Below are 161,507 nucleotides of genomic sequence, written 5' to 3'. Positions count from 1 at the left end.
AGTCTAACCGCAAGGAGGACGCTTACCACGGTGTGGCCGATGACTGGGGTGAAGTCGTAACAAGGTAGCCGTATCGGAAGGTGCGGCTGGATCACCTCCTTTAGAGACAAGGCAACGATTTGCCTGTCCAGGCGTCCTCACAAGTAACCTGCACGATTGGTAATCAAGAGCAAGACTGGGTCTGTAGCTCAGGTGGTTAGAGCGCACCCCTGATAAGGGTGAGGCCGGTGGTTCGAGTCCTCCCAGACCCACCACCTGCGAGTCCCTTCGCAGAAGTACGCACGCATGTGTGGGCTTTGAAAAACGGGGCCTTAGCTCAGCTGGGAGAGCACCTGCTTTGCAAGCAGGGGGTCGTCGGTTCGATCCCGACAGGCTCCACCATCTTGATTCTTGATGACACCGATCGCTGCGCACACATCAGATTTGAACGTTGCCGGGCATTGTGGCCTGACGACAGATCTTTGAAAAATAGGGAAGTAGCGAGCGTTTGAGACAAAGACTCATACGTGTCGTGAGGCTAAGGCGGGGACTTCGAGTCCCTAAGAAATTGAGTCGTTATAGTTCGTGCCGATGATTTGTACCCATCGGTAGAAGTATGACTCCGAGGCGACTTGGGGTTATATGGTCAAGCGAATAAGCGCACACGGTGGATGCCTTGGCGGTCAGAGGCGATGAAGGACGTGGTAGCCTGCGAAAAGTGTCGGGGAGCTGGCAACAAGCTTTGATCCGGCAATGTCCGAATGGGGAAACCCACTGCTTCGGCAGTATCCTGCAGTGAATACATAGCTGCTGGAGGCGAACGCGGTGAACTGAAATATCTAAGTAACCGTAGGAAAAGAAATCAACCGAGATTCCCTGAGTAGTGACGAGCGAACGGGGAACAGCCCAAAAGTCGATATGGTTCTAGCAAAACGGTCCTGGAAAGACCGGCCATAGAAGGTGATAGCCCTGTATGCGAAAGGGCCATTTCGATGAAATTGAGTAGGGCGGGGCACGAGAAACCCTGTCTGAACATGGGGGACCATCCTCCAAGGCTAAATACTCCTGACCGACCGATAGTGAACCAGTACCGTGAGGGAAAGGCGAAAAGAACCCCGGAGAGGGGAGTGAAATAGACCCTGAAACCGTGTGCGTACAAGCAGTCGGAGCCCGTAAGGGTGACGGCGTACCTTTTGTATAATGGGTCAGCGACTTATTGTTCGTGGCAAGCTTAACCGTATAGGGGAGGCGAAGGGAAACCGAGTCTGATAAGGGCGCATAGTCGCGGGTAATAGACCCGAAACCGGGTGATCTAGTCATGCCCAGGGTGAAGGTTGAGTAACATCAACTGGAGGCCCGAACCCACTCCCGTTGCAAAGGTAGGGGATGAGGTGTGATTAGGAGTGAAAAGCTAATCGAACCCGGAGATAGCTGGTTCTCCTCGAAAGCTATTTAGGTAGCGCCTCATGTGAATCTTCCTGGGGGTAGAGCACTGTTATGGCTAGGGGGTCATTGCGACTTACCAAACCATTGCAAACTCCGAATACCAGGACAGACTGCATGGGAGACACACGGCGGGTGCTAACGTCCGTCGTGAAAAGGGAAACAACCCAGACCCACAGCTAAGGTCCCAAATTATCACTAAGTGGGAAACGATGTGGAAAGGCACAGACAGCCAGGAGGTTGGCTTAGAAGCAGCCACCCTTTAAAGAAAGCGTAATAGCTCACTGGTCGAGTCGGTCTGCGCGGAAGATTTAACGGGGCTAAGTGATAAACCGAAGCTTGGGGTGCACAACTTGTTGTGCGCGGTAGAGGAGCGTTCCGTAAGCCGTCGAAGGCGGATTGAGAAGTCCGTTGGAGGTATCGGAAGTGCGAATGCTGACATGAGTAACGATAATGAGGGTGAAAAGCCCTCACGCCGAAAGCCCAAGGTTTCCTTGCGCAACGTTAATCGACGCAGGGTGAGTCGGCCCCTAAGGCGAGGCAGAAATGCGTAGTCGATGGGAAGCTGGTTAATATTCCAGCACCTCGCATAAGTGCGATGGGGGACGGAGAAGGTTAGGTCTACCAGGCGTTGGTTGTCCTGGAGAAAGGCGGTAGGAGTGGGTCTTAGGCAAATCCGGGACCCTTTAACTCCGAGCACCGAGACGAGCTCATTAGAGCGAAGTGACTGATACCACGCTTCCAGGAAAAGCCCCTAAGCTTCAGCTTATGCAGACCGTACCGTAAACCGACACAGGTGGGTAGGAAGAGAATTCTCAGGCGCTTGAGAGAACTCGGGTGAAGGAACTAGGCAACATAGCACCGTAACTTCGGGAGAAGGTGCGCCCTTGATCGTGGCTCGTGCGAGCTATAGCGATCGAGGGCCGCAGTGACCAGGCCGCTGCGACTGTTTATCAAAAACACAGGACTCTGCAAACACGAAAGTGGACGTATAGGGTCTGACGCCTGCCCGGTGCCGGAAGGTTAATTGATGGGGTCAGCCGCAAGGCGAAGCTCTTGATCGAAGCCCCGGTAAACGGCGGCCGTAACTATAACGGTCCTAAGGTAGCGAAATTCCTTGTCGGGTAAGTTCCGACCTGCACGAATGGCGTAACGATGGCGGCGCTGTCTCCACCCGAGACTCAGTGAAATTGAAATCGCTGTGAAGATGCAGCGTTCCCGTGGCAAGACGGAAAGACCCCGTGAACCTTTACTATAGCTTTACACTGAACGTTGAGTTCGTCTGTGTAGGATAGGTGGGAGGCTATGAAACTGTGGCGCTAGCTGCAGCGGAGCCAACCTTGAAATACCACCCTGTCGTGCTTGACGTTCTAACCTAGGTCCGTTATCCGGATCGGGGACCGTGTATGGTGGGTAGTTTGACTGGGGCGGTCTCCTCCCAAAGAGTAACGGAGGAGCTCGAAGGTACGCTCAGCGCGGTCGGACATCGCGCACTGTGTGCAAAGGCATAAGCGTGCTTGACTGCAAGATCGACGGATCAAGCAGGTACGAAAGTAGGACTTAGTGATCCGGTGGTTCTGTATGGAAGGGCCATCGCTCAACGGATAAAAGGTACTCCGGGGATAACAGGCTGATACCGCCCAAGAGTTCATATCGACGGCGGTGTTTGGCACCTCGATGTCGGCTCATCACATCCTGGGGCTGTAGTCGGTCCCAAGGGTATGGCTGTTCGCCATTTAAAGTGGTACGCGAGCTGGGTTCAGAACGTCGTGAGACAGTTCGGTCCCTATCTGCCATGGGCGTTGGAGATTTGAGAGGGGCTGCTCCTAGTACGAGAGGACCGGAGTGGACGAACCTCTGGTGTTCCGGTTGTCACGCCAGTGGCACTGCCGGGTAGCTATGTTCGGAAGCGATAACCGCTGAAAGCATCTAAGCGGGAAGCGCGCCTCAAGATGAGATCTCCCGGGAGCTTGACTCCCCTGAAGGAACCATCAAGACCAGGTGGTTGATAGGCTGGGTGTGTAAGTACAGCAATGTATTGAGCTAACCAGTACTAATGATCCGTGTGGCTTGACCATATAACCTCAAGTTGCTTCGCAATCCGAAGCATCCTTGGCCCTACGACACGTACAGTCGTCCCAATGTTCGCTACTTCCCAACCTCTGAGAGCGTGAGCGCCGGTATGGCGAGTCCCTCGCATAAAGCCCGCACTTCCATGTGCGGACTGTCCAAAAATGCGAAGACTCCCCACATCCTGGCGACCCTCCACCCTCTCCCTGGTGACAATAGCTGTATGGAACCACCCGATCCCATTCCGAACTCGGAAGTGAAACGTACATGCGCCGATGGTAGTGTGCATCTAGCATGCGAGAGTAGGTCATCGCCAGGGTCTTTACCCTAAACCCCCGCCGGATTCCGGCGGGGGTTTTTCTTTGCGCGGCTTCGTTGTTTGCCGCGGGCAACGGCCTGACTTACTTCGGACAGGCAGCAGCCCGCCGCCCGGTAGCCGCTCTTCCCTCGGCAAGGCATCCTGCCTTGACTCGGGCGCGCGCCCGCTCCGCTTCGCGGATCGGTCCGGCCCGGCGAAGCACGCCGGGCGTTCACCCGCTCGCGCGGCATGCCGCGCAAGCTAAGCGGGCTCACCCATGGCGCGCTTGACGCAGCCACCGGCCGCCAGGCCGCGGCTGTGGAGGTTGGGCGTGTGACTTCGGCGAAGAAGCGTGACCCGTCCATCAAAGTTGAATCGAAAACCGGGGCCAGAGTGCAATTTCGAGCCGAAATTGCACTCTGGCCCCGGTTTTGCGGAGCGATTCACTAAGCGGAATGGGCGGGCGATTGAGTCAGAGCAACCTGCGTGCTTTGGTGTCGGATCAGCGGCGCAGGCGCCGCAGTTGTGCCAGATCCTCGGCGATCGCGTCCAGGCAGTTCGCCTCCATGCTGCGATAGAGCGCGAGGACTTCGTCTCCCAACGGCGTCAACGCCGCCCCGCCGCCGCCCTTGCCCCCAGTCAGCGTCGCCGCCACTGGCGCACCGAAGTAGAGGTTCATCTCTTCGACCAGCTGCCAAGCGCGCCGATAGCTCATCGCCATGCGGCGACCGGCCGCCGAGATTGAGCCCGTCTCGCGAATGCCCGCCAACAGATCCGCCTTGCCCGGCCCGAGCATGACGCTGTCGAGGCGGATCCGCAGCTGGAAATCGGAAGACGTGCGCATGGGCCCAGCTTAGTGGACGCTGTCATGCCCGAGAAGCGATGCAGCCGGCACGCCTGTTGTCGTCACTGCCTGCCGACACCTCGATTGCGAGCGTGTCGCCATGGCCGTCAAGCCGACAACGCCCGCCAGCTCCACGTGGATGGCCAAGCCCGTCGATGCGATTCCGAACGGCGCGCTGTCCCGGCTTCGCGCCGAGGCGGCACAGTGCCGCGCCTGCCCGCTGTGGCGGCCAGCCACCCAGACCGTGTTCGGACGCGGGCCGGCGTCTGCTCGGCTGGTGCTGGTCGGCGAGCAACCCGGTGACCGCGAGGATCTCGCCGGGCAGCCCTTCGTCGGTCCCGCGGGGCAACTGCTGCGCGAGACCCTGGCGCAGGTCGGCATCGATACTGCGTCGGTCTACCTCACCAACGCAGTCAAGCATTTCAAGTTCGTACCGCGCGGCAAGCGTCGGCTGCACCAGCGCGCCAATGCGAGCGAGCAGGCCGCGTGCCGGCCCTGGCTTGCAGGCGAACTGGAGCGCATCGCGCCCGCGGTGGTGGTCGCGCTGGGGGCAATGGCCGCGCAGACCTTGTTCGGCAATGCCTTCCGGGTCTCGACCCAGCGCGGCGCCTGGCAGACGCTGCCCAACGGCCGGCGCGCGCTCGCGACCTGGCATCCGTCCGCGCTGCTGCGCATGCGTGCGCCCGACCGGGCGCAGGCCGAACATCAATTCGCGCAGGACCTGGCCCGTGTCGCCGACCATCTGATGCGTTGACGCGAGATTGCGTGCCGTGCGGCGCCTGCGTCGGTTCGCCTCAGGCAGTGTGCGCCTGGCCTCGTGTATCGTCAGGGTCTCGTCCAGCGGGAGGCCAGACGCGCGCCGATGAGCATCTATGCACTGGAATCGGTGTTCCGACCGGCGTCGGTCGCCGTCGTCGGCGCCAGCCCGCGGCCGCGTTCGCTCGGGCGGCTGGTGCTGCAACAGTTGCGCGACGGCGGGTTCACCGGCCCCATCGGGCTGGTCAATCCGCGTCATGCGCAGATCGATGGCGTGGATGCGGTGACGACGCTCGAGGCGCTGCCGTTCGCGCCTGAATTGGTGATCATCGCCGCGCCGCCGGCCGACGTTGCCGACGTGGCCCGCGCCGCCGCCGACCGGGGCGCCAAGGCCGCGATCGTGCTCACGCGCGACATGGGCAGCGGGCCGGGCTCGCATAACGCAGCGCTGGCCGAGATCGCGCGCAGCCGCGGTCTGCGCATCGTCGGGCCGAACTGCCTGGGCGTCATCGCGCCGCATGCGCGGTTGTTCGCCAGCTTCGCCGCGCACGCGCCGGCACCGGGCGAACTGGCGCTGATCTCGCAGTCGGGCGCCGTGGCCGCCGGCATGATCGAGTGGGGCCGCTCGCGCGGAATCGGATTCTCGGCCGTGGCCTCGCTCGGCGACGGCTTGGATGTCGACTTTGCCGACCTGCTCGACTACTTCGCCACCGACCGCCGCACCCGCGCGATCCTGCTCTACGTCGAGCGCGTACGTGACGCCCGCAAGTTCCTCTCGGCCGCGCGTGCCGCCGCACGCGCAAAGCCCGTGGTGGTGGTCAAGCCTGGCCGGCATGCGCGCAGCGCCGAGCCGCCGCAGACGCACACTGCCGCGCTGGCCAGCCCGGATGCGGTCTACGACGCGGCGTTCCGGCGCGCCGGCTTGCTTCGCGTGCATGCGCTCGACGAACTGTTCGCGGCCGCGGCGACGCTGTCGCGGTTGCGGATGCCGCCCGGCAATCGCTTGGCGGTGATGACCAACGGGATCGGCGTGGGCATGCTCGCACTCGACCGCCTGGTCGACCTGGGCGGCGAGCGCGCTGCACTGTCGGACACCACGCTCGAGACGCTCGATGCCGCGTTGCCGCGCGGCTGGTCGCGCCGCAACGCGGTCGACATGCTCGGCGACGCCGACGGCCCGCGCTACGCCACGACTCTGGCCGCGCTGCTGCAGGACCAGGACAACGACGCGATCCTGGTCATGAACGTGCCGACCGTGCTGTCTTCGCCGCCCGAGGTCGCGCGCGCCGTCGTCGAGACGCTGCGCGCGCATCCGCGTGAGGCCGCGCGTAAGCCGGTGTTCGGCGTGCTGGTGGGCGAGCATCCCGAGGCGCGGCGGATTCTGGCCGACGCCGGCGTGCATGCCTTCACCAGCGAGGCTGGCGCCGTGCGCGGCTTCATGTATCTGGTGCGACACCAGCAGGCGCAGCGCGCGTTGATGGAAACGCCGCCGAGCCTGCCTGACGACTTCAACGTCGATGTCGCCGGCGCACGCGCGGTTGTCGAGGCGGCGCTCGCCGACGGCCAGCGCTGGCTCGACCCGCCAGCGATCGCCCGGTTGTTTGCCGCCTACGACATCCCGATCGCCGAGGCGATCCCGGTGCCCGATGCCGACGCGGCGGCCGGGGCGGCGGCGGCCCTGCTCGAGCGTGGCGGCGCGGTGGCGGTGAAGATCTGGTCGCGCGACATCCCGCACAAGTCCGACATCGACGGCGTGCGGCTGAACCTGGCGAGCGTGGACGCGGTGCGCGAGGCCGCGGACGAGCTGCTGCGCTGCGCCCGGGCCGCGCGCCCGCAGGCGCGGATCGACGGCGTCACCGTGCACCCGATGGTCGTGCGGCCCAAGGCGCGCGAACTGATTGCCGGCATCGCCGACGACCCGACCTTCGGCCCGGTGGTGGTCTTCGGCCGCGGCGGCACCGCGGTCGAGATCATCGACGACAAGGCCCTGGCGTTGCCGCCGCTGGATTTGCGCCTGGCGCACGAGTTGATCGGACGCACGCGCGTGGCGCGCATCCTCAAGGCCTACCGCGATGTGCCGGCGGCCGACGAACGGGCGGTGGCGCTGCTGCTGGTGAAACTGGCGCAGATGGCCGCCGACATTCCCGAGATCCAAGAGGTCGACGTCAATCCGCTGCTCGCCGATCGCGATGGCGTGATTGCGGTCGATGCGCGGGTCGCAGTGGGTCCGGTGCAGCGGCTGCATCCCGGCCGAGGACACCCGCGTTTTGCGGTGTTCCCGTATCCGAAGGAGTGGGAGCGCACGATCGCGCTTGGCAATGGCAGCGATGTGTTCGTGCGCCCGGTGCGCCCGGAGGATGAGGCGATGTTCCTGCGCTTCTTCGAACGGGTCAGCACCGACGACCTGCGGCTGCGCTTCTTCAGCGCGGTGCGTCACTTCAGCCACGAATTCATCGCCCGGCTCACCCAGCTCGACTATGCGCGCTCGATCGCGCTGGCGGCGATCGACCCGGCCAGCGGCGAGATGCTCGGCGCGGTGCGCCTGCTGGCCGACGCCAACTACGACACCGGTGAGTACGGGATCATGGTGCGCTCCGATCTCAAGGGCGCGGGCCTGGGCTGGCGGCTGATGCGGATCATGATCGAGTACGCCCGCTGGCAGGGGCTGCGGATGGTCGAGGGGCAGGTGCTGCGGGAGAACACCACGATGCTGGCGATGTGCCGCCAACTGGGGTTCTCGATCACCGCAGACCCCGACGATGCGACCGTGGCGATCGTGCGCCTGCCGATCGTGGCCGAGCCGCCGCCGGCGATCTGAACGCCGGCCGTCGGCCTCGCGCCGGCGCCCGCCGCGCCGGCGATAATGGCGCGTGCGCAAGATCCTCCACATCGACATGGATGCGTTCTACGCGTCGGTGGAGCAGCGCGACGATCCGTCGCTGCGCGGGCGGCCGGTCGTCGTGGCCTGGCGCGGGGCTCGCTCGGTGGTCTGCGCGGCCTCCTACGAGGCCCGACCCTACGGCGTGCGCTCGGCGATGCCGGCGGTGACCGCCGAGCGGCTATGCCCGGATGCGGTGTTCGTGCCGCCGGATTTCCCGCGCTACAAGGCCGTCTCGCGGCAGGTCCGCGAGATCTTCCTGCAGCACACCGACCTGGTGCAGCCGCTGTCGCTCGACGAAGCCTATCTCGACGTGACCGCCCCCAAGATTGCCTCACCCAGCGCGACCGCGACCGCGCAGGCGATCCGTGCACAGATCCGTGAGGCGACCCAGCTGACGGCGTCGGCGGGCGTGGCGCCCAACAAGTTCCTGGCCAAGATCGCCTCGGACTGGCGCAAGCCTGACGGCCTGTTCGTGGTCAAGCCGGGCCAGGTCGAGGCGTTCCTGACGCCGCTGAAGGTCGGCCTGATCCCGGGCGTGGGCAAGGTCATGGAGAAGAAACTCGCCGAGCTCGGCGTGACCACGGTCGGCGAACTACGTGGGCTGTCGCTCGACGCGCTCGAGCGACGTTTCGGCAGCTTCGGCGCGCGGCTCTACCAACGCGCGCGCGGCATCGATGAGCGTCCGGTCGAGCCGGACCAGCCGGTGCAGTCGATCTCCTCGGAGGACACGTTCGAGACCGACCTGCCGCTCGAAGCGCTGGCGCCGATGATCGAACATCTGGCGGAGAAGACCTGGGCGGCCACGCGCAAGACCGCACGCGTGGGCCGGACCGTCGTGCTCAAGCTCAAGACTGCGCAGTTCCGCATCCTCACGCGCAGCTTCACGCCCGATGCGCCCCCGGCTTCCCAGGCCGAGCTCACGCGGATCGCGTTGGCATTGCGCGAACGCGTGGATCTGCCGGCCTCGACCCGCTACCGGCTCGTCGGTGTCGGCCTGGGCGGCTTTCGCGAGCCCGAAGACCTGCCGCAGCAGGCTGGCCTGTTCGGCGAGGCCGAGCTTTAGCCGGCGTCGCTCTAGCCTGCGTCAGGCCGGCTGCCAGTCGAAGCTCAGCGTCTCGTCGCGTGCAAAGCGCTGCAGGTGGTTCTCGATGACCTGCTGATAGCGCGTGATCGCGTCGGCATCGGGCTGGGTGAGCACGATCCGCAGCGCATCGCCCTCGACGACGAAGTCCGCGCCCGCGGCGTCGCCGGCGAACGGGATGAAGGCGTGCGCGTCGTGGTCGCGGCGGATCTCGAACTTGTGCCGCCAGTGGTTGCACAGCGTGCGCAGCAGGCGCGGGGCATCGTTGGACCGGGAGGTGGCGGTTGTGGTGATCGGCATTGCAGGACTCCAGAGCGGGCGGCATCGCCGCGGAGCGAGCATAGGCGCGCGCCGTACGCCTTGCACATGGAATCGGGCGAACGCAGCGTTGCAGGCGGCAAGCCGCGACGCGATGGCCCACACTAGGCAGCTTCCCCGCACGACGAGACGAGGCACAGGCGTGAACGATGCATCCACGACGGCGACCGGCTTTCCCTGGCCGGTGGCGCTGTTCGATCTCGACGGCACCCTGGTCGACAGTGCATCGGACATCGCCGCATCGGTGAATCGCTTGTTGGCCGAGCTCGGCCATGCCCAGGTCGACGAGGCCACCGTACGCAGCTGGATCGGCGATGGCGCGCGCCAGCTCATCACCGCGGCGTTGCGGCACGCCGGCGACGGACGCGATGTCGAGACGGTGATGCCGCGCTTCATGCAGCATTATCGCGACTGCCTGTTGCTCGATCCGCAGATCTATCCCGAGGTGCCCGAGACCCTGCAGGCGCTGCGCGCGGCCGGCGTGCGGATGGCGGTGTGTACCAACAAGCCGGCGCCGTTCGTCGGCCCACTGCTCGAGGCGCTGGATCTGGCGCAGTACTTCGACGCGGTGCTCGGCGCCGGCGAGTTGCCCGAGCGCAAGCCGCATCCGTTGCCGCTGCTGCATCTGGCCGCGCATTTCGGCGTCGACATCGGGCAGTGCCTGATGGTCGGCGACTCGTCAGCCGATGCCGGTGCGGCGATCGCCGCGGGGGCGCCGCTGGTGCTGGTGACCTACGGCTACCGGCGTGACTTCGACCTGCATGGCTGCGGCGCGCGCGCCGTCATCGACCGGTTCGGCCAGTTGCTGGCGCTCTGAGCAGACGCGCTTCAATGGACGCGCGCTGTCGGCGTCGCTGGCGCTAATGCGCCTGCAGCCAGGCCTCGGTCTGGGCCGGAGTGTGCAGCCGCACGACTGTCAGCTGCGGATAGGCCGCCTCGATGCTGGGCATGCGTTCGGCCCATTTGTGCAGGGTCACGGCCTGCCAGCGCAGGATGTTGACGTTGGGATCGCACGACAGCAGCCGCCACAGTGGGCGCTCGACGTTGCCGTTCCACAGCCGCGTGCGCATCACGCTGCGCACCAGAGTGCGGCGCAGCAGCCGGCGACGCACCAGTGCTGCCGGGTAATCGAGCCACAGCAGCAACTGCGCACGCGGTCCCAGGATGCGGTCGGTGCCCTGGCTGACGTACTGGAACTCGGTGACCCAGCGCGGCTCGGCGGCGAAGGCGCGGACATCGTCGAGAAACGTCGGCCGCGGCGTCCAGTCGGGGCCGTGATACAGGGCGTCGATCTCGATGTGGCGCAGACCCCAGCGTGTGGCCAGACGTCGGGCCAGCGTGGTCTTGCCGCTGCCGGTGACACCGGCGACGAGCACGCGCTGGGGAACGAACGGCAGCGGAGCGTGGGGGTCATGCATCCGGGGATGCTATCGCGGCCGGCGTGGGGGACGCGCCGACGCGTTGCGCCTGGCATGACGGTCACGCGGTCGCTGATGGCCGCGCCCTGTCCGCGAGCGCCGCGAACCATGCCGCATACGGCGAATTGCCGACCAGGTGCCGGTTGTAGTCGGGAGCGCCATCGGTCCACCACACCGGGCCGCGTTCGCCCAGGCCGCGTTTGGCGGCATCCACCTGTCGGCGTGCGCGGGCGAGCGCCTTCGCATCGTTGGCCGCAAGCGCCGCCTTGACCGCGCGGCGCGCATCCATCAGCGTCGATACCAGCTGCTGGCGCGCGGGCTCGTCCAGGTGCGGATTGGTGCTGCGCCACAAGCGCCCGCGCACCACCAGATAACGGCCGTCGGGGGTCTTCAGCGGCGGCGCTGTGCGGGTCATGCGGTCTGCGGCCGGCAGATCATCGCGGTGTTCGGCTATGGCTGTCGCGCAACGCACACGATCGCATGACGTCTGTTTCACGCAATGCCAAGCCCAGGTTGGCGAGCATCCAGGGTCCCGGCTGCGTGCAGGCGCGGTCGCCCAACAGGAGGTCCCGATGTCCACACCCCCTTTCGCCCGGTCGCGCGTGCGTACCGCGGCCCAGGCCACCGTCCTGGGTCTGATGTCCGGCATGCTGCTCGCGGCCTGTGCGCCCGCTGATGATGCGCCAACGGCCGCCCAGCCCGAAGCGCCCACGCCGGCACCGGCGCAGGCGCCTGCCACCGACGCGGCCGCGCCCAGTGCAGCGGGCGGCACCGAGGGCGGCGACGGTTCGCAGATCGAGCTCGGCACCTTGAGCGAACGCGACATCGCCGATGCGGCGTTGGCCGGCGAACTTGCATGCAGCTTCGCGCAAGACGGCCAGGCGCCGTTGTTGTTCGCAAAGGGCGTGGTCGGCGCCGCCGAGCCTGCGCAGGGCGTCGTCAAGGTGAGCGGTGTCGTCGAGCCGGTGCGCGCACCCGGTGGCTTCGACGGCATGACGAAGAACCCCACATTCACCGGACGCGGCACGACGATCCATATCGTCGAGACCGGCACGGCGTCCAACGGCGGCGAGTCGCCCCCGCGCCCGGCGACGTTGACCTACCAGCGCGGCGATGGCGCGAGCCGCAGCCTCGAGGGTATGTGGCAATGCGGGCCATGAGCGGCGACGCGGCCTGATCCAGTATCCGGTCATTCCATTCAAGCTACTGCGCAGCATCTGCGCGACCGCACTGGTGGCGGGACCCTCCCGCCACCAGTGCGCGATCACGGTGCGACGTGGCCTTCGATCGAATCGTCGAGCGTCTTGCCGATCGCGGCGCCGAGCGCCATCTTCGTCGCCGCGACGAAGTCGCCGTGCTTGTTGTCCCAGTAATAGCCCGCCTGCGGCTGCACCCGGATCACGGTGATCCTGGGGTCGTCCTTGCCCTCGGTGAACCAGGTTTTCATGATCGGGCTCCACAAGGCCTCGATCCGGTCGCGATCCCGGCTCACCGTGGCATGGCCATCGAGTACCAGAAAGCCGGAATGCTTGGATGCCTGCAGATACAGCCGCACGTTCGGGTCGGCCTGGATCTCGGCGTTCTTGTGGCTGTCGGCAGCGCTGAGGAACCACAGCACGCCATCGTCGTCGGCCTGTTCGATCGACATCGGACGGGTGCCGCCGGTGTCGCTGTTCGACAGCGGCGTGGTGCAGAAGAAGCAGGCGCCGGCATCCTTGGACATGTCGCGGATGCGGGCGGTCGCCGCCGTGGCCGCCAGATCCTGGCGGTTGTCCTCGGGCTGGTTGCGGTTGATCGAATCCATGGGGCGTCTCCATCGGTTGGGGCACGCCGAGGCGCGAAGGGGGTGCGCGTCGGTCGATGCGACAGCGTGGAAGTGCGCCGGTGATCCGGGTGTGACTCCGGCGACCCCATCGCCTCCACGCCGGGCCCGGCGATGGGCGGCTTGCGTCCTGGCGCCCGGCCTGCGACCGTGCCCCGGATGACGAGATCGCACGCCCTGTCGCCCATCGGCCGCGTCTTTGCGGTGGTGGCCTTGATCGAAGCGTTCACCTGGGCCGGCCTGCTGATTGGCATGGCCCTCAAGTACGGCACCGGCACCACGACCCTGGGGGTATGGTGGTTCGGGCGCCTGCACGGCGCGGCGTTCCTCGCCTATCTTGCCGTCGCACTCGTCGCGGCGCTGCGCCTGCGCTGGCCCTGGTGGGCCTGGCTGCTCGCGATCCTGGCTGCAGTGCCGCCGCTGGCGACCCTACCGCTGGAGCGCTGGTACCGGCGCCGGGGCCTGCTCGCCGCGCCCCCTGCGCGAGCATAGCCCCGAAAAGGTGTCGCAATCAGCGCTCGCGTCCCAACTGCCGGGCCATCTCCCGCGTCAGCCGGCGCCGCGCCATGTAGCCCTGCAACTGGCGGGCCTTGATCGTGGTGGGGCGCAGCTGGGTGCTGCCGTCGGGTCCGGTCTCGACCCGATAGCGCCGCGACGCCCCGCACAGTTCGGCGTGGCTGGCGGTGATCGTGACCACGGTGATCTCCAGGCACTGCAACGGCATGTCGGCGCGGATATGCGGGTTCGCCGCGCAGGCGCGCTCGATCATTGTGCGGAACCGACCGATGTCCTTTTCTTCGCCGCTGCCCAGCGGGCCGACATTGGTCGCGCTGCGTGCGTCCTCGGCCTCGATCACGCTCGGATCCTGCCAGCGCTCGGTGCGCTCGGGGATGACCGCACGCACGCGGTGGCCGTCCGGGCCGGTGAGCTCGAGCATGATGTCGAGCAGATAGACCGGCTCCAGGCCCAGATTGGTCACGAAACAATGCGCGTGCATGCCGCGACCGGCGCCCGAGGTGATCAGGATCGACGGGCGGTGCTGCCGCCGGTAGCTCGACAGGAACACATTGAGATAGACGATCCAGATCAGCGCGGTCAGCCCGCTCATGCCCGCGGCGATCAGCGGCGCGTAGTCGAGCAGCGTTTGCAGCACGGCGAGCTCCTTGGGGCCATGGCGACAGGGAGGGACCGGCGACTGTGACCGCGCCGGCGTCGGCCCGGTGCCAAGGCCGCGCCCCGCACCGTGTCGTTCCTGCACGGCAAGCCGACGACCCGCGGTGTGGCGCGGGCGGTACACTCCCGATCCCCTGAACGCGAGGAGCGCGTCATGCATCGATTCCGTCTGTCCGCCGTCTGTTTCCTGGTGCTCGCCACGCTGGCGCTGGCGGCGTGTTCGTCCGCCAAGCCCGAAGCGACGGTCCAGGCGTTCTATGAGGCGGCAGCCAAGGGCGATGTCGAGAAGGCCACCGCGCAGGTGTCGTTCGCCGACGTGCCCGCCAACGGCATGGTGCAGGCCAAGGGCAAGGTGCAGATGATCGTCGGCGAGATGCAGTCGCGGATCGATGCCAACGACGGCCTCGACAAGGTCGAGGTGATCGAGTCGAGCATCGACGACGAGGGCGACACGGCGCGCGTGCAGGTCCGGGTGGTCTTCGACAATGGCAAGGACCTGACCGAGACGCACCACATGGTCCGCGACGACGGCAAGTGGAAGATCCGTCTGCGCTGAGGACGAGACGATGCGGCGCTGGTGGTGCGCGCTGCTGGCGTTGTGCGCGGCCAGCGTCTGTCTGGCCGGCAGTCCGACGCTGCCGGACGAGGCGCAGGCTGGCGATCTGATATTCCGGCGCGGGACCGAATCGGTCAGCGCGATGGTGCTGGCGATCGACGGCGGGCCATTCAGCCACGTCGGCATGCTGGTCGGGCATCCCGGCGCTTGGCAGGTCGTGCATGCGACGCCCTCCGAAGTGCCTGGGCGCGCCGACGGCGTGGTTGTCGATGCCCTGAGTTTCTTCCTCGATCCGGTGCGCAGCCGTGGCTATGCGGTCTATCGCGTCGATGCGCCCGAGGCCCTGCACGCCGCCGCGGTCGGCGAAGCGCTGCGCAAGCGCGGTACCCCATTCCGGATGGCCGATCCGGCCGGCACGTACTGCACCCGGCTGGTCTGGGACGCGTGGCGGCGTGCCGGCGTTGATCTGGACGTGCGCTTCACCCGCCTCGCCTTGCCGCTGATGCAGGGCGACTATCTGCTGCCGACCCCGCTCAGCCGGTCGCCCCGGTTGCGGCGTCTGGCGTTGCCGCAGGATGCCGAGGGCTGAACGCGGCCCCATCGCGGGCTGTGACCGGCGGCTCATTCGCCGGCCTCGCAGGCCACTAGGCTGGCGCCGGGGGATCCTTCCGACGGACTGGAGACAAGCACGATGAGCAGACGTGGACGCGTGATCGCGGCGATGGTGTCGCTGGTGCTGGGGATCGTGGTGGTGGGCAGCGCCGCCGCGCGCTGGCCGATCCTCGGCGTGGAGTGGGCGGAATGGACGCGTTACGACGCGGCCGGCAACGCGATCGGCGGTGGCCGGATCGAATGCGACGGCTCGGTCCAGACCTGGGGCGATGCCGGCGGGGCGCATGGCTTCACGCTCTATCCCTGCCCCTGAGGGCTGCGGCGGGCGGACCCGGTCCGCCCGCCGTCATTCGCGCGCCGTGCCGTCGCGGTGACGGCGAGGCAAGCGCAATGCTCTAGTAGACCTGCCGCGCGTCCGGCGGGGGCGGGTTCCACTGATACAACCAAGTCTCGCTCAGCGCAGCGCCGGTGCTTGGATCGCGCAGGAACAGGCGCAGGTCCAACTGTTCGGTGCCCGGCCCCGGCGGGACGATGTCGAACATCACCCGATAGCCTTCGACCGCGTGCAGCGGACGGGCCGAGACCGTTTCCAACTGGCCGGCGGTGGTCTGCAGCACCGGCTCGACCGTGGCATTGCGCCCGGCCAGCGCCGCGAGCGCGCCGCCGGCGAAGTCGACCGCGAAGCGCTGCGACCAGGCCTTGCGCGCGAAGCCGATGCGGCCGCCCAGACCTGTGCGCGTGGCGATGCAGGTCGCCAACGGCGGACGCGCGGGCATCGCCTCGCCCCAGAACAGCCGGTAGCCGAACAGCAGCTCGCGACCGGGCTCGATCGGCTGGGCCGGATGCCAGAACGCGACGACGTTGTCGAAGGTCTCATCGACGGTCGGGATCTCGACCAACTGCACCTCGCCGCGCCCCCAGCCGTCGCGCGGTTCCACCCACAGCGAGGGCCGACGCTCGTAGAAGACGCCGTCGTCCTGGTAGTGGTCGAAGTTGCGATCGCGCTGCAGCAGGCCAAAGCCACGCGGGTTGTCGTCGGCGAAGGCGTTGAACCGCAGCGCGCGCGGATTGCCCAGCGGACGCCACAGCCACTCGCCGCTGCCGGTGTGCAGAGCGAGGCCGTCACTGTCGTGGATCTCCGGGCGCCAGTCCCAGGCCATGCGGCGGTCGTTCTCGCCGGTCTGGTACATGCTGGTTGCCGGCGCGATGCCCAGGCGCTCGATCGTGGTGCGCGGGTACAGTGCGCAGTCGACCTCCATCACCAGCGGCTCGCCCGGGGTGATTGCGAACCGGTAGGCGCCGGCGACCGAAGGCGAATCGAGCAGGGCGTAGACGACCACGGTGTCGCTGTCGGGCGCCGGGCGCTCGAGCCAGAAGTCGGTGAAGTCGGGAAACTCTTCCGGCCGCGGCAGGCCCGTATCCACGGCCAGGCCACGCGCCGACAGGCCGTACTGACCGCTCGCGCCGACCGCGCGGAAGTAGCTTGCGCCCAGGAACGCGGCGAAGTCGCGCTTGGGATCGCTGCGCCGATTGAGCCGGAAGCCGGCGAAGCCCAGATCGGTCGGCAACGTGGCGCCATCCAAGCCCGAAGCGCCGTAGTCGAACATCGCCGGGTCGTAGGCGATCTCGCGCGCCTGGCCGTCGGTCAGCGCGTGCATGCGGACCGGCCGCTTGAAGAACAGGCCCAGGTGGAAGAACTGGGCCAAGTAGCGGGTGTCGTCCTCGTGCCACAGCGCATGGTCCTGGCGGAACTGCAGTGCCTGGTAGGCGTCCCAGTCGAGCGCGGCGACCGCCTGGGGCAGTGCGGCCGGCCGCGCGGTGTAGGCCTGGCCGGCCAACGCGCGGGCGCGTCCCTTGAGCGCGGCGAAGTCGAACGGGGCCGGTGCGCCCATGCGCAGGGCGGCCAAAACCGAGGTCGGCAGAGCGGCCGCGCACAGGGCCGCCAGGCCGCCGTGCAGGAACGAGCGTCGTTGCATGCGGGCGAGGTCCGGGGGTGGAGCGCGCATCCTATCCAACCCACGGCAACGTGCCGTTAGCGTGCCGCGGGCCTGCACGGCCACTGCACATCCACGCCCCTAGGCTGGCGCACCGTCGAAACGAGTTTCCCCGCATGCACGTCCGCGCAGGCTGCGAACTCGCGATCGAGACCGATGTCGCCGCCCCCGTCATCGCGATGCTGCGGCCCAGAACCGGCCGCGCGCGTTGGCACGTCAACGACCGCGCGGGCTTCGATCCGGCCTTGGGCTTCGACGAGTATCTCGACGGCTTCGGCAATCGCTGCCAGCGCTTCACACTGCCGCCCGGCCTGACCCGTATCCGCTTGCAGACGCGCGCCGCCGCCGCGCCCGACCCCGATGCGATGCCCGTGGCGCCTGCGGTCGCGCCCGCCGACCTGCCGGCCTCGACACTGCAGTTCCTGCTGCCCAGCCGCTACTGTCCGTCCGATCGCGCGGCCATGTACGCGCGCGCGCTGGAGATCGTCGGCGACGCCGCCCCGGGCCATGCCCAGGTCGAGGCGATCCGGCGCTGGATCCACACGCATCTGGCCTATCGCTATGGCGTCAGCGACGCCAGCACCGATGCCCAGGACACGCTGGCGCAAGGCGCCGGTGTCTGTCGCGACTTCGCGCATGTCGGCATGACGCTGTGCCGCGCGCTCGACATTCCGGCGCGGATGGTCGTGGGCTGGCTGCACGACCTCAAGCCGATGGACATGCACGCCTGGTTCGAGGCCTACGTGGGCGACGCCTGGCATACCTTCGATGCCACCCAGGCGGCACCGCGCGGCGGCCGGGTGGTGATCGCGCACGGACGCGACGCCGCCGACGTCGCCTTTCTCACCAGCTACCGGCCGCTGCGCACGGTGTCGATCCAGGTCTGGACCGAACTCGACGCAGTGGCCTGAGCCCACTGGAACCCCGTCCATGCAGTTGTTCAAGTGCGACCGTTGCGAGCAGGTGCTGTACTTCGAGAACACCGAGTGCCTGCGCTGCGGCGCGCGGCTGGGGTTCGTACCCGAGCAGGTGACGCTGGGCGCGCTGATCCCCGACGGCGCGGCCTGGCGGCTGCAGGCCGCGCCGTCGGGACCGCGCTACCGATTCTGCGCCAACGCCTCGCATTCGGCCTGCAACTGGCTGCTGCCTGCCGACGATGCCGAAAACTACTGCCGTGCCTGTCGCCACAATCGCACCATCCCGGACCTGTCCGATGACGACCGGCTGCAGGCTTGGCGGCGGATCGAGGTCGCCAAGCGCCGGCTGTTCTACAGCCTGCTGCGCTTGCGCCTGCCCACGCCGACCGTCGGCAGCGGCGATCCCGAGCCGCTGTCGTTCGATTTCCTCGCCGACCCGCCGGACGGGCCGCGGGTGATGACCGGGCACGACAACGGCCACATCACCATCGCGCTGTCGGAGGCCGACGACGCCCGCCGGGAGGCGGCGCGGGTGTCGATGGGCGAGCTCTATCGCACCTTGCTGGGACATTTCCGCCACGAGATCGGCCACTACTACTGGGACAGACTGGTGCGCGACGCCGGGCAGGCCGAGCTCACCCGCTGCCGCGCGCTGTTCGGCGACGATCGACAGGATTACGGCCAGGCGCTGCAGCGCTACTACGCAAACGGTGCACCCGCGAACTGGCAGGACAGCCATGTCAGCTGCTACGCGACGATGCACCCCTGGGAGGACTGGGCCGAGACCTGGGCGCACTACCTGCACATCGTCGACACGCTGGAGATGGCCGCCGCGTTCGGCATCCGCATCGCGCCCGACATTGCCGAGAGTGCGACGATGGAGACCGAGATCACCTTCGACCCGCATTACGTGGCCGACCTGCAGCGGCTGATCGACGCTTGGTTGCCGCTGACCTATGCAGTCAACAGTCTCAATCGCGCCATGGGCCAGCCCGACCTGTACCCGTTCGCGATCGCGCCGCCGGTGCTGGAGAAGATGGCCTACATCCACGGCCTGATCCGGCGCGCGGGCGGGCGCGCCGGCGTCGCTCAGCCGTAGTAGGCCAGGAACATGTCGACCGCCGATTCGGCCACGCGCGTGCGTTGCGCCGCCGACAGCGGCGGCTGGCCCATCGACAACTGCGGCCACAGCGCGAAGCTCTTGACCAGGCCCTGCAGCTGCATCGACGCGAATGCCGGGTCGTCCGTCCGCAGCCGGCCGTCGGCGGCCGCGGCCCGGATCCAGACCGACACCCCTTCCTCGCGATCGCCCAGGCGGGAGAGCAGGTCGCGCGCCAGCGCAGGCGAGTGGATGCCCGCGGCGATGGCCACGCGCGCGAGGTCCACGAACTCCGGGTCGTGGAGCAGCCGCAGCTTCTGGCGCACCAGCTCGAGCAGTTGGGGGCGCAGCGGGCGATCGGCGCGGTAGGCGAGGTCCGGCCCGCAGACGCCGCGCTCGAGCATCGACTCGAGAATGCGCAGGAACAGCGCGTCCTTGCCGGGAAAATGGTTGTAGACGGTGCGTTTGGAGACGCCGGCGCGACTGGCGATGCGGTCCATGCTGGTCGCCTCGTAGCCGGCGGCGCGGAACTCGGCCACCGCCGCCTCCAGGATCGCCGCGTGCTTGCGATCGGTGAGCCGGGCGAGGGGCGGGTCGCGGTCCATCACGCAATTCTACACCGAAGGGTTTACATTCAGTCTGCGATAACTACACTGCACCGTGTAGTTCCTGTGGAATCCTGCAATGCCCGCCGCCCCGACGTCTTTGCCTGCACGACCCGCGCGTCGTCGACGGCGCACCGCTGTCATCGTCCTCTCCGTCCTTGGAGCCTGCATCGTGAGCGCCTGCCTGCTGTCGTACTTCCGGACCACGCGTCCCATCGCCGACTACGCGACATCGCCGCAGGCCGAGGCCGGCCGCTTCCGCAATCCGGTGCCGCGACCGCCGATAGGGGCGGCCAAGACCGTTCGGTTGATGTGGGAGATGCTGTTCGAGAAGCCGGCCACCACCGTGCCGGCCCATGCGCCTGCGGTCTCGTCGCTGACTCCGGCCGACCTCGAGGCCGCGCCCGACCGCAGCGCCTGGCGGCTGGGCCACTCGACCGTGCTGCTCAAACTCCGCGGCGGCTTCTGGCTGACCGACCCGGTGTTCTCCGAGCGTGCCTCGCCGGTGCAATGGATGGGGCCCAAACGCTTCCACGCCCCACCGATCGCGCTCGAAGCGCTACCGCCGCTGCGCGGCGTGCTGCTGTCGCACGATCACTACGACCATCTCGACCGCGACACCGTGCGCGCATTGGCCGACCGTGCGGCGGTGTTCCTGACGCCCCTGGGCGTGGGCGACCGTTTGATCGCCTGGGGCGTGCCGGCAGCCAAGGTGCAGCAGTTCGACTGGTGGCAGGGCACCACGATCGGCGATCTGCGCTTCACCGCCACGCCGGCCCAGCACTTCTCCGGTCGCGGGCCGTTCGACAGCGACCGCACGTTGTGGGCCTCATGGGTGATCGAGGACCGCGCGGCCGACGGCGACCCCGGCCTGCGGCTGTTCTTCAGCGGCGACACCGGCTACTTCGACGGATTCGCGCAGATCGGCCAGCGTTTCGGACCGTTCGACGTGGCGATGGTCGAAACCGGCGCCTACGACCGGCGCTGGGCCTTCGTGCACATGCAGCCCGAGCAGACGGTGCAGGCGCATCTCGACCTGGGCGCGCGCGTGCTGCTGCCGGTGCACAACGGCACCTTCGACCTGGCAATGCACGACTGGGACGAGCCGTTCGAGCGTGTGGTGGCGATCGCCGCCGAGCGCGGGGTCACGCTGGCGACGCCGCGCATGGGCGAGCGCGTGGACCTGAGCGCGCCGCAGGCCACGACCGCCTGGTGGCGCGATTAGCGACGCTTCGCTGTGTCCTGCAGGCGCCGCAGGCACGCGGTACAGCGGCCACTTAGCGTCGCGTCGCGAGCACGCCGTCGAGCGCGGGGGCCGCGCGAAAGCCTGCCGCTTCGAGCCGGCGCGTGACCTCGCGCGGCACATCGCGTCCGCTGGTGAGGCGATTCGGGCTGCCGGTGTAATGAAACAGCCGGCCACCACGGCGCAGCACGCGGGCCAGCTGATCGTAGAACGTCCGCGCGTACAGCTCGCCGGCGATCCCGAAGCGAGGTGGGTCGTGCAGGATGGCATCCACCGACGCATCGGCAAGGTCGGCGATGGCCGTCACGACATCGGCATGGACCAGCGACAGGCGCCCCTGCCATGGCGCGGCATCGGGATCGGGCGACCACGGATTGCAGGTGCGCAGCCATAGCACGTCGGCGTTCTTCTCGAACGAATGCACATGCGCCGCGCCCGCCTCCAGGCAGCACGCGGCGAAATAGCCCAGGCCACCGCAGGTGTCGAGCACGCGCCCTCCTTGCGGGGCGGCCAGGGCGACCTTGCGGCGGGCATCGTCCAGCGGCGATGTCTGCGCGGTGGGCAGCATCTTGATGCCGTCGATCTCGAACGTCGGTGGCCCCCACGGCGTGGGCACGAGCTTGATCAAGGCACGGCCATAGCGCGAGATCGCGACCCAGGCATCGCCGTCGTAGCGGTACACGGTGCGCTCGCGCAGCGGTCCGGGCCAAGGGTAGTCCGCGCCCTGCCACGTCCAGTGCGCAGCGTGCAGCGTCGCGGTGCCGGTGCTGCGGTCCAGATCCAGCGAACCGGTCCACGTTGCCATGCCGGCCTCGCGCGCCGCAGTGAGCGCATTGGCGGTGTCGCGAGTCAACAGGGGGCCTACGAGGTGAGCCACGAGAAGCATCGAAAGAACGGGCAGGCATCGTAGCCGACACCACGCACGGATGGGGTTCACCGCAGCTTGCAATCGGTGTGCATTCGTGCCCGCGCTCGCAGGTTCCTCATTCGCGTAAACCCGACTTGAATGCGAACTGCGCAATTGCGTCGAATCGGCGTGAACGTTTGCACGCGCTTCAGGCAAACAAGTCTCTACTGCGCCCCGCGGGGCCACCCCCAACCCCGTATGTCCACGGATGCGCGCGCTGCGTGTCCAAGAAAAAAAGGAAACGCCCCCGATGAAAACTGTCCTGATCTCCGCCGCAATCGCTGCCGCCCTGTGTGCCCCGTCCGCATTCGCCCAGAGCATGGGGGGCGACACCTATCGCCCCGACCTGCAGGTCGGCCAGGGCAACGCCTTTATCGCCGGTAACGTCGGTCGTACGGACGGTGGCACGGCCGGTCGTTTCGGTACCGGCGATTTCAACGTGTTCGAGAGCCGCGACGGCCGCAAGACCGGTTACGGCCTGGTCGGTGGCTATCGCTGGAAGCTGGCGCAGAACTTCGGCCTGGGCGTGGAAGGCGGCTATACCGACCTGGGCAACCTGGTGGTCAAGAACGCGTTCCGCGACGACAGCGTCAACCAGCGCGAAGACACCAATGCGCTGCGCGGCTGGATCGCCGGTGGTAACGCGCGTCTGAACATCACCCCGGAGTGGTATGTGGGTGCGCGTGGCGGCTTCTTCCGCGCCTCGGACAACAACTCGCGCTACTACAACGACGTCGGTCAGGATCTGGGTCTGGAAAGCGGCGGCCGCGATGGTCGCAACAGCTGGTATGCCGGTGTCGGCACGGGCTGGAACGCCACCGAGAACTTCAGCGTCGGTCTGCACTACGACTACTTCCGCGCCAAGTCCGGCGACTTGCGCGATCCGGTCACCGGTGTGAAGTTCGAAGGTCCCAAGCGCTCGACCGCGCTGCTGGGTTTGACGGCCGAATACGCGTTCTAGGGTCGGATAGCGGACCGGGCGTTGCCCGGTCCGCATCAATGGGTATGACACATGGGCGCCCTTGGGCGCCCATGTGCGTTGCGGCGCTTGCGTGCGTCGTGCGCGCGACTCAGCGCGCCAGGTGCAGCGAAGATGCGGTAAGCGTGGTCGGCGATGTCGACAGCGCGGGGTCGAGCCGGTCAGCAAGTCCATCCTGATAGCTGCCGTCGGCGTTGCGGATCCGCAGACGCGCGTTCGGGCCGATGAGATCGCGCAACGTCGAGCCTTCGGTGGCGCTCTGGCGGCTGAGGAACGAGGCCACCAGGCGCCCCGAGCCATCCTGCCGCAGCACCCACAGGCGCAGGCTCATGTCGTACTCCAGAGTGAAACTGTTGTTCATCGATTGCGTCCTCGAACAGGCGTCCGTGCGCGCGAGCGCAGGGAGGTAGGGGGATGCAGGCGATTGTGCGAATGCACACATCGGCGATGCGTGAACCATGCAGCGACGCGTCTGCAAGGCCTGCAGCCTGGTGTCGCAGACCGCACGTGCAGACGTCAGGCTGTTCTGCGGCGTGACGCGCGTTCAGCGCGTCGACGTGCGACCACGGCGATGGTGGTCGGCGATCAAGCCGGCGAGTGCGTCGTCGTCGGCATAGAAGTACGCCACCGGCAGGTCGAGCACCTCGGCCATGCGGCGAAAGGTCTGCAGATCGGGTTGGTGCACGCCGGTCTCGTAGCGGTTGACCCGGGTGCTGGCGACGAAATCGTCGAGCCCGGCCTCGATCCCCAGCGTGCGCTGCGAGAGGCCCACCGCGGTGCGCGCCTCGCGCAACCGACGGCTGAAGACAGGCAGGGGTTCCTTGGCAGCCACGCTTGTAGTGCATCCCGGACTTCGGCGTCGGGAAGCTTCCGAAACGTCGCTTGACTCCGATACTACGTTAAACGTAGTTTGGGCGTGACTGCTCGCATGTCGCTGCGCCCACGCGCGGCATGCGGGCACGGCGCGCCGCTTGCCGGCGGCGATCTCAAGGAGAGCGACCATGGACGAAGCCCGCCATCCCGCGCGTCGCGGAACGCGCCTCGACGACATCGCGCGCTGCGCATCCACCCAGGGGCCGTTGCGACAGCTTCTCGATCTCGTCGCAGGCACGCCCGACGCGGTCCTTGCCGACGCCCGCGTGGCCACGCTCGATGCAGGCCGCATGCAGACGCTGGGCCAACTCGCCTTGCGCGAGGCGGAGATCTGCGTGGCGCAGTCGCGCGCGCTGCTGCATCTGCTCGAACTGGCGATGGCGCGGACTGCGCCCGCACCGCGTCAGATCGCGGAGGTCACGCAACACGCGGCGCGGCTGATCACCGATGCCGAGATCTGGCGCGAACTTGCGGGCAATGCTGCCTTCTACAACGAGCATCCGCAGATCGCGCGCCGGCTGGCGAGCGACCTCGCCGAAACGCAGGGCATTCCGGTCGGGGCCTGATCGCAGCCGCCGGTGCGGCCATGCGTCACAGCGTGCGGACGGTCTCGCCGCTGGCGCTCGACAGTGCCTCGCTGGCACGGTCGCGCTCGGCGGCATCGAATGCGTGGACCACGACCGCCGCACGGCCTTCGGCCAATGCCTCGCGCACCTTGAACAGGTAGGGATCATGGTCGGGGCGCAAGGTCACCAGGCCACCGACCATCAACCCGAACACGCCGCCGTAGCCGATGATCAGGCCGCCGGCGAACCATGGCGAATTGATCACCGCCGGCACACTGGCCGCATACAGCACGCCGAACAGGACTGCGCCGATCGCCAGGCCCGCCAGGCCCAGCTTGTAGTGCGCGATGATCAAGGTGCGCAGAATGCCGCGGTTCTCGGGCTCGAGCTTGCGGCCTGGCTGGCGGTCGTGGCGGGTGACCACCTTGACCTGTGAGGCCTTGAAACCGCGTTCGGCCTGCAGTTGCTGGGCGACGCGCCGGGCGGTGTGCTCGCTGTCGAAGATTGCGGCGACCTTGCTGTCGGATACCTCGCCGGTCACCGGAGACATCGTGCTCATGGGACGGACTCCGAGAGGGAAGACATCCGCAGGCTAGGAGCGCGCCGATCAAAGCGCCGTGACTTGCATGCAGGGCGATGACGCGATCTGCACGCCCGCACGTGATGTGCAATTGGCGCCGCGGCTTCACGTCCGCGTCGGGTGCGCCTGCGCAGCATGGCGTCCTCTTCCTCGATGTCGAGTCTCGCCATGACCAGTGCGCCGTCTTCATCCCGTGTACGTCTCCATGTCGAGGACTCGGGCGGTCACGGTCGCCCGGTCGTGCTGATCCATGGCTGGCCGTTGTCGGCCGCCTCGTGGCAGGCGCAGGTCGGTCCGCTGCAGGCGGCGGGCTATCGCGTGATCGCCTACGACCGTCGCGGCTTTGGGCGCTCCGACAAACCGGACGACGGCTACACCTACGACACCCTCGCCGACGATCTGGCCGGCGTGCTCGAGGATCTGGATCTGCGCGAGGTCACGCTCGTCGGCTTCTCGATGGGCGGCGGCGAAGTGGCCCGCTACCTCGCCCGCCATGGCGAGGCGCGCATCCACAGTGCCGTGTTCGCGGCCGCGGTGCCGCCGTATCTGCTCAAGACCGAGGACAACCCCGAGGGCCCGCTGCCCCAGGAGCAGGCCGACGATATGCGGGCCGGTCTGGAACGCGATCGCGACGCGTTCTTCGACGAGTTCACAACCCAGTTCTTCAGTGTCGACGGCACGCTCAAGGTCGATGAGGCGCAGCGCCAGGAAGCGATCGCGCTGGCGCGTCAATCCGACCAGACCGCAGCGCTGGGATGCATGGAGGCGTTTGCGACGACCGATTTCCGCAGCGACCTGAAGGCGATCACCGTGCCGGTGCTCGTGTTGCACGGCGATGGCGATGCGACCGTGCCGTTCGAAGGCTCCGGCCAGCGGACCCACGCGGCGATCCCGGGCAGTGCGCTGGTCGTGGTGCCCGACGCGCCGCACGGTCTCAACGTCAGTCACGCCGACGCCTTCAACCGCGCGCTGCTGGATTTCCTCGCGCGCTGACAGTGTCCACGCGACGCGAGCCTCGTTTCGATCGCCAGGAGCCCTGATGTCCATCCCCCGTCCAGCGGTGTTCCAACGCTACGAACCAGCGCTCGCGCAGCCCGGGCCCGACGAAGCGGCGCTGGCCGCCGAACTCGACGAGGTCTTGCTGTCGATCTCGCGCAAGACCTGGGAAGACGAAGGCCAGGGCCTGCGCGCGGTGCATGCCAAGAGCCACGGCCTGCTGTCTGCCGTCGTCGAGGTGCCGGCGGGGTTGTCGCCCGAACTGGCACAGGGCCTGTTCGCGCGCCCGGGCCGCCACCCTGCCGTGATGCGGCTGTCGACCACGCCCGGCGACCTGCTCGCCGACCGCGTCTCCACGCCACGCGGCATCGCGCTTCGGATCTGCGACGTGCCCGGCACCCGTATCGACGGCAGCGATGGCCCGGGCGCGCAGGACTTCATCCTGGTCAACGGCCCGCAGTTCAACGCCCCCAATGGACGCGCCTTCCTGCGCAGTCTCAAGCTGCTGGCCAAGACCACCGACCGCATGGACCGCACCAAGAAGCTGATCTCGGCGATCCTGCGCGGCACCGAGCGCGGCCTGGAGGCGATGGGTGGAGAGAGCGCCACGCTCAAGGCGATGGGCGGCGAGCCACCGCATCACATCCTCGGCGAGACGTTCTTCACTCAACTGCCGCAGCGCCACGGCGATCACATCGCCAAGCTGCAGTTGGTGCCGGTGTCGACCTCGCTGCGCGCACTCACCGATACCCGTCTCGACCTGTCGGACGACGACGCCCTGCGCGAAGCCGTGGTTGCGTTCTTCGCCGCGCAGGGCGGCGAATGGGAACTGCGTGCGCAGCTGTGTACCTCGCTCAAGGAGATGCCGGTCGACGATGCCACTGCGCGCTGGGACGAGGCGCGCAGCCCGTTCCGCACCGTGGCCCGCGTCATCGCACCGCCGCAGCCGGCCTGGACGCCCGAGCGCAGCGCGGCCATCGACACCGGGGTGGGCTTCAGTCCGTGGCACGGGCTGGAAGCCCATCGCCCGCTGGGCGAGTTGATGCGCCTGCGGCGCTCGGCTTACGCCGCCTCGCAGGCTTTCCGCGCTCGCAAGAACGGCATCGCCCTGCATCCCGGTTGCCCGTTCGTGGCGGCACGCGCGGCTGACCGCTGACGCAAAGCGTCAATCGGTCTGGGCGGGGATGCGTTCGAGTTCCGGATACAGCGCCAGCAGTGCGAGCGTGACGCCGTTCGACCAGCCAAAGCCGTCCTGCAGCGGGTACTCGCCGCCGCCCCCGCCCTGCAGCGCGCCGTCGGCGTCGTACTTTTCCACCAGTTTGCGCTCGCGGTCGAACACCGTTTGCACATTGCCGATGAAGCCGCGCGCGATGTCGTGTGCGAGCGCGTGCTCGCCATACCGGCGCAAGCCGTCGACCGCGATCCATTGCAGCGGTGCCCAGACATTGGGCGCATCCCATTGCTGGCCGGTGTCGATCGCCGTGGTGACCAGGCCGCCCGGGCGCAGCAATTGCCGACGCACCGCGTCGGCGGTCCGGCGTGCGCGCTCGGGCGAGGCGATGCCGGCATGCAGCGGAAACAGCGCCGCCGCGGTCAGTTGCGCACGCGGCTGCTTCGCGCGCAGATCGTAGTCGGTGTAGTAGCCGTCGGCATGCCACAGATGCATTGCGATCGCCTCGGCGCGCGCGTCGGCCATGCTTGTAAAGCGCTGCGCACAGTCCACATCCCGCGCTCGTTCGCAAGCCCTGGCGATCGTCGATTCCAGGTGATGCAGCAGACTGTTGAGGTCCACCGGCACGATCGTCGTGGTGCGGATCGTGTCCAGCCGCATCGGATCATCGAGCCAGCGGCTGGAATAGTCCCAGCCGCTCTCGGCGCCGGCGCGCAGGTCGCGCCAGACCTCGGCGGCCGGTCGTGACGTGGCCGCGGCCGCGGTTTGGCGGTCCTGCTCGAACGATTCGGGCCGCGGCACCTCGCGGTCGTCCCAGTAACGATTGAGCAGGCGCCCATCGGCCAGGCGCACGACACGCCGCGCTGTCTCGCCAGGCGCGAGCCGCTCGGCGCCGTCCATCCAGTACGCATGCTCGCGGCGCAGTTGCGGCAGGTAGCGCACCGCCAACGCAGGATCGTCGCGTGCCTCGAGCGCGACCATGTGCGAGAAGAACGGCGGCTGCGAACGACTGAGGTAATAGCTGCGGTTGCCATTGGGCACATGGCCCCAGTCGTCGATCAACTGGGCGAAGTTGTCGAGCATGGCCCGCGACGCCGTGCTCTGGCCGCTCTCGACCAGACCACGCATCGTGAAGTACGAGTCCCAATAGTAGATCTCGCGGAAGCGCCCGCCTGGCACCACATAGGCATGCGGCAGCGGCAGCAGACTGCCGTGTGGCACAGGCGCGGGGCGCGGCCGGGTGAGCAGCGGCCACAGCGCATCGATATGCGCGCGCAGCGTCGGCTGCCAGTCGACCGGCGTGCCGGGCGGCGGTGCGGGCAGCACGAAGTGGGTGTCCACGAACGTGCGCAGGTCGAAGCCCGGGCGGGCGCGGGCGGCGATGAGGGCCGCCTCGATCTGCGCCGGGTCGCGCCGCGGCACCGCGTCGGCGAAGGTCTTCTGGTCCTCGAACAGCCAGGCGGCCTGCACCGCGGCGAAGGTCTTCGGCCAGCCGACATCCGGCGTGACCGGTGCGGGATGGGCGCCCGGGGACTGCGCAGGCTCCGCAGCCGTCATGGGGCCGATGGACGTGCAGGCGGCCAGCAATGCGGACAGCAGACAGGCGGCGGTGCGAGTTGCAAGAGGAACGCGCGACATGGCGGTCTTCCGCGACAGGGACTGCGGGCAGTGTCGCATCGCCATCGCGCTCAAGTCTTCTCGCCGACCCAGACCTGCATGTCCACGGTCCGCAGCCAGCCGTAGTTGGTCAGGAAGGCGACATCTGCCGCGTCGCGGCCATACGCGACGACGATGCGGCCGCCACGCGGCGCGTCCTGGGTGGCGTCGAAGGTGTACCAGCGTCCATCCAGGTAAGCCTCGAACCAGGCATGCAGATCCATCGGTTCGAGCCCGTGCAGATAGCCCACGACCATGCGTGCCGGAATCCGCAGGCTGCGGCAGAGCATGATCCCGACATGGGCGAAGTCGCGGCACACCCCCGCGCCTTGTGCCATCGTGTCGAGCGCATCGGTGCAGGCATCGCTGACGCCGTAGCGATAGGCGATGTGGCGGCGGATCCACGCCACGATCGCGCCGACATGCCCGGTGCCAGGCGATGCGGCATCGACAATGGCCTGGGCCTGCTCGAACGCGCGATCGGAGGGGCAGTAGCGGCTGGGCAGCAGGTACTGCAGGGTCGCATCGGCCAGCAGCGAGGCCGGCGTGGGCAGCGCCCAGGGCGCGACGACAAGCGTGCGCTCGGTCTCGACTTCGAGCTCGGTCCGCAGGCGCATCCGCCCCTTGGGCACGATCAGCCGCTGGCACAGATTGCCGAACGGATCGACGTGCTCGGTCGGGCGGACATCCGGCTCGAAGGTGTAGCTTTCGCTGACCAGCCACTGCGCATCGCCGCTGCGCGGACGCAGCATCGCGACCACTGCGCAGTCGTCTTCGGCCTCGACCACGATCTCGCAACCGGCCAGCAGGCGCATGCGCGGTATCCCGTCTTCAAAGCGTCACGCTAGCCCGGTAGGCGTGCAGTGCGCGTGGCGGCGTCCCGATCATGCCAGCGCCGCCACGCAAAAGCCTCAGCGCGCCTTGTGCCAGCCTTTGAGGTAATGCACGTGCTCCACGCCGGTGAACCTCGCCAGTCGCGCCAGTTCCGCGTCGAGCTTGTCGAGGCGACCGGCCGAGGCCCGCACGCCGGGCTCGAGCCACAGCCGACGCACGTCCAGCGTGCCGCCCTTGCGTTCGGCCTTCATATCGATCCGGCCGATCAGGCGGTCGCCCTCCAGGAGCGGGAAGACGTAGTAGCCGTACTGCCGCTTGGGCTCGGGCACGAAGACCTCGATGCGGTAGTGGAACCCGAACAGCCGTTCGGTGCGCTTGCGGTCGCGCAGCAGCGGATCGAACGGGCTCAATACCCGGACGCGGGCGGGCGGCTCGGGCACATCCTGCAACTCGGCGGCGAAGTCGGCGAAGGCATAGGACGGCCGCGCGCGTTCGCCATCGATGGACACGAGCGAGACCTCGCACAGTGCGTCGCGATGACGCGCGACCCAGTCCCTGGCCTCCTGCGGCGACACCAGGTCGAAGAACGCGGAGATCTCGCCGGGCGTCGCGAAGCCCAATCGCTTCAACGCCTCCCGACACGCCCAGTCGACGAACTGGTCAGGGCCGACCTCGCGTTCGTGGAACTCGGCGGGAATCACCCGCTCGGTCAGGTCGTAGATCTTCTGGAAGTTCACACGGCCGGCGATCGCGAGCTTGCCGGTATGCCAGAGATACTCGAGCGCGGTCTTGGACTGGTGCCAGTTCCACCAACCGCCGGACGCATGCCCGGCCTCTTTCAAGTCCCGCGCCAGCACTGGGCCATGGGCCTCGATGTGCGCCAGCGTGTCTTCGAATGCCGCGTCAAAGCCGTCCCCATGCCACTTGCGCCAGCGCTCGCGGAGGATCGGCGCGCGGCGGCGGAAACGATGCTTCCAGTACGGATAGAACGCGGTCGGCAGGATCGAGGCGTCATGCGTCCAGTGCTCGAACAGCGCCCGGTCCTGCTCCAGCAGCGTGGTCAGATGGTCGCGCCGGTAGGTCTGGTTGCGCGAGAACAGAATCTGGTGGTGAGCGCGCTCCACCGTGCCGATGCTGTCCACCTGCACGAAGCCCAGATCGGTGATGAGCTGCAGCAGCCCCGCCTTGGACAGCGCCCGCCCCGGCGGCGCGGCCAGCCCTTGGCGCGCGAGAAAGAGCCGTCTTGCGACGGCGTTCGGGACCTGGATCGTCATGGCTGTAAATGGCGCTACGCCACGCCGAGTTGGTTGCGTCGCCTTGTGCGGGGATGGAGATGTCGACCTGTTTGCCCGGATTCTGGGCCTGTCGGCGGCCTGGCGCTATGGCGGCATAGTCCTGGTCAGAGTCCCGGGAGCGCCCAGTGATTGCGGTACTGCGCCCTGCTGCCCTCATTTCTGTCATAAATGATAGGATTGATCAATTTCCTATAATTTATGACAGATATGCGCCGGAGCACGACCGACTACGCCACGCTTGCGGCCCAGAAGACTGCCAAGCATCTGGGACAGATGGTCAAGAGCGCCCGTCTGGCACGCGGATGGACCCAGGAAAGTCTGGCCGAACGCGCCAGAGTGAGCCCTGCCACCATGAACCGGCTCGAGCAGGGTGGCGTCAACATCGCCCTGGGCACGTGGCTTTCCGCCTTTGAACGTCTGGGGCTGCTGTCGAAGCTCGACCAACTGCGGGACCCCGTGTCCGAGGCCATCCTGGAGAGCACAAAGACCAAGCGGCCGATCCGTAGCAAGCCTTCTGACCTGGATTTCTGAGCCGAGGTCGACCATGCCCTATGTGTTTGCCTACCTCCCCGGTGAGGTGACTGCGGTGCCGGCCGGCCTGCTCGATCTGACCGAGCTGGGGCCGGAGCTGCAAGCGTCTCAGTTCCAGTACGGCACACGCTACGTGGCCCGTCGTAAGCCGAATGCGATGGCTGTGGATCCGGTCTCGTTACCGCTGGAGCGCGCCGGCGAGCGCATGCTGCCTGTGAATGGCTTGGCAATGTTCGGAGCATTGCGCGATGCCACTCCCGACGATTGGGGACGGCGCGTGATTGAGAACCGTCTGGAAGCCCCCGCCAACAGCCTGCCCGAGTCGGTCTACATGCTGGAGGCCGGCAGCAACCGGGTGGGTGCGTTGGATGTACGCGTAGCAGTAGACAGCCCGCCACATCACTCGCGCCTGCCATCAACCATCGACCTGCAGTATCTGGTCGAGGCATCGCACCGGGTTGAGGAAGGTCTGCCGGTACCGGCTCACCTTGCGAACTATTTTGCCGGTGCGCCGTCGCTGGGTGGCGCACGTCCCAAGGCCACTGTGCTCCATCAAGGCATCGAGTGGATCGCCAAGTTCCCGTCCATTCGGGACCGCTTCAACGTGCCCAGCGTCGAGCGCGCCACGCTGGAGCTGGCACGCCGGGCGGGACTGTCTGTGCCCAAGACCGAACTGCAGACTCTGGCCGATGGCCGGCAGGTGATGCTGATCGAGCGCTTCGACCGCATCCCGGTTGCTGATGGAATGAGCCGCAAACATACGGTCAGTGCGCTCACGATGCTGGGTCTGACGGAACAGGACTCCCCGGATGCCAGCTACGCCCAGATCGTCAGGGTGATCGAGCAATGGGGGGCCGAGGGCCAAGTGACCGCCCAGCGCGAAGAGCTGTTCTCGCGGATGGTCTTCAATATTCTGGTCACCAACGATGATGACCACCTGCGAAACCACGCATTTGTGCATGACGACGGGGCGTGGAATTTGAGCCCCCTGTACGACGTGGTGCCCAAACCGCAGGTGGGAACGGCGCGTACCTTGCACCTTGGGGTGGGCCCGAACGGCCGAAAGGCGACCCTGGACAATGCAATTGCCGGCTATGGGGACTTCGGGCTGACCCGGGTACGGGCAGCCCAGTTGATCGACACCGTGGTGGGGATCGTGAGGACGTGGCGAACCGTGTTCGAGGCGTTCGAAGTGTCCGCCAAGGACTGCGACGACGTGGCGACCGCATTCCGCCGTGCAAGTGACATCGGAATGGCCGAGGTGTCGAAATATCTCTAAGTGTGTGCAAGTGGGAGGCAGCGCTGCCCAGCATCAACCGCCGAGCCGTCGGCAATGAATCGTCGATCCTGAGAATCCCGGCAGGTCAAGGGCATGAGCAGTCAGAGCCAGCGGATCAAGCAGCGTTTCTGCCGGCGATCCCGCTTGGGGCGCCGCGTGATACCGATGTTCGGCATGCGAACGCTGCACCGCGCCATCCCGCGGATAGCGGGACGGCGCGGCGGACGCATCACAGCCGGAAGCGGATGCCGAGCATGTAGCTGCGTTCGGGCGAGGCGCGGTCGCGCAGGAATTCGGGACTGCCGAAGTAGTTCTGGGTTTTGCTGCCCAGCAGGTTGGTCGCCTCCAGGAACACCGTGACGTTCTCGTCCATCGCATAGTTGAGCGCGAGATCCAGCCATTCTTCCGGGCCGTGGAAGACCTCGTTGGGCTGATCGCCCGAGGCGCTGAAGCTCGCCGCGTAATCGTCGCGCCAGTTGTAGGCCAGCCGCGCGGAGAACGCGTCGTACTCGTACATCAGCACTGCATTCCAGGCCCGCTTGGACACGTTCGCCAGCGGCTGCATCACGCCGTCGGGCGACTCGGCCTCCGCATCGATCCACGTCGCGTTCAACTGTGTGCCCAGGCCGGACCAGGCGCCGGGCAGGAAGTCGTAGAACTGCGTGTAGCCGATCTCCACGCCGCGCAGCGTGCCGCTGCCGGTATTGCGCGGGCGGGTGATCTGGTAGGTCGTGCCGTCGATCGTCTCGTCCTCGGCGTAGATCTGCACATAACCGTCGACATCGCGGTGGAACGCAGCCAACGACAGCAGCGCGTTGTCTTGGAAATACCACTCCAAAGAGGCGTCGAGGTTCTTCGATTCCACCGGCGCCAAGTCCGGGTTGCCGCCGCTGCCGCGCGCAGGCAGCGTGTCGGTGGACTCGAACAGCGCCAACTGCGGGTTGAGGTCGGCGAAGTGGGGCAGGGTGATCGACTGACTGTGCGACAGACGCAGCATCAGATCCTCGCGCAGCGACAGGTTCGCGCTGAAGCTCGGCAGCCATTCGTTGCGTGCGCGTGTGGTCTGTACCGGTGTCTCGACGCCGTCGACCAACGAGGTGCCGTTGAGCTGGCTCTCCAGCCGCACATGGCGCACGCCGATCCTGCCGTCGACCGGGATTGCGCCGATCGCGAACCCGTAGTTGGCCTGCAGGTAGGCGGCGTGGTTGTCCTCGCGGTTGTCGAACTGCACCGCCGGGTTCGCAGGCGGCCGGTCGGGGCCGTGGCCCATGGCTTGGCGGATCAGTGCGGTGTGGCCAAGCAGGAAGTCGCGGTTGGCACCCAGCCAGCGATCGACGCCGACATCGCGGTCGCCGTCGAGGATGTTGCCGGGCGTGACTTGCGCGAGACCGGGGATGTCGGACATCCGGATCGGCGCGCCAATGAGGTTGTCGCGCGCGCCCGGATCGCCGCCGATGTTGGAGGCGTTGCGCCGTGCCAGGCGTACGCCCGCGTCGAGCGAACTGACGATGCCACCGTCGAAGGCGAAGTTGGCATCGGCGCGCCACGCCCACTCGTCGCCCTCCTGCCGGCTCCAGCTGTCGTAGTACTGGCTCAGCCGCCAGGCGTCGGGATCGGTGACGTCGTAGGCGGTCCCGTCGGCGTGCGTGGCCGAGGTGAACGGCACGCCGCGACTGCTGTCGATGGTCAGCCGCGGCACGGTGGTCATGATGTCGAGCACCATCGAGCGGTTGTCCGATTCGCTGTAGGTGTAGGCCAGCTCGCTCGACAACTTCAGCCGCTCGCCCTTCCAGCTACCGCCGATCGCCGCTTGCCAGGTATCGGAACTGTTCTGGTGCGCCTGCGTGCTCGACAGCACGTCGCTATCGCGCAGTTCCACGCGCTGCAGGATGTCGTTGCCGGGCTGGGTGGCCAGCGAGTCGGTGTTCTCCGGCGTCAGCGACCCGGGGAACGGCATCCAGTAGTTGACCCGCGGCGTGTTGCGATAGCCGACGTAGAAACCGTCGGCCCAGAGCTCGGTGTTGTCATTGGGCGCCCACTGGAACGCCACGTTCGCGGCCTTGCGCCGACGGAAGCCCTGCGCCTGCAGGTTGCCGGCGTTGAACGGCACCAGCAACTGCCGCGACGGATCCCGCGGGTCGTCGACGCGGTCGTAGGTGCCGTGGAAGGTGTTGGACTCCAGATACGGCGTCTCCTGGTACGACACCGCACCGAGCACGCCCACGCGGCCGGCCCCGGTCTCCCACTGGCGGCTGCCGGTCAGGCTGCCGTTGGTCGCGGTCTCGCGCGCTTGGTCGGCATACAGCGTGGAGACGCTGCCGGCGAGTGTGCTGTCCTCGTCGAGGTCGAACGGGCGGCGCAGCCGGATGTCGACCGCGCCGGCGATGCCCCCTTCGATCTGCTCGGCACCGCTGGTCTTGTAGACATCGACCTGTTGCAACTGGTCGGCCGGAATGTCGGCCAGCGCAACGCCGCGCCCGGTGGTGGTGAAGATGTTGCGGCCATTGAGCGTGGTGACCACATTCGGCAGCCCGCGCACCAGCACCGTGCCCACCTCCGCGCCGCCGCGCTGGACCTGCACGCCGGTGATGCGCTGCATCGCCGCCGCGACACTGTTGTCAGGCAGCTTGCCGATGTCTTCGGCGACGATCGAATCGGTGATCTGCGCCGCACCGCGCTTGGCGTCGAGTGCGCCGGCGACACTGGCGCGCACGCCGCGCACCTGGACCGCGTCGAGGTTCTCCACCTCGTCGGTCGGCGGCTTGGCATCGGGCGCTGCGGTCTGGGCGAAGACAGGCGTGGCAAGGATGGCGGTGGCCAGAGTGGCCAGGGCCAGGCGGCGGGGGTGGGAATGGACGGCAAACGTCATCGTGCTGCGGAGCCCTCTGTGATCGTGGATCGTCGAGGTGCGCATGTCCGCCTGACCGCAGGCGCAATGCCGCGCCGCCGGACAGTGCCGGCAGCCACGCCACCTCGCCCTTCGCGTCCCCATCACATCCGGGAACGGGCGCGGATTAGACCAATGCAAATCTTAGGATCGTGTCGAGAAGTCGTAAGCGCGATGTCGCGATTCGGCCTGCAATCCCTGCAAGCCCATGCGCCCAGATGCCGTTGCAATCACCGGCGCGCCACGTGCACGCGCCTAGCGTGGCGCCTTCCCCCGACATGGAGACCAGACGATGAACCAGCCCGCACAGCAGCAGTCCGTGCCCGGCGTCGAGCGCAAACTCGATCCGCCTGCAGACCACGGCGAGAACAGCTATCGCGGCAGTGGGCGGCTGCAGGACAAGATCGCGATCATCACCGGCGGCGACAGCGGCATCGGCCGTGCGGTCGCGCTGGCCTACGCACGCGAAGGGGCGGACGTGCTGGTGAGCTACCTGAGCGAAGACGAAGATGCACAGGAGACTCAGCGCCTGGTCGAAGCCGCAGGCCGCCGCTGCGAACTGGTCCCCGGCGACATCGCCGATCCCGCACATTGCCGCGCGATCGTACGCAAAGCAGTCGAGGCCTTCGGCCGCATCGACGTACTGGTCAACAATGCCGCCTATCAGATGACCTACGAATCGCTCGACGAGATCCCCGACGACAAGTGGGACTACACCTTCCAGGTCAACGTCAGCGCGATGTTCCACCTGTGCAAGGCCGCAGTGCCGCACATGAAGCCCGGCGCGTCGATCATCAACACCAGCTCGATCAACTCCGACAAGCCCAACCCGACGTTGCTGCCGTATGCGACGACCAAGGGTGCGATCGCCAACTTCACCGCCGGCCTGGCGCAACTGCTCGCCGACAAGGGCATCCGCGTCAACTCCGTCGCACCCGGCCCGATCTGGACGCCGCTGATCCCATCGACACTGCCGCCCGATGCCGTGGCCGAGTTCGGCAGCCAGGCCCCGCTCAAGCGACCCGGGCAACCAGCCGAGTGCGCCCCGATCTACGTGCTGCTGGCGTCCGACGAAGCCAGCTACATGACCGGCGGGCGCTATGCAGTGACCGGCGGCATGCCGATTCTGTAACGAGGCTGTGTTTCTTCACCTCCGCGTGGCGGCGACAGGCGCATATCCCCACGCAGCCTGCAATCGTGCAGGCGCGAGGAGGTTGTCGTGGACAAGAACCGCAGCGAAGGCATGAAGAACCAAGTCAAGGGCACCGCGAAGGAAGTGGCCGGCAAGGTCACCGGCAACACCGCCAAGGAAATGGCGGGCAAGGCGCAGAAGACCGCAGGCAAGGTACAGAGCGCCGTCGGCAAGGCCAACGACAACGCCCGCAAGGGCCGCTGACCCGTCTCCCTCCCCCGCATCGCGGGGAGGTGGCCCGTCTGCACCACGCGCGCAGGCGCACCACTCAGCTCCCTCCCCCGCAACGCGGGGAGGGCCGGGGTGGGGGCGCTCGCGCATAATCGGGCTGTCCTGCGATCGATTTCCTGGAGTCCACATGCGCATCCATCCTCTCGCCCTGACGCTGTTGCTGCTGCCCGTCGCCGCCTGCACTGGCGCCGCGACACCCGCAGCGGCCGACACCGCCGCCGCGCCGGCTGTGGAGGCAGGCGCGACGCCGGTCGCGCAGGCCGCCGACACCCAGGTCCTGCCGCGCATGCGCGTGCACAAGACCGCGACCTGCGGCTGCTGCGGCAAGTGGGTCGAGCACATGCAGCGCGATGGCTTCGTGGTCGAGACCATCGATGTCGAGGACCTCGCCGCGGTCAAGACGCGCCTGGGCGTGCCCGACGCGATGGCGTCCTGCCACACTGCCGAGATCGACGGCTACTTCGTCGAAGGCCACGTGCCTGCGGCCGACGTCCGCCGCCTGTTGGCCGAGCGCCCCGACGCGCGTGGGATCGCGGCGCCGGGCATGCCGATGGGCTCGCCCGGCATGGAGATGCCCGATGGCCGCAGCCAGGCCTACACCGTCGAATTGGTCGCCAACGACGGCACCCATCGCCCGTTTGCCGAGCACCCGGCCCGCTAGGCCCCGTCGGCACGAAGCCGCATGGACCTGAATCGCCGGCCGGGCAGGCACCCCATTCACGCGACCGCGCCGCATAATCATTGGCCGCGCGCGGCCTGCGCGCAGCCTGTTTTCGTTGCCCGGAGTCCTGCATGCGCGTTCGTTCCCTGACGCTGGCCCTGTCGTTGCTGCTGTCGCCCGCGGCGTTCGCGCAGGAGACCGCGCCGTCCCCCGCAGATGCGGCCCCGGCCCAGGACACGCCCGCCGAGCAGCCCGCGCCACAGGACGAGGCCCAGGACGCGACGCCGGCCTCGGACGACGACGCCCCTGACGACGCCCAGGCGGCCCGCGAGGTCGCCGCCAGCGACGACCCGGACGCGATCGAACACGCCTCCAACCGCGTGCCGCTCGAAGAAATCCGCCGCTACGTCGGCGTCTTCAACGCCGTGCGCCAGGCCTATGTCGAACCGGTCGAGGACCGCAAGCTGATGGCATCGGCCATCCGCGGCCTGCTGCTCGACCTCGACCCGCACAGCGTCTACATGGAAAAGGACGCGGCGGAAGCCTTCGACGAAGGCACGACGGGCGCCTACGAAGGCATCGGCGTGGAAGTGATGTACCTGCCCGACGGCAGCATGCGCGTGATCGCCCCGATCGACGGCACGCCGGCCGAGAAGGCCGGCATCCGCGCCGGCGACGTCATCGTCAGCGTCGATGGCCGGGCGCTCACGCCGGCCGACAACGAGGGGCATGGTCCGCTGCGCGGCGCATCGGGCACCGCTGTGGTGCTCGGCGTGCTGCGCGATGGGGAGCGCACGCCGCTGGAGATCCGCGTCCAACGCGAGACCATTCGCGTGGTCAGTGTCCGCGGCCGGATGCTCGAGCCGGGCTATGGCTACGTGCGCGTGAGCCAGTTCCAGGTCGATACGGCAGCCGCCTTCAGCCGCACTGTCGGCGAACTCGCCAGCCAGAGCGGCGGTCGCCTGCGCGGCCTGGTCATCGACCTGCGCAGCAACCCGGGCGGCCTGCTGACCTCGGCGGTGCAAATTGCCGACGACCTGCTCGAAAGCGGCGACATCGTCAGCACCCGCGGCCGCATCCCGATCAGCGACGCACAGTTCAGCGCCACCCCCGGCGACATCCTCAACGGCGCCCCGGTCGTCGTGCTCGTCGACGTCGGCTCGGCCAGCGCCTCGGAAGTGCTGGCCGGCGCGCTGCGCGACAACGGCCGCGCGCGTGTCGTCGGCAGCCGCACCTTCGGCAAGGGTTCCGTGCAGACCGTGCTGCCGCTCGACAACGGCGACTCGGTCAAGCTCACCACCGCGCGCTATTTCACCCCCAGCGGCCGCTCGATCCAGGCCCGCGGCATTGACCCGGATGTCGTGCTGCGCCCCGAGAACGCCGGCACCGACGCCGACGCCCCACGCGCCGCCAGCGCCTACACCGAGGCCGCGCTGCCTGGCCACCTGCGCGGCGACGAAGAGGACGGCAGCACCGGTGGCGAAGCCCTGCCGGGCGACGCACCGATTGCCGCCGCCCTGGCCGAACTCAAGAAGCCCTGGACCCCGACGCTCCCGCCGCGCGAGGCCCCGGCGGCAACGCCGGCGGCCAAATGACGCCGTCGATTGTCATAGACCGCAACGCGCGCGACGAGAACCGAAGGTCGCATTAGCGGCGGCTGCGCGCGAGGCGTTTCGCGCGCTGCCTCGAGCCGGTGACGAAGGGGCTACGCCAAGCCGCCCGATTGTTATTGCCCAAGTGCATACCGGTGACAGGGGGCGCCGCTCGTCTGCCCGCCCCCTCAGCGGCGGCACAGCGAACGCGCATCGACCCCGTACCGCAGCGACCCGTCCTTGTACTGCTCGGTGATCGCAGGAAGCGCCCAGCGGCTGCCCACGCGGACCGACGACCCGTAGCAGCGCTTGCCGGCATAGACAAGACGGTGGACACGGCCGGTATCGAGGTTGCGCAGGTCCACGTACAAACGCGATTCGAAGTTCGACGACAGCACCTCGAACATCTGCGGGGTGCGGGTGCTCGACACCGGCTTGGGCTGAAGCTCGTGCACGAGCAGGACGAACCCGAAGGCCGCCATGAACCCCAGCAGCAGCTTGTGCTTCAAGTCCATCGTCGATTCCCCGAAGGCGCCCCCGTGCGCGTGTCTACTCTACGCGCCCCATCTGCTTCGTGAGCACGTCGGGTGGTGAGACGTGCCCGGCATGACGGCGCTTGGCAGGGGCGCGGCGAATCCAGACAGCGCCGACGGTGCGCGTGTCGTCAGCCACGGTAGGTCTGGCGCAGCAGCAGGATGGGGCGCAGGATCCAACGGCCGGTAGCCGCCGGCATTCCGGAAATCACCAACATGGCGAAGAACGAGAAGACCAGCCCCAAGGCTGCGACTGCCGCCTCCAAGACGCTGAAGAACAAAAGCAGCAGCAAGGACGCGAAGACAGCGGCTGGCTCCGCGCTATCGCAGGCGCCGGATAAGAAGGGAAACAAGAAGTAATCTGCGCGGCGGGGCCCATGTCCCGCCGTTCTGCCAGCGCGCGCCAGCGCGGCGGCGTCGTGGGCCCGGCTCCTCCGCGCATCGACGCTGGAATCCGTCGGTCCGAAGATGGCGCGCCTGGAGGGATTCGAACCCCCGACCAATGGCTTCGGAAGCCACTACTCTATCCGGCTGAGCTACAGGCGCGTTGTTCGGCCAACCACCTCGAAGCGGAGGAGGGCGGCCGGGGATTGTAGCCCAAACAGGCCGGTTGCAACGTATTTCGTGCGTACATGATGGCTGCGCTGCTGCATTTTGGCGATGCAGTCGGCCAGGTTAGCGCCAAGCTTCGCGGCAGCTTGCTCACCTGGCTTGACTGATCTAACGATGTCGATCGCCAGCGTAGCGATTCGCTGAGTGTCGACATCCATACAGTCATCATCGTAGCCAGCTTTGGCCGGGCAGATGCCGGTGAACAGCCTGTCATAGCCAGACCCATGTTTACCAATGTTCATTTCGTCGCCCGTCCGTCGAGCGGGGCAGCCCGGTGGCTGCGCAAACATGAGTTGCAGCGAGCAACTTCCGATCGAAGCTATAATGACGCGCCCTGTTGGATGCTTTCCATGTGCGGAATCGTCGGTGCGATCGCGGATCGCGATGTGGTCCCGGTCCTGGTCGAAGGCCTCAAGCGGCTCGAGTACCGCGGCTACGATTCGGCCGGCATCGCCGTGCTCGACGGCGACAGGGTGCGGCGCGTGCGCCGGACCGGCCGCGTCGCCGAGATGGCCGCCGCCGCGCAGGTCGAGGGGCTGCACGCGTCCTTAGGGATCGGCCACACGCGCTGGGCGACCCACGGCGGCGTGACCGAGCACAACGCGCATCCGCACATCAGCCACGACACGCTGGCGCTGGTGCACAACGGCATCATCGAGAACCACGAGACGCAGCGCGAGCGCCTGACCGCACTGGGCTACGTCTTCGAATCGCAGACCGACACCGAGGTCATCGCCCACCTGATCCACCATCACCAGACCCAGGGGCTGGATCTGCTGGCCGCGCTGCAGGCCACGGTCAATGAGCTCGATGGCGCCTACGCGCTGGCGGTGATCGACCGGTGCGACCCCGGTCGCCTGGTCGCGGCGCGGATGGGCTGCCCGTTGCTGGTCGGTCTGGGCGAGGGCGAACAGTTCGTCGCCTCCGATGTCTCGGCGATCCTCCAGGCCACCCGCCGGGTGATCTTCCTCGAGGAAGGCGACACCGCCGAGCTCACTCGCAACGCGGTGCGGATCTTCGACGGCACCGGGGCCGAGGTGACGCGCCCCGAACACCTGTCCGACGTCTCGCTGGCGTCGCTGGAGCTCGGGCCGTACCGGCACTTCATGCAGAAGGAGATCCACGAACAGCCGCGCGCGCTGGGCGACACGCTCGAGGCGATCATCGATGCAGCCGCCTTCGCGCCGGCGCTGTTCGGCGATGCCGACGGCCAGGTGCTGGGCGAGATCGAGGGCGTGCAGATCCTCGCCTGCGGCACCAGCTTCTATGCCGGCTCGGTCGCACGCTACTGGATCGAGTCGATCGCCGGGCTGCCGTGCTCGGTCGAGATCGCCAGCGAGTATCGCTATCGCGAGGCGGTGGCCAACCCCAAGCACCTGATCGTGACCATCTCCCAGTCGGGCGAAACGCTCGACACGATGGAGGCGCTCAAGTACGCCAAGTCGCTCGGCCACCGGCACACGCTGTCGATCTGCAACGTGCCCGAGAGTGCGATCCCGCGCGCCAGCAGCCTGGTGTTCTATACCCGCGCCGGCGCCGAGATCGGTGTCGCCTCGACCAAGGCGTTCACGACCCAGCTCGTCGGCCTGTTCGCGCTGGCCGCCACGCTCGGGAAATTGAACGGCCGCGTCGATGCCGCGCAGGAGGCCGACTACGTCGAGGCCCTGCGCCATCTGCCGGGCAGCGTGCAGCACGCGCTCAACCTCGAGCCGCAGATCGCCTCGTGGGCCGAGCGCTTTGCACCCAAGCAGCATGCGCTGTTCCTGGGCCGCGGCGTGCATTACCCGATCGCACTCGAAGGCGCGCTCAAGCTCAAGGAGATCTCCTACATCCACGCCGAGGCCTATCCGGCGGGCGAGCTCAAGCACGGCCCGCTGGCGTTGGTCGATGCCGACATGCCGGTCGTTGTGATCGCGCCCAAGGACGGCTTGCTGGAGAAGGTCAAGTCCAACATGCAAGAGGTGCGCGCGCGCGGTGGCGAGCTGTTCGTCTTCACCGATGCCGACAGCAACTTCGGCCCGTCCGAGGGCGTGCACGTGATCCGCACCCCGCGCCATGTCGGCGTGCTGAGCCCGATCGTGCACACGATCCCGGTGCAGCTGCTGGCCTACCACACCGCACTGGCGCGCGGCACCGACGTCGACAAGCCGCGCAATCTCGCCAAGTCGGTCACCGTCGAGTAAGCAAGACGGTCCGGAGAAGTTCCCGCCATGCCGCAAGATCCGGCATGGCGGGACGTTCGGCGTTTGGATGAAAGACGGACGGCAATGGAAAGCCGTCCTGTCGAAGCTCGATCGGGGCTCACGCGAGCCGGGGGCCGAACCAGCGGAAGAACCGAATCGCGCGCTCGCGCTTTGTGGTGATCGCGTACCACACAAAGCACATTACGAAGAAGGCGATCAGCAACAGCGGCTCGGGCACATCCGCGCGCATCGCCAGGCTGGCCAGGAAGCCGCAGATCAGGCTGAATGCGCCGAGCGCGACGACCACACGCAGGTGCCCGTAATGGGCGTCGCGCATCAGGTGATGGATGTGATTGCGGTCGGCATAGAAGGGCGAGCGCTTGTTGCGGATTCGGCGCAGCATGACCACGAGCGTGTCCATGACCGGGATCGGCACGAACCACAGGGCGAGCACCGGGCTCACCGGGTGGCCGGGATTCTGGGTCAACCGGAACGAGAACCAGGCGACCACCAGGCCGAGGAACGCACTGCCGGCATTACCCATGAACAGCACCGCGCGTTGACGCCACGGCAGCCGCAGGTTGAAGGCCAAGAACGCTGCGACGGCACCCATCAGGATCATCAATCGGTCGGCGATGATGTGATTGCCGGCATAGAGCGCAGCGGCGGCAAGCATCAGCAGTGCACACCACACGACGGTGCCCGCCAGACCGTCGACGCCGTCGACCATGTTGATGGCGTTGATGAGGCCGACGGTTGCGAAGATCGTGAACGGCACCGACAGCCAGCCCAGTGCCACCGACTCCAACCCGAGTACGGGGCCAAGCTGCTCGACGCGCACGTCGCCACCGTAGATCATCACCAGAGCGGCGACGATCTGCGCCATGACGCGCCAAGTCCAGCGCAGGTCATAGAGATCGTCCAGCAACCCGACGAACAGGATGATCGCGGCCGCGCCGAGGAAGCCCAGGAACCCGTCGCCTACCTCGGGAGAGAACACGAGGGCAGCCAACACGACGCCCAGCCCCATGGCAATGCCGCCGGTTACCGGCGTCGGGGACGCATGGTCCTTTCGGCCCTTGGGATGGTCGAGGAGATTGAGGCGCGTCGCCACCGGCTGCAGAAGCCACTGGGCAAACCAAGTGACACCGAGCGCCGCAAGAGCAGCATCCCAGGCCAGGTCGCCGATAACGTCAATGAACCACATCGGCGCGCGGCCTTACTGAATGCAGGCCAACATTATAGGCCTTACGCCAAATTCTCACCAATCTTCATCAACTCTCTGACGCCATCGGTCAACTGCCGTTTTGTTTGGGCGTTAGTGGACGAAAAACGTCACTTTTCGGGCGCCTCGAGGGCCTTCGGCCCTCGGACGAGCGCACAGAGCCATCCGCCCGCCCGGCCGAGTTGCAGTCCGAGTGCGCCACCAAGCAAGTTGAGCACAACATCGCGGATCTCCGGCGAGCGGCCGGGCGCGAGTTCCTGGGCCAGCTCGGCAGCCGTCGCAAGCACTGCAATGACGGCACAGGCGCGCCAGCCACGCAGGTCGGCGCGACAGATCCAAAGGAGTGCGCCAAGTAGGACGAAGATCGCGAAATGGGCCCAGTCCGAGAGGCTCCACGGTGTGAGACGCGCCCAGCGGTTCCATTGCGCGACATTGTGGGCACCGAAGATCGCCACTAGGCGTGGGCCGGGCAAGAACAGCAGGCCCGAGGCCAGCATCGCACCCGCCAAGGTCGCCAGCCTGGGCACGAGACGCGTCCGCCAGGCCAGCGTCAGGCAGACGCCGCAGATCAACGCAAGCAGCAATGCGCGGGACAGGTCCATGCGGGGGCCGAATCAGAGCCGCTGCACGTAGACGACCGAGTACTCGCCGTCGTGGACCTCGATCTCCGCGACGGGCTCCGCCCCCATGCGTCTGTAGAAACGGTGGGCGGGGGCCAGCGACGTGCCCGCCACGATCCGGAACGCCGTGACGCCCCGTGCGCGGAACTCGCGCTCCAAGGCCCGATACAGGGACTCCGCGATCGAGCGACCGCGCCATTCCGGAGCGACCGCGAGACTCAGCAACTCGGCTGTCGGCAATTCGAGATCGGGTTGGGCGGCCGCGCCCCGGGTATAACGCAGGATCTCGAGAATCCGGCGCAGTTTGGACGGTTGCAGCATCGCCGGGGCCAGATTCAGACCCAGGCGCAATGGGCTGCGCAGCATCCGCTTGTACACCGGCCCCATGCTCGCGCCGCCAGTGACGAACCCGACAACCGCATCGCCTTCCCGATGGACCAACAGCAAGGTGCTGTCGGACTCGTCGAGCGCGCGGTACATAAGGGTGAGGAATCCCACACCGAGCGTCGCCAGGAAGCTCCGGTCCAGGCAGCGAACATGCAGTTCGGCTACCTGCCTGTACATGGCGTTGCGCGACGACATCAGCGCGAGGCGGCCGGTGCGGCCTCGGCGGCGCGGGTCAATGCCTCGGGCGCGGGCGGCAGGTCGGGGAATACCCGCCAGACGGCGCGCGAGTCAGGCACCAGGATCACCCACGCGGTGAGCACGATGCACCAAAGATAAGTCCCGACGCTCTGGTGGGCGACATACCACTCTTCCAGTGCGCCCTTGTAGGGCATGATCACGTCGTCGTAGAAGCGCTCCGGCTCGGCGCTGGCATGCATCAGTTCCTCCTCGTCACGGAAGACGATGGATCCGATACCAGACAATCCCGGCCTGACCTTGATGATCTCCGCCTGCGAGCGTGCAGGGAAGGCATCGAAGCAGCGGCGCGTCTGCGGCCGCGGCCCCACGATGCTCATGTCGCCACGAAAGATGTTCAACAACTGCGGCAACTCGTTGATCTTGGTCTTGCGCAGCACGCGACCCAGCGGAAGGACGCGCGGATCGTGCTTGACGGTCACCGTACCGGTGCCGAGATTCGGACTGTCCTTGAGCATCGTGGCGAACTTGAACAGCCCGAACGTCGCGCCGTGGCGCCCGATCCGCTGCTGGACGTAGAACACCTCGCCTTCGCCAGTCAGGCGCAACGCGATCGCAATCGGCACTAGAAGCGGCGAAAGCACCACGAGCGCGAGCCCGGACAGCAGGATATCGAGAAGTCGTTGCATGATCACATCCTGCCGTCGAGGTACTTTCCGGTTTCCTTGTGGGCGAACTCGGGAATCATGTGGTTGAACAGGTCGACGATCTCGGGCTTGTCCCACGTGGGCTGTCGCCGGATGCGGTCGAGCGTGTCGAGGAAGTGCGTCAGCCTGGCCTCATCGAACACCGGCTCGTTCCGGATCACGCCGATGTTCTCGAAGCGGTCCATATCCAGCGTCTCTGTGCCCATATAGAACTCCTCGAAGTCTTTCTCTCCCGTCGTGTCGCTGGCGAAGAAATACACCGGCCAACGCTTGCTGGCGATCAGCTCGGCCGCGCGGTCCCGAGCCTCGTCTTCGCTGCTGCACGCGTAGGGCTCGAACCCGAGCGACTGCAGGTAGCGGACGGCAATGTCGGAAAAACGCGTCAGATCCAGCTGCTCGCTGAGCTTGGGGAAGAAGATATCGCGATTGTCACCGAGCAGGCATGAACTCAGGCACAGCTCGCCCGACTCCTGGGGCGTGACGAAGTAACGCCGCACGTCGTTGGGCGCAGAGATCGGCTGGCGCTTGGCGAAGCGCTGATTGAAGCCATGAAGCAGCGACCCATCGGAAAACGCGACATTCGCGAACCGGGCCGTCGAGATGGGCAGCTCCAGGCTGGCGCGCATCAGGAACATCTCCATGATCCGCTTGCTCGCGCCCATCATGTTGACGGGGTTGGCCGCCTTGTCGGTGGAGACGCAGAAGTACTTGCGGGCACCGCCCGCGCGCGCCTGCGCGATCGTATCGATAGTGTTGAGGACGTTCACCTCGATCAATCGCATCAGCGTGAACGGGTCCTTCTCGCTGCGCACATGCTTTAGCGCCGACAGATTGAGCACGTAGTCGTAGCCATTGCCGGCGTTCATCAGCGCCGCGTACTCGCGGCTGCCGCAGTCCAGTGCGAACGTGCGGAAATCGCCATCGATGTAGCCAAGCGTGCTGCGGACATCGCGCACAAGCTCGACCATGTTGTTTTCGCTGATATCCACCACGTGCAACACACGGGGGCCACGCTTGAAGATCTCGCGCGTCACAGCCTGGCCGATGGAGCCCGCGCCGCCGATGACGAGAAATCGGCTGGCGGCCACGATCTCGCGCAGTTCGGCATCATGGCGTTGGATATCGGCATCGAAGAGCGGCCGATCGCGGCCGATGAGGTTCAGTACGTCCATGGGGGAAGTGCTCTGCTGGTGTTGCTGGAAAGGAATGCGTCAGCGCGGGCGCAGGGCGCCGTCGGGAACGCTGGAGGGCAGGTTGACGACGCGTGCTTCCAGCCAATGGGAGTTCTCGAGTCCATCGTGCTGGCATCCGCTGAACATCGCCAAGCGCGACATCAACCGCCAGATCGGCCGAGTCATCACGCCTTGCGCATTGGTGTACTCAAGAAAAGCATCGCGCTCGGCCTCGGACGTCAACACGATCGCATTGAGCCACCAGTTGCTGGTGCAATCTGCAAGCGGCTGGACGAAGCGAATGCCCGTACCGGCGAAGAACTCGGCATAGCGCGCAGCCACGTCTGCTTTGACCGCCAGCATCTCCCCGAGCCGCTCCATTTGCGCGCAGCCCAGTGCGGCATTCAGATTGGGAAGCCGGTAGTTGTAGCCAATCTCGTCGTGCACAAACTCGTAAGGGTGGGGCACCTTGGCGGTGGTAGTAAGGTGCTTGGCCCGCTTTGCCAGTGCCTCATCGTCGGTGACGATCATGCCGCCGCCGCCGGTGGTGATGACCTTGTTGCCGTTGAAGCTCAAGGTCGCGAACCGCCCGAACGTGCCCGTATGCTGTCCGTCGATGTAGCTGCCCAGCGACTCGGCCGCATCTTCGACCACGGCGATGCCGTAGGCGTCGCAGATTTCGACGATCTCGCGGATGCGCAACGGCTGACCGAAGGTGTGCATCGGCACACAGGCCGCGATGCGTCGCCCCGTTGCCCGATTCCAGGCCCGGCCATCGCGCACCTCCGCGTTGGCTTCCAGCCACCGGCGCAGCGCGGTAGGGCTGAGGCCCATGGTGTCGAGATCGACGTCGACAAACACCGGGTGCGCGCCGGCATAGCTGAGTGCGTTGCACGTCGCGATGAAGGTGAGTGCCTGCGTGATCACCTCGTCGTCCCGGCCCACGCCCGAGAGCTGCAACGCCACGTGCAGCGCGGCTGTCCCGTTGACGGTCGCAATGGCGTACTTAGAACCGGTGAAGGCGGCAATACGCTCTTCGAACTCGGTCACCTTGGCGCCGACCGACGACACGAAGTTCGAGTCGATGCAGTCGACCAGGTACTGGCGCTCGTTGCCTTCGAAGGCGGGGCGGTGGAGGGGGATGAAGTCGGGGCCGTAGATATCCCGAATCAACGATATCGCGGAGGGAAAGAACGAGGGGTCGCTCACGTCGGGTTGCCTTTCTGAAAGGTGGGATGCAGACATCAGGGCACGGCTCCGCTGAGTGCCTGCTCGAGTTGCCGGGCGAGCAGATCTCGAGAGAACCGCGTCTCCGCGAGCACGCCCGCAGCGGCGCCAGCACGCGCGAGCCAGTCAGGGTCGCCGAGCGCTTCTACCAGTACGAGTGCGGCGCGCTCGGGGGCAGTCGGTGGCAAGGACAGGCCCACGCCTTCCTGCTCAATGAGGTCAGCCTGCCAGCCGAGGTAATTGATGGCGATCGGCTTGCGAGCAGCCAATGCGTCGAAGAACTTGTTGGCTGAGTTTGCCCGCAACGAAGGGAAGTCGATAGCCAGCGAGCAAATGACGTCCGCAGCCGCAAACGCATGCGGCACCTCGTCCTTGGCCACCGGTGGATACAGAAAAAAGTTCACGCCCAGGACGCCACGCTCTTGGGCGTAGGCCTGTACGGACGCTTGCTGCTTTCCATCGCCGACGACCACGAATGCGATGCCCGGATCCAAGGCAAGCGAATGAGCCGCGACATCAACGAGATACTCGACTCCGTTGACGAAGCCGATGGTGCCGGGATACAGAACGAGCCGCCGGCCCAGGAGTTCTGGCTTGTCTGCTAGGAATCGCGCCGAATCTGTGTGCTCTGGACCGAACAGCTCGATATCCGAACTGTTCGGGATGACCGTGACTCGATCTGCGGAGTAGCCGGTCTTGACGACGCCATCCTTCATGTCACTCGACAGTGCCACGACATGGCGTGACCGCCGATAGGCAAACCGCTCCAGCCAACGAGCCGCCGCGATCGCTACGGGATTACGTAGCGCACCCAGTTCCACGGGAATGTCAGGCCACAGATCTCTGACTTCGAACACCATCGGTGCGCGCTGTCGCATGCTTGCGTACGCGCCAGGAAGCGCGATTGTGAGAGGTGTACTCGTCGCCAGTACGACGTCGGCCGGAAGGGAGGCCGCACGCGTGGCTGCATGGTAGGCAAAACGGAAGAAGGCGCGGATCCGCGCCCCGGTCCCCATGTGGTTCGAGTAAGGCACAGGTAGCCAATGTACGTCGATTCCATTTTCGTTGCTGACACGCCATGCCTGCGAGGCGCCGCCGCTCGTATCGGAGGTAACGACCGTGACCTGATGTCCCCATGCAACCAGACGGCGCGCCATCTCGAACGAGCGCGTGCCGCCGCTCATAGAAGGCGTCTTGAAGTATTGATGGAGATAGGTGATTCGCATTGGTCGAAGTCCGGGAGTTCTCAGATCGATCGGCAGGGGGGGCGCCAACTCGTACATCTATTGACTGGTCTGAAGGCCGCCTAACAGAGCCCTAGTGGTCATCGTGCGCCGATGCCGCGACCAGCGAGGGTAGGAACATCATGCGGGCGGTCCGCTCGCGTGTGGTTCGTGGCACGCCTCTCATGTTCGACAAGGCGGGGTAGTGGGTCTCGATAAAGCTTGCCTTGGGGCCCTTCTGCGCCAATGCGGCTTCGTACAAGGTCGCGCCGAGCGTCTGATAGAGGGGGTAGTAGCGCGCCCAGACGATGTAGCCGCCCGTGGGGAAGGCGAAGGTGAGGCCGTATGGGGGATAGCCTTCGGCGCAGCGCTGTCCGTCGTTGTAGGCAACGCGATACCAACCGTTAGCGCCACTGAGCCAGTTAGTGAACAGCGGCTGCGATGCATCGCCATTCCAAGTGCGCGCGAGAAGTTGGCCAGCAAAGCGCCTGGCCAAGTCTGGTTGCGGAAGGGCTCCCTCATCCAGTCCGTACACCGTCCTCATCGCCTCCCGATTGCGGTCCAGAGACTCGATTACATGCACCAGTCGTCTCGCATGACTGAGATCCCATCCCAGACCCTCGACAGGATCGATATTCTCGGGCCGTACGTTGAGGCGAGGCTCGAGAATGTGGCCATTCTTCTGGCAAGTGGCAGGCGGCGCGGCACCCGCGTAGCCTGCGTATCGGTTGTCCCGATAGAAGCGCCAGTAGCCGTGGTCGATATCGGCAGTCGCCACTTTCGTACCATCGGGCAGCGTGGCTTCGGCACGCAGAATTCTCGAATTGAAAAAGGCGAGTAGCTCTTCCAGTCGCGCCTTCGCGCCGAGATACTCGCCATGACGGACGCGTGCCTGCTGCAGCAGCGCTGGACGGTTGGCCAGGGCGCTTGCTAGATCTGCGTGGATGCCGATCTGCCAGAGATCGATGTCCGTAAAGAACCAGCGCGTACCCTTGTCGCGCAAGGCGGCTGCCTCGATAGTTCTGGCCTCTCGCCAACGCTCGCGTTCCTGCTCGGTCGCCCAGCGATCCAGCGTGTAGAGGCCAACTTCGGCGGTATCAGCGATGAAGGCGTCGGCGTCGGCATTTGTTGACGGCGACATCGGTGCAAGCGTCGCCGCTAGATGGGCGAACAGGCCCAGTCCCTGAGCGCTTGCCAGCTTGCTCTCCACGTCCTGACCTTTGCTGACGGCCCTGCATCGTCCGCCGCTTCGGCATAGCCACGCCTTGCTCCCCGAGGCGGCCGGCAGGCCACGAGGTTCAGAAGGCGGCGGGGTGGAATCGTGAACCGGCGTGACGGTGTCCAGTGCAAGGTAGACGCGTCCCCAATCCTCCGCGAATGCGATGAGCCGATCTCTTCGTTTACAGCGAGCCGCCATTGAAAGCAGATTGTGGAACGTGATTTCTAGATCGTAGAGCGCGAAGCTGTCCTTCTGCTCAAGCAGACGCTTTTCGACCAGCCCTTCTCGCGCGTAGCGGCGCCCCCAATCATCCCAGTCGCGCCAAGCGTCTGACTCGACTGGCCCGTCGCAGGCATACATGTCATGACCGGTGTCCGCTACGGCGGAACCGGAGGCAAGAAGCACGATAACCAGCAGGCAGATTCTGAGCATGCGCGACGTTCCTGCACTCAGGCCAGGCTCTGGTAGAGCGCGATGAGCTTGCGTTCCTCAGCGGGCCAGTTGAACTGTGTCGCCACAGCCTGGCGTCCATTTTCCCCCATAAGACGCGCCTGCTCGGGATTCTCCACGATCCAATCGATCGCGGCCGCAATGGCCTTGGGGTCCAGCGGATCGACACAGAGCCCACTCTGTGTGTCCTCAAGAATCCCGCGCCAGAGCGCGAAGTCCGAGGCAATAACCGGCAGACCTGCATTCATATACTCGAACATCTTGACCGGAAGCGATTCAAGGTAGGCCGTGGTCGGGTGCAAAGTCACCAGACCTGCCATCGAACGACGCATGGTGTGATTCACGCTCTGTCTGTCGAGCCATCCCAACTCTTCGACTTTGGCCCACCCGTCGAGCAGACGGATTTCGGACGCGAGCGCCTGTTCGTTGAACTTGCCTCCAAGCAGCAGCCGAACACGGCTCTTACTGAATGAAAGTGCCTGCACCACCTCAGCGAGGCCGCGCGTTCTCGTAATCGCGCCGACGTAGCACACCACAGGCTCGCGCTCGACGCTGGGCGCGTCCGCTGTGGTCGACTCGGTAAGCAATGGATAGTTGTTGATGTCCACCGTGCGAGGGTTGATCTTGAGAAACTTGTCACGAATGTACGGTGTCGCGGCAACAACAGCGTCCAGCCTGCGGCACACCCAGGTCTCGTAGGCTGACGCAAGACGTGAGATTACCTTACGGGCGATTGGATGCAGGTAGTGCTTGCTGAGAATCTGCTGCGGGACATCCTCGTGTGAGTCGAAGATGACCTTGGCGCCGGCTCGCTTGAGCTGCCGCGCAATCGTCAGAAGCTCGGGGTCGTGCAGGTGATAGACATCTGCGCGCAAAGCGAGCGCCGCATCTCGCATGCGTCGAGTCGCAGCGGAGATTCTGTCGAACCTGCCGCGCGCTTTGGCGACGCTCATGATCTCCACGCCGTCCTTTCGCTCGTCGGCCAGGCCGTCGGCCACGAGGAGGAAGGTCGTGTGACCTGCTGCGGCCAACGACATGCATTCCTTATAGAAAATTCGGGTGTCGTAACGCGGGTGGGCGGTTGTGAGGTGTGCGACTTTCATTTCTGATCGCTCCTCATCGGGAAATTTCTTGGATTGCGCGCCGCAGCGTAAATTCCCCATCCTATGCCGTATCCAACATAAAAAATAGGTTTGGAGAAGACGGAGAAGACAAACAGAATTATAGAGAATGCGAGGAGTAGAACATAGGTTTCGTTTCTGCTCTTTCTTGAGAAAACGACACGGGTCGAGTGTGCGAGCGGCTTGAGTATCATGTAAGAGAACATTACAAAGCCGAGTACACCATAATTAACCCAGGCGGATAGAGCATTATGGGCGTACGAGCCGATGCCCCCCGACCTTGCGTGCGATCCAAAATCTCCAAGGATGGGAGATGAGGCAATTGTGACGAGAGCGTCCTTGGTCAGATTTGCTCGCGCTTGAAATGAAGTGTCAGTGCTGATATCAACAAGCCTGGTGACGCGAGAGCTAATATTTGATGAAAATGCAAGGTCTGCAAGAAGGGTTACGCTGGCAATAATCAAGGGTGCGAGAACCAGGCTGAATTTTATGGTTCCGGCGCGAAGGTAGATTATCAGTATCCCGGCGAGAGCAAATGCCACGAACTCGGAGCGAGCGCCAAGCATGAAAGTTAAAATTAAGCTCAGGCAGTATGTCCAAGGCAACCATCTAACGCTGAGCGATGCCATCAGGATGATGGAGGTCACCAGCGCAGAGCGGGCAAACCCTTGATAGGTGGCAACTTGCTCCGCGTCACCGGAGGTGTAAGCCTGCCGGGCGTAGAAGAAACCACCCTGTTGGTTGAGCGCCGCAATCGCAAGCATCCCGAAAAATGAAATTATCAGGAAGGCGGTAAAATTTCTGCCTCCGAAGTCGATTTGTCTGAAAATTAAATAATTTGCAGTCAAAAAAAGAGGTACGGAGATGGATTGCAAAAATACTCCGTCGACTGACTGGTGCTGATGCCCTATTTGCCGGCTAACTACGGACAGACATATTAGAAAAAGAACGAAAATGATGATGAATGCATCCTGCTTCAGGAGCGCTTCCTTTCCCGAGACCTGCTCGTATGCCAACAAGCCCAGCATGGCAGTGGTGAGGGCCAATGCGACGGGGCCGTAGAAGCCCCCGAGAAGTGGAGGCATTCCGAGAAGCGCGACCCCAGAGTGATAGAAGTAAAAGCCCGGATAAAGAAGCAATATTCCGAGTTTCGCCAGGGTGCGCGAGCTTGCGAATTCTGATAATTTCACTGAATTACTTTCTTACCGTTATGCGTAGCGATGGTTGATCGGCCGAGATCAGCCTCTCTGGGAGCCGCGCCCAAAGCCCAATCACAGTGGGCTGGCGAGCATGCGCTGTGCGAAATGTATAAGGATAAGCGCTACAAACGCTGATAGTGCTGCGGTGAACGTAAGTGGGGCGGAAAATCTAGGAATCGACGACAGCAGCGTCCTTAGATCCGAATTCAGCAATCGTGTGACTGTTAAAAAGTACGCGAAATAGAAAATGAAGCCTGAAATCGCATAAGTCTCCACTGCCAGGTGAGGCGCAATTGCGACTGACGCCGCCACCATTCCGGCGCGAAGTGCCAGCCCCCCCAGCTGCAATAGCAGGGCAATTCGTTGTTGGCTGCGTATGTGCAGCACCATCGACACCGGCGAGGTGATGAATTGCATGAAGAACCACGGCGCCATCCAGGTGACGAGATGGCCGGACCGCGCCCAATCCTGTCCGAACAGCAAGGGGAACGCCGTTGGGGCGAGGATCGCCACCGCAAGCATCGGGCCGGCGCCGATCGCAATCAGGTTGCCTATCGTCTTTGCTGCAAATGCCGCCAAATCGCCGCTGCGGTTTTTCTCGGCTGCATGGGACAGAAACACTTGGCCGACGGCCTGCCCGATCAGGGCAGCCGGGATAGCGAGCACTTGCATTGCGAGCAACAGATAGCCGGCATCGTGTCCTGGGCTACTCGCCGCAATGATTAGAACTGGCACCTGGATGCTTGCGGTGTTGGCGAACGCCTCGAGCATCGAGTACTTCGGGAACCTCTTGTACTCGCCCAGGACGCGAACCATGTCGCGGCGATTGACCGCCCTCAGGGCAGTGCGATCCGAGATCAGAAGCCGACGCCCCAACCCCACGACGCCGGCACCGCTCTTGATGAACTGTCCCAGGAGCAGGCCAAGTGGCGAGATGTTGAGTGCACCCAGCCCAAGTTGGGTGATCGTGCCGCCGACTGCTTGGCTCATCCGCGTGCGCGCCACTGCGGAGAAGTTCTTTCGCCTGGACGTCCAGTACTGCAGTGCCATGTACGAACCAGCGATCCAGACGCCAAGGGGCAGCAGCCACAGATGACGTGCCAACTGCGGCGCGTCGAGGAGCAGCGAGATCGGCTGCCCCCAAAAGGCGACGACCACGCCCAGCAGGGCGCCAAAAGCGGCCGAACTGCAAAGGGCGATGGCCAAGAGATTGGCTGCGTCGCTGTCTGCCTCGGGCAGCGGGATCGCGATCTCGAGGCGAAGAGATGCGATGACGGTCAGGATGCCGAGGAGCGCGGTATAGACTGCCAGTACAGAGAAATCTTCGGGCGTGTAGAGGCGGGTAAGGACGGGAAGTGCGAGAACGCTCAATGCCTGCGCAAACGCAGTGCCGCCCACGAGCACGCCGATCGAGCGGCCAACCCCGCCGACCTTGATCTGCCTCAATCGCCGTTTGATAACGTCCAGCACGCCAAATCGTCTGCTCTTAGGGGTTGCCAACGAGTGGGGCGACCACTTGTTGCTGCGAAGCGCCATCCAGATAGGGGTGCATGGGCAGGCTGAGCACTTCCTCTGCCGCCAGGTCGCCATGGGGAAGCTTGGCCGCTGTGTTCTCTACGGCCGGCTGTTTGTTCAGCGGCATCGGATAGTGGATGGCGGTGGGCACACCGGCTTCGTGCAGCCTAGTCTGCACAGCGGCACGATCGTGCACGCGGACGGTGTACTGCGCCCAGGCACTGGTGTTGTACGACTCCACGTGGGGAATCCGAACGCGACTGTCGGCGAGCAGCTGACCATAACGCTGGGCCACCTGCTGCCGTGCTGCCATTTCGTCGTCAAGCACCTCCAGCTTCGCCAGCAAAATAGCGGCCTGGAGTGTGTCGAGCCGGCTGTTGACGCCAACGCGAACATGGTAATAGCGACGCGTCTGGCCATGGCGAGCGACCTGGCGCATGACCGTCGCCAGCGTCTCGTCGCTGGTGAAGATCGCGCCGCCGTCGCCGTAACAACCCAGCGGTTTGCTGGGAAAGAAGCTGGTCGTGGCGATCGTCGTCAGATTGCAGCTCTTTCGGCCCTTGTACGTGGCGCCGAAGCTCTGCGCAGCATCCTCGATGACGGGTACGCGGTGTCTGTCGGCGATCGCATTGATGGCATCGTAGTCCGCGCACTGGCCATACAACGAGACCGGAATGATGGCTTTCGTTTTCGGACCGATCGCGGCCTCAAGCGATGCCGGGTCGAGATTGCAGGTCAAAGGATTGATATCGACGTAGACGGGGCGCGCCCCGAGGACTGCGGCCGCCTCCGCTGTGGCGATGTATGTGAAGCCAGGCGTGATGACTTCGTCGCCAGGCCCGACGCCTAGCGCCATCAATGCGATCTGAAGCGCGTCAGTGCCGTTTGCGACGCTGATGCAGTACTTGGCGCCCGTGTATGCAGCAAGGCGTTCCTCGAGCTCGGCCACTTCGGGGCCCAGGATGTACTTGCCGTGGGAAAGGACGCGCGCGATGCCGGTGTCGATCCGGTCCTTGAGGCGCGCCTGCTGCGTCTGAAGATCGATGAATTCCATTGTCATGCGTCCTGGCGGGTCAGCTGGCGGCCGTGCAGCTGGTAACGCGCGCCGGTGTGCGAACAGGTCGCTTCGCCGTCACCCTCTACCGGCAGCTCGAGCTGTTCGCCGAACTCGCTCATCCAGCCGATCTGGCGGGCGGGCACGCCCACCATGAGCGCGTAGTCGGGGACGTCCTTGTTGACCACCGCGCCGGCGCCGACGAAGGCGAACGCACCAATGGTGACGCCGCAGACGATCGTGCAGTTGGCGCCGAGCGTCGCTCCGGTTCGCACAAGCGTGTCGCGGTACTGGTCCTTGCGCTCGATCAGTGATCGCGGGTTGTAGACGTTGGTGAACACCATGCTCGGGCCGCAGAACACGCCGTCCTCAAGGGTGACGTTGTCGTAGACCGACACGTTGTTCTGGATCTTGCAACGGTCGCCGATTACGACGCGATTGCCGACAAACACGTTCTGGCCGAGTGACACGCCTTTGCCGATGCGGGCCCCCGCGCACACGTGCGCGAAGTGCCAGACGCGCGAGCCCTCGCCGATCTGCGCGCCGTCATCGACGATCGCGCTGGGGTGCTGCTGAAACGTCATGCGCGCGCCCTCTGGATGAACGGATGTGCATCGTCGGCGCCGGGCGCGACGACGGCGTCGCGGATCTGTGCGACCGTCGTGATCGCCGTCCGGTTTTCCTCGAGGCCGAAGCCGCGACCTGCGAGGATCTCCTCGTAGCTACGGATGTGCAGGTCGGTGAAGCCCCGGAGAACTCGATCTCATCGCCGTCGACGGTGATGGAGCGATAGGTGCGCTGGCCAGCATCGCGCTGGGCCTGCGGCACGTCCTCGACATCCACCGACAGGAACCAGCGGACGCGGGCATGCGCGTACTCGAGGTAGCCGGCAGCGCGGGTGTCCTCGGACAGGTGCACGACGTTCTGCTGCAGGTCGCCGAAGATGTAGTGCAGCATGTCGAAGAAGTGCACGCCGATGTTGGTGGCGATGCCGCCCGACTTTTTCAGGTCACCCTTCCAGCTCTGCAGATACCAGTGGCCGCGCGAGGTGATGTAAGTCAAATCGACTTCGTGCTTAGTGTCGCGCTGCTCGCTGCGGACGCGCTCGCGCAGCGCAACGATCGCCGGATGCACGCGCAACTGCAGGATCGTATTGACCTTGTGGCCGGTGTCGCGCTCGATGTCCAGCAGGCCATCGATGTTCCAGGGATTGAGGACCAGCGGCTTCTCGCAGATCGCGTCGGCACCCGAGCGCAGCGCGAAGCGCATGTGCGAATCGTGTAGATAGTTGGGCGAGCAGATCGAAACGTAGTCCACGGCTTTGCCGTCGTTGGCGCGGCGGCGCTTGTCGATGTGGCGATCGAAACGCTCGAACTCGGTGAAGAAGTCGGCTTCCGGGAAGTGACTGTCGATGATGCCGACCGAGTCGTTCGGGTCGTAGGCGGCAACCAGTACGTTGCCGGTGGCCTTGATGGCCTGCATGTGGCGCGGTGCGATGTAGCCCGCAGCGCCAATCAGTGCGAACTTCTTCATGAGAGTGTCCTGAAAGTACGTGTTGCGTGTGCCGCCGATACAGGCTTAGTTAGAGCCGTCCGTCCACGCGATCGGCTGGCAAGATGCCCTTGATGTCGTAGATCACGGTGCGATCGGTCGCCCACTGGCGGACATCGGCATTGCCCGGCTTGAATTCGTCGTGTGCGACCGCGAGCACGATGGCGTCGTAATGGCCCTGCTGGGGGGGCTCGGCCAGCAGCTCCACGCCGTACTCCGCCTGCGCCTCGTCGCGGGACGCCCAGGGGTCGTGGATGTCGACCTGTGCGCCGAAGTCGCTCAGTTCGCTGACCAGGTCCACCACGCGCGTGTTGCGCAGGTCCGGGCAGTTCTCCTTGAAGGTGAAGCCCAGTACCAGCACGCGGCTGCCCTGGATGGCGTGTCCCTTGCGGATCATCAGCTTCACGACTTCAGCGGCGACATGCTGGCCCATCGCATCGTTGATGCGACGGCATGCGAGCAGAATGTCGGGGTGGTAGCCGACCGACTGCGCCTTCTGGATGAGATAGTAGGGGTCGACGCCGATGCAGTGCCCGCCGACGAGGCCGGGTTTGAACGGCAGGAAGTTCCACTTCGTCGATGCGGCGGTGAGTACGTCGCTGGTGTCGATGCCCAGGCGGTGGAAGATCAGCGCGAATTCGTTGATCAGTGCGATGTTGGCGTCGCGCTGGGTGTTCTCGATGACCTTCGCGGCCTCGGCGACCTTCAGGGTCGGCGCCTTGTGTGTGCCGGCAGTGATGATGCTGCGATACAGGCCATCGACGAATTCGGCGGTTTCGGGTGTGGAGCCCGAGGTGATCTTGGGAATCGTGGTCAGGCGCCGTTCCTTGTCGCCCGGGTTGATGCGTTCGGGACTGTAACCGACCGTGAAGTCCTGATTGAAAACCAAACCCGACGCGCGCTCGAGCTCGGGAACGCAGATCTCTTCGGTTGCGCCCGGAAACACTGTGGACTCGTAGATCACCGTATCGCCGTGTTTGAGCACGGTGCCGATTGCCTGGCTAGCCTTGATCAGCGGCGTGAGGTCCGGGTGCTTGTGCTCGTTGATCGGTGTGGGCACGGTGACGATGTAGACATTGGCATCTGCGATACCCGCCGTCTCGGTGGTGTAGCGCAGCCGGTTGGCGGATCGCAGTTCTTCGGCGTCGACCTCGAGCGTGTGGTCGCTCCCGCCGCGGAGCTCTTCGACGCGGCGGACGTTGATATCGAAGCCGATGGTGTCGTACCGCTTGCCGAACTCCACGGCCAGCGGCAGCCCGACGTAGCCCAGGCCGATGACGGCGATGGTGGCGGTACCCGGTGAAGACATCAGAACATTCCTCGTGACAGTAGGCGTCGGCGGCCACGAACGCGATCATTTCGCCGACTGAATAGCGAATTATGCGCCCTCCGGGCCGCATCGTGAGAAAAAGTGAGACCTGAATGTGTCGCGCAGGGGCAGGAACTGCCCCATGCGGTTACTCAGCCTTGCAACCTGAACCGCCAAGTCAGCGGTCGATCCAGTCCAGGTTGTCGAACAATGCGTCGGCGTCGCGTTCGCTGGTCAGGTTGTACAGGTTGTAGCGCCGGCCCAGTCGCGCGCCGCCATCGCGGGTCAGCGGCTGCCAGAGGATCTCGGCGCGCGCTCGCGTGGGTCTGGGTAGCAAGAAATCCATCGGCAGGGAGAAGTAGATGCCCTTGTCGAAGTCGCCTTCCCCGAAGTCACGTGACGAGACGTTGGTCTTGGTGGCATAGGCGCCCATGGTCACGCCGTTGTCGAAACGTCGGGCGACATTGACCGTACCGCCGATGTCGCCAGCCAGATAGCGGCCAGCGCTGACGTTGACCTGCACCCGCTGCTGGCGCCCGAAGGTGTAGTAGCCGGTGACATGGCCGGTGGTGACCTCGTAATCGCGGAACCCCGCGTGCTGGTCGAAGTCGCGCTGGCGGACCTGGTTCAGGTCCATGCCCAGCGCCCAGCGCTCGCCGAATGGGCGATAGAGCACCTCGCCCCCGGCGCCGCCGTACATGTATTCCAGGTAGCCCGCGTAGGCCATGCCATACCAGTCACGGCCCAACTGGTGCGCCGTGGTCAACTGCAGGTTGGGCACCGTGACCTTGGAGGTCGTCAGGAACTGGCGCTGCCACGTGCGCACGCGCGGCAGGCGGCTGGGCGCGTCGTAGCGGAACTTGTCGAAGTTGTTGGCGATATCCACACTGACAGCGCCGGTGAGCCAGGTGCTGCGGTTGAACCAATAGCTGGCGCCGAAGTCGGCGGTGAGCTGGTAGAGGATGAAGCCGTCCGGGCCGCCGAGCACTTGCTTGTAGCCGGGGCCAACACTGCCGCGCAGCCGGTCGAACGGCGCACGATAAAGCTCGTCGCGGCGCTGCTGCGCTGGGGGCGAAAGTTCGACCTTGCGCGCCATTGCTGCAAGGTCGATCCGGCGGTCGACGTAGTGGGCGAATGCATCGCGTTCGACGCTGATCTCCGCGATCGGCATGCCTACGCGCTCATGCGCGAACGTGAACCAGCCGATGTCGTCGTCCGCCGCATTGTCCAGCACCCGCGTGCCGCGGCCGACGCCCTGGGCAGGGTAGAAGTAGCGGGTCTGGCTGCCGTGGACGATGAGTTCGCCATCGCGCCTGGTGATTCTCGATACGGCGATGCCTGCGTCTCGCTGCAGATCGGCCGAGACCGCGGCCCAGTCCGTGTCGGGCCGATACGCCGGTGCGTCCGTGGCAGCACTGTCCTCTCCGGTGCCATGCCGGCGCAAGGCCGGTGCGGGCGTATCGAGGATCGGCGCATTGCTGCGTGCGGTCTTGAGATTGCCGACAAAAGCCAGGCTGAACACCGGCGTGTCGCCGCGTTCCAGTCCGGCGGTCAGCTCCAGGTTCGGCGTGGGTCGATAGACCAGCCCGACATTGATCGGCGAGCGCTGGTCCAGCCGCGTGCCCCGGGGCTCGGTCTTGTAGTCGTTGCCGTCCAGCTCCACCTTCACCAGCAACTGCTCGAGCGGCGTCTGCCAGGTGATGCCGCCGAACACCCCGATGGGTCCGCGGAACATCGCGTTGGTATTGAGCTGGGTTGGGCCGCGGCCGCCGGGGCGCGTCTCGAAGCCGGAGTCGATCAACCGCAAGGGGTTGGCGATATCGCCCCGGTTGCCAAGGTAGCCCGTCGCCAGGCCGAGACTGGCGTCGATGGTGCCGAAGCGCTTGTTGGCGACCAGGTACTCACCCGAGAACAGGCCGGTACCGCCGATGTCGCGCATGCCGAGCGCGATTTCGGGCAGCCAGCGGCTCTCCTGCCAGAGCCGCAGCTTCACGTCGATCGACTTGTCCTTCAGGCTTTGGTCGCCGCTCAGGCTTGGTGGGCCGTAGCGCTGGTTGCGCAGGCCGACGTAGCGGAATGTGCCCTCGAGCCACGGGAAGGGCTGCAGCGACAGGTTGTGCCGCGCATAGGGCGAGGTGTAGCTGGTAGACAGGCTGACTTGCCCCTCTGGCTCCATGCGCGCGGTCGGTGTCTGCAGCAGGCCGGCGCCGCCCCAATCGCTCTGGGTGACCAGGTCGTGCGCCGTTTCCTGCGCGTGCAGGCTGCCGGCGATCGCCAGGGCCAGCAGGCCCAGCGGGAACTGGGGGAAGGCGGTACGTCGGATCATCGGGCGGTGTCCTGCACCCGAGGCGAACCGGGCAGTGCGATCGGCTGGGTCGCCAGGAACTGGGCGAACTCGCGGTTGAAATCGGGATCGATGCGCCGCAGGGCGCGCTCGGGCAGCGGGACATACAGCACCGCGCCAGGCGCGAGTGCCTGTGCGGGGCTGCGATTCCAGGCCGCGATCCCGATCTGGGCGACATGACCGTCGGGCTGGATGACGTACAGCAGGTCGGCGTCCGCGCCTTGGGGCGGGCACTGACGCAGGTAGTCGGCGGCCTCGCGGAGCGCCACATGCGGCAGGCGGCATGGCGCTTCGACGGCGCCGACGACGGAGATCGTATCGGGGCGCAGCGGATAGACGAGGCGATCACCGTCACGGACCGGCAGATTGGCCTCCGCGGCGGCCTCGAGCCTGCGCCCGTCGAGTTGCGTCGTCGGAATGCGTCCGGTGACGGGCATTGTGGTCAGCCAAGCCTCCAGGCGTGCCGCCGTCTCGGCCACTGCGGGCGGTGTGTTCTCGGCGGTCCGGAGGGCCTGCAGGCTATGCTCGAGCCCCGCGCGAAGACGCGTCTGGGGCGCGATCGCCTGGCGTCGAAGCAGGGCGGCGCCGGTCGTGTAGGCCTCGCTCGTCGGCATGGCTGCGAGGATGGGATCGGATAGTCGGGCATCGCCTGACAGCGCGTAGGTCGCAGGGCGACGAACCGCACCTTCGACGCTGACATGGACCTGTGCCGGAGACTGGGCAGCAGCGCTGGCGGCGGCGAGCAGCAGCGCGCAGCCGAGGAATCGGGACATCATCGTGCGCTTCCGTGGCGATACGGCTTGAGCTGGACGAGATCGAGGCTTCTGCCCGGTGCCAGAAGTTGCCGGCTCTTGAGAATGAATCCGGTATCAGGCTCGGCCCAGTAGCTGTTGGTCGCATCGATGCCGGGTCCGCGCAGCCGTTCGTCGAACCGGACCAGGGTGCGGGGACGGCCCAGGATCTCCACCTGCTCGGTGCCGATGCGTTGCAGTTCGCCCTCGACCCGCACGCCGTAACGGTGGCCAGGCATCCAGTCGTAGCGACGTAGCGTGCGGGATGTCCCCTGCAGTAGGTGCAAACGCGTGAAAGGACTGTCGCCTTCGAGGTGGATGTCGATCGCGTCCTCCGGCAGGCCTGCGGTACCGACCAGCAGGCCGTCACGCAGGAAGACGATCCTGCGGTCGGGGCTGTACCAGGAGGTCAGGCCGGCATCGTCGTTGCCCAGCACCATCAGCGCTTGGAAGCCGTCGCCTTCCACCAGCACCTGGGCATAGGGATTGGCGGCCACGCGCTCGGGCGTGACCTCGATCGAGGGGCGGAAGACCGCGAGGCGGACCGCATCCACGCCACTGCGGGTCATGCCGTTGCAGCCGGTCAACATGACCAGAAGCGCGCCGAGGGCAATCGGCGTCGCCCGCCCATGCCGTCGGCGTTCGGTGCGGAGCTCCGTCATTGCGCGGACGTCACTCGAGATCGCTACTGGTGCGGGCGGCGTTGCTGATGATGCCGGAGAACGGCAGGAGCTGCCCCACGAAGCGATTCCAGCGAGTGATGCCGGCGGCACCGACAAACACCACGTCTCCAGGCTGCAGCTGGAACTGGCTGGCCACGGCGAATGCGGCCGGCGACTTCGCCTCGAGCTGGTAGACCACCGACGGTGGTGTGTCGGCCTCGAGACCACGCGCGCCGCGGATCACATAGACCGCATTGCCATTGGACGTGGTCTGCATGAGGCCGCGTGCACGGCCCAGCGCCTGGCTCAGGCTGATGGTGCCGGTGCGGAAGTTCTGAGCGCCCGGCTGCATGACTTCGCCAACGACGAAGACTTCCTTGTCGTCGAGGAACGGAATGTAGAGGTGATCCTCGGGCTTGAGGTAGATCGCCTCGCCCGACTGGCGATCCAGGTCGATGGTGTAGCTGATGCCGTCGCGGGTCAGGCGCACGCCGGAAAGATCGGCGACCGTCGGGTTGATACCGGCCTGGCTGATCGCATCGTTGAGCGTCATGGGCGCCATGGTCAGCGGGACGGCCGTGGAATTGGCGGTTGCACCGGTGACCCAGGCGCGCTGACTGCCGTAGCTCAGCACCGAGACGTCGACCTGCGGCGATTCGATATAGCGCGCCAGCTTGCCGGCGATATCGGCGCGCAACTCACCCGGCGTACGGCCGGCAGCCTGGATCTTGCCGATGTAGGGATAGAACAGCGTGCCGTCGGTCTGCACATGGCGGCCAGCGGCATTGAGCTGCTGTTGCGCGCCAGCGGGCACGGTCAGTTCGGGGTGGTCCCAGACGGTAATGTAGAGCACGTCACCAACGCCGATGGCGTAGGCCGGCGGCCGGTACTCGGTCAGCGCCGTCGGCAGCATGCCGCCAGGTTGCTGGGTCGCGCGCTCCATCGCAATCAGCTTCGGTGTGATCGGGATCAGGTCGAGCTGATCATTGCCGACGGTGCGAAATCCCGCGTCATTGGCCGTGCCGCTGCGCATGTGCTGGCCGGGGCTCCAGATGCAGCCAGCCATCGATGTCGCGGCGACGGCGACGAGAAGAGGACGAAGCAAAGGACGCATGAACACGGGATCTCCTGGCTTGGGTCGGCGTCACCGCCTGTTGCCCATAAAAAAAACCCCGCCGGCCTGGACCGGCGGGGTGACTGGTGTCCCGCGGGCTGGAGCCCGGCGAGCGGTCAGTTCGTGCCGGTGCCGGTCGTGCCGGTGCCGCCAGTGCCGGTCCCCGTGCCCGGGCCGGTGCCCGTGCCGCCGCCGCCGTCACCGACGTTGCCTTCGCTGTCACCGTTGTTGTCCATCACCACCGCGGCCAGTGCGACCACGCCGGCCACGATGCCGACCGTTGCGCCCGTGGTCAGGCCCGTACCGACCGCACCACCGGTGCCGCCGGGGACGCCGCTCTCGACGGGCGAATTAGAAGTGTTGTCGCTTGTGCCCTGCGCCTGCGGTGCGGCGAAAGCGATGCCGGACAGGCCTGCCAAGGCGATGGTGCCGATCAGGCGGAGGGTCGTGTTCATGGGGGAGCTCCAAGCATGTTGAAGGACGGTATGCGTCCAGGCTGTTGCGAGGCTATAGGTCGTGAACCGTTCATGTCAAGGCGAATCCCAGCCAGTGGACGGCTTCGTGAGGCCCTTTCCACAAGGCTGAATGCGTTATCACGGCTCACGAAGAGTGAGCTTGCTAGACTACGCGCTTGTGTCCGCCCCCGGCGGCGTCCGGGAGTGGAGTACGTCCAGGTGTTTCGGAAGGTCCTGTTCGTGTGCATCGGCAACATCTGCCGTAGCCCAACCGCGGAGATCGTGTTGCGATCGGTGCTCGGGACCTCCGGTGTCGCCGTCTCGTCGGCCGGGCTCCAGGCGCTGGTCGACCGTCCGATCGACCCGACGGCGGGTCTACTGTTACAGGAGCGGGGCCTCAATACCGACCAGCATCGTGCGCGCCAGCTGACCCCGTCGCTGCTGGCCGATGCCGATCTGGTGCTGGTGATGGAGCGTGCGCATCAGGCGCGGATCGCCCGTGAGGTACCGCAGGCCAGCGGCAAGGTGATGCTGCTGGGCAAGTGGATCGGCGAACGTGAGATTCCTGACCCCTATCGACAACAGCGTCCGGCGTTCGAGCATGTGCTGGGCCTGGTCGACGAGTCTGTCGCGGCCTGGCAGCGCTATCTCCGCTAGCTCCATCGGCCCTCAGGGCCGTCATCCACATTCCCCGCGCATCGCGCCCAATCTACTGAAGACCAGAGCCACTGCATGAGCAAGGAAACAGGAGTGTCCGCCAAGGACGACGACGAGATCGACCTGCGCGAGATCGTTGGTGCACTGATCGATCGCAAGTGGTGGATCATCGGCATTACTGCGGCGTTCTTCGTGGTCAGCGTGGCCTACGCGCTGTTGGCAACGCCGATCTACCAAGCGCGCGCGATGGTGCAGGTGGAATCGAAGGCGCCCAGCATTCCTGGCCTGCCGGATCTGTCGTCGCTGGGTGGTGGCGTCACGTCGGCGGCAGCGACGACAGAAGTCGCGCTGATCACCTCGCGCACGGTCATCGGCGACGCAGTCGACAGCACGCATGCCGATGTGGTCATCGAGCCGGCGCGCTTCCCGTTGATCGGCGGTTTCCTCGCGCGCCGTTTTTCGCCCGAGACGCCTGATGCGGTGGCCTCGCCGTGGTTCGGGCTGTCGCGTTATGGCTGGGGCGGCGAGCACGTCGAGATCGTCGGCATGACGGTGCCGTCGATGTGGGAGAACCAGCCGCTGACGCTGCGCGTGGGCGACGACGCCTCGCGTTTTAGCCTGTTCGGGCCGGATGACCAGTTGTTGCTCGAAGGCACGGTCGGCACCGATGCCGAAGGCAGCGGCGTCAGGCTGCAGGTGGCAGTACTGCGCGCTAATCCAGGCACGCGGTTCGAGGTCACTAAACTGCGCCGCCTCGATGTCGTGTCGGGCTACCAACAGGACGTCAAAGCCTCCGAGCAAGGGCGTGAGTCCGGCATCTTGCAGCTGTCGTTCGAGCATCCCGATGCGCAGTTCGCCGAGACCTTCCTGCAGGCGGTCGCGTCGGCCTACGTGCGCCAGAACGTCGAGCGCAACTCGGCTGAAGCCGGTGCGCAGCTGGAGTTCGTGCGCGAACAGTTGCCGACCGTGCGTCTCCAGGTGGAGGCAGCGCAAAAGGCGATGAACGAGTACCAGACCCGCGCGAACTCGGTCGACATCACGATGCAGACCCAAGGGTTGCTGCAGCAGGAAGTGGCGGTCGAGACGAGCATCCAGCAACTGCGCCTGCAACAGGCTGAGATGGATCGCAGCTTCACGCGCGAGCACCCGGCCTACCGCGCGCTGCTCAAGCAGATCGGCGAGTTGGAAGCACGCAAGGCCGGCTTCCAGAAGCAGGTCGGCGAGTTGCCCGACACCCAGCAGGAACTGCTGACGCTGACCCGCGACCTGCAGGTCAGCAACGAGCTCTACACCGGCCTGCTGAACCAGGCGCAGCAGCTCGATGTCGCGCGTGCCGGCACCGTGGGCAATGTGCGGATCGTGGATCCCGCGGTTGTCGACACGCAGCGGCCGGTGAAGCCGCGCAAGCCGTTGATCGTGCTGATCGGCACGTTGCTGGGCGGTTTCCTCGCCGTGGGCCTGGTGTTCCTGCAGCGTGCGTTGCACGCCGGCATCGAGGATCCCGCGCAGATCGAGGAACTCGGGCTGCCGGTCTACGCCTCCATCCCGCTCAGCGAGTCGCGCGATCTGCTGATCATGGATCGGCTGCGCAACCGCAAGGGGCGCGTGCGCCGGGACCCGGGGTTCGACAAGCGCCAGCACCTGCTCGCGGTCAACGCGCCCGCGGACCTGGCGATCGAAGCGATCCGCAGCCTGCGCACCAGCCTGCATTTCGCGATGCTCGAGGCCAAGAACAACATCCTGGCGATCTCGGGTCCGCGCCCGGCAGTGGGCAAGACCTTCGTCTCGGCGAACCTGGCTGCGGTGATCGCCCAGGCCGGTCAGCGCGTGCTGGTGATCGACGCGGACATGCGCAAGGGCACCCTGCACAAGGTGCTGGGCGTCACGCAAACCGGCGGTCTGTCCGATGTCCTCGGCGGCAAGCTCGAGGCGGCCGATGCGATCCGCGCGGCGGATGGCGTGGAGAACATGCACTACATGGTGCGCGGCGATATTCCGCCGAACCCGTCGGAACTGCTGATGCATCCGCGCTTTGGCCAGTTGCTGGAAGCGTTGTCGACGCAGTACGACCTGGTCATCGTCGATACCCCGCCGATCCTGGCCGTCACCGACGCCGCGCTGATCGCCCGCCATGCCGGCTCGAGCCTGCTGGTGACGCGCTTCGGCGTGAACCAGCCCAAGGAGATCCTGCTGACCAAGAAGCGCTTCGAGCAGAACGGCGTGCAGGTCAAGGGCGTGATCTTCAACGCAGTCGAGAAGCGCGCCACGGGCTACTACAGCTACGGCTACTACGAGTACAAGGCTGACAAGGCCTGATTGCAGGGCGCACCGCTGCTTTTGCCCCTTCCCCCGCGGGCGGGGCATTGCGCCCTTCACGGGTGGAAGGCTGGGATGGGGGAAAAATGCGCCAGGCCTATGCCCCCACCCGATGCCTACAGCATCGACCTCCCCCGCAGGCGGGGGAGGTGACTTATGCGCTGCCCCGCTTCTGCTCCTTCCCCGCACCGCGGGGCATTGCGCCCTTCACGGACTGCCGTTTTCTGCTCCTTCCCCGCGTGCGGGGAAGGCTGGGATGGGGGCAAAATGCGCCAGGCCCATGCCCCACCCGATGCCTGCGGTATCGACCTCCCCCGCAAGCGGAGGAGGTGACGTGTGCGCTGCGCCGCTTTGCTCCTTCCCCGTATCGCGGGGTATTGCGCCCTTCACGGGTGGAAGGTTGGGATGGGGGCGTACGGTGTCAGCAGCGCGACACACGCCGAAACACCTGGCCCCGCTGTGTCCCCGCCGCTAATCTGTCGTCCGTCATGCCTGCATCGCTTTCCACCTCTCCGAGCACGCCTGCCTGGCGCCAGCGTCTGGCGCTGTACTGGAAACTGGTCCGCGGCGATCGTCCGATCGGGTGGTTGCTCTTGCTGTGGCCGACCTGGTGGGCGCTGTGGATTGCCGCCGAGGGGGTGCCGCCGCTCTGGACGCTTGTTTTCTTCAGCGCCGGGGTCTGGCTGACGCGCTCGGCCGGCTGCGTGATCAACGACTATGCCGACCGCTGGCTCGACCCTCACGTCGAGCGCACCAAGGATCGTCCGCTGGCGAGCGGCGCTGTGCGAGGGCGCGAGGCGCTGTGGCTGTTTGCGGGGCTGATGCTGGTCGCGTTCGCGCTGGTGCTGACGATGAACCGGCTGACGGTGCTGATGAGCATCGTTGGTGTCGTGCTCGCCGCCAGCTACCCCTATCTCAAGCGCTACACGCACTTGCCGCAGGTGTATCTGGGCCTGTCGTTCGGCTGGGCGATTCCGATGGCCTTCGCAGCCGTGCAGGGCACAGTGCCGGTGGTGGGCTGGGTGCTGTTCGTCGCCAATATCTTCTGGGCGACCGCGTACGACACCTGGTACGCGATGGTCGATCGCGACGACGATATCCGTGCGGGCGCGCGTTCGACCGCGATCCTGTTCGGGCGCTTCGATCTGCTGGCGCAGGCCTTGCTCTACACGGCGACGTTCGCCGCACTCGCAATCGCCGGTCACCTGGCAGGGCTTGGCCCGAACTATTGGCTGGCGCTGGTCGTCGCGGTGGCGTTGGTGCTGTGGGAGTTCTCGATCGCACGCAGTCGCGAGCGTGCCCCGTGCTTCCGCGCATTCCTGCACAACCACTGGGTCGGCATGACGGTCTTCATCGGCATCGCCGCGCACTACGCACTGCCGCCGCTGACCCGGTTGGCGGGCTGAGGATCGGCACGGCAAGGACGGGACGTCGATGGCGTGCTGCGCCTCGGCGCGGGCCCCCACCCGGCGCGTGCACGCGCCGACCTCCCCCGCAAGCGGGGGAGGTGACGTGCGCGGTGCTGCCTCTGCTCCTTCCGCATCGCGGGGGAGGCGACCGTGGCCGCCGCAACGATCAGCACGCACCGCTCGTCTCCCTCCCCCGCATCGCGGGGGAGGGCTGGGTGGGGGCGCTGTTCGCGACAGCGCATTGCCCCCACCCGATGCCTGCGGCATCGACCTCCCCGCAAGCGGGGGAGGTGACGTGCGCGCGGTGCTGCTTTTGCTCCTTCCGCCGCGGGGGAGGCGGCCGTGGCTGCCGCAACGATCAGCACGCACCGCTCGTCTCCCTCCCCCGCATCGCGGGGAAGGGCTGGGGTGGGGGCGCTGTTCGCGAAAGCCGCCCGGCCCGAGGCCTGCCGGCGTCGCCCCACGGGCGGTGAAGGTGCCCGCATCGCCGGCACCTGACGCGATCACCTTGTCCGTTCCAGTGAGGCGCCCCGCGCGTTGCGCGAGTCGCCCGGCAAGACGCGGTATGCGCTGACCCGCGGGTGTGGGAACTCCCGATCCTCAGCCGTTGCGGTCGCCCGCAAGCTCGATACTCCTGCAGTCGTGGGAGTGCATCGATGCGCCACGGTGCGAAACGGGACTTGGCACGTCGACTTCGGCAGGCCATGACCGATGCCGAGCGCGCGCTGTGGCGGCATCTGCGCATGCGTCAAGTCGCCGGCGCACGCTTTCGCCGACAGCATCCGATCGGCCCGTACGTGGTGGACTTCGTCTGTCTGGACCCTCGCGTGGTGATCGAGGTCGACGGTGGGCAGCATGCCGAATCGAGGTCCGACGCAGCACGTGATGCATTCCTGCGCACGCACGGGTACCGCGTGCTGCGGTTCTGGAACCACGAGGTGCTTGGAAATCCTGAAGGTGTGTGGCTTCGGATCTGGCGGGCGCTGCGTGAGGAAGGAGGCGGGCAGGCCAATGGCGTCGGTGACGGCGGGGAGCAGGTGTAGCGGGTTCCAGAACGGATGCGTCGGTGTGAGCGGATGCCCCCACCCCGGCCCTCCCCCGCAGGCGGGGGAGGGGGGCGTTCCCGTGATGTGGGGAGGAGTCGTTAGGAATCACTCATCGCGCAGTCGAGGCGAGTGTGGAGCACCTTCCCCGCTGGCGAGGAAAACGGGCACTGCGCGCGCATGCGTCGGAAGACTGCTCATGGCGCCGATGCCGGTAGGGGGCGCGTGGAATGCATCAGAACGACAGTGAGTCGGCACGTAGGGCTGCCCCCACCCCAGCCCTCCACCCGTGAAGGGCGCAATGCCCCGCAGGCAGGGAGGGGGCGAAGCTCCGCGCAGGGGGCGGGCGATCAGCGAGTACCTTCCGGCGAGAGAGGGGGTGGCAGCGCACGTGAAGCACCTCCCCGCCCGCGGGGGAGGTCGGCGCGTGTGCGCGCCGGGTGGGGGCAGGCTTCAGGCCGCGCGGACGTCGCGCAGTTCCCAGGCGCTGCCGGCCAGCAGGCGCAGGCGGTGCTTGAGGACGGTGCTCGAGATTGAGGTGTCGACGGTCAGGTCGATGTCCAGGTCGCGCTGTTCGCCGACCACGCGCGCGTTGGCGTCGGTGATGCCCAGCGACGGGTCGACCTCGTCGGGGTCGGGCTGGTCGGCGCGCCAGCGGGCGAAGAGCGTGTCGCCGCGCAGGGCGTCCTGGAGCTCGGCGGCGATGCCTTCGGGGCCTTGCGACTGCAGGGCGTAGGCGCCCGAGGCGCGGGCCTTGCCGGCGTCGGGGATACGGATCAGATAGCGTGTGCTCATGCGGCGTCTGCGTTGCGAAAGGCTGCAGCCTAGCAACGGGGGGCGTTAGGGAATCGTCATGCGCGGGGGAAGGCGCCCCATAAGGCGCAGGCGACGGCCACCGGCGGCGGGGGCCGAGCGACGCGCGCCAGACGCTCCGCCGGCACGTCACGCATCCCGAAGTCGGCGCGACCTTGCGCAGCGCAGCCGCGGTCGACTTACGAGAGCCGGCCTTCGGCGCGGGCGCGGCGGGCGGTCATCGCGCTGCGCTGGGCGGCGAGGAAGGCGCGCATCGACGCCGGCTTGACCGGCTTGGTGAGTACCCGGTAGCCGCGGATGCGGGCAGTTTGCTTGAGCGCATCGCTGCCGTCGGCGGTCAGCAGGGCGCCGGGCGTCTCGGGTGCCATGCCGCGCAGTGCGTCGAGGGTATCGAGGCCGTCGAGCCGGTCGTGCAGGTGGAAGTCGACGAGCAGCACGTCGGGCTCCTCGTCCATCGCCGCGATCGCCTCGTCGATGGTCTTGGCGCACAACGGCACCGCATCCCAGCGCCGCAGCAGGGCGCGCATGCCAGCGAGGATGTCGTCGTCGTTGTCCACGCACAGCACGCGCAGACCGCGCAGCGATTCGTCGCGCAGTGGCGTGGGTGGCGGCGCTGCGACAATCGCCGCCGATGCGCTGCGCGGCACGGTGATCGAGAACATGCTGCCGCGGCCGACCATCGCGCGCGCATCCAGCGTGTGACCCAGCAGCCGCGAGATGCGCTGGCAGATCGACAAACCCAGGCCGAGCCCGCGGCCGTCCCAGTCGAAGCTGTGCTCGTAGCGGTGGAACTCGTCGTAGATCTGGCTCATGTGGTGCTCGGGAATGCCCGGCCCCGTGTCCCAGACCTGCAGCGCGACCTCGTCGCCGCGCCGCCGCGCCGCCAGCACGATGCGGCCGCTGCGTGTGTAGCGCAGCGCATTGGCCAGGAAGTTCTGCAGCACCCGGCGCAGCAGGCGGCGGTCGCTGCGCACCGGCGTGGGCGGGGCGTGCAGACGGATGTCCAGGCCGCGCGCCTTGGCCATCGGTGCGTACTGGCCGGCGAGTTGGCGCAGCAGTTCGGCGACGTCGAAGTCGACGATCTCCGGCTTGAGCGCGCCGGCGTCGAGCCGGGAGACATCGAGCAGGCCGTCGAGCAGTTCCTCGGCCGCGCGCAGCGAGGTGTCGATGCGCTCGGCCAGGTGGCGCTGCTCGCCGGGGTCGGGCGTCTCGCGCAGCGCGGAGGTGAACAGCCGTGCGGCATTGAGCGGTTGCAGCACGTCATGGCTGACTGCGGTCAGGAAGCGAGAGCGCGATTCCTGCGCAGCCTCGGCCTCGCGAGTGCGCTCGGCCACGCGCTGTTCCAGCGTCTCGTTGATCTCAAGCAGTTCGCGTTCGGCGCGCTTGTAGTCGGTGACGTCGCTGTAGCTGGTCGCATAGCCGCCGCCGGGCAGTGGCTGGCCACGCAATTCGATGACCTGGCCGTTGCCGAGGACGCGCTCGGAGACGTGCGGCGAGCCGGCGCGCATGTAGGCGATGCGCTTGTCGACCTCGGTCTGGATGTCGATCGCGTCGCGCGGACCCAGTTCGCCGCGTTCGGCGTTGTAGCGGATCAGGTCGGCGACCGGGCGGCCGACGTAGAGCATGTTGTCGGGATAGCCGAACAGGCGCTGGTAGCTGCGGTTCCACGCCACCAGGCGCATGGTGCGGTCGACCACGCTCACGCCGTGGTCGATGTTCTCCAGCGTCGAGGACAGCACCTCCCGGTTGAAGCGCAGTTCCTGGCCGGCCTCGTCGAGCATCGCGACGACCTCGTCGACTTCCATGCCCGAACCCTTGAGCGCGCTGGTCATCAGCAGGCGCGCCGACGAAGCGCCGACCGCAGCGGCCAGCTGGCGCTCGGTGAACTGCAGCCAGGTCCGGTCCGCCGAGGCGTTGAGCACCAATGGCCGCGCCTGCGTCTGCGCGTACTCGTCGAAGGCGCGCCGCGCGGTGCGGTCGCCGACGATGCGCCCGATCAGCGTCAGCAGGTCGCCGACGCTGATGTTGCCGCTCCAGTCCTCCGAGGCGAGTGCGCGCCGCTCGGCGTACGGGTCGAGGAAGGGGGCGGCGCGCAGGCGCTCGTCGAGCGAAGGCCGCCAGCGTGCCGACACCAGCAGCAGTGCGCCGACATTGCCCAGCAGCGACCAGAACGTGCCGTGGGTCAGTGGGTCCCAGCCGGCGAGCCCGAACAGCGCGCGCGGCTGCAGCCAGGCGATGCCGAACGGGCCGGCGTCGAGCCATTGCGGCTGGATCCAGCCCGACTCGGTCAGCGCCGGCAGCATCAGCGTGTAACTCCAGATCGCGAAGCCCAGCAGCAGCCCGGCCTCGACGCCGCGGCGGCTGGCACCGCGCCAGTACAGTCCCCCGATCAGCGCCGGCGCGAACTGCGCGACCGCCGCGAACGACATCAGCCCGTAGGCGGCCAGCGTAGTGTCCGAGCCACTGACCCGGTAGTAGCCGTAGGCCAGCGCGGCGAGCGCGACGATCGCCACCCGGCGGATCCACAGCACGGTCGAGCCGACATTGCCGCCGTGGCGTTCGGCGTAGCCGCGGCGCAGCAGCAGCGGCATCACCAAGTCGTTGCTGAGCATCGTCGCCAGCGCGACCGAGGAGACGATCACCATCCCGGTCGCCGCCGAGAACCCGCCGATGTAGGCGAACAGCGCGATCACGTCGGCGTTCTCGGCCATCGGCAGCGCCAGCACGAAGCTGTCGGGCGCGACCGGGCCGTCGCGGCCGAACAGCGCGACGCCGGCGCTGGCGATCGGCAGCACCATCAGGCAGACGATCATCAGGTAGCCGCCGAACAGCCAGCGCGCGCGGCGGATGTCGCGCACGTCGCCGCATTCGACCACCGCCACATGGAACTGGCGCGGCAGGCAGATCAGCGCCGCGAACGCGAGCAGGCTCTGGGCCACGAAGCCGCTGGGTGGCGCATTGTCGATCAGCGCACGCGTGGCCTCGACCATGTGCAGGTCGCGTGCGCCCAGCCACAGCGTCGCGAACAGACCGACTGCGACCAGCGCGAGCAGCTTGATCAGCGATTCGAGTGCAACGGCCAGCATCAGACCCGGGCGGTGCTCGGTCGCATCGACCTTGCGGGTACCGAACAGGATCGCGAACAGTGCCATCAGCACCGCGACGTAGAACGCCGGGTCGCCGAACGGTGTGACGGCTTCGTCGGGGCCGCCGAGCACGCCCAGGCTGATCGCCACCGCCTTGTATTGCAGCGCCAAGTACGGCACCGCGGCCACCAGGGCAATGCCCGCGACCATTGCCGCCAGCCGCTGCGAGCGGCCGTAGCGCGAGGCGATGAAGTCGGCGATCGAGACGGTGTTCTGCGACTGCGCGATCAGCGCCAGGCGCTCGAGGATGCGCCAGCCGAACAGCAGCACGAGCAGCGGGCCGAGATAGATCGGCAGGTAGCCGATGCCCTGGCGCGCGGCGGTGCCGACCGCGCCGTAGAAGGTCCACGACGAGCAGTACACCGCCAGCGCCAGGCTGTAGACCAAGGGGCGCAGCCAGGGCCGCTGCGGATACAGCGGCCGCCGGTCGCCATACCACGCCACCGCGAACAGCAGCGCGGCGTAGCCCAGCGACACCAGCAGCAGGATCCAGCCCGGCAGCATGCGACATCCTTCGACGCGATCGCGGGAGTGTAGCCTCCCGGCCCGCCGCGGCGGGCGTGGCTCAGACCTGCGCGGCCATCGCGCGGTCCTTGCCGGCGCGCTTGGCGCTGTACATCGCCAGATCGGCGCGCTTGAGCAGCGACTCCAGCGTTTCGCCCGGGCGGCGCAGGGCGACGCCGGCGCTGAAGGTGATCACGATGCGGGTCTCGTCGTGGACGACCGGCCGGTGCGCGAGCACGGTACGCAGGCGCGCGAGTGCGGCGAGGGCGTGGGCGAGTGTCGTGGCCGGCATCAGGATCACGAACTCTTCGCCGCCGAAGCGGCCGAGCACGTCGCTGTCGCGCAGGGTGAGGCGGGCGACATCGACGAAGTGGCGCAGCGCGGCGTCGCCACCGAGATGCCCGTGGGTGGCGTTGAGGCGTCGGAAGTCGTCCAGGTCCACCAGCGCCATGCACAGCGGCCGGTCTTCGCGTGCGCGCAGCGCCTCGCGCTCGAACGCCTCATCGAAGCCGCGCCGGTTCAGGCAGGAGGTGAGCTCGTCCTCGCGCGCCAGGCCGGCGGCGTCGCGCAGCTTCTGCTCCAACTGGTGGATGCGTCTTTCACTTTGCTCGACCTCCCGCCGCGCGGCGATCAGGTCGTCGCGTGCGCGCAGCGCCTGCGCCTGGATCCGGCCGGTGTCGTCGAGCACCTGGTCGAGCACCGTGTTGAGGCCAGCGATGCTGCGCGCCTCGCGGATCCGTTGCGCGTGCCCGGCCAGCCGGTCCTGGTACTCGCCGGTATGCATCGCCATGCCGTCCAGGCGCTCGACGAAGGTCGACATCATCGTCTTCATCGCGACCTTGGACGCCTCGATGCCCTGTTTGAGCACGCCCTGCCGATAGATCACCTCGCGCAGTTCCGCGCGCGCCTCCTCGATCGCGCCGCGATCCAGCGGCCCGGCGAGCAGGCCGCGGATCTGCGCCAGCTGGCCATGCAGCCAGCTCTTCTCGTCGAGCAGTTCGCCGATGTTCTCGAGCAACAGATCGAACAGGCCGATCAGTAGCGCGACCTGTTCCTCGGCGGCTTCGGCGTGCACGTCGATGCGGCGGCACAGGTCGGTGAGCCGCAGCGACAGGCGGTCGAGATCGGCTGCGCCGGCTTCGGTGGCGCGGAAGGCCTTGGCCAGCGCGAGTGCTTCTTCCGACAGCGCCGGTTCATTGCGCAGCAGCGCCGCGAGGGCGATCCCGAGCGTCTGGCGCAGCAGGTCGCGCAGGCGGACCGACGGGTCGGTGGCCGACAGCGCAGGCGTGTCCAGATCGACGAAGCGGATGTACTTGTCGATCAGCTGCCGCATCGCGCGGCCATAGGCTGGCCAGTCGCCATTGGCGCAGGCCGATTGCAGGTACTGTCCGAGGCTGCCGAGTTCGTCGTGGAGCCCGGCGACGCCGTCGGCGAAGGCGATCAGCAGCGCATGCGGCTCGTGGGCCTGGGCGAACAGCGCCACCAGCGCCTCCGACCCGATCGCGCCCTCACGCCCGCGCGCGCCGGTCGGACGCACGAGGGAATCGGACGGATTGGACGGTTTCCGCATGGAGGCCACGTCATCGAAAGGCAACCGGGGTCGTCACGCACCGGGGGCGTGGCGGACTGCGACTGATCGCAAGCGATATCGGCCGCGCGGCGGCGAACTTGAGTGCGCGCCCCACGCGATGCGACTTGCGCCTTCCCCTGCAACGTGGGAGAGATGCCAGCTTTGACTCCTTCCCCCGCCATGCGGAGGAGGCACCAGCTCTCCGGTGTGTTTGGCTCCTTCCCCCGCAACGCGGGAGAAGATCGGGATGGGGGCGCTTGTGCGCGACAGCCCATGCCCCCCACCCGGCGCGCGATGCGCGCCGACCTCCCCCGCGATGCGGAGGAGGTACTGCCCGCGCGATGCGTCCTGCTCCTTCCCCCGCGATGCGGGGGAAGGTTGGGATGGGGGCGCTTCTGCGCGACAGGCCCATGCCCCCACCCGGCGCGCGATGCGCGCCGACCTCCCCCGCGATGCGGAGGAGGTACTGCCTGCGCTGCGCTTGGCGCCTTCTCCCGCCATGCGGAGGAGGCACCAGCTCACGGGGTGCGCTCGGCTCCTTCCCCCGCCTTGCGGGGGAAGGCTGGGATGGGGGGCGCTTGTGCGCGACAGCCCATGCCCCCACCCGGCGCACGATGCGCGCCGACCTCCCCCGCGATGCGGAGGAGGTACCAGCTCGCGCGGTGCGCTGGCTGCTTCCCCTGCGATGCGGAGGAGGTGCTGCCCGTGCGCTGCGCTTGGCTCCTTCTCCCGCCATGCGGAGGAGGTACCAGCTCGCGCGGTGTGCTCGGCTCCTTCCCCCGCAACGCGGGGCATTGCGCCCTTCATGGGTGGAAGGTTGGGATGGGGGCGCTTCTGCGCGACAGGCCCATGCCCCCACCCGGCGCGATGCGCGCCACCTCCCCCCGCGATGCGGAGGAGGGCTGCGCGCGCGGTGCCGCAGGATCAGTACTTCGGCACGCCGCCGTCGACGCTGTCGCTCCAGGCATCGATGCCGCCGGTGACGTTGTAGACGTGGGTGAAGCCCTGGTTGCGGAAGTGCTCGGCGGCCTGGAGGCTGCGGCCGCCGTGGTGGCACAGGAAGGCCAGCGGGGTGTCCTTGGGCAGCGCCTGCAGTCGCTGGATGCCGTCGCCGTCGAGCACTTCGAACGGGCGCGAGACCGAGGCCGTGGCGCGCTCTTCCGGCGGCCGGACATCGACCAGCGTGAGCTTGCCGGCGGCGATCCGGTCGTCGGCTTCGGTCGGCGCGATCTCCTGGACCGTCTTGGGCGCGTTCGGGTTGTCGATGACCAGGCCGCGGCCGCGGATGTCGTCGGCGAAATCGATCGTCAGGCCTTCGGCGCGGCGCGCGCTGGCCAGGTCGAACTGCACCAGCAGGCCGGCGACGTCGCTGACGATCGCCGACGGGTTGCGCGGCGCCAGCTGCAGGCGGGCGCGGAAATTGCGGTCGATGTCGATCTGCAGCGCGTAGTCGCCGCCGGCATCGGCCAGTGCCTTGGTGATCATCTCGCGCGCGGGCAGCGTGATCGCGATCGTCGGCGGTGTGCGGTCGGGGGCCTCGACGCCGAACAGCCCGTGCAGTTCGCCGCTGCCGGCCATCTGCTCGATGATGTCGCTGCCGCCGACCAGTTCGCCGTCGACGTAAAGCTGCGGGATCGTCGGCCATTCGCCGTAGACCTTGATGCCTTCGCGGATCTCGCCGTCTTCCAGCACGTTGACATGGGCGTAGTCGACGCCGACCGCGTCGAGCGCGGACACGGCCTTGGCCGAGAAGCCGCACTGCGGCGCCATCGGCGAGCCCTTCATGAACAGCACGGCGCGGTTGCCCTGCAGCAGGGTCTCGATGCGGGTGCGGAGGGCGGGATCGAGGGACATGGCAGAACATCCTGGAACAGGCGGGAAGACCGACATGGTAGCGCGGGGCCGCCCACGCAAGCCCGCGACCGGTGGTCGCGCTGACGGAATGCTGCGGTGCGCGGCGGCCACGATGGCATGATGCGCGCCATGTCGCCGCATCGTCCGCCCCGTTGCCCGCACCTGTGGCTGCCGCTGGTGCTCGCCTCCCAGGCCGTGATCGCGTGGGTATGGTGGCAATGGGGCTGGCAGGTCGGGTTGCCGCTGCTGCTGGCCAGCCATGCGCTGTGCCTGTGGGGCGTGCTGGCGCCCGGCTCGCGGCTGTACGGGCCGGTACTTCGGCGCCTGCCCGAGGGCGAGACCGGGGTCTGGCTGACCATCGACGATGGCCCATCGGACGACACCCGGCCGCTGCTCGACCTGCTCGATGCGCACGCGGCGCGGGCGACGTTCTTCCTCGTGGGCGAACGCGCGGCCGCGCGTCCGGCGTTGGTGCGCGAGATCGTCGCGCGTGGGCACGACATCGGCAACCACAGCCATCGGCATCCGCAGGCCATGTTCTGGGCACTCGGGCCGAGGCAGATGCGCCGCGAAATCGCGGATTGCCAGCGCACGTTGACGACGATCGCCGGGCGGGCGCCGGTGTGGTTTCGGTCGGTGGTCGGCCACAGCAATCCGTTTGTGCACGCGCCATTGCGCGACGCCGGCCTGGCGCGCGTGGGCTGGAGCGCGCGCGGCTTCGACGCGGTAGAGAGCGACGCAGCGAAGGTCGTCGCGCGCATCGACGCGGATCTGGCGCCGGGCGCGATCGTGTTGCTGCACGAGGGCGCGCGCCACGGCCGCAACGTCGAGATGGTCGCCGGGGTGCTCGCGCGGTTGCAGGCCCGCGGGCTGCGGACCGTGCTGCCGACTGCGCCGACGGAAGGGGCCGACGACCTCGCGCGGTGAGGATGCCTGGTGCGTTCCGTGGTGGGGAAGGTGGCGCGTGCGCTGTGCTGCTTTGCTCCTTCCCCCGTTTACGGGGCATTGCGCCCTTTACGGGTGGAAGGTTGGGATGGGGGCGCTTCTGCACGACGGCCCGTGCCCCCACCCGGCCCGCTACGCGTGCCGACCTCCCCGCGAGCGGGGGAGGTGACGCGTGCGCGGTGCCCGCTTTGCTCCTTCCCCCGCATCGCGGGGGAAGGTTGGGATGGGGGGCGCTTGTGCGCAACGGCCCGTGCCCTACTCGGCCCGCTGCGCGTGCCGACCTCCTCCGCGGGTGGGGGAGGTTACGCGTGCGCGGTGGCCCGCTTTGCTCCTTGCCCGAATCGCGGGGCATTGCGCCCTTCACGGGTGGAAGGTTGGATGGGGGGCTTCTGCGTGGACGGCCCGTGCCCCCACCCGGCCCGCTACGCGTGCCGACCTCCCCGCGGGCGGGGGAGGTGGCGATGATGAGCGGTTCACTCACTTGGCCCGCCAAAGCATGGCGGGCGTTCGCAGCCGCGCGCGGCATGCCGCGCAAGCCGTGGCTACTCACCCAACGTCAGCAGGGAGGCGTTGCCGCCGGCGGCGGTGGTGTTGATGGTGACGGTCTTCTCGGTCGCGAAGCGCGGCAGGTAGTGCGGGCCGCCGGCCTTGGGGCCGGTGCCGGACTGGCCCTGGCCGCCGAACGGCTGCACGCCGACGACGGCGCCGATCTGGTTGCGGTTGACGTAGATGTTGCCGACCTTCGCGCGCTGGATGATCCGCTCCACGGTTTCATCGATGCGCGAGTGGATGCCCAGCGTCAGGCCGAAGCCGGTGGCGTTGATCGCGTCGACGACCGCGTCGAGCTGGTCGCCCTTCCAGCGGATCACGTGCAGTGCGGGGCCGAAGTTCTCGCGCGTGAGCTGCGACAGTGACTGCAGTTCCCAGGCGCGCGGGGCGAAGAACGTGCCGTGCTCGGTGCCGGATCCGAGTCGGGCCTCGGCGATCGGCTTGGCCGCGCCCTGCATCCGCGCAGCGTGCTCGTCGAGCAGCGCCTTCGCGTCGGGATCGATCACCGGGCCGACGTCGGTCGACAGCAGCGCCGGGTCGCCGACGGTCAGTTCCTTCATGGCGCCGGCGATCATGCCGATCACCTTGTCGGCGATGTCGTCCTGCACGTACAGCACGCGCGCGGCCGAGCAGCGCTGGCCGGCAGAGGTGAACGCCGAGGCCAGCGCGTCCTTGACCAGTTGCTCGGGCAGCGCCGAGGAGTCGGCGATCAGCGCGTTCTGGCCGCCGGTCTCGGCGATCAGCACGCCGATCGCGGCATCGCGCGCGGCCAGCGCGCGGTTGATCGCGCGTGCGGTGTCGGTCGAGCCGGTGAAGGCGACGCCGGCCACGCGCGGGTCGGAGGTCAGCGACGCGCCGACGGTGGCGCCGTCGCCGGGCAGGTACTGCAGCACGTCCTTCGGAATGCCGGCTTCGTGCAGCAGCTTCACCGCCTCGAAGCCGACCAGCGTGGTCTGTTCGGCGGGCTTGGCGATCACGCTGTTGCCGGCCGCAAGCGCCGCCGCGATCTGGCCGGCGAAGATCGCCAGCGGGAAGTTCCAGGGGCTGATGCACACAAACACGCCGCGGCCCGACAGCTGCAGCGCGTTCGACTCCCCGGTCGGGCCGGGCAGCGCCTCGGGCACGAACGCCGTGCGCGCCTGGCCGGCGTAGTAGCGCAGGAAGTCGACCGCTTCGCGGACTTCGGCGACGCCGTCGGGGATCGTCTTGCCGGCCTCGCGGGTACACAGCGCGATGAACTGCGGCATGCGCTGCTCGAGCAGGTCGGCGGCATGCTCGAGGATCGCCGCGCGCGAGGCGACCGGCGTGGCATCCCAGCCCGGTTGCGCGGCGACCGCGTTGGCCAGCGCGCGCTCGACCGTGGCGGTGTCGGCGGCGGTCCACTCGCCCACGCGTACGCGGCGGTCGGCGGGATTGGTGACCTCGGTCTTGGCACCCGTCGCTGTGGCGCCGGGCACCAGCGGCGTCGCCGTCCACGTCGTCGGCGCGCTGCGGATCTGCTCGGCGAGCGTGGCGAGCTGCGCGTCGTTGGCGAGGTTGACGCCCATGGAGTTGCTCCTGTCGAAGGACTGGCTGCGGTAGAGGTCGACCGGCAGCGGAATGCGGGGGTGGGGAATGGACGCAAAACCGGCGACAACCTCGACCGGATCGCGGATCAGATCGTCGATCGCGACGTCCTCATCGCTGATGCGGTTGACGAAGCTGGAGTTGGCGCCGTTCTCGAGCAGGCGGCGCACCAGGTACGGCAGCAGGTCCTCGTGCGAGCCGACCGGTGCATACACTCGGCATGGCACGTCGAGGCGGTCGGCTGGAATGACCTCGGCGTAGAGGTCGTCGCCCATGCCGTGCAGCTTCTGGAACTCGAAGCGGTGCGGCGTGCCGGCGGTGCGCGGACCCAGCAGCGTGCCGGCCAAGCGGTGCACCGCGGCGATGGTCTGCGCGTTGTGGGTGGCGAACATCGGGTAGATCGCGTCGGTCGCCGACAGCAGGCGGCGCGCATTGGCCTGGTAGCTGACGTCGGTGTTGGGCTTGCGTGTGAACACCGGGTAGCCCGGATGGCCCTCGACCTGGGCGCGCTTGACCTCGCTGTCCCAGTACGCGCCCTTGACCAGGCGCACCGGGATGCGCCGGCCCAGATCGCGGGCGAGCGCGGCGATCCAATCGATCACGAACGGCGCGCGCTTCTGGTAGGCCTGCACGACGATGCCAAAGCCTTCCCAGCCGGCCAGCGACGGCGTGCGCAGCGCGGCCTCGATGACGTCCAGCGACAACTCCAGGCGGTCGCTTTCTTCCGCGTCGACGGTCAGGCCGATGCGATAACCCTTCGCGCGCTGGGCCAGTTCAGCCAGCCGCGGTGCCAGCTCGGCCAGCACGCGCGCGTGTTTGGCGTGCTCGTAGCGCGGATGCAGGGCCGAGAGCTTGACCGAGATCGACGGCGCGGCGATCTCGTCGCTGACGCTGCCCGCGCCATCGCCTTGGCGATGGCTGGAGGCATGGCTCTTCCCGATCGCGTCGATCGCGTCCTGATAGGCCTTCAGATAACGGTCGGCATCGCGCTGGGTCAGTGCGGCCTCGCCGAGCATGTCGAACGAATAGCGGTAGGCGGCGTTGGCACCCTTGCGCGAGCGCGTCAGCGCTTCGCCGATGGTGCGCCCCATGACGAACTGGTGGCCCATGATCCGCATCGCCTGGCGCACCGCCAGCCGGATCACCGGCTCGCCGACACGCCCGACCAGTCGCTTGAACGCGCCGTGGACGTTGCGCTTGGTCTCGTCGGCCAGATCGACCAGCCGGCCGGTCAGCATCAGCCCCCAGGTCGAGGCGTTGACCAGCACCGAGTCCGACTGGCCCATGTGCTTCTTCCAGTCCGCTTCGCCGAGCTTGTCGCGGATCAGCTTGTCGGCGGTGTCCTGGTCGGGAATGCGCAGCAGTGCCTCGGCCACGCACATCAGCAGCACGCCTTCCTCGCTGCCGAGGTCGTACTGCTGCATGAAGGCTTCGATCGCGCCGCGGTCCTGGGCGCGCAGGCGCACCCGGCGGACCAGGTCGGCGGCGGTGGCTTGGATCGCGGCACGGTCGGCGTCCGGCTGCCGCGCCTGCGCGAGCAGTTCGCGCACATGCAGGGTCTCATCGCGCGTCCAGGCGTCGGTGATCGCCGCGCGCAGCGGCGGGAGAGGAACCGCCGCGAAGGCGGGGGACGGGCTGGCGTTCAAGAGGCGCACCGGCGGGAACAGAAGCTGAATTCTAGGGCGCGCGCCCGTCGCATGATAGGCCGGGTGGGGCGGAGTGCGATGGCGGTTGGGAAACGTCCGGGGCGGCCGTGCCCCCACCCGATGCCTGCGGCATCGACCTCCCCCGCGGGCGGGGGAGGTGATGCGCCACGCACGCTTGTCTCCCTCCCCCGCATCGCGGGGGAGGGCTGGGGAGGGGGCGCTGCTCGTGGCAAGCCCAAGCCCCCACCCAATGCCTACGGCACCGACCTCCCACGCGGGCGGGGGAGGTGATGCAGCACGCACGCTTGTCTCCCTCCCGCGCATCGCGGGGAGGGCTGGGGAGGGGGCGCTGCTCGCTGCAAGCCCAAGCCCCCACCGATGCTTGCGGCATCGACCTCCCCGCGCTGCGGAAGAGATGATGCAGCACGCACGCTTGTCTCCCTCCCGCGCATCGCGGGGGAGGGCTGGGGAGGGGGCGCTGCTCGTGGCAAGCCCAAGCCCCCACCCAATGCCTACGGCACCGACCTCCCACGCGGGCGGGGGAGGTGATGCAGCACGCACGCTTGTCTCCCTCCCGCGCATCGCGGGGGAGGGCTGGGGAGGGGGCGCTGCTCGTGGCAAGCCCAAGCCCCACCCAATGCCTACGGCACCGACCTCCCACGCGGGCGGGGGAGGTGATGCAGCACGCACGCTTGTCTCCCTCCCGCGCATCGCGGGGGAGGGCTGGGGAGGGGGCGCTGCTCGTGGCAAGCCCAAGCCCCCACCCGATGCCTGCGGCATCGACCTCCCCGCGCTGCGGAGGAGGTGATGCAGCACGCACGCTTGTCTCCTTCCCCCGCATCGCGGGGGAGGGCTGGGGAGGGGGCGCTGCTCTCGGCAAGCCCAAGCCCCCACCCGATGCCTGCGGCATCGACCTCCCCCGCGGGCGGGGGAGGTGAGGGCGCGTTCGGCCTCGTCGGGCGCGACGTTACCGATCCTCCCCGCGCGCGCGGGGAGGTGACGATGCCGCCAAGCCGCCGGAACAGGCTGTATGCATCCTCCCCGCGCGCGCGGGGAGGTGACAGGAGCAGTTATCCGCGTGTAATCGGTAGCGCGATCCTTCCGCGCGCGGGGGGAGGTAAGTGCGCGCGGTGGGGGCTTCGCACCCTTCCGTTTACGGGACATTGCACCTTCGCGGGTGGAAGGCAGGGATGGTGGCGCTGCTGCGTGACGGCCCATGCCCCCACCCGGCCCGCTACGCGTGCCGACCTCCCCGCGGGCGGGGGAGGTGGCGCCCTTGCGTATTCATAATAATGCGATGCCGACGGCGTGCAGGTCGCGACGCTTGGTGCCCTGCGAGGTGCGGCCCGTCGGCATCGGTGTCGGGGGACGCGAATGCTGCGTCGCAGCATGAAGCGGCCGCGAGAACGGCGCTGCGGCGCGGCTGAAGCGCGCAGACTGCGACAGGTTGCCGCAGCAGAGCGCGGACAGCTAACATTCATTCGTTATCGCAGTACGCCGCCGCTCCTGCGCAGTCGTTCCGGTGCCCCTTGGGCCGGGCGAGGACGGACGCGTTCCCGCCAGACAACGCCAGCTCAGGCATTGGGGTTCGATGTGAAGCAAGCCGGTCGTTTCAAGCTGTGGATGTGCGGGCTCGCCACGATGGCGCTGTCCGCAAGTGCATTGGCGCAGTCCGCCGATCCCAAGCCGTGGCAGCTGAACATGGGGCGCGGCGTCACCGCCTCGTCCCAGCACGCCTACGACGCCCACATGCTCGCGCTGTGGATCTGCGTGGGCATCGGCGTGCTGGTGTTCGGCGCGATGGCGGTCGCGATGTTCCGTTTCCGCAAGTCGCGCGGCGCAGTCGCGGCGCAGTTCACCCACAACACCACCGCCGAGATCATCTGGACGGTGGTGCCGATCGTGCTGCTGGTCATCATGGCGGTGCCGGCCACGCGCAAGCTCATCGCCATGTACGACACCCGCGATGCCGAGATGACGGTCAAGGTCACCGGCGTGCAGTGGATGTGGAAGTACGAGTACATGGGCGAGGACGTGACCCTCACCAGCCGCCTGGACCGCGAGAGCGACCGGCTGCGGCAGAACCGCGACACCACGCGCGCCGAGCTCGATGCCCACGGCCATTACCTGCTCGACGTCGACAATGCGCTGGTGCTGCCGACCGACACCAAGGTCCGCTTCGTGGTCACCGCCGACGACGTGATCCATTCGTGGTGGGTGCCGGCGCTGGGCTGGAAGCAGGACGCGATCCCGGGCATCGTCAACGAGGCCTGGACCGAGATCCTCGAGCCGGGCATCTACCGCGGCCAGTGCGCCGAACTGTGCGGCAAGGACCACGCCTTCATGCCGATCGTCGTGCGCGCAGTGCCGCGCGCCGAGTTCGACAGCTGGCTGGCCGCCGAGAAGGCGCGCAACGCGCCGCCCGCCGCCGATCCTGAGCCCGCGCCGGCCCAGGCCGATGCGGAGGCCGTCGACGCGGCCGCCGCGCAGACCCCTTCCGCCCCCGCCGCACCCGCGGCCGGCTGATCGCTCGAGGTTCAATGCCATGTCGACGACGCATACCGCCACTGCCGACGCGCACCACGACGATCACGCCCATCGACAGGGCTTCGTCCAGCGCTGGTTCTTCTCCACTAACCATAAGGACATCGGCACGCTGTACCTGCTGTTCTCCTTTGTGATGTTCATCATCGGCGCGGGCATGAGCGTGATCATCCGCACCGAGCTTGCCTCGCCGGGCCTGCAGCACGTCAGCCCGGTGTTCTTCAACCAGATGACCACCATGCACGCGCTGGTGATGATCTTCGGTGGCGTCATGCCCGCGTTCGTCGGTCTGGCGAACTGGATGATCCCGCTGCAGATCGGCGCGCCGGACATGGCGCTGCCGCGCATGAACAACTGGTCGTTCTGGATCCTGCCGTTCGCGTTCACGCTGCTGCTGATGACGCTGTTCATGCCCGGCGGTGGCCCGGCCGGCGGCTGGACGCTCTATCCGCCGCTGTCGCTGCAGGGCGGCAACAGTGTGTCGCTGACGATCTTCGCGATCCACATGATGGGCATCAGCTCGATCATGGGCGCGATCAACGTCATCGCCACGATCCTCAACATGCGCGCGCCGGGCGTGGATCTGTTGAAGATGCCGATCTTCTGCTGGGCCTGGCTGATCACCGCGTTCCTGCTGATCGCGGTGATGCCGGTGCTCGCCGGCGCGGTCACGATGCTGCTGACCGACAAGTTCTTCATGACCTCGTTCTTCAACGCCGCCGGCGGCGGCGACCCGGTGATGTACCAGCACATCTTCTGGTTCTTCGGGCATCCCGAGGTCTACATCATGATCCTGCCGGCGTTCGGCATCGTCAGCGAGATCATCCCGACCTTCAGCCGCAAGCCGCTGTTCGGCTACCAGGCGATGGTCTACGCCACGGCCGCGATCGCGTTCCTGAGCTTCATCGTCTGGGCCCACCACATGTTCACCGTGGGCATGCCGCTGGGCGGCGAGATCTACTTCATGTTTGCCACGATGCTGATCTCGATCCCGACCGGCGTGAAGGTGTTCAACTGGGTCTCGACGATGTGGCGCGGCTCGCTGACGTTCGAGGCGCCGATGCTGTGGGCGGTCGCGTTCGTCATCCTGTTCACCATCGGCGGGTTCTCGGGCCTGATGCTGGCGATCGTGCCGGCCGACTTCCAGTACCACGACACCTATTTCGTGGTCGCGCACTTCCACTACGTGCTGGTCACCGGCGCGCTGTTCTCGATCATCGCGGCGACCTATTACTGGTGGCCGAAGTGGACCGGGCGGATGTACAGCGAGTTCTGGGCGAAGGTGCACTTCTGGTGGACCATCGTGTTCGTGAATCTGCTGTTCTTCCCGCAGCACTTCCTGGGCCTGGCCGGCATGCCGCGCCGCATCCCCGACTACAACGTCGTGTTCGCGGACTGGAACCTGATCAGCTCGATCGGCGCGTTCGGCATGTTCGCCACGCCGTTCCTGATGTTCGCGATCCTGCTGCACTCCAAGCTGCGCGGCGCACCCGCGGCCGCGCGGTCGTGGGAAGGCGCCAAGGGCCTGGAGTGGACCGTGCCGTCGCCGGCGCCGCACCACACCTTCGCCAAGCCGCCGGTGCTCAAGCCCGGCGACCTCGCGCACGACGACATCAGCCACTGAGGCCATGGAGCTGCGCGCCGCGATGCCCACGCCCGATGCCCACGATGACTTGGCCGCCCGCCGCCGCCGCGCGCGGCGCACGGCGCTGACGATCGCGGTGGTCGCGCTGTGCATCTATGCCGGCTTCATCCTGCGCGGCGTGTTGCTGGCATGAGCGCGCGCCGTTCGCTGGGCATCGGCAAGCTGGTGGCGGTCTCGGTCGCCGCGTTCGCGTTCACCTTCTCGCTGGTGCCGCTCTACCGTATCGCCTGCGAGAAGGTGTTCGGCATCCGCCTGGAGAACAGCGCGGTCGCAGCGCCCGCGCAGTCGGCTGCGGGCGTGGAAGACCGCTGGGTGACGGTGGAGTTCGACGCCAGCGTCAACTCGCACCTGCCCTGGTCGTTCCGGCCCAACCAGACCCGCATGCGCGTGCGTGTCGGCGAGCAGTACGAGACCACGTACTACGCGCACAACGACAGCACGCACCCGATCGTCGGCAGCGCCACGCCATCGGTCGCACCGGCGCGGGCCTCGGGTTTCTTCCAGAAAACCGAATGCTTCTGCTTCACCGCACAGACGCTCCAGGCCGGCGAAACCCGCGACATGCCGGTCCGCTTCATCATCGATCCCTCGCTGCCGCGGGACGTCAACACGGTCACGCTGTCGTACACGTTCTTCAAGAACGATGTGCTGACCTCGCGGCTGGTCGCCAATGCTGCTCCGCCGCGCGACGCGCGTCTGGCTGCATCGCCGTAAGCGTTCCGCTCCACTTTTCGATACCGCGCCGCCACCCGGATACCGCCATGGCCCACGTGAAGACCGAACACCAGGATCCCAACGTCTACTTCGTGCCGCACGACAGCAAGTGGCCGCTGTTTGCGTCGGTGGCGCTGTTCGTGACGATGCTGGGCCTGGCCAGCTGGTTCAACGAGGCCAGCTGGGGCCGCACGACGTTCTTCGTCGGCATCGCCGGCCTGGCGCTGATCCTGTTCAAGTGGTTCGCCGACGTCGTGCTCGAGTCGGTGTCGGGCTACTACAACAAGCAGGTCGACGTGTCGTTCCGGATGGGGATGGTGTGGTTCATCTTCTCGGAGATCATGTTCTTCGCCGCGTTCTTCGGCGCGCTGTTCTACGCCCGCACGCTGGCGTTGCCGTGGCTGGGCGGCGAGGGCTCGGGTGCGATGACCAACTCGGTGCTGTGGGACGGCTACAGCGCGGCGTGGCCGACTGCCGGCCCGGGCGGCGTGGGCGGGGTGTTCCAGACCATCCCGGCCTGGGGCCTGCCGTTGATCAACACGCTGATCCTGCTGGCTTCGGGCGTCACGATCACGATCGCCCACCACGCGCTGCGCGCCGCGCACCGCACCCGGTTGCTGGTGTTCCTGGGCGCGACGATTGCGCTGGGCTGCGTGTTCCTGTTCTTCCAGATCGAGGAATACGTCCACGCCTACCGCGACCTCAACCTGACGCTGGGCTCGGGGATCTACGGCTCGACGTTCTTCATGCTCACCGGCTTCCACGGGGCCCACGTCACGCTCGGTACGATCATGCTGATCGTGATCTGGCTGCGCTGTTTCCGTGGCCACTTCACCAGCGAGAACCACTTTGCCTTCGAGGCGGTGGCCTGGTATTGGCACTTCGTCGACGTGGTGTGGCTGATCCTGTTCCTGTTCGTCTACGTCGTCTGAGGACGGCGCGGACGAGGGAGATGGGCGAATCGTGATCGGAGAGAGCGGGCGGCATGCCCGTCCGCCGTTGGCCGATCACCCATCTGCCATCGGCAATGACCGATGATCGCGCTCGGTATCAGCCGTAGACGCCGTGCGGCTTGATCCACCCCATCCAGATCGCCAGCAGCACCAGCGCGATCAGGGCCACCGACAGTCCGATGCGGCGGGTGAGGGCATTCACGGTCCGGTTGCTGCGGCCCTTGTCGTTGAGCATGTAGTACAGGCCGGCGCCGAGGTTCCACAGGATCAGCAGGACGAAGCCGATGATCAGCAGCAGCTTGAGCGACTCGTTCATGACCATCACGGACTCCGTGGCACCAGGGGTATGAGCGGATTATTGCAGTCCGCGGGCGGCGGTGCGTGAGTCGGCGTAGCGGACGCATCGTCGGATGGACGGCGGCGGTGCTGTTGGCGCTGGCGTTCGCCGGGCTCGGTCAGTGGCAGCTGGGCCGGATGCACGACAAGCGGGCGATGCTCGATGCCGTCGAGCAGACCTTGACCGAACGCCAGGCGGTGCCGTTGGCGCAGGCCGCGGACCCGCATCGCCAGCGCGACTATGACTGGGCGGCCGGGCGCGGGCGCTTCCTCGACACGCCGGCGTTCGTGCTCGACAACCAGATTCATGACGGTCGTCCTGGCTTGCGCGTCTATCGCCTGTTCGCCCCTGACGCTGGCGCGCCGCCGCTGCTGGTCGATCTGGGTTGGGTGCCGATCGCCGACCGCACGGCGCGGATGCCGTCGACCGAAGTGCTGGCCGGTGACGGGCTGGTCGGGCCGTCGATGGACCTGCAGGGCCTGCTCGCGCCGCCGCCGTCGGCCGGGCTGGCGCTGGGGCCTGCGATCGGAGCGGGGCCAGCCTGGCTGATGACCCGGTTCGATGCCCAGGCGATCGCCTCGTCCGCCGGCTTGCCGGCGCTGTCGCCGCGTGTGCTGCGACTCGATCCTGCGCTGCCGGTCGGCTATGGTCGCGATCTGGAGATCCTGCCCAACACCTTGCCGCCCGAGAAACACCTGGGCTACGCCGTCCAGTGGTTCGGCCTGGCGTTGACCGTGCTGGTCACCGCCCTGGTGCTCACCTTCCGGAAGTCCCGCCGATGACATCGTCCGTCCCGCGCGCGCAGCGCGACCGCAACCGCCTGCTGCTGGTGCTGATCGTGGTGCTGTTTCTGGGCAGCGCGGTCGTCGCCGGCGCGCTGCGCTTCTCGGGCTGGCGGCCGGCCGGCATGCAGAACCACGGCGAACTGCTAGACCCGCCGGCCGATCTGCGCGCACGCACCCCGCGGCTGGTCGATGGCAGCGCCTACGCCTGGCAGCCGGTGGAACGCCGCTGGCGGATCCTGGTCGCACCGCCCGCGGACTGCAGGGAAGCCTGTGTCGCGCTGTCGCGCGAGCTCGACCTGGTGTGGCAGCTGTTCGGTCGCAATGCCGACCACGTCGATATCCTGTGGCTGGGCCCGGTGCCCGAAGGTGCGGTGCGCAACACGGCGTGGCGCGAGTTGCAAGCCGACCCCGGTCTGCGTGCGACATTGCCCCGCGTCGACGGCGGCGCCGGCGAAGCGGACAATGGCGTCCCGGCCTATGTCGTGGACCCCAACGGGTTCGTGATCCTGCGCTACGCTCCCGGCTTCGATCCGGGCCATCTGCGTGCGGACATGGCCAAGCTGCTCAGACTCCGCTGATGACCCACAGCCCGCCCTCGAACGCCACGCCCTACCGCCCGGCCGTCCACCGCCACTTCCACCGCATCGCCTGGTTCGCGGCGGCGCTGACGCTGTGCGTGATCGTGTTCGGCGCATTCGTGCGGCTGTCCGATGCCGGGCTCAGCTGCCCGGATTGGCCGACCTGCTACGGGCGCGCGACCTGGCCGCAGGCCGCCACCGATGTCAGCGACCACGCCGCGAGCGCGATCCGGCCGTTCGAGACCCACAAGGCCTGGCGCGAGCAGGTCCACCGCCACCTGGCGGCGACGCTGGGCGTGTTCGTGCTCGGCCTGGCGTTGCTGGCGGTGCGTCGTCGGCGTCTGGGCCTGGTGCAGGTGATCGGCGCGGCGCTGTTGGTCGCGCTGGCGATCCCGCTGTACATGCGCGGCGAGACGATGGCCGCGCTGGCGGTCGCCGGGCTCGGCGAGGCACTGCTGCTGTTCGCGGCGCTGCGCTGGTCGAACATCGACCTGGCGCGCGCGGCGGTGCTGACGCTGGCGGTGGTGATTTTCCAGGCGCTGCTGGGCAAGTGGACGGTGACCTTGCTGCTCAAGCCGGTGATCGTCATGGGCCACCTGCTTGGCGGCATGCTGACGTTCTCGCTGCTGCTGTGGATGGCCTGGCGGGCGACGATGCAGCCGATCGTGCTGGCGCAGGCGCACACATTGCGGCGCTGGACGCTCGTGGCGATCGCGGTGGTCGGCGTGCAGATCGCGCTCGGCGGCTGGGTCAGCGCCAACTATGCGGCGCTGGCCTGCGGCGCCGGCGGCTGGACGACCGCGGTCCACCACTACGGCGATTTCCCCAAGTGCGTCGGCCAGTGGTGGCCGCGGGGCGATTTTGGCGAAGGCTTCGTGCTGTGGCGCGGGGTCGGCGTCGACTACGAGGGGGGCGTGCTCGACGGCGCGGCACGCATCGCGATCCAACTGGCGCACCGCGCGATGGCGGTGGTGGTGTTCTTCACGCTGCTCGCCTTCGTCGTGCGCCTGTCGCGCACGCCCGGCCTGCGCGGCTGGGCAGCGGCGCTGGGCGCGCTGACGCTGGCGCAAGTGCTGCTGGGCATCCTCAACGTCAAGCTCGCGCTGCCGCTGTGGGTCGCGGTGCTGCACAACGGCGGCGCCGCGCTGCTGCTGTTCGTGCTGGTCTCGTTGCTGGCGCGGCTGCGGCGGCCCGACTGACATGGCCGGCAGCAAGGCACGCGAGTACTGGACGCTGACCAAGCCGCGGGTGGTCGCGCTGATCGTGTTCACTGCCCTGGTGGGCATGTTTCTTGCCGTCCCGGGCCTGCCGCCGGCGCGTGAGAGCGTGTTCGGCCTGCTCGGCATCTGGCTGGCGGCCGCCTCGGCGGCGGCGATCAACCACCTGATCGACCAGCGCATCGACAAGGTCATGGCGCGCACCGCGCATCGCCCGCTGGCGACTGGGGCGCTGCGGCCGGGGCAGGTGCTGGCATTCGCGCTGGTGCTCGGCGCGCTGTCGATGGCGATCCTGATCCTGCTGGTCAACACGCTGACCGCGGTGTTGACCTTCGCCTCGCTGATCGGCTACGCGGTCGTTTACACCGGCTGGCTCAAGCGCGCGACGCCGCAGAACATCGTGATCGGCGGCATCGCCGGCGCTGCACCACCGCTGCTGGGCTGGGCCGCGGTGACCGGCATGACCGGACAGTGGGACTGGGCGCACGCGCTGCTGCTGGTGCTGATCGTGTTCGTGTGGACGCCGCCGCACTTCTGGGCGCTGGCGATCTTCCGACGCGAGGATTACGCCCGCGCGCTGGTGCCGATGCTGCCGGTGACCCACGGCGTGGCCTACACACGCTGGCAGATCCTGATCTACACGGTGCTGCTGGTGGTGGTCACACTGCTGCCGGTGGCGATCGGCATGAGCGGACTGTTCTACCTGGGCGGGGCGGTCGTGCTCGGCCTGGTGTTCCTCTGGTACGCCTGGCGGCTGCTCGATCCGCCGGACGAGTTCTTCGCGATGCGGATGTTCAATTACTCGGTGGTGTACCTGATGGCGCTGTTCGCGTTCCTGCTGGTCGACCACTGGCTGCTGCCGTGGCTGCCGGGGCGGGCGGACTGACCGGCGGCGGTGTGGACTGGCAGCGCGTGGGCTGACGAGGCCTTCCCGAAATCCGCCTGTCCAAAGGGCGCTGGAAACGTTTTCATGAATGCGGCAACATAGCGCCGCCCGCGCGGGTGTACCCGCCGCCTGCCTGTGCGTGTATGCCGGCCGGCGCGAGCCATGCGGCCGCGCGGATTTCGATCCTTCCCTGCTCCCCCCAGGACACCCTCATGTCGAATCTCCAGGCGCTGCTGCCGCAGCGCGATCTGCGCTTCACCCGCAAGGCCGTTGGCGTCGGCGGCGGCCCGCTGCTTGCCCTGTTGATGTTCCTGGTCGCCGGTGCGATCGCGTGGTGGCAGGCGCCCGGCCTGCTGCAGGACATGCAGATCCGCGCCAATCCGCACGAGCTCGAGGACTACGACCTGCGCGATGGCCGTTGCACGACGCGCAAGGCGGTGTTCACCGATTGCGAGGCCGATGTCGCCTATCGCGTCGATGGCGTCGACTACGAGAAGCACATCTCGCTGATGTTCCTGTCGTTCTCGCGCGGCGACTATGCGGCCAGCCTGGTGGTTGCGGCCGACGACCCGTCGAAGGCGGCGCTGAGCATTGGCCTTGAGCGCATCTGGAACCGCGTGGCGTTCTTCCTGGTGCTGTTCGGGATCTTCGCCGGCCTGGGCGTCGTGGCGATCGTCACCTGGGTGCGCAATGGCCGCCTCAACCGCGCCGCGCAGCAGCCGCAGCGCTGGGTTCCCGAGCCGGTCGAAGTCAAGACGGCGCAGTCCTCGTTCGGCGGCACGGTCGTCACCTACGCCTACGGCAAGCTCCCCGGCCGCGCCGCAGGCAAGCAGAACGTCCGCTTCGGCAAGCGTGAGGCACCGTTGCTGGTCGATACTCCGGACGGCGAGACCCAGGCGCTGGCGCTGCGTCCGGCATCCGGCGGGCCGGCCCTGCTGCTCGATGCCGGGCTGGAGCGCATCGACCTGACGCACGCCGAGCGGCAGGCCGCGTTCGCGGTGCTGGGCGCCTCGCCCGACAGGCCTGCCTGACGCGCTGACCCGGCCGCTCAGGCCGGGTAGATACCGCCGAGCACCCGGGGGCCGGCGGCGCCGGTCACCGACGGCAGATTCCCCGGCAGGCCGAGCACGGTCTGCCGGCCCAGCCACGCAAAGCCCATGGCCTCGACGTGATCGGGGTCGAGCCCGTGCGCCGCGCTCGACACCACGGCGATGCCGGGCAGGGCATCGGCCACCGCCGCCATCAGCGCGGGGTTGTGCACGCCGCCGCCGCACACGATCAGGCGCGTGGTGCCCGGCTGGGTGGCGCGCAGTGCATCGGCGATCGTCGTCGCGCTCAGCGCCAGCAACGTCGCCTGCACGTCGGCCGGGGCCTCAGCGCCGGTCAGTGCGGTCTCGACCCAGTCCAGATGGAACTGGTCGCGGCCCGAGGACTTGGGCGGTGGCAGCGCGAACCAGGGCGCAGCACGCAGCCGCGCCAGCAGGGTCGGATCGACCTGGCCGCCGGCCGCCAGTGCGCCGCCGCGGTCGAACGGCTGGCCGGTGTGCCGGAGGCACCAAGCGTCCATCAGCCCGTTGGCCGGACCGGTGTCGAAGCCACGCACCGCAGTGCCGTCGGCCGGCAGCAGGGTGAGATTGGCGATGCCGCCCAGGTTGAGCACCGCCCGGTCCTCGCCGGGCGCGTGCAGCAGCGCGGCGTGCAGTGCCGGCAGCAGCGGAGCGCCGTGGCCGCCGGCGGCGACATCGCGGCGGCGGAAATCGGCCACGGTGCGGATGCCGGTGCGCTCGGCGATGCGCGAGGGATCGCCAAGCTGCAGCGTGAACCCGTGCCGCCCGTCGCCATGGCGTCCCTGTGGGCGATGGCGGAGTGTCTGGCCGTGCGAGCCGATCGCCGCGATGTCCGCAGCCGTCAGCCCGGCCTCGGCCAGCACCCGGTTCGCCGCCTGCGCGAAGCCCTCGGCGATCCGGCTGTCGAGCTCGCCCAGGTCGTCGAGGGTCAGCGGCGCGGCCTGCTGGCCCAGCGCCACCAGCTGCGTGCGCAGGTCATCGGGCCAGGGGTAGGTGCGGCCCAGGCGCAGGTCGGCCTGCAGTCGGCCTGTGGTATCGCTCTGAAAGCCGACGATCGCCGCATCGATGCCGTCGGCGCTGGTGCCCGAGATCAGGCCGAGAAACAGGTCAGGCATGGGCGCGCGCGCAGGGGTTTGGGGCATGATGCGAAACGCCCGGCCGGAGCCGGGCGTGGAATCAACCGCGGGTGCTGCGACCTGCGTCGGCGCTGGCGACCTGGCGGTCGGCGCGCTCGGGGTCGGGGCGCGCCGGCACGTCGGCGTAGATGATGTCCTCGACTTCGCGGATGCGGGCGAGCGCCGGGCCGGTCTGCTGGCGGAACTGCGCCAGCGCCGTGCCGCTCAGCGGGTCGGGCTCGGGCATCGTGTGCTGCAGCGGGTTGCGGTGCTGGCCGTTGACGCGGAACTCGTAGTGCAGATGCGGACCGGTCGCCAGGCCGGTCGAGCCGACATAGCCGATCACCGTGCCCTGCGAGACGCGCTGGCCCTGGCGGACATTGCCGAAGCGCGACATGTGGGCATAGAGCGTGGTGTGGCCGCGGCCGTGGTCGAGGATCACGACGTTGCCGTAGCCGCGCTGGGTGCCCTTGAACTGCACGCGCGCATCGCCGGCGGCCATGATCGGGGTGCCGGTGGCGGCGGCGTAGTCCACGCCCTTGTGCATGCGCATCGTGCCCAGCACCGGATGGCGTCGGCTGCCGAAGCGCGAGCTCAGCCGCGCGTACTGGATCGGCATGCGGATGAAGCTCTTCTTCAGCGGGCGGCCTTCGGCGTTGTAGTACTCGGCCTTGCCGTCGTGCTCGAAGCGGAACGCCGAGAACGGCTTGCCCTTGGCGGTGAACACCGCCGCCTGCACCGGGCCGCTGCGGATCAGCTCGCCCTCGCGCCAGACCTGCTCGACGACCACGCTGAAACGATCGTTCTGGGTGACGTCGGTGTTGAAGTCGATGTCGTACTTGAAGACTTCGTCGGTCAGCGTGTTGATGTTCGCGCCCGACAGGCCCAGCCGGCGTGCCGAGTGGAACAGCGAGCGGCCGACCTGGCCACTGATGATGACGTTGCGGATCTCGACCGGGCGCTCGATGACCTGTTCCTGGACCGCGTCGCCGGCGAGCGTCAGTTCGACGCGCTCGGTTTCGCTGCGGTCATAACGCAGCTTCTGAAGACTGCCGTCGGCGGCGATGTCGAAGCCCAATTCAGTGCCTGGGCGCATGCGCGTGAGCTTGGCCTTGGCATCGGGCAGCTCGAGGATGCGGTGCATCGTCGCCGCCGGCAGGTCGAGATCGGAGAAGATCGAGCCGAGCGTCTGGCCCTGGGCAACAGTGACCAACTGCCAATTGTCGTGCTGTTGCTGCGCACTGCGCTGCTGCGCGGTCAGTGGCGGCAGTGCCAACGACATCGTGACCAGCTGATGGCCGTCGTCGTCACCGTCGCGCATCGCGTGCGAGAACCCGGGGACTAACGCGACGACCAGTGCGCCGAGCGTCGCGAATAGACTGGCATGCGCCCAATCGCGTCGCGTCCAGCGGCCCGGATACAGCCGGATCCCGCGCGCATTGCCTTCCTGCGCCGTATTCCGCGCTGCCGCCTGCAGGTTCTCATGAAGCACGCGCTGGTGGTGGGCGTCGGCCTGCGGCGGGACGGGTGTCGTCATCGTGGCGGATCCCGGTGCGTGAAAGACGTGTCAGCGCGGTAACATAGAGATGTGAGCTCCATGCGTCAAATGACTGACGGCGCAGGAATTTTTCTTCCATTCACCAGATAACGACACGTTAACGCCTGTAGCGTGCGTATTCACATCGTGAATACGCGGCGTGTCTTCCCAGAGACGCCTCCCCAGATGTCCCAGACTTCCGCCCTCGACCTGATCGCACGCGGCAGCGACGAAATCCTCAAGCGCGATGACCTGCAGGCCCGGCTCGCCCTCGGTCGCCCGTTGCGCATCAAGGCCGGTTTCGACCCGACCGCGCCCGACCTGCATCTGGGTCACACGGTGCTGCTCAACAAGATGCGCCAGTTCCAGGACCTGGGCCATACGGTGATCTTCCTGATCGGCGACTTCACCGGAATGATCGGTGATCCGTCGGGCAAGAGCGCCACACGCAAGGCCCTCTCGCGCGAGGACGTGCTCGCGAATGCCGAGACCTACAAGGCGCAGGTGTTCAAGGTGCTCGATGCCGAGCGTACCGAAGTGCGCTTCAACTCCGAATGGTTCGGGGCAATGGGCGCGGCGGACATGATCCGACTGGCGTCCACCCATACGGTTGCGCGCATGCTCGAGCGCGACGACTTCGCCAAGCGTTACGCCGGCCAGCAGCCGATCGCGATCCACGAGTTTCTCTATCCGCTGGTGCAGGGTTACGACTCGGTCGCGCTGCGCGCCGATGTCGAATGCGGCGGTACCGACCAGAAGTTCAACCTGCTGATGGGACGCGCGCTGCAGGAACATCATGGTCAGGCGCCGCAGGTCGTGTTGACGATGCCACTGCTCGTCGGTCTGGACGGCGTGGCCAAGATGTCCAAGTCGCTGGGCAACTACATCGGTGTGACCGACCCGGCGATCGACATCGTCAACAAGACGATGAAGATCGGCGACGCGCTGATGTGGAACTGGATCGAGCTGTTGAGCCTGGAGATCGGCATCGACGAAGCCGTCCGGCTCCGCGCCGAGGTCGAGGCCGGCGCGCTGAACCCGCGCGATGTGAAGCTGCGCTTGGCCCGCGAGCTCGCGACGCGCTTCCACGACGCCGACGCGGCGCAGACCGCGATCGCCGGCTGGCATGCCGCGGTGACCGGTGAGGGCGATGTGACCGCGCTGCCGTTGCAGGATGTCGCGGTGCCCACCGAGGGCCTGCGCATCGCCGCACTGCTCACTGCGGCCGGCATCACCCCGAGCAATTCGGAGGCCAATCGCAAGCTCAAGGAGCGGGCGGTCAAGGTCGACGGCGCCGTCGTCGAGGACGCCGGCCTCGTGCTCGCCCCCGGCTTCGAAGGCGTGCTACAGGTCGGCAAGCGCAACTTCGCGCGGGTGCGGCTGATCGGCTGAGCGCGCGGGCGGCCGGTCGATCAGGACCGGTCGTGCGGCGCCCTCTGTTCGCGGTTGGCCAGCGCCAGCAGGACGTCGGCATGGCAGGGGCCGTCGAGCGGGCACCAGCAGGCGAGGTTGCGGCCGCGCAGCGGCGCGAGATCCAGTGCGTCGGCGCGGGTCGCCATGTGCGCGGCGTAGCGGGCGACGCAGGTCGCGCGATCGCCGTGGACGCCGATCCGATAGGGATTGCCCCAGCGCCCGGGGCGCGCGACGACCGTCGCCGGCAGTCCGTTGACCGCGTGCGAATGCGCCTGCAGATCGAATCCGCGACGACGGGAGAGCTGCAGGCGGACCGGTGGGGTCATGCCGCCGCCGGCCAGGGTGCGCCGCGCCAAGTGGCATGGTCGGCGATGCGCAGCAGCGCGAGGTCCTCATCGGTGTCGCCGTAGGCGTATACCCGCGCGAATGCCTCACGCGGATACGCGGCATGCACCCGCCTGGCCTTCTCGTCGCCAGCGCACTGCGCGCCCGCATAGCGGCCGGTGAGCCGGCCGTCGGCCTGCTCGAGCCTCGAGCACAGCAGCGCCACACCCTGGGCCGCACACCAAGGGGCCAGCAGCACGTCGAGATTGCCCGAGACCACGACCACGGTATCGCCGCGCGCGCGATGCCAGTCGATCCGCGCCTGCATCTGCGGGCGCACCAGCGCGGGCAATCGCGTGGCCGCCAGCATCGCGCCGACTGCGGCGACGCGCTCGGCCGGTACTCCGGAGAAGGCGTAGCGCACGAGCGCCGCGCGCGTGCGGATGCCCGACAACCCGCCCAGCCGGTAGGCGATCACGACCGGCGCCATCAGCGCGCGCCCGGCGATCAGCCGCCAGCGCGGCGTCGCGGCGACGAGCAGGTCGGGGAAGGTCTCGCGCGTGGTGATCGTGCCGTCGAAGTCGAACAGCGCGAGGTCGGGCAGGGCGCGGTCGGGATCTCGGACAGGGAATGCGGGCGGCGGCCCGGGCGGGTGGGCCGGGTCCGGCGCGGCGGGTGTCGTGGGGCGTGCAGGCATCGGGCGGTCCTCGCCTGTACGAAGGGCGGCGTCGCCGCCGCCCTTCGCAGGTGTCGCAATGGGCCGGCCATCCAGGCCGGCATAGCGTGGTTACGGTGCGCCGCCGACCTCGCTGCGCGCCGCGTCGCGTGCGGCCTTGAACGGATTGCCGTCGTACCAGTTCGGCCAGCGGTCGCCGTCGGCGAGCGTGCGGCCGACGCCGTACAGCGCCTCGAGGTCCTGCACGACGCCGTCGAGGTTCCAGTCCGGGTTGTACTCGTCGCCGGGCTGGTGATAGCGCGTGGCGTAGTCGTCGCTGGCTGCCTTGCCGGCAGCGACGCCGCCTTCGATCAGGTCGTTGCCGCCCTTGGCATAGAGCGCGGGCACGCCGGCCTTGGCGAAGTTGAAGTGGTCGGAGCGGAAGTAGTAACCGCCGGCCGGATTGCCTTCCTCGACCAGCGTGCGGTTCTGCTGGCCGGCGTAGGTCTGCAGGATGTCCTCCAGCTCCGAGCTGCCCTTGCCGGTGACGACGAAGTCGCGCGAGGGGCCGGCGACGCTCATCGCGTCGAGGTTGATCACGCCGACCGTCTGCGCCAGGTCGATGCTCGGCTGGGCGACGTAGTACTTGCTGCCCAGCAGGCCCGATTCCTCGAGCGTGACCGCCAGAAACACCAGCGAGCGCTTCGGCTTGGGCTCGGCAGTGGCGAATTTCTCGGCGATCTCGATGATGCCGGCCACGCCGGTGGCGTTGTCGATCGCACCGTTGTAGATCGTGTCCTCGCCGTTATCGGATTGCCCGCCCTCATGCTTGCCCAGGTGGTCCCAGTGGGCGAGATAGAGGATCGCCTCGTTCGGCGCTTCGGTCCCGGGCAGGATGCCCACGACGTTGCGCGAGCTCTTCTCGGCCACCGTGCTCTTGAGGTCGAACGACACCTTGGCGTTCAGCGGCACCGGCTTGAAGCCGCGCTGGTTGGCGGCCTGGATCTGCGCATCGAGGTCGAGGCCGGCGTCGGCGAACAGGGCGCGGGCGACATCACCGGTGATCCAGCCCTGCGCCGGCAGGCGCGGCTCGGGATCGTCCTGCGGGCGCAGGTCGAACTGCGCGCCCGACCACGAGTTCTTGACCACGTCCCAGCCATAGGACGCACCGGCGGTGTCATGCACGATCAGTGCGGCGGCCGCGCCCTTGCGCGCGGCTTCCTCGAACTTGTAGGTCCAGCGGCCGTAGTAGGTCATGCGCTCGCCTTCGAACAGCGACGCATCCTGGGCGTGGAAGCCCGGATCGTTGACCAGGATGACCACGGTCTTGCCCTTGACGTCGAGGCCGGCGTAGTCGTTCCAGTTCTGCTCGGGCGCGTCGACGCCGTAACCGACGAACACCAATTCGCTGTCGGCGACTTCGATCTGCGGCTTGCCGGTGCGCGTGCCCAGCACCATGTCGCGGCCGAACGCCAGGTCGCGCGCGCCCTTGGCGGTGGTGAGCTTGAGCACAGTCGACTCGTCGGCCGTGGTCTCGACCATCGGCACGGTCTGGTACCAGCTGTCGTTGTCGCCGCCCGGCTGCAGACCGATGCGCTGGAACTGGGCGCTGATGTACTCGACCGTGCGGTCTTCGCCGACGGTGCCCGGCGCGCGACCCTCGAATTCATCGGAAGCCAGCGTCTTGACCAGTTCGCCGAAGTCCGCACCGGTGATCTCGGGCGAGAACGTATGTGCGGCGTCGGGCGTGGGGGACGTCGCTGCGGTGTCGGCCGCCTTGTCCTGGGCGCCGCATGCCGCAAGCGCGAGCGCGGCCGGCAGGGCCAGCATCAAGTGGGGTCTGCGCATCTGGTGATCACTCCTGCAAGCTGGGACGCCGCACTATACGGGCGTTCAGCTGCCGATGCGCGCAGGCCCGTTCAGTCCTTGGGGGCTTGCGCGCCGTCGTAGGCGATCGCGGTGGCGCCGCTGATCGGGCCGGTGCGCGCGCTGTTGTGGACGTACAGCGTGACTTCGCGCTTGAACGTCAGCGGGCCTTCGATCACCGCGTTGGGGCCGATGATCACCCGCGGGCTGCGGCGGTTGATCGTGACCGGGAACCAGTTCGAGGACGGCTTGTCGACCGTCAGGCCACCGCGCACCTTCGAGGCAGCGCCGATGGTGACATCGCCATTGACCGTCTTCACGTCGCCAGTCACCTCGGTGCCGACCAGGCCGATCGCGCCGTTGACGGTGACCACATTGCCGTCGACCCGTCCGCCGCGATCGACGAACACGCCGCCGCTGACGCTTTCGATGCTGCCGGCGATCTGCGCGTCCTGCCCCAGCCGGACGCCGCCGTTGACGGTGGTCAGGCTGCGGGTGCGCGCCCGTGCGCCGAGGGTGATGCCACCGTTGACCGTTTCCACTGTGCCGGCCTCGATGTCATCGTCGCCGCGGATGCCGCCATTGACGGTCTCCACGTCCTTGGCGCGGACGCCGTCGCCGATGCGGATGCCGCCGTTGACTGTCGACAGGTCGCCGTAGGCCTGGCCGGCCTCGGCGGTGATCCCGCCGTTGACCTTCGAAACGTCGGCCTGAGCGCACGCCGCGCCGGCAGACAGGGCGAGGGCGAACGCGAGCAATGCGCGGGCGGGGCGGTGCGGACGGGCAGCGGACATGGCAGACCTCGAGGAAGGGCGGAGCGGGCGGAGCCCGCCGTCGACCGTAGCTTGCCGTCGTGTCGGTACAATCGCATCTGTCTTTGGTCACTGGGCCGTTCGTCGTGCCGCATGCCACTCCCGCCTCCCGTCCGCGCCCCGTCGTCCTGCTGATCCTCGACGGCTGGGGACACCGCGACGACCCGCGCGACAACGCGCTCGCGCTCGCGAACATTCCGACCTGGCGCGGTCTGCTCGCCGCGCATCCGAGCACGCTGATCCATACCGAGGGTCGCCACGTCGGCCTGCCGGACGGGCAAATGGGCAACTCGGAGGTCGGCCACATGAACATCGGTGCCGGCCGGGTCGTCTATCAGGACCTGACCCGCATCGATGCCGCGATCGAGGACGGCAGTTTCTTCGCCAACGCCGAGTTGGGCGCGGCCTGCGACGCGGTGCGCGCCAACGGCGGCACGCTGCACGTGATGGGCCTGCTCTCGCCCGGCGGCGTCCACAGCCACGAGGCGCACCTGTTCGCGATGCTCGAACTGGCGCATCGCCGCGGCGTGGCGCGCGTGGCCGTGCACGCGTTCACCGATGGCCGCGACATGCCGCCGCGTTCGGCCGAACCGAGCCTGCGCGCGCTGCACGAGCGCTGCGCAGCCTTGGGCAACGCGCACGTTGCCAGCGTGTCGGGCCGCTACTACGCGATGGACCGCGACCAGCGCTGGGAGCGCGTGCGCCAGGCCTGGGACGCGATCGTCGAAGCGGCCTCGCCGTACCGCGCGCCCGACGCAGTCGCAGCCCTGCAGGCTGCCTATGCGCGCGACGAGAACGACGAATTCGTGCGTCCGACCGTCATCGACGGCGCGGTGCCGATGGCCGACGGCGATGCCGTGGTGTTCATGAACTTCCGCGCCGACCGCGCCCGCCAGCTCACCGCAGCGTTCGTCGATCCGGCCTTCGCCGGGTTCCAGGCGCGGCGCCCAGCGCTGTCGCGCTTCGTCTGCCTGACCGAGTACGACGCGCGGCTGCCCGCACCGCTGGCCTTCGCGCCCGACGATCTGCCCAACACGCTGGGCGAAGTGCTCGGCGCCCAAGGGCTGACCCAGCTGCGCATCGCCGAGACCGAGAAGTACGCGCACGTCACGTTCTTCCTCAGCGGCGGCCGCGAGGCGCCGTTCCCGGGCGAGGAGCGCATCCTGGTGCCCAGCCCCAAGGTCGCGACCTACGATCTGCAGCCGGAGATGAGCGCGCCCGAGGTCTGCGCGCAACTGGTGCAGGCAGTGCGCGACGAGCGCTTCGATGTCGTGATCTGCAACTTCGCCAACCCCGACATGGTCGGGCACACCGGCGTGCTCGAGGCGGCGATCAAGGCGGTGGAGACCGTCGACCGCGCGGTCGGCGAGATCGTCGAGATCGTGCGTGCGAAGGGCGGCGAACTGCTGGTCACGGCCGACCACGGCAACGTCGAGATGATGCGCGACCCCGAGACCGGCGAGCCGCACACCGCACACACGGTCGGCCCAGTCGATCTGGTCTACGTCGGCAGCCGGCCCGGCCCGCTGCGCCGGGGTGGAGCGCTGCGCGACCTGGCGCCGACGATCCTCGACCTGCTGGGCCTGCCGGTGCCGGCCGAGATGACCGGCCGCAGCCTGCTGCAGGCCGACGGCTGACCATGACCGGCAGGGCGACTGCGACCGGCGCCGCGCTGCTGCTGACCGCGCTGCTGGCCGCGGCGCTGCCGGTGCTCGAGGTCGCGGCCCAGAACAGTCGCGAGACCGAACGCCGCCTGGAGCGGGTGCGCAAGGAGCTGCGTGACGTTGCCGCCGAGCGCCGTCGCCTCGAGGGCCAGCGCGGCGCCGCCGCACGCGAGCTGCGCCAGGCCGACGAACAGGTTGCGGCATCGACCACCGCGCTGCGCGAAACCCGGATCAAGCTCGCGGCCGAGCAGGCCGAGCTCGAGCGCCTGCAGGCGCGCCGCCAGACCCTCATCGCCACCGTCGAGCAGCGTCGCGCCGAGTTGGCGACCTTGCTGCGGGCGGCCTACACCATCGGCGACGAGGCCGCGCTCAAGCTGATGCTGGCGCAGGACCGGGTTGCCGACGCCGGCCGCCTGCTGGTCTATCACCGCTACCTGCAGCAGCAGCGCAGCGAGCGCATCGCAGAGCTGCGGGCCGAAATGACCGAGCTCGACGGCATGGAGGCGGCGATCCAGGATCGCCGCGCCGCGCTCGAAGCCGCGCACGCCGAGCAGCGGGCACGGCTGGCGCAGGTCGAGGCCGATCGCAGCAAGCGCGCCGACGCAGTCAAAGGGCTGGATGCGAAGTTCAACGATCGCAGCGCTCGTGAAAAGGCCCTGGGCCAGGATGCTCGCGCGCTCGAGCGCGTACTGGCGCAGCTGCGCGCGGCCGCACGTCGGGCCGAGGCCGAACGGCGCGCGGCGGCCGCTGCGGCGCGCGAGCGCGAGGCGCGGGAGGCCCGCGAAGCCCGGCAGAGCGGGAGCGGCACCCGTGCGCCGTCCCGGCCACGGCCGCAGGTCGCCCGCGCCCCGGCGCCGCAGGTCGGCGGCCTGGGCTGGCCGATCAGTGGCGCGCTGCTGACCGCCTTCGGCGGCAGGCTGCCCGACGGCAGCAGCAGCAACGGCGTGCTGATCGGCGCGGCCGCGGGCACCCCCGTCAAGGCTGTCGCCGACGGTACCGTCGTGTTCGCCGAGTGGATGACCGGTTACGGCATGCTGCTGATCGTCGACCACGGCAACGGCTACATGAGCCTGTACGCGCACAACGACGCCTTGCTGCGCAAGACCGGCGATGCGGTGAAACGCGGCGACACCATCGCCAGCGTCGGTAACTCCGGCGGCCAGGGCCGCAGTGGCCTGTACTTCGAATTGCGCCAGAACGGCAAGCCGGTCAATCCGACGACCTGGCTGCAGCGTCGCTGACGCGGTCGCGATCGGCGGCCCCCACCCCGGCCCTCCCCGCAGGCGGGGGAGGGAGCAGATGCGCATCGCTGCGAACACGACCTCGCCCTGCATGTGGAGAGCAAGCTCCGATCGCGATGAGCGACCACGCGTCCAAGTGCGGAAGGCGCGAGGAATCACCTCCCCACGTGTGGAGGAGGTCGGATCGCCGCGACCTGGGAAGGGATCCGCGCCGCTCACCTCCCCCGCGCGCGGGGAGGTCGACGCGCATAGCGCGGCGGGTGGGGGCGGGGCCGTGGGCGGCCCGCCAGCCGGGCCTCAGCCCAGCGACTGCTTGACCAGGCGCGAGACCTCGCCCATGTCGGCCTTGCCGGCCAGCTGCGGCTTGAGCACGCCCATCAGCTTGCCGATGTCGGCCGGGCTGCTGGCGCCGGTCTGGGCCTTCGCCGCCTCGATCGCGGCGATGATCTCGGCCTCGCCGAGCTTCTCGGGCAGATAGCGCTCGATGACCGCGATCTCGTCGCGCTCGATCTGGGCCAGGTCCTCGCGTCCGGCGCCGGCGTACTGGGTCACCGAATCCTTGCGCTGCTTGACCATCTTCTCCAGCACGGCGAGCACCGCGGCGTCGTCGAGCTCGATGCGTTCGTCGACTTCGCGCTGCTTGATCGCGGCGTTGACCAGGCGGATCACGCCCAGGCTGTGCTTGTCGCCGCCCTTCATCGCGGCCTTCATGTCTTCGGTGAGTTGCTGTTTGAGGGTCATGGCGGTTCTTCGGTGACGAACGGGCAGGGGGACCTGCGACGGGTGCCGGCGCCTGCCGTGTGCGGCCGGGTCCGGGAACGAGGGACGACAAAAAGCCGGCAGCGCATATGCGCGGCCGGCTCTTGCGTCAGGACACGATCGCGCCAGGCGGTGCCCGACGCGGATCGATCAGTACAGGCGCTGGCGCTTGGTGACGTCGCGCGAGACGCGACGCGCCTGACGCTTCACGGCCGCAGCGGCCTTGCGCTTGCGCTCCTGGGTCGGCTTCTCGTAGAACTCGCGCTTGCGGGTTTCGGCGAGCACGCCGGCCTTCTCGCAGGTGCGCTTGAAACGGCGCAGCGCAAACTCGAAGGGCTCGTTTTCGCGGACTTTGACGCTAGGCATGGAATCTCCGGGGATCTGGGCACCCGACCGTCGAAGGCCGGATCGAATCTGACGAATTCGGGTCTGCCGAGGGTCTGCTCCCGGCGAGCCGCGTATCATAGCCAGGACACGGCAGCTGACGCAAGCCGCCCCCCGACGGGCGCTGCGAGGCGCCCGCGTCCTCCGTCCGCTTCCCGGCAGTCCTGCGCACCATGAACGTCCTCGGCATCGAAACCTCCTGCGACGAGACCGGCGTCGCCGTCTACGACACCGCCCTGGGCGGTGCCGCCGGGCTGCGTGCGCACGCGGTCTACAGCCAGATCGCGCTGCATGCGCAGTACGGTGGCGTCGTGCCGGAACTGGCCAGCCGCGACCATGTGCGCAAGCTGCTGCCGCTGATCCGCCAGACCCTGGCCGAGGCCGGGCTCGAGGTCGAGGCGCTCGACGGCGTCGCCTACACCGCCGGCCCCGGCCTGGTGGGGGCGCTGCTGGTCGGTGCGGGCGTCGCGCGTTCGCTGGCCTGGGCGCTCGACGTGCCGGCGATCGGCGTGCACCACATGGAAGGCCATCTGCTGGCGCCGCTGATGGAGGACGACGCCCCGGCGCCGCCGTTCGTCGCGCTGCTGGTCTCGGGCGGACATACGCAGTTGGTCGCGGTCGATGCGATCGGCGCCTACCGGCTGCTCGGCGAGACCCTGGACGACGCCGCAGGCGAGGCCTTCGACAAGACCGCCAAGCTGATGGGCCTGCCGTATCCCGGCGGCCCGCAACTGGCCGCGCTGGCGCAGACCGGAACGCCCGGCGCGTTCCGCTTCTCGCGGCCGATGACCGACCGGCCCGGCCTGGACTTCAGCTTCAGCGGTCTGAAAACCCAGGTGCTGCTGGCTTGGCAGAACAGCGATCGCAGCGCGTCGACCCGCGCCGACATCGCGCGCGGCTTCGAGGATGCGGTCGTCGACACCTTGGCGATCAAATGCGCGCGCGCGCTCGACGCGACCGGATGCACCACGCTGGTGGTGGCCGGCGGCGTCGGTGCGAATCTGCGCCTGCGCGAGAAGCTGCAGGCCGATGCCACGCGTCGTGGCGGTCGGGTGTGCTTCCCGCGCCCGGCGCTGTGCACCGACAACGGCGCGATGATCGCCTTCGCCGGCGCTTTGCGTCTGCAGGCCGGCCAGCACGGCGACGCAGCGGTGCGCGTAGTGCCGAGGTGGGACATGGCGCAGCTGCCGCCGTTGGCGCGCCGTGCTTCGTGATGGTGATGCGAGACGTCGGATGATGGCGAGCGTCGCGCCCCAGCGACGCGACAATCGCTAAGCTGTCGCCCGTTGTGACGCTTCACTTCTTCTATCCCACGGATCACTCCGCCCGACCCATGGACAAAGTCTTCATCGAAGGCCTCGAGATCGAGGCGTTGATCGGCATCTACGACTGGGAGCGGCGCATCCGCCAGCCGCTGGTGTTCGATGTCGAAATGGCGTTCGACAACCGCGTGCCTGCAGCGAGCGACGACATCGCGCATACGCTCGACTACAAGGCCGTCAGCAAACGGCTGATCGACTATGTGGGGGCGTCGGAATTCGGCCTGGTCGAGACGCTGGCCGAGCGTTGCGCGGCGCTCGTGATCGATGAGTTCAATGTCGGTTGGGTACGATTGAAGCTCAGCAAGCCGGGTGCGGTGCGTGGTGCACGCGCGGTCGGCGTGATCATCGAACGCAGTCGCCAGGACTGATCCGCGGGTCCTGGCGCCGCCGCAGCCATGCGGCCGCAACAGGAGATTCCCGCACGATGCAGCCCCATCTCGAACGACTCAGCGACCTGCTGGCACCCTATCCCTGGGCCTACAGCGCGATCGTGCTGGCTGCCCTGTGCTTGCTGGCATGGCTGGCGAACTTCATCACCAAGCGCATCCTGCTGCGCGGCCTGGGCAGCGTATTGCGGCGCACGTCGCTGGGCGGCGCGCAGCACGACCGGCAGGTACGCCTGCGCGTGATCCCGCGGCTGGCCAACATCGTGCCGGCGCTGGTGATCTCGGCCGGCATCGCGGTCGTGCCCGACCTGCCGCCGCAACTGGTGCTGATCGTCGAGCGGCTGTGCCAGATCTTCGTCGTGGTGACGATCGCGCTGGCCATCTCGCGCGCGCTCGACGTGGTCAACCGCAACTACGAGCGCCGCCCCGACGCGCACAACAAGCCGATCAAGGGCTACCTGCAGGTCGCCAAGATCGTGATGTTCGTGCTGGTCGGCATCTCGGTGATCGCCACGCTGATCGGTGCGAAGTTCCTGCACATCGTCACCGGCCTGGGCGCGATGACCGCGGTGCTGATGCTGATCTTCCAGGACACCATCCTGTCGCTGGTGGCCAGCGTGCAGATCAGCAACGACGGTCGTGTGCGCATCGGCGACTGGATCGAGATGCCGAGCCAGAATGCCGACGGCGACGTGATCGACATCGCCCTGCACACCATCACGGTGCGCAACTGGGACCGCACCGTGACCACGGTGCCGACCAAGAAGCTGGTCAGCGACGCGTTCAAGAACTGGCGGCCGATGTCGGAGGGCGGTGGGCGCCGGATCAAGCGCGCGCTGTATCTCGATCAGCGCAGCGTGCGGTTCCTGGCGGCCGACGAGATCGCGCGCTTCCGCCGTTTCGTCCTGCTCGACGCCTATCTCGACCGCAAGGACCAGGAGCTGTCGGACTGGAACACCGCATTGGCCGCGCGCGGCGCCGAGCCGGTGAACCACCGCCGGGTCACCAATCTGGGCACCTTCCGCGCCTACGTCGAGCACTACCTGCGCCACCATGCCGGCATCAATCAGGAGCTGACCTTGCTGGTGCGCCAGCTCCAGCCCACCGAGACAGGCCTGCCACTGGAGATCTACTGCTTCACCGCCGACACCCGCTGGGCCGTCTACGAGGGCATCCAGTCGGACATCTTCGATCATCTGCTGGCGATCCTGCCCGAGTTCGACCTGCGGGTGTTCCAGGCCCGCAGCGACGCGCCGATGGAGGTCCGCCTGCAAGGTGAGCCCGCCGTCGACGGCCCTGCGGGTGCGGCGCCGGCGCTGGAGGATGCGCGCCCCCGCTGACCGCGGGCGGGCGATGCGCGATCATGGCGCTCCCCACAGGAGCGCACCATGGCCATCGCCTGCCTGAGCCTCGGCAGCAACCTCGATCCCGAACGTCATCTGCGCGCCGCGGTGGACGCGTTGCGCGCCCGCTTCCCCGCGCTTGTCGTGTCGCAGACCTACCGCTTTCCGGCGGTGGGCTACGACGGCGCCGATTTCCTCAATGCGGCCGCGACGATCGAGACCGACCTGTCGCCCGACGCACTCAACGCCTGGCTGCACGCGCTCGAGGACGCGCATGGGCGTGATCGCAGCGGCCCGCGCTACAGCGACCGTACGCTGGACATCGACATCGTGCTCTACGACGACCGGGTGCTGACGGGCGCCGGGAATCTGCGCATCCCGCGCGACGAACTGCGCCATGCCTTTGTGCTCAAGCCGCTGGCCGAGATCGCGCCCGACCTGCGCCACCCGGTCGATGGCCGCACGCTCGCGCAGCTGTGGGCCGCCCATCCCGACCACGACACGACATTCGCGCGCATCGACGCGCTGTCCGCATGCCTGGCCTGATGCAGGCCGCAGGTCTCGCACTGCGGATCCTGGGCAGCGGCTGTCACCACCCGGTGCGGCGGGTGCCGTCCAGCGACTTCGACACTCAGCTCGGTCTGGCGCCCGGCGCCAGCGAGGCGGCGACCGGCGTGGCCTGGCGCGGCGTGGCCGATGACGGCGAGACCGCATCGGCGATGGCGGCACGCGCCGCGCAGGCGGCGCTGTCGGCGGCCGGCATCGACGGCGACGCACTGGACGCAATCGTCTCCACCTGCGCGGTCATGGAACAGCCGATCCCGTGCCAGGCCGCATTGGTCCAACGTGCGCTCGGCCTCGGCGACTCGGGCATCCCAGCCTTCGATGTCAACGCGACCTGCCTGGGCTTTCTGGTCGCGCTGGACCTGGTCGCGGCCGGCATCGCCAGCGGCCGCTACCGCCGCGTGTTGGCCGTGGCCAGCGAGCTGCCCTCGCGTGGGCTGCGCGCCGACGACCCGCTGACCGCGCCGCTGTTCGGCGACGGCGCCGCCGCGCTGGTGCTGGGCGCCGCGGCGCCGGGTGAGGACTCGGCGCTGCTGGCCTGGCGGATGGAGACCTATGCCGACAGCGCCGACGCCTGCCGGATCCGCGGCGGCGGCACACGCGTCGCGCCCGGCGATCCGGCGCATCGCGACATCGACGCGGACGTCTACCGCTTCGAGATGGACGGCCCGGCGACGTTCCGGTTGGCGGGGCGCCGGCTGCCGCGCCTGCTCGAACGCCTGCTGGCGTCGGCCGACGTCGGCCTGGACGCGATCGACTGCGTCGTGCCGCACCAGGCCTCCGGCGGCGGCCTGGACCGGATCGTGCGTGCGTTGCGGCTGCCCGAAGCGCGTGTGGTGCGGATCCTCGCCGAGCACGGCAACCAGGTCGCGGCCTCGCTGCCGCATGCGTTGCACCACGCGATCGTGGAGCGCCGGCTGCAACGCGGCCAGACCTGCCTGCTGCTGGGCACCGGCGCCGGGCTGTCGCTGGGCGGCGCGGTGCTGCGGTACTGACGTGCGCCTCGCTCTGACCCTGTTCGACGTCGGGCAGTGCCGGCACTGCGAGCGGGTGACGCTCGCCGGCGGACGCTGGGCCAGCGTCGCGTTTCCGTCGATGGTCGCGCTGATCGTGCATCCGCGCGAAGGCGCGATTCTTTACGACACCGGCTACGCGCCGCGGTTCCTGGACGCGACTGCGCGGCTGCCCGAACGTCTCTACCGCTGGGCCACGCCGGTCGCGCTGCCGGCCGAGCAGCGCCTGGAAGCGCAGCTCGCCGCACATGGGCTGCGCCCGGCCGACATCCGCTGGTGCCTGATCTCGCATTTCCACGCCGACCACATCGCCGGCCTGCGCGACCTGCCCAATGCCCGCTTCGTGTGCATGCGCGAGGACCTCGACACCCTGCGCGCGATGCCGCGGCTGCGCGGGCTGCGCAACGGTTGGCTGCCGGCCTTGCTGCCGCCGGACTTCGATGCACGCCGGCACCATGCCGACGACGCTGTCGCCAGGCCGCTGCCCGCGCCCTGGCAGGCGCTGGGCGAGGGCCACGACCTGTTCGGCGACGGCAGCCTGTTCGCGGTCGCGTTGCCGGGCCATGCGCCGCGACAACTGGGCCTGTGCCTGCGCGATGCGCACGACCGCGCGGTGCTGCTGTGCGCCGATGCCTGCTGGTCGCACCTGGCGTTCCGCGAGCGCCGGTTGCCGGCATGGCCGGCGCGGCTGGTGACCCACAATTGGCCGGCCTATACGCACACGCTCGCGCGGTTGCACACGCTGGCACGCGAGGCGCCGGACGTGGCGATCGTGCCCTCGCATTGCCAGGCGAGCCTGAACCATTACCGCGCGCAGACGTCTGCGCCTCGACCGGAGGCTGGCGCATGCGCATCCTGATGACCGGTGCGTCGGGCTTTGTCGGCGGCGCCTTCCTGCGCCGTCACGCCGCGCGCGACGACCTGACGCTGTGGGGAACCGGGCGCCGCGCGACCGACCTACCGGGCTATGTGCGCTGCGACCTGAGTCGGCCGTTCGACCTGCCGTTCCGTCCGGACGTGGTGATCCATGCCGCCGCGCGGTCATCGCCCTGGGGCACGCGTGCGCAGTACCAGGCGCAGAACGTCGACGCGACCGCGCACGTCATCGACTTCTGCAAGCGCCAGGGCCTGCCGCGGCTGATCTATCTGTCATCGAGTTCGGTGTTCTACCGCGAGGCCCATCAGCTCGGCCTGCGCGAGGACAGCCCGATCGGGCCGGACTTCGTCAACCGCTACGCGCAGACCAAGTACGCCGGCGAGCAACTGGTGCGCGCCTACCCCGGCGAGCATGTCGTGGTGCGGCCCCGCGCGGTGTTCGGCGTCGGCGACACGGTGCTGTTCCCGCGCATCCTCGAGGCGGCCCGGCGCGGCGCGCTGCCGCGGTTCGTCGGCCAGGATCGACCGGTCATCGGCGATCTGGTGCAGATCGACACGCTGTCGGACTACCTGCTGCGGATCGCGACGATGCCGCGTCCGGCCGAGAGCTACAACCTGACCAATGCCGAGCCGGTGGACCTGCAGGCGCTGTTGCTCGACGTGCTGGCGCGGTTGGACCTGCCGCCGCCGACGCGACGCGTGCGTATCGGCACAGCGCTGCGTGCGGCCACGGTGGCCGAATGGCTGTGGCGTGGCCTGCGGCTGCGCGGCGAGCCGCCGATCACGCGCTTCGGCGTCGGTGTGTTCGCCTATTCCAAGACCTTCGATCCAGCGCGCATGCTCGCCGACCTGGGGCCGCCGAGCGTGTCGTTGGCCGAGGGCATCGACGCCTTCGTTGCCTGGCAGCGCGCGCAGTGGACGCAGTGAGCGCCACGGTCGTCTGCGCGTGCGCCTACGCCGTACTGCTGGCGCTGCGCAGCGCCAGCGCCTGGCGCGAGCTGCGGCGCCAGCGTGCACGGCCGGTGCCCTCGTCGGCGCGGCGGATGGAGGATGTCGCCGTGCTGCAGCCGATCCTCGGCGGCGACCCCCGGCTGGGCGAGGTACTTGGCGAGACCCTGCGCGCGTTGCCGCAGGCGCGCTTCCACTGGCTGCTCGATGCCGACGATGCGCACGCGCATGCGGCGGTCGCCGCCGTACGCGCAGCGCAGCCGGGCGCTGCGATCGATGTGTGTGTGTTGCCGCCGGCGCCCGACGGCTGCAATCCCAAGACCTTCAAGCTCGAAGCGGCGTTGCCGTGGGTCGAAGCGCCGGTCTGCCTGGTGCTCGATGATGACGCCACGCTGTCGGCCGATGCGCTCGCACGCCTGGTCGCCGCGCTCGATACGGCCGACCTGGCGACCGCACTGCCTGGTTACCGCGACGATGGCGAGCGCTGGCCCGGTCGCCTGCTCGCACGCTTCGTCAACGACAACGCCGCACTGACTTATCTCGCACCGCTGGCCTGGGCGCCGCCGGTGTCGATCAACGGCATGTGCTACGTGCTGCGCACCGAGCGCCTGCGCGCGATCGGCGGCTTTTCGCCGCTGCGCCATGCGCTGGCCGACGACCTGGCGATGGCCGATCACGTCCGCGCGCACGGCGGTCGCATCGCGCAGACGATCGCACCGGTTGTGGTGCGCACCAGCCTCGATGGCGCGGCGCATTACGTGCGGCAGATGCACCGCTGGATGCTGTTCGCCACCTTGCTGCTGCGCCGCCAACCGCCGTGCACACGGGCGGCGATCGTGCTGCTGCAGGGGCTGCCGCCACTGTTGCTGTGGGCGATGCTCATGGCGCTAGCCTGGCGCCCCGAGTTGGCGGGTGCTGGGGCGGTTGCGGGTGTACTTGCGCTGCGGGCCTGGGCACCCTGGGCATTGCAGCGAGCGCTCGGGGTGTCGTCTGCGACGCGGCCACTGCTGTCGCTGCTGGCCGAGTTGGCGCAGCCATTGCACCTGTTGCACGCCACCTGCGTGCGCACGGTGCGCTGGCGCAGCCGGCGCTACCGCGTGCAGGCCGATGGCCGGTTCCATGCCGCCTGATGCCGGCGGCGGGCGCGTGCGCATCGCGTTCCTGACCGGTCGCAGCGACCGGACGCGCTGTGCACTCAGCCCGCAACAGGCGGCTTTTCTCGATGCGCTGCGCGCACCGGGTCGCGACCTGCTCGCGTGCAATTTTCCTTACGCCGCGCTGCGCGCCGGGCACGCCACGGTGCCGTTACCGCTGGCGGCGCTGCGTAATGCCGGCGACTACCTCGGTGCGCGTCGTCCTGCGTTCGCCCGGCGCCATGGCGCGGCAGTGGCCGCGGCGCTGGACGGCGACGGCGCAGTGGTGGTGCTGGCCGGCAGTTGCGGGCTCGAACTACTGGCCAACCTGCGGTTGCCGGCGGGGCTCGCCGCACGGCTGCACGTGTTCGCCTATGGGCCAGTCGCGCGCCGCGCGCCGGATGTGGCCCGGCTGCTGTGCGTGCGTGGGCGCGGCGACTGGATCTCGCGCCTGGGTTGGCGCGGGCCCGCGCTGCCGGTCGGCGGCGGCCATCTCGACTACCTGCGTAGGCCCGAAGTGCTGGCGCTGTGCGCGGACTTCGTCGCGGCGACACCATGCGCATCGACCTGATCGCGCCGCCCTACAGCGGTCATCTGCATCCGATCCTGGCGATCGCGTGCGAGCTTGCGCCGCGGCACGCGGTGCGGGTCCTGTCGACGCCGTCGGCGATGGCGCAGGTCGCACGCGCCGGACTTGTCGGCGTGCCGTTGCTCAATGCCGACGCCGAGCGCGTGCTCGATGCGATCTCCGACCCGCGCCATGCGGTGCGCAACCATCCGCTGCGCATGCATCGCCAGCTGCGTGATGCGCTCGGGGTCATGGAGCGCTTTGCGCACGCGCTGCACGCGGCATACGCGCAGGCACCGCCGGACCTGCTGATCGCCGATTTCACCGTGCCGGTCGCCGGCACTGTTGCGCAGGCGCTGGGTATCCGTTGGTGGACCAGCCTGCCATCGCCCTGCGTGGTTGAGACCCCCGACGGGCCGCCGGCCTATATGGGGGGACTGCTGCCAGCGACGCAGGCCGGCGCGCGGCTGCGGCAGGCGCTGGCGCGCCGGGCGGTGCGTGGCTTCAAGCGCGGCGTGCACCGGCTGCACCGCAGGCGCATGCGCGCGCTCGGTCTGCCGCAGCTGTATCGCAGCGATGGCAGCGAAGCGGTCTACTCGCCCGAGCGGATTCTGGCGCTCGGCATCGCGGCGCTTGAGTTCCCGTGTACCTGGCCGGCGGCGTTGCGCTTCGTCGGGCCGCGGTTGCCGGCCAGTGGCCGCGACACGCCGTGGCTGCCGCCGCGTGCGGCGCCGGTGTTCGTCGCCGGCCGCCGGTATGTGCTGGTGACCCTCGGCACGCATCTGCGCTGGGCCAAGGATGCGTTCGATGCGCGGTTGCGCGCGCTGGCCGCGGCGATGCCCGAGCTGGAATTCCATTTCACCGACGGCGATGTCGCGGCCGGCCATCACGAACGCAGCGGCAACTACCAGCGGCTCGCCCACGTCGACTATGCGCGCTGGGTCGGACGTTACGACCTCGTCGTGCATCACGGCGGCGCCGGCATCCTCTATCGCTGCCTGGCCGACGCGCGCCCAGCGATCGTCTGCCCGCAGGACTACGACCAGTTTGACCATGCCGCGCGCTTGCAGCACGCCGGCGCTGCGCTGTGGCTGCGCGATCTCGATGGTCTCGAGGTCGCGGTGCGCCGTGCGTTCGCCGAGCCGTCGCTGTTCGCCGGTCTGCCGGCGCTGCAGGCCGCGGTGCGCGCCTGCGTGGCGGCGCACCCGCTGGCCAAGCTGGTCGAGCGGGACGGCGGCATGGTGCGGTAGCGCCCGCACGCCGCGCTCAACGCGCCAGCTGCACGCGGTCGCGGCCGGCCTGCTTGGCCTCGTACAGCGCGTGGTCGGCCCGTCGCAGCAGGGTGTCGGCATCCTCGCCAGCCTGATGGGTGGCCACGCCGATGCTGACTGTCGGGCGCAATGCGTCGAAGTCGGCCAATGCGGTACGAAAGCGCGTGCGAATGCGCTCGGCCACCCGCACCGCGGTCGCCGAGTCGGTGTCGGGCAGGGCGACGACGAATTCCTCGCCGCCGTAGCGTGCGACCGGCCAGGCCGGGTCGAGTTCGAGCCGCAACGCGCGCGCGACTTCGCGCAGGCAGCGGTCGCCGGCCGAATGGCCCAGCGCATCGTTGATGCGCTTGAAGTGATCCAGATCCAGGAACATCACCGTCAGCGGGCCGGGCGTCGCACTCAGCAGCGCCTGCAAGCGCGAGTCCCAGCTGCGCCGGTTGAGCAGGCCGGTCAGGCCGTCGGTATGCGCCTCCTGCAACGCCAGGTCGCGCTCGCCGCGCAATCCCGCGCTGCGCTCGGCCAGGCCCAGTGCCAGCACCAGCGCTTCGAACGCGCCAGTCGCCAGCGCCGCCAGGCCGTCGTCCCAGGCGATGCCGATCCGCTCGCCAAGCCCAAGGCTCGACAGCGCGGTGACCAGCAGCAGCGGCGTCCAGCCGATCAGGAACACGCCGGCCAGTCGCGAGCCGCGGCGCGCGGCGAGTGCGGCGGCGCCCAGCAACAGCGGCGCGCCCAGCGCCAGCAGCGGGTTGATCAGTGTGCGGCCGAGCGCCTCGAGCGCGGGCAGCGGCAGCAACGCCGGCACTGCGCACAACGCGACCACCGCGGCATAGCCGCGCAGCCAGCGCCGGCCGCGCGGCAGCAGGCGTGGCAGGTCGGCGAAGCGGTCGAGGAACAGGATCGCGGCGACGATCGCGGTCGCGGTCGCCAGCCGCCCCCAGAAGCGGGTGGCCTCGCCCAGCCATTGCTGGCCGAGCGGATGCACGGTGTAGCCGGTCTGCAGCGCCATCACCAGCGCGAACGCCACCACATAGACCGCATAGAACGCGAAGGTCGCATCGCGCAGCCGCCAAGCGAAGAAGGCCGCCATCACCGCCATTGCCAGCATCGTCGCCAGGCACGCGCTCGCGATCGCCAACCAGCGCGCATCGCGTTGCAGGTAGTCGCTGTCCGACACCACCGACCACAGCAGTGTGCCGGGCATGCTGCCATGAGCGTCGACGTGCAGTGTCAGCGGACCGCCGTCGGGCGGCGGCGCCACGATGTGGAATCCCAGGCGGCCGTGCCCCGGCCATTGTCCCGGCACCAGGATCGTCTGCGCGCGGGTCTGCGGCTGGCCCGGCGGCCAGGCCAGGGTCACGTGCTGCAGCGCCGCCTGCCGGACCTCCAGCACCCAGGGGCCGGTCGGCCATTGGCCGTCGCGCGGCCACAGCTGCACCGTGTGGCCGGCGTCCGCGCGGGGCAGCGTCAGTCCGCGCTGCGGGTCGAAGGCCTGCGCCGGCAGTGCGTCCGTGGCCTGCCAGCGGCCATCGAGCGCGACCAGCGGCGCCGCCATGGCCAGGCCCGCCAGCAGCCAGGCCGCTGCGCCCAGCAACACCGACAGCAGCGTGCGCAGACCGGGCCGGTTCACAGCATGCGGCCGCCGTCGACGTGGAGCACCTCACCGGTGCTGAAGCCGGCGCCGCGCAACAGCCAGCCGACCGCCTCGGCGATGTCCTCGACCCGGCCCTGCCGGCGCAGTGGGGTCGCCTCGAGAATGCGCGCCCGCAGCTCGGGATCGCCGCCGTCCTCCGGCCACAGGATCGCGCCCGGTGCCACCGCGTTGACCCGCACCTGCGGCGCCAGCGCGACCGCGAGGCCCCGGGTCAGCCCGAGCAGCGCTGCCTTCGACGCCGCATAGGCGACCAGGTCGGCGCGCGGGCGTTCGGCATAGAGGTCGACGATGTTGACGATCGCGCCGCTGGCGCGGCGCAAGTGCGGCGCGGCGGCGCGTGCGAGCAGGAACGGCGCGCGGGCGTTGACTGCCATCAGCGCATCGAATGCGGCCGCGTCGCTGTCCTCCAGCGGCGCTGGCGCAAAGGCCGCGGCGTTGTTGACCAAGGCATCGAGCCGGCCAAACCGGGCCACCGTCGCGGCGACGAGCGCGGCGGTGGCGTCGGCATCGGCCAGGTCGGCCTGCAGCACGGCGGCGCTGCCCGGGCGCTCGGCCTCGAGCGTGGCCGCCAACGCGTCGGCATCGGCGCGCGAGGCGTGGCAATGCAGTGCGACGTCGTGGCCCTGTGCATGCAGATGACGGGCGATCGCGGCGCCGAGGCGGCGCGCGGCGCCGGTGATCAGCACGACGGGGCGTGGGGTGTCCATGCGGGCTCCTGACAGCCCGCGTGCAGCAGGCTCGGTATGCTGTGCATTGTGACCGCCAAGCCCCACTTATGTCCGCTCCCCCTATCTCTGACGATGCCCTGGCCCACAGCGAACGCCTGCGTGCGGCGATTCGCACGCTGATCGCCGAGGCCGGCGGCGCGATCCCGTTCTGGAAGTTCATGGAACTGGCGTTGTACGCGCCGGGCCTGGGCTACTACAGCGCCGGTGCGACCAAGTTCGGCGCGGCCGGCGACTTCGTCACCGCGCCCGAGCTCGGCAGTCTGTTCGCCGAATGCATCGCCGAGGCGATCGCGCCGGTGCTGCGCGAGATCGGCGGCGACGCCCAGATGCTGGAGGTCGGCGGCGGCAGCGGCGCGTTCGCCGCCGATGCGCTCGCGCACCTGGCCGCGCTCGACGCGGTGCCGGCCCGCTACGCGATCCTCGAGCCCAGCGCGGACCTGCGCGAGCGCCAGCGCGCGCATCTGGCCGCGCAGTTGCCGGCCGCGCTGTTCGCGCGCGTGCACTGGCTCGATGGCCCGATGCCCGACGACTGGAACGGTGTGCTGTTCGCCAACGAGGTCGTCGATGCGCTGCCCACGCCGCGGTTCGCGATGCAGGGCGGCGAGGTGCACGAGGAGTACGTCATCGTCGCCGACGATGGTGGCTTTGCGACCGCGCTGCGCCCGGCCGATGCGCTGCTGGCGCCGGCGGTGCGGCATATCGAGCGCCAGCGCGGCGCGCCGCTGCCCGAGGGCTACCGCTCCGAACTGCTGCCGCAACTGCCCTACTGGGTACAGGCGGTGGCCGGCGGCCTGCGACGCGGCGCGATGCTGTTCGTCGACTACGGCTATCCGCGCAGCGAGTACTACCGCGACGACCGCAGCGACGGCACCCTGCGCGCTTTCCACCGTCACCGGGTGTCGCCGGATTTGCTCGCGCTGCCGGGCCTGCAGGACCTGACCGCCTCGGTCGACTTCACCGCGCTGGCCGAGGCGGGCACCGGGGCCGGCTTCGAATTCGCCGGTTACTGCACCCAGGCCTCGTTGCTGCTGGGCAATCGCCTGGATGCGCGGCTGGCCGCGCAAGAAGCCCAGGCCGCCGACGAAGCCGCGCGCTACGCCCTGCGCCAGCAGGTCAAGAAGCTGACGTTGCCCGGCGGCATGGGCGAGGCGTTCCAGGCGATTGGCTTTGCCCGCGATGTCGACTTCGAGCACGCGTTCCTCGTCGGCGATCTGAGCCACCGGCTGTGAGCCGCGCCGCGGGGCCTCGCGTGCGACGCAGCGCGCTCAAGCCGCTGCGCCGGCCTCGGCTGTGGTGCGGGCTGTGGATCGCGGCGATCGCGACAGTCGTGGTGCTGTCGCTGGTGCCCTCGGTGCCGATGCCCGACGTGCCCGATGGCGACAAGCTCGGACATGTCCTCGCCTATGCGGCCCTGGCGGCAGCGGCGGTGCAGCTCTACGCGCGCTGGCCCTCGCTGCTCGGTGCCGGCCTGGGCCTGGTGCTGCTGGGAATCGGGCTGGAATTCGCGCAGGGCGCGCTGACCCAGACCCGCATGCAGGACCCGGCCGATGCATTGGCCAACACGCTGGGTGTGATCGCGGGCCTGGCGACCCGGCTCACGCCACTGCGCGACCTGCTGCTGCGCATCGACGGCGGACGCCGGTAGTCCAGGCGCCCGCCGCGCGTCGTCAACGCGGCTGCAGCGTGACCGCGTCCAACACCCACATCGTCGGCCGGGTGTCGCCGGTGAAGCGCAAGCACAGATCGGTCGCGCGTCGTGTGCCCAGCGCGCCGGTATCGAGCGGCACGTCGAGACTGACGAAGCCATCGGCATCGGGCGCCGCCGGCAACGGCACCGTCGCCAGCACCGGACCGGCGCAGCCCTCGCCCTGGACCTGCAGCTCGCCGTGCGCGGTGCGCGCCGGCAGGAAGGTGCGCTGCGGTTCGTCGTGGGCCAGCTGGAACGCATAGGGCATGCGTCCGGCGCGGACCGTCAACCGATCGATATCGCCCAGGTCCGCCGCCGGCCACAGCCAGCAGGGGTGGAAGATCGTCACGTTGAAGATCGCGCGCTCGCCGGTCAGCGGACCGTCGTCCTCGAGCCGCAGCAGCAGGCGCCCGATATCGGGGCAGACCGCCAGCTCGGCGTTGCGGCGGGTCAGCAGCGAGGTCGCATCGACCGCATGGGTCGTGGCCGGCGCCAGCGACGTGCCGTCGGCGGCGAACGCGGCCGCGCGCAGCTGCACCGGCAGGCGCAGATCGAGCGGTGCGGTGTAGCGCGGCGAGCCGGCATCCGGCGCGCGGCCATCGAGGGTGTAGTGGATCGGGTAGCCGAGCGGATTGCGCAATGTCGCCCGCGCGCTGCCGTCGCGGCGGTCGCCGTCGATCGTGGCCAGCGCCTGGAACGGCGTTTGCGCGTAGGCGATGTCCATCGCGCGGTAGCGCTGCAACTGCACCGGCAGGCGCGCCAAAAAATCCGCGTAGTCGCGGGCTTCCACCGGCGACCAGGCGGTCTCGGCCAGCGCCGCCATGCGCGGGAACAAGTTGTGCTGCAGGCGCGCGAAGCTGCGCGTGTGCTCGGTCCACATGTTCGCCTGCACGCCGAGAATGTGATGGCGTTGCGCGGCCGGCAGCGCGGCGGGCACCGGCTCGAACCGGTAGACCTGCTCGAGCGTGACCATCGACGGCCGGCCCGGCGGCTCGTCGGGCGCGTCGGTCTGCAGGTAATCCAGGTACAGGTCCGAAGACGGGCTCATGACGACGTCGTGGCCGAGCGCGGCAGCGGCGATGCCGCCCTCGATCCCGCGCCACGACATGACCGTCGCCTCCGGCGGCAGGCCGCCTTCGAGGATCTCGTCCCAACCAATCAGGCGCCGACCATGCGTGGACAGGTAGCGCTCCATCCGGCCGATGAAATGGCTCTGCAACTGCGCCTCGTCGCGCACGCCGAGTTCGCGCATGCGCTGTTGCACCCGCGGCGACGCCTGCCACTGGTCCTTGACCGCTTCGTCGCCGCCGACATGCACATAGCGGCCCGGGAACAGCGTGACCACCTCGGCCAGCACGTTCTCCAGAAACGTGAAGGTCGACTCCTCGACATTGAACAGCGTGCGGTTGACGCCCCATTCGGCGAGTACCGGGACCGGCGTGTCGAGCACGCCGAGCTCGGGATAGGCCGCGACCGCAGCCTGGGCGTGCCCGGGGCCGTTGATCTCCGGCACGACCTCGATATGCAGCGTCGCGGCATAGGCCACGACCTCGCGGATCTGGTCCCGGGTGTAGTAGCCGCAGTAGGGCACCGGCGCGCCGGTCGCAGGATCGATGCCGCCATCGCCGGCCGGAATGCGGCACCCGCCGACCTCGGCCAGGCGCGGATAGCGCTTGATCTCGATGCGCCAGCCCTGGTCGTCGGTCAGGTGCCAATGGAAGACGTTGAGCTTGTGCATCGCCATCGCGTCGAGCACGTGCTTGATCTCGTCGACGCTCTGGAAATGCCGGGCCGAATCGAGCATGAGCCCGCGCCAGCCAAAGCGCGGGGCATCCTCAATGCGCAGCGCCGGCAGTGTCATCGCCTCGCCCTGGGCCTGCGCGACCAACTGCCACAGCGTCGTCGCACCATGGAACAGACCGCGCGCATCGGCGGCGCGCACCACGATGCCGTCCTGCGCGATCTCCAGCGCATAGCCTTCGGGCGCCTCGGGCGAGACCGCCGGATCGAGCACGAACGCGATCGCGCCGGGCGCCGGGCCGCCGGCTGCGGGCGCGGCCAGGCGCAGACCGTTGGACTTGGCGGCCAGCGCGGCGAACCGGCGCGCTGCCTGTTGCCCGGCCAGGCCGTCGGCATGCAGCGGTGTAGCCGCGCTGAGATCGAAGCCGCCGTCGCCGGCGACGAGCCGGGCAGGCGCGGGCATCAGGGCCGGGGCCACGACGACTTCATGCGGCCGTTGCGGATGCGGGGGGCAGGCGGCCACCAGAGTGGTGGCGGCCAGGCCGAGGCTCAGGTAAACAAGGTGCTGGAACGGTCGGACCATCGTGCAGTGCTCCCTCAGGCTGCATCGCAGCATGGTGCATGGCGAGCGCATTGCGCTACAACGCGATGCCTCTTATCGCGTCGCCGCCCATCAGCCGGCGTGCGAAAAAGCTGTGAGCGGCGCGGCGAAGACGGCGGGGCGCTGCCCCGCCGTCCAAGATCGCCTGGTGGCACGCTTTAGAACCGCATGTGCAGGGTCGCCATGTAACGACGCCCGGTGTGGTAACGCCCGGCGGGCATGTGCTTCTCGCCCAAGTACTGGAAGTACTCTTCATCGAGCAGGTTCTGCGCATCGAAGGCGATCGACCAGTTGTCATTGAATCGCCAGCCGATGCTAGCGCCCAGCTCGGCGTAGTCATCCACACTCGCAGGTGCCGCGCCCGCAACGTAACCACCGGCAAGGTAGCTGTCGCGCCAGTTGTAGCTGAGTCTGACGCTCAAGGGGCCCTGCTCATAGTAAGGACTCAGCGCAACGCTGTGCTCGGACTGATAGGGCAGCGGGTTGCCGGTATTGTTCTCACCATCCGCGTAGGTGTAGTTGGTGGTTAGACCGAAGCCGCTCTCGCCGAATGCCTGCTGATAGGAAAGATTGAGTCCCTTGACCTTGCCGCCACCCGCGTTGCGCGGCCTTGCGATGCTGTAGTCGCAATAGCCATCTGCGGTGCAGCCGTTGCTGCCGACCAGGTCTTCCCATGCGCGCGGATCGTTGTCCCGGATCGAGTTGTACTGGCGCTCGATCGTTGCGCTGGTATCGACGTAGTTATCGATGTCCTTGTAGAAGATGGATGCAGCTAATGCCGACTGTGGTGCGAAGTACCATTCGGCCGAGAGATTGAGGTTCGTCGATTCATACGGTGAAAGCTCTGCGTTGCCGCCAGCGCCAGTGAGCGTGGTGTCATTGAGGAAAGTGTTGTTGACCAACTGGTTGTACGGCGCCCAGGCAATGACCTTGGCTGCGGCGAAGCGGAACAACCAGTCGTTGCCTGGATCGAGAACCAGGTTGACCGATGGCAGCAAGAAATCTTCCTTGGACGTCCGGGTCTGCCACTTGCTGTCGAGGTCGTCCAGTGTCGGCGTGCCGCTGTAGACGAATCCACTCCCGTCGATCTTCGACTCCACGTAGCGCAGACCGATGTTGCCGCGCAAAAGGCCTGTCGAGAAATCTGCCTGGACGTAGCCTGCGGTGTTGGTCTGCTCCAATGCCCAGGTGTTGTTGAGGTAGCTCGCCGGATCAGGATTGTTGTAGTCGACCGGACTGTTGCGGATCCAATCGATGACGTTGTCGCGACCGACCTGCAAATGATGACCGTGATCAGGATGGAATCCGCGGATGTCGGTCAGGCCGATGGTGCCGACTTCGTCCAGGAACCCGGTGTTGACGCCCCCGTAGACATTGAGCGCGAAGCGCTCTTCCTGCTTCACCTGGCGGGCACCGAATCGCAGCATGCTGATAACGCCCGGCAGGCGCACGTTGAAATCCAGCTGGCCGTAGCGGTTCTCACTTTCGGTAGAGAAAATGCCGTTGTTGCCCAGCCAGCCATTGGAGCCCCAGTTGCCGGGATCGCGTGCGGCCTCTGGATCGTCGAAGCGGATGCCATCGTCGATGTGCCAACTGAAGCCGCCGTTGTAGACCGGCTCGATGAAGTACTGCGCGAGATTGGCGTTGTCCGATTTGCTGCGCCCCACCTGGGCTGCGATACCCCAGATGTCGCCTTGCCATGCGCCGCGCAGGTCGATGCCCTTGGTCGTGACCTCGGACTCGCGCACGTTGTTGTCGTAGATGACGGTGCCGCCGTCGGGATCGGCATTCGCGCCGGAGTGTCCACCGACCACGACACCCTTCGGTCCTTGATCGAGCCGGTCGACAGCGCCGATGGTGCCTGGGTTCCAGGTCAGAAAGCTGTACAGCGATTGATTGTAGTTGTCGAAGTTCTCGCGGATATAAAGTCCTTGAAGCTTGAACTCGAGAGCGTCGGTCGGTTTGAGCTGCAAGTTGAGCACCGCGCTGTCGCGCTTGCGCTCTTGCTGGAACCAGGCCGCGTTGATGGAGTTTGGAACCATCGCATCCGGATCCAGTCCGGCCGCCGCTGCATTGGTGAAGGTGGAGGCGGGCGCGTAGCCGAATACCTCAAGGCCCTGGCGGTCCACCTTCTCTTCATAGTGCTGCGCCGACACAGCGATACCAAGCGTTTCAGCGGGGTTCTTCCAGCTATAAAGCAGCGATGCGTTAGGCGCGCCGCTGCTGGCTTGGTCGTTATAGCTATATCCGATGGAGGCGGCGATCTCGTTGGTATCCAGATCGAGCGGCTGCCGTGAATGCATCAGCACTGTGCCGCCGAGACTGCCTTCGGGCAGGCGCGCCTCGGATGACTTGATGACTTCCAGTCGGCCTAGGATCTGCGGTGCAAGCAGCGTGTAATCGAAGCCGCGGTTGGGCTGCTCGCCATACAGCCAAATGGCCTGCGCGACAGGTCGGCCGTCCAGGAACGTCAGGTTGAGGCTGGGATCTGTGCCATCGATGCTCACGCGCTCGCCCTGTCCGAAACGACGGTCAAGGGATACGCCTGGGATCTGCGACATCGCTTCGGCGACGTTGGTGTTGGGGAACTTACCGATGTCCTCGGCGGTGATCGCCTCCGAGATCGTGTCGTTGTTGCGCTTGGTGTCGAGCGACTTCTCCAGGCTGCCGCGGATGCCGGTCACCACGACCCGGTCCAGATCGGTGGCCGCGTCCGACGTGGGGGCCGTCTGTTGTGCCTGGGCCTGCGCGGCGACGCACAGCCCCAGCGTGATCGCGGCCGAAAGCACTGATTTACGGGTGTTCATGGTGGTCCCCATCGCTGATGTGAGTGGCGCCGCGGCGGCCGTCGTGCCGTCGCGTGCGTACCTGTACCGGCGTACCCCACTGCCTGGCCGCAGCGCGCGCGCCCCAAGGGCGCGTCGCGACACGACGTTTTCCCGACCCGCGCGCCGCCGGCGACGCGTCAGTCGAGCCGATCGAGGTACCAGCTGGCGGCGCCGATGACGCCCAGCTGCCCGTGCTCGACCAGATTCACGGGAATGCGTTCGAGCGCCTCGCGCATCGGCGCCTTGTCGAGGAACCGGGCGACGAAGTCGCTGCCCATCAGGTAGTCGCGGATCTGCGGCAGGATCCCGCCCGCCAGATAGATGCCGCCGTGCGCGCCGTAGAGCAGCGCCATGTCGCCGATCGTGCTGCCGAGCAGGCCGCAGAAGGCATTCAGCGCCGCGCGCGCCTGCGCGTCGTCGCCTGCGATCGCCTTCGCGGTGATCGCGTCCGGGGTCGTGTGGATCGGCGTGACGCCCTGCAGCGCGCACACCGCACGGTAGAGGTTGAGCAGGCCCGGGCCCGAGAGCGCGTGCTCGATCGGCACGTGGCTACGGCCGCGCTGCAGTTCGCGCAGCAGCGCCTGCTCGGCAGGGTGGCCGGTGGTCAGCGCGGCCTGTCCGGCCTCGGTGGCCAGCACGACCGGGCCATGCGCGGTCGGGATGCGCACCGCCGCACCCAGGCCCGTGCCCGGTCCGACGATCAGCATCGGCCCCGGCGCCGCGGCGTCGGGACCGGTCAGCCGCACCACATCTTGGGGGTCGACCTGGGCGGCGGCATGGGCGACAGCCTCGAAATCGTTGACCAGGCGAAACTCGCGAAAACCCAACCGGGTGCGGATGCGCTCGAGCGAGATCGGCCAGGGCAGGTTGGCGGTGATCACGGTGCCATCGCCCAGGGCGTAGCCGGCGCTGGCGATCGCGCCGGCATCGACCCGGCGCCCGGGCAGCGCCGCCAGGAACTCCTCGACGATCTCTGCCAGCCCCGGGTACGCGGCGCAGGCGTACTTGCGGTACTCGAGCACGCGCACCGGGTGCGCGGCATCGCCGGTGGCCTCGACCAGGCCGATACGCACATGGGTGCCGCCGACGTCGGCGGCGATGAAGGCATCGCGCATGGCGTGGCGCGGTGCGGTCGACGGCAGGGAAGGGGATGCAGCCACGGAAGCTCCGGGTGGGAAGGGCGCCATACGATGACAGCCGCTGCCAGATGCGGCGGAGTGTCGGCATGTCATGACAACGATGTCAACGCCCCGGATGCTTCGGGCGCGTCCCACCACGGGATCCTTCACACAGTTGCAACAATCGGCGCGACACGCGGAAATGAACGCGAGAGGCGCGTCGAATCAGCAGGTTCCGACCCTCGGTGCGCGACAGGGTCCGCCGATCAATGCCGCAATGCAGCACGCGTTTCGCGCGGAAGTTCAGGCATGATGCGGTCGCCGGGGCCTGCCTGGCGCGTGTTGATGACAACGTTGGTACTCGATGTCCGGTCCGCGGTTGCGCCGCACCGGTCCTGCAGTCCCCGTCCGCCGGAGCGCTCCTGATGTCTGCGATCGCGACACCGTATGCCCGCCCGAGTCACGCGACCTCGATCGCGATCATGGGCCTGTTGTTCTTCATCATCGGCTTCTTCACTTGGGTCAACGGCCCGCTGATCGCGTTCGTGCAACTGGCCTTCGAACTCGACGAGGTGAACGCCTTCCTGGTGCTGATGGTGTTCTACCTGTCGTACTTCTTCCTCGCGCTGCCCGCGGCCTGGGTGCTGCGCCGGACCGGCATGAAGAAGGGACTGGCCCTGAGCCTGTTCGTGATGGCCGCTGGTGCGATGCTGTTTGGCGAGTTCTCGACCCAGCGCTGGTACGCCGGTGCGCTGTCGGGGCTGTTCGTGATGGGCAGCGGACTGGCGCTGCTGCAGACCGCGGTCAACCCGTACGTGAGCATCCTGGGGCCGATCGAGAGCGCGGCGCGGCGCATCGCGCTGATGGGCATCTGCAACAAGGTCGCCGGCATCCTGGCGCCGGTGGTGCTGGGCACGGTGGTGCTGCACGGCATGGGCGATCTCAGCGCGCAGGCCGCCGCGGCCGATGCCGCCGGACGCGCACAGTTGCTGGGCGAGTTCGCCGCCAAGATCCATCTGCCGTATCTGGTCATGGCCGGCGTGCTGATGCTGGTCGCGCTGGGCGTGCTGTTCTCGCCGCTGCCCGAACTGCGGCCGGCCGAGGCCAACGCCGCGGCCGAGCCGGGCGAGGGCGCGCGCGTGCGCGGGCTGTTCCAGTTGCCGCATCTGTGGCTGGGTGTGCTGTGCCTGTTCCTGTACGTCGGCGTGGAGGTGCTGGCCGGAGATGCGATCGGCACCTACGGCAACGGCTTCGACCTGCCACTGGACCGGACCAAGTTCTTCACCTCGTTCACGCTTGGCGCGATGCTGCTCGGCTATGTCGCCGGTCTGGTCGCGATCCCGCGGTTCGTCAGCCAGGAACGCTACCTGGGCATCTCGGCCGTGCTGGGCATCGTGTTCTCGGCCGGTGCGTTTCTGAGCCACGGCTACGTTGCGGTCGGCTTCGTCGCCGCACTGGGCTTCGCCAACGCGATGATGTGGCCGGCGATCTTCCCGCTGGCGATCAAGGGCCTGGGCCGGCTGACGGAGACCGGCTCGGCGCTGCTGATCATGGGCATTGCCGGTGGCGCGATCGTGCCGCAGCTGTTCGCGGTGCTCAAACAGCACTACGACTTCCAACTGGTGTTTCTGGCCCTGACCCTGCCGTGCTACCTGTACATCCTGTACTACGGCCTGCGTGGGCACCGTGCCGGTCACGCGGCGCGTCGGGCTGCGCGATGATGGCGGCCTGAGAGAATGCCGGAGCCGGACGTGCGCAAACCCACCATCAAGGATGTCGCCGAGCGGGCCAAGGTCTCGCTCAAGACCGTCTCGCGGGTGATCAACAACGAGCCGTCGGTGCTGCAGGCCACCCGCGCGCGGGTGCTGCACGCGATCGCCGAACTCGACTACGAGCCCGACCCCTCGGCGCGCAACCTGCGCAGCGCGACCTCGTTCGTGATCGGGCTGATCTACGACAACCCCAACCCGTATCACATCATCGGCGTGCAGAACGGCGTACTCGCCGCGTGCCGGGAAACCGGCTTCGGGCTGCAGATCCATCCCTGCGATGCGAGTTCGCCGTTGCTGGTGGAGGAACTGGTGGAGTTCGTGCGGCGGTCGCGGTTGGCCGGCCTGGTGCTGACCGCGCCGATGTCCGAGCGCCGGGAGCTGATCGACGCGCTGTCCGCGCGCGGCATCCGCCTGGTGCGCATCATCGCCGCGACCGAGGACCCGCGCGACGGGCATCCCTGCGTGTTCGTCGACGACCGTGACGCCGCCTACGAGATCACCGAGCACCTGATCCAGCTCGGCCACCAACGCATCGGCTTTCTGTGGGGCGGGCCGCAGCACCATTCCAGCGGCGAACGCCACGCCGGCTACGAGGCCGCGCTCAAGGACTACGGCATTCCGCACGACAAGCACCTGGTGATTCCCGGCGACTACACCTTCGACGACGGATTCCGCGGCGCGCGCCGGCTGCTGGCGCTGCGCGATCCGCCGACAGCGATCTTCGGCTCCAACGACGAGATCGCCGCCGGCGTGCTGGCCGCGGCCAAGTCGGCGGGCATGCATGTGCCGTTTGATCTGTCGATTGCCGGCTTCGAGGACAGCCCGTTCTCGCGCCAGTCGTGGCCGCCGCTGACCACGGCCAAGCAGGCCACCGAAGACATCGCGCGGCAGGCCGCGCGGATGCTGATCGCCAGCCTGCGCGAGGACGCCGATGCCGTCGCCGCGCAGGCCACCCACAACCAGGGCTTCGTGCCGCAGCTGGTCGTGCGCGGGTCGACCGCGCCGATGCGCCCGCGGCCGACGCCATCACCGGGACCCGAGGATGCCCCACGCGACTGATGAGGCGCCGCGCGACGCGGCCACCACCTGGATGTTCCGCGAGGCCGCGCAGGCGCCGGACGTCGTCGCTGCGCAGTTCGCGCGCAACGCCGACGCAGTCGATGCGCTGGTCGCCACCCTCATCGCGCGGCCGCCGCCGTTCGTGGTGACCTGCGCGCGCGGCAGTTCCGACCACGCCGCGACCTACGCCAAGTACCTGTTCGAGACCCGGCTGGGCATCGTCACCGCATCGGCCTCGCCGTCGGTCGGCTCGGTGTACGCCGCGCCGCAGCGCATGCACGGCGCGTTGTTCATCGCGATCTCGCAATCGGGCCGCAGCCCCGACCTGCTGCGCAACGCCGAAGCCGCGCGCGCGGCCGGCGCGCATGTGGTCGCGCTGGTCAATGTCGAGGATGCGCCGCTGGCGCAGCTTGCCGACACGGTGCTGCCGCTGCATGCCGGCCCCGAGCGCAGCGTCGCGGCGACCAAGAGCTATCTGGCCTCGCTGTCGGCGCTGCTGCAGCTGACCGCGCACTGGCAGCGGGCCAGTGGTGGCGACACCGCGCTGGCCGCAGCGCTGCCGGCGCTGCCCGAGGCGATGCGCGCGGCCTGGGCCTGCGACTGGTCGTCGTTGGTCGAGGGCCTGGCCGAAGCGCGCAATCTGTTCGTGCTCGGCCGCGGCACGGGCCTGGCCGCAGCGCAGGAGGCGGCGCTGAAGTTCAAGGAGACCTGCGGCCTGCACGCCGAGGCCTACAGCGCCGCCGAGGTCCGACATGGACCGATGGCGCTGGTCGGCCCCCGGTTCCCGGTGCTGCTGCTGGCCCAGCCCGACGGCACCGACGCCGGCACGCGCGCGGTCGCCGACGAGTTCCGTGGCCGTGGCGCCGAGGTGTGGCTGGCTGCACCCGGCGGCGAGCTGCCGGTCGCCGAAGCGCCCGAACCGGCCTGCGCGCCGCTGCTGGCGGTGCAGAGCTTCTATCGCGCGGCCAACGCGCTGTCGCTGCGGCGTGGCTTCGATCCCGATGTGCCGCCGCATCTCAACAAGGTCACGGAGACCGTCTGATGGCCCTCGCCCTGGTCAATGGCCGCGTGCTGACCGATACCGGCTTCCGCGACGACATCGCGGTGCTGGTCGAGGGCGCGCGCATCGCCGCACTGCTCGCGCACGACGACCCCAAGCTGCGCGAGGTCGCGCGCCACGACCTCGACGGCCTGCATCTGTTGCCGGGCTTCGTCGACGCGCAGGTCAACGGCGGCGGCGGCGTGCTGTTCAACAACGCGCCGACCGTCGAGGCGATCGCTTTGATCGCCGCCGCGCATCGGCGCTTCGGCACGACCGCGCTGCTGCCGACGCTGATCAGCGACGATGTCGAAGTGATGCGCGCCGCGATCGCGGCAGTGGATGCGGCGATCGCGGACGGCGTGCCCGGCGTGGTCGGCATCCATCTCGAAGGCCCTTACATCGCGCCCGAGCGCCGCGGCACCCACGACGCCGGCAAGTTCCGCGTGCCCGGCGCCGACGAGATCGCGCTGGCGACCTCGCTGCGTGGCGGCGTCACGCTGGTGACGCTGGCGCCCGAACGCGTGCCGGCCGACACCGTACGCGCGCTGGTCGCCGCCGGCGCGATCGTCTCCGCTGGGCACACCGCGGCGACCTGGGCGCAGGCGCGCGCGGGGCTGGACGCAGGCATCCGCGGCTTCACCCATCTCTACAACGCGATGTCGCCGTTGCAGGGACGCGAGCCGGGTGCGGTCGGCGCCGCGCTCGAAGACCGCGCGGCCTGGTGCGGGATCATCGTCGACGGCGCGCACGTGCATCCGGCCAGCCTGCGCGTCGCGCTGGCCGCCAAGCCGCGCGGCAAGGTGTTTCTGGTCACCGACGCGATGCCGCCGGTCGGCGCCGACCGTCCCGACTACATGCTCTACGGCGAGACGATCACCGCCGTCGATGGCGTGGTGCGTAACGCTGCCGGTGCGCTCGCCGGCTCGGCGCTCGACATGATGGCGGCGGTGCGCAACACCGTGCGCACACTCGACGTGCCGCTGGACGAAGCGGCGCGGATGGCGGCGACGTATCCGGCGCAGTTCCTCGGCCTCGACGACCGGCTCGGCCGCATCGCGCCCGGTCTGCGCGCGGATTTCGCGCTGGTCGACGACACGCTGTCGCTGCGCGGCACCTGGATCGGTGGCGCGGCCGGCTGACAGGGCCGCGCCGTCCGCGCGGCTGGCCAGCGTCGATGCACTGCGCGGCATCGCGGTCGCGGCGATGCTGCTGGTCAACACGCCCGGCGACTGGGACCACGTCTATGCGCCGCTGCTGCACGCGGCCTGGCACGGCTGCACGCTGGCCGACTTGGTGTTTCCGACGTTCCTGTTCGTGGTCGGCGTGTCGATCGCACTGGCGTTGTCGCCCCGGCGGGAGGCCGGCGCCGACCTTGCCCGGCTGCGTCGCAGCGTGCTCGTGCGCGCGGCGCGGTTGGTGCTGATCGGCCTGGCGCTGCATCTGCTGGCGTGGTGGGTGCTCGACCTGGCGCATTTTCGCCCGTGGGGCGTGCTGCAGCGCATCGGCCTGTGCTTCGCGCTCGCCGGGCTCGCGGCGCTGTCGCTGTCGCCGCGTGCGCAATGGACGCTGTTGGCCGGGCTCCTCGTGGCCGGTGCGGTGGCCCTGGGCCTGGGCGGCACCGCGCCGGGGAGCAACCCGTTCGACCGGCTCGACACCGCGCTGTTCGCGCCCTGGCTGTATCGCTACGACCCGCTCACCGGCCTCGGCCACGACCCGGAGGGCCTGGCGAGCACGGCGGGTGCGCTGGCGACGACGCTGCTGGGCGTGCGCGCTGGGGACTGGCTGCGCGCAGGGCGGGTGCGCGCACTGCTCGCGCTGGGCGTGGCCGCATGCATGCTGGGCGCGGCGTCGTCGCTGGTGTTGCCCCTCAACAAGCCGCTGTGGAGTGCGTCCTATGTGCTGTGGACCGGTGGGCTGGCCGCGCTCGCGCTCGTCGGCCTGCACCTGCTGATCGACCGGCGCGGCTGGCCGGCCTGGGGCCGCCGCTTTGGCGTCAACGCGATCGCCGTCTATGCCGGTTCGAGCGCAATGGTGCTGCTCGCCATCGGCGCCGGCCTGTGGGCACCGCTCTATCGCGTGCTGTTCGCCGCGCCGCTGGCCCCGCTGCTCGGCGAGCAGGCTGCGTCGCTGGCATTCGCACTGGCGTTCGTCGCGCTGTGGTGGGCGGTCGCCGCCTGGATGGACCGGCGTCGGTGGTACCTGAAGGTCTGAGCCGCGATGCCGCGGCCGTGCCGAGCTTGTACCCTGCGCATCCCGCCCCCCACATCCGCCCGATGACCGCGACGTTTCCCGCTTCCCCGGACGCCGATCCCGACCGCAGCGCCGCCCGCCTGGCCTGGGCGCGCGATGCGGCCGACGATGCAACGCTGACGCTCGTCCGTGCGTCGACCGATGCCGGTTTCCGCAGCTATTGGCGCACGCAGGGCGCAGGGCCGGCGCGCATCGTCATGGATTCGCCGCCCGAACTCGAGGATGTGCGGCCGTGGCTGCGCATCCGCACGCTGCTGCGCGCGGCCGGTGTGCGCGTGCCCGAGGTGCTGGCCGAGGACACCGACGCCGGGTTCCTGCTGCTGGAGGATCTGGGGCCGCGCACCTGCCTGGATGTCGTCGACGACGCCGGTGCCGATGCGATGGTCGATGCCGCGTTCGAGCAACTGCTGCGCCTGCAGGCGATCGCCTGCCCGGCGGACCTGCCCGCCTACGATGCGCCGATGCTGCAGCGCGAGCTCGACCTGTTCGAAGACTGGTTCCTCGGCCGCCACCTCGGCGTGACGCTCGACGCCGAGGCGCGCGCCGGCTTGCAGGCCGTGCAGCGCACGCTGATCGAGGCGGTGCTGGCGCAGCCGCAGGGCTTCGTGCACCGCGACTACATGCTGCGCAACCTGATGCCCGACGGCGCCGGCGTCGCGGTGATCGATTTCCAGGGCGCGGTGCGCGGGCCGCTGGCCTACGACCCGGTCAGTCTGTTCCGCGATGCCTTCCGCAGCTGGCCGCCGGCGCGCGTCGATGCCTGGCTGGCGCGCTACCACGCCCGCGCGCGGGCCGCCGGCGTGCCGGTCGATCCGGACCCGGCCGTGTTCGCGCGCCACGCCGACCTGGCCGGCATGCAGCGCCACCTCAAGATCCTCGGCCTGTTCGCGCGGTTGCACTACCGCGACGGCAAGCCCCGGTATCTGGCCGATGCGCCGCGCTTCGTCGCGTATCTCGACCAGGTACTCGCGCGCGAGCCGGCGCTCGCGCCGCTCAACGCCATCCTCGAACGCCACGTGCGGCCGCGGCTGGCCGCCACGGCACCGGACGCGGTGCGATGAGCCAGACCGTCATCCCGCAGCTGCGCATGACCGATGCCGCGCGCAGCCTCGCGTTCTACGCCGCGCTCGGGTTCCGGGTCGACTGGGAGCATCGCTTCGAACCCGGGCTGCCGCTGTTCGCGCAGCTCACCCGCGACGGCCAGACGCTGTTCCTGAGCGGGCACGCCGGCGATGGCGCAGTCGGCGGCGCGGTCTACTTCAAAGTGGCCGACGTCGACGTCTGCGCGCACGCGTTCGCGGCCGCAGGCGTTGCGATCCTGCAACCGCCGCACGACACCGACTGGGGCACGCGCGAGATGCTGCTCGTCGACCCCGACCACAACCGGCTGCGCTTTGCGCAGCACCCCGACTGAGGTGTCCATGATCGATCTGTTCGACGCCCCCCCGCAGCCGGTGGACGGCATCCGCACCGGCATCGGCGGCTGGACCTTTGCGCCGTGGCGCGACAACTTCTACCCCAAGGGCCTGGTGCAGAAGCGCGAGCTCGAATACGCGAGCCGGAAGCTGACCGCGATCGAGGTCAACGGCACGTTCTACGGCGCGCAGAAGCCGGCGACCTACGCCGCCTGGCGCGCGGAGACGCCGGAGGGCTTCGTGTTCTCGCTCAAGGCGCCGCGCCACATCGTCGGCGCGCGCGCACTGGCCGACACCGGCCCGCGCATCGAGACCTTCGTCGGTGGCGGCATCGCCGAACTCGGCGACCGACTCGGCCCGCTGCTGTGGCAGTTTGCGCCGAACCGTCGCTTCGACGCCGACGACGTCGAAGCCTTCCTCGCGCTGCTGCCGCGCGAGGTCGATGGCCTGCCGCTACGCCATGCCGTCGAGGTCCGCCACCCCTCGTTCCAGAGCGCGGCCTGGCTGGCGCTGGCGCGTGCGCACGACGTCGCCACGGTGTTCACCGACTCGGCCGATTACCCCTCGTTCGCCGATCTCACCGGCGACTTCGTCTACGCCCGGCTGATGTCCAGCCGCGAGGAGCACCCGCAGGGCTACCCCGGCCTGCAACTCGACGCCTGGGCACAGCGTGCACGCCAGTGGGCGAAAGGCGGCGCGCCGGCCGACCTCCCCTACGCCGGCGACCGCGACGCCGCGCCGGTCGTGCCGCGCGAGACCTTCGTGTTCTTCATCTCCGCCGCCAAGGCCCGCAACCCCGCCGCCGCGATGGCGCTGCAGCAACGGCTCGAAGCAACCGCGTAGCGCCGTTGTCACCTCCCCCGCATCGCGGGGGAGGTCGGTGCGCGCAGCGCACCGAGTGGGGGAGATCATCTCCCTGCTTGTGGGAGAAGTAGAGGGCATCGCCTCGACCTGTAGCCCCCACCCAACCCTCCACCCGTGAAGGGCGCAATGCCCCGCAAGCGGAGGAGGGCTTGACCGTCGCAGCAGTTCCGCATCCGGACGCTGGCACGCATTGCCGTCACCTCCCCCGCATCGCGGGGGAGGTCGGTGCGCGCAGCGCACCGGGTGGGGGCAGGGGATCATCTCGCCAACTTGCGATTAGAGGCAGAAGACATGGCCTCGATGTCCGGCCCCCACCCAACCCTCCCCCGCAAGCGGAGGAGGGCTTTGATCATGCGGCAGTTCCGCATCCGGACGTCGGCACACATTTGCCGATACCTGCCCCGCATTGCGGAGAGGGTTTCGATCGTCGTGACAGCTTGGTGTGCGACGCCGGCACGCTTTTGCCGTCACCTCCCCCGCATCGCGGGGAGGTCGGTGCGCGCAGCGCACCGGGTGGGGGCAGGGCAGTACGCGCGTTCTTCGGCCACTCCGAGCGACGCAGCCCTCAATCCGCCGCGCCCAGCCGTTCCGCCTTGAGCTGCTCGTCGAATGCGGCCTGGGCAGCGTCGGCATAGCTTGCGCAGGTGGCCGGGCGTTCGCGCTCGAGCGTGGTGCCATAGCGCAGTCCGCTGAAGTCCGGATGCGGGGTCAGCAGCAGGTCGCAGGGCAGGCTGCGCACGCGCGCGAAGCTCGCGCGGTAGGCGTCGACGATGTGCGGATAACGCGGGTTGTCGAGCAGGCGGTAATCCGGCGCGCTGAGGCTGTCGACGTAGGCGATTCGTACGGGCGTGCCATCGTCGGCCCGGTCGGTCCAGGTCCAGCTCATGCCGCCTGGCGTGTGCCCGGGGGTGAAATGCACTTGCAGGCGCAGGTCGCCCAACGCCAGTGTTTCGCCGTCCTGCAGCAGGCGATCGGTGACGACCGGCGGATAGAGCAAGGCATCGCCGTAGTGGATGTCGTCGCTCCCGCCGCGCGCGAGCAATTGGGCCGATTCGGCATTGGCCACGACCCGGGCACCGGTGGCCCGGCGCAGGGCCGCCAGCGGGCCGGCATGGTCGGCATGGGCGTGGCTGAGCACGATGAACTTCAGGTCGGACGGGGCCACGCCGAGTGCGGCCATGTTCGCGAGCAGGTGCTCGGCGGTCTGCGGAATGCCACCGTCGATCAGGATGGCGCCGGCATCGCCCTTGAGCAGCAGCGCGCTCAACTGCGCCGTGCCGATCTGCCAGGTGCCCGCGGCAATGCGCAGCGGCGCGACCGGTTGCCGCCAGGCGGCGGGCACCTCGTAGGCGCGCAACTGCGGCAGCGGCTCGGCCGCCATACCCTGCAGCGCGCCGAGGCCGCCGAGCACCGCCGTCGTCCACAGCATCCAACCGATCGCGCTTCGCATCGTTCACTCCGGTCTTGGTCGTGCGGCGATTGTCGACAGGCCCTCGCGGACGTCACAAGCGCGACGATCTCATCGCAGTCATGAGCGGATTCGATGGCAAGTGCCGCGATCGCGCAGGCCTCGCCTGCACTGGCGCGCGCGCGCCGGCCGATGCATCGGTCGATGGCATCGGCGGTCGAGAATCGAGAGGGTTTTCTTTCAATCCGGGGGAGCGCCGCAGTGATCGCTGTGCGCTGGCACGCGTTAGGACACCGGGTTCAGGCGCGAAGAGCGATGCGACACCAGTCGTCCAATACGGCCTTTACATTGGCTTCAAGCGTGCCTGTTCGCGTGAAGCCCCACCAGATGATGGCGCCCTGCCAGACGCTGGCCAACTGCTGACCCAGCACATCGGCAAGCACCGGATCCCGGGAAAGGCGTTGTCCCAATGCAGTGGTCAACTGCTTGGTCCACTGCGCGCCTCGAGCGCGAAGCGCAGGGTGACGGAAATCCTCTCGAAGCAGTAACAGTCCATCCGAGAAGTTCACCTCTCCAGCCCCCCTCGCTGTCAGGCGCAGGAGCAGGTCCACCGCGCCCGCGGGATCCGCCGACGCCTGGGCATCGGCGGCGTGAGTGGCTTGCTCCAACCGCGTCCAGGCATGCGACAGGGTCGACTCGACCATGCCCTCTCGCGTTCCAAAGCGGTGCACAAGTGTGGCAGGCGCGAGATCGACCCATTGCGCGGCGTATGCGAACGACAGGCCTGGCCCGTCCCTGGCGATGAGGACGAGGAGTCGATCCATCAGTTCTTCGTCCGAGACTTTCTTCGATCTGCCCATTGGTCTAATATAAACGAACATTCGCTTACAAAAAAGGGCGCGCCATGGCAAGCATTCTTGGCTACATCGCGACCAGCCTTGACGGCTTCATCGCGTCACCTGGGGACAGACTCGATTGGCTGCAGCGTTATGAGGGCATGGCGCTCGGGGAGCACGATTACAACCTCTTCCTCCGGCGGGTCAGGACGGTCGTCATGGGACGCGGCACGTATGACTTTCTCGCTCGCGACCCCGCTCCTTGGCCGTATCCACACCACAGAGTGATTGTCGTCACCTCTGGCGTCATCGACGCGCCCCGAGGGACGCTCGAAATTCGCCACGATGTCGACGCGCTGATCGCCGAACTCAGAGCGCTTGATGACGGAGACGTCTGGATGCTGGGAGGAGGCAAGCTACAGATGGCGTTCATCGAGCGTGGGGCGCTTGATGAGATCGAGATCTACGTCATGCCGGAGCTGCTGGGCGGCGGCAGCCCGTTGTTTCCCGCCGCGGGAGTTCGTCTGAGTCCGACGTTGATCAGCGCGAAGACGCTGGACCGGGGCTGTGTCCGCCTGCACTACGCGCTTCGTAGCGAATGAACCGTGGCGAACGGGGTTGTAAACCGCTCCGAGCCGACGCGAGTGGGAGATCGAGCCGCAATCGAAGGCGCACGCAAGCCATATCGACGCCTCGTTGGACGCACACGCGACCCTCTCGCCAAGAGGGCAAGGACAACGGCGAGAGGACCCCGAACGCCTGCACGGTCAGAGTGCGGCGCGGTCGTAGCTCGCGTCCCGTCGATCACGAGATGGGTTGATGGCCCTCGTGCAGCGCGTCGCATGCGGGTGTCGGCCGCGCCTGCGCGCATCTCATCGTGGATCGTCTGCGTCGGCCGGCGCCGCGCACCAGGCCTCGACGGCGGGTGCGGTGTTCTCGATGCCTTCGCGTTCGGCCAGTTCCCACGGCCGTTCGCAGGTCGCGCTGCGCGGGCACCAGGCGTAGCCGGCCGAGCCGATGCAGCCGTGCGCGTCGCGGTCGCCGCCGACCATGGCCGGTGTGGCACTCGGAGCGGGCGAGGCAGGGGCGGGTGTCTGCGGCGGGCTGCAAGCCGCCAGCAACAGGCCCAAGGGCAGGATCATGAACTGACGCATCGCAAGCTCCCGTACTGGAACGGCCTCGAGAATGCCGACGGCTACGTGGCCGGTGTGTCGTCGCCACCGCGTGCTGCCGCGATTGCCGCGATCCGTGCGCGCCGCAGCGCTTCGCCGATCGCGGGGCCTGCGAGTCCTTCGGCCGCGAGGTCGCGGGCGTTGACTGCGCAGGCGGCGGTGTGGGCGCGGCGTAGTTGCGCGCCCTGCGGATAGTCGCTGTCGGCGCTGCCCAGGCGGCCGCGCTTGTCGGCCTCGCAGACCAACGCGAGCTGGTCGATGCGTTCGGGCCGGCGAAAACCGTCGCAGCGCGCGATCAGTTCGTAGAGCGTGGCATCGCGCAGTTCGGCGATGCGGTGCACGTTGAGGTGTTCGCGGCAGGCGACGATCGCCAGCTCGCGATGCGCGACCGGCACCTTGAGCCGTGCGCATAGCGCCTCGAGCGGACGCACGCCGGCGTGCTCGTGGCCGACATGGCGCGGCAGCCGGTGCGCAGGCGTCAGCGCCTTGCCCAGGTCGTGGGTCAGCGCGGCGAAGCCGATCACATCGTCGCCCGGCGCCAGCCGCGCGGCCATGTCGACGACCAGCTCGATGTGCGTGCCGGTGTCGACCTCGGGATGGTATTCGGCGCGCTGCGGCACGCCGTACAGCGCATCGACCTCGGGCAGCACGACCGCGAGCGCGCCGCAGTCGTGCAAGGTGCGCACGAACGCCGACGGCCGTGCCGAGCCCAGGGCGCGGCGCAACTCCTGCCACACGCGTTCGGGCGTCAACGTCGCCAGTTCGCCGGCCTCGACCATCGCGCGCATCAGCGCCATCGTCTCGTCGGCGACCGTAAAGCCGAGCGGTGCAAACCGGGCCATGAAGCGCGCGGCACGCAGCACCCGCAGCGGGTCTTCGGCGAACGCCGGGCCGACGTGGCGCAGCACCCGCGCGTCGAGGTCGCGCACGCCACCGTAGGGATCGACCAGGCTGCCATCGGGCGCCTGGGCGATCGCGTTGATCGTGAAGTCGCGACGCTCGAGATCCTGTTCCAGCGTCACCGACGGATCGGCATCGACGACGAAGCCACGATGGCCGCGTCCGGCCTTGCGCTCGGTGCGCGCCAGCGCGTACTCCTCGCCGGTGCGCGGGTGCAGGAACACCGGGAAATCGCGCCCGATCGCGCGGAAACCGGCGGCCTCCATCGCCGCCTGGGTTTCGCCGACGACGACCCAGTCGCGGTCGCCTGCGGGCTGTCCGAGCAGGCGATCACGCACGGCGCCACCGACGAGATAGGTCTTCATGGTGGACATGGTCCGGCAATCACCATAGGCAGGTCTGGAGCGACAGCCTAACGGCCACGGGCCGATGGCTGCCTCAACGCGCGCTGGCGCCGCGTCCGAATCTGCGCTCGTACTCGGCGCGTTCGGCGGCGGGCATGCGGGTGCGGATATCGTGGAACGTCCAGGTTCGCGGTTCGGCTTGCCAACGATAGTGGCGCAGACGCAGGCCGGCCAACGGCGTGGCCGTGGCGATGTCCAGCCGTTGCGGCGTGCGCCCGGACTCCAACGCCAGCGGCGGCAATGTGGCCGGCGTGCGCCAGTCCCCTGGCGGATCGAGTGTCCGGCCCGTGATGACCTGCGCCGATGGCATCTCGTGACCGTCCGCATCGATCGGCACCGCGGTCGTCCACAGGCCATCGCGACGCGTGGGCGCGGGGTGATCCTGCAGCAGTGCGACCCGATGCGGCGATATCCATTCGATGCGCGCCTCCCTGTTGTGCGTGGGCGAGTCCCCGTAACGCACGGTTTCGGCCTGGTCCCAGCGATAGACATCCACCTCGCCGGTCATTCGCACCGTGTCCAGCGCCCACAGCGTATCGGCCGGCACGTCGGGCGGGAGTTGGAACGGAAATGCCAGTTGGGTGTCGACGATGCGCTGGCGATCGGACATCGGCAGGATCGGGTGCACGATCGTCGCGTCGGTGCCGGGCAGCGGCTGGCCGGCGGCGTCGAGCAGGGTGACCGTGCGCAGCCGCAGGCTGAGGAAATCTGCGATGGGCGGGCCACTGCGGCCGACCGCGCGACCATCGGCGCCGATGGCGATATGCGGGCGACCGCCATCGGGCGCGCGTTGCACCCCGGCGACCAGCATGGTCTCCAGCACGGTGTCGTCCGCACTCGCCATCCAGGATTCGAGCGCACCTTCGGGGTGGGGTGGGGGGCGTACAGTTCAGGGTCGTCGACCGGGGCAGAGAACGGCGGCACGTCGAGGATGGCGTGCGTCGATTCGATCGACGCCTGCGCCAGGTCCGCATCGAGTTCGAGTTCCAGGACCGGCTCGGTGGCCATGTCGACCACGTGCAGACGATGCACGTCGGACTCGGCGCTGTCGGTCGTGCGTTCCAGGTACAGGCGGGTTTCGAGCGGCACGCCGTCGTCGATGCGGACTGCCTGCCGGCCGTGGCCACGCAGACCGGCGCCATCGATCTCGAGGTCGAGCACGGCAACCGTGGCGTCGAGGCTGCGGACTCGCGAAGTCTGCCGAAGACCCGAGAAATCGCCGCTGTCGTCCTGGCGGGTGGCCTGGTTGCCGACGCGCAGCGATGACGGGAGCATCCCGGGGCGCAGCGCGAGCGCGGCCATCCGGGCGGAGGCGAGCAGGGACGTGGCCGGATCGTCAGGCGGTACCGACCGCCACGCCGTCGTGACGACCGGCCGCAGCGCGACGCCTTCGCGCTGCAGCTGCAGATCGAAACCCGCGTAGGCGGCGGGCGGCACGCGCCCGGCCATCTCGTCGGTGTGACGGTCCGGCGCGCGCGTCCAGACCGGGCGGATGCGCAGCGGCGTGTCATCGCGCGCGGGCATCCCTGGCGAGACTGTGGCATAGCTCCAGTGCCTGCGCGGCACAGCATCCGGCGCCGCAGGCAGGACCGTGTGCGCGATGAAGACCACGCGCGGCGTGACGTCCGCGGCGTCGGCCAAGCCCGCCATCGTCCACAGGCAGAGGCCCATCGCGATGTCACGCGGTCCGATCATCGACGCGTTGCTCCTTCATTGGATCGCCGGTCGACGCCGGGTGGGCGGACCGTTGCGGTGAGCCGGACATTATCCCCGACGCGCTGCCACCGCACTTCGGTCCGGGCGCCGCTGGGTCGCCGGAGGGATCGACACATCGCACGCAACACAGGCACCGGACGCCACGCGCATCGCCGGCCGATACCGGCGCGGCCTCAGTCCGCGCCGAAGTCCGGGTCGTTTTCGCTCGGCTGCATGCTGATGTCGTCGATCGTCAGCGCGCGTCGCTCGGCACGCCAGCGGTAATGCAGCAGGCGCAGACCGGCCATGGGGGCGTACGTGGCGATCTCCGTGCGGTCGACGGCGCGTTCCGGGTCGAGTTGCAGCAGCGGCATGGCGTCGAGCGTGCGCCAGTCGCTGGCGGCATCGGATGCGCGGCCGACGAAGAGCTGCGAGGAGGCAATCTCGCGACCGGCCGCATCGATCGGCACGACCGTGGTCCATGTGCCCTGGGTCCGGCCCGCGGCGGGGGCGGTTTGACGCAGCGTGGCGCGGTACGGCGACGTCCATTCGATCAGCGTGTCGGCAGTGTGCGTGCTCTGGCTGCGATACGGCACGGGTTCGGCCCGATCCCAGCGGTAGACCCGGATATCGGCGGTCAGGCGAATGCGCGACAGGGGCTGCAGGGTCGAGGTCGACACCGTCAGCGGCAGGCGGAAGGGAAACGACACGCGGGTCTCTTCGAGTCGCATGCCGTTGAACACCGGAAAGTTCGGCTGCGTGACCGTCGGGTTCGCGCCCGGCAGCGGCTGCCCCTGGGCATCGAGCAACTGGACATCGCGCACGTGCAGAAAGCCGACACGGGGCGTGCTGGCAGCCGGACGGCCGTCGGCATGCAGCGCGATGTGCGGGCGGCCGCCGTCGCTGTGCGCCAGCACATCGAAGGCCAGCGCCATGTCGAGATCGCTGCCGTCATCGGGCTGCATCCAGGCCGCGAGCGTGCCCGCCTCGATCGGGTCGGTCGCGAACAGGGCCGGGTCGTCGCTGCGCGCCGAGAACGGCGGCGCCGCCAGCCGCTCGGCGGTGACGTTGAACACGCCTTGCGGCTGCGAGATGGCGTGTTCGAGATCGAGGACGGGCTCGGTCGCCATGTCCACCAGATACAACCGATGGGTCTCGGGCGTGCCCTGGCCGTCACTGGAGGTGAGATAGAGCCGCGTCTCCAGCGGTCTGCCGTCCTGGCGGCGTACGGCCTGCCGCCCGTGTCCCGAGAGGCCGTCGCCCTCGAACTCGACATCGAGCAGCACGATCTCCGGCGTCAGCGCGCGCACGCGCATGTGCGTGTCGAGGGACGCGAAATCGCCACCGCGGGCGCGGTGCGTGAGGCGCTGCCCCAGTTGCGGCGTCGCGGGCAGCGCCACCGGGCGCAGGCCCAGAGCCTGCACCCGCAAAAGCGCGAGAAACCGGGCATCCGAGGGGCCCGAACGGCGCTCCCAGCCCGCCAGGTCGGCAGGTTGCAGCACTGTGCCGCCGTCGTTGCGTGGCAGTGTCAGGGTGAAGCCGCGCTCGAGGATGTCGATCGCAGCGCGATCGCCCTCGTCCCGGTGATCGAGCGCAAGCGAGCCGCGCGCGGAAGACCCGCGCCCCTGCACCCACAGCGGGCGGATGCGCAATTGCGACGCGTTGTCCGGCGCGGACTGCATCGAGACATCCACGTAGGCACGGAACGGTTGCGCACGTGCACGCACGCCATCGGGCGTGACGTCGTGTGCGACGAAGACCACCTGCGGGTCGACGGGTGCTGCCTCGACCCCACCCCAGACCGCGCCCACCAGGCACACGGCCATGCACACCTTACGCCACACCCTCGACTCCCTTATGCGAATGGGAATGCGCGCATCTGCAGGCATTCCCGGATCCATCACGACCGCCGTCCATTATCCCCGATGCGTCGACTCAGCCGGCCGACCGGTCCGTCGGGCAGGCGAAGCGCGTATCGCGCTGGGCCTCGGCGCCGCGCAGGCGTTCGTCGAGCTTGGCCGCGCGGCCGTACATGCGCCAGTCGTAGAGCACGCTGAAGGCGAGCACGCGGGCGACGTACTCGCGCGTTTCGCGGTAGCTGATCGTTTCGATCCAGAAGTCGGGGTCCATGTCCGGGCGCTGCGACAGCCAGCGCGAGGTTGGCGTCGGCCCGGCGTTGTAGGCGGCGATCGCGACGTAGGGCTTGCCGTACATGTCCTTCTTCTCGCGCAGGTAGGCGGTGCCCAGCGCGACGTTGGTCTCGGGGTCGTACAGGCTCTCGGCGCCGGCCCAGTTGCGGCCAAGCCGGCGCGCGACCGCGGCGCCCGTCGCGGGCAGCACCTGCATCAGCCCGCGGGCATCGGCCGGCGAGCGTGCGCGCGGGTTGAACGTGCTCTCGGCGCGGATCTCGGCCGCGACCCAAGCCGGGTCCAGGCCGTGGCGCTTGGCCTCGCGCTCGATCAGCGCCTGCTGGGTCAGCGGAAAGCGCAGCGCGTAGAGCCGGGTTTCGTCGGGCTGGCGGCCGAGCCCGAACACCGCGCGGTCGTACCAGCCGTTCTCCTGGGCCACCAGCACCGCGATGCGCCGCTGCTCGTCGTCGAAGCGTGCGAGCGCAGCGCTCCATTCGCGAGTCGCCCAGATCGGCCGCTCGATGCGATACAGCGCCATCGCCCGCACGATGCCCGGGTCGGTCGCGACGCGCGTCTTGGCCTCGTTCGACGGTGCGAAATCCCAGGGGCACAGCGCGTAGGGTTGGCCGAGGCGGTCGGCGGCGAGGAAGCCGTGGAAATCGGATTTGGTCGCCGCGTCGCGGTACAGCCGCTCGGCGGTGGCCGGATCGCCGGTCAGGGCCGCCAGCCGCGCCTCGAAATAGGTCCAGCGCGATTGCGCGCGCTGCGCTGCGCCCATCGCGCGGATCGCCGTCAGTGCCGCCGGCCAGTCGCTGCGCGCCATCGCCTCGCGCACGCGCCATTCGTGCAGGCGCTCGTCGTAGGCCGAGGCCGGCACGCGTGCCAGCAGCCGCGCCGAGTCCGGCAGATAGGACGCCACGGTCCACAGCGCGGCCTGGTAGAGCACGCGGCCGTTGTCTTCCTCGGTGAAGCCCAGCGCCCCCGCGACCGCCGGCAACTGCGCCTCGGCGCCCAGCGGATCGTCCTTGGCCAGGCGCGCCAGCCCGTGCGAGGCGACCAAGCGGCTGCGCGCGGTCTTCGGCCAGCCGGTGGCGCGCGCGTGCGGCGCCTGCAGATAGGCCGCGTAGTCGGTCGCCAGCGGCTGCTCGGCCACCGACATTCCCCGCGCGATTCCCCGCGCGATCGCCACGTCCTGCGCGGCGACGGCCAGGTCGAAGCGTTCCCAGCGCAGGGCGTCGTCGAGGCCGCCGCGCGCGGATAAGGTTTGCAACGGGGCATCGCAGGTGTCGGGCAGCGACGTGCCGCTGCTGCGCCAGATCGCCTGCATGTCGCGCGTCCACTGCGCATCGGTGGCGCCGGTGCGGGCGCGCGCGTCGAGCTCGATGCAGCGCAAGGCGACATTCGAAATCGACGGCGACCAGGCCGCACGCACGCCGGCCCAATCCTGGCGCTTGGCCAGCGCGCGCAACCAGCTCTCGCGGAAGACCTCGGCCACCGGCGCGCCGGCATGCCGGGTCAGGAAGTCCTGGCCCTGCGCCAGCGGCAGCGTGTCGAGATTGCGCCGCAGCGCGGCCAGTTCCAGCCAGGCGGCGGCCGGATGGCCGGTCATTGCCGGTGGCACCGGCTGGCCGCGCTCGGCCGCCTGCATCGCCGCGAGAAAGCCGTCGTCGCCCGGTGCTTGCGCCTGCGCAGCGGCGGCGAGCGCGAGCAGGGACAGCAGTGCACCGCGCAGCGTGCGCGGCAGCGAGTGGGCGGTGCGAGGGGCGCTGGACGGCATCGGCAGACAGGCTTCGGCGAAGGGCCGACGACTATAGCCAAGCGTCGCTGAAGCCGATGTGGCAGCGGCGGTGCCGCCTGCAGCAGCTCAGTCCGCGCGCAGCCAGGCGAGTACCGCGTCGACGTCGTCGGCCTCGAGTAACAACTCGGCCAGGGCGTGCTGGCCGGTCGCCGCAGCGGTGGCGGCCAGCGCCGATGCACACAGCGTTTCGTCCCAGTCCGGCGTGGCGACCAGGCCGGCGAGCAGCGGCAATCGGGCGAGCGCGGCGACGTAGCCGTCGATCAGGCTGTCGGGAATCACCGCATCGCTGGCGGCGCGCGCCAGCTCGATGCTCGCCGGCAGCACGAAGTGGCTCGGGCAGGCGCGCTCGGGCGCCTCGGCCAGCGCGGCGACGATGTGCGGCACGGCGGCGAACGAGGCCGGGTGCACGCGGCCCTCGTCGCACAGCGCCGCCCACAGCGCCTGCCACGGCGGGCTCTGCCAGCTGTCCTCGGTGGCGCCGTCGAGCTGCGCCAGCAGGGCCGGCACGCCAAGGGCGACGCCATGCGCGCAGCTCAGCCGTGCCCACGCCGGGTCGTCGAGCGCCAGCATCGGCGCATCGGCCAGCCCGTCGCGCGGACTCATGTGCGGCGGCCCACGATCAGCCAATTGTTGAACGGCGTGTCGCCGTACAGCGGCCGCAGCGTGGTCGCCAGGCCCGCGCCTTCGAGCTGCGTGCGCAGGCCGTCGGCGGTCGGATAGCAGCGTGCGCGTTCCTGCATCCAGCCGGCGAAATTGGCCAGCCGATCGGTGATGCGCGACGTCCGGCTGCGGGTCGAGCCGTCGGCCAGTCCGCTGCGGATCACCAGCAGCGCGCCCGGGGCGAGCATCGCGATCACCTCGTCGAGCAACGCGCGCTGACGCTCGTGCGACAGGTACTGCAGCACGTCCAGGATCGCGACGCTGCCGCGATGCGCCGGCAGGCCGGCGGCAAGGTCGAGCACGTCCAACTGCACGTCGGCCAGTCCGGCGCGCGCGGCGACCTCGCGGCCGCGGCGGATCTTGGCCGCGTCGATGTCGACACCGGCGTAGGGCAGGGCCTGGCCATCGGCACGCAGTGCGTGCGCCAGCAGGCCCAGGCCGCAGCCCAGGTCGAGCACCGGTGCGGTCGTCGGCCGCAGCGCCTGCAGCACGCCCGGATACAGCGGATCGGTGCGCAGCTTGGTCAGCGTGTAGTAGTAGTCGTATCGGTTGCCCAGCGGGTGGCGCGGCAGGAACGCGCGCGCAATGCCACGCGCGGCGTCGCGCGGATAGGGGGCGGTGGAGAGCGGGGTGGGATCGGAGGTGGTCGCGGTCATGCCCGCGACAATAAGCCGCGTGCGACCGGCAGCGCCAGTCGGGCCCAGTCTGCGTGCAGCGCGGCCGAGGGATGCAGGCCATCGTCGGCCAGCATCGCCGGCTCGCCGCCGCGGGCGCGGCTGATCGGTGCGATGTCGACGAACGCCACGCCCTGCCGTGCACAGAGCGCCGCCGCGGCGGCGTTGTAGGCATCGAGCGTGTGTGCGATCTCGGCGACGTGGCGCCCAGACTGCGCGCCGAACGGCGTGACGCCCCAGTCGGGGATCGCGAGCACGAACACGCGCTGGGCACGGTCGCCGGCGAAGCCGATCGCCCGCGCGAGCAGTGCTTCGAAGCGCGGCACATAGTCGTCGAGCGCGCGGCCGCGGTACTGGTCGTTGACGCCGATCAGCAGGCTGACCAGGTCGAACGGTCCTTCGGGTGCGGCGGCATCGATGCCGGCGTCGAGCTCGTCGGTGGTCCAGCCGGTGGTTGCGATGATCTGCGGCGTATCGATCGCGGTCCCGGCCGCGCGCAGCGCATCGGCCAGCACCACCGGCCAGCGCGATGCCGGCGCGATGCCCTCACCGATCGTGTAGCTGTCGCCGAGCGCCAGGTAGCGGACCGGCCGCGCGCGCTCAGCCATTGACCGCGCGCGGCACCAGCGGCACGACCTTGCGCGCGTCGGTGATCTGGCGATCGAGCACCCGCTCGATCCGCGAGAACACCTCGCGCAGCTGCGCCGGCTCGGGCAGCAGCGTCACGCGGAAATGGTTGCGATAGGGCACGTTGAAGCTGTTGCCCGGCACCACCAGCACGCCCTCGGCGTCCATCAGTTCCAGCGCGAACGCGTGGTCGTCGAAGCCCTGCGCGAACTCCGGCGCAATGCCGGGGAAGGCGTACAGCGCGCCGGCCGGCTCGACCAGTTGCAGATAACGGCTCGCCGCGCAGGCGTTGACCACCGCCCGGCGCGCTTCGTACAGCCGCCCGCCGGGCGCGCACAGCGCGCCGATCGTATCGACACCGGTCAGCGCGGCTTCGATCGCGAACTGCCCGGGCACGTTCGCGCACAGGCGCAGCGCACCGAGCAGGTCCATCGCGTTGCGAAAATCGCGGCTGCGCGCCTCACTGCCCGACAGCACCGCCCAGCCCACACGCCAGCCGCAGGCGCGGTGGACCTTCGACAGCCCGCCGAACGACACGCAGGGCACGTCGCCTGCGATCGGCGCGAGCGGCTCGAACACCGCGCCGTCGTAGGTGATGGCGTCGTAGATCTCGTCGCACAGCAACAGCAGGCCATGACGCTCGGCGATGGCGACGATGCGCTCGAGCAGTGCGCGCGGGTACACCGCACCGGTCGGGTTGTTGGGATTGATCAGCACGATCGCGCGCGTGCGCGGCGACACCAGCGCTTCGAGCGCATCGGGGTCGGGCAAGAAGCCGTGCTCGGCCTTGCACTGGTAGAACACCGGCCGCCCGTCGTTGAGGATCGTCGCTGCCGACCACAGCGGATAGTCGGGCGAGGGCACCAGCACTTCGTCGCCGGGATTGAGCAGCGCGCGCAGCGCGATGTCGATCAGCTCGCTGACGCCGTTGCCGACGAACACGCGCTCGGGCGAGACCGCATGCGCGCCGCGCGCGGCATGGTGCGCGGCGATCGCCTCGCGCGCGACCGGCAGACCCTGCTGGTGGGTATAGGGATCGGTGTCGTGGATGCGCCCGGCGATCGCGCGCTGCAGGTGCTCGGGGGCGCGGAAGCCGAAGGCGCCGGGATTGCCGATGTTGAGCTTGATCAGCGTGCGCCCCTGCGCCTCCAGCTCGCGCGCTCGCCGGGCCAGCTCGCCGCGGATTTCGTAGCGCACTTCGGACAGGCGTTCACGGGTTTTGAGGGGGGCGGACATCGGGCGGCGCTCTGCGCGGGGAGGGTCGCCCGATGCTAGCCCAAAAGATGCATGAATGCGCCCGGGCCGACGAATGGTCATGCCCGCCGCCGTGCGCGCCTTGGCGCCGTCCCCGTAGAATCCGCCGCATGCCGACTGTCCCACCTACCGCTTGACCGCCCCCGACCCCGCGCTGCGCGCAATCGGCTGGCCATTCGACGGCCCCCCGTCCGGCCCCTGGGCCGAAGCGATGGCCGCCCACCCGCAGGCGCACCCCCGGCGCGTGGTCGAGCAACACCGCTCCGGCTACCTGGTCGCCGGTGCGCCCGGCGAAGCGTTGGCGGTCGAGTCGCTGCCCGATTGGCTGCGCCGCAGTGGCTACCGCAAGGGCACGATGGCCCCGGAGGACCGCGCCGCGGTCGGTGACTGGGTGCTGGTCGAGGACGAACGCCGCATCGTCGCGATGCTGCCCCGGCGCAGCGCGATCAAGCGCGCGGCGGCCGGCGAGCATTACCGCCAGCAATTGATCGCGGCCAACATCGACACCGTGCTCGTGGTCTGCGGCCTGGATGCCGACTTCAACCCGCGTCGCATCGAACGCTACCTGCTGCTGGTGCAGGGCGGCGGCACGCCGGTCGTCGTGCTGACCAAGGCCGACCGCGACAGCGCCGACCCCGAAGCCGCGCGCGCCGCGCTGGCCGAGATCGCCGCGCTGGGCGTTGCGGTGCTGGCGGTCAACGCCCGCGACCCCGACAGCGTCGCCGCCCTGCACCCCTGGCTCGGGCCGGGCACCACCGCGGTGCTGGTCGGCAGCTCGGGCGCCGGCAAGTCGACGCTGACCAACACCTTGCTCGGCCGCGAACACATGCGCACCGGCGCGGTGCGCGACAGCGACGACCGCGGCCGCCACACGACCACCCACCGCGCGCTGATCCCGCTGCCGGCCGGTGCCTGCCTGATCGACACCCCGGGCATGCGCGAGCTCAAGCCGACCGGCGAAGAAGACCTCGCCGAAGGCGGCTTCGCCGACATCGAAGCCTTGGCCGCCGACTGCCGCTTCCGCGACTGCCGGCACGAACGCGAGCCCGGCTGCGCCGTGCGCGCCGCGGTCGAAGTCGGCACCCTGACCGCGCAGCGGCTGGCGAACTACCTCAAGCTGCGCGACGAACGCGACGCCGCCACCGCGCGCCGCGCCGACCGCCTGGCCGCCCGCCAGGACGACGCCCGCCCCACCGGACGACGGCCCGGCCGCCGCTGAGGCTTGCTCGCGCGCGCTGCGGTGCTGTGCTCCCGACGCCGCAGCGCCGCGCTCCCTCTCCCCCCGTGCGGGCCATTGCGCCTTCGGCCGTCGCAGCACTGTGCTCCCTCCCCCGCTCGCGGGGGAGGGCTGGGGTGGGGGTGCTCGGCCGCGAGGGCGTGTCATTTGGAACTCGGTAAAGCCCCCGCCCCCACCCGTCGCGCTGCGCACGTCGACCTCGCCCCGCAGGCGGGGGAGGTGAGATTGCGCGCGCCACGAGCCAAGCCGGGGAGGTGCCGCGATCTTTGGCACTGCAGCGCTGCGCTCCCTCCCCCGCGTGCGGGGGAGGGCTGGGGTGGGGGCGCTTGGCCGCGAGGGCGTGTCGTTTGGAACTCGGTAAAAGCCCCGCCCCCACCCGCCGCGCTGCGCACGTCGACCTCCCCCGCATGCGGGGGCGGTGAGGTTGCACGCGCCATGAGCCAAGCGGGGGAGGTGCCGCGATCTTTGGTACTGCAGCGCTGCGCTCCCTCCCCCGCGTGCGGGGGAGGGCTGGGGTGGGGGTGCTCGGCCGCGAGGGCGTGTCGTTTGGAACTCGGTAAAGCCCCCGCCCCCACCCGTCGCGCTGCGCACGTCGACCTCGCCCCGCAGGCGGGGGAGGTGAGATTGCGCGCGCCACGAGCCAGGCAGGGGAGGTGAGATTGCACGCGCCGCGAGCCAGGCGGGGGAGGTGGTCGCGGTCTTCGGGCTGAAATGCTGAGCTTGAATGTGTCCACCATGTCCCCGAACACCTGTCCACCATGTGCCCGGTCTGTACAGCCGCGCTATGCGCGTCGACCAGCCCGCAAGCGGGGGAGGGAGGAATGCGGGCGCCGCGAGCCGAGGACGCGGCGTTGCTACAGTGGCCGCGCCGCGACTAGGAGCTGCCGATGCCCGATGCGATCGCCCATCACGCTGCGCTCGATGCGCGCATGGTCGCCGCTGCGCGTGGGATTCGCTTGCTCGGGCTGGCGAGTTGGGCGCCGCAGACGCAGCAGCGGTTCCTCGCAGCGTTCGCGGCCGGGCGCCGCGAGATGCCGGAGGTCGTCTATCCCACGCTCGATTTTGCCGAGGCGCGGCGCGAGTTGGCCGCGGTCGCGGCGGCGGCCGACGCGCAGCATCCGCTGGGCGCGTATCTGGTCGAATCGGCGCAGGCCTGGGACGTGGCTGCGCGCCTGCTCGAGACGCTGGGCACCGGCGCGGTCACCGCGCATGCGGTCGCCCTCTACGGGCGCCCCGACGCGCCGTTGCCGGGTGGGGCGCTGACGACCTGCGATGCGGCGCGGCATTTCCTCCAGATCGCCGAGGCCTACGATCCGGCCCTGCTTGGCGAGGCCGACGACCCGACGGTCGATGCCGCAACGCTGCAGGCGCAGCTCCAGGGCGATCTGGATGGGTACTTCGGCACACGCGTGGTCGAGGTCGCACTCGATGCCGGACTGATCGCCAAGGCCGCCGCCGGCGCCTATCGACTGCGGCTGCGCGCCGATGCGCGCTACTCGCCGCACGACCGCGCGCAACTGCTGCAGCACGAAGCCTTCGTGCATTCGTTGACCGCGCTCAACGGCCGCGCGCAGCCGGTGTTGCCGAGCCTGGCGATGGCCGCGCCGCGCACCACCGCCACGCAGGAAGGACTGGCGGTGTTCGCCGAGCAGATCACCGGCAGCCTCGACATCGCCCGCATGAAGCGGGTCAGTCTGCGTACCGAGGCGATCGCGCGTGCACTGGACGGAGCCGACTTTCTGCAGGTGTTCGACTACTTCCACGCCGCCGGACAAGCCCCGGCCGAGAGCTTCGCTTCGGCGCAGCGGGTGTTCCGCGGCGTGCCATTGAGCGGCGGCCATGCCTTCACCAAGGACACGGTGTACCTGCGCGGCTTGATCGACGTGCACACCTTCTTCCGCCAGGCGCTGGCGCAGCGCCGCTTGCCGCTGTGCCGGCAGTTGTTCGCCGGCAAGATGACCCTCGACGATGTGCATCGGTTCGCGCCGCTGTTCGACGACGGCACCCTGCAGTCGCCGCACTGGCTGCCGCCGTGGCTGGCGCGTGCCGGCGGGCTGGCGGGGATGCTCGCGTTCTCGTTGTTCGCCAACCGCATCCGGCTCGACCGGCTCTAGCCGCTCACAGCCCGAAGGTCGGCGGCGCGGCGGTCGAATACAGGCAGCGCACGCTCTCGCCCAGGTCGGCCGGGTCGGCGCCGGCGAACAGCGCATGCAACTGGTGCCGGCGAGGCGTGGCGGTCGGCACCAGCCCGACCCAGGCGTCGCGCCCGGCGGCCTTAGCCGCGTACAGGCAGCGGTCGGCCAGCGCGCTGGTCTGCTGCCAATCGCCGAGCGTCGGCCAGGCGGACGCGAACGGCCAGGGTGCGAAGCCGATCGAGCAGGTCAGCGGCAGCGGCGCACCCTGAGCCAGCGCCACCGGCTCGGCGGCGACGGTGTCGCGGATGCGCTCGGCGAGCCGGGCCGCCGCCTCGGGGCCGTCGAGCGGGGCGACCAGCAGGAACTCCTCGCCGCCCCAGCGCACCAGCAGGTCGTCGCTGCGGCACAGGCCGCGCAGCCGCTGCGCGAATTGCACCAGCACCGCGTCGCCGGCCGGGTGGCCGCGGGTGTCGTTGATGCGCTTGAAGGCATCGATATCGAGCATGAAGAAGTACAGCGCGGCCTGCGTTGCCTCCGCGGCGGTCGGCGTCGACACCCGCTGCGAGGCCCGCGCCAGCCAGTCCTGCAGCTCACGTCGATTGGCCAGGCGGGTCAGCGGATCGAGCCGGGTCGCCGCGTCGAGCTGCGCGTTGCTCAACTGCAGTTGCCGATTGGCCTGTTCGAGCTGGGCGGTGCGCTCGGCGATCGTGCGGTCGAGCAGTGCCGCGCGTTCGCGCTCGCGATGCACCGCCCGTCGCGCCCGCCAGACGAACAGCGCCAGCGCGCAGGCGGCCAGCAGCGCGTAGCTGGCATAGGCCAGCGGATGGCGCCAGGGCGGCGGCGGCATGGTCATCTCCAGCACCCGAGAGGGGCCGAACGTACCGTCGCGGCCGGCCGCCTGCACCTCCAGTCGATAGCGCCCGGCGGGCAGATGGTTGAGCGAGACCTCGGTGCGCGCCTGGTGCGGATACAGCCAGCCCGCATGCAGGCCCTCGACCCGGTAGCGCAGCTGCGCCGCGCCAGGGGCGAGGAAGTCGATCGCGGTCATGCCGATCGTGAACACGTCGTCCTCATCGTCGAGCGTGATCCGGGTCGCGTAGACGATGTCCGTCTCGCCGGCACGGCGCGCCTCCAGGTCGCTGCGCCGGCTGAGCAACTGCAGGCCGGTGAGCACCGGGCGCGCCGGCGCGCTGCGCCGCGGCAACTGCATCGGCGCGATCACATCCAGCCCCAGCGTGCCGCCGAAATACAGCAGCCCGTCCGCGTCCTGGAACGCCGAGCCGCTGTTGTATTCCTGGTTGCGCAGGCCGTCGCGCCGGCCGAGGTTCTGCACGATGCCGTTGTCGTGATCGACCACGCTCAGGCCCAGGTTCGTGCTCACCCACAGCCGCCCGCCCGGGTCGGGCAGGATCCGGTAGACGACGTTGTTGGTCAGCCCGTCGCGGTCGGTCAGCACGGTCGACTCGCCGCTCGCGCGGTCGATGCGGTACAGGCCGCCGCCGAAGGTGCCGGCCCAGAGTGCGCGGTCGTCGGCATGGATCGCCCACACCGCGCGATGCAGGCCGGCGCCGGTGGGCACCAGCCGCGCGAACGTATCGCCGCGCAGCTGCCACAGCCCGCGCGTGCTGGTGCCCACCAGCAGGCTGCCGTCGATGTCGGGATACAGCCGGGTGACCACGCTGCCGTCGATCGCGGCCACGCGCGGGTCGGCCACCGCCTGGCCGCGCTCGAAACGCTGCAGCCCGCCGCGGGTGCCGACCCACAGCGTGTCGCCCTGGCGCAGCAGCGCATCGATACGCGGATCGCGCAGGCCCGGCACCGGCACGATGCGGTCATCGCGGTACAGCCGGTACAGCCCCGATAGCGTGCCGACCCACCAGCCGCCGGCCCCGTCGGCTGCGAGGGCGCGCACCGAGTCGGTCGCCAGCGCCGGGATCGTGCGCCACGGCCCCGTGCCATCGCGCAGGTGCAGCCCGGCATCGGTGCCGACCAGCATCCGCACCCCGTCGCGTGCGACCGCGCGCACGCTCGGGCTCGGCCAGTCACGCATGTCGCCGACGCCAGCGCCGTCCTGGCGGATCACCGACGACAGCGGCCGCGCCCGGTACAGGCCCGAGGTGTAGGTCCCGATCCACAAGGCGCCGGACCGCCCCTCATGGAAGCGGGTGATCGCACTGCGCGGCGGTTGGTCGAAGCGCAGCTGCTGCGGGCGGTCGCTGCCGGGCATGAGCTGCACCACCCCGCCATCGGCGAAGCCGACCAGCAGCCGGCCATCGCCGAGCCGGATCATCGCCGTGGGCCGCGCGGTGCTGGCGCCCAGCGCGGTCATCGGCCAATGGCGCAGGACCGCACCACCCAGGTCCAGCCGGTGCAGGCCGTCATCGGAGGCGATCCACAGCCCCTCGGGGCCAGCCTGCAGCGCCAGGCAGCGGCGCGCGCCCGGCGGTGACGGCAGCGCCTCGAGCCCGGTATCGGCGACCGCCCACAGCCCGCAGGCGGTGTCCAGCGCAACCGGCTGCGCGCGGCTTTCCGCCCAGACCAGACCTACGATCTCCCCGGTCGCGCCCAGCGGCCGGACCTTGGAGACCGCCGCGTCGACATGGTCGACCCCGGCTTCGGTGCCCACCCACGCGCCGCCGTCCGGGTCGAGCAGGATCTCGGTGACGCGCGTATGCGACAGGCCCGCATCGACATCCACCCGTCGTCGCGTCCAGGTCGGCAGATGCACCACCTCCACGCCGGCGTCATCGGTGCCCAGCCACATCCGCGTGGTGGAGGCCTCGAACGCCAGGCTGTCGATGCCGCTGCTCGCCAGACCCGCCTCGCCGGGCGTGTCGTCGGTCCGGTAGGTGCGAAAGCGATGCCCATCGAACCGGTTGAGGCCATCCTGGGTGGCGACCCACAGAAAGCCCTGGTCGTCGCCGCTCATCGACGAGACCGTCAGCTGCGACAGCCCTTCATCGAGGCCGTAGACCTCCAGACTCAGCGGGGGCGTCTCGCTCGGCGCCTGCGCACAGACGCCCGCAGACGCCAGCGCGGTGAGTAGCGCGAGCAGTGCGCCACGGCAACGGCGGCGCCTGTGCGCGCGAAGGATGTGCGCGACGGTATGCACCTCGATGGTGGCTCCGGCTCCCGATCGTCCCGATCGACCATTGTGCCTTCGAAAGCGCTCGCCGATGGACATGCCAGACTGTGGCAATGGAGACTCCGACGATCCTGGTCGCCGACGACCACCCGCTGCTGCGCGCCGCGGTCCTGCACGCACTGCGCGATGGCCTGGGCGAGATCCGCGTGGTCGAGGCCGCCAGCGCCTCGGCCGTCGAGGCTGCGCTGCGGGCCCACCCCGAGATCGAGCTGGTGCTGCTCGACCTGGCGATGCCCGGCGCCCGCGGCCTGTCCACGCTGGTGTGGCTGCGCGGCGAGCGGCCCGAGCTGCCGGTGCTGGTGATCTCGTCCAACGACCACCCGCGCACCGTGCGCCGGGTCCAGCAGTTCGGCGCCGCCGGCTTCATCTCCAAGTCGGCGCCGGCCGAGTCGATCGCCCAGGCGGTCGCGGCGGTGCTCGATGGCGGCAGCTGGTTCCCGCCGCTGACCGCCGAGCGCTCGGAGGCCGATGCCCAACTGGCCAGCCGCCTGGCCCAGCTCACGCCGCAGCAGGTGCGGGTGCTGCTGTGCCTGGCCGACGGCCTGCTCAACAAGCAGATCGCCCATCAGCTCGGCTTGGCCGAGAACACCGTCAAGGTCCACGTCACCGCGATCCTGCGCAAGCTCGAATGTCACAGCCGCACCCAGGCCGCGGTGCTGGTCAAGGCCTTGGAGCCCGAGGACGAGGGCTGACCGCGAGGGCGGTGACGGCGCCACGCGCAGCTTGCCAAAGCGTCGCCAGTCGGCCGGCAACGCCGGTCGCGCGGTCAGCTGCTGAAGTTGAAGACGGGTGCCTGCAGTTCCTGCCAGAGCCCGTCCCGGGCGAGGGGGAACCCAGCCGCATGGGCCTGCGCGAACCAGGCCTCGATCTGCGCCCGCTCGATCCCGGTCACGGCGTTCTCCATCGCCAGCAGCCCGCAGAAATACAGGCCGATGGCGCTGCCCGCATCGCCGGCGCGCTGGAACTGCGCCAGTGCGGCCTGCGGGTCGCGCGGCATGCCGATGCCGAAGGTGTGCAGCAGTCCCAGGTCGATCCAGGCCTCGACATCGCCGCGCGCGGCCTGCTCGCGGATCGAGGCGACGATGGCGTCGAGCCGCGCCTGCGACGCGGCGGTCGGCGGCGAGCGGGGATCGGACAGGCCGCCCAACTGGGTCGGCCGCAGCGCGCCGCGTTCGAACAGGCTCTGTGTGGTCATCGCAAAGCGCATGCGCCAACGCGCCTCCTGCGTGGCATCGCCGCGAAGGCGGGCGTCCTCCTGCAGGTCGCGCATCGCGGCTGTCGAGCCATGGCGCGCCGCGAGCAGCAGCCACGGGCGCCCCTGTTCTGGCCGCGGCCGCCGCAGCGCCCCGCCGCTGTCGCGCTCGCCATAGGGTGCCAGGCTGCCGGTCGACAGCGCGCGCCCCAGCCGCGCCTGCGCGCCCATCACCGCTTCGTCGACGGGTCGCAGCACGGCGGCCCGCCGGTACAGGCGCAGTGCGGCCCAGTCCTGTTGCCGGGCGTGTTGCTGGCCGGCCTCCAGCAGGGTGTGCGCGTCGGCATCGCCCGGGTGGGTGTCGTGGCGACGCAGCCGCTGAGCACCAGCAGGCAGGCGCACAGCGCCGCGACGGCAGGACGTGGACGTGCGCGTAAGGGCATGGGCATGGCGGGACAGAGCTCCTGAATGGCGGCGGCGTGCCGGTGGCGGGTCGCGAGGATCGGCCGACAGCGCCCGGACGGCAAGCGCGTTCGCGGAGCGTCTGGGCGTCGGGCGTGTGCGGCGCCGCTCAACCGCGACGCAGCAGACGCTGGCTCAGCAAGGCGCGCAGCGCCGGTGGACGCACCGGCATCGGCAGGATGCTCCAGTCACCGGCCTCGACCAGCGCGCGCAACCCGGCGTCCTCGCGCTCGGCCAGCAGGATCACCAGCGGCGCGTCTTCCCAGCCCGCCTGCAGTTGGCGCCACAGCGCGGCGACGTCGGCAGCATTCCCGCGCTCGCACAGCAGCAGGACGTCCGGTGCGGCCGCGCCATCGGCCATCCTCGCCGCGTCCGCCGGTGCCCCGGCGAACGCAACCGTGCATTGCCATTGCGCCAGTCGCTCGCGCATCGCCTCGCAGGCCACGACGTCGGAATCGACGTACCAGACCCGGCAGCCGCGCAGCGGCGAATCGTCGCCGGGGTCTCGCGTCGGCGCCGGTGCCGGGTACGCGCCCGGCGGCGCCAGCGGCACCGTGACCGAGAACACGCTGCCCACGCCGGGCTGCGAGCGCAGGCCGATGCGATGGCCGAGCAACCGCGCGATGCGCTCGACGATCGACAGCCCCAGACCGACTCCGCGGTCGTCGCCGCCGCCGTCGTCGAGCCGGCGGAACTCCTCGAAGATCTCGCGCTGGCGGTTGGGCGCAATGCCCGGGCCGGTGTCGTGCACCTCGATGCGCAGCCACGTGCCCTCGCGTCGGCAGCCGAGCAGGATGCGGCCGTGCGCGGTGTAGCGCACCGCATTGGACAGGAAGTTCTGCACCAGGCGGCGCAGCAGCACCGGATCGCTGCGCACCCAGGCGCGTGTCGGCACGGTGTCGAGCTGCAGGCCGCGGGCCTGGGCCAGTACACCGGCCTCGCGTGCCAGTGCCTCGAGCACCGGCCCCAGTGGCACGTCGCGCACATCGGCCTGCAACGTGCCCGATTCCAGCCGCGAGACATCGAGCAGGCTGGTCAGGATGCCGTCCTGCGCCGACAGCGCGCTCTCGATGCTGTCGACGATCGTGCGTGTCTCCGCACTCGGCAGGCGTGCGCGCAGCGCCGAGACAAACATGCGCGCGGCGTTGAGCGGCTGCAGCAGGTCGTGCACCGCGGCCGCGGCGAACCGGCCCTTCTGACGGTTCGCGGCTTCGGCTTCGCGGCGCGCCTGCTCCAGATCCGCGGTGCGCTCGGCGATGCGCTGCTCCAGCGCGTCGGCCAGCGTGCGCAGCTCGCGCGCGGTGGTCTTGTAAGCGGTGATGTCGGCGTAGCTGGTGACGAACCCGCCATCGGGCAGCGGATTGCCGCGGATCTCCAACACCGTGCCGTCGCTCTTCTCGCTCTCGCGCGCATGCGGCTTGCCGCTGCGCAAATGGTCGAGCCGGCGCTCGATCGCCTCCTCGACCGGGCCGGGACCGAGCAGGCCGCGTCGCGCGTTGTAGCGGAACACGTCCTCGATCGGTGTGCCCACCCGCACCAGGTCCGGCGGGAAGCGGAACAGCTCGATGTAGCGCGCGTTCCAGGCCACGATGCGCAGCCGCGCATCGATGATGACCACGCCCTGCGGCAGGTGCGCCAGCCGCCGGCTCAGCCCGGTATCGGCCTCCTGCGCCGCGGCGACCAGCCCGTCCTTGGCGGTGCGCAGTTCCTCGGCGTGCTGGCGCACCAGGGTCTCCAGCTCCTCGCGGCTGCGTCGACGCAGCGCCGCCAGGCGCAGCCGCTGCTGCGTGAACAGCACCACGAACACCAGCGCGATCCACGACACGCCGGCGATCCCGGCCCACTGCCAGGCCGCGATCGCGACCGGCGTCGCATCCTGCAGCAGGTGCAGCGTCCAGTCGGTGTCGGCCAGCGGCGTGCGCTGCCACAGCCAGCGCCCGGGCATCGCCGGGTTGTCGATGCGCGCCAGCGCATCGGCGCCGATCGTGCCGGCGAACGGACGCAAGGGCTGCCGGCCGTACTGCCGTGTGGATTCGAGTTCGGCGCGCGCGCTGCCCGTGAGCGGAGCGAGCACCCGGTAGCGCCATTCGGGCCGGCTGGCCAGGAACACGATGCCGTACCGGTCGCTGGCCAGCACCACGTTGCCGGCGTGCGGCCAACGCTCCTCGTACTGCGTCAGCTCGAGCTTGATGACGATCACGCCGACCGCGCGGCCGTCCGCGTCGCGCAGCGCCTCCGACAGGAAGTAGCCCGGCACGCCGGTGGTCACACCAATGCCGTAGAAGCGCCCGCTGCCCTCGCGCAGTGCCTGCTGCACATACGGGCGGAAGGCATACCGCTCGCCGACGTTGCTGCCCAGCGTGCGCCAGTTGCTGGCCGCGATCGCGGTGCCGTCGGCGCCGATCAAGGTCAGCGTGGACGCCTGCGCAGTGCGGTTGGCTTCCTCCAGTCGCCGGTTCAGCCGCTCGCGCGTGGGCGCATTCACGGGCGCGGCGACCGCGGCACGCAGGTCGGGGTCGAGCGCCAGCAACTGCGGCAGCGCGCGGTAACGCTCGATGCGCTGGTCCAGCGCCTGCGCCTGCAACTGCAATTGCTGCTGCGCCAGCGCGGTCTGCTGGCGCAATGCGCTCTGACCACCGACCTGGTAGCCCAGCGCGATCGTCGCCACCAGCCCGCCGATCGCGATTGCGGTCCAGAGCAGGCGGCGGGCACGGGGCGGGGATCGCATGGGATCAGGCTAGCGGCCGACGTGTCGCGGGCTCGCGACGCGTCGCTCGCTCAGAACTGCACCTGCGCGCGGAACTCGACTGCATCGGGCGAGGTGGAGCGGCCGCCGCGGGTGGCGTTGGTGCGCACGTAGTTGGCCTGCAGCTTGAAGTGCGAGGTCAAATACCAGTTGGCGCCGAACGTCCAGTCGTGCTGGCGGCCGCCGGCGATCAGGCCGTCGTCGAGGTCGAGCGTGCTGTAGCGCGCGGCCAGTTCCACCGCGCCGTACCCGTGCGCCGGCTTGGGGTTGGCGACGTTGCCGGCCGAGTACGGCCGGTGCTCGCCGGTGATCAGCCAACTGCCGGCCAGGTAGCCGCCTTCGGCGCGGTAGTCGGGCAGGCCGCCGTCGCGCGCGATGTCGGCGCGCAGCAGTTCGCCCTGCAGCGAGACCGGCCCACGGATCCAGATGCCTTCCAGACCGGTGCGTCGGATGTGATCGACCGGCGCCAGGTCGCCCGAATCGACCAGGCGTACCGGCGTCAGCCCCGCGCCGGGTCGCGCGCGCAGACGCGCGGTCGGGGCGAAGCGGTCGCCGCGCCCGTCGGTCCAGGCCTCCGGGTTCTCGCGCGAGGCCGCCAGGCCCAGGTGCAGCACGTCGCCCTCGGCCTTGCGCGGCGTCCACACCGCACGCCCGGCCAGAGTCTGGCCGTGATTGTCGCCGTGCAGGTCCTGGCCGGCGTAGCCGCCGAGCTGGAACAACGCGGTCGGCTGTTCGTAGGTCCACTCCACGCCGGTCCGCCGGCCTTGGTAGATCGCCTGGATCGGCGCCGCCAGTTCCATGAACGTGCCAGCGCGTGAGGCGGTCACGCCCTCCAGCCCGACCGGCACCTTCATATAGCCCACGCGCAGCTTGCCCAGGTCGCGGCCCAGGAACGCCTTGCTCTCCACGCGCACGAACACGTCCAGCCAGGTCCTGGATTCGAAGTCGAAATAGACCATCGCATCCCAGACGCCGGCCTTCTTGACCGTCGCGCCGAACTCGCGGCGGCGCAGTCCGTCGTCGTCGCTCAGGCGCGGATCGCCGCTGAAATCCACCGTATCCCAGGCGAAATTCGCCGTCGCCGCGACGCGGGTGCCGTCGCCGAAGGTGTAGCCGGTCGGCCAGTCGTCGAACTCGCGGGCGAACGCAGGAGACGTGCCGGCGGCGAGCGCCAGCAGCAGCGGGAGGGTGGGGCGCATCGGGGGGACCTTAATGGGCGCAGGGCGCGGGTGGGCCGGGCAGTCTAGGCAGTGTGCGCAGCGGATGCACGCGGCGCATAACACCAATGCGCTATCGGCGGATCCGGCGTGCGGGCGTACAACACAGCCTCGCCGAGCGCCCGCATGTCGACGGACGCGCCAACCGGATCCTTCGCATGCACGCCATTCCCGCCGCCACGCCGGCCGCCCCGCGGTTGCCGTGGTATCGCCAGTTGTACGTCCAGGTGCTGGTCGCGATCGCGCTGGGTGCGCTGCTCGGTCACTACGCACCGGTGTTCGCCGAGCAGCTCAAGCCGCTGGGCGACGCATTCATCAAGCTGGTCAAGATGATCATCGCGCCGGTGATCTTCCTGACCATCGTCACCGGCATCGCCGGCATGACCCAGCTGCGCACCGTCGGCCGGGTGTTCGCCAAATCGATGGCCTACTTCCTGTTCTTCTCGACGCTGGCGCTGGTGGTCGGCATGGTCGTGGCGCACATCGTCCAGCCCGGCGTGGGCATGGACATCGACCCGTCCACGCTCGATACCGCCGCGGTGCAGGGCTATGTGCAGAAATCGCACGAGCTGACCCTGACCGGCTTCCTGCTCGACATCATCCCCGGCACCCTGGTCGGTGCGTTCGTCGACGGCAACATCCTGCAGGTGCTGTTTGTCGCGGTGCTGTTCGGCATCGCGCTGGCGCTCACCGGCGACAAGGGCCGCCCGGTGTTGACCTTCCTCGAAGCGCTGACCACGCCGGTGTTCAAGCTGGTGCACATCCTGATGAAGGCTGCGCCGATCGGCGCCTTCGGCGCGATCGCCTTCACCATCGGCAAGTACGGCCTGGAATCGCTGGTCAACCTGGCCTGGCTGGTGGGCACGTTCTACGTCAGCTCGCTGCTGTTCGTGCTGGTGATCCTGGGCGCAGTGGCGCGCGCCTGCGGCTTCTCGGTGCTCAAGCTGATCCGCTATCTCAAGGCCGAACTGCTGCTGGTGCTGGGCACCTCGTCGTCGGAATCGGCGCTGCCCTCGCTGATGGAAAAGATGGAAAAAGCCGGCTGCAAGAAGTCGGTGGTTGGCCTGGTCGTGCCGACCGGCTACTCGTTCAACCTCGATGGCACCAACCTCTACATGACCCTGGCGGCGTTGTTCATTGCCCAGGCCACCAACACCGAACTCACGCTGTGGCAGCAGGTCACCCTGCTGCTGGTGGCGATGCTCAGCTCCAAGGGCGCGGCCGGCGTGACCGGCGCGGGCTTCATCACGCTGGCGGCCACGCTGTCGGTGGTGCCGACGGTGCCGGTGGCCGGCATGGCGCTGATCCTGGGCATCGACCGCTTCATGAGCGAGTGTCGCTCGCTGACCAACTTCATCGGCAACGCGGTCGCGACCGTGGTCGTCGCGCGCTGGGAGAACGCGCTCGACCGCGATGCCCTCAACGCTGCGCTCGACGGCACACCGGCCCCGGTGATGGCCGCGCCCGATCCGGCCGCCGGGCCCGGCGACCGCGAGGTGCTGGCGCTCGACTGAGCGCCGCACCCGCACCATCCATGCATCACCTCGGGAGGGGACCCATGACGACATCACACCGCTGGGCCGGCGTCATTGCCGGCCTGTTGCTCGCCTGCGCCGGCATTGCCCAGGCGCAGACCGGCCCACAGACCGTACCGCTGTGGCCGGCCGGCCACCTGCCGAGCAATGTCACCGGCCCCGAGCAGGTCGGCAACGAGGGCAGCGCACTGGGTGCGGTGACCCGCATCGCCGAGCCGCGGATGGAGATCTACCGGCCCGCGCAGCCCAACGGCACCGCGGTGCTGATCCTGGGCGGCGGCGGCTATTTCCGCATCCAGGTCGGCACGGCCGCCGCGCCGATGGCGCAGTGGCTGGCCTCGATCGGCACCACCGCCGCGGTGCTCTACTACCGGCTGCCGGGCGACGGCTGGCCGGCGGTGGCGCCGTTCCAGGACGGCCAGCGCGCGATGCGCCTGCTGCGCAGCCAGGCCGATGCGCTGGGCATCGACCCGGAGAAGATCGGCGTCATGGGCTCGTCGGCCGGCGCCAACCTCGGCGGCATCCTCGCCACGCGGTTCGATCACGATTTCTATCCCGCACTCGACGCCGCTGACCGCGTCTCCGCACGGCCGGACTTCCTGGCGATGCTCTACCCGGTGGTCTCGCTGCAGGCACCGCTCGACACCACCCGCTCGCGCCGCGAGCTGGGCACGCAGTCCGACGCGGTCGCGGCCTACTCGGTCGAATCGCACGTGCGCGCCGACATGCCGCCGGTGTTCCTGGTGCATGCCGCCGATGACCCGATCGCCGATGTCGGCCACAGCCTGACGATGTTCAACGCCACCCGCGCCCAGGGCGTGCCGGCCGAGATGCACATCTTCGAGCGCGGCGGCCACAGCTGGGGCCTGGGCCGGCCCGGCGCGCTGGTCGCGCAGTGGCCGCGCCTGTTCGCCACCTGGGCGCGCAGCCACGGCTTCATGCAGGGCGCGCCGGTGTCGCTGCAGCCGTTGCTCGGCAAGACCGCACCTGTCCCGGCCGCCGACGTGCCGGACGAGGACATCGACGACGCGGACGGCGACTGACCGCCGCGCCCACGCCACTATCCCGGGGAGGGACACACATGCACCCATTGCGTTCTGCGGCACTCGCTGCCGCCATCGGCCTTGCGCTCGGCACGGCCGCCTTCGACGCCACCGCCCAGGACGAGGCCGCACTGCGGAGGCTCGTCGAACAGCAGGCCCAGATGCTGCAGGCCCAGGCCGCCCAGCTCGAACAGCTCAACGCGCGCCTGGCCGCGCTCGAGGCCGGCCGGCCGTCGCCGGCGACCGCCACTGCCGTCGCGCCATCGCCTGCGGCGTCGGCCACCGACGCCCAGGTTGCCGCGGCCGTCGCCGACACCCGCCAGGACGACCTGGCGATC

Annotated in this window: 137 protein-coding genes, 3 tRNA genes, 3 rRNA genes and 1 pseudogene (2 of these 144 running past the window's edge); 73 read left to right on the top strand and 71 right to left on the bottom strand. The window is 68.7% G+C overall.

Features of this window, described 5'->3' with window-relative positions:
- The 5 genes from BEN78_05270 to rrf form a co-directional block, all read left to right on the top strand.
- Positions 1 to 105: ribosomal RNA gene (locus tag BEN78_05270) — 16S ribosomal RNA — on the top strand (it extends 1,443 nt beyond the left edge of the window).
- A gap of 72 nt (positions 106 to 177) precedes the next feature.
- Positions 178 to 254 (top strand) — tRNA-Ile (locus BEN78_05265).
- Positions 255 to 305: 51 nt separating this feature from the next.
- A tRNA-Ala gene (locus BEN78_05260) sits at positions 306 to 381 on the top strand.
- Positions 382 to 616: 235 nt separating this feature from the next.
- Positions 617 to 3,509: ribosomal RNA gene (locus BEN78_05255) — 23S ribosomal RNA — on the top strand.
- A 188-nt stretch (positions 3,510 to 3,697) separates the two neighbouring features.
- Positions 3,698 to 3,811: ribosomal RNA gene (gene rrf, locus BEN78_05250) — 5S ribosomal RNA — on the top strand.
- The 16S, 23S and 5S rRNA genes sit together here with 2 tRNA genes alongside, the layout of an rRNA operon.
- A 481-nt stretch (positions 3,812 to 4,292) precedes the next feature.
- On the opposite strand, the gene BEN78_05245 is transcribed toward rrf, so the two are convergent.
- Entirely contained in the window at positions 4,293 to 4,634 is a 342-nt protein-coding gene (locus tag BEN78_05245) for a hypothetical protein (GenBank protein ID ASR42878.1), read from the bottom strand.
- 100 nt (positions 4,635 to 4,734) lie between these two features.
- On the opposite strand from BEN78_05245, the gene BEN78_05240 reads away from it, so the two are divergent.
- The 3 genes from BEN78_05240 to BEN78_05230 all read left to right on the top strand — a co-directional run bounded on the left by BEN78_05240 (position 4,735) and on the right by BEN78_05230 (position 9,334).
- Positions 4,735 to 5,388 carry a uracil-DNA glycosylase gene (locus BEN78_05240; GenBank protein ASR42877.1) on the top strand — a complete coding sequence of 218 codons (654 nt, stop codon included), beginning with the start codon at positions 4,735 to 4,737 and terminating at the stop codon, positions 5,386 to 5,388.
- A 108-nt stretch (positions 5,389 to 5,496) separates the two neighbouring features.
- Positions 5,497 to 8,208: a GNAT family N-acetyltransferase gene (locus tag BEN78_05235; GenBank protein ASR42876.1), complete on the top strand. Its 2,712-nt coding sequence runs from the start codon at positions 5,497 to 5,499 to the stop codon at positions 8,206 to 8,208.
- Between the two features lie 52 nt (positions 8,209 to 8,260).
- On the top strand, positions 8,261 to 9,334 hold the full coding sequence (locus BEN78_05230) for a DNA polymerase IV (GenBank protein ID ASR42875.1): 1,074 nt from the start codon (positions 8,261 to 8,263) through the stop codon (positions 9,332 to 9,334).
- A gap of 21 nt (positions 9,335 to 9,355) precedes the next feature.
- Here the strand turns inward: BEN78_05230 and BEN78_05225 are convergent, their stop codons facing one another.
- Positions 9,356 to 9,694: a hypothetical protein gene (locus BEN78_05225; protein ASR42874.1), complete on the bottom strand. Its 339-nt coding sequence runs from the start codon at positions 9,692 to 9,694 to the stop codon at positions 9,356 to 9,358.
- A 118-nt stretch (positions 9,695 to 9,812) separates the two neighbouring features.
- Here BEN78_05225 and BEN78_05220 point away from each other — a divergent pair, with 118 nt between their 5' ends.
- Positions 9,813 to 10,487 carry a phosphoglycolate phosphatase gene (locus BEN78_05220; protein ID ASR42873.1) on the top strand — a complete coding sequence of 225 codons (675 nt, stop codon included), beginning with the start codon at positions 9,813 to 9,815 and terminating at the stop codon, positions 10,485 to 10,487.
- Positions 10,488 to 10,530: 43 nt separating this feature from the next.
- On the opposite strand, the gene BEN78_05215 is transcribed toward BEN78_05220, so the two are convergent.
- Both BEN78_05215 and BEN78_05210 read right to left on the bottom strand, forming a co-directional pair.
- A complete protein-coding gene (locus BEN78_05215; protein ID ASR42872.1) occupies positions 10,531 to 11,088 on the bottom strand; it encodes an AAA family ATPase in 558 nt (185 codons plus the stop codon).
- 61 nt (positions 11,089 to 11,149) lie between these two features.
- A complete protein-coding gene (locus tag BEN78_05210) occupies positions 11,150 to 11,503 on the bottom strand; it encodes a hypothetical protein (GenBank protein ID ASR42871.1) in 354 nt (117 codons plus the stop codon).
- Between the two features lie 187 nt (positions 11,504 to 11,690).
- Between BEN78_05210 and BEN78_05205 the strand changes: the two genes are divergently transcribed.
- The gene (locus tag BEN78_05205; GenBank protein ASR42870.1) at positions 11,691 to 12,248 is read left to right on the top strand and encodes a hypothetical protein; all 558 of its coding nucleotides are present in this window, start codon (positions 11,691 to 11,693) and stop codon (positions 12,246 to 12,248) included.
- 104 nt (positions 12,249 to 12,352) lie between these two features.
- Here BEN78_05205 and BEN78_05200 read toward each other — a convergent pair whose 3' ends face one another.
- A complete protein-coding gene (locus BEN78_05200) occupies positions 12,353 to 12,892 on the bottom strand; it encodes a general stress protein (GenBank protein ID ASR42869.1) in 540 nt (179 codons plus the stop codon).
- Positions 12,893 to 13,087: 195 nt separating this feature from the next.
- On the opposite strand from BEN78_05200, the gene BEN78_05195 reads away from it, so the two are divergent.
- Entirely contained in the window at positions 13,088 to 13,402 is a 315-nt protein-coding gene (locus BEN78_05195; protein ID ASR44930.1) for a hypothetical protein, read from the top strand.
- A gap of 19 nt (positions 13,403 to 13,421) precedes the next feature.
- On the opposite strand, the gene BEN78_05190 is transcribed toward BEN78_05195, so the two are convergent.
- On the bottom strand, positions 13,422 to 14,063 hold the full coding sequence (locus tag BEN78_05190) for a hypothetical protein (GenBank protein ID ASR42868.1): 642 nt from the start codon (positions 14,061 to 14,063) through the stop codon (positions 13,422 to 13,424).
- A gap of 174 nt (positions 14,064 to 14,237) precedes the next feature.
- On the opposite strand from BEN78_05190, the gene BEN78_05185 reads away from it, so the two are divergent.
- The 3 genes from BEN78_05185 (at position 14,238) to BEN78_05175 (ending at position 15,564) form a co-directional block, all read left to right on the top strand.
- Positions 14,238 to 14,639, top strand: coding sequence for a hypothetical protein (locus BEN78_05185; GenBank protein ID ASR42867.1), 402 nt, complete (start codon positions 14,238 to 14,240; stop codon positions 14,637 to 14,639).
- A gap of 10 nt (positions 14,640 to 14,649) precedes the next feature.
- Entirely contained in the window at positions 14,650 to 15,228 is a 579-nt protein-coding gene (locus BEN78_05180; protein ASR42866.1) for a hypothetical protein, read from the top strand.
- 102 nt (positions 15,229 to 15,330) lie between these two features.
- Positions 15,331 to 15,564 carry a hypothetical protein gene (locus BEN78_05175; protein ID ASR42865.1) on the top strand — a complete coding sequence of 78 codons (234 nt, stop codon included), beginning with the start codon at positions 15,331 to 15,333 and terminating at the stop codon, positions 15,562 to 15,564.
- Between the two features lie 82 nt (positions 15,565 to 15,646).
- On the opposite strand, the gene BEN78_05170 is transcribed toward BEN78_05175, so the two are convergent.
- Positions 15,647 to 17,227 carry a glucan biosynthesis protein D gene (locus BEN78_05170; protein ASR42864.1) on the bottom strand — a complete coding sequence of 527 codons (1,581 nt, stop codon included), beginning with the start codon at positions 17,225 to 17,227 and terminating at the stop codon, positions 15,647 to 15,649.
- A gap of 134 nt (positions 17,228 to 17,361) precedes the next feature.
- On the opposite strand from BEN78_05170, the gene BEN78_05165 reads away from it, so the two are divergent.
- Together BEN78_05165 and BEN78_05160 are read left to right on the top strand one after the other, a co-directional pair.
- Positions 17,362 to 18,156 (top strand): cysteine protease, encoded by a 795-nt coding sequence (locus BEN78_05165; GenBank protein ID ASR42863.1) that lies wholly within the window; start codon positions 17,362 to 17,364, stop codon positions 18,154 to 18,156.
- Between the two features lie 19 nt (positions 18,157 to 18,175).
- Positions 18,176 to 19,261 (top strand): hypothetical protein, encoded by a 1,086-nt coding sequence (locus BEN78_05160; protein ID ASR42862.1) that lies wholly within the window; start codon positions 18,176 to 18,178, stop codon positions 19,259 to 19,261.
- Here the strand turns inward: BEN78_05160 and BEN78_05155 are convergent.
- On the bottom strand, positions 19,252 to 19,866 hold the full coding sequence (locus BEN78_05155) for a TetR family transcriptional regulator (GenBank protein ASR42861.1): 615 nt from the start codon (positions 19,864 to 19,866) through the stop codon (positions 19,252 to 19,254). The two genes, BEN78_05160 and BEN78_05155, sit on opposite strands and share 10 nt — an antisense overlap.
- Before the next feature lie 172 nt (positions 19,867 to 20,038).
- Here BEN78_05155 and BEN78_05150 point away from each other — a divergent pair, with 172 nt between their 5' ends.
- Entirely contained in the window at positions 20,039 to 21,091 is a 1,053-nt protein-coding gene (locus BEN78_05150; protein ID ASR42860.1) for a hydrolase, read from the top strand.
- Between the two features lie 52 nt (positions 21,092 to 21,143).
- On the opposite strand, the gene BEN78_05145 is transcribed toward BEN78_05150, so the two are convergent.
- Positions 21,144 to 21,995, bottom strand: coding sequence for a methyltransferase (locus BEN78_05145; GenBank protein ASR42859.1), 852 nt, complete (start codon positions 21,993 to 21,995; stop codon positions 21,144 to 21,146).
- A 340-nt stretch (positions 21,996 to 22,335) separates the two neighbouring features.
- Here BEN78_05145 and BEN78_05140 point away from each other — a divergent pair, with 340 nt between their 5' ends.
- Entirely contained in the window at positions 22,336 to 22,977 is a 642-nt protein-coding gene (locus BEN78_05140; protein ID ASR42858.1) for a hypothetical protein, read from the top strand.
- 109 nt (positions 22,978 to 23,086) lie between these two features.
- On the opposite strand, the gene BEN78_05135 is transcribed toward BEN78_05140, so the two are convergent.
- Positions 23,087 to 23,356: a hypothetical protein gene (locus BEN78_05135; GenBank protein ASR42857.1), complete on the bottom strand. Its 270-nt coding sequence runs from the start codon at positions 23,354 to 23,356 to the stop codon at positions 23,087 to 23,089.
- Between the two features lie 183 nt (positions 23,357 to 23,539).
- Positions 23,540 to 23,788, bottom strand: a complete 249-nt coding sequence (locus BEN78_05130) for a transcriptional regulator (GenBank protein ID ASR44929.1) — start codon at positions 23,786 to 23,788, stop codon at positions 23,540 to 23,542.
- 208 nt (positions 23,789 to 23,996) lie between these two features.
- On the opposite strand from BEN78_05130, the gene BEN78_05125 reads away from it, so the two are divergent.
- Positions 23,997 to 24,434 (top strand): hypothetical protein, encoded by a 438-nt coding sequence (locus tag BEN78_05125; GenBank protein ASR42856.1) that lies wholly within the window; start codon positions 23,997 to 23,999, stop codon positions 24,432 to 24,434.
- Between the two features lie 25 nt (positions 24,435 to 24,459).
- Here BEN78_05125 and BEN78_05120 read toward each other — a convergent pair whose 3' ends face one another.
- Complete coding sequence (locus BEN78_05120) at positions 24,460 to 24,993, bottom strand: hypothetical protein (GenBank protein ASR42855.1); 534 nt, start codon at positions 24,991 to 24,993, stop codon at positions 24,460 to 24,462.
- Positions 24,994 to 25,182: 189 nt separating this feature from the next.
- On the opposite strand from BEN78_05120, the gene BEN78_05115 reads away from it, so the two are divergent.
- Both BEN78_05115 and BEN78_05110 read left to right on the top strand, forming a co-directional pair.
- Positions 25,183 to 26,007 carry a bromoperoxidase gene (locus tag BEN78_05115; GenBank protein ID ASR42854.1) on the top strand — a complete coding sequence of 275 codons (825 nt, stop codon included), beginning with the start codon at positions 25,183 to 25,185 and terminating at the stop codon, positions 26,005 to 26,007.
- A 46-nt stretch (positions 26,008 to 26,053) separates the two neighbouring features.
- Positions 26,054 to 27,166: a catalase gene (locus tag BEN78_05110; GenBank protein ASR42853.1), complete on the top strand. Its 1,113-nt coding sequence runs from the start codon at positions 26,054 to 26,056 to the stop codon at positions 27,164 to 27,166.
- A gap of 9 nt (positions 27,167 to 27,175) precedes the next feature.
- Here BEN78_05110 and treA read toward each other — a convergent pair whose 3' ends face one another.
- From treA to BEN78_05095, 3 genes are all read right to left on the bottom strand, one after another.
- The gene (gene treA, locus BEN78_05105) at positions 27,176 to 28,819 is read right to left on the bottom strand and encodes an alpha,alpha-trehalase (protein ASR42852.1); all 1,644 of its coding nucleotides are present in this window, start codon (positions 28,817 to 28,819) and stop codon (positions 27,176 to 27,178) included.
- A gap of 50 nt (positions 28,820 to 28,869) precedes the next feature.
- Entirely contained in the window at positions 28,870 to 29,652 is a 783-nt protein-coding gene (locus BEN78_05100) for a cysteine protease (protein ID ASR42851.1), read from the bottom strand.
- A gap of 96 nt (positions 29,653 to 29,748) precedes the next feature.
- On the bottom strand, positions 29,749 to 30,945 hold the full coding sequence (locus BEN78_05095) for a hypothetical protein (GenBank protein ID ASR42850.1): 1,197 nt from the start codon (positions 30,943 to 30,945) through the stop codon (positions 29,749 to 29,751).
- A 228-nt stretch (positions 30,946 to 31,173) separates the two neighbouring features.
- Here BEN78_05095 and BEN78_05090 point away from each other — a divergent pair, with 228 nt between their 5' ends.
- Positions 31,174 to 31,497: a hypothetical protein gene (locus tag BEN78_05090; protein ASR42849.1), complete on the top strand. Its 324-nt coding sequence runs from the start codon at positions 31,174 to 31,176 to the stop codon at positions 31,495 to 31,497.
- A 13-nt stretch (positions 31,498 to 31,510) separates the two neighbouring features.
- A complete protein-coding gene (locus BEN78_05085) occupies positions 31,511 to 32,776 on the top strand; it encodes a hypothetical protein (GenBank protein ID ASR42848.1) in 1,266 nt (421 codons plus the stop codon).
- A gap of 229 nt (positions 32,777 to 33,005) precedes the next feature.
- On the opposite strand, the gene BEN78_05080 is transcribed toward BEN78_05085, so the two are convergent.
- Entirely contained in the window at positions 33,006 to 35,645 is a 2,640-nt protein-coding gene (locus BEN78_05080) for a TonB-dependent receptor (GenBank protein ASR44928.1), read from the bottom strand.
- Between the two features lie 310 nt (positions 35,646 to 35,955).
- Here BEN78_05080 and BEN78_05075 point away from each other — a divergent pair, with 310 nt between their 5' ends.
- The 4 genes from BEN78_05075 (at position 35,956) to BEN78_05060 (ending at position 39,342) form a co-directional block, all read left to right on the top strand.
- Positions 35,956 to 36,795, top strand: a complete 840-nt coding sequence (locus tag BEN78_05075; protein ASR42847.1) for an NAD(P)-dependent oxidoreductase — start codon at positions 35,956 to 35,958, stop codon at positions 36,793 to 36,795.
- 87 nt (positions 36,796 to 36,882) lie between these two features.
- Complete coding sequence (locus BEN78_05070) at positions 36,883 to 37,059, top strand: CsbD family protein (protein ASR42846.1); 177 nt, start codon at positions 36,883 to 36,885, stop codon at positions 37,057 to 37,059.
- Between the two features lie 313 nt (positions 37,060 to 37,372).
- Entirely contained in the window at positions 37,373 to 37,747 is a 375-nt protein-coding gene (locus tag BEN78_05065; protein ID ASR44927.1) for a copper amine oxidase, read from the top strand.
- Positions 37,748 to 37,878: 131 nt separating this feature from the next.
- Positions 37,879 to 39,342, top strand: coding sequence for a peptidase S41 (locus tag BEN78_05060; GenBank protein ID ASR42845.1), 1,464 nt, complete (start codon positions 37,879 to 37,881; stop codon positions 39,340 to 39,342).
- Between the two features lie 185 nt (positions 39,343 to 39,527).
- On the opposite strand, the gene BEN78_05055 is transcribed toward BEN78_05060, so the two are convergent.
- Both BEN78_05055 and BEN78_05050 read right to left on the bottom strand, forming a co-directional pair.
- Positions 39,528 to 39,854 carry a hypothetical protein gene (locus BEN78_05055; protein ASR42844.1) on the bottom strand — a complete coding sequence of 109 codons (327 nt, stop codon included), beginning with the start codon at positions 39,852 to 39,854 and terminating at the stop codon, positions 39,528 to 39,530.
- A gap of 487 nt (positions 39,855 to 40,341) precedes the next feature.
- A tRNA-Arg gene (locus BEN78_05050) sits at positions 40,342 to 40,418 on the bottom strand.
- A 416-nt stretch (positions 40,419 to 40,834) separates the two neighbouring features.
- Here BEN78_05050 and BEN78_05045 point away from each other — a divergent pair.
- Positions 40,835 to 42,667 (top strand): glutamine--fructose-6-phosphate aminotransferase, encoded by a 1,833-nt coding sequence (locus BEN78_05045; protein ASR42843.1) that lies wholly within the window; start codon positions 40,835 to 40,837, stop codon positions 42,665 to 42,667.
- Between the two features lie 118 nt (positions 42,668 to 42,785).
- Here BEN78_05045 and BEN78_05040 read toward each other — a convergent pair whose 3' ends face one another.
- From BEN78_05040 to BEN78_04950, 19 genes and pseudogenes are all read right to left on the bottom strand, one after another.
- Positions 42,786 to 43,874, bottom strand: a complete 1,089-nt coding sequence (locus BEN78_05040) for a hypothetical protein (GenBank protein ASR42842.1) — start codon at positions 43,872 to 43,874, stop codon at positions 42,786 to 42,788.
- 128 nt (positions 43,875 to 44,002) lie between these two features.
- Complete coding sequence (locus BEN78_05035; protein ID ASR42841.1) at positions 44,003 to 44,494, bottom strand: hypothetical protein; 492 nt, start codon at positions 44,492 to 44,494, stop codon at positions 44,003 to 44,005.
- Between the two features lie 12 nt (positions 44,495 to 44,506).
- Complete coding sequence (locus tag BEN78_05030; GenBank protein ID ASR42840.1) at positions 44,507 to 45,094, bottom strand: hypothetical protein; 588 nt, start codon at positions 45,092 to 45,094, stop codon at positions 44,507 to 44,509.
- Positions 45,094 to 45,783 (bottom strand): sugar transferase, encoded by a 690-nt coding sequence (locus BEN78_05025; GenBank protein ASR42839.1) that lies wholly within the window; start codon positions 45,781 to 45,783, stop codon positions 45,094 to 45,096. The genes BEN78_05030 and BEN78_05025 overlap by 1 nt, the downstream gene beginning before the upstream one ends.
- A 2-nt stretch (positions 45,784 to 45,785) precedes the next feature.
- Positions 45,786 to 46,973, bottom strand: coding sequence for a UDP-N-acetylglucosamine 4,6-dehydratase (locus BEN78_05020; GenBank protein ASR42838.1), 1,188 nt, complete (start codon positions 46,971 to 46,973; stop codon positions 45,786 to 45,788).
- 39 nt (positions 46,974 to 47,012) lie between these two features.
- Complete coding sequence (locus tag BEN78_05015) at positions 47,013 to 48,218, bottom strand: aminotransferase DegT (protein ASR42837.1); 1,206 nt, start codon at positions 48,216 to 48,218, stop codon at positions 47,013 to 47,015.
- Positions 48,218 to 49,426, bottom strand: a complete 1,209-nt coding sequence (locus BEN78_05010) for a glycosyltransferase WbuB (protein ID ASR42836.1) — start codon at positions 49,424 to 49,426, stop codon at positions 48,218 to 48,220. Before BEN78_05010 ends, BEN78_05015 begins: the two co-directional genes overlap by 1 nt.
- A gap of 91 nt (positions 49,427 to 49,517) precedes the next feature.
- Positions 49,518 to 50,564 (bottom strand): hypothetical protein, encoded by a 1,047-nt coding sequence (locus BEN78_05005; GenBank protein ASR42835.1) that lies wholly within the window; start codon positions 50,562 to 50,564, stop codon positions 49,518 to 49,520.
- Positions 50,565 to 51,091: 527 nt separating this feature from the next.
- On the bottom strand, positions 51,092 to 52,195 hold the full coding sequence (locus BEN78_05000) for a glycosyl transferase (GenBank protein ID ASR42834.1): 1,104 nt from the start codon (positions 52,193 to 52,195) through the stop codon (positions 51,092 to 51,094).
- A 1,289-nt stretch (positions 52,196 to 53,484) separates the two neighbouring features.
- Complete coding sequence (locus BEN78_04995; GenBank protein ID ASR44926.1) at positions 53,485 to 54,849, bottom strand: hypothetical protein; 1,365 nt, start codon at positions 54,847 to 54,849, stop codon at positions 53,485 to 53,487.
- A gap of 49 nt (positions 54,850 to 54,898) precedes the next feature.
- The gene (locus BEN78_04990; GenBank protein ASR42833.1) at positions 54,899 to 55,981 is read right to left on the bottom strand and encodes an aminotransferase DegT; all 1,083 of its coding nucleotides are present in this window, start codon (positions 55,979 to 55,981) and stop codon (positions 54,899 to 54,901) included.
- Between the two features lie 2 nt (positions 55,982 to 55,983).
- The gene (locus BEN78_04985; protein ID ASR42832.1) at positions 55,984 to 56,565 is read right to left on the bottom strand and encodes a serine acetyltransferase; all 582 of its coding nucleotides are present in this window, start codon (positions 56,563 to 56,565) and stop codon (positions 55,984 to 55,986) included.
- Positions 56,562 to 57,514: pseudogene (locus BEN78_04980) on the bottom strand (oxidoreductase). Before BEN78_04980 ends, BEN78_04985 begins: the two are co-directional and overlap by 4 nt.
- 49 nt (positions 57,515 to 57,563) lie before the next feature.
- The gene (locus BEN78_04975) at positions 57,564 to 58,841 is read right to left on the bottom strand and encodes a Vi polysaccharide biosynthesis protein VipA/TviB (GenBank protein ID ASR42831.1); all 1,278 of its coding nucleotides are present in this window, start codon (positions 58,839 to 58,841) and stop codon (positions 57,564 to 57,566) included.
- Positions 58,842 to 59,019: 178 nt separating this feature from the next.
- A complete protein-coding gene (locus BEN78_04970; GenBank protein ID ASR42830.1) occupies positions 59,020 to 61,167 on the bottom strand; it encodes a hypothetical protein in 2,148 nt (715 codons plus the stop codon).
- Entirely contained in the window at positions 61,164 to 61,958 is a 795-nt protein-coding gene (locus BEN78_04965; protein ASR42829.1) for a hypothetical protein, read from the bottom strand. Before BEN78_04965 ends, BEN78_04970 begins: the two co-directional genes overlap by 4 nt.
- On the bottom strand, positions 61,958 to 62,638 hold the full coding sequence (locus BEN78_04960) for a hypothetical protein (protein ASR42828.1): 681 nt from the start codon (positions 62,636 to 62,638) through the stop codon (positions 61,958 to 61,960). Before BEN78_04960 ends, BEN78_04965 begins: the two co-directional genes overlap by 1 nt.
- Before the next feature lie 10 nt (positions 62,639 to 62,648).
- The gene (locus BEN78_04955; GenBank protein ASR44925.1) at positions 62,649 to 63,752 is read right to left on the bottom strand and encodes a capsular biosynthesis protein; all 1,104 of its coding nucleotides are present in this window, start codon (positions 63,750 to 63,752) and stop codon (positions 62,649 to 62,651) included.
- A 116-nt stretch (positions 63,753 to 63,868) separates the two neighbouring features.
- On the bottom strand, positions 63,869 to 64,207 hold the full coding sequence (locus tag BEN78_04950; GenBank protein ASR42827.1) for a hypothetical protein: 339 nt from the start codon (positions 64,205 to 64,207) through the stop codon (positions 63,869 to 63,871).
- A gap of 219 nt (positions 64,208 to 64,426) precedes the next feature.
- Here BEN78_04950 and BEN78_04945 point away from each other — a divergent pair, with 219 nt between their 5' ends.
- The 4 genes from BEN78_04945 (at position 64,427) to BEN78_04930 (ending at position 69,632) form a co-directional block, all read left to right on the top strand.
- Positions 64,427 to 64,864, top strand: a complete 438-nt coding sequence (locus BEN78_04945; protein ASR44924.1) for a phosphotyrosine protein phosphatase — start codon at positions 64,427 to 64,429, stop codon at positions 64,862 to 64,864.
- Positions 64,865 to 64,939: 75 nt separating this feature from the next.
- Positions 64,940 to 67,180, top strand: coding sequence for a tyrosine-protein kinase (locus BEN78_04940; GenBank protein ASR42826.1), 2,241 nt, complete (start codon positions 64,940 to 64,942; stop codon positions 67,178 to 67,180).
- Between the two features lie 488 nt (positions 67,181 to 67,668).
- A complete protein-coding gene (locus tag BEN78_04935; GenBank protein ID ASR42825.1) occupies positions 67,669 to 68,586 on the top strand; it encodes a 4-hydroxybenzoate polyprenyltransferase in 918 nt (305 codons plus the stop codon).
- 659 nt (positions 68,587 to 69,245) lie between these two features.
- Complete coding sequence (locus BEN78_04930) at positions 69,246 to 69,632, top strand: hypothetical protein (protein ID ASR42824.1); 387 nt, start codon at positions 69,246 to 69,248, stop codon at positions 69,630 to 69,632.
- Between the two features lie 453 nt (positions 69,633 to 70,085).
- Here the strand turns inward: BEN78_04930 and BEN78_04925 are convergent, their stop codons facing one another.
- From BEN78_04925 to BEN78_04910, 4 genes are all read right to left on the bottom strand, one after another.
- Positions 70,086 to 70,427 (bottom strand): hypothetical protein, encoded by a 342-nt coding sequence (locus tag BEN78_04925; protein ASR42823.1) that lies wholly within the window; start codon positions 70,425 to 70,427, stop codon positions 70,086 to 70,088.
- Positions 70,428 to 70,624: 197 nt separating this feature from the next.
- Positions 70,625 to 74,095, bottom strand: a complete 3,471-nt coding sequence (locus tag BEN78_04920; GenBank protein ASR42822.1) for a hybrid sensor histidine kinase/response regulator — start codon at positions 74,093 to 74,095, stop codon at positions 70,625 to 70,627.
- A 61-nt stretch (positions 74,096 to 74,156) separates the two neighbouring features.
- Positions 74,157 to 75,632 carry a diguanylate cyclase gene (locus BEN78_04915; GenBank protein ID ASR42821.1) on the bottom strand — a complete coding sequence of 492 codons (1,476 nt, stop codon included), beginning with the start codon at positions 75,630 to 75,632 and terminating at the stop codon, positions 74,157 to 74,159.
- A gap of 957 nt (positions 75,633 to 76,589) precedes the next feature.
- On the bottom strand, positions 76,590 to 77,519 hold the full coding sequence (locus BEN78_04910; protein ID ASR42820.1) for a monothiol glutaredoxin, Grx4 family: 930 nt from the start codon (positions 77,517 to 77,519) through the stop codon (positions 76,590 to 76,592).
- A 117-nt stretch (positions 77,520 to 77,636) separates the two neighbouring features.
- Between BEN78_04910 and BEN78_04905 the strand changes: the two genes are divergently transcribed.
- A complete protein-coding gene (locus BEN78_04905; GenBank protein ID ASR44923.1) occupies positions 77,637 to 78,446 on the top strand; it encodes an acetyl xylan esterase in 810 nt (269 codons plus the stop codon).
- 560 nt (positions 78,447 to 79,006) lie between these two features.
- On the opposite strand, the gene BEN78_04900 is transcribed toward BEN78_04905, so the two are convergent.
- Positions 79,007 to 82,234: a bifunctional proline dehydrogenase/L-glutamate gamma-semialdehyde dehydrogenase gene (locus tag BEN78_04900; GenBank protein ASR42819.1), complete on the bottom strand. Its 3,228-nt coding sequence runs from the start codon at positions 82,232 to 82,234 to the stop codon at positions 79,007 to 79,009.
- Between the two features lie 1,614 nt (positions 82,235 to 83,848).
- Between BEN78_04900 and BEN78_04895 the strand changes: the two genes are divergently transcribed.
- The 4 genes from BEN78_04895 (at position 83,849) to BEN78_04880 (ending at position 88,060) form a co-directional block, all read left to right on the top strand.
- Positions 83,849 to 84,751, top strand: coding sequence for a cytochrome c oxidase subunit II (locus BEN78_04895; protein ID ASR44922.1), 903 nt, complete (start codon positions 83,849 to 83,851; stop codon positions 84,749 to 84,751).
- A 19-nt stretch (positions 84,752 to 84,770) separates the two neighbouring features.
- Positions 84,771 to 86,393 (top strand): cytochrome c oxidase subunit I, encoded by a 1,623-nt coding sequence (locus BEN78_04890; protein ID ASR42818.1) that lies wholly within the window; start codon positions 84,771 to 84,773, stop codon positions 86,391 to 86,393.
- A 150-nt stretch (positions 86,394 to 86,543) separates the two neighbouring features.
- Positions 86,544 to 87,128 (top strand): cytochrome c oxidase assembly protein, encoded by a 585-nt coding sequence (locus BEN78_04885; protein ASR42817.1) that lies wholly within the window; start codon positions 86,544 to 86,546, stop codon positions 87,126 to 87,128.
- A gap of 47 nt (positions 87,129 to 87,175) precedes the next feature.
- Complete coding sequence (locus BEN78_04880) at positions 87,176 to 88,060, top strand: MFS transporter (protein ID ASR42816.1); 885 nt, start codon at positions 87,176 to 87,178, stop codon at positions 88,058 to 88,060.
- Positions 88,061 to 88,178: 118 nt separating this feature from the next.
- Here BEN78_04880 and BEN78_04875 read toward each other — a convergent pair whose 3' ends face one another.
- Positions 88,179 to 88,397 carry a hypothetical protein gene (locus BEN78_04875; protein ASR44921.1) on the bottom strand — a complete coding sequence of 73 codons (219 nt, stop codon included), beginning with the start codon at positions 88,395 to 88,397 and terminating at the stop codon, positions 88,179 to 88,181.
- A 65-nt stretch (positions 88,398 to 88,462) separates the two neighbouring features.
- Here BEN78_04875 and BEN78_04870 point away from each other — a divergent pair, with 65 nt between their 5' ends.
- The 5 genes from BEN78_04870 to BEN78_04850 all read left to right on the top strand — a co-directional run bounded on the left by BEN78_04870 (position 88,463) and on the right by BEN78_04850 (position 92,915).
- Complete coding sequence (locus tag BEN78_04870; GenBank protein ID ASR42815.1) at positions 88,463 to 89,200, top strand: hypothetical protein; 738 nt, start codon at positions 88,463 to 88,465, stop codon at positions 89,198 to 89,200.
- Positions 89,197 to 89,781 carry a hypothetical protein gene (locus BEN78_04865; GenBank protein ASR42814.1) on the top strand — a complete coding sequence of 195 codons (585 nt, stop codon included), beginning with the start codon at positions 89,197 to 89,199 and terminating at the stop codon, positions 89,779 to 89,781. Before BEN78_04870 ends, BEN78_04865 begins: the two co-directional genes overlap by 4 nt.
- The gene (locus BEN78_04860; protein ASR42813.1) at positions 89,781 to 90,980 is read left to right on the top strand and encodes a cytochrome oxidase assembly protein; all 1,200 of its coding nucleotides are present in this window, start codon (positions 89,781 to 89,783) and stop codon (positions 90,978 to 90,980) included. Before BEN78_04865 ends, BEN78_04860 begins: the two co-directional genes overlap by 1 nt.
- A gap of 1 nt (position 90,981) precedes the next feature.
- The gene (locus BEN78_04855) at positions 90,982 to 91,884 is read left to right on the top strand and encodes a protoheme IX farnesyltransferase (GenBank protein ASR42812.1); all 903 of its coding nucleotides are present in this window, start codon (positions 90,982 to 90,984) and stop codon (positions 91,882 to 91,884) included.
- A gap of 212 nt (positions 91,885 to 92,096) precedes the next feature.
- Positions 92,097 to 92,915, top strand: a complete 819-nt coding sequence (locus BEN78_04850; GenBank protein ID ASR42811.1) for a hypothetical protein — start codon at positions 92,097 to 92,099, stop codon at positions 92,913 to 92,915.
- A 17-nt stretch (positions 92,916 to 92,932) separates the two neighbouring features.
- Here BEN78_04850 and BEN78_04845 read toward each other — a convergent pair whose 3' ends face one another.
- Positions 92,933 to 94,093 carry an anhydro-N-acetylmuramic acid kinase gene (locus BEN78_04845; protein ASR42810.1) on the bottom strand — a complete coding sequence of 387 codons (1,161 nt, stop codon included), beginning with the start codon at positions 94,091 to 94,093 and terminating at the stop codon, positions 92,933 to 92,935.
- Positions 94,094 to 94,127: 34 nt separating this feature from the next.
- Positions 94,128 to 95,603: a hypothetical protein gene (locus BEN78_04840; protein ID ASR42809.1), complete on the bottom strand. Its 1,476-nt coding sequence runs from the start codon at positions 95,601 to 95,603 to the stop codon at positions 94,128 to 94,130.
- 186 nt (positions 95,604 to 95,789) lie between these two features.
- On the opposite strand from BEN78_04840, the gene BEN78_04835 reads away from it, so the two are divergent.
- On the top strand, positions 95,790 to 96,995 hold the full coding sequence (locus tag BEN78_04835; GenBank protein ID ASR42808.1) for a tyrosine--tRNA ligase: 1,206 nt from the start codon (positions 95,790 to 95,792) through the stop codon (positions 96,993 to 96,995).
- 20 nt (positions 96,996 to 97,015) lie between these two features.
- Here the strand turns inward: BEN78_04835 and BEN78_04830 are convergent, their stop codons facing one another.
- From BEN78_04830 to BEN78_04815, 4 genes are all read right to left on the bottom strand, one after another.
- Positions 97,016 to 97,342 carry a hypothetical protein gene (locus BEN78_04830; GenBank protein ASR44920.1) on the bottom strand — a complete coding sequence of 109 codons (327 nt, stop codon included), beginning with the start codon at positions 97,340 to 97,342 and terminating at the stop codon, positions 97,016 to 97,018.
- Entirely contained in the window at positions 97,339 to 97,944 is a 606-nt protein-coding gene (locus BEN78_04825; GenBank protein ID ASR44919.1) for a hypothetical protein, read from the bottom strand. Before BEN78_04825 ends, BEN78_04830 begins: the two co-directional genes overlap by 4 nt.
- A gap of 183 nt (positions 97,945 to 98,127) precedes the next feature.
- The gene (locus BEN78_04820) at positions 98,128 to 99,843 is read right to left on the bottom strand and encodes an aminopeptidase (protein ASR42807.1); all 1,716 of its coding nucleotides are present in this window, start codon (positions 99,841 to 99,843) and stop codon (positions 98,128 to 98,130) included.
- A gap of 71 nt (positions 99,844 to 99,914) precedes the next feature.
- Complete coding sequence (locus BEN78_04815; GenBank protein ID ASR42806.1) at positions 99,915 to 100,655, bottom strand: hypothetical protein; 741 nt, start codon at positions 100,653 to 100,655, stop codon at positions 99,915 to 99,917.
- A 104-nt stretch (positions 100,656 to 100,759) separates the two neighbouring features.
- Here BEN78_04815 and BEN78_04810 point away from each other — a divergent pair, with 104 nt between their 5' ends.
- Both BEN78_04810 and BEN78_04805 read left to right on the top strand, forming a co-directional pair.
- The gene (locus BEN78_04810; protein ASR44918.1) at positions 100,760 to 102,310 is read left to right on the top strand and encodes a phosphoglycerate mutase (2,3-diphosphoglycerate-independent); all 1,551 of its coding nucleotides are present in this window, start codon (positions 100,760 to 100,762) and stop codon (positions 102,308 to 102,310) included.
- Positions 102,311 to 102,351: 41 nt separating this feature from the next.
- Positions 102,352 to 103,578, top strand: coding sequence for a peptidase M23 (locus BEN78_04805; protein ASR44917.1), 1,227 nt, complete (start codon positions 102,352 to 102,354; stop codon positions 103,576 to 103,578).
- 297 nt (positions 103,579 to 103,875) lie between these two features.
- Here the strand turns inward: BEN78_04805 and BEN78_04800 are convergent, their stop codons facing one another.
- Positions 103,876 to 104,319: a glutamyl-tRNA amidotransferase gene (locus BEN78_04800; protein ASR42805.1), complete on the bottom strand. Its 444-nt coding sequence runs from the start codon at positions 104,317 to 104,319 to the stop codon at positions 103,876 to 103,878.
- Between the two features lie 168 nt (positions 104,320 to 104,487).
- The gene (locus BEN78_04795) at positions 104,488 to 104,703 is read right to left on the bottom strand and encodes a 30S ribosomal protein S21 (protein ASR42804.1); all 216 of its coding nucleotides are present in this window, start codon (positions 104,701 to 104,703) and stop codon (positions 104,488 to 104,490) included.
- A gap of 191 nt (positions 104,704 to 104,894) precedes the next feature.
- Here BEN78_04795 and BEN78_04790 point away from each other — a divergent pair, with 191 nt between their 5' ends.
- The 10 genes from BEN78_04790 (at position 104,895) to BEN78_04745 (ending at position 114,124) form a co-directional block, all read left to right on the top strand.
- Positions 104,895 to 105,935 carry a tRNA (adenosine(37)-N6)-threonylcarbamoyltransferase complex transferase subunit TsaD gene (locus BEN78_04790; protein ASR42803.1) on the top strand — a complete coding sequence of 347 codons (1,041 nt, stop codon included), beginning with the start codon at positions 104,895 to 104,897 and terminating at the stop codon, positions 105,933 to 105,935.
- 119 nt (positions 105,936 to 106,054) lie between these two features.
- A complete protein-coding gene (locus tag BEN78_04785; protein ID ASR42802.1) occupies positions 106,055 to 106,411 on the top strand; it encodes a dihydroneopterin aldolase in 357 nt (118 codons plus the stop codon).
- Positions 106,412 to 106,467: 56 nt separating this feature from the next.
- Positions 106,468 to 107,769, top strand: a complete 1,302-nt coding sequence (locus BEN78_04780) for a mechanosensitive ion channel protein MscS (GenBank protein ASR42801.1) — start codon at positions 106,468 to 106,470, stop codon at positions 107,767 to 107,769.
- Between the two features lie 48 nt (positions 107,770 to 107,817).
- Complete coding sequence (locus BEN78_04775) at positions 107,818 to 108,318, top strand: 2-amino-4-hydroxy-6-hydroxymethyldihydropteridine diphosphokinase (protein ASR42800.1); 501 nt, start codon at positions 107,818 to 107,820, stop codon at positions 108,316 to 108,318.
- Positions 108,306 to 109,331, top strand: coding sequence for a 3-oxoacyl-ACP synthase (locus BEN78_04770; GenBank protein ASR42799.1), 1,026 nt, complete (start codon positions 108,306 to 108,308; stop codon positions 109,329 to 109,331). Before BEN78_04775 ends, BEN78_04770 begins: the two co-directional genes overlap by 13 nt.
- Position 109,332: 1 nt before the next feature.
- Positions 109,333 to 110,208: an MBL fold metallo-hydrolase gene (locus tag BEN78_04765; GenBank protein ASR42798.1), complete on the top strand. Its 876-nt coding sequence runs from the start codon at positions 109,333 to 109,335 to the stop codon at positions 110,206 to 110,208.
- Positions 110,196 to 111,152 carry an NAD(P)H steroid dehydrogenase gene (locus BEN78_04760; GenBank protein ASR42797.1) on the top strand — a complete coding sequence of 319 codons (957 nt, stop codon included), beginning with the start codon at positions 110,196 to 110,198 and terminating at the stop codon, positions 111,150 to 111,152. The genes BEN78_04765 and BEN78_04760 overlap by 13 nt, the downstream gene beginning before the upstream one ends.
- Positions 111,140 to 112,303 (top strand): hypothetical protein, encoded by a 1,164-nt coding sequence (locus tag BEN78_04755; protein ID ASR42796.1) that lies wholly within the window; start codon positions 111,140 to 111,142, stop codon positions 112,301 to 112,303. Before BEN78_04760 ends, BEN78_04755 begins: the two co-directional genes overlap by 13 nt.
- Positions 112,281 to 112,877: a hypothetical protein gene (locus tag BEN78_04750; GenBank protein ID ASR42795.1), complete on the top strand. Its 597-nt coding sequence runs from the start codon at positions 112,281 to 112,283 to the stop codon at positions 112,875 to 112,877. The genes BEN78_04755 and BEN78_04750 overlap by 23 nt, the downstream gene beginning before the upstream one ends.
- Positions 112,862 to 114,124, top strand: a complete 1,263-nt coding sequence (locus BEN78_04745) for a glycosyl transferase (GenBank protein ID ASR42794.1) — start codon at positions 112,862 to 112,864, stop codon at positions 114,122 to 114,124. The genes BEN78_04750 and BEN78_04745 overlap by 16 nt, the downstream gene beginning before the upstream one ends.
- A gap of 16 nt (positions 114,125 to 114,140) precedes the next feature.
- Here the strand turns inward: BEN78_04745 and BEN78_04740 are convergent, their stop codons facing one another.
- Together BEN78_04740 and BEN78_04735 are read right to left on the bottom strand one after the other, a co-directional pair.
- Positions 114,141 to 115,772, bottom strand: a complete 1,632-nt coding sequence (locus tag BEN78_04740) for a hypothetical protein (GenBank protein ID ASR42793.1) — start codon at positions 115,770 to 115,772, stop codon at positions 114,141 to 114,143.
- Entirely contained in the window at positions 115,769 to 116,503 is a 735-nt protein-coding gene (locus BEN78_04735) for a pteridine reductase (GenBank protein ASR42792.1), read from the bottom strand. Before BEN78_04735 ends, BEN78_04740 begins: the two co-directional genes overlap by 4 nt.
- A gap of 68 nt (positions 116,504 to 116,571) precedes the next feature.
- Here BEN78_04735 and BEN78_04730 point away from each other — a divergent pair, with 68 nt between their 5' ends.
- Both BEN78_04730 and BEN78_04725 read left to right on the top strand, forming a co-directional pair.
- Positions 116,572 to 117,753, top strand: coding sequence for a hypothetical protein (locus tag BEN78_04730; GenBank protein ID ASR42791.1), 1,182 nt, complete (start codon positions 116,572 to 116,574; stop codon positions 117,751 to 117,753).
- Between the two features lie 20 nt (positions 117,754 to 117,773).
- Positions 117,774 to 118,169: a hypothetical protein gene (locus BEN78_04725; GenBank protein ASR44916.1), complete on the top strand. Its 396-nt coding sequence runs from the start codon at positions 117,774 to 117,776 to the stop codon at positions 118,167 to 118,169.
- 22 nt (positions 118,170 to 118,191) lie between these two features.
- On the opposite strand, the gene BEN78_04720 is transcribed toward BEN78_04725, so the two are convergent.
- From BEN78_04720 to BEN78_04710, 3 genes are all read right to left on the bottom strand, one after another.
- The gene (locus BEN78_04720; protein ASR42790.1) at positions 118,192 to 120,534 is read right to left on the bottom strand and encodes a beta-hexosaminidase; all 2,343 of its coding nucleotides are present in this window, start codon (positions 120,532 to 120,534) and stop codon (positions 118,192 to 118,194) included.
- Positions 120,535 to 120,710: 176 nt separating this feature from the next.
- Positions 120,711 to 123,359, bottom strand: coding sequence for a TonB-dependent receptor (locus BEN78_04715; protein ID ASR44915.1), 2,649 nt, complete (start codon positions 123,357 to 123,359; stop codon positions 120,711 to 120,713).
- A 158-nt stretch (positions 123,360 to 123,517) separates the two neighbouring features.
- Positions 123,518 to 124,495, bottom strand: coding sequence for a glucokinase (locus tag BEN78_04710; GenBank protein ASR42789.1), 978 nt, complete (start codon positions 124,493 to 124,495; stop codon positions 123,518 to 123,520).
- A gap of 428 nt (positions 124,496 to 124,923) precedes the next feature.
- Between BEN78_04710 and BEN78_04705 the strand changes: the two genes are divergently transcribed.
- From BEN78_04705 to BEN78_04670, 8 genes are all read left to right on the top strand, one after another.
- The gene (locus BEN78_04705; protein ASR42788.1) at positions 124,924 to 126,219 is read left to right on the top strand and encodes a glucose/galactose MFS transporter; all 1,296 of its coding nucleotides are present in this window, start codon (positions 124,924 to 124,926) and stop codon (positions 126,217 to 126,219) included.
- Positions 126,220 to 126,249: 30 nt separating this feature from the next.
- Complete coding sequence (locus BEN78_04700; GenBank protein ASR44914.1) at positions 126,250 to 127,329, top strand: LacI family transcriptional regulator; 1,080 nt, start codon at positions 126,250 to 126,252, stop codon at positions 127,327 to 127,329.
- On the top strand, positions 127,313 to 128,371 hold the full coding sequence (locus tag BEN78_04695; GenBank protein ASR42787.1) for an iron dicitrate transport regulator FecR: 1,059 nt from the start codon (positions 127,313 to 127,315) through the stop codon (positions 128,369 to 128,371). Before BEN78_04700 ends, BEN78_04695 begins: the two co-directional genes overlap by 17 nt.
- Positions 128,371 to 129,510 (top strand): N-acetylglucosamine-6-phosphate deacetylase, encoded by a 1,140-nt coding sequence (locus tag BEN78_04690; GenBank protein ID ASR42786.1) that lies wholly within the window; start codon positions 128,371 to 128,373, stop codon positions 129,508 to 129,510. The genes BEN78_04695 and BEN78_04690 overlap by 1 nt, the downstream gene beginning before the upstream one ends.
- Positions 129,511 to 129,574: 64 nt before the next feature.
- Positions 129,575 to 130,582 (top strand): DUF5009 domain-containing protein, encoded by a 1,008-nt coding sequence (locus BEN78_04685; GenBank protein ID ASR44913.1) that lies wholly within the window; start codon positions 129,575 to 129,577, stop codon positions 130,580 to 130,582.
- Between the two features lie 62 nt (positions 130,583 to 130,644).
- The gene (locus BEN78_04680; protein ID ASR42785.1) at positions 130,645 to 131,682 is read left to right on the top strand and encodes an aminoglycoside phosphotransferase; all 1,038 of its coding nucleotides are present in this window, start codon (positions 130,645 to 130,647) and stop codon (positions 131,680 to 131,682) included.
- Positions 131,679 to 132,035, top strand: a complete 357-nt coding sequence (locus tag BEN78_04675; protein ASR42784.1) for a glyoxalase — start codon at positions 131,679 to 131,681, stop codon at positions 132,033 to 132,035. Before BEN78_04680 ends, BEN78_04675 begins: the two co-directional genes overlap by 4 nt.
- 7 nt (positions 132,036 to 132,042) lie before the next feature.
- Positions 132,043 to 132,879, top strand: a complete 837-nt coding sequence (locus tag BEN78_04670; protein ASR42783.1) for a hypothetical protein — start codon at positions 132,043 to 132,045, stop codon at positions 132,877 to 132,879.
- Positions 132,880 to 133,465: 586 nt separating this feature from the next.
- Here BEN78_04670 and BEN78_04665 read toward each other — a convergent pair.
- Together BEN78_04665 and BEN78_04660 are read right to left on the bottom strand one after the other, a co-directional pair.
- Positions 133,466 to 134,329 (bottom strand): POM family subclass B3 metallo-beta-lactamase, encoded by an 864-nt coding sequence (locus tag BEN78_04665; protein ASR44912.1) that lies wholly within the window; start codon positions 134,327 to 134,329, stop codon positions 133,466 to 133,468.
- A gap of 278 nt (positions 134,330 to 134,607) precedes the next feature.
- Positions 134,608 to 135,168, bottom strand: coding sequence for a hypothetical protein (locus tag BEN78_04660; protein ID ASR42782.1), 561 nt, complete (start codon positions 135,166 to 135,168; stop codon positions 134,608 to 134,610).
- Positions 135,169 to 135,212: 44 nt separating this feature from the next.
- On the opposite strand from BEN78_04660, the gene BEN78_04655 reads away from it, so the two are divergent.
- Entirely contained in the window at positions 135,213 to 135,746 is a 534-nt protein-coding gene (locus tag BEN78_04655) for a dihydrofolate reductase (GenBank protein ID ASR42781.1), read from the top strand.
- A 270-nt stretch (positions 135,747 to 136,016) separates the two neighbouring features.
- On the opposite strand, the gene BEN78_04650 is transcribed toward BEN78_04655, so the two are convergent.
- The 3 genes from BEN78_04650 to BEN78_04640 all read right to left on the bottom strand — a co-directional run bounded on the left by BEN78_04650 (position 136,017) and on the right by BEN78_04640 (position 138,464).
- Positions 136,017 to 136,298, bottom strand: a complete 282-nt coding sequence (locus BEN78_04650) for a hypothetical protein (protein ASR42780.1) — start codon at positions 136,296 to 136,298, stop codon at positions 136,017 to 136,019.
- A gap of 41 nt (positions 136,299 to 136,339) precedes the next feature.
- Positions 136,340 to 137,581, bottom strand: a complete 1,242-nt coding sequence (locus BEN78_04645) for a multifunctional CCA tRNA nucleotidyl transferase/2'3'-cyclic phosphodiesterase/2'nucleotidase/phosphatase (protein ID ASR42779.1) — start codon at positions 137,579 to 137,581, stop codon at positions 136,340 to 136,342.
- Between the two features lie 73 nt (positions 137,582 to 137,654).
- Positions 137,655 to 138,464, bottom strand: coding sequence for a hypothetical protein (locus tag BEN78_04640; protein ASR42778.1), 810 nt, complete (start codon positions 138,462 to 138,464; stop codon positions 137,655 to 137,657).
- Positions 138,465 to 138,493: 29 nt separating this feature from the next.
- Here BEN78_04640 and BEN78_04635 point away from each other — a divergent pair, with 29 nt between their 5' ends.
- The gene (locus BEN78_04635) at positions 138,494 to 138,886 is read left to right on the top strand and encodes a hypothetical protein (protein ID ASR42777.1); all 393 of its coding nucleotides are present in this window, start codon (positions 138,494 to 138,496) and stop codon (positions 138,884 to 138,886) included.
- A 623-nt stretch (positions 138,887 to 139,509) separates the two neighbouring features.
- On the opposite strand, the gene BEN78_04630 is transcribed toward BEN78_04635, so the two are convergent.
- From BEN78_04630 to BEN78_04605, 6 genes are all read right to left on the bottom strand, one after another.
- Positions 139,510 to 141,141 (bottom strand): hypothetical protein, encoded by a 1,632-nt coding sequence (locus tag BEN78_04630; GenBank protein ASR42776.1) that lies wholly within the window; start codon positions 141,139 to 141,141, stop codon positions 139,510 to 139,512.
- A gap of 109 nt (positions 141,142 to 141,250) precedes the next feature.
- Positions 141,251 to 143,221, bottom strand: coding sequence for a lytic murein transglycosylase (locus BEN78_04625; GenBank protein ID ASR42775.1), 1,971 nt, complete (start codon positions 143,219 to 143,221; stop codon positions 141,251 to 141,253).
- Positions 143,222 to 143,308: 87 nt separating this feature from the next.
- Positions 143,309 to 143,812: a hypothetical protein gene (locus BEN78_04620; protein ID ASR44911.1), complete on the bottom strand. Its 504-nt coding sequence runs from the start codon at positions 143,810 to 143,812 to the stop codon at positions 143,309 to 143,311.
- Positions 143,813 to 143,841: 29 nt separating this feature from the next.
- Entirely contained in the window at positions 143,842 to 144,489 is a 648-nt protein-coding gene (locus tag BEN78_04615; GenBank protein ASR44910.1) for a methyltransferase, read from the bottom strand.
- A gap of 65 nt (positions 144,490 to 144,554) precedes the next feature.
- Positions 144,555 to 145,184 (bottom strand): lysophospholipase, encoded by a 630-nt coding sequence (locus BEN78_04610; protein ASR42774.1) that lies wholly within the window; start codon positions 145,182 to 145,184, stop codon positions 144,555 to 144,557.
- Complete coding sequence (locus tag BEN78_04605) at positions 145,177 to 146,439, bottom strand: aminotransferase (protein ASR42773.1); 1,263 nt, start codon at positions 146,437 to 146,439, stop codon at positions 145,177 to 145,179. The genes BEN78_04610 and BEN78_04605 overlap by 8 nt, the downstream gene beginning before the upstream one ends.
- Before the next feature lie 151 nt (positions 146,440 to 146,590).
- On the opposite strand from BEN78_04605, the gene BEN78_04600 reads away from it, so the two are divergent.
- Complete coding sequence (locus BEN78_04600; protein ID ASR42772.1) at positions 146,591 to 147,676, top strand: ribosome small subunit-dependent GTPase A; 1,086 nt, start codon at positions 146,591 to 146,593, stop codon at positions 147,674 to 147,676.
- 905 nt (positions 147,677 to 148,581) lie between these two features.
- Complete coding sequence (locus tag BEN78_04595; protein ASR42771.1) at positions 148,582 to 149,808, top strand: hypothetical protein; 1,227 nt, start codon at positions 148,582 to 148,584, stop codon at positions 149,806 to 149,808.
- A gap of 4 nt (positions 149,809 to 149,812) precedes the next feature.
- Here BEN78_04595 and BEN78_04590 read toward each other — a convergent pair whose 3' ends face one another.
- The gene (locus tag BEN78_04590) at positions 149,813 to 152,923 is read right to left on the bottom strand and encodes a transcriptional regulator (protein ID ASR44909.1); all 3,111 of its coding nucleotides are present in this window, start codon (positions 152,921 to 152,923) and stop codon (positions 149,813 to 149,815) included.
- Between the two features lie 104 nt (positions 152,924 to 153,027).
- Here BEN78_04590 and BEN78_04585 point away from each other — a divergent pair, with 104 nt between their 5' ends.
- Positions 153,028 to 153,666, top strand: a complete 639-nt coding sequence (locus BEN78_04585) for a DNA-binding response regulator (protein ID ASR42770.1) — start codon at positions 153,028 to 153,030, stop codon at positions 153,664 to 153,666.
- A gap of 74 nt (positions 153,667 to 153,740) precedes the next feature.
- On the opposite strand, the gene BEN78_04580 is transcribed toward BEN78_04585, so the two are convergent.
- The 3 genes from BEN78_04580 to BEN78_04570 form a co-directional block, all read right to left on the bottom strand.
- On the bottom strand, positions 153,741 to 154,568 hold the full coding sequence (locus BEN78_04580; GenBank protein ID ASR42769.1) for a hypothetical protein: 828 nt from the start codon (positions 154,566 to 154,568) through the stop codon (positions 153,741 to 153,743).
- 169 nt (positions 154,569 to 154,737) lie between these two features.
- Positions 154,738 to 157,356: a hybrid sensor histidine kinase/response regulator gene (locus BEN78_04575; GenBank protein ASR42768.1), complete on the bottom strand. Its 2,619-nt coding sequence runs from the start codon at positions 157,354 to 157,356 to the stop codon at positions 154,738 to 154,740.
- Positions 157,357 to 157,406: 50 nt separating this feature from the next.
- On the bottom strand, positions 157,407 to 158,573 hold the full coding sequence (locus BEN78_04570; protein ID ASR42767.1) for a porin: 1,167 nt from the start codon (positions 158,571 to 158,573) through the stop codon (positions 157,407 to 157,409).
- 176 nt (positions 158,574 to 158,749) lie between these two features.
- Here BEN78_04570 and BEN78_04565 point away from each other — a divergent pair, with 176 nt between their 5' ends.
- The 3 genes in view from BEN78_04565 to BEN78_04555 are tightly spaced (at most 44 nt apart) and all read left to right on the top strand, a layout consistent with a single transcriptional unit that may run on beyond the window.
- Entirely contained in the window at positions 158,750 to 160,105 is a 1,356-nt protein-coding gene (locus BEN78_04565) for a C4-dicarboxylate transporter DctA (protein ID ASR44908.1), read from the top strand.
- 44 nt (positions 160,106 to 160,149) lie between these two features.
- Complete coding sequence (locus tag BEN78_04560) at positions 160,150 to 161,169, top strand: esterase (GenBank protein ASR42766.1); 1,020 nt, start codon at positions 160,150 to 160,152, stop codon at positions 161,167 to 161,169.
- 38 nt (positions 161,170 to 161,207) lie between these two features.
- Positions 161,208 to 161,507, top strand: partial view of a porin gene (locus BEN78_04555; GenBank protein ASR42765.1) — the start only. The gene runs 1,188 nt beyond the window's last position; 300 of the gene's 1,488 nt are visible here — the first part of the coding sequence; it begins with the start codon at positions 161,208 to 161,210; its stop codon lies beyond the right edge, outside the window.

The sequence above is a fragment of the Xanthomonas citri pv. mangiferaeindicae genome (genome assembly GCA_002240395.1).
In the GTDB taxonomy this organism is placed as follows: Bacteria; Pseudomonadota; Gammaproteobacteria; order Xanthomonadales; family Xanthomonadaceae; genus Luteimonas; species Luteimonas citri_A.
Note: the sequence above shows the minus strand (reverse complement) of the source record. Positions and strands in the feature narration are given on the sequence as shown.

What these genes read in the sequence shown, in the direction of transcription:
- BEN78_05245 (ASR42878.1), bottom strand. Translation starts at nt 4,634, where the DNA reads ATGCGCACGTCTTCCGATTTCCAGCTGCGGATCCGCCTCGACAGCGTC.
- BEN78_05240 (ASR42877.1), top strand. Translation starts at nt 4,735, where the DNA reads ATGGCCGTCAAGCCGACAACGCCCGCCAGCTCCACGTGGATGGCCAAG.
- BEN78_05235 (ASR42876.1), top strand. Translation starts at nt 5,497, where the DNA reads ATGAGCATCTATGCACTGGAATCGGTGTTCCGACCGGCGTCGGTCGCC.
- BEN78_05225 (ASR42874.1), bottom strand. Translation starts at nt 9,694, where the DNA reads ATGCTCGCTCCGCGGCGATGCCGCCCGCTCTGGAGTCCTGCAATGCCG.
- BEN78_05215 (ASR42872.1), bottom strand. Translation starts at nt 11,088, where the DNA reads ATGCATGACCCCCACGCTCCGCTGCCGTTCGTTCCCCAGCGCGTGCTC.
- BEN78_05210 (ASR42871.1), bottom strand. Translation starts at nt 11,503, where the DNA reads ATGACCCGCACAGCGCCGCCGCTGAAGACCCCCGACGGCCGTTATCTG.
- BEN78_05200 (ASR42869.1), bottom strand. Translation starts at nt 12,892, where the DNA reads ATGGATTCGATCAACCGCAACCAGCCCGAGGACAACCGCCAGGATCTG.
- BEN78_05185 (ASR42867.1), top strand. Translation starts at nt 14,238, where the DNA reads ATGCATCGATTCCGTCTGTCCGCCGTCTGTTTCCTGGTGCTCGCCACG.
- BEN78_05180 (ASR42866.1), top strand. Translation starts at nt 14,650, where the DNA reads ATGCGGCGCTGGTGGTGCGCGCTGCTGGCGTTGTGCGCGGCCAGCGTC.
- BEN78_05175 (ASR42865.1), top strand. Translation starts at nt 15,331, where the DNA reads ATGAGCAGACGTGGACGCGTGATCGCGGCGATGGTGTCGCTGGTGCTG.
- BEN78_05170 (ASR42864.1), bottom strand. Translation starts at nt 17,227, where the DNA reads ATGCAACGACGCTCGTTCCTGCACGGCGGCCTGGCGGCCCTGTGCGCG.
- BEN78_05165 (ASR42863.1), top strand. Translation starts at nt 17,362, where the DNA reads ATGCACGTCCGCGCAGGCTGCGAACTCGCGATCGAGACCGATGTCGCC.
- BEN78_05160 (ASR42862.1), top strand. Translation starts at nt 18,176, where the DNA reads ATGCAGTTGTTCAAGTGCGACCGTTGCGAGCAGGTGCTGTACTTCGAG.
- BEN78_05155 (ASR42861.1), bottom strand. Translation starts at nt 19,866, where the DNA reads ATGGACCGCGACCCGCCCCTCGCCCGGCTCACCGATCGCAAGCACGCG.
- BEN78_05145 (ASR42859.1), bottom strand. Translation starts at nt 21,995, where the DNA reads ATGCTTCTCGTGGCTCACCTCGTAGGCCCCCTGTTGACTCGCGACACC.
- BEN78_05140 (ASR42858.1), top strand. Translation starts at nt 22,336, where the DNA reads ATGGGGGGCGACACCTATCGCCCCGACCTGCAGGTCGGCCAGGGCAAC.
- BEN78_05135 (ASR42857.1), bottom strand. Translation starts at nt 23,356, where the DNA reads ATGAACAACAGTTTCACTCTGGAGTACGACATGAGCCTGCGCCTGTGG.
- BEN78_05125 (ASR42856.1), top strand. Translation starts at nt 23,997, where the DNA reads ATGGACGAAGCCCGCCATCCCGCGCGTCGCGGAACGCGCCTCGACGAC.
- BEN78_05120 (ASR42855.1), bottom strand. Translation starts at nt 24,993, where the DNA reads ATGAGCACGATGTCTCCGGTGACCGGCGAGGTATCCGACAGCAAGGTC.
- BEN78_05115 (ASR42854.1), top strand. Translation starts at nt 25,183, where the DNA reads ATGACCAGTGCGCCGTCTTCATCCCGTGTACGTCTCCATGTCGAGGAC.
- BEN78_05110 (ASR42853.1), top strand. Translation starts at nt 26,054, where the DNA reads ATGTCCATCCCCCGTCCAGCGGTGTTCCAACGCTACGAACCAGCGCTC.
- treA (ASR42852.1), bottom strand. Translation starts at nt 28,819, where the DNA reads ATGTCGCGCGTTCCTCTTGCAACTCGCACCGCCGCCTGTCTGCTGTCC.
- BEN78_05100 (ASR42851.1), bottom strand. Translation starts at nt 29,652, where the DNA reads ATGCGCCTGCTGGCCGGTTGCGAGATCGTGGTCGAGGCCGAAGACGAC.
- BEN78_05095 (ASR42850.1), bottom strand. Translation starts at nt 30,945, where the DNA reads ATGACGATCCAGGTCCCGAACGCCGTCGCAAGACGGCTCTTTCTCGCG.
- BEN78_05090 (ASR42849.1), top strand. Translation starts at nt 31,174, where the DNA reads ATGCGCCGGAGCACGACCGACTACGCCACGCTTGCGGCCCAGAAGACT.
- BEN78_05085 (ASR42848.1), top strand. Translation starts at nt 31,511, where the DNA reads ATGCCCTATGTGTTTGCCTACCTCCCCGGTGAGGTGACTGCGGTGCCG.
- BEN78_05080 (ASR44928.1), bottom strand. Translation starts at nt 35,645, where the DNA reads ATGACGTTTGCCGTCCATTCCCACCCCCGCCGCCTGGCCCTGGCCACT.
- BEN78_05075 (ASR42847.1), top strand. Translation starts at nt 35,956, where the DNA reads ATGAACCAGCCCGCACAGCAGCAGTCCGTGCCCGGCGTCGAGCGCAAA.
- BEN78_05065 (ASR44927.1), top strand. Translation starts at nt 37,373, where the DNA reads ATGCGCGTGCACAAGACCGCGACCTGCGGCTGCTGCGGCAAGTGGGTC.
- BEN78_05060 (ASR42845.1), top strand. Translation starts at nt 37,879, where the DNA reads ATGCGCGTTCGTTCCCTGACGCTGGCCCTGTCGTTGCTGCTGTCGCCC.
- BEN78_05055 (ASR42844.1), bottom strand. Translation starts at nt 39,854, where the DNA reads ATGGACTTGAAGCACAAGCTGCTGCTGGGGTTCATGGCGGCCTTCGGG.
- BEN78_05045 (ASR42843.1), top strand. Translation starts at nt 40,835, where the DNA reads ATGTGCGGAATCGTCGGTGCGATCGCGGATCGCGATGTGGTCCCGGTC.
- BEN78_05040 (ASR42842.1), bottom strand. Translation starts at nt 43,874, where the DNA reads ATGTGGTTCATTGACGTTATCGGCGACCTGGCCTGGGATGCTGCTCTT.
- BEN78_05035 (ASR42841.1), bottom strand. Translation starts at nt 44,494, where the DNA reads ATGGACCTGTCCCGCGCATTGCTGCTTGCGTTGATCTGCGGCGTCTGC.
- BEN78_05030 (ASR42840.1), bottom strand. Translation starts at nt 45,094, where the DNA reads ATGTCGTCGCGCAACGCCATGTACAGGCAGGTAGCCGAACTGCATGTT.
- BEN78_05025 (ASR42839.1), bottom strand. Translation starts at nt 45,783, where the DNA reads ATGCAACGACTTCTCGATATCCTGCTGTCCGGGCTCGCGCTCGTGGTG.
- BEN78_05020 (ASR42838.1), bottom strand. Translation starts at nt 46,973, where the DNA reads ATGGACGTACTGAACCTCATCGGCCGCGATCGGCCGCTCTTCGATGCC.
- BEN78_05015 (ASR42837.1), bottom strand. Translation starts at nt 48,218, where the DNA reads ATGTCTGCATCCCACCTTTCAGAAAGGCAACCCGACGTGAGCGACCCC.
- BEN78_05010 (ASR42836.1), bottom strand. Translation starts at nt 49,426, where the DNA reads ATGCGAATCACCTATCTCCATCAATACTTCAAGACGCCTTCTATGAGC.
- BEN78_05005 (ASR42835.1), bottom strand. Translation starts at nt 50,564, where the DNA reads ATGTCGCCGTCAACAAATGCCGACGCCGACGCCTTCATCGCTGATACC.
- BEN78_05000 (ASR42834.1), bottom strand. Translation starts at nt 52,195, where the DNA reads ATGAAAGTCGCACACCTCACAACCGCCCACCCGCGTTACGACACCCGA.
- BEN78_04990 (ASR42833.1), bottom strand. Translation starts at nt 55,981, where the DNA reads ATGGAATTCATCGATCTTCAGACGCAGCAGGCGCGCCTCAAGGACCGG.
- BEN78_04985 (ASR42832.1), bottom strand. Translation starts at nt 56,565, where the DNA reads ATGACGTTTCAGCAGCACCCCAGCGCGATCGTCGATGACGGCGCGCAG.
- BEN78_04975 (ASR42831.1), bottom strand. Translation starts at nt 58,841, where the DNA reads ATGTCTTCACCGGGTACCGCCACCATCGCCGTCATCGGCCTGGGCTAC.
- BEN78_04970 (ASR42830.1), bottom strand. Translation starts at nt 61,167, where the DNA reads ATGATCCGACGTACCGCCTTCCCCCAGTTCCCGCTGGGCCTGCTGGCC.
- BEN78_04965 (ASR42829.1), bottom strand. Translation starts at nt 61,958, where the DNA reads ATGTCCCGATTCCTCGGCTGCGCGCTGCTGCTCGCCGCCGCCAGCGCT.
- BEN78_04960 (ASR42828.1), bottom strand. Translation starts at nt 62,638, where the DNA reads ATGACGGAGCTCCGCACCGAACGCCGACGGCATGGGCGGGCGACGCCG.
- BEN78_04955 (ASR44925.1), bottom strand. Translation starts at nt 63,752, where the DNA reads ATGCGTCCTTTGCTTCGTCCTCTTCTCGTCGCCGTCGCCGCGACATCG.
- BEN78_04950 (ASR42827.1), bottom strand. Translation starts at nt 64,207, where the DNA reads ATGAACACGACCCTCCGCCTGATCGGCACCATCGCCTTGGCAGGCCTG.
- BEN78_04940 (ASR42826.1), top strand. Translation starts at nt 64,940, where the DNA reads ATGAGCAAGGAAACAGGAGTGTCCGCCAAGGACGACGACGAGATCGAC.
- BEN78_04935 (ASR42825.1), top strand. Translation starts at nt 67,669, where the DNA reads ATGCCTGCATCGCTTTCCACCTCTCCGAGCACGCCTGCCTGGCGCCAG.
- BEN78_04930 (ASR42824.1), top strand. Translation starts at nt 69,246, where the DNA reads ATGCGCCACGGTGCGAAACGGGACTTGGCACGTCGACTTCGGCAGGCC.
- BEN78_04925 (ASR42823.1), bottom strand. Translation starts at nt 70,427, where the DNA reads ATGAGCACACGCTATCTGATCCGTATCCCCGACGCCGGCAAGGCCCGC.
- BEN78_04920 (ASR42822.1), bottom strand. Translation starts at nt 74,095, where the DNA reads ATGCTGCCGGGCTGGATCCTGCTGCTGGTGTCGCTGGGCTACGCCGCG.
- BEN78_04910 (ASR42820.1), bottom strand. Translation starts at nt 77,519, where the DNA reads ATGTCCCTCGATCCCGCCCTCCGCACCCGCATCGAGACCCTGCTGCAG.
- BEN78_04905 (ASR44923.1), top strand. Translation starts at nt 77,637, where the DNA reads ATGATGCGCGCCATGTCGCCGCATCGTCCGCCCCGTTGCCCGCACCTG.
- BEN78_04895 (ASR44922.1), top strand. Translation starts at nt 83,849, where the DNA reads ATGTGCGGGCTCGCCACGATGGCGCTGTCCGCAAGTGCATTGGCGCAG.
- BEN78_04890 (ASR42818.1), top strand. Translation starts at nt 84,771, where the DNA reads ATGTCGACGACGCATACCGCCACTGCCGACGCGCACCACGACGATCAC.
- BEN78_04885 (ASR42817.1), top strand. Translation starts at nt 86,544, where the DNA reads ATGAGCGCGCGCCGTTCGCTGGGCATCGGCAAGCTGGTGGCGGTCTCG.
- BEN78_04880 (ASR42816.1), top strand. Translation starts at nt 87,176, where the DNA reads ATGGCCCACGTGAAGACCGAACACCAGGATCCCAACGTCTACTTCGTG.
- BEN78_04875 (ASR44921.1), bottom strand. Translation starts at nt 88,397, where the DNA reads ATGAACGAGTCGCTCAAGCTGCTGCTGATCATCGGCTTCGTCCTGCTG.
- BEN78_04865 (ASR42814.1), top strand. Translation starts at nt 89,197, where the DNA reads ATGACATCGTCCGTCCCGCGCGCGCAGCGCGACCGCAACCGCCTGCTG.
- BEN78_04860 (ASR42813.1), top strand. Translation starts at nt 89,781, where the DNA reads ATGACCCACAGCCCGCCCTCGAACGCCACGCCCTACCGCCCGGCCGTC.
- BEN78_04855 (ASR42812.1), top strand. Translation starts at nt 90,982, where the DNA reads ATGGCCGGCAGCAAGGCACGCGAGTACTGGACGCTGACCAAGCCGCGG.
- BEN78_04850 (ASR42811.1), top strand. Translation starts at nt 92,097, where the DNA reads ATGTCGAATCTCCAGGCGCTGCTGCCGCAGCGCGATCTGCGCTTCACC.
- BEN78_04845 (ASR42810.1), bottom strand. Translation starts at nt 94,093, where the DNA reads ATGCCCCAAACCCCTGCGCGCGCGCCCATGCCTGACCTGTTTCTCGGC.
- BEN78_04840 (ASR42809.1), bottom strand. Translation starts at nt 95,603, where the DNA reads ATGACGACACCCGTCCCGCCGCAGGCCGACGCCCACCACCAGCGCGTG.
- BEN78_04835 (ASR42808.1), top strand. Translation starts at nt 95,790, where the DNA reads ATGTCCCAGACTTCCGCCCTCGACCTGATCGCACGCGGCAGCGACGAA.
- BEN78_04830 (ASR44920.1), bottom strand. Translation starts at nt 97,342, where the DNA reads ATGACCCCACCGGTCCGCCTGCAGCTCTCCCGTCGTCGCGGATTCGAT.
- BEN78_04820 (ASR42807.1), bottom strand. Translation starts at nt 99,843, where the DNA reads ATGCGCAGACCCCACTTGATGCTGGCCCTGCCGGCCGCGCTCGCGCTT.
- BEN78_04815 (ASR42806.1), bottom strand. Translation starts at nt 100,655, where the DNA reads ATGTCCGCTGCCCGTCCGCACCGCCCCGCCCGCGCATTGCTCGCGTTC.
- BEN78_04800 (ASR42805.1), bottom strand. Translation starts at nt 104,319, where the DNA reads ATGACCCTCAAACAGCAACTCACCGAAGACATGAAGGCCGCGATGAAG.
- BEN78_04795 (ASR42804.1), bottom strand. Translation starts at nt 104,703, where the DNA reads ATGCCTAGCGTCAAAGTCCGCGAAAACGAGCCCTTCGAGTTTGCGCTG.
- BEN78_04790 (ASR42803.1), top strand. Translation starts at nt 104,895, where the DNA reads ATGAACGTCCTCGGCATCGAAACCTCCTGCGACGAGACCGGCGTCGCC.
- BEN78_04785 (ASR42802.1), top strand. Translation starts at nt 106,055, where the DNA reads ATGGACAAAGTCTTCATCGAAGGCCTCGAGATCGAGGCGTTGATCGGC.
- BEN78_04780 (ASR42801.1), top strand. Translation starts at nt 106,468, where the DNA reads ATGCAGCCCCATCTCGAACGACTCAGCGACCTGCTGGCACCCTATCCC.
- BEN78_04775 (ASR42800.1), top strand. Translation starts at nt 107,818, where the DNA reads ATGGCCATCGCCTGCCTGAGCCTCGGCAGCAACCTCGATCCCGAACGT.
- BEN78_04770 (ASR42799.1), top strand. Translation starts at nt 108,306, where the DNA reads ATGCCTGGCCTGATGCAGGCCGCAGGTCTCGCACTGCGGATCCTGGGC.
- BEN78_04760 (ASR42797.1), top strand. Translation starts at nt 110,196, where the DNA reads ATGCGCATCCTGATGACCGGTGCGTCGGGCTTTGTCGGCGGCGCCTTC.
- BEN78_04750 (ASR42795.1), top strand. Translation starts at nt 112,281, where the DNA reads ATGGCCGGTTCCATGCCGCCTGATGCCGGCGGCGGGCGCGTGCGCATC.
- BEN78_04745 (ASR42794.1), top strand. Translation starts at nt 112,862, where the DNA reads ATGCGCATCGACCTGATCGCGCCGCCCTACAGCGGTCATCTGCATCCG.
- BEN78_04735 (ASR42792.1), bottom strand. Translation starts at nt 116,503, where the DNA reads ATGGACACCCCACGCCCCGTCGTGCTGATCACCGGCGCCGCGCGCCGC.
- BEN78_04730 (ASR42791.1), top strand. Translation starts at nt 116,572, where the DNA reads ATGTCCGCTCCCCCTATCTCTGACGATGCCCTGGCCCACAGCGAACGC.
- BEN78_04720 (ASR42790.1), bottom strand. Translation starts at nt 120,534, where the DNA reads ATGGTCCGACCGTTCCAGCACCTTGTTTACCTGAGCCTCGGCCTGGCC.
- BEN78_04715 (ASR44915.1), bottom strand. Translation starts at nt 123,359, where the DNA reads ATGAACACCCGTAAATCAGTGCTTTCGGCCGCGATCACGCTGGGGCTG.
- BEN78_04710 (ASR42789.1), bottom strand. Translation starts at nt 124,495, where the DNA reads ATGCGCGATGCCTTCATCGCCGCCGACGTCGGCGGCACCCATGTGCGT.
- BEN78_04705 (ASR42788.1), top strand. Translation starts at nt 124,924, where the DNA reads ATGTCTGCGATCGCGACACCGTATGCCCGCCCGAGTCACGCGACCTCG.
- BEN78_04695 (ASR42787.1), top strand. Translation starts at nt 127,313, where the DNA reads ATGCCCCACGCGACTGATGAGGCGCCGCGCGACGCGGCCACCACCTGG.
- BEN78_04690 (ASR42786.1), top strand. Translation starts at nt 128,371, where the DNA reads ATGGCCCTCGCCCTGGTCAATGGCCGCGTGCTGACCGATACCGGCTTC.
- BEN78_04685 (ASR44913.1), top strand. Translation starts at nt 129,575, where the DNA reads ATGCTGCTGGTCAACACGCCCGGCGACTGGGACCACGTCTATGCGCCG.
- BEN78_04680 (ASR42785.1), top strand. Translation starts at nt 130,645, where the DNA reads ATGACCGCGACGTTTCCCGCTTCCCCGGACGCCGATCCCGACCGCAGC.
- BEN78_04675 (ASR42784.1), top strand. Translation starts at nt 131,679, where the DNA reads ATGAGCCAGACCGTCATCCCGCAGCTGCGCATGACCGATGCCGCGCGC.
- BEN78_04670 (ASR42783.1), top strand. Translation starts at nt 132,043, where the DNA reads ATGATCGATCTGTTCGACGCCCCCCCGCAGCCGGTGGACGGCATCCGC.
- BEN78_04665 (ASR44912.1), bottom strand. Translation starts at nt 134,329, where the DNA reads ATGCTGTGGACGACGGCGGTGCTCGGCGGCCTCGGCGCGCTGCAGGGT.
- BEN78_04660 (ASR42782.1), bottom strand. Translation starts at nt 135,168, where the DNA reads ATGGGCAGATCGAAGAAAGTCTCGGACGAAGAACTGATGGATCGACTC.
- BEN78_04655 (ASR42781.1), top strand. Translation starts at nt 135,213, where the DNA reads ATGGCAAGCATTCTTGGCTACATCGCGACCAGCCTTGACGGCTTCATC.
- BEN78_04650 (ASR42780.1), bottom strand. Translation starts at nt 136,298, where the DNA reads ATGCGTCAGTTCATGATCCTGCCCTTGGGCCTGTTGCTGGCGGCTTGC.
- BEN78_04645 (ASR42779.1), bottom strand. Translation starts at nt 137,581, where the DNA reads ATGAAGACCTATCTCGTCGGTGGCGCCGTGCGTGATCGCCTGCTCGGA.
- BEN78_04640 (ASR42778.1), bottom strand. Translation starts at nt 138,464, where the DNA reads ATGGCGAGTGCGGACGACACCGTGCTGGAGACCATGCTGGTCGCCGGG.
- BEN78_04630 (ASR42776.1), bottom strand. Translation starts at nt 141,141, where the DNA reads ATGGCCGTGTGCCTGGTGGGCGCGGTCTGGGGTGGGGTCGAGGCAGCA.
- BEN78_04625 (ASR42775.1), bottom strand. Translation starts at nt 143,221, where the DNA reads ATGCCGTCCAGCGCCCCTCGCACCGCCCACTCGCTGCCGCGCACGCTG.
- BEN78_04620 (ASR44911.1), bottom strand. Translation starts at nt 143,812, where the DNA reads ATGCTGGCGCTCGACGACCCGGCGTGGGCACGGCTGAGCTGCGCGCAT.
- BEN78_04610 (ASR42774.1), bottom strand. Translation starts at nt 145,184, where the DNA reads ATGGCTGAGCGCGCGCGGCCGGTCCGCTACCTGGCGCTCGGCGACAGC.
- BEN78_04605 (ASR42773.1), bottom strand. Translation starts at nt 146,439, where the DNA reads ATGTCCGCCCCCCTCAAAACCCGTGAACGCCTGTCCGAAGTGCGCTAC.
- BEN78_04595 (ASR42771.1), top strand. Translation starts at nt 148,582, where the DNA reads ATGCCCGATGCGATCGCCCATCACGCTGCGCTCGATGCGCGCATGGTC.
- BEN78_04585 (ASR42770.1), top strand. Translation starts at nt 153,028, where the DNA reads ATGGAGACTCCGACGATCCTGGTCGCCGACGACCACCCGCTGCTGCGC.
- BEN78_04575 (ASR42768.1), bottom strand. Translation starts at nt 157,356, where the DNA reads ATGCGATCCCCGCCCCGTGCCCGCCGCCTGCTCTGGACCGCAATCGCG.
- BEN78_04570 (ASR42767.1), bottom strand. Translation starts at nt 158,573, where the DNA reads ATGCGCCCCACCCTCCCGCTGCTGCTGGCGCTCGCCGCCGGCACGTCT.
- BEN78_04565 (ASR44908.1), top strand. Translation starts at nt 158,750, where the DNA reads ATGCACGCCATTCCCGCCGCCACGCCGGCCGCCCCGCGGTTGCCGTGG.
- BEN78_04560 (ASR42766.1), top strand. Translation starts at nt 160,150, where the DNA reads ATGACGACATCACACCGCTGGGCCGGCGTCATTGCCGGCCTGTTGCTC.